General features: G+C 28.7%; 226 protein-coding genes (2 of these 226 cut by a window edge). 119 read left to right on the top strand and 107 right to left on the bottom strand.

Annotation, left to right across the window (positions count from 1 at the left end; all coding sequences use genetic code 11):
* Positions 1–672 carry the 3' portion of a DUF3427 domain-containing protein gene (locus AC2TY9_RS01660; protein ID WP_489779068.1) on the top strand. It extends 2,094 nt beyond the left edge of the window, so the window shows 672 of its 2,766 coding nt (coding positions 2,095–2,766); its start codon lies beyond the left edge, outside the window; its stop codon occupies positions 670–672.
* Here the strand turns inward: AC2TY9_RS01660 and AC2TY9_RS01655 are convergent.
* From AC2TY9_RS01655 to AC2TY9_RS01635, 5 genes are all read right to left on the bottom strand, one after another.
* Positions 669–3,905, bottom strand: coding sequence for a CheR family methyltransferase (locus AC2TY9_RS01655; protein ID WP_489779066.1), 3,237 nt, complete (start codon positions 3,903–3,905; stop codon positions 669–671). The two genes, AC2TY9_RS01660 and AC2TY9_RS01655, sit on opposite strands and share 4 nt — an antisense overlap.
* Complete coding sequence (locus tag AC2TY9_RS01650) at positions 3,905–5,335, bottom strand: PAS domain S-box protein (protein ID WP_489779064.1); 1,431 nt, start codon at positions 5,333–5,335, stop codon at positions 3,905–3,907. The genes AC2TY9_RS01655 and AC2TY9_RS01650 overlap by 1 nt, the downstream gene beginning before the upstream one ends.
* A gap of 68 nt (positions 5,336–5,403) precedes the next feature.
* A complete protein-coding gene (locus AC2TY9_RS01645; RefSeq protein WP_489779062.1) occupies positions 5,404–6,813 on the bottom strand; it encodes a sensor histidine kinase in 1,410 nt (469 codons plus the stop codon).
* A 384-nt stretch (positions 6,814–7,197) separates the two neighbouring features.
* Positions 7,198–7,716, bottom strand: a complete 519-nt coding sequence (locus AC2TY9_RS01640; RefSeq protein WP_489779060.1) for a nucleoside 2-deoxyribosyltransferase — start codon at positions 7,714–7,716, stop codon at positions 7,198–7,200.
* 2 nt (positions 7,717–7,718) lie between these two features.
* On the bottom strand, positions 7,719–8,060 hold the full coding sequence (locus AC2TY9_RS01635) for a nucleotide pyrophosphohydrolase (RefSeq protein WP_489779059.1): 342 nt from the start codon (positions 8,058–8,060) through the stop codon (positions 7,719–7,721).
* 65 nt (positions 8,061–8,125) lie between these two features.
* On the opposite strand from AC2TY9_RS01635, the gene AC2TY9_RS01630 reads away from it, so the two are divergent.
* A complete protein-coding gene (locus tag AC2TY9_RS01630; protein WP_489779058.1) occupies positions 8,126–9,127 on the top strand; it encodes a tRNA pseudouridine(13) synthase TruD in 1,002 nt (333 codons plus the stop codon).
* A gap of 4 nt (positions 9,128–9,131) precedes the next feature.
* On the opposite strand, the gene AC2TY9_RS01625 is transcribed toward AC2TY9_RS01630, so the two are convergent.
* The 10 genes from AC2TY9_RS01625 to AC2TY9_RS01580 form a co-directional block, all read right to left on the bottom strand.
* A complete protein-coding gene (locus tag AC2TY9_RS01625) occupies positions 9,132–10,148 on the bottom strand; it encodes a thioredoxin family protein (RefSeq protein ID WP_489779056.1) in 1,017 nt (338 codons plus the stop codon).
* Positions 10,149–10,315: 167 nt separating this feature from the next.
* Entirely contained in the window at positions 10,316–11,341 is a 1,026-nt protein-coding gene (locus AC2TY9_RS01620; protein WP_489779055.1) for a cytochrome-c peroxidase, read from the bottom strand.
* 90 nt (positions 11,342–11,431) lie between these two features.
* Positions 11,432–12,862 (bottom strand): sensor histidine kinase, encoded by a 1,431-nt coding sequence (locus tag AC2TY9_RS01615; protein ID WP_489779054.1) that lies wholly within the window; start codon positions 12,860–12,862, stop codon positions 11,432–11,434.
* Between the two features lie 65 nt (positions 12,863–12,927).
* Positions 12,928–13,878: a cytochrome-c peroxidase gene (locus AC2TY9_RS01610; RefSeq protein WP_489779052.1), complete on the bottom strand. Its 951-nt coding sequence runs from the start codon at positions 13,876–13,878 to the stop codon at positions 12,928–12,930.
* Positions 13,879–13,881: 3 nt separating this feature from the next.
* Complete coding sequence (locus AC2TY9_RS01605) at positions 13,882–14,556, bottom strand: response regulator (RefSeq protein WP_489779050.1); 675 nt, start codon at positions 14,554–14,556, stop codon at positions 13,882–13,884.
* Positions 14,557–14,705: 149 nt separating this feature from the next.
* Positions 14,706–15,014 (bottom strand): nitrite reductase small subunit NirD, encoded by a 309-nt coding sequence (gene nirD, locus AC2TY9_RS01600; protein WP_489779049.1) that lies wholly within the window; start codon positions 15,012–15,014, stop codon positions 14,706–14,708.
* A 2-nt stretch (positions 15,015–15,016) separates the two neighbouring features.
* The gene (gene nirB / locus AC2TY9_RS01595) at positions 15,017–17,476 is read right to left on the bottom strand and encodes a nitrite reductase large subunit NirB (RefSeq protein WP_489779047.1); all 2,460 of its coding nucleotides are present in this window, start codon (positions 17,474–17,476) and stop codon (positions 15,017–15,019) included.
* A 164-nt stretch (positions 17,477–17,640) separates the two neighbouring features.
* Complete coding sequence (locus AC2TY9_RS01590) at positions 17,641–19,371, bottom strand: bifunctional protein-serine/threonine kinase/phosphatase (RefSeq protein WP_489779046.1); 1,731 nt, start codon at positions 19,369–19,371, stop codon at positions 17,641–17,643.
* Positions 19,372–19,422: 51 nt separating this feature from the next.
* Positions 19,423–19,863, bottom strand: coding sequence for a cyanase (gene cynS / locus AC2TY9_RS01585; protein ID WP_489779045.1), 441 nt, complete (start codon positions 19,861–19,863; stop codon positions 19,423–19,425).
* Between the two features lie 174 nt (positions 19,864–20,037).
* Positions 20,038–20,874: a formate/nitrite transporter family protein gene (locus AC2TY9_RS01580; protein WP_489779044.1), complete on the bottom strand. Its 837-nt coding sequence runs from the start codon at positions 20,872–20,874 to the stop codon at positions 20,038–20,040.
* A gap of 139 nt (positions 20,875–21,013) precedes the next feature.
* On the opposite strand from AC2TY9_RS01580, the gene AC2TY9_RS01575 reads away from it, so the two are divergent.
* Both AC2TY9_RS01575 and AC2TY9_RS01570 read left to right on the top strand, forming a co-directional pair.
* Entirely contained in the window at positions 21,014–22,576 is a 1,563-nt protein-coding gene (locus AC2TY9_RS01575) for a c-type heme family protein (RefSeq protein ID WP_489779043.1), read from the top strand.
* Positions 22,560–23,240, top strand: a complete 681-nt coding sequence (locus AC2TY9_RS01570; RefSeq protein WP_489779042.1) for a response regulator transcription factor — start codon at positions 22,560–22,562, stop codon at positions 23,238–23,240. Before AC2TY9_RS01575 ends, AC2TY9_RS01570 begins: the two co-directional genes overlap by 17 nt.
* A 228-nt stretch (positions 23,241–23,468) precedes the next feature.
* On the opposite strand, the gene moaC is transcribed toward AC2TY9_RS01570, so the two are convergent.
* From moaC to AC2TY9_RS01530, 8 genes are all read right to left on the bottom strand, one after another.
* On the bottom strand, positions 23,469–23,924 hold the full coding sequence (gene moaC / locus AC2TY9_RS01565) for a cyclic pyranopterin monophosphate synthase MoaC (protein ID WP_489779041.1): 456 nt from the start codon (positions 23,922–23,924) through the stop codon (positions 23,469–23,471).
* On the bottom strand, positions 23,902–24,414 hold the full coding sequence (gene mobB / locus AC2TY9_RS01560; protein WP_489779039.1) for a molybdopterin-guanine dinucleotide biosynthesis protein B: 513 nt from the start codon (positions 24,412–24,414) through the stop codon (positions 23,902–23,904). The genes moaC and mobB overlap by 23 nt, the downstream gene beginning before the upstream one ends.
* A 38-nt stretch (positions 24,415–24,452) precedes the next feature.
* Entirely contained in the window at positions 24,453–25,088 is a 636-nt protein-coding gene (locus AC2TY9_RS01555; protein WP_489779038.1) for a MarC family protein, read from the bottom strand.
* A gap of 310 nt (positions 25,089–25,398) precedes the next feature.
* Complete coding sequence (locus AC2TY9_RS01550) at positions 25,399–27,873, bottom strand: molybdopterin-dependent oxidoreductase (RefSeq protein ID WP_489779036.1); 2,475 nt, start codon at positions 27,871–27,873, stop codon at positions 25,399–25,401.
* A gap of 83 nt (positions 27,874–27,956) precedes the next feature.
* Positions 27,957–28,532 carry a hypothetical protein gene (locus tag AC2TY9_RS01545; RefSeq protein WP_489779035.1) on the bottom strand — a complete coding sequence of 192 codons (576 nt, stop codon included), beginning with the start codon at positions 28,530–28,532 and terminating at the stop codon, positions 27,957–27,959.
* A 97-nt stretch (positions 28,533–28,629) separates the two neighbouring features.
* Positions 28,630–30,276, bottom strand: a complete 1,647-nt coding sequence (locus tag AC2TY9_RS01540; RefSeq protein ID WP_489779033.1) for an ATP-binding protein — start codon at positions 30,274–30,276, stop codon at positions 28,630–28,632.
* A gap of 19 nt (positions 30,277–30,295) precedes the next feature.
* Positions 30,296–30,988, bottom strand: coding sequence for a response regulator transcription factor (locus AC2TY9_RS01535; protein WP_489779031.1), 693 nt, complete (start codon positions 30,986–30,988; stop codon positions 30,296–30,298).
* A gap of 179 nt (positions 30,989–31,167) precedes the next feature.
* Positions 31,168–32,085 carry a helix-turn-helix domain-containing protein gene (locus AC2TY9_RS01530; RefSeq protein WP_489779030.1) on the bottom strand — a complete coding sequence of 306 codons (918 nt, stop codon included), beginning with the start codon at positions 32,083–32,085 and terminating at the stop codon, positions 31,168–31,170.
* A gap of 228 nt (positions 32,086–32,313) precedes the next feature.
* Here AC2TY9_RS01530 and AC2TY9_RS01525 point away from each other — a divergent pair, with 228 nt between their 5' ends.
* The 3 genes from AC2TY9_RS01525 (at position 32,314) to tsaA (ending at position 34,631) form a co-directional block, all read left to right on the top strand.
* Positions 32,314–33,468, top strand: a complete 1,155-nt coding sequence (locus AC2TY9_RS01525) for an OprD family outer membrane porin (RefSeq protein ID WP_489779029.1) — start codon at positions 32,314–32,316, stop codon at positions 33,466–33,468.
* Positions 33,469–33,749: 281 nt separating this feature from the next.
* Positions 33,750–34,028: a c-type cytochrome gene (locus AC2TY9_RS01520; RefSeq protein ID WP_489779027.1), complete on the top strand. Its 279-nt coding sequence runs from the start codon at positions 33,750–33,752 to the stop codon at positions 34,026–34,028.
* Positions 34,029–34,145: 117 nt separating this feature from the next.
* The gene (gene tsaA, locus AC2TY9_RS01515) at positions 34,146–34,631 is read left to right on the top strand and encodes a tRNA (N6-threonylcarbamoyladenosine(37)-N6)-methyltransferase TrmO (protein ID WP_489779025.1); all 486 of its coding nucleotides are present in this window, start codon (positions 34,146–34,148) and stop codon (positions 34,629–34,631) included.
* Between the two features lie 385 nt (positions 34,632–35,016).
* Here tsaA and AC2TY9_RS01510 read toward each other — a convergent pair whose 3' ends face one another.
* Positions 35,017–35,259 carry a hypothetical protein gene (locus AC2TY9_RS01510; protein ID WP_489779023.1) on the bottom strand — a complete coding sequence of 81 codons (243 nt, stop codon included), beginning with the start codon at positions 35,257–35,259 and terminating at the stop codon, positions 35,017–35,019.
* A 150-nt stretch (positions 35,260–35,409) separates the two neighbouring features.
* Between AC2TY9_RS01510 and AC2TY9_RS01505 the strand changes: the two genes are divergently transcribed.
* Positions 35,410–36,090, top strand: coding sequence for a metallophosphoesterase (locus AC2TY9_RS01505; protein ID WP_489779022.1), 681 nt, complete (start codon positions 35,410–35,412; stop codon positions 36,088–36,090).
* A gap of 18 nt (positions 36,091–36,108) precedes the next feature.
* Here the strand turns inward: AC2TY9_RS01505 and AC2TY9_RS01500 are convergent, their stop codons facing one another.
* Positions 36,109–38,097, bottom strand: a complete 1,989-nt coding sequence (locus AC2TY9_RS01500; protein WP_489779021.1) for a molybdopterin oxidoreductase family protein — start codon at positions 38,095–38,097, stop codon at positions 36,109–36,111.
* 181 nt (positions 38,098–38,278) lie between these two features.
* Here AC2TY9_RS01500 and AC2TY9_RS01495 point away from each other — a divergent pair, with 181 nt between their 5' ends.
* From AC2TY9_RS01495 to AC2TY9_RS01480, 4 genes are all read left to right on the top strand, one after another.
* A complete protein-coding gene (locus AC2TY9_RS01495; protein WP_489779019.1) occupies positions 38,279–39,658 on the top strand; it encodes a CmpA/NrtA family ABC transporter substrate-binding protein in 1,380 nt (459 codons plus the stop codon).
* A 128-nt stretch (positions 39,659–39,786) separates the two neighbouring features.
* Positions 39,787–40,596, top strand: a complete 810-nt coding sequence (gene ntrB, locus AC2TY9_RS01490) for a nitrate ABC transporter permease (RefSeq protein ID WP_489779017.1) — start codon at positions 39,787–39,789, stop codon at positions 40,594–40,596.
* Positions 40,597–40,720: 124 nt separating this feature from the next.
* Positions 40,721–41,518 (top strand): ABC transporter ATP-binding protein, encoded by a 798-nt coding sequence (locus AC2TY9_RS01485; RefSeq protein WP_489779015.1) that lies wholly within the window; start codon positions 40,721–40,723, stop codon positions 41,516–41,518.
* A gap of 16 nt (positions 41,519–41,534) precedes the next feature.
* Positions 41,535–42,758, top strand: coding sequence for an EAL domain-containing protein (locus AC2TY9_RS01480; protein WP_489779013.1), 1,224 nt, complete (start codon positions 41,535–41,537; stop codon positions 42,756–42,758).
* 45 nt (positions 42,759–42,803) lie between these two features.
* Here AC2TY9_RS01480 and AC2TY9_RS01475 read toward each other — a convergent pair whose 3' ends face one another.
* A complete protein-coding gene (locus AC2TY9_RS01475; RefSeq protein WP_489779011.1) occupies positions 42,804–43,775 on the bottom strand; it encodes a hypothetical protein in 972 nt (323 codons plus the stop codon).
* A gap of 9 nt (positions 43,776–43,784) precedes the next feature.
* Positions 43,785–44,366: a tetratricopeptide repeat protein gene (locus AC2TY9_RS01470; protein ID WP_489779010.1), complete on the bottom strand. Its 582-nt coding sequence runs from the start codon at positions 44,364–44,366 to the stop codon at positions 43,785–43,787.
* Between the two features lie 115 nt (positions 44,367–44,481).
* On the opposite strand from AC2TY9_RS01470, the gene AC2TY9_RS01465 reads away from it, so the two are divergent.
* The 10 genes from AC2TY9_RS01465 (at position 44,482) to AC2TY9_RS01420 (ending at position 51,995) form a co-directional block, all read left to right on the top strand.
* A complete protein-coding gene (locus tag AC2TY9_RS01465) occupies positions 44,482–45,786 on the top strand; it encodes a S41 family peptidase (RefSeq protein ID WP_489779008.1) in 1,305 nt (434 codons plus the stop codon).
* Positions 45,787–45,800: 14 nt separating this feature from the next.
* Positions 45,801–46,754: a phosphoribosylaminoimidazolesuccinocarboxamide synthase gene (locus AC2TY9_RS01460; RefSeq protein ID WP_489779006.1), complete on the top strand. Its 954-nt coding sequence runs from the start codon at positions 45,801–45,803 to the stop codon at positions 46,752–46,754.
* 66 nt (positions 46,755–46,820) lie between these two features.
* On the top strand, positions 46,821–47,066 hold the full coding sequence (purS, locus tag AC2TY9_RS01455) for a phosphoribosylformylglycinamidine synthase subunit PurS (protein WP_489779005.1): 246 nt from the start codon (positions 46,821–46,823) through the stop codon (positions 47,064–47,066).
* A gap of 4 nt (positions 47,067–47,070) precedes the next feature.
* On the top strand, positions 47,071–47,742 hold the full coding sequence (gene purQ, locus AC2TY9_RS01450) for a phosphoribosylformylglycinamidine synthase I (protein ID WP_489779003.1): 672 nt from the start codon (positions 47,071–47,073) through the stop codon (positions 47,740–47,742).
* Positions 47,742–48,890 (top strand): AvaI/BsoBI family type II restriction endonuclease, encoded by a 1,149-nt coding sequence (locus AC2TY9_RS01445; protein WP_489779002.1) that lies wholly within the window; start codon positions 47,742–47,744, stop codon positions 48,888–48,890. Before purQ ends, AC2TY9_RS01445 begins: the two co-directional genes overlap by 1 nt.
* Complete coding sequence (locus AC2TY9_RS01440) at positions 48,874–49,554, top strand: lysophospholipid acyltransferase family protein (RefSeq protein ID WP_489779001.1); 681 nt, start codon at positions 48,874–48,876, stop codon at positions 49,552–49,554. The genes AC2TY9_RS01445 and AC2TY9_RS01440 overlap by 17 nt, the downstream gene beginning before the upstream one ends.
* Positions 49,554–49,940: a fluoride efflux transporter CrcB gene (gene crcB, locus AC2TY9_RS01435; protein WP_489779000.1), complete on the top strand. Its 387-nt coding sequence runs from the start codon at positions 49,554–49,556 to the stop codon at positions 49,938–49,940. The genes AC2TY9_RS01440 and crcB overlap by 1 nt, the downstream gene beginning before the upstream one ends.
* Positions 49,941–50,035: 95 nt before the next feature.
* A complete protein-coding gene (gene tatA / locus AC2TY9_RS01430) occupies positions 50,036–50,263 on the top strand; it encodes a twin-arginine translocase TatA/TatE family subunit (RefSeq protein ID WP_489778998.1) in 228 nt (75 codons plus the stop codon).
* A 14-nt stretch (positions 50,264–50,277) separates the two neighbouring features.
* Entirely contained in the window at positions 50,278–51,867 is a 1,590-nt protein-coding gene (gene argS, locus AC2TY9_RS01425; protein WP_489778997.1) for an arginine--tRNA ligase, read from the top strand.
* Positions 51,867–51,995 carry a hypothetical protein gene (locus tag AC2TY9_RS01420; RefSeq protein WP_489778996.1) on the top strand — a complete coding sequence of 43 codons (129 nt, stop codon included), beginning with the start codon at positions 51,867–51,869 and terminating at the stop codon, positions 51,993–51,995. Before argS ends, AC2TY9_RS01420 begins: the two co-directional genes overlap by 1 nt.
* Positions 51,996–52,028: 33 nt before the next feature.
* Here AC2TY9_RS01420 and rsfS read toward each other — a convergent pair whose 3' ends face one another.
* On the bottom strand, positions 52,029–52,352 hold the full coding sequence (gene rsfS, locus AC2TY9_RS01415; protein WP_489778994.1) for a ribosome silencing factor: 324 nt from the start codon (positions 52,350–52,352) through the stop codon (positions 52,029–52,031).
* On the bottom strand, positions 52,349–52,894 hold the full coding sequence (nadD, locus tag AC2TY9_RS01410; RefSeq protein ID WP_489780445.1) for a nicotinate (nicotinamide) nucleotide adenylyltransferase: 546 nt from the start codon (positions 52,892–52,894) through the stop codon (positions 52,349–52,351). Before nadD ends, rsfS begins: the two co-directional genes overlap by 4 nt.
* A 177-nt stretch (positions 52,895–53,071) precedes the next feature.
* Between nadD and AC2TY9_RS01405 the strand changes: the two genes are divergently transcribed.
* The 7 genes from AC2TY9_RS01405 (at position 53,072) to dxs (ending at position 61,323) form a co-directional block, all read left to right on the top strand.
* Positions 53,072–54,268 (top strand): phosphoglycerate kinase, encoded by a 1,197-nt coding sequence (locus AC2TY9_RS01405; RefSeq protein WP_489778993.1) that lies wholly within the window; start codon positions 53,072–53,074, stop codon positions 54,266–54,268.
* Positions 54,269–54,272: 4 nt separating this feature from the next.
* The gene (locus AC2TY9_RS01400; RefSeq protein WP_489780444.1) at positions 54,273–54,983 is read left to right on the top strand and encodes a triose-phosphate isomerase; all 711 of its coding nucleotides are present in this window, start codon (positions 54,273–54,275) and stop codon (positions 54,981–54,983) included.
* 2 nt (positions 54,984–54,985) lie between these two features.
* A complete protein-coding gene (fabI, locus tag AC2TY9_RS01395) occupies positions 54,986–55,813 on the top strand; it encodes an enoyl-ACP reductase FabI (protein ID WP_489778992.1) in 828 nt (275 codons plus the stop codon).
* Between the two features lie 280 nt (positions 55,814–56,093).
* Positions 56,094–57,302, top strand: a complete 1,209-nt coding sequence (lysA, locus tag AC2TY9_RS01390) for a diaminopimelate decarboxylase (RefSeq protein WP_489778991.1) — start codon at positions 56,094–56,096, stop codon at positions 57,300–57,302.
* Positions 57,303–57,327: 25 nt separating this feature from the next.
* Entirely contained in the window at positions 57,328–58,395 is a 1,068-nt protein-coding gene (pheA, locus tag AC2TY9_RS01385) for a chorismate mutase (RefSeq protein WP_489778989.1), read from the top strand.
* 2 nt (positions 58,396–58,397) lie between these two features.
* A complete protein-coding gene (hisC, locus tag AC2TY9_RS01380) occupies positions 58,398–59,507 on the top strand; it encodes a histidinol-phosphate transaminase (RefSeq protein WP_489778987.1) in 1,110 nt (369 codons plus the stop codon).
* Positions 59,508–59,520: 13 nt separating this feature from the next.
* Positions 59,521–61,323, top strand: a complete 1,803-nt coding sequence (dxs, locus tag AC2TY9_RS01375) for a 1-deoxy-D-xylulose-5-phosphate synthase (RefSeq protein WP_489778986.1) — start codon at positions 59,521–59,523, stop codon at positions 61,321–61,323.
* Positions 61,324–61,336: 13 nt separating this feature from the next.
* Here dxs and AC2TY9_RS01370 read toward each other — a convergent pair whose 3' ends face one another.
* From AC2TY9_RS01370 to AC2TY9_RS01310, 13 genes are read right to left on the bottom strand one after another with little or no spacing between them, the layout of a single operon-like run.
* Complete coding sequence (locus tag AC2TY9_RS01370; RefSeq protein ID WP_489778984.1) at positions 61,337–62,782, bottom strand: type II and III secretion system protein family protein; 1,446 nt, start codon at positions 62,780–62,782, stop codon at positions 61,337–61,339.
* 8 nt (positions 62,783–62,790) lie between these two features.
* The gene (locus tag AC2TY9_RS01365; RefSeq protein ID WP_489778983.1) at positions 62,791–63,234 is read right to left on the bottom strand and encodes a hypothetical protein; all 444 of its coding nucleotides are present in this window, start codon (positions 63,232–63,234) and stop codon (positions 62,791–62,793) included.
* Between the two features lie 2 nt (positions 63,235–63,236).
* Positions 63,237–64,382, bottom strand: coding sequence for a hypothetical protein (locus AC2TY9_RS01360; protein ID WP_489778982.1), 1,146 nt, complete (start codon positions 64,380–64,382; stop codon positions 63,237–63,239).
* Between the two features lie 14 nt (positions 64,383–64,396).
* Positions 64,397–65,242 carry a type II secretion system F family protein gene (locus AC2TY9_RS01355; protein ID WP_489778980.1) on the bottom strand — a complete coding sequence of 282 codons (846 nt, stop codon included), beginning with the start codon at positions 65,240–65,242 and terminating at the stop codon, positions 64,397–64,399.
* A gap of 1 nt (position 65,243) precedes the next feature.
* Positions 65,244–66,176 carry a type II secretion system F family protein gene (locus tag AC2TY9_RS01350; protein WP_489778979.1) on the bottom strand — a complete coding sequence of 311 codons (933 nt, stop codon included), beginning with the start codon at positions 66,174–66,176 and terminating at the stop codon, positions 65,244–65,246.
* Between the two features lie 4 nt (positions 66,177–66,180).
* Positions 66,181–67,785 (bottom strand): TadA family conjugal transfer-associated ATPase, encoded by a 1,605-nt coding sequence (locus AC2TY9_RS01345; protein ID WP_489778978.1) that lies wholly within the window; start codon positions 67,783–67,785, stop codon positions 66,181–66,183.
* Positions 67,782–69,374 carry a CpaE/TadZ family protein gene (locus AC2TY9_RS01340; protein WP_489778976.1) on the bottom strand — a complete coding sequence of 531 codons (1,593 nt, stop codon included), beginning with the start codon at positions 69,372–69,374 and terminating at the stop codon, positions 67,782–67,784. Before AC2TY9_RS01340 ends, AC2TY9_RS01345 begins: the two co-directional genes overlap by 4 nt.
* Positions 69,375–69,390: 16 nt before the next feature.
* Positions 69,391–71,784: an Ig-like domain-containing protein gene (locus tag AC2TY9_RS01335; protein ID WP_489778975.1), complete on the bottom strand. Its 2,394-nt coding sequence runs from the start codon at positions 71,782–71,784 to the stop codon at positions 69,391–69,393.
* A 13-nt stretch (positions 71,785–71,797) separates the two neighbouring features.
* On the bottom strand, positions 71,798–72,232 hold the full coding sequence (locus tag AC2TY9_RS01330) for a prepilin peptidase (protein ID WP_489778974.1): 435 nt from the start codon (positions 72,230–72,232) through the stop codon (positions 71,798–71,800).
* A gap of 4 nt (positions 72,233–72,236) precedes the next feature.
* Entirely contained in the window at positions 72,237–72,452 is a 216-nt protein-coding gene (locus AC2TY9_RS01325) for a hypothetical protein (RefSeq protein WP_489778972.1), read from the bottom strand.
* Positions 72,445–72,630, bottom strand: coding sequence for a hypothetical protein (locus AC2TY9_RS01320; protein WP_489778971.1), 186 nt, complete (start codon positions 72,628–72,630; stop codon positions 72,445–72,447). The genes AC2TY9_RS01325 and AC2TY9_RS01320 overlap by 8 nt, the downstream gene beginning before the upstream one ends.
* 45 nt (positions 72,631–72,675) lie before the next feature.
* Entirely contained in the window at positions 72,676–74,157 is a 1,482-nt protein-coding gene (locus tag AC2TY9_RS01315; protein ID WP_489778970.1) for a hypothetical protein, read from the bottom strand.
* Positions 74,129–75,556, bottom strand: a complete 1,428-nt coding sequence (locus tag AC2TY9_RS01310; protein WP_489778968.1) for an NAD(P)/FAD-dependent oxidoreductase — start codon at positions 75,554–75,556, stop codon at positions 74,129–74,131. Before AC2TY9_RS01310 ends, AC2TY9_RS01315 begins: the two co-directional genes overlap by 29 nt.
* 256 nt (positions 75,557–75,812) lie before the next feature.
* Here AC2TY9_RS01310 and AC2TY9_RS01305 point away from each other — a divergent pair, with 256 nt between their 5' ends.
* Positions 75,813–76,919, top strand: a complete 1,107-nt coding sequence (locus AC2TY9_RS01305) for an O-antigen ligase family protein (RefSeq protein WP_489778966.1) — start codon at positions 75,813–75,815, stop codon at positions 76,917–76,919.
* Positions 76,906–77,277, top strand: a complete 372-nt coding sequence (locus tag AC2TY9_RS01300) for a GtrA family protein (RefSeq protein ID WP_489778964.1) — start codon at positions 76,906–76,908, stop codon at positions 77,275–77,277. The genes AC2TY9_RS01305 and AC2TY9_RS01300 overlap by 14 nt, the downstream gene beginning before the upstream one ends.
* Here the strand turns inward: AC2TY9_RS01300 and maf are convergent.
* The gene (gene maf, locus AC2TY9_RS01295) at positions 77,268–77,813 is read right to left on the bottom strand and encodes a septum formation inhibitor Maf (protein ID WP_489778962.1); all 546 of its coding nucleotides are present in this window, start codon (positions 77,811–77,813) and stop codon (positions 77,268–77,270) included. The genes AC2TY9_RS01300 and maf overlap by 10 nt on opposite strands.
* An 88-nt stretch (positions 77,814–77,901) precedes the next feature.
* Here maf and AC2TY9_RS01290 point away from each other — a divergent pair, with 88 nt between their 5' ends.
* Positions 77,902–79,185, top strand: a complete 1,284-nt coding sequence (locus tag AC2TY9_RS01290; protein ID WP_489778961.1) for a tellurium resistance protein TerC — start codon at positions 77,902–77,904, stop codon at positions 79,183–79,185.
* Positions 79,185–80,111, top strand: a complete 927-nt coding sequence (locus tag AC2TY9_RS01285) for an AEC family transporter (RefSeq protein ID WP_489778960.1) — start codon at positions 79,185–79,187, stop codon at positions 80,109–80,111. Before AC2TY9_RS01290 ends, AC2TY9_RS01285 begins: the two co-directional genes overlap by 1 nt.
* Here AC2TY9_RS01285 and AC2TY9_RS01280 read toward each other — a convergent pair.
* Positions 80,108–80,638: an NlpC/P60 family protein gene (locus AC2TY9_RS01280; RefSeq protein ID WP_489778958.1), complete on the bottom strand. Its 531-nt coding sequence runs from the start codon at positions 80,636–80,638 to the stop codon at positions 80,108–80,110. The genes AC2TY9_RS01285 and AC2TY9_RS01280 overlap by 4 nt on opposite strands.
* A gap of 94 nt (positions 80,639–80,732) precedes the next feature.
* On the opposite strand from AC2TY9_RS01280, the gene AC2TY9_RS01275 reads away from it, so the two are divergent.
* Positions 80,733–81,446, top strand: coding sequence for an SIMPL domain-containing protein (locus AC2TY9_RS01275; protein ID WP_489778957.1), 714 nt, complete (start codon positions 80,733–80,735; stop codon positions 81,444–81,446).
* A gap of 5 nt (positions 81,447–81,451) precedes the next feature.
* On the opposite strand, the gene AC2TY9_RS01270 is transcribed toward AC2TY9_RS01275, so the two are convergent.
* On the bottom strand, positions 81,452–81,931 hold the full coding sequence (locus AC2TY9_RS01270) for a hypothetical protein (RefSeq protein ID WP_489778955.1): 480 nt from the start codon (positions 81,929–81,931) through the stop codon (positions 81,452–81,454).
* Between the two features lies 1 nt (position 81,932).
* Entirely contained in the window at positions 81,933–84,488 is a 2,556-nt protein-coding gene (alaS, locus tag AC2TY9_RS01265) for an alanine--tRNA ligase (protein ID WP_489778954.1), read from the bottom strand.
* A 166-nt stretch (positions 84,489–84,654) separates the two neighbouring features.
* On the opposite strand from alaS, the gene trxA (AC2TY9_RS01260) reads away from it, so the two are divergent.
* From trxA (AC2TY9_RS01260) to AC2TY9_RS01220, 9 genes are all read left to right on the top strand, one after another.
* Entirely contained in the window at positions 84,655–84,972 is a 318-nt protein-coding gene (gene trxA, locus AC2TY9_RS01260) for a thioredoxin (RefSeq protein WP_489778952.1), read from the top strand.
* 123 nt (positions 84,973–85,095) lie between these two features.
* Positions 85,096–85,413 (top strand): thioredoxin, encoded by a 318-nt coding sequence (gene trxA, locus AC2TY9_RS01255; protein ID WP_489778951.1) that lies wholly within the window; start codon positions 85,096–85,098, stop codon positions 85,411–85,413.
* Positions 85,414–85,593: 180 nt separating this feature from the next.
* A complete protein-coding gene (locus AC2TY9_RS01250; protein ID WP_489778950.1) occupies positions 85,594–87,000 on the top strand; it encodes a DASS family sodium-coupled anion symporter in 1,407 nt (468 codons plus the stop codon).
* 82 nt (positions 87,001–87,082) lie between these two features.
* The gene (locus AC2TY9_RS01245; protein ID WP_489778948.1) at positions 87,083–89,287 is read left to right on the top strand and encodes an ABC transporter substrate binding protein; all 2,205 of its coding nucleotides are present in this window, start codon (positions 87,083–87,085) and stop codon (positions 89,285–89,287) included.
* A complete protein-coding gene (locus tag AC2TY9_RS01240; RefSeq protein ID WP_489778946.1) occupies positions 89,284–89,940 on the top strand; it encodes a response regulator transcription factor in 657 nt (218 codons plus the stop codon). Before AC2TY9_RS01245 ends, AC2TY9_RS01240 begins: the two co-directional genes overlap by 4 nt.
* Positions 89,941–90,021: 81 nt before the next feature.
* Complete coding sequence (locus AC2TY9_RS01235; RefSeq protein ID WP_489778945.1) at positions 90,022–90,720, top strand: ABC transporter ATP-binding protein; 699 nt, start codon at positions 90,022–90,024, stop codon at positions 90,718–90,720.
* The gene (locus tag AC2TY9_RS01230; protein WP_489778944.1) at positions 90,717–91,949 is read left to right on the top strand and encodes an ABC transporter permease; all 1,233 of its coding nucleotides are present in this window, start codon (positions 90,717–90,719) and stop codon (positions 91,947–91,949) included. Before AC2TY9_RS01235 ends, AC2TY9_RS01230 begins: the two co-directional genes overlap by 4 nt.
* Positions 91,950–91,957: 8 nt before the next feature.
* Positions 91,958–92,671: an outer membrane lipoprotein-sorting protein gene (locus tag AC2TY9_RS01225; protein ID WP_489778942.1), complete on the top strand. Its 714-nt coding sequence runs from the start codon at positions 91,958–91,960 to the stop codon at positions 92,669–92,671.
* A gap of 4 nt (positions 92,672–92,675) precedes the next feature.
* Positions 92,676–93,764, top strand: a complete 1,089-nt coding sequence (locus AC2TY9_RS01220) for a hypothetical protein (RefSeq protein WP_489778941.1) — start codon at positions 92,676–92,678, stop codon at positions 93,762–93,764.
* A 122-nt stretch (positions 93,765–93,886) separates the two neighbouring features.
* Here AC2TY9_RS01220 and AC2TY9_RS01215 read toward each other — a convergent pair whose 3' ends face one another.
* From AC2TY9_RS01215 to AC2TY9_RS01195, 5 genes are all read right to left on the bottom strand, one after another.
* Complete coding sequence (locus AC2TY9_RS01215; RefSeq protein ID WP_489778939.1) at positions 93,887–95,392, bottom strand: fumarate hydratase; 1,506 nt, start codon at positions 95,390–95,392, stop codon at positions 93,887–93,889.
* A gap of 1 nt (position 95,393) precedes the next feature.
* On the bottom strand, positions 95,394–96,116 hold the full coding sequence (locus AC2TY9_RS01210; protein WP_489778937.1) for a fumarate reductase iron-sulfur subunit: 723 nt from the start codon (positions 96,114–96,116) through the stop codon (positions 95,394–95,396).
* Positions 96,116–98,098 carry a fumarate reductase flavoprotein subunit gene (locus AC2TY9_RS01205; RefSeq protein WP_489778936.1) on the bottom strand — a complete coding sequence of 661 codons (1,983 nt, stop codon included), beginning with the start codon at positions 98,096–98,098 and terminating at the stop codon, positions 96,116–96,118. The genes AC2TY9_RS01210 and AC2TY9_RS01205 overlap by 1 nt, the downstream gene beginning before the upstream one ends.
* Before the next feature lie 21 nt (positions 98,099–98,119).
* On the bottom strand, positions 98,120–98,884 hold the full coding sequence (locus AC2TY9_RS01200) for a fumarate reductase cytochrome b subunit (protein WP_489778935.1): 765 nt from the start codon (positions 98,882–98,884) through the stop codon (positions 98,120–98,122).
* A gap of 179 nt (positions 98,885–99,063) precedes the next feature.
* A complete protein-coding gene (locus tag AC2TY9_RS01195; RefSeq protein ID WP_489778934.1) occupies positions 99,064–100,389 on the bottom strand; it encodes an alanine/glycine:cation symporter family protein in 1,326 nt (441 codons plus the stop codon).
* Positions 100,390–100,646: 257 nt separating this feature from the next.
* Between AC2TY9_RS01195 and trxB the strand changes: the two genes are divergently transcribed.
* From trxB to mnmL, 4 genes are read left to right on the top strand one after another with little or no spacing between them, the layout of a single operon-like run.
* Positions 100,647–101,576, top strand: coding sequence for a thioredoxin-disulfide reductase (trxB, locus tag AC2TY9_RS01190; RefSeq protein ID WP_489778933.1), 930 nt, complete (start codon positions 100,647–100,649; stop codon positions 101,574–101,576).
* 19 nt (positions 101,577–101,595) lie between these two features.
* Entirely contained in the window at positions 101,596–102,369 is a 774-nt protein-coding gene (dapB, locus tag AC2TY9_RS01185; RefSeq protein ID WP_489778931.1) for a 4-hydroxy-tetrahydrodipicolinate reductase, read from the top strand.
* Between the two features lie 26 nt (positions 102,370–102,395).
* The gene (gene purF / locus AC2TY9_RS01180; RefSeq protein WP_489778930.1) at positions 102,396–103,745 is read left to right on the top strand and encodes an amidophosphoribosyltransferase; all 1,350 of its coding nucleotides are present in this window, start codon (positions 102,396–102,398) and stop codon (positions 103,743–103,745) included.
* On the top strand, positions 103,729–104,724 hold the full coding sequence (gene mnmL, locus AC2TY9_RS01175) for a tRNA modification radical SAM protein MnmL/YtqA (RefSeq protein WP_489780443.1): 996 nt from the start codon (positions 103,729–103,731) through the stop codon (positions 104,722–104,724). The genes purF and mnmL overlap by 17 nt, the downstream gene beginning before the upstream one ends.
* 31 nt (positions 104,725–104,755) lie before the next feature.
* Here mnmL and AC2TY9_RS01170 read toward each other — a convergent pair whose 3' ends face one another.
* On the bottom strand, positions 104,756–105,655 hold the full coding sequence (locus AC2TY9_RS01170; protein ID WP_489778928.1) for a LysR substrate-binding domain-containing protein: 900 nt from the start codon (positions 105,653–105,655) through the stop codon (positions 104,756–104,758).
* Between the two features lie 150 nt (positions 105,656–105,805).
* Here AC2TY9_RS01170 and AC2TY9_RS01165 point away from each other — a divergent pair, with 150 nt between their 5' ends.
* The 12 genes from AC2TY9_RS01165 (at position 105,806) to AC2TY9_RS01110 (ending at position 117,328) form a co-directional block, all read left to right on the top strand.
* Entirely contained in the window at positions 105,806–107,860 is a 2,055-nt protein-coding gene (locus tag AC2TY9_RS01165; RefSeq protein ID WP_489778926.1) for an ATP-dependent helicase, read from the top strand.
* Between the two features lie 17 nt (positions 107,861–107,877).
* A complete protein-coding gene (gene truB, locus AC2TY9_RS01160; RefSeq protein WP_489778924.1) occupies positions 107,878–108,726 on the top strand; it encodes a tRNA pseudouridine(55) synthase TruB in 849 nt (282 codons plus the stop codon).
* Positions 108,726–109,487: a 4-(cytidine 5'-diphospho)-2-C-methyl-D-erythritol kinase gene (locus AC2TY9_RS01155; RefSeq protein ID WP_489778922.1), complete on the top strand. Its 762-nt coding sequence runs from the start codon at positions 108,726–108,728 to the stop codon at positions 109,485–109,487. Before truB ends, AC2TY9_RS01155 begins: the two co-directional genes overlap by 1 nt.
* Positions 109,488–109,492: 5 nt before the next feature.
* The gene (gene smpB, locus AC2TY9_RS01150; protein WP_489778921.1) at positions 109,493–109,963 is read left to right on the top strand and encodes an SsrA-binding protein SmpB; all 471 of its coding nucleotides are present in this window, start codon (positions 109,493–109,495) and stop codon (positions 109,961–109,963) included.
* A 191-nt stretch (positions 109,964–110,154) separates the two neighbouring features.
* Positions 110,155–111,621 (top strand): cytochrome-c oxidase, cbb3-type subunit I, encoded by a 1,467-nt coding sequence (gene ccoN, locus AC2TY9_RS01145; RefSeq protein ID WP_489778919.1) that lies wholly within the window; start codon positions 110,155–110,157, stop codon positions 111,619–111,621.
* A 16-nt stretch (positions 111,622–111,637) separates the two neighbouring features.
* Positions 111,638–112,321, top strand: a complete 684-nt coding sequence (ccoO, locus tag AC2TY9_RS01140; protein WP_489778917.1) for a cytochrome-c oxidase, cbb3-type subunit II — start codon at positions 111,638–111,640, stop codon at positions 112,319–112,321.
* A gap of 9 nt (positions 112,322–112,330) precedes the next feature.
* Positions 112,331–112,555 (top strand): CcoQ/FixQ family Cbb3-type cytochrome c oxidase assembly chaperone, encoded by a 225-nt coding sequence (locus tag AC2TY9_RS01135; RefSeq protein ID WP_489778915.1) that lies wholly within the window; start codon positions 112,331–112,333, stop codon positions 112,553–112,555.
* 2 nt (positions 112,556–112,557) lie between these two features.
* On the top strand, positions 112,558–113,451 hold the full coding sequence (locus tag AC2TY9_RS01130) for a c-type cytochrome (protein ID WP_489778913.1): 894 nt from the start codon (positions 112,558–112,560) through the stop codon (positions 113,449–113,451).
* A gap of 1 nt (position 113,452) precedes the next feature.
* Positions 113,453–113,692, top strand: coding sequence for a DUF4006 family protein (locus tag AC2TY9_RS01125; protein ID WP_489778911.1), 240 nt, complete (start codon positions 113,453–113,455; stop codon positions 113,690–113,692).
* Positions 113,693–113,796: 104 nt separating this feature from the next.
* Positions 113,797–114,426 carry a hypothetical protein gene (locus AC2TY9_RS01120; protein WP_489778910.1) on the top strand — a complete coding sequence of 210 codons (630 nt, stop codon included), beginning with the start codon at positions 113,797–113,799 and terminating at the stop codon, positions 114,424–114,426.
* Positions 114,427–114,438: 12 nt separating this feature from the next.
* Positions 114,439–114,972 carry a hypothetical protein gene (locus tag AC2TY9_RS01115; protein WP_489778908.1) on the top strand — a complete coding sequence of 178 codons (534 nt, stop codon included), beginning with the start codon at positions 114,439–114,441 and terminating at the stop codon, positions 114,970–114,972.
* The gene (locus tag AC2TY9_RS01110; RefSeq protein ID WP_489778907.1) at positions 114,962–117,328 is read left to right on the top strand and encodes a PD-(D/E)XK nuclease family protein; all 2,367 of its coding nucleotides are present in this window, start codon (positions 114,962–114,964) and stop codon (positions 117,326–117,328) included. The genes AC2TY9_RS01115 and AC2TY9_RS01110 overlap by 11 nt, the downstream gene beginning before the upstream one ends.
* Positions 117,329–117,376: 48 nt before the next feature.
* Here AC2TY9_RS01110 and prfB read toward each other — a convergent pair whose 3' ends face one another.
* From prfB to plsY, 5 genes are all read right to left on the bottom strand, one after another.
* Complete coding sequence (gene prfB, locus AC2TY9_RS01105; protein WP_489778905.1) at positions 117,377–118,471, bottom strand: peptide chain release factor 2; 1,095 nt, start codon at positions 118,469–118,471, stop codon at positions 117,377–117,379.
* The gene (locus tag AC2TY9_RS01100) at positions 118,471–119,124 is read right to left on the bottom strand and encodes a c-type cytochrome (protein ID WP_489778903.1); all 654 of its coding nucleotides are present in this window, start codon (positions 119,122–119,124) and stop codon (positions 118,471–118,473) included. The genes prfB and AC2TY9_RS01100 overlap by 1 nt, the downstream gene beginning before the upstream one ends.
* A 159-nt stretch (positions 119,125–119,283) precedes the next feature.
* Complete coding sequence (locus tag AC2TY9_RS01095; RefSeq protein WP_489778901.1) at positions 119,284–120,390, bottom strand: porin; 1,107 nt, start codon at positions 120,388–120,390, stop codon at positions 119,284–119,286.
* Positions 120,391–120,687: 297 nt separating this feature from the next.
* Entirely contained in the window at positions 120,688–121,002 is a 315-nt protein-coding gene (locus tag AC2TY9_RS01090) for a dihydroneopterin aldolase (protein ID WP_489778899.1), read from the bottom strand.
* A 5-nt stretch (positions 121,003–121,007) separates the two neighbouring features.
* A complete protein-coding gene (gene plsY, locus AC2TY9_RS01085; RefSeq protein WP_489778898.1) occupies positions 121,008–121,631 on the bottom strand; it encodes a glycerol-3-phosphate 1-O-acyltransferase PlsY in 624 nt (207 codons plus the stop codon).
* 108 nt (positions 121,632–121,739) lie between these two features.
* On the opposite strand from plsY, the gene nadA reads away from it, so the two are divergent.
* The 12 genes from nadA to ribD are packed head-to-tail and all read left to right on the top strand — an operon-like array spanning position 121,740 to position 132,956.
* Positions 121,740–122,729: a quinolinate synthase NadA gene (gene nadA / locus AC2TY9_RS01080; protein WP_489780442.1), complete on the top strand. Its 990-nt coding sequence runs from the start codon at positions 121,740–121,742 to the stop codon at positions 122,727–122,729.
* Positions 122,726–123,547 carry a carboxylating nicotinate-nucleotide diphosphorylase gene (nadC, locus tag AC2TY9_RS01075; protein WP_489778896.1) on the top strand — a complete coding sequence of 274 codons (822 nt, stop codon included), beginning with the start codon at positions 122,726–122,728 and terminating at the stop codon, positions 123,545–123,547. The genes nadA and nadC overlap by 4 nt, the downstream gene beginning before the upstream one ends.
* 39 nt (positions 123,548–123,586) lie before the next feature.
* Positions 123,587–124,573, top strand: coding sequence for a DHH family phosphoesterase (locus tag AC2TY9_RS01070; protein WP_489778894.1), 987 nt, complete (start codon positions 123,587–123,589; stop codon positions 124,571–124,573).
* Positions 124,557–125,933 carry a M23 family metallopeptidase gene (locus tag AC2TY9_RS01065; protein WP_489778893.1) on the top strand — a complete coding sequence of 459 codons (1,377 nt, stop codon included), beginning with the start codon at positions 124,557–124,559 and terminating at the stop codon, positions 125,931–125,933. The genes AC2TY9_RS01070 and AC2TY9_RS01065 overlap by 17 nt, the downstream gene beginning before the upstream one ends.
* A complete protein-coding gene (gene lpxC / locus AC2TY9_RS01060; RefSeq protein WP_489778891.1) occupies positions 125,930–126,835 on the top strand; it encodes a UDP-3-O-acyl-N-acetylglucosamine deacetylase in 906 nt (301 codons plus the stop codon). The genes AC2TY9_RS01065 and lpxC overlap by 4 nt, the downstream gene beginning before the upstream one ends.
* A gap of 45 nt (positions 126,836–126,880) precedes the next feature.
* Complete coding sequence (locus AC2TY9_RS01055) at positions 126,881–127,294, top strand: hypothetical protein (protein WP_489778889.1); 414 nt, start codon at positions 126,881–126,883, stop codon at positions 127,292–127,294.
* Between the two features lie 11 nt (positions 127,295–127,305).
* Positions 127,306–128,187, top strand: a complete 882-nt coding sequence (gene thrB / locus AC2TY9_RS01050; RefSeq protein ID WP_489778887.1) for a homoserine kinase — start codon at positions 127,306–127,308, stop codon at positions 128,185–128,187.
* A 35-nt stretch (positions 128,188–128,222) separates the two neighbouring features.
* Entirely contained in the window at positions 128,223–128,501 is a 279-nt protein-coding gene (locus AC2TY9_RS01045; RefSeq protein ID WP_489778885.1) for a DUF448 domain-containing protein, read from the top strand.
* Positions 128,491–131,145 (top strand): translation initiation factor IF-2, encoded by a 2,655-nt coding sequence (infB, locus tag AC2TY9_RS01040; protein ID WP_489778883.1) that lies wholly within the window; start codon positions 128,491–128,493, stop codon positions 131,143–131,145. Before AC2TY9_RS01045 ends, infB begins: the two co-directional genes overlap by 11 nt.
* Positions 131,146–131,154: 9 nt before the next feature.
* Positions 131,155–131,514, top strand: coding sequence for a 30S ribosome-binding factor RbfA (rbfA, locus tag AC2TY9_RS01035; RefSeq protein WP_489778881.1), 360 nt, complete (start codon positions 131,155–131,157; stop codon positions 131,512–131,514).
* A complete protein-coding gene (gene rimP, locus AC2TY9_RS01030; RefSeq protein ID WP_489778880.1) occupies positions 131,511–131,939 on the top strand; it encodes a ribosome maturation factor RimP in 429 nt (142 codons plus the stop codon). Before rbfA ends, rimP begins: the two co-directional genes overlap by 4 nt.
* A gap of 9 nt (positions 131,940–131,948) precedes the next feature.
* A complete protein-coding gene (gene ribD, locus AC2TY9_RS01025) occupies positions 131,949–132,956 on the top strand; it encodes a bifunctional diaminohydroxyphosphoribosylaminopyrimidine deaminase/5-amino-6-(5-phosphoribosylamino)uracil reductase RibD (protein WP_489778878.1) in 1,008 nt (335 codons plus the stop codon).
* Between the two features lie 140 nt (positions 132,957–133,096).
* On the opposite strand, the gene efp is transcribed toward ribD, so the two are convergent.
* From efp to pheS, 7 genes are all read right to left on the bottom strand, one after another.
* Complete coding sequence (efp, locus tag AC2TY9_RS01020) at positions 133,097–133,657, bottom strand: elongation factor P (protein ID WP_489778876.1); 561 nt, start codon at positions 133,655–133,657, stop codon at positions 133,097–133,099.
* Positions 133,658–133,666: 9 nt separating this feature from the next.
* Positions 133,667–135,253: a phosphoglycerate dehydrogenase gene (gene serA, locus AC2TY9_RS01015; protein ID WP_489778874.1), complete on the bottom strand. Its 1,587-nt coding sequence runs from the start codon at positions 135,251–135,253 to the stop codon at positions 133,667–133,669.
* Between the two features lie 17 nt (positions 135,254–135,270).
* Positions 135,271–136,923, bottom strand: a complete 1,653-nt coding sequence (locus tag AC2TY9_RS01010; RefSeq protein WP_489778872.1) for a 30S ribosomal protein S1 — start codon at positions 136,921–136,923, stop codon at positions 135,271–135,273.
* A gap of 71 nt (positions 136,924–136,994) precedes the next feature.
* A complete protein-coding gene (locus AC2TY9_RS01005; RefSeq protein WP_489778871.1) occupies positions 136,995–137,828 on the bottom strand; it encodes a 4-hydroxy-3-methylbut-2-enyl diphosphate reductase in 834 nt (277 codons plus the stop codon).
* Between the two features lie 98 nt (positions 137,829–137,926).
* On the bottom strand, positions 137,927–139,207 hold the full coding sequence (aroA, locus tag AC2TY9_RS01000; protein WP_489778869.1) for a 3-phosphoshikimate 1-carboxyvinyltransferase: 1,281 nt from the start codon (positions 139,205–139,207) through the stop codon (positions 137,927–137,929).
* 14 nt (positions 139,208–139,221) lie between these two features.
* Entirely contained in the window at positions 139,222–141,546 is a 2,325-nt protein-coding gene (pheT, locus tag AC2TY9_RS00995) for a phenylalanine--tRNA ligase subunit beta (protein ID WP_489778868.1), read from the bottom strand.
* Positions 141,543–142,541 carry a phenylalanine--tRNA ligase subunit alpha gene (gene pheS / locus AC2TY9_RS00990; protein WP_489778866.1) on the bottom strand — a complete coding sequence of 333 codons (999 nt, stop codon included), beginning with the start codon at positions 142,539–142,541 and terminating at the stop codon, positions 141,543–141,545. Before pheS ends, pheT begins: the two co-directional genes overlap by 4 nt.
* A 107-nt stretch (positions 142,542–142,648) precedes the next feature.
* Between pheS and AC2TY9_RS00985 the strand changes: the two genes are divergently transcribed.
* The gene (locus AC2TY9_RS00985; RefSeq protein WP_489778864.1) at positions 142,649–142,978 is read left to right on the top strand and encodes a histidine triad nucleotide-binding protein; all 330 of its coding nucleotides are present in this window, start codon (positions 142,649–142,651) and stop codon (positions 142,976–142,978) included.
* A 21-nt stretch (positions 142,979–142,999) separates the two neighbouring features.
* On the opposite strand, the gene accA is transcribed toward AC2TY9_RS00985, so the two are convergent.
* The 9 genes from accA to AC2TY9_RS00940 form a co-directional block, all read right to left on the bottom strand.
* A complete protein-coding gene (accA, locus tag AC2TY9_RS00980; RefSeq protein ID WP_489778862.1) occupies positions 143,000–143,935 on the bottom strand; it encodes an acetyl-CoA carboxylase carboxyl transferase subunit alpha in 936 nt (311 codons plus the stop codon).
* Between the two features lie 17 nt (positions 143,936–143,952).
* The gene (locus AC2TY9_RS00975) at positions 143,953–145,209 is read right to left on the bottom strand and encodes a beta-ketoacyl-ACP synthase II (protein ID WP_489778860.1); all 1,257 of its coding nucleotides are present in this window, start codon (positions 145,207–145,209) and stop codon (positions 143,953–143,955) included.
* Positions 145,210–145,337: 128 nt separating this feature from the next.
* On the bottom strand, positions 145,338–145,568 hold the full coding sequence (acpP, locus tag AC2TY9_RS00970) for an acyl carrier protein (RefSeq protein WP_044416373.1): 231 nt from the start codon (positions 145,566–145,568) through the stop codon (positions 145,338–145,340).
* Between the two features lie 62 nt (positions 145,569–145,630).
* On the bottom strand, positions 145,631–146,374 hold the full coding sequence (gene fabG, locus AC2TY9_RS00965) for a 3-oxoacyl-ACP reductase FabG (RefSeq protein ID WP_489778857.1): 744 nt from the start codon (positions 146,372–146,374) through the stop codon (positions 145,631–145,633).
* A gap of 40 nt (positions 146,375–146,414) precedes the next feature.
* Positions 146,415–147,164 (bottom strand): 7-carboxy-7-deazaguanine synthase QueE, encoded by a 750-nt coding sequence (locus AC2TY9_RS00960; RefSeq protein WP_489778855.1) that lies wholly within the window; start codon positions 147,162–147,164, stop codon positions 146,415–146,417.
* A gap of 58 nt (positions 147,165–147,222) precedes the next feature.
* Complete coding sequence (locus AC2TY9_RS00955) at positions 147,223–149,931, bottom strand: diguanylate cyclase (RefSeq protein WP_489778853.1); 2,709 nt, start codon at positions 149,929–149,931, stop codon at positions 147,223–147,225.
* A gap of 72 nt (positions 149,932–150,003) precedes the next feature.
* Positions 150,004–150,537, bottom strand: coding sequence for a 6-carboxytetrahydropterin synthase (locus AC2TY9_RS00950; protein ID WP_489778852.1), 534 nt, complete (start codon positions 150,535–150,537; stop codon positions 150,004–150,006).
* Between the two features lie 2 nt (positions 150,538–150,539).
* A complete protein-coding gene (gene queC / locus AC2TY9_RS00945) occupies positions 150,540–151,220 on the bottom strand; it encodes a 7-cyano-7-deazaguanine synthase QueC (protein ID WP_489778850.1) in 681 nt (226 codons plus the stop codon).
* Complete coding sequence (locus AC2TY9_RS00940; protein ID WP_489778848.1) at positions 151,213–152,436, bottom strand: molybdopterin molybdotransferase MoeA; 1,224 nt, start codon at positions 152,434–152,436, stop codon at positions 151,213–151,215. The genes queC and AC2TY9_RS00940 overlap by 8 nt, the downstream gene beginning before the upstream one ends.
* Before the next feature lie 75 nt (positions 152,437–152,511).
* Between AC2TY9_RS00940 and AC2TY9_RS00935 the strand changes: the two genes are divergently transcribed.
* Both AC2TY9_RS00935 and AC2TY9_RS00930 read left to right on the top strand, forming a co-directional pair.
* A complete protein-coding gene (locus tag AC2TY9_RS00935; RefSeq protein WP_489778847.1) occupies positions 152,512–152,907 on the top strand; it encodes a hypothetical protein in 396 nt (131 codons plus the stop codon).
* Position 152,908: 1 nt separating this feature from the next.
* Positions 152,909–153,580, top strand: coding sequence for a 16S rRNA (uracil(1498)-N(3))-methyltransferase (locus tag AC2TY9_RS00930; protein ID WP_489778845.1), 672 nt, complete (start codon positions 152,909–152,911; stop codon positions 153,578–153,580).
* 21 nt (positions 153,581–153,601) lie between these two features.
* Here AC2TY9_RS00930 and AC2TY9_RS00925 read toward each other — a convergent pair whose 3' ends face one another.
* The 7 genes from AC2TY9_RS00925 to AC2TY9_RS00895 all read right to left on the bottom strand — a co-directional run bounded on the left by AC2TY9_RS00925 (position 153,602) and on the right by AC2TY9_RS00895 (position 161,222).
* On the bottom strand, positions 153,602–153,997 hold the full coding sequence (locus AC2TY9_RS00925; RefSeq protein WP_489778844.1) for a hypothetical protein: 396 nt from the start codon (positions 153,995–153,997) through the stop codon (positions 153,602–153,604).
* Positions 153,998–154,124: 127 nt separating this feature from the next.
* Positions 154,125–154,997, bottom strand: coding sequence for a c-type cytochrome (locus tag AC2TY9_RS00920; protein WP_489778842.1), 873 nt, complete (start codon positions 154,995–154,997; stop codon positions 154,125–154,127).
* On the bottom strand, positions 154,994–156,244 hold the full coding sequence (locus AC2TY9_RS00915) for a cytochrome b (RefSeq protein WP_489778840.1): 1,251 nt from the start codon (positions 156,242–156,244) through the stop codon (positions 154,994–154,996). Before AC2TY9_RS00915 ends, AC2TY9_RS00920 begins: the two co-directional genes overlap by 4 nt.
* Positions 156,245–156,254: 10 nt before the next feature.
* Positions 156,255–156,755: a Rieske 2Fe-2S domain-containing protein gene (locus tag AC2TY9_RS00910; RefSeq protein WP_489778838.1), complete on the bottom strand. Its 501-nt coding sequence runs from the start codon at positions 156,753–156,755 to the stop codon at positions 156,255–156,257.
* A gap of 147 nt (positions 156,756–156,902) precedes the next feature.
* Positions 156,903–158,378 (bottom strand): threonine synthase, encoded by a 1,476-nt coding sequence (gene thrC, locus AC2TY9_RS00905; protein ID WP_489778836.1) that lies wholly within the window; start codon positions 158,376–158,378, stop codon positions 156,903–156,905.
* Positions 158,378–159,283 (bottom strand): acetylglutamate kinase, encoded by a 906-nt coding sequence (argB, locus tag AC2TY9_RS00900; RefSeq protein WP_489778835.1) that lies wholly within the window; start codon positions 159,281–159,283, stop codon positions 158,378–158,380. Before argB ends, thrC begins: the two co-directional genes overlap by 1 nt.
* A gap of 97 nt (positions 159,284–159,380) precedes the next feature.
* Positions 159,381–161,222 (bottom strand): GGDEF domain-containing protein, encoded by a 1,842-nt coding sequence (locus AC2TY9_RS00895; RefSeq protein WP_489778833.1) that lies wholly within the window; start codon positions 161,220–161,222, stop codon positions 159,381–159,383.
* A gap of 133 nt (positions 161,223–161,355) precedes the next feature.
* On the opposite strand from AC2TY9_RS00895, the gene AC2TY9_RS00890 reads away from it, so the two are divergent.
* Complete coding sequence (locus tag AC2TY9_RS00890) at positions 161,356–164,097, top strand: RecB-like helicase (protein ID WP_489778832.1); 2,742 nt, start codon at positions 161,356–161,358, stop codon at positions 164,095–164,097.
* Here the strand turns inward: AC2TY9_RS00890 and AC2TY9_RS00885 are convergent.
* The 5 genes from AC2TY9_RS00885 to AC2TY9_RS00865 form a co-directional block, all read right to left on the bottom strand.
* On the bottom strand, positions 164,090–164,656 hold the full coding sequence (locus AC2TY9_RS00885) for a thiamine phosphate synthase (RefSeq protein WP_489778830.1): 567 nt from the start codon (positions 164,654–164,656) through the stop codon (positions 164,090–164,092). The two genes, AC2TY9_RS00890 and AC2TY9_RS00885, sit on opposite strands and share 8 nt — an antisense overlap.
* Positions 164,657–164,822: 166 nt before the next feature.
* Complete coding sequence (locus tag AC2TY9_RS00880) at positions 164,823–165,509, bottom strand: F0F1 ATP synthase subunit A (RefSeq protein WP_489778828.1); 687 nt, start codon at positions 165,507–165,509, stop codon at positions 164,823–164,825.
* 92 nt (positions 165,510–165,601) lie between these two features.
* A complete protein-coding gene (gene ilvA / locus AC2TY9_RS00875; protein WP_489778826.1) occupies positions 165,602–166,807 on the bottom strand; it encodes a threonine ammonia-lyase in 1,206 nt (401 codons plus the stop codon).
* 115 nt (positions 166,808–166,922) lie between these two features.
* Positions 166,923–169,199 (bottom strand): 5-methyltetrahydropteroyltriglutamate--homocysteine S-methyltransferase, encoded by a 2,277-nt coding sequence (gene metE, locus AC2TY9_RS00870; protein WP_489780441.1) that lies wholly within the window; start codon positions 169,197–169,199, stop codon positions 166,923–166,925.
* A 138-nt stretch (positions 169,200–169,337) separates the two neighbouring features.
* The gene (locus tag AC2TY9_RS00865; protein ID WP_489778825.1) at positions 169,338–169,685 is read right to left on the bottom strand and encodes a hypothetical protein; all 348 of its coding nucleotides are present in this window, start codon (positions 169,683–169,685) and stop codon (positions 169,338–169,340) included.
* Between the two features lie 99 nt (positions 169,686–169,784).
* On the opposite strand from AC2TY9_RS00865, the gene trmD reads away from it, so the two are divergent.
* From trmD to AC2TY9_RS00810, 11 genes are all read left to right on the top strand, one after another.
* The gene (trmD, locus tag AC2TY9_RS00860) at positions 169,785–170,474 is read left to right on the top strand and encodes a tRNA (guanosine(37)-N1)-methyltransferase TrmD (RefSeq protein ID WP_489778823.1); all 690 of its coding nucleotides are present in this window, start codon (positions 169,785–169,787) and stop codon (positions 170,472–170,474) included.
* Positions 170,475–170,529: 55 nt separating this feature from the next.
* Positions 170,530–170,886 (top strand): 50S ribosomal protein L19, encoded by a 357-nt coding sequence (gene rplS / locus AC2TY9_RS00855; protein ID WP_489778822.1) that lies wholly within the window; start codon positions 170,530–170,532, stop codon positions 170,884–170,886.
* Between the two features lie 40 nt (positions 170,887–170,926).
* On the top strand, positions 170,927–171,463 hold the full coding sequence (locus AC2TY9_RS00850) for a hypothetical protein (protein ID WP_489778821.1): 537 nt from the start codon (positions 170,927–170,929) through the stop codon (positions 171,461–171,463).
* Positions 171,460–172,707: an SPL family radical SAM protein gene (locus AC2TY9_RS00845; protein ID WP_489778819.1), complete on the top strand. Its 1,248-nt coding sequence runs from the start codon at positions 171,460–171,462 to the stop codon at positions 172,705–172,707. The genes AC2TY9_RS00850 and AC2TY9_RS00845 overlap by 4 nt, the downstream gene beginning before the upstream one ends.
* Positions 172,708–172,850: 143 nt before the next feature.
* Positions 172,851–173,948 carry a tetratricopeptide repeat protein gene (locus tag AC2TY9_RS00840; protein ID WP_489778818.1) on the top strand — a complete coding sequence of 366 codons (1,098 nt, stop codon included), beginning with the start codon at positions 172,851–172,853 and terminating at the stop codon, positions 173,946–173,948.
* A gap of 147 nt (positions 173,949–174,095) precedes the next feature.
* Positions 174,096–174,845, top strand: coding sequence for a metal ABC transporter ATP-binding protein (locus AC2TY9_RS00835; protein WP_489778817.1), 750 nt, complete (start codon positions 174,096–174,098; stop codon positions 174,843–174,845).
* Entirely contained in the window at positions 174,839–175,642 is an 804-nt protein-coding gene (locus AC2TY9_RS00830) for a metal ABC transporter permease (RefSeq protein WP_489778816.1), read from the top strand. Before AC2TY9_RS00835 ends, AC2TY9_RS00830 begins: the two co-directional genes overlap by 7 nt.
* A complete protein-coding gene (gene ribA, locus AC2TY9_RS00825) occupies positions 175,639–176,247 on the top strand; it encodes a GTP cyclohydrolase II (protein WP_489778815.1) in 609 nt (202 codons plus the stop codon). The genes AC2TY9_RS00830 and ribA overlap by 4 nt, the downstream gene beginning before the upstream one ends.
* Before the next feature lie 15 nt (positions 176,248–176,262).
* A complete protein-coding gene (gene dksA / locus AC2TY9_RS00820) occupies positions 176,263–176,622 on the top strand; it encodes an RNA polymerase-binding protein DksA (RefSeq protein ID WP_489778813.1) in 360 nt (119 codons plus the stop codon).
* A gap of 25 nt (positions 176,623–176,647) precedes the next feature.
* A complete protein-coding gene (locus AC2TY9_RS00815; RefSeq protein ID WP_489778812.1) occupies positions 176,648–176,902 on the top strand; it encodes a DUF2116 family Zn-ribbon domain-containing protein in 255 nt (84 codons plus the stop codon).
* Between the two features lie 37 nt (positions 176,903–176,939).
* A complete protein-coding gene (locus AC2TY9_RS00810) occupies positions 176,940–177,212 on the top strand; it encodes a hypothetical protein (RefSeq protein ID WP_489778810.1) in 273 nt (90 codons plus the stop codon).
* Between the two features lie 2 nt (positions 177,213–177,214).
* Here AC2TY9_RS00810 and AC2TY9_RS00805 read toward each other — a convergent pair whose 3' ends face one another.
* The 7 genes from AC2TY9_RS00805 to AC2TY9_RS00775 all read right to left on the bottom strand — a co-directional run bounded on the left by AC2TY9_RS00805 (position 177,215) and on the right by AC2TY9_RS00775 (position 182,316).
* Positions 177,215–177,790: an SCO family protein gene (locus AC2TY9_RS00805; RefSeq protein WP_489778809.1), complete on the bottom strand. Its 576-nt coding sequence runs from the start codon at positions 177,788–177,790 to the stop codon at positions 177,215–177,217.
* A complete protein-coding gene (locus tag AC2TY9_RS00800; protein ID WP_489778808.1) occupies positions 177,790–178,275 on the bottom strand; it encodes a hypothetical protein in 486 nt (161 codons plus the stop codon). Before AC2TY9_RS00800 ends, AC2TY9_RS00805 begins: the two co-directional genes overlap by 1 nt.
* 4 nt (positions 178,276–178,279) lie before the next feature.
* Positions 178,280–178,738: a copper chaperone PCu(A)C gene (locus tag AC2TY9_RS00795; protein ID WP_489778807.1), complete on the bottom strand. Its 459-nt coding sequence runs from the start codon at positions 178,736–178,738 to the stop codon at positions 178,280–178,282.
* Between the two features lie 32 nt (positions 178,739–178,770).
* Positions 178,771–179,127: a hypothetical protein gene (locus tag AC2TY9_RS00790; protein ID WP_489778805.1), complete on the bottom strand. Its 357-nt coding sequence runs from the start codon at positions 179,125–179,127 to the stop codon at positions 178,771–178,773.
* 45 nt (positions 179,128–179,172) lie between these two features.
* Complete coding sequence (locus AC2TY9_RS00785; RefSeq protein ID WP_489778804.1) at positions 179,173–179,820, bottom strand: peptidylprolyl isomerase; 648 nt, start codon at positions 179,818–179,820, stop codon at positions 179,173–179,175.
* Positions 179,821–179,843: 23 nt separating this feature from the next.
* Positions 179,844–181,775, bottom strand: coding sequence for a beta strand repeat-containing protein (locus AC2TY9_RS00780; RefSeq protein WP_489778803.1), 1,932 nt, complete (start codon positions 181,773–181,775; stop codon positions 179,844–179,846).
* Positions 181,776–181,902: 127 nt separating this feature from the next.
* Entirely contained in the window at positions 181,903–182,316 is a 414-nt protein-coding gene (locus tag AC2TY9_RS00775; RefSeq protein ID WP_489778802.1) for a hypothetical protein, read from the bottom strand.
* A 135-nt stretch (positions 182,317–182,451) separates the two neighbouring features.
* Here AC2TY9_RS00775 and hcp point away from each other — a divergent pair, with 135 nt between their 5' ends.
* From hcp to AC2TY9_RS00660, 23 genes are all read left to right on the top strand, one after another.
* A complete protein-coding gene (gene hcp / locus AC2TY9_RS00770) occupies positions 182,452–183,777 on the top strand; it encodes a hydroxylamine reductase (RefSeq protein WP_489778800.1) in 1,326 nt (441 codons plus the stop codon).
* Between the two features lie 69 nt (positions 183,778–183,846).
* Positions 183,847–184,608: a patatin-like phospholipase family protein gene (locus AC2TY9_RS00765; protein ID WP_489778799.1), complete on the top strand. Its 762-nt coding sequence runs from the start codon at positions 183,847–183,849 to the stop codon at positions 184,606–184,608.
* Between the two features lie 288 nt (positions 184,609–184,896).
* Positions 184,897–185,172: a hypothetical protein gene (locus tag AC2TY9_RS00760; protein WP_489778797.1), complete on the top strand. Its 276-nt coding sequence runs from the start codon at positions 184,897–184,899 to the stop codon at positions 185,170–185,172.
* Between the two features lie 9 nt (positions 185,173–185,181).
* Entirely contained in the window at positions 185,182–185,604 is a 423-nt protein-coding gene (locus AC2TY9_RS00755; protein WP_489778796.1) for an ester cyclase, read from the top strand.
* Between the two features lie 284 nt (positions 185,605–185,888).
* Positions 185,889–186,116, top strand: a complete 228-nt coding sequence (locus tag AC2TY9_RS00750) for a hypothetical protein (RefSeq protein ID WP_489778795.1) — start codon at positions 185,889–185,891, stop codon at positions 186,114–186,116.
* A gap of 24 nt (positions 186,117–186,140) precedes the next feature.
* Positions 186,141–186,341 (top strand): hypothetical protein, encoded by a 201-nt coding sequence (locus AC2TY9_RS00745; RefSeq protein ID WP_489778793.1) that lies wholly within the window; start codon positions 186,141–186,143, stop codon positions 186,339–186,341.
* Entirely contained in the window at positions 186,331–186,540 is a 210-nt protein-coding gene (locus AC2TY9_RS00740; protein ID WP_489778792.1) for a hypothetical protein, read from the top strand. Before AC2TY9_RS00745 ends, AC2TY9_RS00740 begins: the two co-directional genes overlap by 11 nt.
* 97 nt (positions 186,541–186,637) lie before the next feature.
* Positions 186,638–187,075 carry a Dps family protein gene (locus AC2TY9_RS00735; RefSeq protein ID WP_489778790.1) on the top strand — a complete coding sequence of 146 codons (438 nt, stop codon included), beginning with the start codon at positions 186,638–186,640 and terminating at the stop codon, positions 187,073–187,075.
* Positions 187,076–187,095: 20 nt separating this feature from the next.
* The gene (gene zupT / locus AC2TY9_RS00730; RefSeq protein WP_489778789.1) at positions 187,096–187,941 is read left to right on the top strand and encodes a zinc transporter ZupT; all 846 of its coding nucleotides are present in this window, start codon (positions 187,096–187,098) and stop codon (positions 187,939–187,941) included.
* Between the two features lie 78 nt (positions 187,942–188,019).
* Positions 188,020–190,545 (top strand): methyl-accepting chemotaxis protein, encoded by a 2,526-nt coding sequence (locus AC2TY9_RS00725; RefSeq protein WP_489778788.1) that lies wholly within the window; start codon positions 188,020–188,022, stop codon positions 190,543–190,545.
* A 73-nt stretch (positions 190,546–190,618) separates the two neighbouring features.
* Entirely contained in the window at positions 190,619–191,218 is a 600-nt protein-coding gene (locus AC2TY9_RS00720; RefSeq protein ID WP_489778786.1) for a DedA family protein, read from the top strand.
* 1 nt (position 191,219) lies between these two features.
* Positions 191,220–191,855, top strand: coding sequence for an SDR family oxidoreductase (locus tag AC2TY9_RS00715; protein WP_489778785.1), 636 nt, complete (start codon positions 191,220–191,222; stop codon positions 191,853–191,855).
* A 405-nt stretch (positions 191,856–192,260) separates the two neighbouring features.
* Complete coding sequence (locus AC2TY9_RS00710; RefSeq protein ID WP_489778784.1) at positions 192,261–193,505, top strand: diaminobutyrate--2-oxoglutarate transaminase; 1,245 nt, start codon at positions 192,261–192,263, stop codon at positions 193,503–193,505.
* A 116-nt stretch (positions 193,506–193,621) separates the two neighbouring features.
* The gene (locus AC2TY9_RS00705) at positions 193,622–195,022 is read left to right on the top strand and encodes an NAD-dependent succinate-semialdehyde dehydrogenase (RefSeq protein WP_489778782.1); all 1,401 of its coding nucleotides are present in this window, start codon (positions 193,622–193,624) and stop codon (positions 195,020–195,022) included.
* A 15-nt stretch (positions 195,023–195,037) separates the two neighbouring features.
* Positions 195,038–196,225, top strand: a complete 1,188-nt coding sequence (locus tag AC2TY9_RS00700) for a M24 family metallopeptidase (RefSeq protein ID WP_489778781.1) — start codon at positions 195,038–195,040, stop codon at positions 196,223–196,225.
* A gap of 95 nt (positions 196,226–196,320) precedes the next feature.
* A complete protein-coding gene (gene dctP, locus AC2TY9_RS00695) occupies positions 196,321–197,328 on the top strand; it encodes a TRAP transporter substrate-binding protein DctP (protein WP_489778780.1) in 1,008 nt (335 codons plus the stop codon).
* A gap of 86 nt (positions 197,329–197,414) precedes the next feature.
* Positions 197,415–197,984: a TRAP transporter small permease gene (locus tag AC2TY9_RS00690; protein ID WP_489778778.1), complete on the top strand. Its 570-nt coding sequence runs from the start codon at positions 197,415–197,417 to the stop codon at positions 197,982–197,984.
* Between the two features lie 9 nt (positions 197,985–197,993).
* On the top strand, positions 197,994–199,754 hold the full coding sequence (locus AC2TY9_RS00685) for a TRAP transporter large permease (RefSeq protein WP_489778776.1): 1,761 nt from the start codon (positions 197,994–197,996) through the stop codon (positions 199,752–199,754).
* 22 nt (positions 199,755–199,776) lie between these two features.
* On the top strand, positions 199,777–200,232 hold the full coding sequence (locus AC2TY9_RS00680) for a universal stress protein (RefSeq protein WP_489778775.1): 456 nt from the start codon (positions 199,777–199,779) through the stop codon (positions 200,230–200,232).
* A gap of 159 nt (positions 200,233–200,391) precedes the next feature.
* On the top strand, positions 200,392–201,552 hold the full coding sequence (locus AC2TY9_RS00675; RefSeq protein WP_489778773.1) for a zinc-binding dehydrogenase: 1,161 nt from the start codon (positions 200,392–200,394) through the stop codon (positions 201,550–201,552).
* Positions 201,549–202,592 (top strand): proline racemase family protein, encoded by a 1,044-nt coding sequence (locus AC2TY9_RS00670; RefSeq protein ID WP_489778772.1) that lies wholly within the window; start codon positions 201,549–201,551, stop codon positions 202,590–202,592. The genes AC2TY9_RS00675 and AC2TY9_RS00670 overlap by 4 nt, the downstream gene beginning before the upstream one ends.
* Positions 202,593–202,610: 18 nt before the next feature.
* Entirely contained in the window at positions 202,611–203,774 is a 1,164-nt protein-coding gene (gene doeB2, locus AC2TY9_RS00665; RefSeq protein WP_489778770.1) for a N(2)-acetyl-L-2,4-diaminobutanoate deacetylase DoeB2, read from the top strand.
* Between the two features lie 9 nt (positions 203,775–203,783).
* Positions 203,784–205,043, top strand: coding sequence for an MFS transporter (locus tag AC2TY9_RS00660; protein ID WP_489778768.1), 1,260 nt, complete (start codon positions 203,784–203,786; stop codon positions 205,041–205,043).
* A gap of 15 nt (positions 205,044–205,058) precedes the next feature.
* Here AC2TY9_RS00660 and AC2TY9_RS00655 read toward each other — a convergent pair whose 3' ends face one another.
* The 4 genes from AC2TY9_RS00655 to AC2TY9_RS00640 are packed head-to-tail and all read right to left on the bottom strand — an operon-like array spanning position 205,059 to position 209,860.
* Positions 205,059–205,529 (bottom strand): threonine/serine exporter family protein, encoded by a 471-nt coding sequence (locus AC2TY9_RS00655; protein ID WP_489778766.1) that lies wholly within the window; start codon positions 205,527–205,529, stop codon positions 205,059–205,061.
* 1 nt (position 205,530) lies between these two features.
* Complete coding sequence (locus AC2TY9_RS00650; protein WP_489778764.1) at positions 205,531–206,322, bottom strand: threonine/serine exporter family protein; 792 nt, start codon at positions 206,320–206,322, stop codon at positions 205,531–205,533.
* Positions 206,322–207,074: an SdiA-regulated domain-containing protein gene (locus tag AC2TY9_RS00645; protein ID WP_489778763.1), complete on the bottom strand. Its 753-nt coding sequence runs from the start codon at positions 207,072–207,074 to the stop codon at positions 206,322–206,324. Before AC2TY9_RS00645 ends, AC2TY9_RS00650 begins: the two co-directional genes overlap by 1 nt.
* On the bottom strand, positions 207,071–209,860 hold the full coding sequence (locus AC2TY9_RS00640) for a transporter substrate-binding domain-containing protein (RefSeq protein WP_489778761.1): 2,790 nt from the start codon (positions 209,858–209,860) through the stop codon (positions 207,071–207,073). Before AC2TY9_RS00640 ends, AC2TY9_RS00645 begins: the two co-directional genes overlap by 4 nt.
* Positions 209,861–209,944: 84 nt before the next feature.
* On the opposite strand from AC2TY9_RS00640, the gene AC2TY9_RS00635 reads away from it, so the two are divergent.
* The 4 genes from AC2TY9_RS00635 to AC2TY9_RS00620 are packed head-to-tail and all read left to right on the top strand — an operon-like array spanning position 209,945 to position 212,177.
* Entirely contained in the window at positions 209,945–210,277 is a 333-nt protein-coding gene (locus tag AC2TY9_RS00635; protein WP_489778760.1) for a hypothetical protein, read from the top strand.
* A complete protein-coding gene (locus AC2TY9_RS00630; RefSeq protein WP_489778759.1) occupies positions 210,270–210,890 on the top strand; it encodes a type III pantothenate kinase in 621 nt (206 codons plus the stop codon). The genes AC2TY9_RS00635 and AC2TY9_RS00630 overlap by 8 nt, the downstream gene beginning before the upstream one ends.
* Entirely contained in the window at positions 210,868–211,476 is a 609-nt protein-coding gene (gene hisG, locus AC2TY9_RS00625) for an ATP phosphoribosyltransferase (RefSeq protein WP_489778758.1), read from the top strand. The genes AC2TY9_RS00630 and hisG overlap by 23 nt, the downstream gene beginning before the upstream one ends.
* Complete coding sequence (locus AC2TY9_RS00620; protein WP_489778757.1) at positions 211,476–212,177, top strand: class I SAM-dependent DNA methyltransferase; 702 nt, start codon at positions 211,476–211,478, stop codon at positions 212,175–212,177. The genes hisG and AC2TY9_RS00620 overlap by 1 nt, the downstream gene beginning before the upstream one ends.
* Here the strand turns inward: AC2TY9_RS00620 and AC2TY9_RS00615 are convergent.
* The 3 genes from AC2TY9_RS00615 to AC2TY9_RS00605 all read right to left on the bottom strand — a co-directional run bounded on the left by AC2TY9_RS00615 (position 212,174) and on the right by AC2TY9_RS00605 (position 215,852).
* Complete coding sequence (locus AC2TY9_RS00615; protein ID WP_489778756.1) at positions 212,174–213,511, bottom strand: diguanylate cyclase; 1,338 nt, start codon at positions 213,509–213,511, stop codon at positions 212,174–212,176. The genes AC2TY9_RS00620 and AC2TY9_RS00615 overlap by 4 nt on opposite strands.
* 9 nt (positions 213,512–213,520) lie before the next feature.
* On the bottom strand, positions 213,521–214,483 hold the full coding sequence (trpS, locus tag AC2TY9_RS00610) for a tryptophan--tRNA ligase (RefSeq protein ID WP_489778754.1): 963 nt from the start codon (positions 214,481–214,483) through the stop codon (positions 213,521–213,523).
* A gap of 94 nt (positions 214,484–214,577) precedes the next feature.
* Positions 214,578–215,852: a TAXI family TRAP transporter solute-binding subunit gene (locus tag AC2TY9_RS00605; protein WP_489778753.1), complete on the bottom strand. Its 1,275-nt coding sequence runs from the start codon at positions 215,850–215,852 to the stop codon at positions 214,578–214,580.
* 111 nt (positions 215,853–215,963) lie between these two features.
* Between AC2TY9_RS00605 and serS the strand changes: the two genes are divergently transcribed.
* The 3 genes from serS to AC2TY9_RS00590 all read left to right on the top strand — a co-directional run bounded on the left by serS (position 215,964) and on the right by AC2TY9_RS00590 (position 219,562).
* Entirely contained in the window at positions 215,964–217,202 is a 1,239-nt protein-coding gene (gene serS / locus AC2TY9_RS00600) for a serine--tRNA ligase (RefSeq protein WP_489778752.1), read from the top strand.
* Positions 217,203–217,214: 12 nt separating this feature from the next.
* Positions 217,215–219,278 carry a PAS domain-containing protein gene (locus AC2TY9_RS00595; protein ID WP_489778751.1) on the top strand — a complete coding sequence of 688 codons (2,064 nt, stop codon included), beginning with the start codon at positions 217,215–217,217 and terminating at the stop codon, positions 219,276–219,278.
* Between the two features lie 119 nt (positions 219,279–219,397).
* A complete protein-coding gene (locus tag AC2TY9_RS00590; protein ID WP_489778750.1) occupies positions 219,398–219,562 on the top strand; it encodes a hypothetical protein in 165 nt (54 codons plus the stop codon).
* Between the two features lie 3 nt (positions 219,563–219,565).
* Here the strand turns inward: AC2TY9_RS00590 and AC2TY9_RS00585 are convergent, their stop codons facing one another.
* Positions 219,566–219,946 (bottom strand): hypothetical protein, encoded by a 381-nt coding sequence (locus AC2TY9_RS00585; protein WP_489778749.1) that lies wholly within the window; start codon positions 219,944–219,946, stop codon positions 219,566–219,568.
* A gap of 147 nt (positions 219,947–220,093) precedes the next feature.
* Between AC2TY9_RS00585 and AC2TY9_RS00580 the strand changes: the two genes are divergently transcribed.
* Positions 220,094–221,059: a glycosyl transferase gene (locus AC2TY9_RS00580; RefSeq protein ID WP_489778747.1), complete on the top strand. Its 966-nt coding sequence runs from the start codon at positions 220,094–220,096 to the stop codon at positions 221,057–221,059.
* Position 221,060: 1 nt separating this feature from the next.
* Here AC2TY9_RS00580 and AC2TY9_RS00575 read toward each other — a convergent pair whose 3' ends face one another.
* Complete coding sequence (locus tag AC2TY9_RS00575) at positions 221,061–221,642, bottom strand: helix-turn-helix domain-containing protein (RefSeq protein WP_489778746.1); 582 nt, start codon at positions 221,640–221,642, stop codon at positions 221,061–221,063.
* Between the two features lie 146 nt (positions 221,643–221,788).
* Between AC2TY9_RS00575 and ald the strand changes: the two genes are divergently transcribed.
* Together ald and AC2TY9_RS00565 are read left to right on the top strand one after the other, a co-directional pair.
* The gene (gene ald, locus AC2TY9_RS00570; RefSeq protein WP_489778744.1) at positions 221,789–222,895 is read left to right on the top strand and encodes an alanine dehydrogenase; all 1,107 of its coding nucleotides are present in this window, start codon (positions 221,789–221,791) and stop codon (positions 222,893–222,895) included.
* Between the two features lie 83 nt (positions 222,896–222,978).
* Complete coding sequence (locus AC2TY9_RS00565) at positions 222,979–223,608, top strand: LysE family translocator (protein WP_489778742.1); 630 nt, start codon at positions 222,979–222,981, stop codon at positions 223,606–223,608.
* A gap of 18 nt (positions 223,609–223,626) precedes the next feature.
* Here AC2TY9_RS00565 and AC2TY9_RS00560 read toward each other — a convergent pair whose 3' ends face one another.
* The 6 genes from AC2TY9_RS00560 to cobA all read right to left on the bottom strand — a co-directional run.
* Complete coding sequence (locus AC2TY9_RS00560) at positions 223,627–225,864, bottom strand: methyl-accepting chemotaxis protein (protein ID WP_489778740.1); 2,238 nt, start codon at positions 225,862–225,864, stop codon at positions 223,627–223,629.
* Between the two features lie 73 nt (positions 225,865–225,937).
* Positions 225,938–226,684, bottom strand: coding sequence for an amino acid ABC transporter ATP-binding protein (locus AC2TY9_RS00555; protein WP_489778738.1), 747 nt, complete (start codon positions 226,682–226,684; stop codon positions 225,938–225,940).
* Positions 226,685–226,697: 13 nt separating this feature from the next.
* Complete coding sequence (locus tag AC2TY9_RS00550) at positions 226,698–227,774, bottom strand: amino acid ABC transporter permease (protein WP_489778737.1); 1,077 nt, start codon at positions 227,772–227,774, stop codon at positions 226,698–226,700.
* Positions 227,774–228,958, bottom strand: coding sequence for an amino acid ABC transporter permease (locus AC2TY9_RS00545; RefSeq protein WP_489778735.1), 1,185 nt, complete (start codon positions 228,956–228,958; stop codon positions 227,774–227,776). Before AC2TY9_RS00545 ends, AC2TY9_RS00550 begins: the two co-directional genes overlap by 1 nt.
* Positions 228,959–229,082: 124 nt before the next feature.
* On the bottom strand, positions 229,083–230,099 hold the full coding sequence (locus tag AC2TY9_RS00540) for an amino acid ABC transporter substrate-binding protein (RefSeq protein WP_489778733.1): 1,017 nt from the start codon (positions 230,097–230,099) through the stop codon (positions 229,083–229,085).
* 389 nt (positions 230,100–230,488) lie between these two features.
* On the bottom strand, positions 230,489–230,686 hold the 3' end of the coding sequence (gene cobA / locus AC2TY9_RS00535) for a uroporphyrinogen-III C-methyltransferase (protein WP_489778731.1). The gene runs 534 nt beyond the window's last position; the window shows 198 of its 732 coding nt (coding positions 535–732); its start codon lies off the right edge, out of view; it ends in the stop codon at positions 230,489–230,491.

The raw sequence follows: 230,686 nt of genomic DNA, 5'->3' as shown, positions 1-230,686 counted from the left end.
ATTGAACATGCATTTTCTTTTTTAAACCAAGAATATTTCGACTCAGCTCAAATCTCAAGATTTTTAAAACTTGTTGAATTAAAAGGTAAAAAACTTTTTAAAACTAAAGAGTTTGAAGAGATATTAAAAAATAAAAGAAAAAAAGAGTTTATTGAAGATACTTTAAATTATGGGATATTAAGCTATGAAGAGTCTTTTGGAATAAAAGATTATGGGATGCCATTTTTAAAACTTTATGAAAAATATAATATGTTAAATATTTCACAACTATGTAATTTTGATAAAATCCATAGTTCTTTTAGAGGAAGTGGATTTTTAAAATTTAAAGATGACTTCTTTTTATTTATAACTTTAGAAAAAGACAAATACTCAAAAGCTTCAAAATATGTAAATACTTTTTTTGATAAGCAACATTTCTCATATGTTAGTAAACCCTCACATTCACAAGATAAAGGGGATGGACAAAGATTGTGTGATAATAAAAAACATGGCGTAAAGCTACATGTTTTTATTAGGAAATTTTCCCATGTTGATAAAAAAGTTCAAACTTTTATATATTTAGGACTTGCAAATACTATTGAATATAATGGAAATAAACCAATAAATTTAAAACTAAAATTAGAAAAAGAGTTAGATAATAATCTTTTTGAAGAGTTTACAAAAATAGTTTAACATTTAAAGGTGATACAAAAAGACAAGCCTTTATAGTTTTTGTTATTATAAGTAATTTCTTCATTTGATAGATTAATTTTAGCATGATGTCTTTCTCTGATTATCTTATTAACAATTGATAATCCTAATCCTGTACCATTATCTTTTGTTGTAAAATATGGTTCAAGCATCCTTTTAATAATCTCTTCTTTAGCACCACCAGCAGTATCTGTAAATTTTAAATCAATTGTATCTGGGGTGTTTTTATTAATATCTATAAAAAGTATTCTATCCGCTTCATCTTTTACATTTTCTACTAAGGCATCTTTGCAGTTATTTATTATATTTATAAATGCTTCAACAAGTTCATTACTACAAGCACTTATAGTTAGATCTTTAGAAAAATTATGTATTTCAAGTGTAATAAAATTGTTTTTCAGTGATGCTTCTACTAAAGATATGGTTTTTTTAATAGCTTTCTCTAAATCAATTTTTCTAAAATCTTCTTTTGTTCTTACAAAGTTTCTGAAGTTTTCAATGGTTTGAGATAGATACTTAACTTGATCTAAAATTGAATTCATGTCTTTTTCTATATTTTTATTATCTAAAGAATATTCCATTTCAATTTGTAGATTAACACCACTTGCTATTGTAGAAATCATACTTAGAGGTTGTCTCCATTGATGTGAAATATTTGTAATCATTTCTCCCATGGAAACAAGTTTTGCTTGTTCGAAGATTATACGATCTTGTTTTACATTTTCAGTCTTATCTACAAAACTAATTATAATAGCTTTATTTTCTCTTTCTTTGTTAATTATCTCTAAATCTATCTTTTTAATACTAAAATCATAGTATTTATTTTTATATTCAATTTCATAGTTAGTTTCTTCATCAGAAGAGAGACATTTTTTTATATCTTCTAATATATTTTGAAGTTCAATATTTGAATTTAATAATACACTTGAAAAGTTGTTATTGGTATATTTTGATAAATCAAAGAAATCTACAATATTTTCAGTATATTTTATGATATTCAAATTACTATCAAGTAATATGACACTTGCTCCAATATTTGCTAATACATTATCAAAGGCATTATTCGCAAAATCTAATTCTAAATTTGTTAAATTTAGTTCGTCATTAACTGTTTGTAATTCTTCATTAGTACTTTGAAGTTCTTCATTACTTGTTTCAAGTTCTTCATTAGTACTTTGAAGTTCCTCATTAGTACTTTGAAGTTCTTCATTAGTACTTTGTAAATCCTCATTTGAAGTTTCTAATTCTTCAATTGTAATTTGAAGTCTTTCTTTTAATGTAAGCAATTCATCTTCTAATACACTTAAACTTGAATCATTTAAATCAAAAGGTTCAAATTTATCTTCACTTACACTTGATTGCATATCAACACTTTTATCAAATGAAACAAAATAATTATTATCTCCAAGTTTGTTTTTTTCTAAAGGATAGACATTTATTACAACATATTCTTTTGGTTCACTTACAGGTAATATTCTAATTTTTTTTGATTTAACAAATTTGTTTAATTTTTTTGCTTCATTTATTGTTGCTCTAAAATCAAGTCTTAAAAAATCTGCTAATATTCTAAATACATCACTAGTTTGAATACCTTGAGGATGATTTAAAAAATCTTTGCAATCCCCTTTAAAAAATAAAATATTATAAGTTATTCCATCAACAACTATTCCATTTTCTTCAAATCTAGAACTAATTGCCTGATTAATTGATATATCTATATCATTTAAGTCTAAAGTTTCTTTATTTGATTTTACACTTGATGAAGCTGTGTTTTTTCTTCTATAAGTTAAAGTTTCTAAATCAACTTTTGCTAAATCATTTAATTTCTTATAAATTCTATATTTATTATTTACAATAGTAAAAAAAGTGTTTAAAGTTCCAACTGTTTCACTTTTCCCTAGAAACAGTAAACTTTCATATCTCATTGAATAATAAAAAATACTCAAAATTCTTTTTTGTAATTCATTATTAAAATATATTAACAAGTTTCTGCAAGTGATCATATCCATATTTAAAAAAGGAGGGTCTTTTATAATATCATGACTAGAAAATACAATCATATCTCTAATATTTTGAGTAACTTTATAAACTTTTTGATTTTCTTCAAAATATTTTTCTAAATAGTGTTTAGGAACAGCTTCTAAATCATCTTCTAGAAAAGTTCTATTTCGACATTTTGCAATAACTTTTTCACTAATATCTGTTGCAAAAATTGTAACTTTTTTTGAAAGTCTTAATTTCTCTAAAATGTCACTTACAATCATTGCTACTGAAAAAGCTTCTTCCCCTGTAGCACAAGCAGTTACCCAAATTCTAATATTGTTATCAAGCTTTTTTTCTATTAAAGCTTCAAGATGATTTTTTAATTCAATAAAAGCTTCTTCGTCCCTAAAAAAAGAAGTTACAATGATAAGTAATTCATCTTTTAGTTTATGTATCTCTTCACTATCAATTAAAAGTGTTTTAATATAATCATTTATTCCATCAGATTTTATGTCAAGCATTCTTTTTTTAATACGTCTAGTAACAGTTGCATATTTGTAAGCACTAAAATCAATAGATGTTTCATCCCTTAAGATATCAAATACCTGATCAATAGAATCTTCAATCTCAAATTGTTTTTCATAATATTTTCTATCTTCAATAACATTTAATATCCCCTCAGCCAATAACTCAGGAGGTAAAGAAGCTAATACCTTCCCTGTATCTATTGCTGCTTTTGGCATAGAAAAATATTTTGCGCTTTCATCTTCAGCTAAAGTGATTCCATTGTTTTTATAAATTTCTACAATACCTTCTGCACCATCACTTCCTGAACCACTTAAGATTATTCCAACAGCTTTTTCTTTTTTTTCATATGCTAAAGATTTTAAAAATTTATCAATTGATGGTTTTGCTTTATGGTCTTTTTCTATGGCAGTAAATAAAAACTTACCCCCTTTTATCACAAAATTTGTATTTGGGGGACAATAATAAATACGATTACCTTTAATCTCTTCATCATTTCTTATTGCCAAGATTTCAACTTCAATATTTTTACTTAAAAGTTCACCTAGTAATGTGGGTCTTTTGGCATCTAAGTGCTGAGCTATTATATAGCAAATTTTATCATTCATTTTTATTTTTGATAAAAATTTTTGTAGTGCCTCAAAGCCACCTGCACTAGCTCCTATTCCTACAATGTGTAAGTCTTCATAAACCATATTTAACCCCATTAAAACATTCTTTTCAAGTCTTTTAATATTTTTTGTTCTTTTGTAACATCTTTATGTATACCTAGATAATAACTAATTCTATCGGAATTTTCTTTGAAAATTGGGGAAATTGATAACTCAATATATTTCAACTCACCACTTTTTGTGTAGTTTCTAATTACTACTGTTGTACTCTTTTCATCTTTTAAAGCCATTCTTAATTTTGTAATACCTTTTTGCTCTATATCTTCATTTCTTAAAAATCCAGGGTCTTTTCCTATAACCTCTTCTTCTAAGTAACCATAAAGCTTGGAAAAAGCACTATTTACATAAAGAATCTTAATATTTTCATCAGTTAAAATCATACTAGTTGTTGATTGTGAAAGAATTAATTCAGGATCAATATTTTTAGATAAGAGAGTATTTGCCGATTTAAATTCTTTATCACTAAATTTAAGTCTTTGTTCTAGTTTTGATTTATGATAAAAATAGAAAAGTTGATTTAATTTTTTAAATACAATAAAAATAACAATAATAACAAAAATCAAAAGTATCCCAAAAATCAAAGTTCTTAATTTAATTTGATCCTTTTGAAATTCTTTAAAATACTCATCTTTTAATTTTAATATTAATATCACCTCATTTTTTATACTAGTATCAAGTTTATAAGAGATATAGTTTTTATAGATAAATTTTTTATATTTAGTAATCTCTTCCTCTATATTTGAAGGAAGATAGTTTCTTATATTTTTCTCAAAGTTTTTTTGTTCTTTATCAAATGGTAAAATGACTTTTCCCTTTGAATTACTAATCATAATATCAAATAATGTGGTATCAAAAAATAGATTAAGCTCTAAATTCATAACTAGTTCACCCATAAATTCTTCATTTTCAAAAATTGGAAGAACAACTCTTATTGTAGATTTATAAGGAAATTCTATTTGATTATTTTCCATATTCAAATCAAGATTAGAGATAAAGATATCTTTTTTGTCTTTTGCTTCTAAAAAATAATCCCTAGATGATTTATCTTGTAGTTTATGATTTTCTACTATAAAAGCAGCAGGTGAATTTTTATTTCTATCAACTCTTAAACGCTCTTTCCCTTGGGCATCTAAATATCTTAATTGCATAAAATAAACATTTGATTGAGATAGTGTTAAAAAAATATTTTTAATATGATTAAAGCGATTAGTTTTAATTGCATTTTTAAAATCTTCTAAGTTAGAAATATGTTTTAATGAGTTTTTTGTATCATTAATAAGTTTATTTAATTCTTTTTCTTTTTTGGTAATATTTAAACTTGAACTATTTAATACTTGTTTTTTAAATTCATTTTCTAAATAATACTTTTCTAGAAGAATAAAAGTAACAAATATTATTAATGTAGAAATTATCAATGTAACTAGTATAGATTTTCTAAACTTTTTATCTAAATTATTTGTTTCCATGTTAAATATTAACAAAATGTAACTAAAAAGTATGTTTATAATATATTTAACTTGAATGAAATTATAATCTAATTGTAATCTAATTGTAATCTAATTGTAAACAAAGCTCCTTCTCTTCCATTTTTAACTTCAAGTTTACCTTTTAAGTGCTTTTCAATCATTGTTTTACTCATATAAAGACCTAGTCCAGTACCTTGATATTGATGTTTAGTTGTAAAATAAGGATCAAAGATTTTTGTCATGATATCTTTACTAATACCACCTCCATTGTCCTCAATAATTATAACTGCTTGATTTTCTTCAGTTTTTTGAGTAATTTTAATCCATCCATTTTTGATTTTATTTTGAACTATTGCATCTTTTGAATTATTTATTATATTTATAACAACTTGAGAAAGTTCACCACTAATCATTTTTAGTGTTATTGGCTTATCATAATCTATTTCATTTATTAATTTAATATGATGACTAGAAATTGTAGCACTAATGATATTTATACATTCATCAAGTTTTTCTTGAATATTGATATCTTTTAAAGCTTTTCCTTCTTTTATAAAATCTCTAAAAATATCTATTGTTTTTGATAGATGTTTTGTGTTTTCAACAATTAAATCCATTTGTTTAGGGATATCTTTTGTATCTAATATATTATATTCATAATTTATTTTTAATCCACTTGCTACAGTACTTATTGCACTTAGTGGTTGTCTCCATTGATGGGCAATATTTCCTAACATCTCACCCATTTGGGCTAATTTTGCCTGTTCTAAAATCTGTTTATCTTTTTGCATCATCTCACGAAGTTTTTCTTTATCCATAATATTTGTAACTTTTTGTTGGTAAAATAATAAAACTAATGCTAGATAAAATAATATAAAAAGGGTTGAAAAAGCTTCATAATTGTCATTAAATAATCCAATTGTAGAGCCCTTTGTTAAAATAGAAATAAATCCTTGATTCTCATTAGTTATACTATTAATCAAAGGTATGATAGTTGCGATTGTTTTTTTATCTTCAATATAATAAGACTCGGGCACTCTTTTTTCCCCGATATTATAAAGTATATTGGTGATTTTCTCTTCTGGCTTTAATCCATGAAGATCTTTTGAAAATTTATTTTGAATCTCTTTTAAAATAAGAGTATTGTGTAAAAAACCTTTTTTATGTGCATCTTTGTATAGTTTTGAATCGTTTATATATTCATTACTAAACAACTCTTTTCTTAGAATAATATTTGCTATTACATTATATTGGTTCATTAATAAAGAGCTTATTGCTTGCTCATTAAAAGTGATAATAAGTGCAGCTAAGAATTGATGCTCTTCTATTATTGGAAAAGCAAATTTAAGACCTGAACTATTATCTCTAATCTCAAAGGTACTTTGTGGAATTTTAGTCCATTTAATTTTTTTAAACAATGTTCTATTCTTTGAGATTTTATAATCATTTTTCAAAGGGTCTTTCATATCTAAAAACATTGTTCCATCATTAAGAATAAATTCAATATTTGAAACATGTTTTTGTTTTAAAGATTTAAATCTTCCTAGGGTTTCAATAAAAACAAGTTTTCTTAACTGATCTTTTTCCTTTTTAGACTTATTTTGAATATTATCAAGTTTTTTATCAAGACTTGAATTATTTAATATCCCAGAAAAGATTATATTTGCGAGCTCTTGATGTTGCTCATATATAATTTTATAAACTTTTGTATAACTAAATGTTTTTTCATATAAAAACTTCTCTTTATTTAAATTCTTTACAAACTCTAAAAAATACAGGGTAGAAAAACTTAGTACTAGGAAAATGATAAAATATTTTATTTTTGTTCTTTTTATGACAGATTTAGAGTCGATTAGTCCCCCTTAATTATAATTAATGTAATTATAACTAATTTTATTTAAAACCTTTTCTAAATCCCCATAAACAATCTTATAAATTGAACATGAAAGCATAAGATTTAAGGGATAGTTAAAATCCTCAATTGCTTTTCCATTTTTATCATAAAAGGTGTTGTTTTCAAACACTTTTTCTTCTTCACTAAATTGATCTATATAGTTTTTTTCTCTTGATAAATAAGCATAAACTTTTTTCCCTAGTGCATAAGCGTAACCACATTCCCAAACTGTACCACTATCGCTCTCTTTACCTCTAAAAGAATCTAAGTTTGCAATTACAATATCACATTCATCAATCATTTTTTTGTTTGCTAAAAAAATATCTTGTGCAATTTTTTGTTTTTCCTGATTGAAATTAACTACATTGTCAAGGGGATATAAACCCTCATATCCATATTTTTCACATAATTTAACATAATGTTTTCCAATTTCAATTGAGTTTTTTTCAAAAACATCTGGACCAGCTAAATATATTTTTTTCTTCATTTTTACTTCTTTTTACCATATTCTATTTTGTTACCATTTTCATCAAAAAGTGGGTATTTTTTTTCATTTAGTTTCATCTTTTCAATAATTGCTTCTTCTAAATCAATATTCAAATCCATGCACATCCTAATTAAGTAAACAGCAATATCTGCTATCTCTTGTTTTGCATGCTCTTTTTTCTTTTCATCTAGAGATGAAGCTTGTTCTAAAGTAAGCCATTGAAAAATTTCTAGAAGTTCAGAAGCCTCAACACTAAGTGCCATTGAAAGGTTTTTAGGGTTATGAAATTTATCCCAATCTCTCTGCTCTGAGAATTTTTTGATAATGCCTTCTATCTTTTCCATGTTCATTTTAAAGCCTTTGAAATAGTATGATTGTATAATAGCGAAAATTGAACTAAAGAAAAGTGATGACAAAAAGAGAATTTATCCAAACACATAAGGCAATTGATTTTAAGTTTTATCAAAATGAAGATGACTTTAAAGTTTTAGAAAAGCCAATAAAATTTACAGATCGTGGTAATTTTATTATCATGAAAATTAAAAAAAGAAATCTTGGAACTTGGGACTTATTAGATTCTTTAGCAAAAGGATTAAGAGTTTACGAGAGTGAGTTAGGTTATGCAGGACTAAAAGATAAAAATGCAACAACAACTCAATATATTTCAATCCCAAGAAAATATGCAAAAGATTTAAAAAAATTTAGACATCCAAAAATTGAGATTCTAGAGACTTTTTTACATAGTACTAAATTAAATATTGGGGATTTGATTTCAAACTCTTTTGAGATAAATTTACATGAAGTTAAACAAGAAGATGTTTTCAAAATTGAAAAACTTCTAAAGCAGATTAATAAAATTGGAATGCCCAATTATTTTGGTTATCAAAGGTTTGGTTTTGATGGAGATGTAAACCTTGATAAAGCAAGAAGATATATCTATGAAGATTTGATTATTAAAGACAAAAAAATCTCTAAAATGTTAGTTGCTCAGTATCAAAGTGATTTTTTCAATAAGTGGCTTGTTCAAAGACTCAAACTATCAAAAGATGAGTTTAAAATTCTTTCGGGGGATGTATTTAGGGTTTATAAAACTGATAAGTTTTTTACACCTAAAAATTTAACTGATGTTATTGAAGAAGATTTTAAAGATAAAAAAATAGTCCCAACTGGCTTACTTCCAGGACGACAAGCTTTTAGATCAATAAATGAAGCAAGAAAAATTGAAGAAAAATTTGATGATACTTATATTCAGGAAAAAGGTTTTAGACGGGATGCAGTAGTTTATCCAACTGATATAAGTGTTAAATTTGATAAAGAAACTTCAAAGTGTAAAGTTAAATTTACACTTCCTAAAGCTTCTTATGCAACTGTTTTAATAGAAAATATTGCTAATAGAAATCTAAGAGTTTAAACTCTTAGATTTTATCAGATAGATCAATATCAACTCCTGCATCAATCAATTCTTGCTGTCTAGGACCTAAATAATCTAAAAATGTTGGATATTCTTTATAATGTTCTCCGCTTACGTATCTAAATTGTTCTTTAAAGTGGAAGCTAAATAAAAGTGCATCAATTCTAGCTATCTCTTTTTTATGATTAAAGAGTAAAATTCCTGGTCTATAATCTAAAGCAATCTGTTTTGCCCAGTCATAAGGTGTTGTCGTTGCACCATCAGGAGTAATAATCTTTTCCTTTGATGTTGCATCAAATCTTACAACAGTATATTTAGCCATCTCTTTTTGTACATCTTTATTTTTAAAAGTTGTGTTGTACATATAGTCACATTGAGTACAACTTCCATCTTCAAAAATAACAGCTAAAGGGGAATCTATTTTTGATAAATCAGTGATATTTTTATAAATTGGATTATCTTTTAAAGTATAAAAAGTTTTGTTTTTAACTTTATCTAAATAAGTTGTTAATTCCATGTTTTTATACTCTTTATTTTTCACATAATCAAGTATAAGTTTAAAATTTGGTTCTGATCTATAACCATTTACTCTAACAACTTGTTCATTGTTTTGGTTTAGAAAAATAATTGTTGGTGTATATTGAACTTTTAGAAAATCTGCATATTTTTTTTCAGTCATTGTTTGATCTTCATTTAAAGCTAACTCTCTACTTCCTTTAATATTGATTCCAATCACATCAAAATTATTTTCAATATATTCTTGGTTTTTTGCTCCTTCTTTGAAGTTATCATCAAGCATCTTTGTACAATATGGACAAAAGTCAAGACTTAAAAACAAAATTACATGCTTGTCTTCTTCCTTTGCTTCTTCAATATCTTCCCCAATATCTAGAAAACTCTCTTTGAACCAACTTGGCCATTCATGGTAAGAACCGCCAGTAACTTTCCCTTTTTCATTTGCATTTAGATTAGTTAAGAACATTGAAGCAATAAAGACTAAAGCTAATAGTTTTTTTAACATACCTTCTCCCTTTTTTAGTTTATAAGGAAAATAGTAGATTAACTCTACTTAAAAAGAATGATAAAAAATATTTATAAAACTTATATAAGTAGAGTTTAAAATTAGTAGTGTCTTTTGGTATCAGTTTTTAGAAAGAAGAGTCTATTAGTTAGACTCTTCTTGAATTTTTAGTTCATATCTGGTTTTGGAGTTTTTTCAGTAATTACTGGTAACTGTGGATATGAGATTTCAGGTTTTTTACCTGTAAGAGATTTTAAGAATGTAACAATTTGAGAAGTCTCTTTATCTGATATTTTCATTCCCAATTGAATATCACCCATAAGTTTAACAGCTTGACCTAATGACCAAACATTACCATTGTGGAAATATGGAGCAGTTTCTTCGATGTTTCTTAGAGTTGGAGTTTTAACCATCCCATCTTTTGTTCCTGTAAATCCACCAACATTTAAGTCATATTTTGATGCATCAAATGGCATCATTGTTCCACCTAAACCAATATCATTGTGACAACTAGCACAACCTTTGTCGATGAATACTTTAAGACCAGTTTTTTCTTCTTTTGTTAATGCAGCAGTTTTACCATGCATAAAGGCATCAAATCTTGAAGGAGTGACTAAAGTTCTTTCAAATACTGCAATTGTGTCTGTGATTAGTTCGAAAGTGATTTTTACATCTGGACCATATGCTTTTTTGAATTCTGCAACATAATCAGGCATTGATGTAACTCTGTCAAGAACTAAGCTTTTTGGAGCGGCCATTTCAGGACCTGCTTGAACTGGACCTTGAGCTTGAGCTTCTAGGTGTGGATCTCTACCATCCCAGAATTGTGCTTTATTTAATACAGAATTATAAACTGTTGGTGAGTTTAAGTGAGCTGGGTTAGCAGTCCATTTATGACCAACAGCAGCTCCTACACCATCAACACCACCCATTGCTAAGTTGTGACATGTATTACATGAAATAATACCAGATTTAGATAGTCTTGGGTCAAAGTATAGTTTTTTACCAAGTTCAACTTTACAGTCAGTAATAGGGTTTTTAGGATTGTCAACTAGTTTTAGAACCTCTAGTTTTGATTGTGGAATTGGTTTTAAACCTGCTTTTTTAGCTTGGTCTAATAAATCAGCGTCCCCCGCACCAAACACACTTGAACATGCGAAAACAACAGATGCCAAAATTATAGATTTTTTCATTTCTTTCTCCTCTTATGAAATATAATTACAATTTTAAAGAAAAAAAATGTGGAAATTATGGGAAAATAAAAATAAGCTAAAATTCCTATTTTATTTTTTAAATTTGATGATAAACAAAGCACCAGACTTTGTATTTGTTGCTTCTAGTTTACCCTCGCTTTTTTCAATGATAATTTTGGACATATAAAGACCAATACCCAAACCTTTGTCTTTTGTAGTGAAATATGGCTCAAAAATCTTTTGAAGGAGTTCATTTTTTATACCACCTGCATTATCACCAATCTCTAGTTTAATTTCATTTTTAGAAATTTGAGTTTTAATTATAATTTTTGGGTTTTTAGTCTTTCTTTTTAAAAACTCATCCTTTGCATTATTTAAAATATTAAAAATCACTTGTAAAAACTCACCTCTATAAGCTTTTATCTCTATACTTTTGTTTAAATTGGTTTCAATCTCAATCTCATGGTGGGCAAAACTATCTTTTAATAAATTGATTACTTCATTTACAGATGCACTTAGATTAAAAATTTCTTTATTATTGGTATTTCTAAAAAAATCTCTAAAATCATCAATTGTATTTGATAAATATTTTATTTGTGCATTTGCCATTGTTGTTTTTTTATCAAAATACTCAGGTGTTAACATCTTCTTTTCATAGGCAGTTTTTAAATTCATCAATAAAAAAGAAAGGTGAGTTAGTGGTTGTCTCCATTGGTGAGCAATATTACCTATCATCTCTCCCATTGATGCAAGTTTACTTTGGTATGTTAAGTTTTGTATTTGTTTTTGTGAAGCTATTAGCTTTCTATAAAATAGTGTAAAAAGTGATAAGAAAAGGGCAACTAAAACAAAAAGAATATTTAGTGTTAAGTATACACTATTTTGTGCAGATTCCCTTTGTTTGAGTAAGGACTCTTTTGCACCCTTTAAAAGAATATCAATATTGCTGTTTATTGCAATATCCTGATATTTCAATTGAAAGTTTATACTCTCTTGTAAAGCTTTTACTTTTTGAATAAAGTTTTTAATAAAGATATTATCAATATCAGAGTCTAAATCATAGTATTTGACAATATGTTTATTATAAGAGCCTTTATTCTCCAAGCTTTCAAGAATATCAATTCTTATATTATTTAGTTTATTTGTTACTTCTTGATCTAAATCTTTTAATTCTTTATATGACCTATCTAAAATGATTGATATTATTCTTTTATTTGCTGCTTTTCTTGCTTTAAATCTTTCTAGCCAAATGGTTTTATCATTAAACTGAATTAATAATTCATCTAAGATTTTTACATACTGACTTTTGAATTTTGTAGAAACAGCATCAGTTTTTAATTTTTCCAAGGAATTTAAATTATAATTGATATCTTCATTTAAAATATCGAAATTGTTGATTTCACTACTACCTTTTATATAATTGTTTAGTTTATTGTTTAATGCTGTAATAATATTTATTTGGTCATTGTGGTTAAAGAAGATTTGGGTATTTTTTTTGTGAACTATAATAATATAAATCATAAATAAAAAAACTATTAGCAAGGTTACTAATACTATATAAATATTGTTTTTAATTAGATATTGTTTCATTGTACAATAGTGACTTTTCCATTTAAAGATTTTAAAAACTCCTCAATTAAGAAAATCTCCTTATCTGTTAAATCTAAGCCTAGTTGGGCTTTTGCAATAGAACCAATTGCCTCTTTTAATGTTTTAACTCTTCCATCATGTAAATAAGGAGCTGTTAATGCTACATTTCTAAGGGTTGGTACTTTAAAATAGTATTTGTCAAAATCATTTTTTGTGACATTATAAAGTCCAAAGTGGGGATTGTCATTTTCATAAACCTCTTTTTTATCAAGGTTTTTAGTTATGCTATTATCAATAAGTCCAAAACGAGCATATAATCCACCGCCTATATTAATCCCATTATGGCAAGAAACACAACCTTTTTTTTGAAAAAGTTCATAGCCTTTTTTTTGATTAGAAGTTAATGCATTTTTATCTCCCCTTAGATATTCATCAAAGGCACTAGGAGTTACTAGGGTTTTTTGAAACTCTTCAAGGGCATCACCAATATTCTCTTTTGTGATTCCATCTTTATAAATATTTTTAAAAGCTTTATTATATGTAGTGTCATTTTCTAAGGCCTTGATAATATTATCAAAACTATTTCCCATCTCCTTTGGATTTGTTAATGGAAATTGAATTTGGTGGGCTAAATCTTTTGCTCTTCCATCCCACATCTGTCTAAAGTTATAAATAGCATTTAAAACAGTTGGTGTATTTATATCACCTTTTTGTCCCTCTATTCCATAGGAATATTGCAGGTTATCAACTCCACCTAATTCTAGATTATGACAACTAGCACAAGAAACACTATTGTCTTTAGATAAAATTGGATCAAAATAAAGTTTTTTACCTAAAAGTGCTTTTTGTTTATCGTATTTAATTTCTTTTGGTATGGGTGTAATATTTTGAGAAGCATATAAACTTAGTAAAAAAAGATTTAAAAAAACTATTAAAACTTTAAGCATATTTTACCTTATCAAGTTTATTTGGTAGCCAATACCAGAAATATTTTTGATACTTTCTTTAGTTGTTTTTTTTCTAATCTCTCTAACAATAGAACGCAAAGCATCTTCACTCATATAGCCATCCCAAACATAATTGCTAAATTCATCATATTTTACTGCTCTATTAGCATTTTTTATAAGAAGTTCTAAAAAAAGTAGTTCTTTTTTTGTTAATGAAATTTGCATATCTTTTTTAAAAAGTGTATGGTTTAAAATATCAAAAGAAAAATCTCCAAAAATATTAAAAATTGATTGCTCTTTTACTACATCATCTGTACATTTTTCTAAAACATGGAGTAAAGTATCTTCCATAATGGGTTTAATTAAATATTTAACTAAGCCAAGTTCTATTGCATCCATTAAATATGAAGTTTCTAAATGAGCAGTTGCAACTATGATTTTTGTAGTTTTATCCTTCTTTCTTATTTGTTTAATCATATCTAAGCCGTTTAATTTTGGCATTTTTATATCTGTAATAATAATATCTGGTTTAAGCTCTTTATATTTTTCTAAACCATCTTCACCATTACAAGCTTCATAAACATTGTCGCAGTAAAAAGAAAGATATTCAACAGCATCTTCTCTAATTAGGGGTTCATCATCAATATATAATATTTTTAAATCTTTTAAAATTTCCATAAATGTAACTTCTTAGTAATAAATTAATATACAAAACTAACTTGTGATTGTGACATTTTATTTATGAAAGTACTCTTAGATAATAAAAATTATTAAATGATAAGGAATTTATTTTGAAAAGAGAATAAATTCCTTGTTTTCTAGTTGTACTAAGGGATTTGTAGATAGATTAGTTGGTTTTCAATTTTTGTTTCATATGTTTTTGAACATTCATAATCTTCACCAATGGCTGAACCATTTTTTAAATTGATATCTGTATTATGAAGGGGGCAAGTTACTACATGCTCATGAACTAAACCGTCATTTAATTTACCTTGTTTGTGTGGACAAATATTGTTTATAGCAAAAATCTCACCATCTTTTGTTTTAAAAATAGCAAGCTCTAATTCACCAAACTCTATTACTCTTGCACCCATTTCTGGGATGTTTTCTACTTCTGTGATTTTATACCAAGACATATTTATACTCCTTTTGCTTCAAAGCTGTGTGAATCTTCTGGACTAATTACTATTTTGTCGAACTCTTTTGTAAAGCCATCTTCAATTGCTTTTTTCCATGGGTCAACTTGTGCTGTTCTTTGTGATTCATCAAATCTAGCTGCCCAATATTTTCTTTTTTCATCATTTAACATATCATCTTTGATATATTGTAAACCAACTCTTTCAATCCAATGGGCTGTTCTTTCTAAATAGTATGCATCTTCTCTATAGAATTGCATAAAGGCTTTTGTGTATTCAAATACTTCTTCTTCAGTTTCTACCTTACAAAGTAAATCAGTCACTCTAACTTTGATACCACCATTTCCAGCAACATGTAGCTCCCATCCTGAATCAACACCAATTACACCAAAGTCTTTGATAGTTGCTTCTGCACAGTTTCTAGGGCATCCTGATACAGCGATTTTATATTTATGTGGAGTCCATGAACCCCAAGTTAGTTTTTCTAGTTTTACACCCATTCCCATAGAATCTTGGGTACCAAATCTACAGTAAGTGTTCCCTACACATGTTTTTACTGTTCTTAAACCTTTTGCATATGCTTGCCCAGATACAAAGCCACAGTTGTTTAAATCTTTCCACATCGGTGCTAATTGTTCTTTTGTAACACCAAACATATCAAGTCTTTGACCACCAGTGAATTTAATAGTTGGAACCTCATATTTAACCGCAATATCTGCAATATCTTTTAACTCTTTTGGAGTTGTTAAACCTCCCCAAATTCTTGGCACTACTGAATAAGTACCATCTTTTTGGATATTTGCATAGTTTCTATCATTTACAAGTGCAGATCTTTTGTCATTCATATATTTATCATCATTGTATTTAGCTAACAAATAGTAGTTAATAGCAGGTCTACATTTTATACAACCATCTTGGGTTTTCCATTGTGCTTTTTTAAATACATCATAAACAGTATCAAACTCACCTTCATCAATGATTTTTTTGATTTCACCATGACCTTTGTCCGTACAAGGGCAGATTCCCTCAGGGGTATTATTATATTCATCCCCTAAAGTATTAACTAAAATTTGTTCAACTAAACCAACACATGAACCACATGAAGCCCCAGCTTTTGTACATCCTTTTACATCACCAAGTGATTTTAAATCTTTGTCTTTAATAGCATTTACAATATCTCCTTTACAAACGCCATTACATCCACAAACTTCTTCATCATCACTCATAGAGTTTACATCATCTCCACCATGACCAGAATCACCAAGAGCTGATTTCCCAAAAAGAATTTTTGTTCTTAAATCACTAATATCTGTATGTTCTTTTAATAGTTTTAAATACCATGAAGCATCAGCAGTATCCCCATAAAGTACAATTCCAATAATTTTATTATCATAAATTACAAGTTTTTTATAAACTCCAACTTTCTCATCAAGTAAGATTAACTCTTCAGTAGTTTCATCACCTAAATAATCACCTGCACTAAATAGGTCAACTCCAGATATTTTAAGTCTAGTTGATAGTGTAGAACCACTATAACCATCAACTTCAATATTGGCTAATTTTTTCGCTAAAACTTTTCCTTGTTCATAAAGAGGTGCTACTAATCCATAAGTATTACCTTTATGTTCAACACACTCACCAACTGCATAGATTGAGTCATCAGAAGTTTTTAGGAAATCATCAACTAAAATACCTTTTTTAGTTTCAAGTTTTGCATCAATTGCCAAATCTTTATTTGGAATAATTCCAGTTGCAAATACAATAAGATTTGAATCTACAATTGTTCCATCACTGAAAGTTACTTTTTCTACTTTTTTAGTTCCTAAAATCTGTTCAACTGTAGTATTTAGCTTAAATTCTATTCCATAGCTTTCTAAATTTTTTTGTAAAAGTCTTCCACCTGTAGAGTCTAATTGTTGAGAAAGAATCGAACCAGATCTATGAACTAAAATAGTTTTAACACCATGCATCGCAATACCATAAGCAGCTTCAAGACCAAGTAGCCCACCACCAACAACTACGGCAGTTTTTTCTTTTTCAATTGTTGACATAATTGTGTCAACATCAGCTTTATTTCTAAAAGCAATTACATTTTCTAAATCACTTCCTAGTGTAGTAGGGATAAAAGGTTTCGAGCCAGTTGCAATTAAAAGTTTGTCATAAGAGATTTCTAATCCAGACTCAGATTTTACTTTTTTATTCTCTTTATTAATAGCAATAATTTTATCACCTTTATGTAAAGCGATATTGTTTTCTTCATACCATGAACGATGATTAATAATAGTATCTTCAAATGTTTTTTCGCCAGATAAAATATATGAAAGCATAATTCTATTGTAGTTTACATATGGTTCTTCACCAAAAATTGTAATCTCATATTTATCGTTTGTATATTCATATAAATCTTCAATTACACGAAGACCACTCATACCATTTCCAATGACTACTAATTTTTCTTTCATCGTTTTTTTCCTTTATTTCTTATTCTTTTATTATTACAAAATTTGGTGATTTTAAATACAAATAATTGTATATAAAACATACTATAAAACTTAAAAATTAATTAATAAATACATATGTTAATTCACTTAATTGAATTATCATGCCTTTTAAGCTTAAGAATACATTAAAATTTTGCAAGTAAAAGTATGCACACTAAAACAAAAAGTATTAGTGTAGTACTTTGCCAAAATACTAATGGATTCCTCTCTATCAAAGCTGGTTTTGTTCTTTTTAAAAATTTTTGATTTGGATTGAATAAATCATAAATAAATTCTGATAGTTCTGAATACCTTTTTGATGGATCAATCTCACATGCCTTTTTAATAGCCTCATCTACCCAAATTGGAATATTCTTTTTATCTTCATCATAAATAGAAACATAGTTTAATTTTTTCTGCGCTGTTTTTGTAGTTGATTTTGATACATTAACTCCATAGGGAAAAGAGCCAGATAACATTTGGTAAGTTATAACTCCAAGGGCAAAAATATCTGATTTTTGGCTTCCTTCAAAGCCTAAAAAATACTCAGGTGCAGAATACATAGCAGTCCCTTGTATATGAAATTGTTCAGTAAAAGTTGTTATATCATCAAGACCCGCAACTTTTGTAGAACCAAAATCAATGATTTTTACACAAGCACCTTCATCAATCATAATATTTTCTGGACGAATATCTTGATGAATCATCTCTAATTTATGAAAAGCATATAATCCTTTTGCAATTTGTTCAATAATATCCCTAACTTTTTCTAGTTTTGGTTTTGGATTATCAATCATCCATTGAGTTAGTGTTTGTCCTTCAATAAACTCTGTTACATTGTAAACATAGTTTTGTCTTCTTGTTTGTATAAATGATTTAACTACATGAGGATTATTGATTTTTTTTGCAATCCAATCTTCTAATAAAAATCTTTCTAAATAAGCTTTATCATCTTGTAATTCTGTTGATGGAATTTTTAAAACAAGTTTTTTCTCTGTTTCTATATCTTTAACTACATATGTGTGGCTTCTACTACTTGAGGTTAAATTTCTAATTACCTCAAAACCATCAAACACTTGTCTAGCTTCTAATAATGAGGGAACCTTCTTATCTTGTAGTTGCTCATTTATCTCTTTTATACTTTTATCAGGTAGATTATCAATTTTAATAATTTGAAGAGTTAAGTTATCATCACTTCCATTTTCCAAAGCTTTTTCAACTAAAACTCTAGCTGCTGTATCATAATGACCATCATAAATATTTAGTGTTTCATTTATTGTTTTAAAATCTAAAAATTCATAAACACCATCTGTTACTAAGATAAATATATCATCTTTTTCAATTGAAGTATTTTCGTAGTCAATTGTTAACTGTGAGTCTAAGCCCATAGCTCTACTTAAATACTCTTCTTGACTTGAAATTATAACTCTGTGGTCAGTTGTTAGAAGTTCTTCTTTGTTGTTTCTAATTTTATAAATTCGTGAATCACCAATATGAAAAATATGTGCTGTATTTGATTTTAAAATCATTGAACTTAGAGTACAAACGTAGCCTTTATCTTTGTCATAAGAGTGAATACTTTTTTTTGATTGGGAAAAAAGCCATGAGTTTGTGGCGCTTAAAACTCTCATGGCTGATTTTTTTACAGACCAAGTCTGTGAGGTACAATAGTAATCTTCTAAAAAGGAGTTTACAGAAATTTGACTAGCAATGTCACTAACATTACTTGAACTAATACCATCAGCAAGTGCAATTGCAATACCTTTGTATTTTATTTGGTGCTCATTGGGTACACAAATGCCATGAAAGTCTTGGTTTACTTCTTTCACACCTTTTGATGAGTATTGTCCATAGCTTATTTGTAATATATTTTTCATACTATTAAACCTTAAGGAAGAACAAAAAATGTTCTTCGTTAAAGATTATTTTTACCAAGATTTATATGGTAAAAATTTCCCATTCATAGTAATAACTACTCTATCACCAGCTGGGTTTTTTTCTTTATCAATGTCCATTGAAAAATCAATTGCACTCATAATTCCATCACCAAATTTTTCACCTATAAGTTCTTTTATAGTATCCCCATAAACTCCAATTACTTCATAAAATCTATAAACAACTGGGTCTGTAGGAATTGATTTTTCCCAAGTTTTATATGGAAATTCAATTAAAGCTTTTTCTACATCTTTCCCTAGTTTTAAAACTTTACAAAGTTTTTTTGCAGGCTCTTTTGTTAAACTGTTTTGTCCTAAACAAGCTGATGTTAAAAATACAGATCCTAAACCTACTTTTGAAGCAATATCTTCCCAAGATAAATCAAGTTTTTTCTTTGCTAAAATAATCTCTTCTGTCATTTCAATTTTTGTCATATTACACTCCTTTAAAAGTGGCCCACTTTATAAAGGGACCGTATTGTTATTTAGTCTACTTTTTAGCAGGATTTGTAAAAAATCCTTAAAAGTAGCAAAACCTAAAGAGGCAAAGAATTGCCTTTTTTAAAAATCTAAAAGAGAGGTCTTAATACCTCTACTTTTTTTGCTTTATTAAGCAGCTTTTTTTGAAGGAGAGATATTTAAATCTCTTTTAGGACTTTGTTTATGGTGTGTATAATAAATCATTAATCCAACAAAGAATAGACCACCAACTAAATTACCTAATGCAACTGGAAGTTCATTCCATAATAAGTAATCAATAACAGTAAAGTCACCACCCATGATTAAAGAGAATGGGAATAAAAACATATTAACAATTGAGTGCTCGAATCCCATAAAGAAGAAAAGCATTACTGGCATCCACATTGCTAACCATTTACCCGAAACTGAAGTTGAAATCATAGCTCCAACAACACCCATAGATACCATCCAGTTACATAACATACCTCTAATAAATACTGTTAACCAACCATCAGCACCATATGAAGCGTAACCTAAAGTTCTAGCCTCACCAATGCCTGCAACTTTTGTAGCAATAGCTCCACCATCAGTATTAAAACCCATTGTGAAAATAAAAGCCATCATACAAGCAACAGTAAAAGCTCCACCAAAGTTACCTAATGCAACTAATCCCCAGTTTCTTAACATCTGTCCAACTGTTACACCAGGCCTTTTGTCAATAAGTGCTAAAGGTACTAAAGTAAATACACCTGTTAGAAGGTCAAATTTCATGAAATATAACATGATGAAACCAACAGGGAATAAACAAGCTCCTAAGATTGGTGAACCTGATTTCATTGCAACAGTAACTGCAAAAACTGCAGCTAATGCTAAAATTGCACCAGCCATATAAGCTCTAATAAGAGTATCCTTAGTTGACATGAAGACTTTTTCTTCACCAGCATCTACCATTTTAGTAGCAAACTCAGATGGGTTAATATACGACATCCAAACTCCTTTTTTTATGTTTAATTTTAAGATGAGGTATTAAATCAAAAGAAGTGAGGAAAAAAATAGGATTTTCAGATTTTTGTGTATAAATTATATACATTGATAGAAAAATGAACTGTATAGAATAGATATAATTATGAAAAACAAAGGAAGAAAAATAAGAAAGTCAATTGTATATTTGTTTGTATTTTTTATACTCTCTTTATTTTTATTAATTGGAAGTACAATAAAAGATTCCTATAAAGTTCAAGAAGATCTATTAGTTGAAAGTCTACGAAGTAAAGCAGAGGCTATATTTAATTTAATAGTTGATATGAGACATTGGAATGCTCAGTTTAATGGAGTATATGTAAAAACAGAAGAACTAGAGCCAAATCCATATTTAGATCCAAACTTCATCAAGTCAGAAAAAGGGGAAACAATGGTTTGGGTAAATCCTGCTTTTATGACAAGAATGATTTCTGATATTGCAAGTACAAGAGAAGGTTTTACTCTTAAAATAACTAGTAACAAGCTTATAAATAAACATAATGCCCCAGATGAATATGAAAAATCTATATTAGATAAATTTGATGAAAATCCTGAAATACCATATTACTGGAATATAAAAGGTGATACTTTTAGATTTGTAGGTGCTTTAAAAACAGAACCAGATTGTTTAAACTGTCACTCTTTTCAAGGTTATAAAGTAGGTGATGTAAGGGGTGGTATTAGTGTTACCTTTGATGCGAAAAAAGAGTTTTCTCAACTTGAAGAGATAAATAAAGATAAAGAACAAACAATAATGTTTCTTGTAATAGCTGCAATTGGTTCAGTAATTACTTTAATACTTTATCAAACTATGCAAAGAAGAGATGAAAGAAAAATCTCAAATCTAAATGAATCACTAGAAATAAAAGTAAAAGAGTTAGATGAGTTTAATAAAACACTTCATAATAAAGTAAAAGTTGAAGTTGATAAACAAAGGGAAAAAGAAAACTTACTAATCCAACAATCAAAAATGGCAGCAATGGGTGAAATGATTGGAAATATTGCTCACCAATGGAGACAACCAATTAGTGCAGTTAGTGCTATCATGATGAATATTAAATGGACTGCAATAGAGCAAGGAGCTGATAAAAATTTCCTTGATGAAAGAATGAAAGAAGCAAATGAACAGCTTAAATATATGAGTCAAACAATAGATGATTTTAGGACATTTTTTAAACCAAATAGAGAAAAAGAGTGTTTTAATTTAAAAGATGAGGTACAAAAAGCATACAAAATACTTCAAGCATCTTTAGAAAATCAAAATATAAATTTACAAATTTATTGTAAAAAGGTGATTACAGTTTATGGATATTCAAATGAGTTTTCTCAAGTTGTTCTAAATCTTATTTCAAACGCTAAAGATGTCTTAATAGAAAGGGAAATAATAAATCCTAAAATTGAAATATATTTAGATGAAGATGAGGAAAATATCTATTGTGAAGTAAAAGATAATGGCGGAGGAATAGATCAAAAGATTATTGATAAAATTTTTGAACCATACTTTACAACAAAAGAGGGACATGGAACGGGGATTGGTTTATATATCTCAAAAGAGATTATTCATAAACATATGAAAGGCTTACTAATCGCACAAAATATAGAAAATGGTGCAAACTTTAAGATATCAGTTCCTAAAACAAAGGATATGTGTAATGCAAATATTGAGTAGATTAAAAGAGAAAACAATACTTTTGGTAGAAGATGAAGATGTTATTAGAAATAATATTGCATCGATGTTGAAGCATTTTTTCAAAGAAGTTTATACAGCAAGTGATGGTTATGAGGGTGTCGATAAATATGAAGATTATCTTCCCAATATAGTTATGACTGATTTAAAAATGCCTATTATGGGTGGCTTTGAATTAATTGAAGAGTTAAAAAAACGTTCAAGTAAAGCCTATACAATAATAGTATCAGCTCATACAGATACAGAACTTTTAATAGAAGCGATTAATAATGGAGTTGATAGATATATAATCAAACCAGTGACTGAAGATGAACTATTTGAAGCTTTTGAAGCTTATTTTAAAAAGCTTGATGAAACAACACCTAAAGTGCTTGATTTAAATGAAAGTACAAAAATAGACCTTGATAAACACTTAGCAGCAATTGATGGTGTTGAGGTAAAACTAAATAAAAAAGAGAATCAACTTCTAACGCTTCTTTGTGTTGATATGAATAAAGCAGTTTCATATGAAGAGATAGAATATCAAATCTGGGGAAGTGATTCTATGAGTTTATCTGCTATTAGAAGTGTGGTTCGAGACTTACGAAAAAAAATAGGAAATGAATTTGTTGTAAATGTATCTGGAGTTGGGTATAGGTTGAGGTGAATTTATCTAATTAAATAGACCTATTCACACATTTAATATTAACTATAAAACCTCACTTTTATTTAATAGAATATCTGTACAAATAGATTAAATAAAGGTGTTTTTGTAGATATTGCTAAATTAATGTTACTTTTAGCCACCACAAACAGGAGGTAATAAAGATATCTTATCCCCATCTTCTAATGGAACGTATATTGTTGAAACAAGTTTTTATCTCCTTTTATAATTTCAACTTTTTCCTCCTAGTTTCTTTTCTAATTGTATATTAGATATAATCATTCCTTTATCTATTGCTTTGACCATATCATAAATAGTTAAAAGCCCAACGCTACACCCCGTTAGAGCTTCCATTTCAACACCTGTTTGACCTTTTAATTTACAAGTTACTATTAATTTAAATCCACATATATTTATTAGCTGTTCTATTTCACAATTAATTGCAGATAGTAAAAGAGGATGACACATGGGGATTAAGTCTGGTGTTTTTTTACTGCCCATAATTGCAGCAGTTATTGCAGTTTGTAAAACAGGACCTTTTTTATTTTCATTCAAAATAACTTGATTATAAGCTTCTTCTGACATTGTTATAATTCCACTTGCAACAGCAATTCTTGTGGAATCGTTTTTATCAGAGACATCAACCATTTTAGGTCTATAATTTTTATCTAAATGTGTTAAATTCATCTGATTTAATTCCATTTTTATTTATCCAATTTATAATTTCATTAGTATTATTTAAATCTAAAATACTAATGTTAGATAAGATTTCATCTTTACTAATACTATCATCAATTGCAATTGCATCTGTTACTTCAAAATAATTAGAATCAAGCTTATCCCTAAAAATCGCAATTCTAGGAAGAGGAAGTGTTTTTAATCCTTCTACTAGAAGATAATCAAATTCTTTAAAAAGGGATATTATTTCTTCAATTGATGAAGTTTCTTGTTTAAATAAAGTTGTTCTAGTAGGACTTAATATTGCTACATCAGCACCTGTTTTTGTAAATTTATCACTATCTTTTCCTTCTATATCAAAGATAGCTTTATCTTTTGGATCATGTTTTACAATACAAACTTTAAAACCTTGAGATATCAATTTATCTGCGATTTTTACAATTAGAGTTGTTTTTCCAGAGTTCGATGGTCCTGTAAATGCACTTATAATTTGTTTCATATAATGATTTTCCTTTAATTTAGTTTTTAATATTTTCATTAATTGTAAAAATTTTTTATCATTGATTCATAACCTTTAAAAAAAAGATTAACTGAAAGTAATAGTGAAAGTAATCCCATTATTCTCATTAATGCATGATTCCCAATTAAACCAATTTTTTTACAAATTCTATTTGCTCTTAATAAAAGTATATATGTAATAATAATTACAGAGACTAAAGAACATAACAAAGATAATTTTTCTAAAAAATTTTTTGTTTCTTCCATAAGTATAATTGCATTTAAAATAGCACCTGGACCACAAATAAGAGGTATAGCAAACGGTGTGATTGTAAAAGTATTCATAAAATTTGTTTTTTCACTAAATTTTAAATTAATTGTATTAAAGTTTTCATATAGCATTTCCATACCCATTAAGAAGAATACAATTCCTGATACAATTTTAAAACTATTAACTGAAATATCAAAAGAACTAAAAATTATTTGACCGATAAAAGCAAAGGTAATAAGAATTATAAAAATTATAAGAAGAGATCTTTTTAATATCCTTTTTTTTCGAATATAATCAACATCTGATGTTACACCAATATATACTGGTATAATAACTAATGGATTTAATAATATAAAAAAGCTTACAAATCCTAAAAAATATATTGATAATAAAGTATTGTTCATAACAACCTTTTGTAAAATGAAGATTTTTAATTATAATATTCAAAGACGGCATGTCGCGCTTAGGAGAGTGAAAAATTCTTTTTATTATAGGAAAAGTTTAATTTACTCATACCGTCTTTAAATACTAACAAAAAATTAAAATTAATAAATCGAAATTGAGGGAGTTGATTTATTAATTTTTTATTGTTAATGAATAATAACTCAAAAATATGGCAAAAAAATAGCTAATAAATCATAATAAAATAGAGTTATTAAAGTTTTTTCAAAAAAGGCCAGTTTAAGAATAAAAACTAGCCTTTTTATTTTTTATTTAAACAGTTTTAGGTTGTTTAAAAATTGAAATTTCAGGAATTTCACCTTCATATTTCTCAAAGTTAACCATAGCAGTACCAGCTGTAGTAGCAACTGATAACTTTGATGTAGGGACATCTAATGTTAAAACATTTACATTCCCATGTTTACATAATGCTTTTGGATCTTTTCGATCGAGAGGATCATACCATGCACCTTCTTGCATCCTAACGACGCCAGGCTTAATTCTATTTGTTACAAAAGCACCAGCAAGTGTTTGTCCACGTTCGTTAAATACTCTTACAACATCTCCATTAGAGATACCTTTTTCTTTTGCATCTTCAATATTAATCCAAATTGGTTCACGACCTTGAATTTCAAAGGTATGTCTTAAAGAAGTATTTCCAAGCTGAGAATGAAGTCTTCCATTTGGATGAGGACTTACTAGTGCATACTTAGCTGAAGATTTAATATTCCCTAACCATTCTGTTGGTTCAATCCAAGTAAAGTGACCTGGACAATCATCATACTTATAGCTAGCTAATTTTTTACTAAACAGTTGGAATTTACCAGACTCTGTTCCTAAAGGATTTAATAAAGGATCTTCTCTGAAGTCTGCATAGCTAACAAATTTTCGTGCTTTTTCTGATGCTTCAAATGTCAATGGTTTATTATCATTCCAAAATTTTCTAAAATTAGGTAATTCAAGGCCTACTCTTTTACCATTTTTACGTGCATTTTCATAGAATTCAGCAATCCAGTCCATTTCTGTTTTGTTTTCAGTAAATAGTTTTTCTACATCTCCCCCTAATTCTTTAGCAAGAAGAATAAACATGTCATAATCACTTTTTGATTCATATTGAGGAGGTACAACAGCTTTGATAGGGTATATATACTTACCTGACACATCCCCTCCTTGAACAATATCATTACGTTCATAAGGAGTAGCTGCAGGAAATACAATATCTGCCATACGAGCAGTTGCCGTCCAATACATTTCATTGATGATGACTGTATTAACTTTTGTCCAAGCCTTAAATAAGGTATTAATGTCTTGATGGTGGTTGTAAGGGTTTCCGCCACTCCAATAGATTAAATCAATTTTTGGATAAGTAGTCTTTTTACCATTATAGTCAATAGTTTTCCCTGGGTTTAAAAGAACATCAGAAATCCTAGCAACAGGGATATCAAACATTTTTGGCGCGTGCTTTTCAAGTCTACTTTTTGCACCAATAGCACCTAATTTTGCATTGTTTGTCATAGGAATACCTGTACCACCTTGATGATATCCTAAACCATATCCTCCACCAGGAAGACCAATTTGACCAATCATCGTAGCAAGAGTAATAATTCCCGAGTGACGTTGTTCACCATTTTGTTGTCTCTGAGGAGACCATCCCATCATCAACATTGAACGGTGTGATGCACAATCTAATGCTAGTTTTTTAATTACAACAGCAGGTACATCCGTTAATTTTTCTGCCCATTTAGCATCTTTAACAATTCCATCATTTTTACCCATAAAGTAGTCTCTGAAAACTTCAAAACCATCAGTATAATCATCGAGGAATTCTTGATTATGTTTTTTCTCAGTGTATAGAGTATGACACATTGCTAGCATCAAGGCAGAATCACTATTTGGACGAGGTTGAATCCAATCTTCTTTTTGTAGATTAAAGAATTCACAAGTTTCACTATAAACAGGGTCTACAATGATTACTCTTTTACCTGTTTCTTTTAATTTTCTCCAATATTCTGGTAAAAGATTGTCATCACAGTTAAAGGATACTTTCATTGTAGATAGTGGATTCGCACCCCATATAACAACAACTTCAGAATTTTCATAAATAGAGTCCCATGTCGTATGACCTACTAAGACATCCATTTTACCTGTTAGATGAGGAGTAATAAATACAGATGCACCAATAGAATAGTTACCAGATTTGCTTGTAAAACCACCGGCACAACGGAAGAAACGATGTACAAGTTTTTCAGCTCTATGTAAATTGCCAGAGCTACTCCATCCATGTGAACCTGCATAAATACCACTAGGACCTTTATCTGCATAAACTTTTTTTATTTGACGACCAGCAAGCTCAATTGCTTTTTCCCATGAAACACGAACCCACTCATCAGAACCGCGTAGCTCAGGCTTTGGATTGTCGGGATTATCTAAAAAAGATTTTCTTACCATTGGGTATCTAACTCTATCTTCTGCATAAACCAAATCTTCTGTATAGTGTTGAAGAGAATTATACATTCTATCAGAGAATGTACCTGTGCTATTAACAATTTTACCATTTTCAACAGTTACACTTACTCCACCCCAGTGCGCAGCAGTATTAACAATACCATTTTGAACAAATTTGCTTCCTTTTTTAAGGTTAGCCATATTTTGCATTGCATTAGCTTGACGTGCGCAACCAGAGATGATTGGCATTGCAGCCATTGCAGCTGTACCTTGTAAAAAAACTCTACGTGATAATTTAGCCATTTTATATCCTTTTATAAATTCTTTATATTATTATTAAAATTTTTAGCCTCTAAAATAAAGGCACCATTAAATCTTTCACCTTTTTAATGTGCTTTTGTTGTTTTTTGTAAATACTGAGTAAGAAGCGCAATTTCACCTTTTGATAAAGGTGTTCGACTTCCCATTTCTTTAGCTACTGAAGGCCATTGTCTTGGATTAAAATGATTTATATCAGGAGTAGGATGACAAAGACTACAGTTTGTTTGAAAAAGATTACTTGCCTTTTTCATTAAAACATCAACTGATTTTTCAAAATTAACTTTTTGTATATTCGTTGTAATAGAAACTTTTTCCCATTTATTACCGTCAATTTCTTTAGTCTCAATTTTTTGAGTTTTATTATTTGCATTTTTAGCAAAAACAGCTGACATGATTTTTTCTCCTTCAGAGAAATATAAAATTCTAGGTTCACCATTAAAATTCCAACCTGTAATTTTAATAGTTAAATGGTCATTACTTTTACCTATAATCTCGATAGGAGTTGTTGGCAAAATTCTACCTGTTTTCTTTGTTCCTTCAGAACTAGAATAAGTTGTAAGAGTAGCTTCAGAATACACCGATTGAGCTTGTGCAAATGACATAAGAATATATGGCAAAACAAGCAACTTTAAACCTTTCATTGTTTATCCTTTGTATGTTATATTTAATAAATAGTATAAATAAAAATTAGGGCGTTAAAATTAGAAAAAAAGAGCAAAAAAAGAGCATTTGAAAAAACTATTTTATTTTTATAGTAAAAGAAGCTCCATTTTTTGTATTTTTGACATTTAGATGTCCATTCATATTTTTTTCAATTATCGTTTTAGTCATATGTAGGCCAATTCCTGTTCCTTGACTTTCATATTTAGTTGTGTAATATGGTTCAAAAATAATATTAATATCATCCAATTGAATACCACCTGCATTATCTTCTATGTGAATAATAGTGTATTCTTTCCCTTTTTTAATATTGAAAATAATCTTTGGACACTTAATTTTTCTTTCTATAAATACATCTCTTGCATTTGACAAAATATTTAATATTGAGTGTGCAAACTCTCTTGGATAACCATAAACTTTAGAATGTTCATCTACTTGAAACTCAATTTCAATGTTATGGGAAGAAAAAGAGGCTGAAATAATTGAAATTGCTTTATTACATTCAGTATATACATCAAAATATTCTTTTTCTTTAGAAGGTTGGAAAAAGTTTTGAAAATCACTTATAGTATTTGACATATGAACTGTAATTTTATTGCATAATTCAATATACTGTATAAAGTTTTTATAATCAATTTTTGTAAATTTTAATTGTGTTTCAATATTCATTAATATTGCACTTATTTCACTTATGGGTTGTCTCCATTGATGTGCAATATTTCCAAGCATAGTTCCCATTGCTGCAAGTTTCGATTGTTGAATCAACATTTGTTCTTTATTGCAACGTTCTTTAACTTCTTTAGAAATTTCTTTCTCAAGATTATCTAACATATTGTTCATTAATCCTTTTAATATTTTAAGATCTTTAGAATATGCTGTAGAGTGAAGACGTTTGCCAAATTGTCCATTCTTTAGCTCTTTAACAAGTATTATTGCTTCATCTATAAATTTATTATCATTATTTAATGCAATTTGAACAAGTTTTACTTCTTCATTAATTGCATTTGCCATTAATCCAAGTTCATCATCAGTATTTATATCAATTTGTAAGTTTTCTGAAAGCTTCTTTGAATCGTGTAAATATGAAAAGAATCTTTTTAATCCTTGTCCAACCTTTTCTATATTTTGAACAGTTTTTATTATTAAAGAGGCATTAAAAATAAAGCTTAGAAAGCCTAGAATAAAGAAGCCTATAAGAATATAATGTGAACTAATACTATTTATATGTCGAGATTCGAAAAACGTATTTTCATATTGATTTAAAAGATTTTTTTGATATTTATCAACTGCATTAAGTAATTCAAGAAATATTTTATTTTCATGTTTAATAATTTGAATACTTAATTTTGTTTCTTCAGATTTAATATATGCATTATCTATAAGAAGAACATCATTTTTGTATTTTTCCCATAAAGTATTAATTTCAGGTGTTAAATCAGGTGATTTTTTGTCTAATATTAGAATTTTCTTATTAAGTTCTGAGTATAAACTTTTAACCACTGTTGACTTACTAGGATAAAGTCTCATCATTAAACTTTTTTCTCGTACAAAAAATAATGTAGTAATATATGAAGATTGAAAATCTTGAATTTGAGAAAAGTCTTTAAAAAGAGAAGTTAAACTGTTATTGTTACTTTTATTTATATCGTATGACAAAAAACCTAGAAAAAGAAGAGAAGAAAAAGCAAAAATCCCACTTATTATAAATTTTTGTCTAATTTTCAATTTTTTCCTAAATATTAGTTCATTCATCGAAAACAAGTCTATACCCCACTCCGGATAAATTATAAATTAGATTGAGAGGAAGTTTTTTACGAAGATTACGTACTACAGAACGTAAAGCACCTGTTGTCATCATATCATCTTCCCACACATTTTGTTCTATTTCTTCATAAGTTACAATACGGTGAGAGTTTTTAATTAAAATTTCAATAAATAAAATTTCTTTACGTGTTAATAAAATTTCTTCTTGATTGTAAAATAATATTTTTTGTTCCCAATTATAATCATACCCTAATGGCAACTCTGGAGTTTTTGTTTTGGAGTCTTTTTCTTTGATTAATTTAGAACAGCTTTGAATTACATCAATTAATTTTTCAAAATTTATTGGTTTAATAATAAAGTGTTCAACATGTAGGTCAACTAATTTTAGAAGATATTCTTTATCCGCATGTGCAGTTAAAACTACAATAATTACACTTTTATCTTTTGCTCGAACTTTTTTTATAAAATCAGTCCCATCCATTTCTGGCATTTTTAAATCTGTGATAATTATATTTGGAGAAAAATTTGTAAATAAATCTAATGCTTCTTTTCCATTAGAAGCAACTTGTAAGTCTTCTACCAAATAGCTCAATGCTGTTGAAGTATGCTCTCTAATTATCTCTTCATCTTCTACATAAACAACTTTTAAATGGTTAAGTTGGATTCTTTTCATAATTTAAATCCTTTTTTTTCTTTAAGAAAAACAACAACATTATTTATTGTTATTTTTAATTGTATAAAAATTTTAAAATTAATTTTTTAATATAAAATTTCTTTAAGTTAATTATATCGTCTGATTTTAAGTAAAGTAAGTATTTAAAACTCTTATTTATGTGCAAAAAGGTGGAATTCTTAATTTTTCCTTTTTAATCTATATTCTTTAGGACTAATACTAGAATACTTTTTAAAAAAGCGCGAGCAAGCTGTAGGAGTATCAAAATGCAGAAGATTTGAAATTTGTTTAATACTTAATTGACTATAAACTAAAAGATAAAGCATTTCATTGTAAATTCTTCTATGTATAAACGTTAAAGCATTCTTATTTGTTTGCTCTTTAATAGTTGTACTCAAATGTTTTGGAGTAATGTTTAGTAGCTCAGCATAATCACTTACTTTTCTTTTTGTAATAAAATGTTTTTCAATTAACTGTAAATAATTATTAGTTATGTGTTCAGCTTGTGTTCTTATTAATGGCTGATTAGTTTTCATTAATACTTTTTCTCGCTTCATTTTATAGAGTATTTCAAGTAGATGTAACTTAACTATGGCTAAATACTCATCTTTTTCTTTTTTATATTCAAGTTCAATTTTTTCAAATAATAATTTAACTTCAGGTATAGCAGAATTTTCCAAAATGATTTGATCAATATCCTTTTTATGAAATTCTAATAAAAGGTCAATTTCTTGATTACTATCAATTTGTGATTTTAAAAATGTATCGTTAAATAATATAACATATTCTGATTTTTCAATTTTATCTTCAAAAGAGAAGATTGAGCCTGGAGGAATAAGTTGTATTGAATTATCACGTACATCAAATTCAAATTGGTTAATATACCGTTTTGTGTGGGCATGAAAACATAACACTAGTGCATAAAAGTCAAACCGAACAGGAGAACCTACTCTTTTTCCAATATTTTGAAAAATAAAAAATTCATTATTGGAAGAAACTTCTTTTAAAGGGTCCATACCAAAAGAGGGAATTGTTCTATGAATATTTTTATATTTATTAAGTAGTTGAGATATTGTCAATAAAGGTTGTGTGTTCAATTTTCCCTTCCTATTTTTTTTAGAATAATTATTAATCAAAAGAAGGCCTAATAATTTCTTTTTTTGTATTCTAACAGTTTACTATTTATAACCTCAAATAAATGTTCTTTTGTTAGATTTCACAATAAAAATAAATTTTAAAACTTGATTTTATTACTATTTATTAGCTATTTTTTCGCCTTTTTTTTTAATTAGGATTAATGAACTTTTATCATAAGGAGAAAAAATATGAAGAAATTCGCAAAAATAAGTTTAATTGCTTCTTTAGCAATTACAAGTTTTACTTCTGCACATGCAGATTCTTTAGCAGATGCATTCGCTGCATCAAAATTTAAAGGTGAGATTAAATCTCAATACTTCACAAAAAAAGATGCTGCTGGAAATGAATCATCTATCTGGACTAATGGTGGTAACTTATCTGTAACAACTGGTTCATTTTATGGACTAAGTGCTGGTGCTACTTTTCAAACTGGACATGTATCAAATGTTGATGGTTCAGGTTATGATGGAGACATGAACGCAAATGGTTCAACTTTATCTCAAGCTTACATCCAATACATTATTGATAATACTACTTTTAAAGCTGGTAGACAATACATGCATATGCCATTAATAGCTGTTTCTGGTTCAAGAATGTTTAGACAATCTTTTGAAGCTTATCTGTTATCTAACACTGATTTACCAAACACTACTTTAGTAGCTGGTTATGTTAATAAATATCAAAATAGAACAAGTTCAAGTTCTGGTTCAGCAACTATTGGCGATGAACCATTCTTCGCAGATGTTGGAGATGATGGAGCATATACTTTATATGCTAAAAATACTTCAATTGAAAATTTAGCAGTTCAATCACAATATTTGATTGAAAAGAATGATGCTAATGATAGAAAATCTTTATATGCAGATGCAGTTTACAAAATAAATGATATCACTTTTGGAGCTCAGTTATTTAATAGTGATAATGGTTCATCAGATGATAAGGGCCAATTATATGGTGTAAAAGTAGAGGGAACTTTTTCTGGTGTTCACGCTAAAGTTGCATATACTACAACTCCTTCTAACCAGCAAGCTGTATTTAATGGTTTAGGTTCTGCTGCTGATCCAGTATTTACAGCTACCCCTGTAGGTTCTCATTTGACTTATATGGCAGATACAACTTCTTATCAACTAGGATTAGGTTATAAATTTGGTAATGGTCTTGGCTTGCAAGCAGCACACACTTATTGGGATGTAGGTTCATTGTCTAGGGCTGAAACTGAAACTGATGTAATTGCATCTTATAAAGTAAACAAAAATCTATCAACACAATTATGGTACACAAGTTTTGGTGAAGATTCAACAAATGATTATCAAACTAGATTTAATATTTCTTATACTTTCTAATGAGCAAATTGTATAAAGTTGTTTAAAAAGTAGGTTCAATTAATAGATTGAACCTACTTCCTATGAGAATTACTTATTAAAAATAAAACTATTCCTTTTCTGAACTATTTTCAATTATTGAAAAATTTTTAAATTTTATTAAAATCTCATTTATTAGCTATTTTTTAGCCTTATTTATAAAGTAATATTTCTTTAGCATTTTAAAACTAAGTAAATAATTTCCCCCCCTATAAATCTTTATTTATTTGTTTTAATTTGCTAATTCTTAATTAAGGGTTATAATGATGAAAAAAATATTTTCTTTTTTTCTTATTACAATGAGTTTTGTTTACGCTAATCCATATACAAAATGTGTAGCATGTCATGGCACAAATGGTGAAAAAGTCGCTTTAGGAAAATCTAAAATAATTAAAGATATGACTAAAACAGAAATAATTACTGCTATGAAAGGTTATAAAGTTGGGACTTATGGTGGTTCTATGAAAAACGTAATGAAAGCACAAGCAATCTCATTAAGTGATAATGATATTAAATTTATTTCTGATAAAATTGGTAAATAAATTTAATTTTGGTGGTCTTTTAGACTTAAAAATATAAAAATAAAATAATAAAATTAAATCACCTTAGCTACAGGACTAGACACCTGTAGCTATAAATAATTTTACAAAGGTTTAGTTTTGACTTTAAATATTAATTCTATCGGAACAATTTACACAAACTATAATCAAAAACAAAACATGCCAATTCAGCCATGTGGAGCTTTAAATGAAATAGGAAAAATTGTTTTAAAAGATAATTATAAAAATGGATTAAAGGATATTGATGGATTTTCATATATTTATCTTATTTATTATTTCAATCAATCAAAAGATGAAAAACTCAGTGTAATTCCATTTAATGATAAAAAACAAATTGAAAGAGGAGTCTTTTCAACAAGAACACCAGTTCATCCAAATAAGTTAGGATTATCGCTAGTAAAGCTTTTAAATGTAGAAAATAATGTGCTAACCTTTCAAGGTGTTGATATATTAGATAAAACACCATTAATCGATATAAAACCATACATACCTGAATTTGATTATGTTGAGGAAAATATTAAAACAGGTTGGATGAAATCGAAAATTAATGAAGTTCAACAAATGAAGTCAGATAGTAGGTTTTAAGGGCGTAAGACAGATTTATTTAGAAAATATATATAGTTTGGAAATATTTATTTTCAGTAGTAATTTAAAATAGATGTAAAGATGATTCTAAATAACTTCTTTAAAACATATAGAATACAGATATTTATTAGATTTTTTTTATCTATTATTCAATTCAATCTTTTCCTTAACTTCTTAAATTGGGAACACAAATAACTTAGACAATTTTCCTTGTTCCACAAAGTGTTCAAAAAATGAAAAATACAAATTCTCACATATCTTTAAGAGATTTGGAACATAGAATGTAGACCTTTATTGTAATATTTTAGACTCAAACACACAAGAAGAATTAAATCACTAAATATCAAAGATGAGCAAGAGTTATTAGTGAGGTAAAAGTTATAAATTAACAAGAAGTTTGTGGCTTTTTACCATTTACTTTTAAAATTTTATCAAGTCTTATTTCTATTCCATTATCAAGTATCAAAAATTCTTCTTTGTTTAAAGTCCTAAAATCAATTATAAAATCTTCTATTTCATTTTGAGTATTTCCATTTTGATATGAAATTTTTGATTTTACTTTTTTTACTGCTAAGGCTTCCAATTCATCATAAAAATAGCAACTTATAGGTTTGTATTTTTCATCCATATTTTAATCCTTTAAAAGAAAATTATACCACTTATAATCATTTTATAGGTTACAAAAAATAATCATTGCTAAAATATTGAAATTAACTAACTTCTTGAAGAGAATTACTACAAAAATTATGTTATTTTAAAAGAAAACAAAGGATTATTTATGGCATGGGTTATTGGTGATGTTCATGGTTGCATCAAGACTTTAAAAGCCTTATTAAATAAAATACCAAAAGATGACAAGGTTATATTTGTGGGTGATTTAATGGATAGAGGTCCAAACTCAAAGGAAGTTATTCAATTAATAAAAGAAAACAATTATGATTGTGTAAGGGGAAACCATGAAGTAGCTATGTGTGATGTTATATTAGATTTATTAGCAGATAACTCTTTGGTGAAAAGTTCATATTGGGTGAATACATGGGGTGGCATGGAGACTTTAAAAAGTTATGAAAATTGCACAAAAGAAGAAGTGATATCTGATGTACAGTGGCTTGAAAATTTACCTTATTATATAGAATATAAAGATATTAAAAACAAAGATGGAAGATATTTAGTCGTTAGTCATTCAAGTATTGGTGATGTATGGGAAATGAGAAACTTAGATAAAGATAGTTTTGAGTATCAAGATTTTATTGCTCAAGTTACAAACAATAGAATTAATCATCCAAAAGATATAAAAGAGATTTATAATATCCATGGGCATACACCACACAAAGAGGCTTTGATAACAGATTATTATGCTGATGCAGATACGGGAGCTTGTTATGAAAAACTAGGAAACTTAACGGCAATTGAGTTTCCAAGTTTAAAAACAATTAGCCAAGAAAATATAGATAAGTAAAAATGTGAAAGTAGAAAATTAAACCTTTTCTACTTTTACTGCACTATGGTTATAATCAGGTTCAAATGATTCTTTATCACAAAGGTCATTTGTAAGATAGTTTATCTCTCTATTACTTACTGGAATAAATATACATTTTTCTCTTATATCTTTTGTAATTAGAGCCTTTGAAATAATTTCACCTCTTGCGGAACTAATTTTAATCTCTTCTCCATCAACTATTCCTAATTCCATTGCATCAATTGGATTTATTTCACAAAAGTTTAGTTCCTTATATTTTAATAAAGTTTTTGGAAGATTGGTTTTTGTACCGCTATGCCATTGGTCTCTAGTTCGTCCTGTTAAAAGAGTAAATGGGTACTTTAATGATGTTTTTTCACTAAGTAGTTTATTTTCAACAAAAAATAGGTTTGCTTTTTTATCAGGTGTTAAGAAATCTTTTTTAGCAATGATATCTTCTCCCCAAATAAATGGTTTCGCATTTATATCATCATAATTAGCCTCATGAATATTCATATGATCACTTAATTTTGTCATCTCTTGATACTCTTCAAAAATCTCTTTAGGGGTGTTATAGTTAAATGTATGACCAAATCCTAAACCTTGTGCTAATAATTGGAAAATCTCCCAATCTGGCTTACAATCAATTGAAGTCCTTGTAAGTTTTTCTTGTTTTGTTATAGTTCTATCAAGATTTGTTTGAGTTCCCTCTTTTTCTCCCCATGGCGCAGCAGGTAGTCTTATGTGAGCAAACTTTGCAGTCTCTGAGTTTTCATAAGCATTAATCTCAACTACCATTGGAATTTTTTTAATTAATTGTTCCATTTTATTTCTATTTGGAAGATGGTATATTGGATCAGTATGACAAATTATCAAAATATCTAGATTAGCTTCAAGCATTTGTGTTGCGGTTAATCCAGGTTTATTATCTATTGTTTTTGTTCCCCAAAATTTTGAAACTTTTTCAATGGAATCTTTATCAAAACCAAAATGAACAGCAAGCATAGTTGATAATCCACCAACTTCTCTTCCTCCCATTGCATTTGGCTGACCTGTTAGAGAAAAAGGGCCATTCCCTTCTTTAAATATTTTCCCCGTTAAAAGATGGGTATTTATTAGTGCTAGATTTTTATCAACACCTTGGACGGATTGATTTAATCCCATCGTCCAAGCAGTAATAATATTTTCGCTGTTTTTATAGATTTCCCAAAATTCATCAAATTCATCTTGTGTCAAACCTGTTCTTTTTAACATCTTAGTAACAGGGACTCTTTTAAATTTATTTTTCAATAGCTCAAAATTGTTCACATATTTTTCAATGAACTCCTCATTTGCTAGACCTTCATCAATAATTTTTTTTGATAATAAATTAAAAAAGTCAATATCACTTCCAGGTTTTATTGCTAGGTGTAAATCCGCTAATTTAGCAGTATCAGTTTCCCTTGGATCAATAACAACGATTTGAAGACCTTTTTTCTTAGCTTTTTTTATTCTATTGTGAAATACTACATGGGCTTCAGCTGTATTCGCACCTGCTAATATTAAAAGGTTGGCTTTATCGACATCTTTCATTCTAACTGGCACAAAATCTGCTCCAAAGGCTTTTTTATGTGCAACAACGGCACTTGCCATACATGTTCTACTATTTGTATCAATATTATTTGTTCCAATAAAACCTTTAACAAGTTTATTAGCAATATAATAATCCTCTGTTAAAAGTTGCCCTGATAGATAAAACCCTATTTTATTTTTTGGAGTCTGTTTCATCTTATTAACAATTGATTCAATTGCTTTTTCCCAGTTGGTTATTTTATATTCATTATTTATATCATTTCTTATATGTGGTCTTAGAAGTCTTGAGGGTGTTTCTATACTTATTAATTCACTTACACCCTTTGAACAAAGTTTCCCTTCATTTATAGGATAAGTAACATCTCCAACAAGTTTATTCGTATCAAATTCTAATCCACACCCAACACCACAGTATCCACAGACTGATTTAATCATTATATGCACCTTATAAATATATTATACATTCATTTTTCTATAGGAATTATTATAGAATAAATTTTATGAAAAATTAAGATTTAATTGTATATAAAATATACTTTTTTATGGTGAATAATTGTTTATCTTGTGTTAGAATCTTCATATCAAAATAAATTAAAGGTAAATTTAAGGAGAGTTCATGTTAAAACAGGTATTAAAAATTGGTTTAGGTGTTTCAGTTGTAGCTTCTACATTGTTAGCAGCTCCAGAGAAAACAAAATTAAAAATTGGTTTTATTGCACTTACTGACTGTGCACCATTAGTTATTGCAAAGGAAAAAGGTTTTTTCAAAGCTGAAGGACTTGATGTTCATGTTGCAAAAGAGGGTGGTGGATGGCCAGGTATTCAACAAAAAGTTATCAACGGTGAGTATGATTTTTCTCATGCTTTAGCTGGTATGCCAATCGCTGCAACACTTGGAATCAATGGAAATGCAAATCTTCAAGCCTTATTATCACTTGACTTTAATGGAAATGCAATTACTTATGGTAATGACATTATTGATAAGATGAAAGAGTATGGACTTGAAGAAACTAAAAGACCTGTTTCAGCTGAATCTTTAAAAAAATATATTGATGCAAAAAGAGCAAAAGAGGGTGATAATTATGCACCTCTAAACTTTGGTATGGTTCACCCAGTTTCAACACACAATTATGAATTAAGATACTGGATGGCTGGTTCTGGAATCAAACCAGACCAAGATTGTACAATTAAACCTTTCCCTCCACCAACAATGCCTTCAAACTTAATTGCAGGTAATATTGAAGGTTATTGTGTAGGGGAGCCATGGAACTCAAGAATTGTACTTAAAGGTAAAGGTTCGGCACTTGTAACTAACTACGATATTTGGAACAATAACCCAGAAAAAGTTTTACAAGCAAGAGCTGATTTTGTTGAAAAATATCCAGAAACTACAAAAGCAGTTATGAGAGCAGTTATAAAAGCTCAAATGTGGTTAGATGAGTCTTGGGAAAATAGAGAAGAAGCTATTGGCTATTTGGCTAAGAAAAATTATGTAAAAGCTCCAAAAAATGTACTTAGAAAATCTATGTCTGGAACTTTCCTTTATAACAAAGGTGTAGATTCTGCTAATCCAATGTTTAACGTTTTTGCTAACTATTATGCATCTTACCCATTCTATTCTCACGGTATGTGGTTCATTACACAAATGTATAGATGGGGACAACTTGACAAACCAGTTGATATGAAAGCAACTATTGAAAAAGTATATAGACCAGACCTTTTTGAAGAAGTAGCAAAAGAGGTTGGATATACACTACCTCCAAGTGCTTGGAAAAAAGATGGTGTAGATGAATATAATAAATTTATTGATGGAAAAGTTTGGGATCCAAACAAAGCTGTAGATTATATTTATGATTTTGAAGTACAAAACTCTTTAGTTTCAAAAGAAGATTTAGCAGCTGCAAATAAATGGTCAGTTGAAACTAAACAACCTGCATATGTTTGTCCATATGGACCAGCTGGATGTGCAGATGAAAAATTTGTTACTAAAAAATAGTAATTAAAAAAAGACAAAATCCCAGTAGGGGTCTTGTCTTTTATAATGCTTAGTTTTACATCTTCTCCTACGCTATTTGTCAGGCTAAGCATTGTAAAGGACAAGAGATTAATTATGAAGGTAAATTTATGAATAAAGAACTGTACAAGAAAATATTTCTTCCACTTATTGTTTTAGCAATTATAATTCAAGTTTGGTCAACACTTGCAAATGTAGTAGAAGATTTTCCAACACCAAGTGATACTTATGTTTATGCTTTTGGTGGAGAAACTTCAGATGGTGAAGAGCCAGAAGGTGTATTCTCAGATCCATTTTATATAGAAAACCAAGATGACAAAGGTATTTTTTGGCAAATTATGGCATCGCTTGAAAGGGTATTTAGTGGGTTTATTTTAGCTATTGTAGTTGGTGTTCCAGTTGGTCTAGCTGTTGGTATGAGCAAATCATTTCAATATGCACTTGAACCATTTATTCAGATATTTAAACCAGTTTCACCACTAGCATGGCTTCCTTTATTACTTTTTGTATTTCAAGATATTGATACAACAGCCATATCAACAATATTTGTTACATCAATTTGGCCAATTATTATAAATACAGCCCTTGGTGTAAAAAATGTAAATCAAGACTATTTAAACGTTGCAAAGGTTTTACAGTTTACACCTTTAGAAAAGATTACCAAGATTATTTTACCTGTTGCCGTTCCATATATTTTTACAGGGATGAGATTGTCTTTAGGTATTGCTTGGCTTGTGATTGTAGCTGCCGAGATGTTAACAGGTGGAATAGGAATTGGTTTTTGGATTTGGGATGAATACAATAATCTTGCTTATCACAATATTATTATTGGGATCATAACAGTTGGTATAATTGGATTTATCCTTGATATTATTATGGGATTTATCGCAGATTTCTTTGATTACAGAAAAAAGATGTAAAAGCTTTATTCTTAAAGCACTTTAGATTTTACTACTTTTAACAATTTTTTATAAATTGTGTTAAAAAGTAGAAAGAAAATGATATTGGTCCCTTAAAAATGGGATCGTTTTTAAGGAAAATATTATGAGTAAAAACAATTTTTTAGAATTAGAAAAAATAAGAAAAGCATTTCCTCTTCCTGGTGGGAAAGAATATGTTGCAGTTGTTGATGTAGATTTAAATATCAAAAAGAATGAAATTATTTCAATTATTGGGCATAGTGGGTGTGGTAAGTCAACACTTCTTAATATGATTGCAGGTTTAGATATGCAAACGGAAGGTAATATTATCTTAAATAATAAAGAGATTAAAGGACCAGGGCCAGAAAGAGCAGTGGTTTTTCAAAACCACTCTTTATTACCTTGGTTAACAGTTTATCAAAATATTGAGATGGCAGTTAAAAAAGTGATGCCTGGATTATCAAAAAATGAGTTAAAACAAAGAGTTGAAAAATTTGTTTCTATGGTAAATCTTGACCATGCAAAAGATAAATATCCTGGTGAAATCTCTGGTGGTATGAAACAAAGAGTTGGTATTGCAAGAGCTTTATCAATAAAACCTGAAGTTTTGTTAATGGACGAACCATTTGGTGCACTTGATTCTTTAACAAGAGCAAATCTACAAGAACACTTAATGAGAATTCAACAAAAGGTACAAAATACTGTAATTATTATTACCCATGATATTGATGAAGCAGTTTTGTTAAGTGATAGAGTAATTATGATGACTAATGGTCCAGAAGCTACCATTGGTGAAGTATTAGAAGTAAATTTAGATAGACCAAGAGATAGAGTAGCCTTGCAATCTGATCCAGAATATATCAGATGTAGAGAAGCAATATTAGATTTTCTATACAAGAAATTTGCAAAAGATGATGAATAAATTGCTATACTAATTTATGAATTCACTATATATTACAGATAATAATTTAATACAAAAAATATTAAGCAACAAGGCTGTAGAAATCCATCTACAACCTATTGTTTCAATTAGAACAAAATCTATTTTCGCCTATGAAAGTTTAACTAGATGTAAATTTAATGGCAAAACTATCCCTCCTCAAATTCTTTTTAAATTAGCAGACAAAGCTAATTTAAGTAGTCAATTAGACGAAATGACAAGACAATTAGCAATTGAAAAGTTTTATTATTACTATAAAAAAAACAATAAGGAACTTCTTTTTTTAAATGTTGAAGCAAACATAATAAATAATTTTGAAAAAGAAGAACTAGGTTTCTTATATTTAATAAAAAAACTAAATATCCCTTTCAAAAATTTTATTTTAGAGATAAAAGAGGATGATATTGAAAATATAGAAGCTTTAGAAAAATTCTGTAAATATTTTAAAGGTTTAGGTTTTGGAATTGCACTTGATGATTTTGGTACAGGTAGCTCTAATTTTTACAGACTAAATGTGATTAGTCCTGATATTATAAAGATTGATAAATCTTTATTTACTGCATCATCAAAAAGAATTATCAATAAAGAGATAGTTAAATCAATATCAAAAATGAGTCAAACTTTAGGAATAAAAGTTTTAGCAGAAGGTGTTGAAGATTTTAATTCAATTTCTATGGCAATGAAAGCTGGAATAAACTTATTTCAAGGGTACTTTTTTTCTAAACCTAAAGTATCTTTTAATCATGAAGAGTTCTCAGAAATTATCACTTTGATCAATAAAACAGGTAATGAATTTAAAGCTAAAACATTAAGAAATATAAAAAAGAAAAGAGAAACGGTATGGAAATTTGATCAAATTTCCATGGCTTTAATAATGGGAAATAAAACTATAGAAAAAATATACGAGTATCTAAATAGAAATTTTAAATATCATAGTGAAATTGAAGCAATGTATATTATTGATGCATTAAGTTCAAAACAGATTAACGACACAATTATTGATGAATCTATTAGTGGGATGTATAATATAACTAAAGATGGTGATGAACATTATTTAAAAGAGTATTTTTATATAACAATGGAATCAAAAAAGGGTATTTATTTAAGTAATAGATATGTTTCTTTTGCAAGTGGAAATGTATGTAAAACCTTTGCAAAAAAATTTGAATTAAATGGTCAAAGTTATATTTTGTGTCTGGATATTATATTAGAAAGGAGCTAGATATTTAAACCTTATAAAAAAGGTTTAAATATTTTTTTGAGCGTTTTATTTTAAGATGATATACTCATCATCATAATAAATTGTATCTCCTAAAGCGATAACTTTTCTTTCATTATCAAAGCCAAAATCATAAATTGCATCTGATTTAAAATCTTCAGAGATATTTATCAAATATCCTTGAGATTCTAAAGCATAAAGTGAAGTTCCATATGCAAGGGCATAAACTTTTGCATATTTATATTTTTTTCTTTGAATGATATTTAGAGAAATATCTGTTTTAATAATTTGTCCATCAATAGTAGCTATATATATGTAGTCATCGTGTGTGATAATATCTCTAACATTGTAGTTTTTTAAGTTTAAAACTCCATCACCAACAGAGATAACTTTATTAGCTGTTGCTGCAACCAAAGTATCATTAATTACATCTAAAAATGTAATGTTATTAAATTGTCCATCAGGGTCAACAACGATATTTTTTACAATTTTATTCGTAGAAGATACAACAATAATTCTACCATCTAATGTTGGGAATAAAACAATATTACTCATAAAATATGGATTGGCAATTCTAGTATCATTTACAAATGAGTGATTAAAATACTCTTTTAATAAAGTTTTATTTGCTGCTAAGTCTCTTAATTCAATTGAATTATCAGAATATAATAAAGCTAATTTATTCTCTTTTAGTGATGCTGCAACAACAACTCCACTAACTTCAATCTCTTGTTTATCAACTAAAACTTTATCTTTGTAATTTGAAGAGATAACTTTCTCTTCACTAATATTTAAAAAATTATAACCTTCTGGAATTTTAAATTTTGATAAACCTCTTTTTGTAATTATTTCACCATTATCTAAAGTTGCACCATCTTTGTTCATTGATGTTATTTCTGCATTTAGATTTGCTTTTGTATTATCATAACCACCAACAGTATCTTCTGGTTCATAGTGCTCTTTTGTTGCACAACCTGCTAGGATAAATACTAAACTTACAAATAGTAATAGGTTTTTCATCTTTTTTCCTTATTTTGTTACTAAATAATGTTTTAAAACATTAACTAAATCATTAACTTTTGAATCTGCTGGGATCAATTTTAAAGTTGATTTTGCATCTTCATATTTTCCTTCATTTGTTTGAATTAATGCTTTATTAAAAATTGCAAACTCTTTTAAAAGAAAATCATTGTCCATTGAAAGTGTATTTAATTCTTCAACATTTTTACTACTTAATGCTTTTTGATAAGTTGTTAATTCTTTTAAAAACTTAACTTGAATATCTGCAACAGTTCCATCTTTTGATGCTTGCATAAATTTTGCAACTTGAAATAGTTGTTCATTTTTCTCTTTTAATGAATCAAGTGCAGCTTTATCATTTGGGTTTTCTAAGACCTTATTAAAGGCAATATTTGCTTCTAGTTTTGTTTGTTGTTGAAAATAATTAGATACATAATATCCAATAGTCCCACCCACAATAACTACAACAGTAGCAATAACAATAAATTTATACTTTTTGTAAAATCTTTCAACTTTTACAAAACCTTCTAAAAATTTTTCTTCACTATTTAACTCTTCTTTGACGAAATCAACATTGTCTTTTACGCTCATTTAAAACCTCTTCTAAAAATTAAGTCTAAATGATACAAAAAAATTTATAAAACCTTACTTTTATGTATTTTTGATATAATACAAACTCTTATAAATAACACATAAAAGGTGAATAATGAAAAAGTTTTTTTTAGTATCTTCATTTTTACTAATCATCTCACAATCAATAATAGCAAAAGAACAAGTACAAGAGGAAGAATCAAGTCAAACAAGATTTGAATCACTTTCAAAATTAACTCAAGTTATAGGAACTGTTGAAAAATATTATGTAGATGACATTAAACTTGAAGAGATAGTAAATAAAGCATTAAAAGGTTTAATGCAAGAGCTTGATGCTCACTCAACTTATCTTGATAGAAAATCTTCAAAGGAGATGAGTATTCAAACAAAAGGTGAGTTTGGTGGTTTAGGAATTACTGTTGGTATGAGGGATGCGGCATTAACTGTTATTTCTCCAATTGATGATACTCCTGCATATGAAGCAGGCGTTAAAGCAGGGGACATTATCTTAAAAATTGATGATAAGTCAACTTTAAATATGACTTTAGATGAAGCGGTTTCTTTAATGAGAGGTAAACCAAAAACTCCTATTGTTTTAACAGTTGTTAGAAAGGGTGAGAATAAACCAATTAAAATTGATATCATCAGAGATATTATAAAAATACAATCAGTATTTGCAAAAACAATTGAAGATGAAGACCTATTATATTTAAGAGTTTCAAGCTTTGATAGAAAAGTAACTGAAAGCTTAAAAAAAGAGATTAAGAATAAACCAAATGCAAAGGGGATTATTCTAGATTTAAGAAATAATCCAGGGGGACTTTTAACTCAAGCAATTGGGGTAACTGATCTTTTTGTTGATAATGGAGTTATTGTTTCACAAAAAGGTAGAGACATTGGTGATGAGGAAAAATTTACTGCAAAACCTATAAATACAGTTACTGATACACCATTAGTTGTATTGGTTAATGGCGGTTCAGCATCAGCTTCAGAGATTGTTAGTGGAGCTTTACAAGATCAAAAAAGAGCAATTATTATTGGTGAAAAAACTTTTGGTAAAGGTTCTGTTCAAGCAATTTTGCCAATTACACAAGATAGAAAAGAGAATATTAAATTAACTATTGCAAAATATTACTTACCAAGTGGAAGAACTATTCAAGCAACGGGAATTACTCCAGATGTAATTTCATATGCAGGTGAAGCTGTAAAAGAGAGTGAAAGTGAATTTAAAATTAAAGAAGCCGATCTAAAAAAACACCTTGAAGAAGAGCTTGAAAAAGACAATGGTGGAAAGAAAGTTAAAAAAGAGAAAGAAAAAGTTTCTAGTAAAAAAGTTATTTTAAAAGATGAAGTATTAAAAGATAATCAATTAAATACTGCAATTGGTATTTTAAAATCATTAATTATTGTTAATAAATAAAATCAGGAGAATAAATGAACATTAGTGATATTGTTGCACTTGGACTTTGGCCAGAATCAAAGAAAACTACAACACAAAAAGGTATAAATGAACTTGAAGAGTTAGGTTATAACTTGTTTTACATTGGTAAAAATGCAGACCTATATACTTGTCCAGGTGATGAAGCAAAAGTATTATTAGTTAGAAGTGACAGATGTTCTGTATTTGATATCCCTTTAAACCTTGAGATTGAGGGAAAAGGTGTTTCTCAAACGGCTATTTCAAACAATGGCGCAGCATTTGCTAAAGAATCAGGTATAAAAACAGCAATTTTAGATGAAAAGGTTGATTCATCTTTGGAAGTTGCTCCACGATGTCAATTTATGGAATTATGCAAACCATTAGAAGCTGAAATTGATGGTGATGTAGTTCAATTTGAATTTATTTTTAGAAACTACTTAACAGGTTCACTTTATGATGCTTGCCAAAATGGAAAAGACCCATATGGTTTAGAATTATCTTCAAACTTATCACAATGGCATAAATTTGAAACTCCAATTTTTACTCCAACAACAAAAGGTATTAAAGATGAGCCTTTAAATTCTCAAATTGTAAGGGAAAAATTTCCAGAGATTATTTCAAGTATGGAAAATCTATTTAAAAGTTTCACTCAATTTGCCCTTGACAATGGTATTGTAATTGTTGATACAAAATTTGAAATTTTTATAAATTCAAAAGGGGAATGGGTTTTAGGTGATGAGGTATTAACACCTGAAAGTTCTAGATTTATTTCAAAAGAGGATTTTGATGCAGGAAATTATATTTCTATGGATAAACAAATCTTAAGGGATTTTGGAAAATCAGAAAACTGGAAAGAACAAGCAAAAAGTTTAAAAGCTGGAGAAAAACTAGATGTTAATGTACCACAAGAGATTAAAGATAAAATCTTGAGTGGATATACAACAATTTTAAATAGATTAAGTAAATAAATTGGCAAATAAAACTACTAAGGCAGTTTTAGATATAATCCCAAAAAATTAAATTGAAGGTAATAAATGAAAGCAATTGTAAATGTAGCACTTAAGCAGGGAGTTTTAGACGACCAAGGTAAAGCAACTCATCATGCTTTAGATACTTTAGGATTTAAAGAAGTTGTAAAAGACGTAAGAATTGGTAAACAAATTATTATGGAACTTAACTCTTCAAATGAAGACGATGCTAGAGCTGAAGTTGTAAAAATGTGCGAAAAACTTTTGGCAAATACTGTTATTGAAGATTATGATATCGAAATTGTAGGTTAATATTATGAATGTTACTGTACTACAATTTCCAGGTACTAACTGTGAGTACGACACTAAATATGCTTTTGAAAAACTTGGATGTGAAGTAAAAATCTTATGGCATAAAGAAACAAAACTTCCTGAAGATACAGAGCTATTAGTTATCCCTGGTGGATTTTCTTATGGAGATTATTTAAGATCAGGGGCAATCGCTAGATTTGCAAATATAATGGACTCAGTTCAAGAATATGCGGCAAAAGGTGGAAAAATTTTAGGTATTTGTAATGGTTTTCAAATTCTTTTAGAAGCTGGTTTATTACCTGGTGCTATGAAAAGAAATGATTCATTACATTTTATTTCTAAATATAATCACTTAAAAGTTATTAATAATGATAATATCTTTTTATCAAGATTAAAGCTTGATGAAGTTGTTAATATTCCAGTTGCACACCATGATGGTAACTATTTTATTGATGATTCGGGTTTAAAAGAACTTGAAGAAAATGGTCAGATTTTATTAAAATATTGTGAAGAAAATGGCGAACTTAAAAATCTTAATGGTTCAGTTTCTCAAATTGCAGGAATTTGTAATAAAGAGAAAAATGTATTTGGATTAATGCCACATCCAGAAAGAGCAATGGAAGACTTACTTGGTTGTGATGATGGTGTTATCATGTTAAAAGGGTTTTTAAAATAGTGAAAAGGCTAATTGCACTATTTTTAATATTTTTATCTATATTTGCCTTTGCAAATGAACTTACAAATGAAGAGGCTTCAGCTTTTGGTGAACAAACTCAACCAAAAGCTCAAAGCTATTCAAGAACAACTTTTACCAAAAATCTATATTTATCATATTTAAATTACCCAAATCATGTTTTTAGAAATCAAAGATTTGTAGTTGAATTAAAAGCATTAATTACAAGAAAAAATTTTACTTCAATACAAACAGTTTTTTCAAATGGTAAGGGGATTGAACCTTCTAATCCAAAAGAGACTTGGAAGAAGTTAGAAACAGAAAACAATACATATACAAATAAATTTTATTTCAAGGCAAAAAATCCAAACTTTATTATGCCAACAATTGAAGTTAGAATATACAATGGTAATAGTTTAGTAGAGTCTAGACAAATTACAGGAAAAGAAGTAGGCTTTTCAGATATTGCAAAAAGTGATAAACGATTTACGAATGTAATCGCTTCAAAATTAACATTAATTGGTACAAAAACAAAACAATATAATAATAAACAAGCCTTAACAATTATTGATATTAGTGCAGAAAATTCAAATCTAGAAGATTTTAGTTTAAAAGGATTTGAAGAGCAAGGGATTACTGTTTTTGAAGAAAAACTACCTGAACAACATATCATTTATAATGTAACTATTCCTATTCATAAAAAAAATATTATCTTTAACTATTACAATACAACAAAAAATCATTTTGAAAAAGTTGTAGTTCCAATCACTTTTGATGAAGAGTTAGTTAGTACACAAACAGATTTAAATCCTAATAATTCAAGTTTTGAATTTTATAAAAAAATTGCAATGGGTGTTTTATCACTTGTTCTATTAATACTATTTATTTGGAAAAGAAAATACTATATCTTAATACCATTTTTAATTTCACTTGCAATTTTTATTTTATTTGCAATGCCAAATAAAACGATTACCTTAAAAGAAAAAACGGTTATTTATATTCTTCCTACTAAAAACTCTACCATATTTCAAAAAGTAGAAAAAGAGTCTACAGTTGAAGAGATGAAAAGAAAAAATGGTTTTATCAAGATTATGTTTGGTAGTGGAAATTATATTGGATGGGTAAAAGAAGAAGATGTTAGCACAAATTAGGGGCTTATTTGTATTAGTTCAGTTTTCTGTAACTGTTGCAATTGTAATTGCTGCGATGTATACATTTAGAAATCATGTTCATAAAATTATCAAAATTTGGATGAAGTTTCAAATCTATTTATTAGGAATAAAACTTGAAGAGGTTGGAAAGCTAGATGAATCATGTGATTTAGTTTTGATGAATCACCAAAGTATATTAGATATTATCATTATGGAACATATACACCCAAAACACTTAGCTTGGGTTGCTAAAAAAGAGATAACTGATTTACCATTTTTTGGGCATATTATAAAAGGCCCTAAAATGATCTCAATTAATAGAGAAGACAAAGCTGGTATCGTGTACCTTATAAAAGAGGTAAAAGATAGACTAGGAAGAGGAAGGCCTATTGCTATGTTCCCTGAGGGAACAAGATCAACTGGTAAAAGAATGTTTGATTTTAAGCCAGGTGCAAAAATGATAGGAAATAAATTTAATCTAAAAATTCAGCCAGTAATAATTATTAATACAAGAGCAATTTTAGATTCAAAAAAATTAACACAAACTCCAGGTATTGTAAAAGTAATTTATCTAGAACCAATTCAAGCAGATAGAAAAACTGACTGGTTTGAACAAACAGAAAAAAATATGAAAGCTGTATTTGAAAAAGAGATAAATAAGTAATGGCTCTTTCTTGGCAAACAATATTAGCAATTGGTTTAGGTGGATTCTTAGGTGCAATCGCAAGAGCATATTCTGTACACCTAAGTAATAAAATGATACCTTTAGAGTTTCCTGTAGGTGTGTTAATTGTTAATATTTTAGGAAGTTTTATAATAGGTGTCTTATTTGCCATATTTGCCCACTATACATTAAATGATTCACTTAAAGCTTTTTTGACAACAGGTTTTTTAGGAGCCTTAACAACTTATTCAACTTTTGCAATTGAGAGTTTCTTTTTATTACAAACTTCAATATTTCTTGGATTAACAAATATGTTCTTAAATCTATTTGGAACAGTGCTTGCTGCAGCAAGCGGATATAAGTTACTTCACTTTTTTCTGAAATAGTATTCACTTTAACTTAAAAAATTGATTTATATCATTTTATTTAAGCTTCAAAAAGATATAATAATCACTAAAAATTAGATAACAAGGATTTAAAAATGGGTATGCCAGGTGGTATGGAGTGGATATTAATTGCTCTAGTTGTATTACTATTATTTGGTGGAAAGAAAATTCCAGAATTAGCAAAAGGTTTAGGAAGTGGTATTAAAAACTTCAAAAAAGCTGTAAAAGATGATGAAGAAGTAGCTACTACTGAAAAATCAGAAGAGATTGAGAAAAAAACTGAGGCTAAAAAAGAAGAGCCAACTGAAAATAAAACTGTATAATTTAAGAGACTAGATTGCAAAAATTAGTAAAAGATTATATTGAAGATATTTTAGAGAAAGAGGTGGTTTTAGAGAAACCTAAAGATATTACTTTAGGACACTTTGCAACTCCAGTAGCTTTTTCTTTAGCAAAAGAGTTGAGAAAATCACCTATGATAATAGCTGAAGAATTAGCTTCTAAGTTTGATGAATCAATTATTTTTGAGAAAGTGGAAGCTGTAAAAGGTTTTATTAACTTTAAACTTTCAAATGGATTTTTAGAAAAACTTTCAAAAAATGCATTGCAACTTGGAAATAATTTCGCAAAATGTGAAAAAAGAAATCAATCAATACTTTTAGAATATGTAAGTGCAAATCCTACGGGTCCTTTACATATAGGTCATGCAAGAGGAGCTATTCTTGGTGACTCACTTGCCAAAGTTGGTAGACACTTAGGATTTGATATTACAACTGAGTATTATGTGAATGATGCAGGTGCTCAAATGGATATGTTAGGTTTATCTATTGCTTTAGCAGGTCGTGATTTTATTTTAAAAGAAGATGTAGAATATCCTGAAACATATTATAGAGGTGATTATTTAGTTGATATTGCCCAACAAATTTTTGATAAGCATGGGGCAGAGATTTTCCATGATGAATCAAAATTTAGAGAAATGGCTTCATTTGGAAAAAATATTGTAATGAATATTATAATATCAGACCTAAAAGATGTAGGGATAGAATTTGATAATTTTGTTTCAGAAGAATCTTTATATGAAGCATGGCTTGATACAAAAAAAGTTCTACTTGATAATGGTTCACTCTATGAAAAAGATGAAAAAATATTTTTAAAGTCAACTTTACATGGCGATGATAATGATAGGGTTGTAGTAAGAGAAAATGGAATACCAACGTATCTTGCTGGAGATATAATTTATCATAAAAATAAATTTGATAGAGGCTTTGACCATTATATTAATATCTGGGGTGCAGATCACCATGGATATATAAAAAGAGTAAATGCTGCAATTGAGTTCTTAGGAAATGATTCTTCTAAACTTGAAGTTTTACTTTCTCAAATGGTTCAACTACTTAAAGGTGGCGAACCTTATAAAATGAGTAAAAGAGCTGGTAATGTAATTTTAATGAGTGATATAGCTCAAGAGATTGGTTCAGATGCATTAAGATTTGTTTTTTTAACTAAGAAAAGTGATACTCATCTTGAGTTTGATTTGGACATGTTAAAAAATCAAGATAGTTCAAATCCAATCTTTTATATTAATTATGCATATGCTAGAATTAATCAAGTGTTTAAGAAGAGTGAAAAAAGTTTTGAGTCAGTATTAGATGAAAACTATGAGGGTCTTAATCAAGATGCCTTAAATTTAGTATATGAATCTTTATTAATGCCTTCAATTTTAGAAGAAGCATTTACGAAAAGAGATATGCAAAAAATTACTGATTATCTTTATTCTCTTGCATCATCAATACATAGATTTTATAATGAGCATAAAATCGTTGGAAGTGATGATGAAAATAAATACTTAAAAGTATTAAGTCTTTGTGCTTTATCTATAAAAGTATCATTAGGTTTATTGGGAATTAAAGCTAAAGAGGTGATGTAATGAAATGGTTTATTATTATACTTGTGATTATAATCGGTATTGCGATTTCTACAGGATATATGGGTGGAGCTAAAGATGCTGCATCAAACTATAATAAATTATTAACTGGAAAAGCTCCAGCCAAGTAATAAAAGGGGTTAAACCCTTTTATCTATTGGTTTTTAAGCTTTAGCCTCAAGTTCACTTAAGAAATCTTCAATAGTATATTTTTTTCTATATTGTTCACTCATTAGGTGGATGAAAACATCTCCCATATCAATGATTGTCCAGTTCTCGTCATCATCAACTCTTAAGAACTCTTCACCTAAAGGTTTTAAATCATTTTTTAAGTAATTTAATAATGCAAATGCATGTTTTGGGTTTAACGTAGTTGCTATAACTACATAATCAACAATATATTCTTTGTCTGTTAAGTCAATAACTTCAATATTCTCAGCTTTTTTATCATCTAAAATAGCTTTGATTGTGTCTAATCTTTTGTTCAAATTTTACCTTTTTCTTTCCAGATGTTTTTTACATCTTTTCTTATTTTTTTTGGAATATAATTTAAACTAAAAGTATTTCTTAATTCAGTAGAACTAATTTTAATATCAACTTTTAGTCTTTTAACATTCCTTTTTTTATTGTATTTTATACCATCCCTAGTAACTACAACAAGGGTAACTAGTTTTTCAATCTCTTCAAAACTGTCCCATAAATGAAAAGATTTATAGTTATCTGCACCTATAATTAAGTACAATTTTTCTGGTTTATACTTTTTTAAAACAAATTTAATTGTTTCAATAGAATAAACTGGTCTTTTCATATCAATTTCAAAAGAAGAAACTTTTATAGCCTCTTTTTTTGAAAAGAGTTTTTTTAGTAAGTTAAATCTTGTTTGTGCATCCAAAAAAGATTTAACTTTTAGGGGATTTAAATATGCAGGAACAACAAGTAACAAATCTATATCTAACTTTTTTAAAGCTTTTTTTATAATGGTTTGGTGACCAATATGTGGAGGGTCAAAACTTCCACCAAAAATTGCCATTTGCACCTATATATTACCTTTATACAATGATTAAATAATATTATAGCAATTTTTGGATAAAATATCCACGATTTTGTTAATTAAGTGGGGAATTGATTATAAATTTATAGTTATAACTTTGCTAGGTGTGTGAACAATTTTTGACACAAATTTAATACAGTTTAAAATGAGGGAAAAATGAAATTACAAGAGATTAAAAACATTGATATTGATGGGAAGAAAGTATTTATTAGATGTGACTTTAATGTACCTATGGATGAATATAATAATATTTCAGATGATAGAAGAATAAAAAGTGCATTAAATACAATTAGATACTGTATTGATAGAGATTGTTCAATTATTTTGGCATCACACTTTGGTAGACCATCTGAACCAGGAGAAGAAAAATATTCTTTAAAACCAGTGGCAAAAAGATTACATACTCTTTTAAAACAAGAGATAAAAATGGCAAAAAATGTAATTGGTGAAGACACACTTGAAATTGCACAAAATCTTGAAGCGGGTGAAATTTTATTACTTGAAAATTTAAGATATGAACAAGGTGAGAAGAAAAATGATGAAGAGTTTGCTTCAAAACTAGCATCTATGGCTGATGTTTATATCAATGATGCCTTTGGTGTATCTCATAGAGCTCACGCATCTGTAGAAGCTATTACTAAATCTTTTGATATCAACCACAAAGCAGCAGGTTTTTTACTTGCAAAAGAGATTAAGTTTTTCTATAAAATTATTGAAGAGCCAAAAAGACCATTTGTTTCAATTATTGGTGGTTCAAAAGTTTCTGGAAAACTTGAGGTTTTACATAACCTAATTACAAAAGTTGATAAGATTTTAATTGGTGGAGGAATGGCCTTTACATTTTTAAAAGCACAAGGGTATGAAGTAGGAAAATCATTAGTTGAAGATGATTTAATACCTGATGCAAAAGAGATCATGCAAAAAGCGCAAGAGCTAGGGGTTAAGCTATATTTACCTGTAGATATTGTTGCTGCTGAGGCTTTCGATGCAGATGCAATTGCTAAACATGTAACTGCTCAAGAGATTCCAAGTGAATGGATGGGACTCGATATAGGACCTGCTACTGCTCAGTTATTTAGATTTGCTCTTTCTGATGCAAATACTATTTTATGGAATGGTCCAATGGGAGTTTATGAGATGGAAAAATTTGCTAAAGGAAGTACTAGAATTTCTAATACTGTTGCACAATCTTTTGCAACAACTGTTGTTGGTGGTGGAGATACAGCAGACTTAGTTAGAGTAACTGGAGATGAAGAGGATATGACGTTTATCTCTACTGGTGGTGGAGCATCATTAGAATTAATTGAAGGAAAAGTTTTACCTGGTGTTAAAGCTTTGGTTTTAGAGGACTAGTATGATGAAGATAATTGCATCAAACTTTAAAACTAATCACACTAGAAAAACCACAGCATCTTTTATAAAAGAGATTAATGGTTTTATAGAAGAAAATAAAATAGAAAATGAAGTAATAGTTTTCCCTACTGCTACTTCATTAGATTCTTTCTCAACAGCTTCAACTCTAACTATTGGTGCACAAAATGCTTATGCAACTGAAAAAGGTTCTTTTACAGGTGAAATTGGAACTGAACAATTAGATGAATTTGATATAAAAACAATTTTAATTGGACATAGTGAAAGAAGACATGTTTTAGGAGAATCTCAAGAAAATATTGCTAAAAAGTACGAGTTTTACAAAAGTAAAGGTTATAAAATAGTATATTGTATTGGAGAGCCTTTAGAGGTTAAACAAAGTGGTCTTGAAAAAACATTAGAGTATATTTATGAGCAGTTTGTTGGGATTGATACAAATTACGAAAATTTAATCTTAGCCTATGAACCAGTTTGGGCAATAGGTACTGGAGTTACAGCCACTGAAGAAGATATTACAAAAGTACATAGTGCAATAAAAGAAAAAATTGATAAGCCATTACTTTATGGCGGTTCTGTAAAAGTAGCTAATGTAAAAGAGATATGTGCTCTAGACGGCGTTGATGGTGCATTAATAGGTACTGCATCATGGAATGCAAATGATTTTAAACAAATTTTAGAAAATACAAAGGAATTATAAAGATGGTTATGAAGGGTAAAAAAGGTGTAATCTTAGGAGTTGCAAATAATAAATCTATTGCTTATGGTATTGCAAAACAATGTGCTGCACAAGGAGCAGAGATTGCATTTACTTATTTAAATGATTCTCTTAAAAAAAGAGTTGTTCCAATTGCTGAAGAGTTTGGAAGTGCAGATTATGTTTATCCATGTGATGTTTCAAAACCTGAAGAGATTAAAGCTCTAAAGGAATCAATTGAAAAAGATATGGGACAAATCGATTTTATCGTTCACTCAATTGCATTCGCTCCAAAAGAGGGACTTTCTGGAAGATTTTATGATATTTCTAAAGAGGCATTTGATATTGCTATGGATATCTCTGTTTATTCACTTATTGAAGTTACAAGGGAGTTAAAGCCTTTATTATCTGATAGCTCTTCAATTTTAACATTAACTTATTATGGTGGAGCAAAATATATTCCAAACTATAACTTAATGGGTGTAGCAAAAGCTGCTTTAGAAATGACAACAAAATATTTAGCCGAAGATTTAGGAAAAGATGGGATTAGAGTAAATGCTATTAGTGCAGGACCAATCAAAACTTTAGCAGCAGCTGGAATTGGTGACTTTAGATTTATGTTAAAATGGAATGAAGCCCATGCGCCACTAAAAAAGAATGTTTCAATAGATGAAGTTGGAAACTCAGGTATGTATCTACTTAGTGATTTAAGTTCAGCTGTAACAGGTGAAATTCATTATGTGGATTGTGGTTATAACATTATGGGAATGCCAGCAGTTACTTTTGATGAGAATGGTAGGCCTACAATTGCATGGAATGGTACTGATAAATAATTCTTTAGCTTTTTGAAGAAATCTTTGTTTACAAAAAAATCTTTAACTAGTCATTTACTTTAGTAAACTCCTAGTAAAGATTTTTTCATGCCTTGATTTATTCTAAAAATCTAAATTTTATTTATCAGTACTATAGATAGTTCAAAAAATATTTAAAACAGTTGTACGAACAACCTCTGCAGTGTTAGGGGAGAAAATTTTAATTTCGGGGTTACCCAACACGAAGCCGTTTGAGTAGGATTGTTTTAAATATTTTAATTTAAATTGTTATAGGAAAAAAATGAGTATTAATTTTAAAGAATTAGCGAATAAATATCAAACACCATATTATGTATATGATTTTGATTATATTACAAATCAATATGAAGAGTTAAAAACTGCATTTAAAGCAAGAAAGTCTTTAATCGCATATGCTGTAAAAGCAAACTCAAATCTATCAGTTATTAAACATCTAGCATCTTTGGGTGCAGGAGCTGATTGTGTTTCTATTGGTGAAGTAAGACGAGCATTAAAAGTTGGAATTGCTCCATATAAAATTATCTTTTCAGGTGTTGGTAAAATTGATTCTGAAATAAAAGAAGCATTAGAACTTGGTATTCTAATGATAAATGTTGAATCAGAGGCAGAGTTACAAAGAGTAGAAACTATTGCAAAAGAGCTTGATGTAGTTGCAAGAATCTCTATTAGAGTAAATCCAAATATTGACCCAAAAACACATCCGTATATTTCAACTGGATTACATGAAAATAAATTTGGTGTTGATATTGATACAGCAAAAAGAATGTATATTCAATGTAAAAATTCAGATAATTTAGAACCAACAGGTATCCATTGTCATATTGGTTCACAATTAACACAGCTTCAACCAATTAAAGAATCTGTTCAAATTATTGCTGATCTAGTAAGAAATCTTTCTGCACTTAAAATAGAACTTTCTTTTATAGATGTTGGCGGGGGACTTGGAATTGTTTATTCTGATGAAAAGTTAATTGATACAAATGAATATGCACAAGCTATTTTAGAAACAATGTTTGGTCTTGATATTACAGTTGTATGTGAACCAGGAAGATTTTTAGTAGGGAATAGTGGTACTTTTGTAACAAAAGTTTTATATGAAAAAATAAATGGTGAGAAAAGATTTGTAATAGTTGATGGAGCTATGAATGATCTTATTAGACCAAGTTTGTATAATGCATATCATGAAATTGAAGTTTTAAATGATAATACTGAATTTAGTGATTGTAATTTAGTTGGGCCTGTTTGCGAAAGTGGTGATTTTTTTGCTAAAAATATTGAACTTCCTCAAACAAAACATAATGATCTAGTTGCTATTTATTCAGCTGGAGCATATTGTTTTACAATGGCAAGTAATTATAATACAAGAGGAAAAGTTGCAGAAATTGCAGTTGAAAATGGTGCAGATAGATTAATCAGAAAAAGAGAGACTTTTGAAGATATCATTGCTTTAGAAGAAGAGTTTATAAAATAGAAGAAGCAATAAAAAAGGTTATGTTATGAGTGAAACAGGACTACAAGAATTAAGAAATAAGTTAGACTCAATAGATAATGAGTTATTGAAACTTATAAATAAAAGAATGGAATTTGTTCATCAAGTTGGGGAGTTAAAGGCACAAAGTGGTGGAGCAATTTATAGACCTGAAAGAGAAAAAGCTATTATTGATAGACTTGAATTATTAAATGATGGTAAACTAAATAGAAATGCAATTGAGGCACTTTTTTTAGAGATTTTTGCTATTTCTAGAAACTTTGAACTTCCAGAGAATATTGCATATTTAGGACCTGAAGGAAGTTTTACTCATCAAGCCGCTGAGGGTAGATTTGGTGCAATGAGTTCATATTTACCAATTGGTTCTATTAAAGGTGTATTTAGAGAAGTTAGTTCAAAAAAAGCAAAATTTGGAGTTATCCCTATTGAAAACTCTTCAAATGGAATTGTAAGTGATACTATTAGTTGTCTTTCAAACTATGATCTTAAAATTATTGCTGAAGTAGTTTTAAATATTCACCATACTCTAGCAACAACATGTGATAAAGTAAGTGATATAAAAAGAATTTATTCTAAAGACATAGCCTTTGATCAATGTAGTAGATTTTTAGAAAATGTTGGACTTGATGAAGTTGAGCATATACCTGTTGAGTCAACAACAAAAGCTGCAAAATTAGCTTTAAATGAAAAAGGAAGTGCTGCAATTTGTTCCCATGTTGGAGCAAAGATTTATAATCTTCCAATTTTATTTGAAAATATTGAAGATAAAGATAACAATAAAACAAGATTTTTTATTGTAAGTGATTTTGAAAATGCCCAAAGTGGAAATGATAAAACTTCTATTTTAGTAAATCTTCCAAATAGACAAGGGGTATTAGTAGATTTTTTAACTGATTTTGATAAAGCAGGGATTGATTTAACGAAAATTAAATCACATATTGTAGAGGGTGTTTCTATTTTCTTTATTGATTTCAATGGACATAAAGATGATGAAAATGTAAAAACAATTTTTGATAAACATAGTGAATCTATAAAATTCTTAGGTTCATATGTTAAAGAAGTAGAGGATATTTAAAAATGAAATTTAATAAAATTTTGGATAACTGTAAAATTTATGAAGCTGGTAAGCCTATTGAACTTGTAGTTAGAGAATATGGAGTTGATACAAAAGATATTGTAAAGCTTGCTTCAAATGAGAATCCATACGGTACCTCACCAGAAGTAACTAAAAAAATTCAAGAACTTTCACAAAATATGTTTATGTATCCTGATGATTCAATGTACGAATTAAAAGAATCCCTTGCTAATAAATTTAAAGTTACTAGTGAAAATATTGTAATTGGAGCAGGAAGTGACCAAGTAATTGATTTTTTAGTAAAAGCAAAATGTGATGAAAACTCTAAAATTTTAATGAGTAAAACAACTTTTGCGATGTATGAAATTTATGGTAGACAAGTTGGAGCTACAATTTTAAGAACACCAGATGATGAACATAATTTAGAGCAGTTTGAAGCTATGTATAAAGAGCATGGCGCAGATATTATATTTTTATGTTTACCAAATAATCCATTAGGTGAGTGTTTAGATACAAGTGATGTTTATAATTTTTTAAAAAAAATTGATAGTGAAACTTTAGTTGTTATTGATGGAGCATATCAAGAGTATGCCGCATTTAAAGATTCAAAAAAGAGAATTGATCCTGCAGATTTAATAGAAAAATTCCCAAATGCAGTTTACTTAGGAACTTTTTCAAAAGCTTATGCTTTAGGTGGGATGAGAACTGGATATGGAATAGGGCAAGTTGATATTATAAAAACTATGTACAAATTAAGACCTCCTTTTAATATTAGTACACTATCATTAGCTGCTGCTATTGAAGCACTAAAAGATGAAGAGTTTGTAGACGAGTGTATTAAATTAAATTTTGAGCAGATGAAAAGATATGAAGAGTATGCTGTAAATAAAGGTTTTTCTTATATTGATAGTTACACAAATTTTATTACATTGAAATTTGAAGATAAGTATAGTTCTAAAGAAGTTGCACAAAATTTACTTGAAAAAGGTATCATTATCAGAGATTTAACAGGTTATGGTGTTAATGCAATAAGAATTACAATTGGATCAGAAGAACAAAATACAAAAGTATTCAAAATATTAGATAAAGTATTGGACGAACTAAAAAAATAAAGAGTTTAGAATTATGGAAATAAAAGAAAAGAGCCTTGATGAGTTAGAAGTAGTTTGTCAAGATATCAGAGATAGGATTATAGATGTTGTATCAAGAAAAGGTGGACACTTTTCTTCTACACTTGGTGCAGTTGAGTTAACTGTCGCAATGCATAAAGTTTTTGATGTAAAAAAAGATCCTTTTATCTATGATGTATCTCACCAATGTTATCCACATAAATTAATAAATGATAGATGGGATGAATTTGAAACGATTAGACAATTTGATGGCTTAAGTGGCTTTACTAAACCTAAAGAATCTGATGCAGACTATTTTGTAGCTGGACATAGTTCAACTTCCATTTCCCTTGCAGTTGGCGCTGCTAAAGCCATAAAACTAAAAGGTGAAGATAGAATTCCTATTGTTATGATAGGGGATGGTTCTATGACAGCAGGGATGATATACGAGGCTTTAAATGAACTTGGGGATAAGAAATATCCTACAGTAATTATTTTAAATGATAATGAGATGTCAATTGCAAAACCAATTGGTGCTATTTCAAAATACTTGTCAAAAATCTTAGCAGGAAAATATTATCAAAGTTTTAAGGAAAGAGTTGATAGGTTTATTAAAAATAATATGCCTGAAGGGACTACTTATATAGCTAAAAGAATGGAAGAGGCTATGAAGCTTATTACTCCTGGAATACTTTTTGAGGAGATGGGAATTGACTATATAGGTCCTATTGATGGGCATAATCTTGAAGAAGTTATTGAAACACTTGAAATAGCACGTGATATGAAAAAACCTGTTATTGTTCATGCAAGAACTGTTAAAGGAAAAGGTTACGCTCCTGCTGAAGGTCAACATGAGTGTTGGCATGGGGTAGGGCCTTTTAATATTGATAATGGAAAGTTTGTTAAGAAAAATGCAGGAAAATCTGCAACAGCAGTTTTTGCTGATGCACTTTTAGACTTAGCAAAAAAACATGAAAATGTAGTTGGAGTAACTGCAGCAATGCCGAGTGGAACTGGAATTGACAAGCTAATGAAAGAGTTCCCAACTAGATTTTGGGATGTAGCAATTGCAGAACAACATGCAGTTACTTCAATGGCTGCTATGGCAAAAGAAGGCTTTAAACCGTTTATAACAATCTATTCTACTTTCTTACAAAGGGGATTTGATCAGATTATTCATGATGTATGTTTAATGAATCTTCCAGTTGTATTTGCTATTGATAGAGCAGGTATTGTAGGAAATGATGGGGAAACTCATCAAGGGGCTTTTGATATATCTTATTTAAGATTTATTCCAAATATGATTCTTTGTGCCCCTAGAGATAATGAAACACTTAACTATGCTTTAGAATTTGCATATACTGCTTCAAGTCCATGTGCTATTAGATACCCTAGAGGTGCTTTTAGTGAACTTGAATTTCAAACATCACCCTTTGAGCTAGGACGTGCAGAACTTTTAAAAGAAGGAAGTTCTAATAAACTTTTTATAGGATATGGTGCTGGAGTTAGTAGGGCATGTGAAACTGAAAAACTTCATGAAGAAGATATAGCAATTTTAGATTTAAGGTTTGTAAAACCTTTAGATGAAGAGAAGTTATCTGAATTAGCAAAAAAATATAATGATTGGTATGTATTTAGTGATTCTCAAAAACAAGGTGGTGTAGGAAGTGCAATTTTAGAATTTTTAAATAAAGAAAAACTTTTTGTAAGTGTTACATCATTTGAATATGAAGATAATTTTATTCCCCATGGAGATACAAAGAAAGTTGAAGAGAGTTTATTTTTACATCCCTCTTTAATAGTAGAAAAAATTAACTAGTAATAAATACTAGTTAATTTCCATAAAGTATTTTATTTACCCTTTGTTGATGTTTTTCCTCATCTGTTAATTCAACTTTTTCTTTTTTCTTTTCTATTTTTTTAGTTGTTTTTGTAAGTTTTTTGTTTTTATTGTCTTTATTTTGAATTCTATTTTTTTTGTAAAGATTATTCTCTTGTTTATCATAATCTCTATTTTTAATTACCCCAATTTTTTTCTTTAGTAGTTTTTTCTCATTGTGGTTCATTGGGTCAACTATTTCAGGAGTCATGAAAAACACTAAATCATAGTTTTCATCATTTGTTGATCTACTTGAGAACAATTGTCCTAATAAAGGTATATCACCTAATCCTGGGATTTTTTCTTTATCTTGACTGTAATCAGCTTTTAAAAGTCCAGCTAAAACAATAGTAGAACCATTTTCTATTAGTACGTTAGTCGTAACTTCATTACCAACTAACCCTGGAATATCATCAACAGTATTAATATAATCAACATCATCAATCTTTGCCATTGCTTCAAAATCTATATATTGGTTTTCAATAATCTTTTTTGCTTTCATTGAGATATTAAGACCATATTCAATCTCTTTTAACTCAGTTGAAGGCACACCTTCAGCAGTTGTTGTTGATGATTTAATAAAAAATTTACCACCTGTATTAAACTTAGCTTCTTGATTCTCTTTCATAATCAAGGTGCTTTCATTTACTATTCTTGCAGCATTGTTTTTTCTTAGATAATTTAGTGTAACACCTAGATTAAAATCTGAACCTAATGTTTGTGCAGCAAGTGTTAACCCCCCAGTTAAACTTGTAATATTAGCATTAAAGTTACCACTTAATGTATCGTTTGTAGAGTTATTACTAAATGTCCAATCATTAATAAGTTCCTCAGTATTATTGTTATCTATTTGAACCACATAAACTTTTACTCTGACCATTTTAGTTGAGTAGTTATCTTTAATCAAATCAATTAATTGAGCTTCTGTATCAATCCCATATTTTTGAAATATCTCAATAAGTTTAGATTTTTGCGTTTGATTTTTAACATGACCTTGTAGTATTACTGTATCATTGATTTGCGAGACTTGTACGTTTGGATAAAGATGATTAATTAGTTGAATTATATCATTCATATTTTTAACTATATTAAATTTAACGGTAACAACTGAATCATCTTGGAACGTTACAATAGCACTTTGTTTACCAATTTTTTTCCCTTTTACTTTTAATGTTGCTAAGGGGATATCACTATCTTTTAAAAAATCAGCTTCAATATAATCACTTGAATCAAAATTAATTTTTTTAATTGTTTTAGTGAATTTAAGAATTTTATAACCATTTAAATCTACAGTCACAATTTTATTTTCAAAATCCACCTGTTTTACAGCTTTAGTTTCAGATGCATCTAAAGAAATGCAGAATAGTAGTATTAATATAATAAAATTAATTTTTTTCATCTTCTCTCCTAATTTGATAAAGTGATATTTAATGTACATGTTATTGTATTTGAATTATTTTCATTAAACACTACTCTTTTACTTACAAGGTTGTTCCCAAAAAACTTATAAGAGCTATTTGTCGTTTGAGTAATAAAAATAACTTGATACGCACCATTGGCATTAAAACCACATATTGAATTTGTATCTGCTGCTACATTATTTATTGCATTCACTTTCATTGCATTAATATTGGCAGTTAAATCAGCACCTATACCATTAATAGCAACATTTCTTGACCCATAATCTGAAATAGCATCCATATTATCTTTTACTCTTACAATTGTTGCATAATCTATAACAAAGAAGAACAGAGTTACAAAACCTATAAACATCACCATCCATAAAAGGATATTTTCAATATAAGCTTTTTTAAAACTTTGTTTTTCATTTTTGATAGTTTTTCTATCCATCCTTATTTTCTTAACCTTTTATACTCTTTAAATGATATCTCTTTTACATCTTTTTTCTGAATATAAGTTCCATCGCAAATGACAAACCAATTTGGATTAATTTTAGATGAACCAGTATGTGCTAAAACATAGTTCTTATATATCTTTTTACTTATTTTAGACCTAATAGATGGCATTTTTCTTAGATACGCTTTATTTGATGTTATAAGTAATAGATTGTCATTTTTTGAACACTCTTTTGTCAAATCATTTTGTAGATTAACAGTCTTTGATTTTTTCAAAGAAGGTTTGTCTGCATATTCAATTATTGCAGTTTTTTGTTCAGTATTAATTTTTGGATAATATCTTTTTATAGGATAAAATCTTTTTACATACTTAGGTTTTTGTAAACTTTTTGGAGGTTCTTTCTTTTTAACAATTTTTTTGATTTCTTCTTTTTGATCTTCTTCCGGTTCTAGTCTTGATTTTACCATCCAAAGTTGGCTACCTTTATTCCAATCTTCTATTAAAGCTAACATATCTTTTTCTTTGATATCTAAAATTAACTCAGAGGCTCTCATATTTACAATCTCTTCAATTGTTTTCTTTTTTACTACTTTTTTTATCTTTTTTTTGAAAATTGCTTTTTCTGAAGGTAATCCATCTGCAAGAAACCCTAATACTCGTATGTTTTTAATAACATACTGCACTGATACACCTGTTTCATTTGTAACAGATACAATTTTGATTAAATCATTTGGCTCTAATGTAAAGTTAGGGTTTCTAAACATCTTATATTGCATATTGTAACTATTGTATTTGAAGTCAATTTTTTCTTGTTTTTTCTCTTCAACTTTTGTTGTTAACTTTTGTTTTAAAAATGCCTCATTTAAGTAAATGGTTTCTTTCGCATATTTGTTAACTATCTCTTTTTGAAGTAGTGGTTTAGTTAATACAAATTGTCTTGCAATTGTTGTACTTTTAATATCTTTTTCACTAATTAATGCACCTTTCTTAATATCTTTATTTGCAACAAAAATTTTAACTAATCTATTTTTATCTGCAACAACTTTTTGGTTTTCTTGATAAAAATATACTGATACTGCAATTGCAGATAGTAACATAGAAAGTAGAATTAATATTATTGCTACTTGTTTATTGAATTTCATAGTTCCCCTTCATTTTACATTCCAAATTCTAATTTCCCAGCCATTAAAGGAAAGATTATAAAAGCCCCTAGTGATGGAAGTACAAATATAAAAATAACTAACATTAAGTACATATTTAATGTATTTACTTTACCCTTAATTTTATAAAACTTTTCTTGTCTCATCTCATCTGATTGTGTAGAAAATATATTTTTTACTCCAATTCCTGCTTCTTCACTCAAAATTAAAAAATCAACTATTTTCCCTATGTCCTCGGAATCAACTCTTTTTTTTAGATTTTCATAGGCTTTTTTAGTAGAATAATTTGTCATTTCATATTCAAGTATTGCTACTTCTTTTAGAAGTTCTTCATCTAATATTCCATGAGCTCTTGTTGAAACTGTAAAAAAAGCATTTTTTAATCCCCCACCAGCTTCTAATATTACATTAATTAAATCCAAAAAGACACCAAGGTCATTATTTATTTTTTCAACTCTTTCAGATTTTGATATGCTTATATATATAGGACCTCCAAATAGTAAAAGAACTATACCAACAGCAATTCCAATTATTCCTACAATATTTAGACCAAATAGTATGGGTAGGGCTACTAATACAATTATACCTATTAATGCAAATACTAATTTACCTTCATTGTATTCTTTTTTGGTAAGTCCTGCTTGGACTAGTTTAAAGTATAAATCTTTTGAGCGATCTTCTTCTATCCCTTTATTTAACTCTTTTTGTTGATCAACAATACCAACTGCATCAAGTTTTGATAATGATACTATTTGTTTTTTTTGACCCTTTGAATCAAATAAATACCAAACTAGAATTCCTAAAATCACTAAAATTATTGGTGAAAAATAAATTAAATCCATTTTATCCCTTAACTTTTGTTAATAAATTATTTACAAAGATACCAAATGCTACCCAAACAGCAATAAAGAACATTTGTACTTGACCTTCACTAGTACCAAAAAAATGTTCATCTAAAATACCATCTAGTGAACTATCCATCATTTTATAAATAAAAATCACTAAAGCAATAATCATATAACTTCCCACTTTTATTTCTCTAGTTGAAGCTGTTATCTCTTGTTTTATCTCACCTTGGTCATGTAAAGTTTTTCTTAGTTTTTCTAAAGTATTTGAAAACTTACCACCTGATTGTCTACCAATTGAGATAGTTAGATAAAAGATTCTTAACTCTTTTGATTCTACAAGAGTAAACATTTTTTGGAAAGCTTTATCTTCACCTACAATATCTTTTTCAACAAGATATAAAGTAAATACCTCTTTTGCAAATTTAGATCTTGATGTGGCAACCGATTTTTTTAAAGCTTGCTCAAAACCAACACCACTTTTCATCATACTAGTTACTTTGTCTATTATTCCTTTTAATGCAAAGTTAAACTCTTCTAATCTATTATCAATCAATTTTTTTAAAACTAATAAAGGGAAAAATGAAAATATTACAGCACTAACTGCAAATACAATGGTATTTGTAATTACAAAGTTTATAAATATAGCTGATAAAAAACCAAAGGCACCAGAAATTATTATAAATACAGTTTCAGAAAAAGGTGAAGAGTAACCAGCATAGGTTAATCTTTTCCCTAACCAATTTCTCTCTTTTTTATTTAATCTTGATCTTTTTTTACTACCTTCTAATATTTCATTATTATCTTTTGACAATTTACTAATAATTCTATTTTTTTTATTATATTCTAAAGAAAAGTTATAAATTAGAATAGCTACAAGTACTACTAAAATAGGTATAATAATAATTAGAACTATAGTTAAAATATTCACGTTATTAGTCTCTTTGTATTTTTTGGAAATGTGGCCATTTATGGAAAACCTGTGGATCTTGATGTAAAAATATATCAACAAACTCATCTTTCCAACCACACATTTTATCTGGTAAATCTTTTTCCAATTCATCTATTAACATAGATTTTGGCATTTCAAACTCTTTATTAAAAATAGATGTATCTATATCAACACCAAACATATTCATTTGATTAACTGTTCTTGAAGGTGTTGATACAACTTCAAATTTACCTTTTGTTTTTGACATATCACTAGTATCTCTTTTAAATTCAAATATATTGTTTAATGAGATAACTGAATTATCTTCTATTCTTCTTTCAACTTCAGAAATCGTAATTACTTTTCTTGTACCATCTGGAAACCTTACGAGCTGTAAAATAATATCAACTGCTGAAACAATTTGAGCTCTAATAAAATTTATGTTTGCACTAGGTCTTGCTTCTAAATACATATTTTCAATTCTTACTAATGCTTCTTTTGTATTATCGGCATGAACTGTTGTCATAGATCCAGGGTGTCCTGTATTCATCGCATTTAACATTACAACAATCTCGGCACCTCTACACTCCCCAACAATGATTCTTCTAGGAGATGATCTAAGCGATGAACGAAGTAAAAATTCTAAGGGAATTGCACCTTTTCCCTCTTCATTAGCCATTCTTGCTTCATATTGTCTAATAGAATGGCAAGGCATTTGAGGTTTCATTTCTTTTGTATCCTCAATAACCATCAATTGTTCATTTTCATCAATGAATCTAGTCATGGCATTAAGGAAAGTTGTTTTACCACTTGAAGTACCACCAGAAACAATAATATTACATTTACCTTTAGCTATTTTTAGTAGAAAATATGCCATCTTATAATCCATTTGTCCTGAATCAATTAAAAATTCTAAGAGTAGTGGAAGATCATTAAATTTTCTTATTGTTACACAACTTCCATCATTAGCTGCAATTGGAGGAATTTGTACTTCAACCCTAGAACCGTCTTTTAATTTACTTGACATAATAGGATGGGCTTCATCAATTTTTCTATTGTTTTCAGCAAGCATTTTGTCAATTACTTTTCTTAGTTCTTCTTCACTTCTAAAAGTAAATGGAGTTTGAACAGTCTTACCTTTATAAATAATATCAATATAATCTTTTGTATTTACAATTACATCATTTAAGCCATCTTTAGCAATATTAAACAGTGCAGTTATAGGACCATACCCAATAACATTATTTATAATAAATTCTTTTATATCTTCTAGAATATTTTTTGGAAGCTTAGATGCCTGCTTAAATGATAGTATAAATTCTGGTAAAACATCTTCTAGTGAATCACGTGTGATTTTTTTATCTGATTTTAGATTTATCATAAAGTTATCATTTATTTCATAAGCTAATTCTAAAAGTTTTGAATCAAGATAAATTTTTGGGAAAACTAATTCATTATGTCTATTCCTTTTTTTTACCTGTTCAATCTTTTCTTTTGCAATAGAGTTTGGTTTTGTTTCTTCAATGATAGGCTCTTCTGTAGAAAAAGATTGCTTTTTTATCTCTTTTTTTTGTTCTTCATCTGCAATTAGAAGTCTTAAGTTTCTCAACTTTTATCCTTATTTAAAAAACCAAATAGACTTTTTTGTTTTTTTGGTTTTTGAACTGTATCACCAATATAATCTTTATCTCTTAATATACTTTCTAAGTTTGTTACAAAAATAGAATCTGATGAAATACTAGCTGCAAGTTCACAGTAGTTCCAACATTTACCAAGAGTTTGATAATCATTTGGAATTTTAAGATAATTTATTTTATCTTCTTTAGAACTTGTATTCATAATTGAATCAAAATCAGAAGAAGAGATTTCATTTAATGAATTAACTCTATTTACTATAAAGGTAACTTTTTCTTTTAATCCAGCTCTTTTCATAAGTGAGTAAAATGTTTTTAGTTTACTAACATGGGGTAATGTCATTTCAGTTAATACCCAAATCTCATTTACTAAATCGTATACTGTACTTTTAAGTGAAGAGGCATCAGCCTCCCCTGTATCTATGATTATGTAATTAAATTTTTCACTAGCTTTTAGTAAATAATCCAACATCTTTTCTATAAAATTGTCTTTTTCAATTAAATCTTTATCAATATGTTTTTGAATACCATTAATTGAGTAAAAGTTTTCTCGCACCTTTACTAGGCCAAGTTCAAGGTTTTTTTTAAGATTAAAGTCTCCATAATTTACTAAGTCTATTATTGTTTCACTAGGGATTGGATTTTGAGATAAAAAAAGATTACTTATAGCTTTAGTTGTAGATAAATCAACATATAAAACATTTTTATTTGGATTGTTTTTAGCTATTAAATCTGCAGCATTCATTGAAACTGTAGTTGTTCCAATACCACCTGATACCCCACCAATGGCAATGATTTTATTATCATTTTTGTTTTTATTAATAAGTTTATGTTTTGTATCTAAAATTATATTTTTGATTCTTTCAGGAGAAAATTCATCAATAGAGATATAGTTTTCAATATTTAATTTTCCACACGTAAGTGAAAGGTGGTGATCATTTGGACCAACTACTATTACAAACTCATTAAAAGCTCTTAAAACTTGTTCATCATCATTTATAAGTTCATTGTTTTGTACTGTATAGATAATGATATTTTTAGAATTTTTTAAATTCAATTTATCTGAAACTTTTGCTATATCATGGATTACGCTAATATCAGCGTTTAGTAAGATATCTAAATTTGTTTCTAATTTATTAGCAAACTTAATTGTATTTTTATCAGTAACTATGAAAATATTTAATGGGGTATTTTGAGATAAAAGGTCTTTTTCTATTTCAAATATTTTTCTTAAAGCTATTTTTGATTTTTTTAAAAGTTCCCTTAAAACAGATCTATACCAAATTCTTTTGTTAAAAGTAATTTTTCCAAAAATCACATCGCCATCTTTTAAGATAATAGAATATTTATTATTTATAAAATTGATATCATCATCAATAATATCATATCCATCGATAGTAAAACCATATACAAAATTATTGTATTTAAAATCATATTTCATAAATGTTAGTTTTTGAATATTTGAGATTAGTACAAAAAGTTGTAATATTTCTATTACATTTTCTCTTCTAATCTCAAGAGCACCTTGTATATTTGAATATTCTTGATACTGTTTGTAATCCATTAAATCAGATCCTTTACTATTGTTTAACTATATTAATTTCATCTATTGCAACCCATTCATCATTCCAACTTGTATTAGGTCTAAAAGTGATTTTTAAGTTACCACTACTATCTGTAGTTCCAGAAAAATTTTTAGGAGTCCAATATCCATTTGTTTCATAGAATCCATAAGAGTAGGTATTATTCAAATAAACTTCTAATTTTTCATAATTCTCCCAACTAGTTGGTGTTGCATAGTTTAAAGATATTGAAACATCAACATTTCTACATCCATTTCCAAAGTTATATGTTTTATAACCATAGTCATCTCTTTCGATTACATAATAGGAATTATATCTATATCCCCCTGACCAGTATTCTGAGTTAGAAGAGAAATCATCAGTTTCATTTATTGTACATTCAACATTTGCAATTATGTTTAATATAAATGAAGTATTAGTAGAATCTGTACCATCTGTTGCTATTATATTTACTATAACTGGTGAATAGTGTTGAGTATTATCAGGAATAGTTGTACTTAATACATCATTTGTTGTCGTATTATAGCCCAATGAAGCAGCTGTAACAGTATAAGTAACATCATCTCCATCAGAATCAGTGCAATAAGTATCTAAATTCAAACTAAAGTTTTCAGTTTCAGTTGCAGTTTGTGTTGGAATTGTTTGACATTGAGGTGGATTATTGTTTGTATTTTCTGTAACACTTATTGAAAATGATGGCAATGAAACTGAAGTAAAACCATCTGATACAGAGATTGCTATACTTGTATAATTTCCAACTTGAGAATTATTTGGGGCACCTGATAATTGTCCTGTATTTGTATCAAAATTTGCCCATGAAGGTTTATTTGAAATTGAAAATGTTAAATTGTCTCCATCTGGGTCAGAAGCAACAGGTACAAAAGAATAAATACTTCCAGCTTGTATTGTAGTCATTGGATTTCCACTAATTACAGGCGGTTGATTAATATTGTTTACTGTGATTGTACATGTTTGGATATTACTTGCGCCTTCATTATCTGTAGCAATTATAGTAATAATATCATCACCATTAAAATCTGTATTTGGTGTATATGTAATTGTATCTGTACCAATTGAAATTGAGCCATTAATTGCTGAACCTGTAAGGGAAGATATCCATTTATCATCAGATGAAGTAAATGAAAAAGTTGATGTTGTATTTTCATCAATTGGAGCAGGGCAACTTAAAACTAATGATGGTTGAGCATTACCATTACAAGTTAAATTTATAGACCCATCACTTAAAACACTATAAGTGTTTAATTGATTTGGAATTACTACTCTAGTTGTATTTAAAAAGATGTCGTTAAAGTCTTCATCTCCACCACCATCTAAATCTTCCATAGCATATCTATATTCATCATTTATATCATGGATACAATCATTTATACCTTCTTTATAACTTGTTGTTGGATCATTTGTAATATCAGGAATATTATTGAACTGATTATTATCATAATTAACTACATTACAATGATCTATAAAATCATCATAAGTCTGTGTTCCTTGTCCTGCAAAAGCTCCATATCCTCCAACAAATTCATTATATGTAGTCCAAACACTTTCAGGGATAATTTGTATGTGAGGATAACCGTCTCCATTTAATTCATTATGCTCAAAGTAAACATTGGCATTCTCTTTTTTGATACCATTAATATTAACAGTTGGATTTCCTGACACATTATCAAAACAATGAGTTTCATTACCATTGTCTCCAAATGTCATTGTATCCCCTACATCAGGTCTATCATAGCCATTTGCAAAAAAATCATAACCATCCGAAACTAAAAAAACGTGAGTCGGTGGACTAGTTATTGCTGTACCATTGTTCAATAACGCTCCAACAAGATTGTGGTCATCTGAGTTTGCTAAGATAATTCTTGTGTTTGTAACACAGTTGTTATTATCTAAATCATAAAGTCCAACCATATTTGTAAATCCAGCATCTTCTCCACCATAAGTGATGGTAACGTTTCTAGGGGTGTTAACTGGCTCTGTCCAAGAAAATGGGCCTACTGTAAAATCATTTTTATCAAAAAATCTATACCAAAAAGTATCATAAGGGTGCTGAACAATAGATGCCGTAACTTGATCAGGTTCACCATCTCCATCACTATCCCACCATCTGTAAGATACAAGTTGGTTTGATAAAGTTTCAATTCCTAATTTTTGTTGATTTAAAATTGAAGTAGTTATATTTTGTGCAGTACACATATCAATATTTGATTCATAATATCTTGCCATAGCATTTGCAGAACTTTTTACTAGAGCTTTCAAATCATAAATATAATTTCTTGTTGAGGTTTCATCATTTACTGTTGCAACGAAAGTTACTATTCCCATAAGAAGTAGAAAACCTAAAAAAAGTTGGTCTAATATTGCTTTTTTCAAATAATCCCCTTTTTTAAATTTGATAAATTCCTATTTTATAGAATATTTCTGTTAAACAAACAGCCATAAAAATAGCCGGAGCCATAGGCGCAACCTTGCGTCTTTTATATTTTTGAATAAAAATTAAAAATAGTGCTTGACAAAGGCCTGTAAAAATTAAAAATAATGGAAATAATAAAGGTTCTAAATATATAGCTACAACCATAATATATTTGATATCCCCACCACCTAAAATTTGTTTAGGCATTATTAATAATATTATAACAAAAAATATTAAAATTACAAGTGAAATAATGAATGATATGTAGTTTAGTTTATCTTCAAGGAAACCAAATGTTATTAAAAATAAAAATAATGTAGCAAGTGTGATATTTGGTATTTTAAATTTAGTACAGTCTGTGTATGAGAGTAGAAGTGAAAATATGTAAAATGATAAGGTGAAAATCATTTAATTATGTGTTTGTAATTGAAATAATTTTTGTATTAGACTCATTCTTTAAAATTTCTTTTTGCTGTGAAAACCATGATTCTATAGCAATTAACCCGACAATACCAACAAATACAAGAAGTAAAGTTACTAAGATACGATCTATAGCACCCTTTTCTGATTTTAATATAAAATTAAATGACATAATAAAAGGTAAAGAAAACTTTACCTTTTTATCCATTCATAGCCTCTTGAATTTTTGTATTCGCACTATCTTGCATTGTAGTCTTTTGGTCACTCATCCATGTTTGTAATCCAACAACAGCTGCAACTCCTACAATTACTAATAACAATGTAACTAGGATTTTATCCATTGCACCTTTTTCTGATTTTAATCTTCTTTTTAAAAATTCTAACATTTAAATACTCCAACAGTGAATTTAAAAAATTATAGCACAAAAAAACTAAATTTTTCTAAAGATAAGCTTAGAATTCATTATTTTATAAAATTTATACCCTGATTTTTCGATTAAATCATCAGAAAATCTTAAATTAGTTGTACTCATAGTATCGACTATAAAGTAATCAGGAGAATTCTTCTTCAAAAAAAAGACGAGATTTTTCATAGTTATTTTTTCATTATTAGTTAATAGCTCAAAATAGGTTTTTTTATCTTTTGAATTATATGTTACCCAACCTAAAGAACAACTTGGAATATAGCTTCCAGTTGGATTTAAATAAGTTGACATATAGCTATAAGTACCCATTGATGAAAAAAGAATTCTTTTTCCTCTGTATTCGCTTTCCTTTATAAATTGCATTTCTAAAAAAGTTTTTTCAAGTGCACTTGTCTCTTTCTTATAATCATAAAATGTTTTTAGAAAAAATAATATTATAATTACAATATTTATAAATAAGTATAGTTTTTTTGGAAATTTTAAAAAATATGTTTTTTCTTCAAAAAATCTTTTTATTATATTAATATAACCATTTAATCCATTTTTTTCTATGAATTTAAAAGAAGTGTAAAATAAGTTAATTAAAAATAAATAAAACAAAGGTTCTATCAAATTTAAGAATCTTTGTTGAATAAGAAATAATGGCATAAATAAGATTATATATTTTAGTAAAATCTCTTTAGGTTTTAAAACATAATAAATAATTAAAGAAAAAATCATTAATAAAATTAGTAAATTTGTTGAACCAAGATTATTCTTAAACTCTAAAGGGATAATAAAAGGTTTACTTTCTCCAACACTATATGACTGTGTTAATATGTCATTATTTAATACAAAATGAATAATTCTTAAATAGCCTTCTAAATCAAAATAGGAATAAAAAAGAAATCCAAATAATAAAGAAACAGCAATTATAATAGTTTTGTAGTAATCTTTTAATATTATAGTTATATATCCAATAAAACCAAAGTAAAACCAAAAAACATAGTAAAATGGTGCATAAAGTAGAGGGATTATAAATAAAATTTTTTTATTTTTTAAAATGAGAAAATATAATATAAAAAGACCACTTAATACATCTGGTCTTAAGAAAAAATACCTAAAACTAAGTAAAGGAAGACCAATTGAAAAAATCATTATATAAATTGTAGAAATTTTAGTAAATCTTTTGAATGCTAAATAATACCAAAAAGATAAAAGAGTATATACTATTGAGTTAACAAAAATTGGTACAGTGGATTTATCCATAAAGTTCAATAAAAAAGATAAAAGATAATGCCATGAAAACCAAGGATCAAAATCTTTATATAATGAAAAAGGGTATAATCTCTCCCATGAAACTATTTTATCTGGATAGAATGCCATAGCTAAATGTCTCCATCCATCATCGGGCATCGTTAATCCAAGATTTTTAATAATCAATATTGAAGAAATTAAAAAAAGAAAAAATACTACAAAATTAAATTTTAGTGCTTTTAGTTGATTCATGATATTCTTTTTCTGTGTTTATATTCCATAAGGTATCTTTGTTTTTATTTTTGATTAAACAATCTACAGCTTCAAAACTTGTCATCATAGAATGATCCATATTATTATATCTATGTTGACCATTTCTTCCAATACAAAATAAATTATCATATTTATTAAGATAGTTCTTTATTTCATCAAATTTGTTGTATGAACCAAAATAAGAAGGATAAGCTTTTTTAACTTTTAATTGAACACTATCTAATACTTCGTTTTTATTGATTAATTCAAGTTTTTCTAATTCATTAATTGCAAAATTTTTAAAATCTTCCTCAGACATCTTCCAAAGTTCATCATTTTCATTACAAAAATATTCTAAACCTATCCATGTTGTATTCTCATCTTTAACTAAAAAAGGTGACCAATTATTAAAAATTTGGAGTCTTCCTATTTTTACATCAGGTTCTTGAATATAAATCCAGTTATCTTTTAACTTATTTAATTTACTTTTATTTAGTAATATCCCTACTGTTATAAAGTCTCTATACTCTAATTTATCAGCAATTTCTTTAATCTGGCTAGGTACAGTATATAAAGTATTTATTAAATCTTTTATTGGCATTGAAGAAAAAATATAATCAAATTCATATGTGTTTTTTTTAGTTTTTAATTTAGTAATTTTAGAATTATCTATTTCTAAGGCAATTACTTTTTCATTAAATAATATATCTCCACCAATGGTTTTAATTTTATCTGCTACAGACTCCCAAAGTTGGCCTGGCCCGTATTTTGGATACTTGAATTGCTCAATTAAAGAAGTTTCAATATTTTTTGAATTAAGATTCCCAAAACTTTTTTTAAGTATGTGAATTAAAACAGATCTAATAGATAATCCTTTAACTCTTTGATACCCAAATAATGCAGCTATTTTATTGCAAGGAACACCCCATACTTTTTCTGTATAATCTCTAAAAAAAGTAGCATATAACTGAAACCCAAACCTATTTATAAAAAAATCTTCTAAAGTTTTTTCTTCCCTTTTAAAAATTATTGCTTTTAAATATGAAAGACCAATCTTAATAAATCTAGTAAAGCCTATATTTTTTATTGTATTTCTATTTAATGTAATGGGATAATCGTAAAATTTTCTTTCATATAAAATTCTTGATTTTCTGTCTCTTATTAAGAACTCTTCATCTAAAACTTCATCCCACCATTTATTAACTTTTTTTATTTTACTAAAAAATCTGTGCCCACCAATATCAATTCTATTGCCATTATAACAATAAGTTTTAGATATACCACCAATAAACTCTGATTCTTCTAAAATTGTGACATTATATTTATTCATTTTTAGTAGTTCATAAGCAGCAGTTAAACCAGCAGGTCCCGCACCTATAATTATAATTTTTTCTCTCATAAAGACCTTATAGTTTTATTTTTTTTTAGATAAAATAACTGATTATACTTAAGGAATTATTATAGAATTATTTAATCGTACAGAAATAAAAAAGATAACTAATATATTGTTCTTTTTTCTTATTATCACAATTTTTATATTTCATCCTGTACCAACTATTTTAGACTATAAAATAACAAGTTTTAAATTTGTCCCTTATAGTGAGATTATTTTTATATTGATAATAATTTTAAGTTTTTTTTCTTTAGAAAAAAAAATGTTTTTTGTAAATATTTTAAGGGATAAAATTTCAAGAGCTTTTATGATGATGTTTTTAATATTTCTTCTTGGAATAACATGGTCAACGGATAAAACAAATAGTATAATAATTTTTAAATCAGTTATTTATTTATTATTAGTTCCAATTTTAATAATAACTTTGAAGAAAACAACAGCCAAATATTTACTTTTCTTTTTATTATTTATGACTATTGTTTCAGCAAGTATGACAAACATTTTGTATTTTTCTAATTTGAATTTAGATTTGGAAATAAAATTAACTAATGTTTCCCCTTTTATAAATAATATGTATTACGGAACAATTTTATCTCTTTCATTTATCTATTTTTTTATTAATTTTGATTTTAAAGATAAATTATTTATTATTTTAATTAATCTATTTTCAATGTTTACTATTTTTAATTCAATGTCAATTGTTTGTAATAGAAGTAGTTTAATAGGAATGTTAGTTGCAATTTCTGTTTATTTATGGTTTAGGAATAATACTTATTTTATCTTAAAAAGGTTAGGGGTTATTTTAGTTACTGTTTTATCATTATTAATATATAGCAATTTAATTAATCCTAGTTGTGGATTAAAGTTTTTTAATATGGAGAAATCGTTAACTAAAGAGATAGGTGGACAAAGAACAGGTACAAGTTTAGGTTGTAGATTAAATTATATAGAGAATTCAATAGAATTGATTAAAGAAAATCCTATTATCGGGGTTGGAACGGGAGATAGTTTATATTCCATGAAAAATCATTTTGGAGATGATGCTTATTTTGATATTGTTACTAAACCTTGTTATTTAGGGCCACATAATCAAATTTTTTATTTTGATAATCATAATATGTATTTAACTATGCTAATGCTTTTTGGTCCTTTAGGATTAATTGTTTTTATCTATTTTTTCTATGAGATTTTTAGGGTAGGTGTAATACTAAATTCATGGGAAATAAAGTCAACTATTATAATTGTTTCATTAGCCTCAATTCCTATTACATTATTCTATACAAGTAGTAATTTTGTATTATTTTTTTCTTTTTATGTAAGCCTTTTATATATTGTAAAAAAAGATTCATTTACCTATGAGAATTCTTAAATATTTTTTTGTTGGTGGAATAGCTGCCATTGTTGACATAGGCTTATTTTTATTCTTTACTAAGTTTTTTGATTACAATTATTTAGCTGTAGGTTTTTTTTCATTTATTCTTGCAACTTTTGTTAATTATTATTTAAGTGTAAAATTTGTTTTTGAGAGTGGTAAAAGATTTAAAAAATCCCATGAAATTATTTTAATTTATATTGTGAGTGGAACAAACTTAGTTTTAAACCTTATACTATTATATTTAATCCATGAAAAGTTGAATATAGAAGTAGGGATATCTAAAATTATAGTAACAGGTATTTTATTTTTCTATAATTATTTAATAAGAAGATTTTTTGTTTTTCATAAATAACTTTTCAACTTCTCAACACAAAGTCCCATAGCAGTACTTTCATATCCCGTAACACTTTTAATATATGGCTTACAAAAACCTTCCACCATTATAGCACCAGCTTTTCCAAAACATTCACCTGATTCGATATATTCCTCAATATGATTTTCATCAAATTTCTCAAATTCATAAGTTGTAATAGATATATCAATAACTTCTTTTTCTTGTGATTTAAAAATCATACAAGTAATAACAGAGGTTTCACTTCCACTTTGAAGTTCAAGCATTCTTCTTGCATCGTTTTCATCTTTTGCTTTTCTTAAAAGTTTGCCTTGTGAAGTTACGACTGAATCAGCAACTAACAATGGCATATCATCACAACCATACTTTTTATATAATTCATGATACTTTCCTATGGTTGCTTCATAAACAAAAGATTTAGGATTTGTAGTATTGATTGAATCTTCATCAAAATCTCCACCATTTTGTATAAAATCAATATTATGAGTTCTTAAAATAAGTGCTCTAGTAGAAGAATTTGAACCAAGTCTAATCAAACTATAATTACCTTTTTTTATTTGAAGTATACTAAAAGATTATAAAATATTAACTTTCATATTTATTGAAGATAGGATATAATCTGCGATGAAAAAAATTAACACCATATCAGGATTTTTAATATTCTTATCTTTTCTAATCACTGTTTTTAGCTATTTCTTAGTCCCTGAAATATTTATATTATCTGGGATTTTAGCTTGGGTATCTTTATTTTTATTGTTTAACAAAACTTCAAATAAGAAATTATTAATCTCACTTGTATTTTTATCTATGTGTAGTTTTATGTTTAGCTTTTTAAAGGGCTTTGATATTGATTTTCAAAGGGCTATTTTAGTTAATCAATACTTACTAGTACTTTTGATAGGAGTTGGTTTTTTAAGGCTTATTGCAAGCCCAAAGGAAACTAAGATAAAAGATTTACCAAGAGGCAAAAACTCATTTTTTAAAACATATTTTGGGGTTCATCTTTTTGGTTCTGTTATAAACTTGTCTTCTTTTATTCTAGTTGCTGATAAACTTTATAAAAAGGCATCATTGACAAAGCTTCAAGTTTTAGTTCTTAGTCGTGCTTTTTCTTCCGATGCATTTTGGTCTCCTTTTTTTGTTGCTTTTGCTGCTGCTTTAACCTATGCACCAAATTTAAAAGCTTCCATGATACTTCCTTTAGGAATTGTTTTAGCAATAATTGCTTTTGTAATAACCTATTTAGAGGTTTTATTAAAGTATGATTTTAAAGATTTTCAAGGTTATCCTATAAATTTTGAATCTTTGTATATCCCTTTTTTATTGGCTTTATTTGTTTTGATAACAAATCATTATTTACCAAATACAAAAGTAATCTTACTTATTGCAGTTTTTTCTTTTATTCTGACTATTTTGATTTTACCAATAAAAGAAGGGTTTAAAAATTCCTTTAAGAAATTAGATAATCACATTAAAACAGAACTTCCAAATATGAAAAATGAACTTTCACTTTTTTTAGTAGCTGGTTTGTTTGGTGTTAGTATTAGCTCAATTATAGTTGGTTTAAATATTGCTTTTCCTTTAGAGAAATTTGATGGAATAGGGGCATCAATATTACTTTTAGTATTTATTCTTTTATCTTTTATTGGAATTCATCCAATTATTACAATAGCAATTATAGGGAACTGGATAAATGAATTAAACCATACGTTACTTGCAGTAACATTTCTAATGTCCTGGTCAATTGCCGTATCAACCTCCCCATTTAGCGGGCTTAATTTGACTATTCAGTCAAGATATAAATTGATTGCATGGGATATTTTTAAAATTAACCTTCCTTATACCATCAAAATGTACTTTGTGTGTGTTATAATCTTAAATATACTAGCTAAATATTTAGGAATTTAATGAATATACTTTTTATAATACTAGGGAAAATATTTCCTTTGTATCTAACAATTGCTGCAGGTTATATCCTTACAAAGTACTTTAAAATCAAAAGGGAACAAATAGCCTTTTTACTTGTTTATATACTAGGTCCTGTGGTAATCTTTTTTGCAGTCTTATCTATTGAGATTAATATCCAATTGGTTTTCTTGCCTGTTTTTATTTTCCTCTTTGGAAGTACAATAGCTTTTTTTATTCTACATAAATATAAAGATACATGGAAAGATCCCAGTGTAAATACTCTTGCTTTTACTTGTGGTACTGGAAATACAGGATATTTTGGTATTCCACTTGCTATGATTTTACTTGAACCAAGTGCTGCAAATATATTTATTTTTGGAACTTTAGCTTCCCTTTTATACGAAAACACAACAGGTTTTTATGTTACTGCAAAGGGTAGTTTTACAGCTAGACAATCTATACTTAAGATTCTTAAATTACCGCTTCTATATGCTTTTATTACTGGACTTTGTTTTAATCTTGTTGGTTTTAGAACCCCGGAATTTATAGTACCATATTTTGAAAATCTAAAATGGGCATATGGACTTTTAGGTATGATGATGCTTGGAATGGGTATGAAAGGTTTCAATCTACATGAGGATTTTGATAAGAAGTATATAAAAATCGCTTATTTTTATAAATTTATTTTTTGGCCAGCAGTTGTATTGGCAATAATTTTTATTGATAAAAGTTTTATTAATTTTTTAAATGAAGAGATTTATCAAGTTATGTTTTTATTTTCAATTGTACCCCTTGCTGGAAATACTGTAACTTTGGCAGTTTTATTAAAAGCAAAACCAGAAAAAGCTTCATTTACCGTTTTACTTTCAACTTTGATTTCTATTGTGTATATTCCAATAGTATTGGCTTTATACGGAGGGTTCTAGTACATAACCCTTTGTATCTTCCAAAACTTATCTTGATAATATCCATTATCCATATGGGAGATTGTTACTCCATGTTTAGTTGATGCATGTAAAAATTTGCCAGATTCCAGATAAATTCCCACATGTCTAGTATTAAAACCTGTTTTAAAAAATATTAAATCTCCTAATTCTAACTCATCCATTGAGACATTTTTACCAAATGAGGATTGATATTTTGTGGTTCTAGGGATTTTAATATGAAATTTATCTCTAAAAGTTTTTTGTACAAAAGCAGAGCAATCTATGCCATTTTTACTATTTCCTCCATACTTATATTTTACACCTTTCCATTCATTGTATTGATTGTACAAAGCATCATATATCTTACTATAGTTCAGGTTTTTAGTAATTTCATAATCATAGTTTGATTTAAGTGGAAAAGATTTATTGTAGTTAAAACTTTCACTATTATATTGATTTTTGGTACTACAAGCTTGAAAAGTTAAAAGAATAAAAAATATAGTAAAAAGAGTTTTTGTTAGATGCATATTGATACCTAGATTTTTTCTTTATTTTAATTGAATCTCACTTAAATTTTTAATATATTTGTTATAATCAAATATATAACTAAAAAGGATATATATGCAAAACAGTATAAAACCAATGCTAATATTAGGTATCGCAATATTTTTAGGACTTTTTTCTTTAGGTTATTTTATCTCTATAAGTGTTATAAATTATAAACAATATGATAGAACAGTTACTGTAAAAGGTTTATCACAAAAACATTATAGTGCTGATGTTGTTCTATGGCCAATTAAATTTGTAACCCCTGATACTAATCTCTCAAATTTAAATGAAAGAATAGAAAATTATACTTCTATAATATTAAAGTTTTTAAAAGAGAATAATATTTCAGATAAAGAGATAACTATAAAGCCACCATCAATCACAGATAAATCAGCAAATGATTATGCAAATAAAAACTATCAATATAGATATTTAGGAACAAGAACCATAAATATCTACTCAAAAGATGTACTCAAGATACGAGAGGCTATCTCTAAGTTAACAAAACTAAACAAAAAAGGGATTGTTTTTAAAATAAATGATTATGATACTAGAATTGAGTATATTTTTACTAGATTAAATGAAGTAAAACCTCAAATGATTGAAGAATCAACAAAAAAAGCTAGAGAGGTTGCTTTGAAGTTTGCAAAGGATTCTAATAGTAAATTAGGAAAAATTAGAAAAGCTAGACAAGGTCAATTCTCAATTTTTGATAGAGATAAAAATACCCCTTATATAAAAACGGTTAGGGTTGTTTCTACTGTTGAGTATTATTTGAGTGATTAAGAGGATTAGAATCCTCTTAATGTAACTCCTAGAAAAATAGCTATAAGACCTAAAACTATATTTATAGGGATTAGATAATTTGCAATTGGAAGTAGTTTTTCTTTTGCAGTTGGCAATGCCCCTTCATCAAAAGCTTTTTGCGCTTGTTTTCTTTTTATGAAAATTACTATAAAGACAATTGTCATAATTGTCCAAATTACTTCTTTGGCAATAACAAAACTATATAAAGGTGTTCCTTTAAATCCCAACGCTATTATCATAATTATTGCAGTTGCAAGTAAAATTATAATTGAAGGAATAACCATATTAAAAAATCTTCTTAAAGATTCTAAAGTTCTTCCTAGTTTTATTTTTGGGTCATCTATTTCTTGCATTGAGTGGTGAACAGCAAATCTAATTGCTATCATTCCACCTACCCAAATCACTGCAGAAATTACATGTAAAAATACAATTATTCCAGAAAAATTTGCAAATAGTGATTCCATTTTATAAATTATCCATCACAAATTTTTTAGCGATTTCTTTTGCTTCTTCTATTTTTGATACATCTTTTCCACCAGCTTGTGCGAAGTCAGGTCTTCCTCCACCACCTCCACCAACAACTGGAGCAACTGCTTTAATCCAATCACCAGCTTTTACCGCTGTATTTTTAGAACCAGCTACAAGCATAACTTTTTCACCTTTTGGTTGAATAAGTAAGATTGCAACTTTTTCATTTCCATTTTTGTAATCATCTACAAGTTTTTTGATATCACCATTTTTAACAATATCAACAACAACTTTTGTATCTCCAACCATCTCTTCATTAATAGGAGTTGCACTTTGGCTTTGAGCCTCTTCAAGTTCTTTTTTAAGCTCTTTAATTTGATCTTTTAGTTTTTTAATTCCTAAAACTGCATCTTTATTTTTAACTTCATTAATAACTTCATTTAACGTTGAAATTGCATCTTTTGTATATGCTGTAGCTGCCAATCCACATACTGCTTCTATTCTTCTAACTCCAGCAGATACACCTGATTCTTTTGTAATATAAAAGCTTCCAATATCATGGGCATTTTTCACATGTGTTCCACCACAAAATTCTACTGATACATCTCCAAAGCTAACTACTCTTACTATATCACCATATTTTTCACCAAACATAGCAATAGCACCTTTTTGTTTAGCTTCATCTATAGGTAACTCTTCAACATCACCACTTAGGCCCCTTGCAATCATAGAGTTTACTAAATCTTCAACTTCTTCTATTTGTTCATTTGTCATAGCCTTTGGATATGTGAAGTCAAATCTTAATCTTGAAGCATCATTAAGTGAACCCGCTTGTGATACAGTATCACCTAGTACCATTTTTAAAGCACTTTGTAAAAGGTGCGTTGCACTATGATGTTTTGCTATTTCATATCTATTTACAACAATAGCATCAACATTTTCATTAACATTTAAATCTGAGCTTTCTACATTTACTTTTGAAAGGTTTATACCATGAAATTTTTGTGTATTTTCAACAATAGCAATATGCCTATCATCTTCTAATGCACCAATATCTCCTGATTGTCCACCGCTTGTTGCATAAAAAGGAGTTGAATCTAACATTACCCAACCAGTTTCACCTTTTGCTAGTTTCGAAACTTCATTAAAACTTTCATCTAATAATGCAACTATTTTACTTTTATATGAAACATTATCATATCCCACAAATTTATTTATTCCGTATTTTTCAAGTAATGTTTTAAAATCACCTTCTAAGGCAGCATCTCCACTACCTTTCCATGCAGCTTTTGCTTTTTTCTTTTGCTCTGCCATAAGAACATCAAATTTTTCAACATCAACTTCAATGTTTTTATCCCTTAACATATCTTGTGTTAAGTCTAGTGGAAAACCTTTTTCATCATATAATTTAAATGCAATTTCACCTGAAAATAAATCTTTTGTATTTTTTAATTCTTCATTAAATAGTGTCATCCCTGAGTCAATTGTTTTAAAGAATCTTTCTTCTTCTAAAGTCATTTGCTCTTTTACATACTCTTTTTGTTCAACTAGTTCACTATAATGATGACCTATAATATCACATAAACTATCATAAAGTTCAGCCATAAATGGTTTTCTAAATCCTAAAAGATATCCATGTCTAACTGCTCTTCTCATAATTCTTCTATTTACATAAGGTCTTCCTTCGTTTCCAAATAAAATCCCTTGAGAAAGCATAAATGAATTTGCTCTTAAGTGATCAGCGATTACTCTATATGAACCTATATTTTCTTTTGTTGCAACTTCACCAGCTAAACTTTCAAGTTTTTTAATAATTGGCTGGAAATTTGAAGAATCAAAGTTGTTTAAAACACCTTCTTTTATTGCAATAACTCTTTCAAGTCCCATTCCTGTATCAATTGAAGGTTTTGGAAGAGGAGTTCTGGTTCCATCACTACTTTGTTCATATTGCATAAATACTAAATTCCAAATCTCTAAGAATCTATCACCTTCTCCACCCATTTTATCTTCTGGGCTATTGAAGTTTTCTTCACCTTGGTCATAAAAAATTTCAGAACATGGACCACAAGGACCTGTATCTCCCATAGACCAAAAGTTGTCTTTATCTCCAAATCTTAAAATTCTACTAGAATCAATATGTTTCGACCAAATATCAAAGGCTTCATCATCACTATCGTGAACAGTTACCCAAAGTTTATCAACTGGTAATTCTAAATTTACTGTAATAAATTCCCATGCATATGCTATTGCATCCTCTTTAAAGTAATCCCCAAAAGAAAAATTACCTAACATCTCAAATAGTGTATGGTGACGTGCCGTATAACCAACATTTTCTAAGTCATTATGTTTTCCACCTGCTCTTACACATAGTTGACAAGATGTTGCAGTTGGATTTTTAGGCTTTGGTACTGCACCTGTAAATATATCTTTAAATTGAACCATACCTGCATTTGTAAACATTAATGTAGGGTCATCAGGAACTAAAGGCATTGATGAGATAATCTCATGGCCTTTACCTTTAAAAAATTCTAAATACTCTTTTCTTATATCCATTTATTCTGTCCATTTAATTAGTTTTTACTAACATTATAATTTGCGCCTATTGTAACCAAAATATCATTTATGAAAGATTAGTGAAGCTTTATACAAGTTGATTTAAGTTTTATAGAGTATAATTTAATACTTTTACATAAAAAATACATAAATAAAGGAATTTAAAATGGGTAAATATATAGATTTAACTCCTGAAAACTTTGAAGAAGTTACAAACTCTGGTGTATCAATGGTAGATTTCTGGGCTCCATGGTGTGGACCATGTAGAATGGTTGCTCCAATTATTGAAGAGTTAGCAGAAGAGTTTGAAGGTAAAGCTAACATTTGTAAAGTTAATACAGATGAGCAACAAGATTTAGCTGTTAAATATGGAATTAGATCTATTCCAACTATTATCTTTGTTAAAGATGGAGAGATAGTTGATCAAATGGTTGGTGCTGCATCTAAACAAGCATTTTCTGATAAAATCAACTCATTTTTATAATAGTTATAAAAATCAATAAACTTAAGCAAGACTTAGTCTTGCTTTTTTTATGTATTTCTTAATTTGGATATTATTTATTAAATGATAAAATTTTTCCAATAAAACAAAAAAAGGAAAAATAAAATGTCTAAATATATAGATTTAACACAAGAAAATTTTGAAGAAACTACAAACTCAGGTATTTCACTTGTTGACTTTTGGGCTCCATGGTGTGGACCTTGTAAAATGTTAGCTCCAGTGATTGATCAATTAGCAGATGAGTTTGATGGAAAAGCAAAAATTTGTAAAGTAAATTCAGATGAACAACAAGACTTATCAGTTAAATATGGTGTAAGATCAATACCAACTATGATTTTTATGAAAGATGGTGAAGTTGTAGATCAATTAATAGGTGCTCAACCAAAACAAGCAATTGCAGATAAAATCAACTCATTAATATAAAATATATTGAATAAATCTAATACTTATTAAAAGGGTAGCTTTTGCTATCCTTTTTTTTTGCTTAAAATTTAAAATTAAACTTCAAAATTACATTAAATATCAAAAAAGCCACACTAAAGTCATATTACAAGTTTAAAATTTCACTATAAAAAAAGAAAAATTATATTGAAAGGATATATTATGAGCAATACAGTAAAAATGGCTATACCACTTTTAGTAGTCGTGATTGTTGCGCTTCTACCAACACCTGAAGGTTTAGCTGTGAATGCACACTACTTCTTTGCAGTGTTTTTAGGGGTAATTGTAGGTTTAATTTTGGAGCCAATTCCACCTGCGTTAATTGGTTTAACAGGTGTAGCTTTCTGTGCTACTTTTGGTTTAGTTGGAGATTCTGCAAAAGCTGCAAGATCTTGGGCTTTAAGTGGTTTCTCTAATGGAGTTATTTGGTTAATCTTTGCAGCATTTATGTTTGCACTTGGATATAAAAAATCTGGACTTGGTAAAAGATTGTCATTGATGCTAGTTAAAAAACTAGGTAAAACATCACTAGGTTTAGGATATGCAGTAGCATTTGCAGATGGTATCTTAGCACCATTTATGCCTTCAAATACAGCAAGAAGTGCAGGTACTATTTTCCCAATCGCTATTAATATTCCACAAATGTTTAATTCACTACCAGATAATGAACCAAGAAAAATTGGTTCTTATATATCATGGGTAGCAATTGCAGCAACAACTGTTACAAGTTCTATGTTCCTAACAGCTCTTGCTCCAAATTTACTTGCAGTTTCACTTGTTGAAAAAAATGTAGGGATTGCAATTGAATGGGGAACTTGGTTTAGTACATTAGCTGTTATTATGGTTCCATTGTTCTTATTAGTTCCATTGTTAACATATATTGTTTACCCACCAGAACAAAAAACTTCTCCTGAAGCTCCAGCATGGGCGGCTAAAGAGTTAGAAAAAATGGGTTCAATTTCTAAAAAAGAGATTTTAATGTTATGCTTTGGTCTTTTAGCTTTAGCTATGTGGATTTTTGGTAAACAAATTGGGGTTAATGGTACAACTGCAGCAATCGCTGTATTATGTTTACTTGTTCTTTCAAATGTAATTACTTGGGAAGATGTTATCACTAACAAAGGTGCAGTTAATGTATTCATCTGGTTCGCTACTTTAGTTGCAATGGCAGCAGGATTGAAAAAAGTAGGGTTCTTAAAATGGGCAGCAGGGTTAATCTCTGGAGGTTTAGTTGGAATGGATCCAGTTACAATTGCAATAATACTTGTGATTTTATTCTTCTTATTCCACTATTTCTTTGCAAGTGTAACAGCTCACACTGTGGCTTTATTACCACTTTTCTTAGGAGTAGCAAGTAATCTTCTACCTATAGAAATGATTCAACCATTATCAATCCTACTTGTAGGTTCATTAGGATTAATGGGAATTATCACTCCATATGGTACAGGACCTTCTCCAATTTGGTATGGTGCAGGATATATATCACAAGCTAAATGGTGGTTCTTAGGAGCAATCTTCGGTGGTATCTACTTACTTTCTTTAGTTGGATTAGGATTTATTATCCTTTAATCTTAAGAAAAAACTTACTAAAAAAAGGTGTCAAGGAATTGGCACCTTTTTTTTATTAAATTTCCACTATAATATTTTTAATATGAAGAAGTTAATTTTTTTACTAATTTTCCCAATTTTTTTATTTGCCAATAGTAAGATTCTTATTATAAATTCTTATCACAAGGGTTATGAGTTTAGTGATAGTATTGTAAAAGGGATTGAAGAGGTTATTTATCCTCATACAAATATGGATATTAATACTTTATATATGGATTCAAAAAGGGTTACTTCAAAAGAGTATTTCCTAAATCTTGAAAAACTTTATAGTGTACAATTAAAACACAGAGATTATGATTTAATTATTGCAATTGATAGGTTTGCCTATGATTTTGTTTTAGATGTTCATAACAGATTTTTTAGAAATATACCAGTTTTAGCTGTTGGAATAGAGAATTTCTATGAAGAAAAAGCAATAAGATACGCTGTACAAGATAAGGTTTCTGCTTTATTGGAGAGAAGAGACTTAAAATCTAATGTTAAAGTTATAAAAAAATTAATACCAAATTTACAAAAGCTTTATATTATAAATGATAAAAGTGAAAATGCCTTACATACTGAACCCTTAATCCAAGAACTTTTTAAAGACTTTGATGAAGATTATGAATTGATCTATTTAAAAGAGGATGATTTAGAAAGTTTAAAAGAAAGATTTAAAGTTAAAGATGAAAATAGTGCTGCATTATTTATAAGGTTTTACAAAAATAAAGATGGAAAATTAAACAATAATAGAGAGATAGAAGACTTTATAGATAATTCGAAAATTCCTATTTTTATTACAGATTCTATATTTATAAAAAAAGGTGCAGTTGGTGGTAGAATTGTAGATTTGTATAAGTTTGGTAAAACTTCTGGTGAAATGGCACTTGATATTTTATATGGTAAGGGTCATAAGATTGTTACATTTGAAGATTTAAATTATGTATTTGATTCAAAAAAATTAGTACAATTTATTCTTCCTGTTGATGTTTTAAATGTTGATTATAAAATAGTAAACAAAAGGGAAACTTTTTATGACAAAAATAGAGGTTTTATAGAGGTTGTATTTAAACTTATCCCTTTATTACTATTTCTTATTTTAGGACTTATTCATAATATTTATAAAAGAAAACAAACGGAAAAAGAGTTAAGGCAAAGAATCGATTTTGATGAGGTTTTACTAAATGCAATTGATAGCCCAATATTTTGGCAAGATGAAAAGGGTTTAATTGTAGATTCAAATTCACAGTTTTGTTCTTTATTAAAAATAAAATGTGAAGATATATATGGAAAAAAGCTTGAAGATTTTTCTTCAAATCCAAATGTTTTACTTATATTAGAGGTTTTAGAAAAATATAAACAGAATAAAAAAGAAAACTATGAATTTAAGTTTTATAATCTAATGGGAGAAAAGAAGTTTTATCTTTTAAAGCAAGAAAGATTTGAAGATAAAAAGTCTAAAACAGAAGGTATTGTTACAATTTTTACAGATGTAACTAAAGAGAGAGAAGTTGCAATGGAAAAACAAAGAAGTAGACAATTTGTAATTCAACAAAGTAAACTAGCAGAGATTGGTGAGGTCTTTTCATCAATTGCCCACCAATGGAAATCTCCTTTAATAGAAATTACAGCAATTGCACAAGAGCTTTTTTATACTAGAAAGTGTAATGATTGTAATAAAAATGAAAAAGAGGATGAAAGTTTTGTAAAAGATATTATGAATCAAGTTACATATATGACAAATACTATTAATGATTTTCAAAAATTTATTATGCCTTCTAATAAGAAAAAAGAATTTAATATATATGATGCTGTAAAATCTGTTTTAGAGATTATAAACCATAATATAAAATACAATAATATTAAAATCAATATAGATGTAAAAGATGAAACTGATTTAATTGTAAATGGATATAAAAATGAGATAATGCAATCGTTTTTAAATATAGTTAATAATGCAAAAGATGCACTTTTAGAAAAAAATGATTATAAAAATAGAAATATTGAAATAAAGCTTTTTAATGAAAATAAATTTTTAGTAATTACAATAAAAGATAATGCAGGTGGTATTGATGAAAAATCAATAAATGAGATTTTCAATCCATACTTTACTACAAAAGAGCACGGACATGGGATTGGTTTATATATGAGTAAAGTTATCATTGAAGATAAAATGGGTGGAGAAATTTCAGTTAAAAATGTTGAAAATGGGGCAGTGTTTACACTTAAACTAAATCAAAGTATATGTAAATTGGATCAAAACAGATGAAAGTATTAGTATTAGAAGATAATAAAAGTTTGTCAAGTGTAATAGAAAAAGCACTTACATCTGAGGGGTATAAAGTTGATTGTTTTTATGATGGTGATGATGCAGCAGATGCTGTAGAAAATGGTTATGGTTGTTTTATTTTAGATATAAATGTGCCAAACTTAGATGGTATTTCGATTTTAGAATATATTAGAATGAACCATCCTGAAACACCAGTTATAATAATAAGTGCAAATCATGACTTAGAAAAAATTGAGAAATCATACTCTTTTGGATGTGATGATTACTTAAAAAAGCCATTTTATATTTTAGAACTTGTTCAAAAGGTTAAAAAACTTTGTGTTTTACAAGAACAATATTTAAAATTTGATGATGAGTTTAAATTTGATTTTAAAAATAGAGTTTTATATAAAAATAGTGTGGAGTTAGAACTTACAAAAAAAGAGATACTTTTTATAGAACTTTTTTCAAATGATTTACACCGTTTGGCAACATATGAAGTTATTGAGGAATATGTTTGGGAGGGTGAAGAGACAAATTTAATAAATATTCGAGCGATGATTAAAAGATTAAGGAAAAAACTTCCTGAAGATGCTATTACTATTGTTAAAGGACTTGGTTACTCTTTAAATAAAAATGTTTCATTTGAATAAAGCTTTATATTAGTTATTAGTTTTATTAATAAATGATTAATAATCTAGGTATATAATTCTCATATATACTTGGAGGTTTCTATGATTGAAGCAAAAAATTTAAAAAAAATCTATAAAGTAGGTGAGTTAGACCTTACTGTAATTAATGATTTATCTATATCTATAAATGAGGGTGAATTTATATCTTTTGTTGGTCCAAGTGGAAGTGGTAAATCTACTGTTCTAAATATGCTTGGTTGTTTGGATACTCCAACTTCGGGAAATATAACTATAAATAATCAAAGTATTACAAATTTAAATAAAACACAGCTTGCAAATTTTAGAGGTGAACATATTGGTTTTATCTTTCAAAGTTTTAATCTTATTCCTGTACTTACTGTTTATGAAAATATAGAGTATCCTCTTATTATGATTCAAAACTTAGCTGAAAATGAAAGAAAAATAAGAGTTGAAAAGCTTCTTAATGAAGTTGGAATGTTTGAACAAAAAGACAAAACACCTGATAAAATATCCGGAGGTCAAATGCAGCGTGTCGCAATTGCAAGGGCTTTAGTAACAAACCCTAAAATCGTTTTTGCAGATGAACCAACTGCAAATTTAGATAGTAAAACCGCGCATATGATTATTGATTTAATGAAAAAAATCCAAAAAGAGCATAATACTACATTTATATTTGCAACCCATGATGAAAAGATTGTTGAAAATGTTGATAGATTAATCACCTTGGTTGATGGAAATATTATTGAGGATTTACATACCAAAAAAGAGGTGTCACAATGAATAATATACTAAAAATTTCATATAGAAATCTAAAAAGAAACCATAGGCGTACACTTTTAACTTCAAGTTTAATTACATTAGGTGTAATCTTTGTATTAGTATATATAGCACTTTCTGGAAGTTTTAAAGCTTATATGATTGGTCAAATTACTGACTCTTCAATGGGACATATACAAATACACAAAAAAGGATTTGTTGCTAGTGTTGAAAATCTTCCTTTAGATAAGAATTTAAATGAAAAGGCTTTAAAATTTATAGATAAATATTTAAATGAAAGTAAATATGTTGAAAATTATTCATATAGAATAAAGTTTGGTGCAACATTTTCAAATTTTGAAAGTACAACAAATATAAGATTAAATGCAATAGATCCTAAAATGGAGTTTGCTACACTTCCTGCATTGAAAGATAGATTAGTTGATTTTAAGGGTTTACAAAAAGGTGAGATTATAGTTCCAGACCTCATTGCAAAAGGTATGAAAGTAAAAAATGGTGATTCTATTGTACTTGTGGCAAATAATAAAAAAGGTAGTGTAAATGGGATTAATCTAAAAGTATCAGGTTTAGTTGAAAGAATAAGTGGTCCTGGAGGAAGAGATGGATATATACATTTAGATGATGCTAAAAAAATATTAAGAATTGATGGTGTTGAGGTAAGTGAAATTTTAGTAAGGCTCAAAGATAACAATAAATTAAAAGAAGCCGTAAAGGAATTAAATCCGATTTTGAAAAAATTAAATCAAAGTGGAAAACCTGCTTTTGAAATTCACACTTGGCAACAATTAAGCCCATTTTATAACATTATAAAAATGCTTGATATTATGAATATTGCCATACAAATAATATTAATCTCAATTGTTCTTATCTCAATACTTAATGTAATGATTATGAGTGTATATGAAAGAATAAAAGAGATTGGGACTATTTCAGCTATGGGAACACCTCCTAAAACTATTGTAAAACTTTTTTTAACTGAAGGTTTACTTCTTGGAATATTAGGAGCAGTTCTTGGTGGAATAGTCTCATTTTTAATAGTTCAAGGTCTTGATATGGCACAAATCACTTATAGTTTTGGTAGGGAGAGTGATTTAATACTTAAACCTATTTTAAATTTTAGTGATATAGTTGTAGTTGGTCTTATTGTAATAGTTATCTCATTAATAGCTTCAATTAGTCCAGCACTTAAAGCTTCAAAATTAGATCCAGTTGAAGCACTTAGAACAAATTAGGAAAATTTATGAAAAATCTATTATTTATATGTTTATTTATTAGTTCAATGTTTGCGCAAAATATACTTGAACAAGTTGATAAAAAAATGGCTCCAGGAAGTAGTGAAAGTTATAAAAAATTAGTCAATATTGAACCAGATGGGACTAAAAAAGAGTTTTTACTTTATCAAGCAAGAAAAGGCAGTAATAAAATGGTTTCTGCTTTTTTAAAACCAGAATCTGAAAAAGGAAGAACAACATTAAGAGTTGATGATAATATGTGGCTTTATTTACCTGATGTTGGTAGAGCAATTAGAATAACTTCAATGCAAAGTGTGATTGGTGGGGTTTTTAATAACTCAGATATCATGAGACTTGATTTTGCAACAGAGTATGATATTGTATCTCAAAAAGATAATAATGATGAAATTCTAGTTGAAACAAAAGCAAAAACAGATACCGTTGCATATGACAGATTATTAATGAAAATTGATAAAAAAACCCTTACTCCAAAAGAGATTGAGTGTTTTGCTTCAACAGGGATGTTAATAAAAACAATCTATTATAAAGATATAAAAGATTTTGGAAATGGAATAATTAGACCAGCAGTAATGGAGACAAAAAGTCCACTTTATAAAGGGTATACTTCAATTATGGTTTATGGAAAGATTGAACCAAAAGAGTTTAGCAATGAAGCTTTTACTTTGGATAATCTCTCAAAAGTAGAAAATTTAAGAAGATAAAAGAATGAAGAAAAGCTATTGTCTTCTTAGTCTTATTGTCTCTTTTAGTTTTGCAAATGATTATGAATTTAGTTTTGATGAACTTGAAACAATAGAAACAAAATCGTATGAATATAGTGGATATATACAAGGTGAATATAAATATCAATCACTAGATGAAGGCTCTCAAAATAGTTATTTAGGAAAACTTTTTTTTAACTATAAATATTTTGTTGATGATTATTCTTTTAATATTGATTTATTAGGAAATTATGAAAATATAAATCATAAAGAAGATTTTGAAGCTTTAATTAGTCAAGCCTTTCTTAACTATAAATATAATGAAAACCATCAAATATATATAGGTAAAAAAACTCCAAAATGGGGTAAGGGTTATTATGTAAATCCAGTTGCTTTTATTGATAGAAAAAAAGATCCTAATGATCCTGAAGGAAGTAGGGAAGGATTTAGCCAAATAAATTATCAATACAATAAAGTTTTTAATAGTAGTTTGAAAAATATATCTTTTGATGTAGTTTATTTAAAAGCAACAAAAAATATGAATGATTACTTTTATAAAAGTGAAGATTCAGATATTTTGGCTTTAAAAACATACTTTCTTTATAATGATATTGACATTGATTTAGTTTATTTATATAGTAATGAAGATGAAAATAAATTTGGTTTTGATTTTTCAACAAATCTTCAATCAAACTTTGAAATACATGGAGAGTATGGAAGATTTGATAGTGGTTATTATTCATATCTTTTAGGATTAAAATATTTGACTGAAAATGAGTTAACCATTCTTAGCGAATTTTATTATCAAAATAAGACTCAAACCAATAGCACAGCTTTTTGGGATAATAGATATTTAATGAATTCTTTTACTCAAAAAGAACCCTTAGATATTTTATATACTAGTATTTACTATAAAAATATTTTAAATATTGATGATGACTCTTATCAAAATAGAGTTGGATTTATATACACAGGTATTAAAAATCTTGATATCGATTTTTCTTTTACAAAAAATATTGGGAATAAATTAAGTGAGTATGGCAAAAAAACTGTAAATGCAAATTATTGGCTTAGTTTAAAATATAGTTTTTAAATAAAAAGCCTTGGAAAGAGAGAGTTTCCCAAGGCCGTATTAAAATCAATAGGGGGGTATATTTTTATTTTCTTTTTTTCACCTCCTTGTTTTTGGGATGTGTCTTAAGAAAATCTTTTAAATTATATTTGTCTCCATTTTTGTGGACCAGTAGTATGAATAGAAACACCTTCTGTGTCAACAGCCACAGTAACAGGCATGTCTTTAACTTCAAACTCATATATAGCTTCCATTCCCATCTCTTCAAATGCTAACACTTTTGCATCTTTAATCGATTGTGAAATTAAATAAGCTGCTCCACCTGTAGCAATTAAATACATAGATTTGTACTCTTTGATTAAATCAATAGTTGGTTGCTTCCTTTCAGCCTTACCAATCATTCCCATAATCCCAATTTCCATCATATCTTTTGTAAATTTATCCATTCTAGTTGATGTTGTTGGTCCTGCAGGTCCAACTTTTTCATCTCTAACTGGATCAACTGGTCCAACATAATAAATAAATCTGTCTTTTAAATCTACTCCATTTGGAAGTGGCTTACCTGCATTTTTGTACTCAACTATTTTTTTATGAGCTGCATCTCTTGCAGTTAAGATTTTTCCAGATAATAGTAAAGTATCTCCTGATTTAAATTGAGATAAATTCTCTTTTGTCAAATCTTCAATATTTACTTTTTTAATTGTATCCATTGGTAATTCTAAATCTGGCCAAAGGTCTAAATCTGGTTTTTCAAATTTAGCTGGACCATTTCCATCTAATTCAAAATGAATATGTCTAGTTGCTGCACAGTTTGGAATCATAGCAACTGGAAGTGATGCTGCATGACATGGATAATCTAAGATTTTAACATCTAATACTGTTGTTAATCCACCAAGTCCTTGTGCTCCAATACCAATTTTATTAATATCTTCATATAATCTTAGTCTTAACTCTTCTAATGCGTTTTGAGGACCTCTTTCTTTAAGTTCATGAATATCAACATGACCCATTAAAGACTCTTTAGCTAATAGCATTGATTTTTCTGGATTTCCACCAATACCAATACCTAAGATTCCTGGAGGACACCATCCTGCTCCCATTTGCTCTACATTTGACATAACCCAATCATATACACTATCACTTGGGTTTAATACAGCAAATTTAGATTTGTTTTCAGATCCACCACCTTTAGCAGCAACTGTAATATCTAATTTATCAGAGTTTGCATCAACTGAAAAGTGAATAACTGCTGGTGTATTATTTTTAGTATTTGTTCTAGCACCTGCTGGGTCTGCAACAACAGAATATCTTAAAGTATTATCAGGATCAGTATAACCTTTAGCTACACCTTCATTTAATACATCTTCTAACTCTTTTGAAATATCTAAATCAGCTTTTAAACCAACTTTTATAAAGATATTTACACTTCCTGTATCTTGACATAAAGGTCTATGTCCCATTGCACACATTTTAGAGTTAATTAAAATTTGTCCAATAGCATTTTTTGCTGATTCTGATTTTTCATTTTCATAAGCTTCTACCATCCCTTTTACGAAATCTTCAGGGTGATAAAAAGATATATATTGACATGCATCTGCTATACTTTGTACTATATCTTGTTCTGTGATTACTTTTGTTTCTTCAGCCATATTATGCTCCTTTAACAGTTGCTAACTTTCTTCTCATATAAGCTATTTTTGTTTGTAATGGCAAGTGTTTAGGGCAAGTATCTTCACATCCAAGTAAAGTCATACATCCAAAAATACCATTATCATCACCAATTAACTCATAATAATCATCAGCTGTTCTTTCATCATGTGGGTCACATTCAAATCTTGCAACTCTGTTTAATCCAACAGCACCAACAAAATCGTCTTTTATAAGTTTAGTTCCACATCCAGCAACACAAATACCACACTCAATACATCTATCAAGTTCAAATACTTCATCCGCAACTTCAGGTTCAATTGGATCTTCTAATGTTGCAATATCAACTTCATGAGAAGAGTGAACCCATGATTCAACTCTTTTTGACATTGCATCCATCCAAACACCAGTGTTTACTGAAAGGTCTTTGATTAGTTTAAATGTTGGTAGAGGTAATAACATGATTTCTTCTGGTAAATCTTTTGTTAAAGTTCTACAAGCTAATTTTGGTCTTCCATTAATCATCATTGCGCAAGAACCACAAATACCAGCTCTACAAACGAAGTCAAATGAAAGACCAGCATCCATTGATTCTCTAATTTGAGTAAGAGCCAGATAGATAGTCATACTATCTGTCTCTGTAATTTTATAATCTTGAAAATATGGTTTTAAATCAGTTCCTTGAGGATTATATCTAAGAACTTTGATTGTCAATTCTCTAGCCATTATTTTACTCCTAATCTTTGATTTTTTCTTTTATATTCTGGTTGTAGTGGGAATGGCATTAGAGCATCTTGAATCTCATATCTATCTTTACCCTCAGCAGTTAACTTATCTGTTAACTCATCAACCTCTTTTTGTCTAATTGCACTTAAATCATTTTCTATAATCATACCCTTAGCACCATAACCTCTAAAACCTGGAGGGATTTCCATAGTCATAATATCTAGGTCTTCATACTCAACTGTTGGCATAGTATCACCTTCTTTCCATGAAGTAAGTGTTCTTTTTAGCCAATTTGCATCATCTCTTTTTGGATAATCTTCTCTTGTGTGAGCACCTCTAGATTCAGTTCTATCTAAAGCTCCTTTAGCAACACAAAGTGCTACTTTAAGCATCATAGGTACTCTATATGCTTCCTCTAATTCAGGGTTTGCACTTAGTTGTTTATCTTTGATACCAATATTTTTAGAAGCGATTAATAACTCTTCAAGTTCAGTAACAGCTTTTTGTAATCCTACACCATCTCTAAAGATACCAACATAATCTTGCATTAATTTTTTCATTCTGTTTTTGATTCTAAACACATCTTCTGTTCCTTTTCTAGAAGCAAGTTCATTCATATAAGCTTCTTTCTCGTGAACAAATTTTTCAATAGTTTCTGTTTTAATATCAATTTGTGTTTCTATACAATAATCTGCAAAGTAATTACCAACAATCATACCAGCAACAACAGTTTCAGATACTGAGTTTCCACCAAGTCTGTTAAATCCATGCATATCCCAACAAGAAGCTTCACCAGCAGAGAATAATCCAGCTAAAGTAGCAGATTCACCAGTTGGTTTTGTTCTAATACCACCCATAGAGTAGTGTTGCATTGGTAATACAGGAGCCCATCCTTTTGCACCTTCGTCAGCTGGGTCAATACCAGCAAAGTATTCACAAATCTCTTGAACATCTCTTAGGTTTCTTTCGATGTGCTCTCTACCTAATATAGAAATATCTAACCATAAGTGTTTACCATATGGAGAATCAACACCTTTACCTTTTCTAATATGTTCAACCATTCTTCTTGAAACAACGTCTCTACTTGCTAAGTCTTTTTTCTCTGGCTCATAATCAGGCATAAATCTGTGTCCATCAACATCTCTTAGAACACCACCATCTCCTCTACAACCTTCTGTTAATAAGATACCAGATGGGAAAAGTGGAGTTGGGTGAAATTGAACTGCTTCCATGTTTCCAAGTTTTGCAACACCTGTTTCTAAAGCAATAGCTGTACCAATACCTTCACAAATAACAGCATTTGTAGTAATCTCATAAACTCTACCATATCCACCAGTTGCGATCAATGTTCCTTTTGCAACATAAGCAACGATATCACCAGTAATTAAATCTCTTACAATAGCACCATAACATTTGTTATCTTGGTGAATAAGCCCAATAGCTTCTTTTCTATCTTCAATATTTACATCTCTTTTTAATGCTTCATTTGCAACAGCAAATAGCATTGTATGACCTGTTGCATCAGCTGTGTAACAAGTTCTCCATTTTTTAGTACCACCAAAGTCTCTTGAGTTAATAAGCCCATGTTTATCATCAGCTTCATGGATTGTTGTTCTTTTTGTATTAATAACTGCTTCGTGGTCACCTTTTTTAATTCTAGTCCATGGCACACCCCAAGCTGCTAATTCCCTAATTGCTTTTGGAGCAACTGTAACGAACATTCTTGCAACTTCTTGGTCACATCCCCAGTCAGAACCTTTTACTGTATCTGTAAAGTGAACATCTTCATTATCACCTTCAGACATTTTTGCATTACCTAAACTTGCTTGCATACCACCTTGAGCTGCAGCACTGTGAGATCTTTTAACTGGGCAAAGACTTAAAACTGTTGTACTAAGTCCTTTTTGAGCACAGGCAACACCTGCTCTTAATCCTGCAAGACCTCCACCAATAACTAATGAATCACAATATTTAATCTTCATAATATATAACCTTTAATCTTTTTATTTTTCTATAGTTGTATGGTTTGTTGGTACATATTTTTCACCAACATTATCACTATGCTCAATACCAATTTTGATATATGCTAATAAAGTAATAACACCTAAAGCCATGAAGAAATAGCTAAGTAATTTTTTTACATTTAGTAGTTTCGCTCTTGTTTCTTTTGGATTACTTCCGTCAAACCATCCCCATTTCATTGCAGCTCTATAAAGTCCAACTGAACCATGAATCTCAACACAAATTAATAAAATCATATATAAAAGCCACATATGCTCACTCACAACTCTATCTGCACTTGCATATGGTCCGATATTTTGTGGTTGTGTAAACATGATATATAAGTGAATAGTTGCTGCAAACATCATTACTAAACCAGAAATCCATTGGAACATCCACATTGATGTATCTTTGTGATTCATTAATTTTGCATGTTCTCTAACTTTGATATAAGTTTTATAAGAAGTTGGGAATTTTCTAACACCTAAAATTGCATGAACAATAAATATTGCAGTAATAATTGCAACAAATATAGAAACAATAAAAGGAAGTCCTCCATCAAAGATGAAACTTAACTCAAACGCTTTTGTAACAGCGTGCATTACATCCTTACCTAATAAAATTGTTGATACGAACATCATATGTCCCATCATAAAAAGTGCTAAAATTACACCAGAAGCTGTAAGCCATTTATCTAATTTAGCAGGTGTTCTACTTTTTTTACCTTCAGCAGTAACATCTGTATAGGCTTCAATAACTCTATCCATTTTGTCTCCTTTGAGAAATTTTTTAGTTTTGATTGTGAAAGTTTACATAGACAAAATGACTTTAAAGTGATGTCGTTGAAGAAAATAAACTTATTTTTAAAATTAAGTTATATTTTATTTTGAGTTGAAATTAGTTTTTATAAGGGGCTATATTATTGTTTCAAAGTAGTATAAAAATACTACTTTGATTTAAAATATCTATTTGTTTCATCTGTTATAACCTTAGATAAAACAAGTAAAGCGATTAAGTTTGGGATTGCCATAAGTCCATTTGCTAAGTCTGAAAAGTTCCAAACAAGCTTAAGTTCTGTCATTGCTCCAACAACAATAAAACTTACAAAAACAATTCTATATATTTTTATAGAACTATCTCCAAAAATATATTCAAAGGCTCTTTCACCATAATATGACCATCCAAGAATTGTAGAGTAACCAAATAAAACTGTAGCTAAAACTACAATAATAGCTCCGAAATCGCCTAAGAAAAATTCGAAACTTTTTAAAGTTAATTCCCCCGCACTAACACCAGTTGTCCAAACTGGAGCCATTAATATAATTAAAGCTGTCATTGTGCATACAACTAATGTGTCGATAAAAGTTTGAGTCATTGATACCAATGCTTGTTTTACAGGGTCATCTGTCTTAGCTGCAGCTGCCGCAATTGGAGCAGAACCTAGTCCTGATTCATTTGAAAATACTCCCCTTGCAATACCATATCTAATAGCAGCTGCTACTGCTGCTCCTGCAAAACCTCCCCCAGCTGCAATGGGATTAAAAGCATGATAAAAAATAAGATAAAAAGCATCAGAAACTTTATCGAAATTTAAAATTATAATTGTAATTGAAGCTAGAAAATAAACTATAATCATAAAAGGAATTAAGAATGAAGTTGTTTTTCCAATTGATTTAATCCCTCCAATTATTACAAATGATGTAATTGTTAAAAGAATAACTCCTGTTAGCCACATAGGAATTGAAAATTGTGTAAAAAGTGCATTTGCAACGGCATTAGCTTGGGTCATATTACCAATACCAAATGAAGCTAAAATTGTAAAAAGAGCAAAAAGAAAAGCTAGTCTTGGCATCTTTGCACCCTTTGTAAGATAGTACATAGGACCACCTTTGAAGCCATTATCTCCTTCTTCTCTATATTTAACAGCTAAAATAGCTTCAGAGTATTTTGTTGCCATTCCAACTAAACCAGTAATCCACATCCAAAAAACAGCACCAGGCCCACCAAAGGTGATAGCCGTTGCAACACCAACAATATTTCCAATTCCTACTGTTGCAGCTAGGGCTGTCATTAAAGCTTGAAAGTGAGTAATATCACCTTCTCCCTTTTCCTCTTTTGTGAATATCAATTTTACGGCATGTCCCAATGCCCAAAATTGCATCCCTTTTAATCTAATGCTTAAATATAAACCTGTCCCTACTAGAAGTACAAGCATTGGTACTCCCCAAACAAAGCCAGAGGCACTTGATATAATCTCTTCTAAAACTTCCATTAAACGTCCTTTTTTAATAAAGCTTAAATTTTAGCTTAAATTTAGTTAAGAAAAATTAAATAATAATATTATTAAAGAGGAAATATAATGAAAAGATTGTTAAATACGATAAAAATTACTAAGAGAAAAATATTATCCATTAAATTAATTTTGATTAACCTATTACTCAAAAAAGATTAGGTATTATATCACCTTTCAAATAGGTGCTTGAAATTATGGACAATTTTTCATTAGTATAAACAAGAAAGGATTATTTTATGTTAGATTTAGCAATTATTGGTGGAGGTCCTGCAGGACTTACAGCAGGTTTATACGCAACTAGAGGTGGTTTAAAAAACGTAACAATGTTTGAAATGGGAATGTCAGGTGGACAAATCACTGGAAGTTCAGAGATTGAAAACTACCCAGGTCAAGGTGAGATTATGTCTGGGATGGACTTAATGGCTAACTGGCCGGAACAAGCTATGAAGTTTGGTTTAAAGCATGAGATGAATCAAGTATCTAATGTAGTAAAAGAGGGTGATATTTTCAAAGTAACTACAGCAGATGGTAATACTCAAGAAGCTAAAACTGTATTATTAGCAACTGGTTCTGTTCCAAGACGTGCCGGATTTAAAGGTGAAAATGAATTTTTTGGTAGAGGTATTTCTACTTGTGCAACTTGTGATGGTTTCTTTTACAAAGGTAAAGAAGTAGCTGTTGTTGGTGGTGGTGATTCTGCTATTGAAGAAGCAGTATACTTATCAAAAATTTGTTCAAAAGTTTATCTAGTACACAGAAGAGATACTTATAGAGCAGCACCAAGTACAATTGAACATATGAAAGCTTGTGAAAATATAGAAGAAGTTACTAATGTTATGGTTGAAGAAGTTTTTGGTGATGCAAGTGGTGTTACTGGACTTAAAGTGAAAAATAGAGAAACTGAAGAGATTAGAGATTTACCAGTTCCTGGTGTCTTTGTATTTGTAGGTAGAGATGTTTTAAATGAGCCAATCAAACAAGAAGATGGAAGCTTTCTTTGCGATACAAATGAGCAAGGTGAAGTTATTGTTGATCTTAAAATGAAAACATCAACTCCTGGTTTATATGCTGCTGGTGATGTTAGAATTGAAGCAGCAAAACAAGTTGTATGTGCAGCAGGTGATGGTGCAACAGCAGCTGTTAATATTATTGAATATATTGGATAAAAGAAAAGGAAAATAACGTATGATTAATGTAGGTGTAGTAGGAAGTACAGGTAGAGTTGGTTCTTTATTAATTGATGATTTGCAAAGTGATGAACAAGCACAACTTTCTGCTTGTCATATTTTTGATGAATTAAAAAAGAGCGTTCCAGAAGGTACTGTAGTAACAAATGAGATGAAAACTTTATTAGAATCTTGCGATGTTGTTATTGATTTTTCTGCTCCAGTTGCAACTGAAAGCTTACTTACAGAGATTGTTGAAAATGGTGGGAATAAGCCATTAGTTATTGCTACAACTGGATTTAACAAACATCAGCAAAATTTACTTTTAGAAGCTAGCAAAAAAGTGCCTATTTTATATGCTACAAACATGAGTTTAGGTGTTGCAGTTTTAAATAAACTTGTTTCACTTGCAAGTAAAACTTTAAGAGAATTTGATTGTGAAATTGTTGAACAACACCATAGACATAAAGTTGATTCACCATCTGGAACAGCACTTACTTTAGCAGAACATGCAGCAAGGGCAAGAGATCTTGATTTAGATGCTGTTAGAGTTTCTGGAAGAGATGGGGTAATTGGTGCAAGAACTAAAGATGAAATTGGTGTAATGAGTTTAAGAGGTGGTGATATTGTAGGACGTCACACAGTTGGTCTTTACAATGATGGAGAGTTTATTGAACTTCACCATACTGCAACCTCAAGAAATACTTTTTCAAAGGGTGCAATAAAAGCAGCGAAGTGGCTTGTTAATCAAGAGCCTGGATTATATTCAATTAATGACTGTTTAGGTCTATAAAATTTATATAGGATAAGATAAATCATATGTGCGCAATAGTTGGAATTTATGGAAATGATAATGCTGCAAGACTAGCTTCTTTAGCTCTTTTTGCAATGCAACACAGGGGTCAGGAAGCTACTGGAATCTCTTCTTGTTTTGAAGGTGAAATCTATACAAAAAAAGATAGAGGTTTAGTATCTGAAGTATTTGATGATGATGCATTGTCTTACTTAAAGGGTAATATGGCAATTGGTCATAATAGATATTCAACAGCAGGTGGAGATTCTATTTTAGATGCTCAACCTGTTTATGCAAAATATAAATTGGGTGAAATCTCAATTGTTCATAATGGAAATTTGATTAATAAAAATCAAGTTAGAAATGAACTAATTAATAATGGTGCTATTTTCCAAACAGGAATGGATACTGAAAACCTAATTCACTTAATTGCTAAAAACTCAAAAAATAGATTAAGAGATAGAATTATTGAAGCATTAGAAAAAACTATTGGTGCATATTGTTTTATTATTCAATCTAGAAATAAACAATTTGTTATTAGAGATAGATATGGAATTAGACCTTTATCTTTAGGAAGATTAAAAACTGGTGGATATATAGTTGCAAGTGAAACTTGCGCCTTTGAGCTTGTAGATGCCAAATTTATTCGGGATATTAGACCAGGAGAAATGCTTATTTTCTCTGATAAAACAGATGAGTTAGAATCAATTCAATTATTTGAACCAGAATTTAGACCATGTGCTTTTGAATATGTATATTTTGCTAGACCTGATTCAGTTATAGATGGAAAAAATGTTTATACAACTAGAGAAAATATGGGTAAAACTCTTGCTAGAAATGATAAAGATAATGGAATAAAAGTTGATATGGTTGTTCCTGTACCAGATTCTGGAGTTCCTGCAGCTTTAGGATATTCATCTGAAAGTGGAGTTGACTTTAAATATGGAATTATTAGAAATCACTATGTAGGTAGAACTTTTATTGAGCCAACTCAAGAGATGAGAAGTATGAAAGTTAAAATGAAACTTTCTCCTATGAGATCGTTAATTGAAGGAAAGTCTTTACTTGTAATTGATGATTCAATAGTTAGAGGAACTACTTCTAAAAGAATCGTTAGAATACTAAAAGAAGCTGGAGCTAAAGAGGTTCACTTTAGAGTAGCATCTCCTGAGATAAAATATCCATGCTTTTATGGAATAGACACTCCCTCAAAAGAGGAATTAATTTCCCATAGAATGACAAAAGAGGAAATTTGTGAATATATTGAAGCAGATACTTTAGAATATCTATCTATTGAAGATTTAAAAAATTCAATTGGTACTGGTACAAATTATGCCTTAGAGAGTTTTGACGGTGACTATTTCGTTAGAAAATAAGAGAAACTCAATTAACAAAATCAAAAATAAAGAAGTTCTTACAATAGGAAGATACTTTAGAGAAAAATTTGGTGAAACAGTTTATAAAACTCCCATCTCAATATCAGGATTTACTTGTCCAAATATTGATGGGACTGTTGCAAAGGGTGGATGTACCTTTTGTGAAAATGATTCCTTCTCACCAAATTTGCAAGAGAAAAAACCAAGTTTTAAACTTAATCCTAGAGTTGAAAAAAATCCTTTTTTAGATAATCAACTAAAACAATTAGAACTGCAATTTAATGCAACAAAACAAAGACTTAGTAATAAATTTGGTGCAAATAAATTTATAGTATATTTCCAATCTTTTACAAACACTTATGCTCCACTTGAAACATTAAAAGCTTTATATACAAAAGCACTTTCTTTTGAAAATGTGATTGGTCTTTCAATTGGAACAAGAACTGATTGTATGACAGATGAGATATTAGATTTTTTAGAAGAATTAAATAAAGAAAAAGAGATTTGGGTTGAGTATGGAATTCAATCTTTTTATGATGAAACCTTAGAAAAAATCAATCGTGGCGATGATGCAGCTAATATGCTTAAATGGATTAATAAAACTAAACAAAGAGATTTAAAAGTTTGTGGACATTTAATTTATGGACTTCCTGGTGAAGACCAAAAAATGATGTTAGATAGTTTTGAAAAAACCCTTGAATTAAAAGTGGATTCAATTAAGTTTCATCCTTTATATGTAGTAAAAAATACTTTATTAACAAAAGATTATAAAAAAGGAAAATTTACACCAATATCTGAAGATTTATATGTTGATACTGTAGTTAAATCAATTAAAAATTTACCAGATGATGTATCAGTTCAAAGAGTAACTGCTGGAATTGATGATTCTACTTTATTATCACCAATGTGGTGTAAAAATAAACATTCTCAAATAAATAAGATTAGAAAAGCTTTAATAAAAGAGGGATTAAAGTATTAGAATTAATACTAAGAGAGATAACTCTTAGTATTTATCTTTCGATTTTAAGTAAATAGTCAACTACATTTTCAATAAATGCATCATGTTTTCTATCTTTTCTATAGGCAATATACAACTTTCTTGTCATTTTGTGATTACCAATTCTTGATTCATATAATGCACCAGCATTAATTAATGATTCAATAGCGTTTCTTGAAACAATTGAAACAGTTGGAGTATCATCTTTATCTGAGTGTAAAACTGTTTGAACAATAGTTGTTGCACTTGTAACCTCACTTGTAACATTAAATGTATCACAATCTGGATAATTTGCTTTATCAAGTGATTCTTTAAAGATATGTCGTGTATGTGAATCTGGATTTCTACATACCCATCTATAAGATAATAAATCATCTGCTTTTGCTTTAGCTGGTAATTCTTGATTTGAAAAAATTACAATTTCGTCATCCATCCATTCTCTATAGATAATATCTTCATCTGAAACATAATTTTCAACCAATGCAATGTCAATTTTTTTATCTAATAAATCTTCAATAGCTTTATGTGAAACTGAAACATTAATAGAAACATCATTATTGATATTTTCTTTTAATTTATTTAAAAATCTAGGTAAAATATAATTACCAATGATAAAAGAAGCACCAAATACAAAAGTAACATCTTTATTCATTATTTTTAATAACTCTTTTTCACCATTGTTAACACATCTTTCAATTTTTTGTGCGATAGCATATAGCATTTGACCCTCTTTTGTAAGTCTAATACCATTTTTCTTTCTATCAACAACTTGAACATCGAGATAGTTCTCAATATATCTCATTTGTTGTGTAACAGCTGGCTGAGAGATACCTAACTTAGAAGATGCTTTTGAAAATGATTTTTCTCTTACCACAGTCAAAAAAGTTTCTAGTTTTGCGAAATCTGTAAGCATTCTTATAACCTTTAATAATAAGTGATGATAATTATAACATTAGTTTATACATACAATTATTAAATGAATTAATTCTTTTATGATAAATTTGTTATAATATATATAATATTAAGCTATTTTTCTGGGTTTGATATTAGTATTGGAGAGAAAATGTCAGATAATTTTTTAAATTCGTTAAATGATTCGCAAAAGGATGCTGCTATTCATATAGATGGTTCATTACTTATTTTAGCAGGTGCTGGTTCAGGTAAAACAAAAACAATTACAACAAGGTTAGCTTATCTTATTTCAATAGGGATTGATCCCTCTTCCATATTAACATTAACTTTTACAAATAAAGCTGCTTCAGAGATGAGAGAAAGAGCATTCAAGATGATTGATCCATCTATGATTAATACACCTCCATTACTTTGCACTTTTCATAAATTTGGACTTTTATTTTTAAAATTCCATATGACTGAACTTGGAAGGAAAAACTCTTTTATAATAATTGATAATGATGATAAAAAAAGAATTTTAAGATCAATTGATAAAGAGATTACTACTTCACTTTTAGTTTCAGAAATTTCAAAATATAAAAATACTTTAATAACTCCAAGTGAAGCTAAGTCAACTGCCCAATTAAAACTATATCAACAAATTGCAGATATCTATGAAAAATATGAAGCTTATTTATTAAAAAACAACCTTGTGGATTTTGATGATTTACTTTTATTACCATACTTAATTTTAGAAAAAAATGAAGAGTTAGCAAAGGAAACAAGTCAAAAATATCAATATGTTATGGTAGATGAGTATCAAGATACAAATGAATTACAATACAAACTATTAAGAAAACTTTGTTGCACACACAATAATATTTGTGTTGTTGGTGATGATGACCAGTCTATTTATGGATGGCGTGGTGCTACTATTAAAAATATTTTAAATTTCTCTGATCATTTTGAAGGCACAAAAGTTGTAAAATTAGAAGAAAATTATCGTTCAACAAATACAATCTTAGAACATGCAAATCAACTTATTGAACATAATAGAGACAGACTTGGCAAAAAACTAATTGGAACTAGAAAAAAAGGTGATTCAATAAGAATATATGAATCCCATGATGAAAATGAAGAAACAAGAAAATTGATTGATGATATTATCAAACTTGTTGCAACAGGTGAATCAGCAAGGGATATTGCGATTTTATTTAGGGTAAATGCACTTTCTAGATCACTTGAAGAAGGTTTTAATAAAGCTGGAATTAGTTATAGGCTTGTTGGTGGAATGAAATTCTACGAAAGAGCAGAAATCAAAGATTTAATAGCTTATTTTAGAATTTTAACAAATACAACTGATAATTTCTCATTAAAAAGAGTTATCAATAAACCCAAAAGGGGGATTGGTAAAACTACAATTGATAAACTTGATGCAAAATCAATTGAAATTAAAAAACCAATTTTTACAATATTAGAAGAGTATAATGCAGATGAATTAGCAGCAATTGTTGGAAAGAAAAACTCAAGAACTTTAAAAGTATTTATGGCCTCAATTATGGATTTAAGAGAGGCTTTAGAAGAATCAAAAATGAGATTTTTAGATTCTTTTGAAGATACTTTTGATTATAGAGCTTCATATGATAATGTTCCTGATGGTTTTGATAGACAAGCAAATATTGATGAATTTTATGGATATATAAGAGACTATTTTATTCAACATCCCCATTTATCATTAGAAGATTTTTTAAATGAGATTGCCTTAGATTCAGAAAACAGTGAATTAACAGATCAAGCTGTTTCAATGATGAGTATCCACTCTGCAAAGGGTTTAGAATACAAACATCTTTTTATAATAGGTCTTGAAGAAGGATTTTTTCCAATTACTGGAGATGGAAGTGATATTGAAGAGGAAAGAAGATTAGGTTATGTTGGAATAACTAGAGCAATGGATACTTTAACTATGTCTTTTGTTCACTCAAGGTTTTACAAAGGGAAAAGGGCAACACTTTTAAAAAGTAGATTTTTAAGTGAAGCTGGACTTATAAAAGGTAGTCTTCAACTTGAAAAACATTCAAATTACAAAAAAGGTGATTTAGTTCAGCATAAAATTTTTGGAATGGGAAGAGTTCAAAAAGCATCTAAAGCTGGTAAAGATTATAAGTTAACCATAAACTTTGGTGGGCAAAGAAGAGATATCCTTTCAAGTTTTGTCGAAAAAATTTAGAGATAAAATTAAAATTGATGCAAAAAAAATTATACGATAATAAACAATTAAATAAATTAATTGTTGTAAATAAACCTATTTTCAGAAGTTCAAACTCATATCTAAATGAAATAAAAAGAAAATATAGAAATAAAAAAGCAGGATTTAGTGGAACATTAGATCCTTTTGCTTGTGGGTGTTTAATAGTTGCCTTTGGACAATATTCAAAACTGTTTAATTATTTGAAAAAAACACCTAAAACATATCGTGCTGTTATTTGGTTAGGTGCAAGCTCAGATTCTCTTGATATTGAAAATATTATTGATATAAAAGATGAACAGAAAGTTGAAAAATCTTTCTTAGAAGAAGAGATTAAAAATTTAGTTGGTACCCACGAATATTTCCCACCAAAGTTTTCAGCAAAGAAAATAAATGGAAAAAGAGCTTATGATTTAGCAAGAGAAGGTGTTGATGTTCAAATGAAAAAATCTTCAATGAAAATCTTTGACACAAAGTTTATCTCATATAAACATCCTTTTATTTGTTTTGAAGCAAGTGTAAGTGAAGGTTCTTATATAAGAAGTTTAGCTCAAATACTACTTCGAAAGTTAGAAAAGAAAGGGACACTATCATATTTAAATAGATTAAATGAAGGTGAATTTTTTTATGAAAATGAAAAAGATTTAAACCCTTTAGATTTTTTAGATTTAAAAGAGAATAAATATTTTGGAGATAAAAGCTATTTTGATAATGGAAAGAAAATACTAGTCGAGTACTTTCAGTATAAAGAAGATGGGAAATATCTTATAAAATTTGATGACTTTTTTAGTATAATCCAAATTGAAAATAAAGAAGTGAAATATCTATTAAATAAGGTCTTGATATAGTGATAAAAAAATCATATGCTAAAGTTAATATTTTTCTAAAAATAGCTGGAAGAAGAGAAAATTACCACGAATTAGTATCAAGATTTGTAAGGGTTCATTCCTTATATGATGTAATATCCTTTGAACCAGGGGTTTTCAAAGATTTCACTCTTGTTGGAAAATTTGGATGTGAAACTAAAAAAAACACAATATATAAAGCTTATGAAAAATTAAAAGAGATTTCACCAGCTGTTGAAGAGTATTTTAGAAAAAATTGTGTTATTGTTGAAAAAAGAATTCCAGAGTTTGCAGGACTTGGTGGTGGAAGTTCTAATGCTGCTACATTTATGATTATGGTAAATGAAGTTTGTGATTTAAATTTAACTAAAGATGAACTTTGTAATATTGCAGTACAAATAGGTGCAGATGTTCCATTCTTTGTATATGAGTATGATAGTGCAAATGTTACTGGCATTGGTGAAATAGTAGAGAAATTTGAAGAAGAGATTTTAGATATTGAAGTTATAACACCAAAAATTGAGTGTAATACAGGGCAAATTTTTAAAATATTTAGAGAAAAATTTTATAAAGAGATTACAAAAGATGAAAAAGAAAAACTTTTATCTATGGATTCTAAAGAGATATTGAATCACCTAAATATTTTAGAAGCAAATGATTTGTTTGCACCAGCTAGCAATATTTATCCACAATTAAACAATTACAATAAAGACAATTTCTACTTTAGTGGAAGTGGAAGTTCTTTTTTCAAGATTAAAGGTTAATTAAAATGAGCAAAAAAGAAGTTAATAAAAATCAAGTTTTTAAAAATAGAAAAGCTTTCCATGATTATGAGATTTTTGAGACTTTAGAAGTTGGAATTGTTTTAGAGGGAAGTGAAGTTAAAGCAGCAAGAGAAGGAAGGGTGAATCTTAAGGATAGCTTTGTTCGAATAATCAAAAATGAAGTTTTTGTTTTAAACATGCATATCACACACTTAAGTACAACTCATTCAACTTATAGACCTAATGAAAGACGTGATAGAAAACTTTTATTACATAGAAAACAAATTGATAAGCTTTTTTCAAAGGTAACTAAAGATGGAATCACTTTAATTCCATTAAAAATGTATTTTAATTCGAAGAATATGATTAAAATGCAAATTGCAACTGCAAAAGGTAAGAAACTTCATGATAAGCGTGAAGACTTAAAAGAAAAAACAATGAAAAGAGATATTCAAAGAGCCTTAAAAAGTTATTAAATAATTATTTATATGAAATTTATATATAAAAAACAGGCTATTATCTAAAATTAAATGAAACTTAAAAAAAAATATTTGTTAAATTCTTAAATAGAAGTGTTAATTTTTTGTTAATTTTAAGTTTTTGTTCGTTAAGATAACCCGATAAGTGACAAAAAAGTGACTTTAAAAAAATTAGTAGGAGGAGATTGATGCAAAACGGTGCACGAATCGAGTATGATTACTCAATTGCAAAAGCGTTTACATTTGCAACAATTCTGTTTGGTATCATTGGTATGACTGTTGGTGTTATACTTGCATTTCAACTTGCGTTTCCAGGTTTAAATAACCTAGCAGGTGAATATGGTACATTCAGTAGATTAAGACCTTTACACACAAATGGTGTTGCTTTTGGTTTTACTCTTAGTGGTATCTTTGCTACATGGTATTATGTAGGTCAAAGAGTATTAAAAGTTTCTCTAAAAGAGTCTCCATTTTTATTAGCAATAGGAAAAGTTCATTTTGTTCTTTACTTTATTACTATTTTGTTAGCTGTTGTAACTTTATTTATGGGTATTACAACTTCAAAAGAGTATGCTGAATTAGAATGGCCTTTAGATTTACTTGTTGTTGTATGGTGGGTACTATGGGGTATCTCAATTTTTGGTTTAATTGGAATTAGAAGAGAAAGAACTCTATATATTTCTATGTGGTATTATATTGCATGTTTCATCGCAGTTGCAATGTTATATCTGTTTAATAATATGGAAGTTCCAACTGCACTAGTTTCTGGATATGGTTCATGGATTCACTCAGTATCTATGTATGCTGGTACAAATGATGCCTTAGTTCAGTGGTGGTATGGACACAATGCTGTTGCATTCGTATTTACAACACCAATTATTGCTATGATTTATTATTTCTTACCAAAAGAATCAGGACAAAATGTTTACTCTTATAAGTTATCTATCTTAGCTTTCTGGGGATTAATGTTTGTTTATTTATGGGCTGGTGGACACCACCTTATTTATTCAACTGTTCCAGATTGGATGCAAACTATGGGTTCTGTAATGTCAATTGTTTTAATTTTACCATCATGGGGATCTGCTATTAATATGCTTTTAACTATGAAAGGTGAGTGGCAACAATTACAAACTAATACACTAATTAAATTTATGGTATTAGCTTCGACATTCTATATGTTATCAACAATTGAGGGACCAATTCAATCAATCAAATCTGTTAATGCTATTGCTCACTTTACTGACTGGATTCCAGGTCACGTGCATGATGGTGTTTTAGGATGGGTTGTATTCATGATTATGGCTGCATTGTTCCATATGGCACCAAGAATGTTTGGTAGAGAGATTTACTCTAAATCGTTAATGGATACTCAATTCTGGTTACAAACAACTGGTATTGTTTTATACTTTACATCTATGTGGATTGCAGGTATTACTCAAGGTATGATGTGGAGAGCTTATGACGAATATGGTTCATTAGTTTACTCATTCATTGATACAGTAACTGTGTTACATCCATATTATACAATTAGAGCTGTTGGTGGGTTATTATACCTAGTTGGATTCTTTATGTTCGCATACAACATGTACAAAACTGCTACTGCAGGTAGAGTACTTGATAAAGAACCAGTAAATGCTTCGCCAGTAGCAGCGTAAGAAGGAGGGTAAAATTATGTTTCATTGGTTTGAACAAAGACCGTTTTTCTTTTCGGTACTATTATTTATATTTATCGCATTTGCAGGTATCATAGAAGTTATCCCTGATTTTGCAAAACAATCAAGACCTACTGTTGGTACAAAACCATATACAGTTCTTGAATTAGCAGGAAGACATGTATATATTAAAGATTCTTGTAATGCTTGTCACTCTCAGTTAATTAGACCATTTAAATCAGAAACTGATAGATATGGTATGTATTCACTTTCTGGTGAGTATGCTTATGATAGACCATTTTTATGGGGATCAAAAAGAACTGGTCCAGATTTAATGAGAGTTGGTAATTATAGAACTACTGATTGGCATGAGAATCACATGATGGATCCAGCTTCAGTTGTACCAGGTTCAATTATGCCTGCGTACCCACATCATTTTACAAACATGGCTGATTTAGATACAGCTTATGGTGAAGCTTATACAGTTAAAAATGTATTTAATACTCCATATGATCTAGATATTGACGGTGATGGAAAAGTAGATGTAGAACTAGGTGATTATGAAACAGCTATTGCAAAAGCAAAAGAAGAAGCAAAAGCAATTGCTGCTGATATGAAAAATCAAGCTGTAAAAGACGCCGTAGCTAACGGTCAAGTTCCTGAAATTGTTGCATTAATTGCATATTTAAATTCTTTAAAATAAGAGGTTAAAATGGATCAAGAAACACTACTTACTATACAAGGATACGCAAAATTTTTCCTAATTCTTGTAGTTTTCATTGTATTTTATTCTTATGCGTTTTCTATGTATAGAAGACAAAAAAAAGGTGAAAGAGATTTTGAAAAATATTCAGATCTAGTACATGATGATAGTATAGTAGCTGATCCTCTCGAAAAAAGAAAAGAAGAACAAGAGAAAAAAGAGAAGGAGATATAATTATGAAATCTATGGTTATAGGTGGAATTATTCTTATCGTTGCTCTAATCGCAGGAACTTACATAGTTGCAGGTGATGCTTTAAGCAGCGATATTTCAATGGAGAATAGTTTAACATTTTTAGGTGCAATTGCAATTATTACTATTACTGTATTTGTAGCACTTAAATATGTAAATCAAATTAAAAATGACACAGCTAGTGGTGAACTATCTGAAGAAGCTTGGGATGGGATTGGTGAATATAAAAACGAAATCCCTACTGGATGGGCTTTAGCTTTTGTTGGTACTATGGTTTGGCTAGTATGGTACTGGACAGTAGGTTATCCAACAAATGGTTTCTCTCAAATTGGTCAATGGAATGAAGAAGTTAATGAGTATAATGCAAGATTTGAATCTAAATGGGAAAACCCAACTAATGATACTTTAGTTGCAATGGGTGAGTCTACTTATTTAGTTCAATGTGCACCTTGTCATGGTGTTGATGCTGAAGGTATCAACGGGAAAGCTCATAACTTAACAAAAAGATTTAGTAAAGATCAAGTTGTTCATGTTATCAAAAATGGTGCAAACAGTTTAAAAACTGCATATCCTGCAGGAATGCCTCCAATGATGTTAACTGAAGAGAAAGATATCAATGAAGTAGCTGAATATGTTGCTGGTGGATTTAAAGGTGAACAACCAGCTATGTATGCAGTATGTGCTGGATGTCATGGTGCCGATGGTGCTGGTATGGCGTTCGTTGCTCCAAATATTAAAGCATTTGATGATGCTTTAGTTACTGCTGTTTTAACAGATGGTAAAAAAGGAAGCATTGGTATGATGCCAAGTTTCAAAGGTAGATTGAACGAAACTCAAGAAAAAGCACTAGCTGCTTATATTAGAAGTTTAGGAGAGTAAGATGGCTGGAAACACTCAAATGAATGATAACGAAAGAGGATTATTTTCTCTAATGCACGGAATCACAGGAATGTTAATAGCAGTAGTATTACTTTTAACTATTCTTGCAGTTTTAGTTTTCAACGCAGTTGTGGTACAACAAAGAGAAGCACAAAACTTCTATAAAATAAACCAAGATTTAAATGGTTTAAAAGCAGTTGATAGAAGCAACCACAAGCAATATGAATTAGTTGGGAAATAAGGAGACACAATGTTATACAGATTAATTTGGCTAGGTATGGGAATCATGGCAGTTTTATCAATCTATTTAGGTTTCTTTGATTCAACTAGAGTATTCGTTGGTTAATGAAAAGTTTAAATATTAATATAAAAGTAGCAGTATTCTCACTGCTACTTTTTTTATCTACTCAATCTTTCGCAAGTAAATTTATACTAAATGATGGTGGTTTAATTGATCCAAGAACTATTACTAAAGTAGAAGAAATTGGAAATGAAACTCAATCAAAACTTGGGGTAAATATTTACACTTATGTAAAACAATCATTTGGATTACCAGAAAATACTCCCACAAAAGATAAAATTAAATATATAAAAGATTATGAATCTCAAATTATTCCTAATTTGAAAAGTCCTTATGTTCTACTAACAATGTCAGTAGAAGACACTCATGTAAATTTAATTGTATCTTCAAGTTTGCAAGAAATCGTAGATAAAAATGAGATTTTAAACGACTATGTTGTACCATTGCTTGCTTCAAAAGATAAGAACTCAACTTATGCAAAAGCAAGTGCCGCTGTTTTAAATGGTTATGCAGCTATTGCTGATACTATTGCTGAAACAAGAGGAATTGAACTTGAAAGTAGCATAGGAAGTTCAGGTAAAGTTGCAGGAACTATTTGGAGAGTATTTATGTACTCATTAGTAGTTGTTGGGATTTTATTATATACTTTTGCAGTTTTAAGAAGAAAAAAATAGGATTTTAAAATAATGAAAAGAAATTATTGGCCTTTGTTTTTTATAGGTATATTTTCTTTTGTATTTGCAATGATTGTATGGACAATTATGTCAGCATCAAAAGTTCCAGTGAACAATGATGAAGCATTTTTAACTTCATATCAAGATGTTGATAACAACTACAATAAAATAGTACTTTCAAATCAAAACTTTGAAAAAAAATATGACTTTAAATTAAGTGTTAATGGAAAGAAATTTGGATTAGTTTACACTGATATGTTTTTAGCTCAAAGGGTTATAGAAAAAGTATCAAAACATAAAGATATTTTTAGTTTTGGTTCAAATGAACTTAATGTAACTATTACAGATAAGAAAACAGGAAAAACGATTGAAGATTTTGATATTAAGTTAAGAATATCAAGACCAACAAACCACGATGCAACTATGGATTTTAATGAAAAAGAATTTAAAGTTAATCTACCACTAAAAGGAAATTGGAATATCACAGGACAAGTAAAAGTCGCTGATGATATTGGATATTTTTATATAAAATCTAATGCAAGATAAGTTACTCTTAGAAAATCAAAAACTTTTAGTATACCCAACTTCAAGAGCAATTAGAGAGTATGTAAACTCACAAAAAGAGTTTGATACTCTATTGCCATCAATTATCACTATAGATGAACTTTTTAAAAAATCTTTATTTTTTGACAATTTAAAATTAATAGATGAAGAGGAAAGATTTCTTTTTTTAAAAAAAGCTGTTCAAAATATAGATTTAAATCAAATCGGAATATCTAGTACCTTCACCCATTTTATAAAACAAAGTGATTATATTTATAGGTTTTTTTTAGAATTAGCAAGTGAGGGTGTTGATATTGATACAATCTCAACTTCTGATACATATGGCTTTTATTCTGAACATTTACAGTTACTAAAACAAATACAAAAAAACTATTTAGATATATTAGAAAAAAATAGGGCAATTGATAGATTAAATATTTCAAAATTCTATAAAATAAATGAAAATTTTTTAGATAGATATCAATCAATAGATTTGGTTTTTGAAGGATATTTTACATCTTTTGAATTTGAACTTATTAAAAGTATTTCAAAAAGAGTGAATCTAAATATTGAATTTATTTATAATAAATTTAACAAAAAATCAATTGAGAAGTTTATTAATTATGGTTTTGATTTGGAACTTGATCACAAATATAAAATTGATTTTTCTAACAATAAAATTTTAGAAAAAAATATTCTTATTTCAAAATATGATAGCTTAGAGATAAAAGGTTTTGCCTCAAGAATTAATCAAATTGCATATATAAAAAAGTCAATTGTTACTTTAGTTCAAAAGGGAATTGAGCCATCAAAAATAGCTTTAATACTTCCAGATGAATCATTTGCATCTACAATATCACTTTTTGATAAAGAAAACTATTTTAACTATGCTATGGGCTTAAATATATATACTACAAATTTATATAAAACAATAGATGCAATCAATTTATATATAAATGAAGATGAGATAAAAAATATAAAAAACCTTGAATTTTTAGGTTTAGATATAAATGAAATAGATAAGCTATTTAAAAACAACTGGAACAAAAAACTTACAATAGAGATCTTTGAAAATATTGTTGGATTTTTCATTTCAAAGGAAACAAATAAAGAACTACTAGAAAAGTTTAATGAATCAATTTACAAATTATATAAGCTCTTTTTTACAATAAATGAAAAGATTCTTTTAAAAGAAGCATATAAAATCTTTAGTCAAAAAATAAGTGAAATTACCCTTGATGATGTAAACTCTGGGAAAATTACGGTTATGGGACTACTTGAAAGTAGAAATATAAAATTTGATGCAGTTATAATTTGTGATTTCAATGAAAGTTTAATACCAAAAAGAAGTGTAAAAGATAAATTTTTATCTTCTTCTATAAAAGAAAAATCAAATCTACCAACAGCACTTGATAGAGAAAATTTACAAAAATATTATTATGAAAGACTTATTTCAAACTCAAAAAATGTGATCATCTCTTATATAAAAAATGATAGTGAACAAATAACAAGGTTTGCAGATATATTATTTGATATAAAAATTGATGAAAAGCTTTACGATAATGAGTATAAACATATATTATTTAAAAACCATTCTTTAAAACATTTTGATGAAGAAATTGTTTTAGATATAGATTTATCAAAACAAACTTGGAGTGCAAGTTCTTTAAAAGAGTTCTTAGAGTGTAAAAGAAAGTATTATCTAAATCATATACTTAAAATAAGAGAGCATGGGATTAGCTTAAAGCCAAAAGGGTATGAATTAGGTAATATCATCCATGAAACTTTAGAAGAGTATTATAAGCAAGATAAGAGGGGTTTAAAACACCTATTTAATATATTTGATAAAAAAAGAAGTTCAAATTTGTTTTTAAATTTAGATTTGGAGCTTTGGAGAAAAAAACTTGTTGAGTTTTTTTCTTTAGAAGAGGATAGATTTAAAGATAATCTATCAGTTGTAGAACTTGAAAAACCTTTTTTATGTGAATTAGAAGGTATAAAAATTAGAGGTGTTATTGATAGGATTGATAAAAAAGACGATCAATTTTTAGTGATTGATTATAAAACAGGTTCAAGTTTAAAAATAAATACAAAATCAAATTTTGATAAAGCTACTGATTTTCAGTTGGAGTTTTATTATTTAGCTGTAAAGGAACTTTTTAAAGCTTCAAATATCAAAAGCTACTATTATGATTTATATAATATGAAGCTTTTAGAAGAAACAATGCTTTTTGAGAAACTTGATGTTTTAAAAGAGATTTTTAAAGAATTTAAAACTTCAAGTGTAAGTTTTGATAAATGTGACAATAATCAAATTTGTCAATATTGTATTTACAAAACTATTTGTAATAAAGACTGATTAAGTACCCCAATAGTTCCTAAGCTCTAGCTTGGGAACTTATTAGGATTAAGAAGATTGCGCGATTAAAACATCTTCTATAATTTTTGTAATATCTCCATCTAATATTGCATCTACATTTGAATATCCAATATTACTTCTTGTATCTTTTACTTGCTGATATGGTTGAAGTACATAAGATCTAATTTGGTGTCCCCATCCAATTTCACTTTTTTCTACTCCATCTTTATCTGCTTTTTGTTTTTCTAGTTCTAGTTCATATAGTCTACTTTTAAGCATCTTCATAGCACTTGCTTTGTTTTTGTGTTGTGATCTATCATTTTGACATTGAACTACAATATTTGTTTCTAAGTGAGTTATTCTAATAGCTGATTCTGTTTTGTTTACGTGCTGTCCACCAGCACCACTTGCTCTATATGTATCTATTCTAATATCTTTATCTTCAATTTCAATATCAATATTATCATCAATTTCTGGACTTACCATAACAGATGCAAAGGAGGTATGTCTTTTTGCATTTGAATCAAAAGGAGATATACGAACAAGTCTATGAATACCATTTTCAGCTTTTAAATAACCATAAGCATTTTCACCTTTTATGATAAATGATACATCTTTTATACCAGCTTCTTCACCATCTTGATAATCTAAAAGTTCTACTTTAAAATCACCTCTTTCTGCCCATCTTAGATACATACGATACAACATAGAAGCCCAGTCTTGAGATTCAGTTCCACCAGCACCAGGATGAATAGAAACAATAGCATTTGAAGCATCATCAGGTGAACTTAGCATAACTTGGATTTCTGTTGATTTTATCAACTCTTCTAAATCAGTAGCTTCTTCAAAAAGAAGTTCAAAAGTATCTTCATCTTTTTCTTCCCCAGCTAATTCATATAGCTCATTTGTACCACTTAAAGCTTCATTCGCTTTATTAAACTTGCTAAGTTTACTTAATATTCTGTTTTTTTCTATACCTATTTTAGTGGCAGTGTCTACATCATTCCAAAACTCTTGAGAAGATTCTAACTCTTCAATTTCTTTTAATCTTTTATTCAACTCTTCAGGCTTTAAAATATTTTGTATATTTTCAAGTTTTGTATTTAAAAGTTTTAAAATCTGTGAATATTCATAGGCATCCATTAATTAGAAGATTCCTCCTCTTTCTTATCAGTATCTTTTTTGGGTTTTAAAGATTGGATATATGAATATACCTCTTTAACTTTTGTTCCTGTTAAAAAAGTAGTATATGGCTTCATAACCATAGCATTACCTCTGTCATAATTATCATACATATAGTCATTTATAGATTGATCCATATCATCTAAACTTAATTCAATAAGTGGTCTTGATGTCCCATAGGCTTTTTTATCTGCTTTTTCACCATGGCAAGATTGACATTTATCTATATATATCTTTTTACCACTTTTTGACATTATTTGTTTGTATTGAGTTATTTTTGCTTGTTTCTCTTGTTGTTCTCTTTTTTCAAGTCTTTGCATAATTCTTTGTTCTAGTTTTTCCTCATCCATTGTTGATAAAGTTTGAGTCTCTTTTTTTAGAATATAGATATAGTTTTTACCATTTGTTGATGGTTCTATTTTGATATCATCTACACTCCAACCCTCTTTTTTCATATCTGTTAATGATTTTGTTGAAGAACATAAGCCACCATCTAGAGGTGTTGATTCAATTGTTGCCATAGAAATATGGTTTTCTTTAAAACACATTGTTGTTTGAGCAAATAAAGCTGCAGAAGATAGTAAGCTAATAGCTAAAAAAGTTTTAATATTCATCTATTTTTATCCTTTTATTATTTAAAGAGATATTTTATCATAAAAAATCTTTTTTATACTTTGGAAGCTTAGTGTTATTGTTTTTCAGACATAAAAAAAAGGTTAGAGGAAAACCTCTAACCTTTTGAGTTTAGCTTAAGCTTTTATACAAATCTATGATTAGAAAGTATATTTAACTTCAACTCTTCCCATGTCATATTCAGTTGTACCAGTTTCAAAGTTAGAATATCTAACATATGTAGATAAATTTTTAGACATTTGGTAAGAAACTTGTGCTAAAGCTTCAGTTTCATCAACATTTGCACCTTTTTCACCATCAGCATAAGCAGCTCTTAAAGTGATTGAATCAGTAGCTTTAACATTTACATCTAAAGCCCATAAATCCATATCAGCTTCACCAGCTGTACCCATTTGCCATAATAAGAATTCTGAAGCAGCTTCAGTTTCAGCAGCAAATGAACCAGAACCATTGTCTCCAGTTTGAGCATAAGTTAATTTAGCAGATACGATATCAATAGAACCAGATACATATGCTTTAAATGTAGAATAATCATCTTCTGAAGTTGATGTAGCATTTAATGCAGAAGCAATAGCTGCGCTTTCATATTCAGTATCAGTATACTCTAATCCAAATGCAACAGGACCAACTGTAGCATCAGCTTTTAAGTTGTAAGAATCAGCTAAGTCAGCTACTGCATTATATTGACCTAATAAAGATACAGGACCAACAGAACCCATTGCAATGATAGAAGCGATATCTTCACCACCACCTGCAGGTGAAGTAGTGTAAGAATGGTTAGTAAAGTATGCAGCACCAATAGTTGCTACACCAGCATTATATAATGCCACTAAACCATGACCATCAGGAGCATCTACGATTCTACCTGGAACTTCTTGGTGACCATAGTTAACAGTTAAAGGACCGTTAGCATATGAAAAGTAGTAGTGTTGGATTGTAACAGGAGCAGCACTTACTGTACCACCATTGAATCCATCATTGTCTTGGATATCGTCATTTGCATTGTCGAATTTAAATACTGCAGTTACATTATCATTAACTGGAACTTTTGCAGTTACTTCGATTTCAACATCAGAATCACTTTCTTCAACACCGTTATCAGTATTTCTTACGTCATATCTATATCTGAATTGACCAGATACATCAACACCTTTAATTGCTTGCTCTAAATCTACTGCAGATGCAGTTGAAGTAAGACCAGCTACAGCTACAGCTGCTACTAAACTCATTTTTGCGAATTTTTTCATTTGTTCTCCTAAATTTTCGAAAATTAATCAGTTAACCGGATGCGCGAACAACTTAGAAAGTAGAGTTATCTAAGTACTATTCCGGATGACCGTTGCAAAATTTTACAGAAGTTAATTTTAAAGTATTCTTAAAGTAGTTTAAAAGTTACCAAATGGTGGCATTTTTAAGCTTTTTTTTATGTATCGATTTTTGTTATTTTAGAGTCACTTTTAATGAGTTTTACAAAAATGTATACAAACTGTTAAAGTATTATGTAGATATTTGAGCCTGAAACTTGCTTTAGGCTTTAGTTGCGCTTAGTTTTCAAGTGATACTATACAATTTGACATAATATCTGGTTTTGAGATTTTAATTTTTAAATTTTTTATTTTATAAGAGTTATCAAGATGATTTTGAATACAAATAATTGCTTCTTCTAAGAGTTCAAATTTTTTTTCAATCATAATATTTTCAATATCATTTGAAACTTTTGAATAATCTATAAACTCATCTTTGTTTGAAAAGTTGTATTCAAAAGATAAGTTTATAATTACTTTTTGAGCAGTTACTCTTTCAAAGTCAAGTATTCCAATAATACAATCAAATGTTAAGTTTTCTATATAAACTTTCATAATATTTAGACAACTTTACCTTCTTGGCCTTTTATAAGTCTTACTATATTTGGTATATGTTTATAGTAGATTATAAAAGCGATGATATACATAGGTGCATTTGAACCTACATTTAATCCATTGTTTAATAAAACAGCTGATATTACAACTGCTGTTAATCCCAGTAGTGAAGAAAGAGAAGAGATTTTTAAAACTTTTCCACAAAATACCCATACAACAGCACCTATAATAGTTGGAATAGGAATTAAAACTATAAATGCTCCAAGTCCAGTTGCAACACCTTTACCACCTTCTAGTCCTAAAAATATAGAATAACAGTGACCAAGAACAGCTAAAACACCAACAGCCCAAAGTGTTGCTTCACTTGCACCCATAGACATAGCTATTAAAATTACAATTGTTCCTTTTAGTGCATCAAGTAAAACTGTAGCAATACCAAGTTTTTTTGCTAGGCTTGGATTTGTTTCTTTTACAACTCTTAAAACATTTGTTGCTCCAATACTTTTACTACCCGATTCTGTTATATTAACTCCTGCAAAAATCTTTGCTAATATTAAACCAAAAGGGATTGAACCAGCTAAATAAGCAACTAAATAAAAAAGTACATTAAAATTGAAAAGAAAATCCATTTATAACCTTATAATAAATTTATGAAAGAGGATTATAACTAAAATTTTGTTATATTCCCAAATAATTAAAAACTTAATGATATTTAAGGCAAAAAATTGAATTTACAAATGAATTTAAAAGATGAAATTTTAAAATTAAAAGATGAACTAGATGTTACATTAGTTGCACACTTTTATCAAAGAGACGAGGTTTTTGAATTAGCAGACATCACTGGGGATTCATTAGAACTAGCAAGAAAAGCAAAAGAGACAGCATCAAAGTATGTTGTTTTTTGCGGTGTTGGATTTATGGGAGAGAGTGTAAAAGTTCTAAGCCCAGAAAAAACTGTGCTTATGCCAAAAGTTGCATGTTGTGCCATGGCAAGAATGATTGATGAGGGTTATTATGAACAAAACCTAAAAGTCATAAATGAAGCTGGAATATCAAATGATGATATTTTACCAATAACTTATATCAACTCTAGTGCAGCTGTTAAAGCAAAAGTTGGAGAGATGGGTGGTATGGTTTGTACTTCATCAAATGCATATAAAATCATTGAAAAAGGTTTACAATCAGGTAAAAAAATCTTTTTTGTACCAGATAGATGTTTAGGTCAAAACTTTGCAAAATCTTTAAATCTTAAATCAGCAGTTGTTGGTGATGGTTCAGACTTAAAAGAAGCAGATATTATTTGTTATAACGGTTTTTGTTCAGTTCATCAACTATTTACAACTGAAGACGTAGAGTTTTACAGAGAAAAATATCCTGATATCTTAATCGCAGTTCACCCAGAATGTGATCCAGCTATTTGTGACATGGCAGATTTTGTTGGTTCAACTTCTCAATTAATAAAGTATATAAAAGAGTTACCTCTTGAGCAAAAAGTTGCTGTAGGTACTGAATACAATATGGTAAATAGATTAAGAGAAAAAAACACATATATTTTAAGTTCTACAAAACCAGAGTGTCCAACTATGAATGAAACAACTTTGGAAGATGTATATAAGACATTAAAATCAATAAAAGATAACAATATAAGCGAAGAGACATTAATCAAAGTTGACGAAAATACTATCAAATGGGCAAGAGTTGCTTTAGAGAGGATGCTTGAAGTATGATAAATATTAAAAAATTTGTTAAAAATGCCATTATTGAAGATAATGGTAGAGGGGATTTATTTTATGATGTTGCTCCAAAGGGAAGATTTACAGCAAAGGTAATTACAAAAAATGATGGAGTCTTTGCAGGAGAAATTTATGCAAAGGCTTTAGCAAAAACTGAAAAATTTGAGTGTAAGTTTTTAAAACATGATGGAGATAAATTAAAAAAAGGTGATGTTATAGCAAAACTTGAAGGTAAGGCTTCTATTTTACTTTCAAGTGAAAGAACCTTTTTAAATATGCTTCAACATGCAAGTGGAATTGCAACTATGGCAAATAGATTTGTTTCACAAATTGAAGGTTTAGAAGTAGCTCTTTTAGATACTAGAAAAACAAGACCTCAGTTAAGGGATTTTGAAAAATATGCAAGTAGAGTAGGAGGGGCTAGAAACCACAGACTTGGACTTGATGATTGTTTAATGTTAAAAGATACACACTTAAGAACAATCAATGACTTAAAATCTTTTATAAAAGATGCAAGAAAAAGAATCTCTTGGGTTACAAAAATTGAAATAGAGTGTGAAACTTTTGAGCAAGTAAAAGAATCAATGGATGCAGGTGCAGATATTATTATGTGTGATAATATGGTTCCTGAACAAATCAAAGAAGTTGTTGAATTTAGAAATAAAAACTATCCAAATGTATTATTAGAAGCTAGTGGAAATATCTCTTTAAGTACAGTTAGAGATTTTGCATTAACTGGAGTTGATGCATTGAGCTCAGGAAGTATTATTCATCAAGCAACTTGGCTTGATTTTTCTATGAAGTTTGATTAATTTACTATTGGTTAATAAAAAAAAGGCATACTTGAACCTATGAAAAAAGACTTTATTGTAAATAATAAAATAAATATGAGTGATTTTGCAAAGGCTTTACAGCTTATTGAAAAAAGTAGGTATATCCTAATAATTACCCATGTTAATCCAGATGCTGATTCAATCTCTTCATCTTTAGCATTATCAAATCTACTTTATGAAAATAAGATTAAACACAAAGTTTTTAATATAAGTTCTGACTTACCTCAAAACTTGGATTTTATATCAAGGTTTGAAAAGATAACTGACCAATTACCAAGTTTTTACGATTTGGTTATTTCTGTTGATTGTGGTTCTGAAAAAAGATTTGGTTTTAAAGTAGATGAAAATATACCATTAATAAATATTGATCACCATGCTTCAAATGATCATTTTGGAAATATAAATTTAGTTGACCCATTCAAAAGTTCAACTGCAGAGATTGTGTATGATTTTTTTAAATTTAATGGATTGTATATTACAAAGAATTCTGCAACAGCACTTTATGTTGGTATTTATGATGATTCTTTGGCCTTTTCATTGGGTAGATGTGATGAACTTACTTTTGATAAAGTTAATCATTTAGTTGAGTTTGGTGCAAACCCTTCAGAGATTGCTAATAAACTTAAAAGAAGAGATTCTTTAGCAAAATATAGAGTTTTACCAAAGGTATTAGATTCTTTGGAATTGCATAGAGAAGGTGAGGTCGCTACTATTTATGTAAGAAATGAATGGTTAGATCAAACAGGTGCTCATACAAGAGATTGTGAAGATGCCTTAGATATGATTATGAGTATGAAAATTGTAAGAGTTACAATTTTTGTTAGAATTGTGAATGGTTCAAGTAGGGTATCAATTAGGTCAAAGGGTAAAATTAATGTTGCAAAAATAGCTGCCATATTTGGTGGTGGTGGACATATAAATGCAGCAGGTTTTACAGTTGATTCATTGGATGTGGATGAAGTTAGAAATTTAGTATTAAAGGAAGTTCTTGAGAAGGCGAAATAGTAGTTTTAAAAATATTTTAACATTGATGATATTATCAATTATAGTTGCAATTGGAGCATTTATTTATTTTTCTCCTATATTTGAGAAAAAAAATCCTATGGTTACATTTTTAAATAATGGATATTGGAATGCAAAAGATAAGTTAAATATTAAACTTGAAGATGAAAGTGGAATAAAGTCTTATAAAATCTCTTTTAAAGTAAATGATGCAAACATTGAAGTTCAAAATAAAGTATTAGAATCAAAACAAAATAAACTATCTATTGATATAAGTCCAATTAAAGTTGACCAAAATGTAAAAACAATTAAACTTGCAGTTGAAGCTTATGATAATAGTATGTGGAATCTATTTAGAGGAAATACTATTTATAAAGAGTTTACTTTAAATATTGATAGAAAAAGACCACTTGCAAGGGTTATAACAAATTCATACAATATAAAAAGAGGTGGAAGTGCAGCAGTTGTGGTTCAGGTTAAAGATGAGAACTTAAAAGAAAAATATATCACTTTTAATGATAAATATAGATTTGAACTGATTCCATATTTAAAAGATGATTTTTATGCTGCAATTATAGCTTGGCCTGTAGAAATAGAATTTGATCAATTTGATATTGTAAATTTGGTTGCTGTTGATGAAGCTAATAATGTAACTGTTAGAAAAGTTCCTCTTTATATAAAAGATTTAAAAATCAAAAATGACAAACTAAATATTTCAGATAATTTTATAAACAAAGTTTCAATTCCTGTACTACAAAAAAGTGATATGGAAGTACCTACTTCAAATGATGAGATTTTTATAAAACAAAATAGATTATTAAGAGCAAAAAATGTTTCTACAATTAGAAATGAATCTATTAAAAATATGTCAAAAGAGATGATTAACAATTTTTCAATAAATCCATTTAGAAGATTAAGTGGTTCTAAAACCTTTGCAGGATTTGCAGAAAAAAGAGAATATTTTTATGAGGGACAAAGAATAGATGAAGCTTGGCATCTAGGAATGGACTGGGCAAGTATAAAAAGAGCTCCAGTAAAAGTTTCAAATAGTGGAACAGTTATATTTAATAACTACCTTGGAATTTATGGGAATACTGCAATTATTGACCATAAACTTGGATTACAATCTTTATATGCTCATACAAGTAAACTAAATGTTCAAAAAGGTGATTTTGTAAAAAAAGGTGACAATATTGCAAATACTGGAAGCACAGGTGCTGTATTTGGAGATCATTTACACTTTGGAGTTTTAGTTCAAGGTATTGAGGTAAATCCAATCGAATGGATGGATAAAAACTGGATAAAAACAAGAATATTAGATATCCTGTCTAAAGCAAAACAAGAGATAAGAAGTAGTAAATGAGACAAAGAACAATAGCAAAAAGTGTAGAGATTGTTGGAATAGGGCTTCATAAAGGAGTTCCTGTTAAAATGAAACTTGAACCTTTAGACTCTGATATGGGAATTATCTTTTATAGAGTTGATAAAGGGATTACAATACCACTTAAAATTGAAAATGTTGTTGATACGAAAATGGCAACAGTAATTGGGAAAGATGATGTTGTTGTTTCTACTATAGAACATCTATTATCTGCAGTTTATGCTTATGGAATTGATAATTTAAGAGTTGTAATTGATAATGATGAGGTTCCTGTACTTGATGGAAGTTCATCTGGTTATTGTATGTTGATTGAAGAAGCGGGTATAAAAGAGCTTGATAAAAGTAAAAAAGCTATTAAAATCAAAAAAGATGTTGAGATTGTAACTGAAGATGGCAAAAAAGTTGCCCTAAAACCCTCAAAACATATTATTTATGATTTTTCAATAGATTTTGAACATCCATCTATTGGAAAACAAAATTTCCACTTTGATTATTCAATTAGTGAATATAAAGAAAATATTTCTAGAGCTAGAACTTTTGGTTTTTTACATGAGGTTCAATATTTAAGAAGTATTGGACTTGCACAAGGTGGTAGTATGGAAAATGCTATTGTTCTTGACCAAACAAAAATTTTAAATCCAGAGGGTTTAAGATATGATGATGAGTTTGTTAGACATAAAATTTTAGATGCAATTGGTGATATGGCCTTATTAGGTTATACCCTTGTTGGAGAATATGATGCTCATGCAGGGAGTCATCATCTAAACCATTTACTTACAAAAAAACTTTATGAAGATAAAGATAATTATGAGATTATAGATTTAGAAGAAGCTGAAGCAGAAGCCCATGTATTTGAGATGGCTTATGCAAAAGTTCAATCTTAGGAGAAAAGAATAGAAGTTTTAGTTATAAGTATATCTAAACCACTTTTGGTTGGAATCTATGAGAATAAAAAACTGATTAAAAAATATGAAAATGATGGTGTAACCTCAGATATTTTACCTTTAATATTTGAGAAAATTTTAAATGAATATAAAATAAATAGAATTTATTATGTAAATACACCAGGATCTTATATGGCAATAAAAGTTGCTTATGTATTTTTAAAAACTCTGTCAATAACAAAAAATATTGAATTAAAATCGTGTAGTGGTTTTGAATTTAATGGGGATTCTCCTATTAAAGCTTTGGGAAAAAAATATTTTATAAATGATGAAAATGGTATTAAAGTTGACTTTTTAGATAATAAGAGTACAATGTCAGACTTTAAATTACCAGACCTTATAGAAAATATAAATTTTTCAGATGAGACTCTGCCAATATATAATTTACCTGCTGTATAAAAGGAAAGCGTTTGAGAATTAGTGTTCCAGCAACAAGTGCCAATTTAGGTCCAGGATTTGATACTCTAGGATTGGCAATTTCACTTCATAATCAAGTGAGTATAAAACCTTCAAAATTTCATAGTGTGAGTTTAAAGGGTGAAGGTTCTAATAATCCAGTTTTAAAAGACAATAATATGTTTATTGCGATTTTTAACGATTTTTATCATAATCTTTCACATAAAAAAAGACACTTTAGATTTGAATTCTCAAATGAGATCCCACTTTCAAGAGGATTAGGTAGTTCTTCTGCGGTTATTGTTTCTGCAATTGCTAGTGCATATGCAATAGAAGGAATAAAAATTGAAAAAGAAAAATTACTAAATTTAGCTTTGGCTTATGAATCACATCCTGATAATATCACACCTGCTGTTATGGGTGGGTTTAATGTTTCTACAGTACATGAGAATGAGGTTAAATTTATAAAAAAAGATATGCCAAGATCATTAAAAGCAATTGTTGTTATTCCAAATAGACCTATGTCTACGCAGTTGTCAAGAAAGGCATTACCTTTTAAGTATTCTAAAGAAGATGCAATATTTAATATATCACATTCCTCTTTACTAACAGCAGCATTTATAAATGAAGATTGGAATATGTTAAGAACTGCATCATTAGATAAAATTCATCAAAAATATAGAATGAAGCAAATGCCTGAACTATTTGATGTACAAAAAACTGCATTAAAACATGGGTCTTTAATGAGTACTTTATCAGGGTCTGGATCAACTTTATTCTCTGTTGCATTTAATGAAGATGCAAAAAGAATAGAAAATGAGTTAAACAAAAGGTTTCCTCATTTTAGGGTATTAACTAGAGGATTTGACAACGATGGTGTTGTTATTAAAGATTAAAGAATATTTAAATTAAGCAAGATTTAGGTATAATATTGACTATTTTGAAAAAACCAATACGAACTTGTGTCATTTGTAGAGGAAAATATCCTCAAAATGAACTATTTCGTTTAAAGTGTGAGGATAAAAAACTTGTACCATATGATAATTATGGCAGAAGTTTTTATATCTGTAATGATTGTATTTCAATACTAAAAAATTCACAAAACAATCAAAAAGATTTCAAAAAAATAGAAAAAGCACTTTTTAGAGAGTGTAAAAATAAAGATGACTATATAGGACAACTTAAGGAGATATTAACGCATGTCAGATAATGTAAGAGTTTATGAAATAGCAGAAGAAGCTGGGGCTAGTAGCAATGAGGTTATTGCCAAAGCAAAAGATTTAGGAATAGAACTTAAGTCACCACAAACTGCAGTTTCATTTGAAGATGCTGAAGAGATTGCGAACTACATAATGACTGGAAAGAGTAGTAAGCTAAAAAAACCTGCAGCAAAAATCAAAAAAGAAGCACCAAAAACAGAAGAAGAAACTGTTGAAAAAACAGAAGAGAAGAAAACTATTGAAGAAACGCCTAAAAAAGAGGAAGTTAAAGTAGAAGAGAAAAAAGAGGAAGAGAAAAAAGAAGAAACTGTTGAAAAAACAGAAGAGAAACCTCTAAAAAGTATATCTCCTAAGAAAATCATTCCTAAAAGAAGAGGTTTGAAAATCATTAAAAAGAAAAAGCCTCAAGAAAAAGTTGAGACTAAACAAGATGAGATAGCAATACCAACTTCAAATCTTAAAAAACCAATGAAATCTCTTAGTGAAATTTTAGGTGGTAATAATTTAAATGATAAATCAAGTGAAAAATCAGCTCAAACACCTCAGTCAAAAGTAGCTGCTAAGAAAAAAGAGAAGAAAAAACAAGCAGCTAGATCTCATGACCATGGTAAGGTGATTGAGTTTGAAGCAAAAACTAGACAAGATTTCAATGATAAAAGTGATGAATCATTATTAGGTGAAGAGGTTGTTCTTCTTGATATGGATTTAGCTGATACATCAAAATTATTTGATGAGCCTAAGCAAAATCAAGATAATAAAAGACAAACTAGATCATCAAGACCTGCTGCCTTTGGTAATAGACCACAAGGATTAAAAAGAGGTAAGAGAAAGAAAAGAATTAAAAGAGTTGAAGAAGATATTGAAATTACAGAAATTACAATTCCTGAAGATGTAAGAGTATATGAGTTTGCAGAAGCTTGTGGAAAATCACCAGCTGAAGTTATTACTGTACTATTTGGTCTTGGGATGATGGTTACTAAAAATGACTTCTTAAAACAAGATGAACTTGAAATTCTTGGTGAAGAGTTTGGTATTGAAGTTACCGTAAAAGATGCTTTAGAAGATGCAAATTATGTTGATGATTATTTAGAAGAAGAGATTGATGATTCTAACTTTGTAACAAGACCTCCAGTGGTTACAATTATGGGTCACGTTGACCATGGTAAAACTTCACTTTTAGATAAGATTAGAAGTTCAAAGGTTGCAAAAGGTGAAGCCGGTGGAATTACTCAACATATCTCTGCTTATACAATTGAACAAAACAAACAAAAAATCACTTTCGTGGATACTCCAGGACACGCCGCTTTCTCTTCAATGAGAGCTAGAGGTGCTGATGTAACTGATATTGTAATTATTGTTGTTGCAGCTGATGATGGTGTTAAACCACAAACAGAAGAAGTTATATCTCATGCAAAAGCATCAGGATGTCCAATTATTGTTGCTGTAAACAAAATGGACAAAGAATCTGCAAATATGGATATGGTTAAAGCTCAAATGGCAGAAAAAGAGATGACACCAGTTGATTGGGGTGGAGATATAGAATTTATTGGAGTTTCTGCTCATACAGGTCAAGGTATTGATGATTTATTAGAAAATATCTTACTTCAATCTGAGATGTTAGAACTTAAAGCTGACCCAGATGCAAAAGCAAAAGCTACTGTAGTTGAATCTTCTTTAGAAAAAGGGAGAGGACCAGTTGCAACAATTATTGTTCAAAACGGTATCTTAAAAGTTGGAGACAATATTGTATGTGATACTACACATGGTAGAGTAAAAGCTATTACAAATGATATGGGTAAACCAGTAAAAGAACTTGGGCTTTCTGAAACAGGAAATGTTTTAGGATTAAATGATGTTCCTGCTGCTGGTTCAATTCTTGTTGTACAAGATACTGATAAAGAAGCAAGAGAAATAGCAACAACTAGAGCTGAACATGCAAGAGCTAAAGAACTTTCTAAATCAACAAAAGTATCTTTAGAAGAAATGAGTGGATTAATTGCAGAAGGTAAAATAAAACAATTACCAGTAATTATCAAAACTGATGTTGGTGGTTCATTAGAAGCAATTAAAGGTTCATTAGAAAAAATTCAAAATGAAGAAGTAAAAGTAAAAGTGATTCATGCTGGTGTTGGTGGAATTACTGAATCAGACTTAATTTTAGCTAGTGCATCAGAAGGGTGTATTATCTTAGGATTTAATGTAAGACCAACTGGTTCTGTTAAGCAAAAAGCAAAAGCTGATGGAATTCAAATTAATACGTACTCAATTATTTATGACTTAATTGATGATATTAAAGATGCATTGTCAGGTATGATGACAGCAGTAATTAGAGAAGAAAATACTGGTCAAGCAGAAGTTAGAGATACATTCGTTGTTCCAAAAATTGGAACAGTTGCAGGATGCTTCGTAACTGATGGAAAAGTAATTAGAGGTGGTCATGCAAGAATTATTAGAGATGGTGTAGTTACTTATACTGGTAAAATTTCATCACTAAAAAGATTCAAAGATGATGTTAAAGAAGTATCAAATGGTTATGAGTGTGGTATTATGTTTGATAAATTCAATGATATAAAAGTTGGTGATTTTATTGAAACATTTATACAAATTGAAGAGAAGAGAGAAATTGATTTATAAGGTTGATTTTTGAAAAGTATTAATCTTCAAAGAACTGAATCATTGTTGATGGAGCTTATTCCTGAAGCTTTATCGACATTGAATGACGCAAGAATTTGCTCTTTACCTATTACAGGTGTAAATTGTAAAAATGGTAAATATGATGCAACTGTATATTTTGATGGAAGTGATTTTGAAAAAAATGAGATGGCAGGTGTTATTTCAGCTTTAACAAAAGCAAATGGAAGAATCAAAGAATATATACTTAGTGCTACTGGTTGGTATAAATGCCCAACATTCAAATTTGTTAACGATACATCATTCGAATCTTCAAAAAATATTGAAGATTTATTTAGACAAATTGAGAAGAAAAAAAAGGATGAATCATGAATCTTGAAGAATCTATTGAAATAGCTGTTCAAGGTTGTGGTGCAGAAATTTATGATATTGTAACTTTAAAAGAAAATGATAAAAATGTTTTTAGAATTTATGTTACAGCTAAAGGTGGAATATCTTTAGACAAATGCGCAGAAATTTCAAGAATGATCTCACCTATTTTAGATATTGAAGAACCTATGAAAGGTAATTATAACCTAGAAGTTAGTTCACCTGGGATAGAAAGAAAACTAAAAAGACCACAACACTACAAAGCATCAATTGGTGAAAAAGTTAAACTAAAAGATTTTAATAAAGATACTATTAAAGGCGAACTTATTTTTGCTGATGATAATGAAATTAAAATCAAAACTGAACATGGCGAAGAGATTATTGCATATGATGAGATTTCTACAGCCACAACTTATTTTGAATGGTAGATTAAACAAATGATTATTAATGATAATTTCTTTATGAAGTTAGCCATTGATGAAGCATGGAAATATCAACTTTTAACTTACCCAAATCCAGCTGTTGGATGTGTTGTTGTAAAAAATGGTGAAATACTATCTATAGAAGCACATAAAGAAGCTGGAATGCCCCATGCTGAAGTTAATGCATTAAAAGCTGCCTATCTTAAAAAACACCCAAATGATGTTATTAAAACAAAAAGAAAATCAGAAGATATTCATGAGTATCTAATTAAAAATCATAATGGTTTTTTCAATGATTGTGAAATTTTTGTTACACTTGAGCCATGTAATCATATTGGAAAAACTCCTGCTTGTGCAAATCTTTTAAAAGAGCTAAAACCAAAAAGAGTAATTATTGCCCATGAAGATACTAATAAAGTAGCTTCAGGTGGTTGTGAGACTTTAGAAGAAGCAAATATAGATCTTAGTCTAGGTTGCATGAAAGAAGAAGCTCACGAGCTTTTATTCCCATTTATTAAATGGTCAGAAAACACTTTTGTATTTTATAAAATGGCACAAACCTTAAATGGTAGTATTGATGGCAAAATATCCTCTAATCAAGCCTTAGCTTATGTACATACATTAAGAGATAAAATTGATTTAATGCTTATTGGTGGAAATACAGTTAGAACAGATAAGCCAACACTCGATGCTAGATATATAGCTGGAGATGCACCTAATATAATGATTTATTCAAAAAATAAAATTTTTGATACAAATATTCCTTTGTTTAAAATACCAAATAGAGAAGTTATTATTAGTGATGATTTATTTAAATTACTTGATTATAAATTCGTGATGGTTGAGGGAACTTATAATTTATTAGATAGTTTAAAAGAAAGAATTGATTATTTGGTTTTACTTGTTAGTCCTAAGATTAGAAAAGGGCTTAATGCTTTAAAGGATATTGATATAGATTTTGAAATTGTTCATGAGAACTTCATTGGACAAGAGAAAATAATTTACCTAAAAAGAAAAAGTTAGATTTGAATTTAATAATTTAAACTATAAATATTTATTGTTAGAAACAAGAGAGAGGTTTTTTTGAGGAAGGAGCTTACAAATGTAAGTGACTGAAGAGAAAAAATCTCTATCGCAGTTAATAGCGATAAAGATTTATAGTTTTATTTTACTTTTTCTAGATACTCACCCGTTCTAGTGTCACATTTAATAATGTCACCTTCAACTAAGTGAAATGGTATTTGAACAACTGCGCCACATTCAAGTGTAGCTGGTTTTTTACCACCTTGTGAATCACCTTTAAAGTTTGGTGGAGTTTCAACGATTTTCATTTCTACAGTCATTGGTGGTTCAACAGTAATTGCTTCACCTTTGAAAAACATCATATCAACGTTCATTCCATCAATAATCCATTTTTCAGCATCACCAACTTGATCATAGGTTAAACCAATTTGGTCATATGTATCTGTGTCCATAAATTGTAACATCTCACCATCATCATATAAGAATTGCATAGTCTTTTGTTGTAAATCTGGAGTTCCAAATTTATCACCAGCATGAAACGTTTTTTCAATAGTTTTTGCATTTAAATAGTTTTTGATTTTACATCTTACAAATGCTGCACCTTTTCCAGGCTTAACATGTGCATAATCTGTAATTTTGTATGGAATACCATCCACTTCAATTTTTAAACCTTTTTTTAAATCACTCATTCCTAATGCCATAACTACTCCTTAAATTTCTGCATAAGATACTGCAATAGCATCTTGGATACTACCAATCTCTTCTAGTAATTTACTATTAATAGTATCATCAACTAAAATGATTGCTAATGCATCTTTATTTTTGCCACGTGCAAGTCTAAAGTCAGAGATATTAATTCCTCTATCACCAAGAAGTTTACCAACATTTCCAATTACACCAGGTACGTCATTATTTCTCATCATAACCATTTTACCTTTTGGTTCAATATCAAAATCAAATCCATCAAGTTCAACGATTCTTTGAACATCATCATCAAAAACAGTTCCTGCAATAGAGTTTACTCTTTTTTCAGTCGTGATTTTAACTTCTACTTTGTTGCTATAACCACTACAATGTTCAACTTCAGAAGTTTCAAATTTAATACCTTTTTCTTCAGCTATAAACATTGCGTTTACATAGTTAACTTCATCTCCACCAATTACACTTAATGCACCAACTGTAGCAAAAGTTAATAATGAATCAAGATACTCTTTAATTTCACCTTCTGCTTTAACACTAATAGATCTAATTGCTGATTTATCAAGTTGTGCAGATAAAAATGCAATTTTTTGAGTTAATTCAATATACGGTTTAACAAATGAAGGAATTTTGCTCTCATCAATTGGTAAATTAAGTGCATGTGGGTAAGAGATACCTCTAGCTGATTCAATAGCATTTTGTGCAGCTTGAACGGCAATTTTCTTTTGTGATTCTCTAGTATTTGCACCTAAGTGTGCAGTAACAGTAATATTTGGTAAATCAATTAATTTATTATCAGTTGCTGGCTCTTTTTTAAATACATCGATTCCAGCCATTTTGATTTTTCCAGATTTTAGATTATTGTAAAGTGCGTCTTCATTATAAAGTCCACCCCTAGCACAGTTAATTAAAACTACACCATCTTTCATCTTTGCAATCTCTTCTTCACCAATCATGTCAATAGTTTCTTGATTTTTTGGTGTATGGATTGTAATAATGTCACAATCTAAAATATCATCAAAATTTGTAGTGTATGTTACACCTAAATCAGTTGCTTTTGTTGAAGGAATGTATGGGTCATAAGTAATTACGTCCATTTCAAATGATTTAGCTCTAAGCCCAACTCTATGACCGATGTTACCAAATCCAATAATTCCTAGTTTTTTACCAAATAATTCGTTACCATACCAATCTTCTCGTTTCCAGATTTTATCTTGTTTTAATTGGTTGTGGGCATAAGGAAATTTTCTCATACAAGATAGCATGTGAGCCATAGTAAGTTCAACTGCAGCAATAGTGTTAGCAGTTGGTACATTCATAGCAATAATACCTCTTTTACTACAACCTTCCATGTCTACATTATCATAACCAACACCAGCTCTGATAATTGCTTTTAAGTTTGTAGCTGCGGATAAAAATTTCTCATCAACATCAGTTGAAGATCTTGTAATTGCTACATCTGCATCTTTAATTACGTCTAATAACGTAACTTTATCAATATCAGCAGCATATACATAGTTTATATCCTCTGTGTTTTTTAAGATATTTAATCCATCTTCATGGATATGGTCACAAACTACAATTGTATGTTTACTCATTTTTCTATGTCCCTCAATTATTTAATTTGATCTTTTAATAAATCACCTAAAGTCATAGCTGTATCATCATTAACAGCTTTTAAGGCTTCTCTTTCTTGTTGTTGTTCTAATCTTTTTACAGATAATCTAACTCTATTTTTCTTAGTGTCAATATTTACAACAACTGCTTCTAGTTCATCACCAGCATTAACTTCTTCAGCATTTAATGGTCCAAAGTCTTCATTTCTAATTAAACCATCTAAATTATCTTCTAGTTTAATAAAGATTCCGAAATCTTTTTTATCTTTAACAGCACCTTTTACAATGTCACCCATTTTATGTTCGTCTTGGAATTTTTTTGCAGGTGAATCAGCGATCTCTTTTACTGATAATGAAATATTTTCTTTTTCTCTATCAATTTTGATAATCTTAACTTCAACTTCGTCACCTTTTTTGTAAAGTGATTTACATTTTGCATTTGATTCCCAAGAAGCTTCTTCATTGTGTAATAAACCATCAACTTCACCAATAGTAACAAAAGCACCAAAATCAGTTAAAGTTGCAATATTTCCTTTTACAACATCACCAACTTTATACTCTTTTGTAAATTTAGCGAATGGTTTCTCTTGTAAGTTTTTAAGAGATACTCTTAATCTTTTTTTATCAACATCTAATTCAATAACTTCAACATTTACTTCTTCACCTAAAGTTAATAAGTCTTTTGGATTTTTTAAGTTTTTATTCCATGAAATTTCAGAGATGTGTAATAAACCTTCGATGTCATTACCTAAATCAACAAATGCACCATAAGATTCAAAGTTAGAAACTGTTACAGTGATAGTATCACCAACTTCTAATTCATCTTTAATCTCTTCCCATGGATTAGGAAGTGCAGCTTTAATTGATAATGATAAGTGTTGTTTAGTTTTGTCATAAGATAATACTACAACAGTAACTTCGTCACCTTCATTGTAATAGTTTGCAGGATTAACAGGACCTTTGTAAGAGATTTCATTGTAGTTTACTAAACCATCAATTCCACCTAAGTCAATAAACATACCATAAGAAGTGATTTTCTTAACAATACCATTTACTGCTTCATTTTTTTCTAAGATCTCATTAACTTTAGAATCTTTTTGTTCTTTTGATTCTTCAATAAGTTTTTTTCTAGAAACTATAATTGAGTTTTGAGCTTCGTTTACTTTTAAAACTTTTGCTTTAACTTTTTTACCTACTGCACCGTGAGCTTTTAAGTAAGATTGAGCCATTGGCATGAAGTATTCTAAACCAGAATCATCTTCAATAATAAATCCACCTCTATTTTTAACAGAGATAATTTTACCTTCAATTGTTACATTCTCAACATTTTCACCATGTTCTTTTACAAATGCATCAAATTTTTCTTTTTGAAGAACTTTTTTGTAAGAAATAGATGGTCTTTCACCTTTATTTCCCATTAACATAACTGGAATTGTTTCCCCAGCTTTGTATTTAACTTCTCCACCAATAGTGATTTCAGATAAGTTTAATCTACCTTCAATCTTTTGACCAACATCAACAAGTACACTATCACTAGTGATTTCAACAATTACACCATCAACTACAGAGTTATTCTCAGCATTCTCAAAAGACTCTTCAAGCATTTGTGCGAAATCAAAGTCTTCACCTAATTCTATATCATCAATACCCATTTTATTCCTTCGTATTTACCGTTTTTTATTAAATGGTGACGATTATATCCAATGCTTGCTTAAGTCTATGTTTAATATTTTTTAATTTTATCTACAACTTGTTGGATAATCCAATCAGGAGTGCTAGCTCCTGCAGTTATTCCACACAATTTTTTATTCTCAAACCATGAAGAATCTAGTTCAGTTTCATTTTCAATTAGGTAAGAATCGTTGCAATTTTCTAAAGAAATAGTGTGTAATTGTTTAGTATTTGAAGAGTTTTTTCCTCCAATAATAACCATAATATCAACCTCTTTTGAAAGATCTCTTGCAGCATCTTGGTTCTCAAATGTTGCATCACAAATAGTATTAAATACTCTAACTTCCTTATTTTTTAATATTAAACTATTAACGATATCTAGATAAATCTCTTTTTTTCTAGTTGTTTGAGCTATTGTTGCAATTTTATCATTTTTAAAGTTTATACTGTCAAGTTCACTTTTTTCTAAGATTACATGTACATCATCTAAATCTTCGCCATATGATTTTACACCTTTTACTTCAGGGTGCTCACTATCACCAAAAATTAATATTGAATATCCCTCTTGAGACATTTTTTTAACTATTTGTTGTGGAGTCGTAACAAAAGGACAAGTTGCATTTATAACCTTTGCATCTTTTGCTCTTAAATCTTTTAAATCTTGTTTGGGTATACCATGAGTTCTAATGATTACTGTATCATTTGGTTTCACTTCATTTAAATCTCTATAAAGACCAACTTTATAATCATTTTGTAGTCTATCTATTTCATTTTTATTGTGGATCAAAGGTCCCATTGTTGCAGAATTTTCATATTTTTGTGCAATATCTATTGCTCTTTTAACTCCAAAACAAAAACCATAACTAGATGCTAATTTTACTTCCATATATAAAACCTTTAAGTTAATACTATTTAAATATTTTTTCGTAAAGATAGTAAAACTATCTTAAACGAAATAATGAGTAATAAAACTACTTATTGTTTTTAAGCTTTTAGGGAATCTAAAATCTCTTTGAAATTTGGAAATGAAGTTAAAATACAATCAACATCTTCAATCTCCATCCCACAGTTTAGTCCAGCAATTGAGAAACTCATTGCAATTCTGTGGTCACCATGGGAATTGATTTTAGCCTTTTTTAAAGAACCACCAAGAATTTCGTAACCATCTTCAAACTCTGTGTATTCAACACCACACTTTTCTAAATTTGAAACAACAGCTTTGATTCTATCACTTTCTTTAACTCTTAACTCTTCAGCATTTTTTACTAAAGATTTCCCTTTTGCTAAACTCATTGCAATAGAGAGTGCTGGTAACTCATCAATAAGCCATGAGATATGTTCTTCTACAACAACCCCATTTAACTCTTTGTATTTAATTTCTATATCACCAATTGGTTCATAGATATCCTCTTTTTTAATAAAATTAACTTCAACCCCCATTCTTTTAAGAACTTCATAGGCTCCAATTCTAGTTGGATTTAAAGTTACATTTTTAATCAATACTCTTGAATTTGGTGTAATTGCTGCTGCTACTGCAAAGAAAAATGCAGATGAAGGATCTGTTGGAACAGTTATATTAAGTGGCTTTAGATGACCATCTAAAGGGTGGATGTTTATGTAACCTTCATTATCCGTTTCAATTTGTGCTCCCATACCTTTTAACATTCTTTCAGTATGATCTCTAGTTAACTCATTCTCTTTATATTTTGAAACTCCTGTTGCTCGAAGTGCTGCTAAAATAAGGGCAGATTTAACTTGGGCAGAATCAACTGGTGATTCATAAACAAAAGGTTTTAACTCTTTAACACCTCTAATAAATAAAGGAGCTTTATTCCCATTATCTCTTCCATCAATATTTGCCCCAATACTTCTTAAAGGATTAGCAACTCTTTTCATAGGTCGCTCTCTTAAGTATTTGTCTCCTGTTAGAGTAAAAGCACCATCAACCGAAGCTAAAAGACCACAAAAAAGTCTCATCCCTGTTCCTGCATTTCCACAATCAAGTACATCTTTTGCTTCTGTCAATTTATCAGCTGGAGTAATCTCTACACTTGAACCATCTCTTTTAACTTTTGCTCCAAGTTGCTCAACAATACTTAAAGAGTTTAGAGTATCTTCTGCTGTTAAAAAGTTTTTAATATATGAAGTTTCATTAGAAAAAATAGAAAACATTGCACATCTATGTGATATTGATTTATCACTTGCTATTGAGTCAATCTCAATATCAAAAGCTTTATCTAATTTCTCAATATTAAAGTTTTCCATTTTTTCCCTTTTTATTAATCTCTTAGTGCTAATCCAAGCTCTTCATTTAATGAGTTAATGATTTTATTCATTGAACTTGTAATATCATCTTCTTCTAAAGTTTTTTCATGATTTTGAAGAACAAATCTAATTGTTAAACTATCTTTATCCCCTAATTTTTCATCACTATAAATATCTATTAAATTAAACTGTTTAATATTTTCATCATTTATAGAATTTATTACATTTTTAATCTCTTTATATTCTAAAGATTTAGGTACAACAATACTTAAATCTTTTTTTGAAGCTTGGAATTTAGAATACTTTTCAACTTTTGTTAAATCATTTTTGATTTTATCAAAATCGATTTCTGCTATAAAAGTATCACTTAAGTCATAATCATTTGCAACACTTGGGTGAAGTTTTGAAATGAATCCAATTTTTTCACCATCAATTATTACTGAAGCATTTTGATATGGGTGGATTAAGTCATTTTCAATTTTTTCCATTGGCTCTAATTCAAATTTTCCAACAGTATTTAAAACTTTTTTAGCAAATAAGAAGAAATCAATATTTTCTGGTTTCCCAGAATTTGAGATTGATTCAAGCTCTTTTTGTCCCGAGAATACAAATGATATTTTTGTTGACTCAACTCTTTTTTCATCAAACACTTTTCCTAGTTCAAAAAATGCCATAGATTTTAAACCAAATTTTACATTGTTTGAACATGCTTCAACAAGGTTTAGTAAAATTGTAGTTCTAAATGTATCTAGCTCTTTTACAATTGGATTTAAAATATCAAGCTCTTCTTTGACAGTAGGAAGTGAATACTTTTCTAATTTTTCTTTATCTGCAAATACATAAGTTAATGTTTCGTAAAAACCATTTGTAATAGCCTTTGCTCTTAAATCGTTTTTCTTAATTAAATTAATTGAAGTCTGATTTATTCTATTTACTTCATCAATTGCAAGTGGTTTTGCCTTGATATTATCAATACCAATAATTCTAACAACTTCTTCAGTGATATCAGCAATATTTTTTATATCATGTCTATATAGTGGGATTTTAATAGAAAGAACATTTTTATCTGTATCTTTTACTTCAAAACCTAATGAACTTAATATTTTTTCTATTTTTACTTTTTCTATATCTTGACCAATAATTGCATTGATTTTATTAATATTCGCATCAATCATTAACTCTTCATCTGTATCTAAAGAAAGTTCTCTACCATTATAGATTTTTGCACCAAATTTTGAGATAAATGTACAGAAAGTATCTATTCCCATTTTGATATCAGGTTCACTTCCCCTTGAACTTTTATAATAAACATCACCAGTTTTCTTTTTAGTTTCAAACACTTTTTTAGATAAAGTTTCAGGGTTTGTATAACTTGCTTCTATAATATACTCATTACCTTTGTCCTTGTTAATATCAGCATGAGAGATACAAATAGTACTTAATTTTTCATCTCCTGTAACTGTATCAAATCCATCTTCATCTTTATCAAGTGTAATTGCAGTAATAGAGTTTTGTGCTTTTGCATCAGATTTTGCATAAGCATTTAAAATAACACCTGTTGAATGTGTTATATAAGTTAAAGCATCATCTAAATCTTTTTCTTTAAATTTATCAATAACACCAACTCTTAGTTTTTGTAATACTGGAAGTTTAAAATCTTTTGTATTTGCTACTGTATAGATGAAAATTGAGTCAAGGTTGGATTTAGTTTGTACTTCTAAAACTTGTCCAATACCTAAATTGTTTGTTTCAATTTCAATTTCTTGTTCAATAAGTGGAAGATTGTAAAATGCTCTTAACTCTCTTGCAACACCATTAATACTTAAACAATCACCTCTATTTGCAGTTAGTTCAATCTCAATAATATCGTCATTTAAAAGTGGATAATCACTTAATTGTTTACCAATAATTAATTCACCAATTGAATCATCTAATTCTAAAATTCCATCATTTAATTTTGCTAAACCAATTTCAGTAGAAGAACAAATCATACCATTTGATTCAACACCTCTAAGTTTTGCTTTTTTTATTTTAAAACCACCACCTAAGTCACAACCATTTACAGCTACTGGTACAAATTGACCCGCAGCTACATTTTTAGCTCCACATACAATCTGAACAGTTTCTGATCCAATATCAACTTGACAGATATTTAATTTATCAGCATCTGGATGTTTTTCTTTTTCTAAAACTTTTCCAACTACAACATTTTTAGGAATTTTTTGTTCCTCTAAACTATCAACTTCTAATCCAATTGAGTTTAAAGTTTTACAAATATCTTCTGTACTTATTGATGAAATATCAATATATTCTTGTAACCATGCTCTAGTAACTATCATTTAAACTGTCCTAATAATCTTATGTCGCTTTCAAATAGAGATCTTAAATCTCCAATATTATGAATAAGCATTGCGAATCTTTCAACACCTAATCCAAATGCGTATCCTGATTTATTTTCATAACCTACTGCTTTAAATACATTTTGATCAACTACTCCACAACCAAGAACTTCTAGCCATCCTGTGTGTGAACATACTCTACATCCATCGCCTTTACAAAATACACATGAGATATCAACTTCCGCTGATGGCTCTGTAAATGGGAAGAATGAAGGTCTAAATCTAACATCAACATCACCAAACATATGGTGTAAGAATTCCACTAGTACGTGTTTTAAATTGGCAAATGAGATTTTATCTGCTTCATCAACAACTAATGCTTCAATTTGATGGAACATTGGAGTGTGAGTTAAATCAAAGTCTCTTCTAAACACTGTACCTGGTGCAATCATTCTAATTGGTGTATCTTTGTCTTGGCCTAACATAGTTCTAATTTGTGTAGGAGAAGTATGTGTTCTTAAAAGTGTATAATCTTTGTTGTAAAATGTATCCTGCATATCTCTTGCGGGGTGATATTTAGGTAAATTTAATGCTTCAAAGTTATGGAAATCATCTTCAACTAATGGACCCTCTTCAACTGCAAAATTTAAATTTTGAAAATATTCTATGATTCTGTCCATTGTTAATGTTACAGGGTGAACTGCACCACATGAAAGTTCATTATTGAATTTTGTTACATCAATTTTATCAGCTTTTAATTTAGCTTCAAGTGCTTCTTTCTCTAAAATAACTTTTTTTGTTTCTAATGCTTCTGTTATTTGTGCTTTTTGTTTATTTAAGTTTGCAGCAAATTCTTTTTTTTCTGGACCTGGAATATCCTTCATTTTTGCAAACTGTGCAGTAATAACACCTTTTTTACCTAAAGTCTCAACTCTCAAGTTTTCTAGTACTTCAAGTGATTCGGCACTATTAATTTTTTCTAGCCATTGCGTCACTTTTGTTCTCCTGCTTTATTGTGTGTATCTATAATTTTTAGGGATTATACTCAAAAATTTATTAGAGATTGGTTATAATATTTTTTAAACTATTTAAAGGGAAATCTATGTGTATTTTTTGCAAAATTGTAAATGGTGAAATACCTAATCAAACAGTACTTGAAGATGAAAATTTTTTGGCATTTAATGATATTAATCCAGCTAGAAAAGTCCATGTCTTAGTTATTCCAAAAGAGCATTATGATTCATTTGATGTTGTGCCACCGAAGATTATGGCAGATATGACTGAGTTTATTCAAAAAACAGTATCTAAATTAGGTATTAGAGAGTCAGGTTATAGGTTAATTACAAATATTGGAAGTGATGGAGGACAAGAAGTTCCACACTTACATTTTCATATACTTGGTGGAGAGCCAGCTGGTAAATTAGTTAGATAGGAGTTTTAATAAACTCTTATCTTAACCTTCAAATCTTCCTAAGTTCATAAGTTTTTCATATTTTAATTGAAGTCTTTGTGCTGGAGTTAATTTTTTTAGTTCTTCTAAAGTAGAAATAAAATAATCACCTAAAGCTTTAATCGCCTCATCTTTTTGTCTATGAGCACCAATTAAAGGTTCTTTTACCACATCATCAACTAATTCTAATTCTTTTAAATTTTCAGCTGTAATCTTTAGGGCATTTGCTGCAGTTTCTGCTTTTGCTGGGTCATTCCATAAAATTGCACTACAACCTTCAGGTGAAATAACTGCATATACAGAATATCTCATCATAGCTAATTTGTCTGCAACAGAAATAGCTAAAGCACCACCTGAACCACCTTCTCCAATTACAATAGATACAGTAGGAACTGTTAAATCAGAAAATTCATATAGATTTTTTGCAATAGCTTCTGATTGGTTTCTTTCTTCAGCTCCAATTCCAGGATATGCACCCGGAGTGTCCACTAACATTAAAATAGGAATCCCAAATTTCTCAGCTAGATTTGCAGCTCTTAAAGCTTTTCTATATCCTTCTGGACTTGGCATACCAAAGTTTCTTTTGATTTTACCCTTTGTTCCTCGTCCTTTTTGTTCACCGATAACCATAACTTTTTGATTACCAATATATCCTAAGTAACAAACAATTGCATGGTCATCTACGTAATGTCTATCACCATGAATCTCATAGGCATTTGTCATTAATCCATTGATATAATCCATTGCATATGGTCTATCTGGATGTCTTGCTAATTGAAGTTTCTGATAATCACTTAAATTTTTAAAAGTTTTTTCAACTTCTTTTTCTAGTTTTTTTTCTAAAATCTCTACAGCATGATCATCATTTTTAGTTTTTGCAACTATAATATCTTCTTCTATTTTTTTTATTTTGTCTTCAAAATCTAAATAAGTTGCCAAAATTCAGTCCCTTAAAATTACTTGATTTTCTTAAAAATTACTGATGCATTAGTTCCACCAAAACCAAAGTTATTACTCATAACTGTATCTAAAACACTTTCCCTTGCATTATCAGGAACATAATCTAGAGTACACTCTTCATCTTGATTTTGAATATTAATTGTTGGAGGAATTATACCTTCGTTTAATGATTTAATTGCAAAAATTGCTTCAATTGCACCAGCAGCACCTAAACAGTGACCAATTTGACCTTTAGTAGATGTTACAGGTGGAGCATTTTCCGCCCCTTCAAATAATTCAACAATTGCTTTTGATTCATTTACATCTCCAACAGGAGTTGATGTACCGTGTGTATTAATATAATCAATTTTAATTTTTTCACCAATTGTTGCTTCTGCCATATTAACAGCAGCTCTCATTGCTCTTAATGGTCCATCCATTACAGGAGCAGTAATATGGTTTGCATCTGCAGATTCACCAAATCCTATAACTTCACAATAAATTTTTGCACCTCTTGCAACAGCTGCATCATACTCTTCAAGAACTAATGCTCCTGCACCTTCTCCCATTACAAATCCATCTCTATCTTTGTCAAATGGTCTTGAAGCTGTTTTTGGATCATCATTTCTTGTTGATAATGCTCTCATAGATGCGAATCCACCAACACCAGCACCACAAATGGCACTTTCTGCACCAACAACTAAAACTTTGTCAGCAGAATTTATTTTAATTGTTTTTACTGCATCATTAAGTGCATGCGTTGAAGCAGCACAAGCTGTAACATGAGATAATGAAGGACCTTTTAAATTATGCTCAATTGAAATAAATCCACCTAACATATTAACTAATGAAGAAGGAATAAAGAATGGAGATATTCTTTTTGGACCTCTATTAGCACATACTACAGAGTTTCTTTCAATTGTAGATAATCCACCTATACCTGAAGCTGAGATAAGACCAAATCTATCAGCTATAGAATCATCAACTTTTTTATTTTCAGCATTTACAAATCCAGAATCAATCATTGCTTCTAAAGCAGCCTTAATTCCTAATTGAATAAATCTATCAGCTTTTTTTACCTCTTTTTTGTCCATTACAGTTGTAGGGTCGAAATCTTTTACCTCTCCTGCAATTTGTACAGGATACTCACTTGCATCAAAAAGTGTGATTCTATCAATACCACAAACTCCATCAACAACCGCTTTAAACGATTCTTCTACACTATGACCTACAGAATTAATTGTTCCTAAACCAGTTATAACAACTCTTCTCATTAAACATGCTCCACATCAAATATTTTTATAATTCAATCTTTAAAGAAAAACTCAATAATACAAATAAAAAGTGAGAAAAAAAAGCCAGTATGACTACTGGCTTTCACATAATTTACAAAGCTTATAAATTACGCGTTATCTTCGATGTATTTAATAGCGTCAGCTACTGTTAAAATACCTTCAGCATCTTCATCAGGGATTTCGATATCGAATTTTTCTTCTAACGCCATAACTAATTCTACAACGTCAAGTGAATCTGCACCTAAATCCTCAATAAATTTAGAATCCTCTTTAACTTCAGCTGGATCGCAATCTAATTGTTCAACAACAACTTCTTTTACATCATCTAATAATGCCATACTCATTTCCTTTTATAAATTTATCGCCAAATTATACCACAAAAAAATTTAATTAATCTTTCTTATACGTATAACCCACCATTTACTTTTAATATTTCGCCTGTAATATACGAAGAATGGTCACTTAAAAGAAACGCAACTGCATCTGCAATTTCGCTTGGTTGACCAAATCTACTTAATGGAATATTTTTTTCATATTCTGCTTTAACTTCATCTTTTAATTCATCAGTCATATCTGTTTGAATAAATCCTGGAGTTACTGCATTGTATCTAATCCCTCTAGCTGCTGCTTCTTTAGCAAAAGATTTAGTCATAGCGTTTAAGCCACCTTTTGATGCAGAGTAGTTAGTTTGACCTGGGTTCCCCATCTCCCCAACAATTGAAGAGATATTTACAATAGATCCAAATCTTTTTTTACCCATAGCTTTTAAAGCGCCCTTACATCCAATAAATGCAGAAGTTAAGTTTGCAGTAATTACATCATTAAAGTCTTCAACAGACATTCTTAATGCCAATTTATCTTTTGTAATACCAGCATTATTAACTAAATATGCTAGCTCTCCATCTGCATCAACAATTGTTTTAATTGCAGCAGTAAATTCATCTTCTTTTGTTACATCAGCTTTAATAATTGCAGCTTTTCCGCCAGCAGCTTCAATCTCTTCTTTGATTTTTTCTGCAGCTTCGGCACCACTTCTATAGTTGATCCACACTTTTAATCCATAGTTTGCTAAAGTTTTTGCAATTTGTGCACCAATTCCTCTTGAAGCCCCAGTAACAAGTACATTTGTTCCTGTAAAATTCATACTCAATTTCCTTTTAAAAATTTAATTTTGTGCATTATATCTAAACGCCTCTTTTATTGTCCCAAACTCTTATATGAAGCCTATCACAATATTTAAAACCATTTTCTATTGACATATCAATTACTGTTTCACAATTTGTGTTAATCTCTTGGGCTGTATCACCCATAGGCATTAGATACACTTCTACTTTTGGAATTTCAGATAAAATAGCTTTAATCTCTTTATTTGCTTGATCTTTAAAATCTTTGTCAATGACAAATTTTAGGTATGAGTCTTTTGTTTTATCAATAATTGATGTTAAGGTATCAATATTAACCCTTTTTTTTAATGGCTCTAAAGAGTTAGATAGTTTTACACTCATTGAAAAAAGTATTTTTTCTTGATAATCTTGGGTGAAGTTTATATTTAATGAGGCATTTGTTTCAATTGTTACTTTATAATTATTTTCTACATAATATTTTAATAAAGATTGGAACTGTTCATTTTGCCAATAAAGCAATGGTTCTCCCCCTGTTATTACAATATCAACATTATAATTTGGTTTTAATTCTTCGACTTTTTTTATAATATCTTTGCAAGACATTTTATGCCATTGCTCTTTAAAAGCTGTATCAACTGCATAGTATGAGTCACATGAACATTTTTTAATACCACTTGGCGTCTCATATTCAACATTAAAACCAACACATTTCATATTACATTTTCCAACTCTAATAAAAATAGAAGGTGTCCCTATTAACTTACCTTCACCTTGTATAGTTGGTCCAAAGATTTCATTTATCTCAAGCATCAAATTTGTATCTCTTTTTATTTTTTCGCAATACTACCATTTTAAACTTAGTAGATTTTTATTCATCACAAGATGTAATTTTATCTTTTCCAGTTTTTTTAGATTTGTATAAAAGTTTATCTACTCTTTTATAAATAGTTTCAGCACTATCATTTTTAAGTACTTGAACAAGTCCCCCACTAATAGTTATAGGAGTTTTATCATCCACTTTTAGATTTTTTCTTAGTAATTGCAGTATTTTATTTGAAACTATTTTTGCTGTTTCAAGTTGTGTATTTGGAAGCAATATAGCAAACTCTTCCCCACCCATTCTATATAGTTCATCATTAACTCTAATATGCTCTTTTACTATTTCACAAAAGTTTATTAATACTTCATCTCCTTTATAGTGACCAAAAGTGTCGTTTATTCTTTTAAAGTCATCTAAATCAACATAAATTATTGAAAAGTAAATATTATACCTTGTATATTCATTTAAAAGCTCATCGATTTTTTCATTATAAGCAGTCCTATTGTAAGCTTTTGTTAAAGAATCTTTTAATGCTTGTTCTCTTATCTCATGAGTTTGCTCTTGTACCTTTTGTTCAAGAGTTTCATTTAATTCTTTTAATTGTATCTCTTGTTTCTTCTTTTGGGATATATCAATTATCATTCCAATAAATTCAAAATTAGCCAATTCGTTAGAGTAGCTGTTTTCAAGTGCATTCGCAGAAAAATCAACAATTATATTTGTTTTATCTTTTTTTATTAAAACCAATTCCCCACTAAATGTTCTTTTTTCTTTTATTTGTTTAAAAAGTTTTAATTCTAGCAATTTGTCTTTTTTGTAGATTGTTCTAATGTTTTTACCAATGATTTCATCTTTTTCAAATCCTAACATTTCAGAGAATTTTTCATTTGCCCATAAAAAATGATTGTTCTTTATATGAAAAATTCCAGCAGTTTTTAATTGAATAAGCGCTGAGTTTTCAGCATTTAATTTACTATTTAACTTTTCTTGCAATTTTAGTTTTTCAATTTTTGTTAAGTGATATTTATATAATGTGATAATTAAAATAAAAATTAAAAATCCAAGAAGGTAAATTAAGTTGGTGTTGTTTTTTTCAACTTTATACTCTTTTAAAATATATCTTTGTCTAATTTGATTGAAATTTTTGTTTTTTTCAAGGTAAATAATTGTTTTATCTAAAATGTTTTTTAATAAACCTAAATCTTTGTTTACAGCTAATCCGCCATTGATTTTTGCATTAGTCAAAATTTCATTTACTTTAAATTTGTCAAAACCATATTTTTGAATTATCCTTTCAGCATAAATACCTAAAGATAAAAATGACGAATGTTCGTCTTTAGAAATAATATCCATAATCTTATCAATATCTTTTTCTACTACAATATTTAATTCAGGATAAAAACTATTAATAAGTTTTTTATGAACCTCAAAATGTACATAAAAAACTCTATCTCTTGGTAGTTTATCAATAATATTAATTACTGGAACTTTTATTGATGAAATAATCCAAAAATCATCCCATAGAAATGGTGTTGTTACTGTAAAATTTTTAAATCTTTTCGATTTTGGTGACACCGATGAGATTAAATCACATTCACCTTTTTTAGCTCTTTGATTTAATTGTGAATTTGATGTTGAGGCAATAGCTTTAAAGTTTATATTTAGCAAATTGGAAACATTATCTAAATACTCACCCATGATACCAATTACTTTTTCTGATTTTACACCATCAAAGGGGTAAAAATTGTACTGAGTACATATTGTGAAATCAGTATTTTGAGATAAGAAAAGTTGTTCTTTCTTGGTTAACTTTATATATGGATTTTTATGTTCATAAATAAAGTTATCAAGTTTTTTAAAGTTTAACTTATCATCAAATCTTAACGCAAAATTTGATGCTATTTGTCTTAATTTTATAGGTTCTATTTTCCCAAAATATTTCAAATCTCCTACTGCTAGTCTTTTTAAACTTTTTGCTTCATAAAGTAAAGATTCTTTACTTTTATTTTGGGTATTGTATTTTTTTAATATTACATCTACTGTTTCTTCTATATTTTCAAGAGCATAGATCCATCCTTTTATTGAAGCATTATAAAAGTTTTCCACAATTTCTGGATTTTCTTTTATTAATTTATTACTTGCAAAAATCATATCTCCATAAAAATCTATCCCCCAATCTTTTGGATTTATAATTAAAGGTTCGAAACCTTTTTCTTTTAACAAATAAGGCTCATTTGAAATATATCCACTTATTAAGTCAGTTTTATTACTAATTAAATCATCTATACTAAAGGTTGGATTTTTTTTAATAAAATTTACTCTTGAATTTATGAGCAAATTTTGTATTGCTATATTTGCAATAGAATAATTTGGAATTTCAATAATTTTGTTTTCTAATTTATTGGGGTGGTCAAGTTGATTTTTCTTTAATCCAACTAAAACTAAAGGGGAGTGTTGAAACACTGAGAATAAAGCAGTTATCTCTTTACCATTCATTTTTTCAAAGATGATAGATGAATCACCAACACCAAAAGTAAATTTATTGTTTAATACTGATTCAATAGGTCTTTGTTCTTGTAATTCATCAATTTTTACATTTAGATTAAACTCATTATAAAAACCCTTTTCTTTTGCCATATAAAAACCAGCAAATTGAAATTGATGTTTCCATTTAAGTTGGAGTGAAACATTATTCTTCCCATATAATAAATTAAACGAAGAAAAAAGAAAAATAAAAGCAAGGAAAAGTAATCTCATAATCAGTCCTTGTTACAATTGTTAATTATAGCACAAGAGTTGAGAGTTCAATCTAAGATGTTATTTTTAACCTTATGCAAATACATGACTTTTACTTTTTGGTGTTTCTGCAAATTCTACACTTGCTACTTTAATACCTATTTCAGACATTTTTTTCTGTGCAATTTTTAAAAACCAAGCAGATAAGTTTTCACTAGTTGGTACAAAGTTAACTAATATATACCCCTCATACATCTCTATTATGTGTTTTGGTTCATCTTTTATTTTTGTTAAATCAGGAATATAATAACCCTCATCAAACTTAATTAATTCATCTTTTTTATAATGGGGTAGAAGAGTTTCAAATAGTGGGTCATTTAAATCAAGTATGAATTTATGATCTAAGGTATCATCTAAAAAGGCTTTAAACCAATTTAGATGTTTAAAATCTGTAACCATACCATTTTGTAATTGAGATGATTCAAGGTAAATTACAATTTTTCCTTGATGTCCATGAAGGTGTCTACACTTTAAACAAGGGTCCAATGAAAACTCAGGGTTCAATTCTTGCGACCAAACTCTATGACCATAACAAAAGTCAAATGATTTAGAAATTTTCCAAGTCAAAATTAGGCCTTATAAGGAATTGGGTCAGTTATATTTGCTTCTTTAAAACCATTAAGTCTTAATCTGCATGAGTCACAAACTCCACATGCTTCATCTTCCTCTTTATAACATGACCATGTGTGTTTTAATGGTACATCTAACTCAATTGCCTTTTTAACAATATCTTTTTTCATAAGTTTAACAAGGGGAGTTTTTATTTCTATTTTTGTTGTTTCTTTAGTCCCTTCATTTATTGCACTAGTCATTTTAGAAATAAATGAATCAGTACAATCTGGATATCCAGAACTATCCTCTTCAACAACACCAATAAATAGCACTTGTGCTTCTTCTTTTTCTGCAATTGCCGTTGCAATTGATAAAAATATACCATTTCTAAATGGTACATATGTAATTGGAACACCAGGTTCAACACCCCCAGTTGGGACATCTATTGAAGCATCGGTTAAGGCACTTGCTCCAATTTGAGTGAAGAATGGGATATCAATTTCATATTTTTCTTTTATTTGTAAATCTTCACAGATATCTCTAAAGGCTTTTAATTCCCTTTTTTCTGTTCTTTGTCCATAATTAAAATGAACGGCAATAATCTCATAACCTTCATTCTTAGCTATATAAGAGCTAAGTGTAGAATCCATTCCTCCACTTAAAATACAAACTGCTCTTTTAGTTAATTTGTTACTCATATGTTAAAAAATCCTTACTATTTTTTTCAAAGAAGTTCCAATTTATTGGTAAAATTTTTACTAATGAATCTTTTTTAATATTTGAAACATTTTCATCTAAGACAATTAAACAATTACTTCTACTTAGAGTTGAAACCATTCCAGGGCTTCTTTTTTGCTCACTAATGAAATATTCACCATCAAAATATCCTGGGACAATAGTTATTCTTCCTTTTTTGTTATGAAAGTCCTCGCCCATTTTTGCATTTATAAAGTTATGATGTATCTTATTTGAACCTATTAATTTTTGAATTAAGATTTTCCCAAAAAATTCAAAAATTAAAGCACTCGCTAGTGGATTTCCTGGAAGGTTTAAAATATATGTATCTTTTATCTTCCCTAAAACTGTAGGTTTTCCAGGTTTTATTTTTATTCCATCAAAAATATTTTGACAGTCAAACTCTTTAAAAGCATCCTTTGTAAAATCTGCATCTCCCACAGAAACACCACCTGAAGTGATTATCAAATTAGCATCTAGTGAGTTTGTAACTAATTCTTTAATTGATTCAATTGAATCTCTTGCTTGACCTGTAAAATCAACTTGGCATCCAAGTTCTTTACATCTACTCATAAAAGTAGGGGTATTTGAATTGTATATTTGGTAATCTTCTGCTTTCTCATAATGAAGTTTTAATTCTTCGCCACTTGAAAAGATTACAATTTTTGGTTTTTTATAAACTTTTATATGGGAAACTCCTTGACTAGATAGCAAGGTTACCTTTGAAAAGTTTATTTCATCTCCAATATTAATTAAAAGCTCATTTTCATTAATATCTTCACCAATAAATCTTATATGTTGAAACTTTTTTATTGTATTTGGTACTTTAATTTTGTCATTGTCTAGGTATTGACAATTCTCTTTTGGAATAATAGCTGTACAGTTTTTGGGAATCCTAGCTCCTGTCATTATCTTAACAGCTTGAGAATTTTTTAGTAAGGTATCATTATCATCACCTGCAAAAATAGTATCTACAATACTTAATTCTTCATCTTTGTTTTCATAAATTATTCCATATCCATCCATTGCAGAATTATTAAATCTTGGTAAAGATATTTTAGCAATTATATCTTGAGCACTTATTCTTCCATGTGCATCTTCTATGGGAATAATTTCAAATTTTAGAGTTGTATTTATATTTGTGATTTTATTTAATGCTTCGCTTACATCTATAGCCATATGCCTATCCTTTTTTTATGACAACTAGGATATAATAGCGAAATTTTTTAAAAGTGAGATTAACATATGGAATTGATGAGCGGGGCAATACAAACACATGTGATTGCTATTTATATATTTTTAATAATTATGATTTTAAATTTTTATTCAGTTGTTAGTGCAAAGGATTTTATTAAATTAGCAAAAAGACTAAAATTTATGACTCCTTTATACCATTTTTCAAATGCAGTAGTTATGTATACAGGTGCAATTATTGCCTTTTATGCAACTACTTTTTCTTTTACGATAGGACTAATGATTCCTACATCTATTTTTCTACTTGTGATTGAGATTAAAAGATATAAAAAAATGAGAGTTATAAAAAGTGATGATACTAAACTTCAAGAAGAGTTTATTGTATATGCAAAAAAAATATATACCATTGAAATAATGGTTTTAATTGCTGTTTATATTATAAGTAAAGTTTTTTAGTATGCAATTTTCATATCATGAAAATAGTGGCCAAGAAATTTTAGAGATTGAAAATGACTTATATAAATATTTAATAAAAGCAAGACGTCATAAAGAAAATGACAAGATTGCTTTTAGAAGTTTAAAAGATACAAAAATTTATTTTTACACATTAGTAGAAATAACTAGACGAAATGCAATAGCTAAACTAGTTTCAAGTGAAGAAAAAGTTGTTGAAAATAAACATAAACTACATTTAGTATGGTGTGTGGTTGATCCAAAGACAGTGGAAAAATCAATTGCTTCACTAAATGAAATTGGTCTTGAAAAAATTACCTTTGTATATTGTGAATATTCACAAAAAAACTTTAAACTAAATTTAGAAAAATTAGAAAAAATACTTATTAATTCTTCTTCTCAATGTGGAAGAAGTTCAATAATTGAGTTAGAAGTTTGTGATAGTATTCAAAAGTTTATTGAAACAAATGAAAACTGTTATCTTTTGGATTTTTCAAGTAGTTCTATAGAATCAAAAAAAGATGATATTAAAACAATTGTTCTTGGGTGTGAAGGTGGTTTTTCTTCTGATGAAAGAAAACTTTTCGATAATAAAAAAGTTGTTGGATTTGATTCTAGTTTAATATTAAGAAGTGAAACAGCAGCTATTTCCTTAGCTTCAAAGATTTTAATTTAAGAAGAGTTAACTCTTCTTAAATTACCAAGACCTTACAATTGAGTGACATCTTGCACAGGCATTTAAGATATCAGAATATGCATTTGCTGCATTGATATACGCTTTATCTTCTAAATTTAATTCTAAAACACTTACATCAAGATCAATTCTTTTTGCTGCATTTTCAGCAACATTTACCATATGTTTTTTCTCTTTTGGTAAATAAGCAGAAATTATTTTTTTATCTGAGAACATAGTGTTCCCTTCTTTTACAAGTTTTGCTCCACTTTTGATTAGTTCAATATTGTTATTTAAAAAACCTTGTTGAATCTGACTCATACCCTCTGTCATTACAGACATTGATTTTTTCATTACATCCTCTGCAGACGCAACTGACAATGTAAGAACTGTCGCCGTTAATATATTTAATAGTTTCATACTATTACTCCCCCTTATTGAATAATGAATATCTAATATTATAGTATTAATAATATTAAAATAATAAAAAAAGGGATGACAAAGCCATCCCTTTTTGCATAAAAGTAACACTAGTGAATGGTCATTCTTAGTGTACTTCTCTCCACTTACTAGCTTTCCATAAAAATGCAAAGATAGCAAAAATAACTAGGTAGATTAAGAACTTAGGTCCTAAAGCTTCTCTTTCAGCTTTTTTAGAATCCCCAACTTCTTCCATATATGCAATAACTTGAGTTTCAGCTTCTTGTGTTAACCCAACTCTAGGCATTGCAGTTCCCTCTAAATGTTTTTGAGGGTCATTTACAAATTCATGTAAATATTGTTGACCTCTTGATCTAATATATTGAGATAAATCTGGTGGAATTTTTCCCATATAAGATTTGATATTTGCAGTAGGCGTAAATGCAGCCATAGTGCCATTTAACATATCACCATATTTAATTCCATGACATCTTTGACAAGCATCAGTAAATACTTCTTTATTAGTCATCTCTTTTGGTGCAATAGATTGAAAGTATGCTACCATATCAGCAATCTCTTGTGGTTGCATCCAACCATAACCTGGCATTGGGTGAACTCTTCCATCTTGGAATTTATGCTCAACTTTTGATGCTTTTGCAGGATTTTTAATAAATGCTGCTAAATAATCAGCATTATAAAGTTTACCAGCAGTACTTAAATCTGGTGGAACAACTCCATATGCTGCTGCAGAGCTAGCATCATCCATCAGTTGAGGAAAACCAGCTTTTTCAATCGAGTGACAAGCTGTACAGTTTGATTGAACTAAAGTAGCTCCATTTTCTGCATTTCCAGTCATTCCATTTAACCCATCTACATCTTTAAATTTGTAATCTGGAGCATCAACATGTGGGTGCATTTGAGAGTGTGCAAATGGCTCAACTCCCCAATAAGTAATAAGTGTTAAAGCAGCAACAACTGCTAAAATTTTTAATTCTCTCATGCGTCACCCCTTTTTTTAGCATCTAGTTTCGTAACAATTGGTAATGCTAGGAATAGTATAATAAATACCATTGCAGCAACGAAACCTATATATGCATTTACACCTGTTGGAGGCAATTTACCCCAAACTGTTAATATAATTAAGTCAGCCATTAATAACCAGAACCAAATAAAGAATTTAGGTCTTTTATGAGCTGGTAAAATTTTTGAATCTCTATCTAACCATGGTAAGATTAAGAAAATAACATTTGCAAAACCAAATGCTGCAAGACCAATATCAAATGCTTTAATAGGACCAACATCAAAGAAGAATCCTCTTAACACTTCATATGACCATAAGAAATACCATTCTGGATAAATATGAGCAGGAGTAACCATGTTATCAGCAGGATCAAAGTTAACTGGATCCATTGCAAAGTTATAATGGAAAAATACTAAGTAGAAATAGAAAATTAAGAAAATACCAAGTACAGCTAAATCTTTTGAGATAAATACTGGCCAGAAAGGAATAACTTTTGACTCTTTTTTATTTCCTGATAAATATTTTTCAGCTTCTTCATCAAAATCAATATCTTCAGAAGTTTGATTATTTACGTGAGGAATTCTTAATGTATAGAAATGTAATACAATAATACCCATAATAACTATAGGTAAAAGGAATACGTGTAACATGAAGAATCTAGTCAATGTAGCATCAGCAACGTTAAAGTCACCTCTAATCCATACAACTAATGCATCACCAATAACTGGAACACCACCGAAAAGGTTTGTAATAACCATTGCAGCCCAGTAAGACATTTGTCCCCATGGTAACATATACCCAGAGAATCCAGCAGCAGAGAATGTCATAAATAATAACATACCTGAAATCCAAATCATCTCTCTTCCTTGTTTATAAGAACCATAGTAGATACCTGTAAACATGTGGATATATATAATTAAGAATACAACCGAAGCTGCAACACCATGCATATGTCTAAATAACCAACCAAATGCAACCTCTTGCATAATTGTGTAGTTAACTGAATCAAATGCTAAGTTTACATCTGGTTTGTAGTACATCATTAAGAATAATCCTGAGATTACTAAAATACCAAATGTTGTTGCTAAAAGAACACCCATTGCCCATAAGAAGTTAATATCTTTTGGAATCCAGTATTCAGTCATTAAAACTTTATTTAAAGTTGTAGTGTTAAGTCTTTGGTCTAACCATTCCCCAACAGAGTTTGCTTTTTCAAATTTTGCCATCTACAACTCCTTATGCCATCATCGCTGTAGCGATTTTTTTATATTCAGGACCTTCTTCACCAAGTACGATAGAAGTTCCTTTAACACTAAATGGAGGTAAATCAAGTGGTCTTGGTGGTGGTCCAAAAGTTTGTTCACCACTAGCATTAAATTCTCCACCGTGACATGCACATTTCCATTGAGTTTTCTTCCATGCTGGAATACATCCAAGGTGTGTACATAGACCAATTGCTACAGTAAATTTATCATCTCCAATAACTAGATCTCTTTTGTTATCTTCCATTTCAGCTGTTTTCTTAAGAACAAAAATTGGTTTCCCTCTCCAAGTAAATGTTTCTGGTTTACCAGCTTTTAATGTACTTAATTCAATAGTTGTAAAACCACCAGCTAATACACTTGGTAACGGATCCCACACTTGTTTCATACCTACAAGTGAAGCCGCCCCACCAACTGCCGCAACAGCTGCAAATGTATAACCTAGAAAATCTCGTCTATTAGTTTCGTTAGACATTTAGCTTCCTTATTTTAAAATTAAATCTTTACATTATATTTAGAATTTACTTAAAAAAGTTTGATTTTGGTCAATCATGACGAGTTTGTGACAGATTTGTGCTTAAATTACACAATATTATTATAAGTAAAACTTATTAAAGACTTTTTAGTCTTTAATAAATTTGATAATTTCTTCTTCTATTTTTTCTTTAGAAATCACAGTATTATGATTTATTTTTGCAGTAAATAATTTTTTTATAGATTCAGGTTGAACTGCATTATATTCTTTAGAGATAATATCTAAAGCTTCTTTATCAGGGTGTGTTTTTCTATCTTCATGTAAAGCTTGTAAAACTGTTGGTGAAAATTTTGTCCACTCAGCTGTTGAATAAATAACTGTTTTTAGTGGTTTTTCTTTTAAAGTCTCATAAGCTTTTAGACAAGTTGCTGTATGTGGATCCATAAGATAATCTTCTTTTAAAAACTCTTTGATTTTTTGTGCTCCATAAGAATCATCAGAGTTTACTGCATGGAAGTAATTTTGTAACACTTTTGTTTCCTCTTGTGTCATTTTGAAAATTTTCTTCTCATTTAAATCATCAAAAAACTCTTTTGTTCTTTGTGCTCCGTATAAAGAATAGATAACTCTTTCTATATTTGAAGATTTTAAAATATCCATTGCTGGAGATTTAGTTAGCTTTAATTCTTTGTCTCTAATATCATAAATTCCTGTGTTAATCCACTCAGTTAGGATATTATTTTCATTTGAAGCAACCAAAAGTTTTTCAATTGGAACTCCCATCTCTTGAGCATAAAAACCACCAAGTACATTTCCAAAGTTTCCAGAAGGAACAACTAAATAAATTTTTTCACCAAAGCTAATCTCTTCTTGCTTAAGAAGCTGTATGTATGACCAAAAGTGATAGATGATTTGGAAAATAATTCTACCAAAGTTTACAGAATTTGCAGCAGATAGTTTTATACCATCATTTTCTAACTCTTCTTTAAAAGTTTTAGATGCAAGTAAGTTCTTAAGTGCTGTTTGTGCATCATCAAAGTTTCCGTGGATTCCTAATACTTTAAGATTGTCTCCATCTTCACAAACCATTTGAAGTCTTTGAACATCAGATGTTCCTCCATCTGGGTAAAGACAAGCTACTTGAATATTATCTTTATTTTTAAATGTATTAAGGGCAGCTGGTCCTGTATCACCTGATGTTGCTGCTAAAATAAGGTATTTCTCATTTCTAGCTTTTGCAATCGAGCTTAAAATTGAACCAAATGGTTGCAAAGCCATATCTTTAAATGCCCTTGTTGGACCATGGTATTGTTCATGAACAAATAAATCATCTTTTACTTTAACAACAGGACATGGATTTAAAGGATCATCAAAATTATCGTAAAGTGATAATGCTTTATTGATTTCTTCTTCTTCAATATCTATTTTAAAATATTTTAAAATATCATATGCTAATTCTTTATAAGTACAGTTAATATGATTTTGAATAAAGTTTTCTTCTAGTTTTGGTAAACTTTTTGGAACATATAATCCCCCAAATGAAGCACTAGGACTTAAAATTGCCTCACTAAAAGTTACTTCTTCTGGTTTAATCCCATCATTACCTCTTGTCTCAATAAACATTAGTTTTCCTCACTTAATAGTTTCTCTAAATCAATACCATTATTTGGATTGTCTTTTCTTAAAAATTGTGTACCAACACCATCACTTGTAAATAATTCAAGTAAGATAGAGTGTTCAACTCTTCCATCAATAATGTGTGCTTTATTTACACCATTGTAAATTGCATCAATACATGAATCAACTTTTGGAATCATGCCCCCAGCAATTGTGCCATCTTTTTTATAATTTTCTATATCTTCTTTATCTAATGAGTTTAATAATTTACCTTCTTTATCTAAAACTCCAATTGTATCAGTTAAAAATAAAACTTTTTGCGCCTTAACTGCTTGGGCTACTTTAGATGCAGCAACATCAGCATTGATGTTAAAACCTGGATGATTAGGTTCGGCACTATCGCCAATTGGTGCAATTACCGGAATAAACCCCTCTTCAACAAGTTTATTAATTATAGCTCCATTAATTTCTGTTATAACCCCTGTATATCCAAACTTTCCATTCTCTTTTGGTGTAGCTTTTATTATTGCAGAATCTTTTCCTGAAATACCAATAGCTTTTGCACCATGGTGATTTAAAAGTGATGTGATATTTTTATTTATTTCACCAGAAAGTACCATCTCAACAACTCTCATTGTATCTTCACTTGTAACTCTGTGACCATCATTAAATTCAGATTTAATCTCAAGTTTTTCTAGCAGTTCAGAAATTCTTGCTCCACCACCATGAACGATTATAGGTTTAATACCTACAAGTGAAAGAAGGACAATATCTTCTGCAAATTTTTCTTTTAATTCTGGACTGGTTTGTGCAGAACCACCATATTTAATTACAATTGTTTTTCCATAAAATTTCTTGATATGTGGAATAGCATCAAGTAGAGTTAGAACTTTGTGTTGTTTTTTTTGCATAGGCTTATAACCTTTTGAGTATTCAATTTTATTTAAATTTGGCATTATACTCAAAATTAGCTTATTTGCTAAATAGTTTAGGAGTTGATTTCAACTCCTAATACTCATCTGTTAATTCTTTTCCTTTTAAAAGTTCTTTTGTAAATACAACAGATTTGTTCCTTCCATTTTCTTTTGCATTATATAAAGCCATATCAGCAAATTTAAGACATTGCCAGAAATTGTTTGTATGAGTAGGGAAAAGTGAAGCTCCAATACTAATTGTTTTATTAAAAGAAGTATTAGCAACAGGTATCTCTTTTTTAGAAAATGCAATTCTTATTTTTTCTGCAATTTCAAAAACATACTTTTCATCACAATTATGAAGTAGTACAATAAACTCTTCACCTCCAAATCTAATTACTATATCAGATTCTCTAGTGTTTTCTATAAGTGTTTGAGAAACAATCTTAATTGCTTCATCTCCCACATCATGTCCATATGTATCATTAATCATTTTAAAGAAATCAATATCTGCCATTAAAATTCCATAACTTACATTTGCTCTTTTTGCTTGGGAAATGATAGTTTTTAAAGATTCTTCCAGATATTTTCTATTATAAAGACCAGTTAAAGGATCTGTTCTTGCTGTTAGTTCAAGTTTATACATAAGCTTTTTACTAACAATTTCTGGTTTTGCAGTATCAATATAATCTTGAACAGAAGGTAAGAAATCCCTAACTCTTTGGTGTTCCTCTTCTGTATTACTTACAATTGAAACAATAAAGTCTAAATCATTAGAGATAGAATATGGAATACAAATATGAGATTTTTTTGTTTCATAATTAAATTTATCACACATTTTATGAAATTGACAAGAATCAACTATTGTATTTGTTCTATCTGCTCTACAGCCATCTTGTGCATTGCAATGAATCTCTTTTTCAACATAAATTACATTTGTATTTTTATGGGTTGTATCTGCTTCAATAAAATTAAAATCTGTTAATTTAAATTTCTCTCTTAAGATATAAGCTAATCTTTCATAAACATCATTTATATTTTCATCATGCTCAATTGTTTTTCTAAATCTATAAATGTCTGCAAGTCTATTTACTGTTGTTTTTACATCTATTAAAGGATCAATTCTTTTTCTTTTTTGATGAACTAAGAATACATTTATTTTATGTTCAATGTCTTCTAGTGTAGTTTGAAGTTTCTCTAATAAACCATCAATCCAACTTGCCACTTCATCACTTTCTTTTCCATTTGTTGTACCAATTCTATCTGAGTAATCACCAATTTGAGCTTTTTTCATAACTCTATTAATTGATTCAAAAAGTGTTAAGAAAGGTGAAATTAATTTATTTACAAAAATTAAAATAAAAATAATCAAAACAAGTGCAATGATAGTTGTATTTGTAAGGGTTGTTATACCTACTTCTTTTAAATCATCAACAGACATTGATATTGTAATTGCTCCTAAAGTATCACCTGTTTTTGCAGTTGTATGACAAGATAAACAATCTATACTTCCATCTGAGGTTCCTATATATGGAATAGTTATTCTATAAGTACTTTTCCCAAAAATCCTTTCTTCAACAACTGCTTTTTCTTTACCAGTTTTTAGAACTACTTCATCTACTTTATCTCTTGCAACTTCATTATTGTAACCTTTTCCAAATTGTTCAATAACAGCAGGAGCTCTTGATAACCAGATATTATCAATATTCTCTAATTTTTCAATTTGCTCTAAAAACAAACCTCTATTATCAATAACACCATTAACCATATGAGAAGTTAAACTGTGTTTTACAGTTTGGGCAATAGCTTTTGCTTTATTCTCAACACTTTGTATTCCATAATCTCTAAAATTAATAAGGATATTAAGTATAAGAATAATAAACATTGCAGACATCACTAGTAGTAAAGACAGAGATATTTTTCTTTTTGAATTCATATTGTCCCTTATAAAAAATATAAGTAAAATTGTAACACTTCTATTCTTAAAAAAATTATTTAATTTAATATATAAAAATAAATTAAGAGAAAAAAGCATTATTTACTTAATAAAAATTATTGTACAATCACAAATGAAAAAATTTTTGGCATTAAAAGCTAGTGCAGGAAGTGGTAAAACATTTGCCTTAACTGTTAGATATATAACCTTACTTCTAAAAGGTGCAAAACCAAAAGAGATACTAACCCTTACGTTTACAAATAAAGCTGCAAATGAAATGAGTGAAAGAATCTTCAAAACCTTGCAAAATTTGGGAGAAGATGAAGCTTATTTAGAACAGATAATAAAAAACTCCGGTTTTAGCAAAGAAAAAATCCTAGAAAAAAAAGAAAAAATCCTTGATGATTTTACTAATGCCTCTTTATCAATTTTCACAATTGATAAATTTGTGAATAAAATCTTAAGAGAGTTTTGTGGATATTTAGGAATAAGTGATGATTTTGAGATAAAAGAGGATGATATTGAAAACTTAAGTGCTAAGTTTTTAGAATCACTTTCTTTAGATGATTTTGATAAATTAATTGATTTTCAACTTTATGAGAAAAAGAAATATTCCTCTTTATTTGATGTTTTTAATGAATTATTTGAAAAAAATGAGGCTTTTAAACCTTTAAATATTGATGCTAGTTTAATAAATGTCCAAAAAGAACAGTGTATGAAATTTGCTTTTCAAGTAAAAGAACATATTTTAAATTGTCCAAATGCTTCAAATAGTGCAATAAAAGCTGTTGATTTTGAAAATTTCGATGAGTTTATTGCAAAATATTGGATTACAAAAAATAGTGCAAGTGAATATAGCTATTTTAAAAAATGTTCAAATGAACATCTTGAATCTATATTTTCTAATTTGAGAAATGAGATTGAAATTTATTATAAAATTAGATCAGGATTCTCTTTAAGTAGATTATTCCATCTATTTAATTTATTTAAAGAGTATAAAACAAAATATAATAGGGCAAAAAACTATTTACACTTTAATGATATTTCAAATTTAGTGTATGAGTTACTAAGTACAAAAATAGATAAAGAATTTTTATATTTTAGATTAGATTCAAAGTTCTCACATATATTAATTGATGAGTTTCAAGATACTTCTTTACTTCAATATAATATTTTAGAACCATTAATTAAAGAGATTTTATCAGGAGATAATAGCTTTAAAACTTTTTTTTATGTTGGAGACACCAAACAATCAATTTACAGATTTAGAGGTGGTAAAAGGGAACTTTTTGATTATGTACTAAAAACAAACTCTTTAGTTGATGTTGAGATATTAAATACAAACTTCAGGTCTTGTGAAAATGTAGTAAATTATGTAAATAATTCCTTTTCAAACTTAGCAAATTATGAATATTATGACCAAAATGCAATTCATAAAGGTGGTTATGTAGAAGTTTTTGAAGATGAATTTTTGGCAAATAAAGAGAAAAAAGAACAAGAGTTTGAAAATATTGCAAAAAAAATATCACAGTTGATGCAAAGTGGAGTTAATAGTAATGATATTGCAATATTAACCTATACAAATGAAGATGTATTAAATATATATTCTTATTTAAAAAAGATGTTTCCAAGTTTAAAAATATCAACTGAAATGACCTCAAAATTGATAAATCAAGAAAATGTAAAAGCTGTAATAAATGCTATTAAATATTTTTATTTTGAAGAGAATTTGTATAAAGAAAATCTTAATGCAATTATAGGAAATGAGCCAAATACAAGGTTTGATTTAGATGTAGATATAAAAAATCAAAGTGTTCAAGAGATTATTTTACAAACAGCAAATTTATTAAAACTAACCGATGATAATGTTATTAAGTTGATTGAAGAGTGTAGTAAGTTTAAAAATATAGTTGATTTTATTTATGAGATAGATAAAATGGAAACATCAATTGAAAATTCTGAACAAATTGGTCTTCAGATTTTAACTATTTTTAAATCAAAGGGATTAGAGTTTCATACTGTTTTACTCCTTGATAGAATTAAACAAAAAAATGCAGATAGAAACTCTTTGTTATTTGAATATGATGATGTTCATTTAAAAAATATCTATTATAAAATTGCAAATATTGAAAGCTTCAATGATGAGTATAAGAAAGCACAAGAGAAAGAAAAAGCTTTAGGTAAAGATGATGAGTTAAATATTTTATATGTTGCCATGACAAGGGCTAGAAAAAATATGATAATTTTTAAAAAGCAGAAAAAATCTGTATTTGATTTATTGTCATTAAATAAATGTGTAATTGGTGAGATAATCAAAAGTGATGAAAATAGTATCAACTATGAAAAAGCGAATAAGGTTATTTATAAACCACTTAATTTAGGAACACAAGAAAAACCTCTATCAAAAGAAAATGAAAAAGAATACTCTTTGTATTCAAGGTATTTTGGAATTGCTACTCACTATTGTCTTGAGATGATGAATCAATTTAATGAAAGTTCTTTAGATTACTCTATATCTTTAGTTAAAAATAGATTTTCTAGTTATTTACACAATAATGATTTTGAAAATATTAAAAAAAGAGTAAAAAAATTGATTGAAGATAAAACCTTTAAAACTCTAGTTGAAAATGCAAGTTTTAATAAAGAACAATCACTTTTATATAATGGAGAATTGAAAATTATTGACCTTCTTGCAATCAAAGATGAAAAGTATTATATCTTTGATTATAAAACTACTAAAGAGCAATTAGAAGAACATAAATTTCAAGTAAATCACTATAAAAAAGCAATTAGCAAAATTAAAAATAGTGATGAGGTATATGCCTTTATAATCTATTTAAATGAAGATGAAGCAAAACTTGTAGAACTTAAATAAAATATCTAATTGATGCAAAACCAAAGGCATCAGTTTTTTTTATTTGTTCAACTTGCTTATTGGATATAATACCACCCAAAGCTATAATATCAAGGTCTTCAAATACTTGCACTGTTTCTCTTAGTTTTGTTAATCCCTTTGGTTCACCTTTATTTGGTGTTTCAAAAATAGGAGAATATGTGATAGCATTCACATGATATTTTAAAGCCTCTTCTATATCTTTGTAGTTATGGCAAGATATTATAATATATAAGTCTAATTTTTTGGCTTCTTTAATTTTATCAAATTGTGTTGATTTAAGATGAACTCCATTTGCACCTAGTTTAGATGCTAAATCAAAGTCAGAATTTATTAATATTTTTTCAATATTGTTTCTTTTACAAACATTTATAAAACTTTTTGCTAACTCTTCAAAGTTTGAAGATTCATTATCTCTAAAACAAGCAATATCAACTTTTTTTGAGTTTAATACCTCTTGGAGTTTTTCCTCAAATTTATCTTTTTTATTTGAGTAGTATTTTGGATCAGTTATTAAATAACTAATCAAGTCATTGTTCATTTATCTTTTTTCCTAATATTATATTTCAATGATTTTATAATAGATTATATTAAAATTTAGGCATAAAAAAAGGGAAAGAATAAAATTCTTTCCCTTTAGTCTTAAAAGTTCTTATAGTCTCTTTAGTGATGATCATTCGTCTCATCAAAAGAGACATTTAATCTCTTTAGTGATGATCCTCTTCAGCCATCATAACTGAACCAGCAATATATACATAAGTTAAAATTGCAAAAATAAATGCTTGTAAGAATCCAAATGCAGCAAGCATAAAGAAACCTGCCATAGGTACGATCCATGGAACTAACATTAATAAAACCATAGTAAACATATCATCCCCTCTAATTGAACCAAAAAGTCTGAATGATAAAGAAATGATTCTTGATAAGTGAGAAATAATTTCAATTGGGAACATTAATGGAGCTAATATAGGCATAGGTCCAGCAAAATGTTTAAAGTAATTTACAAAACCGTTCATTTTGATACCAACATAGTTATAGTAAACAAAAACAATAAGTGCTAAACTTAATGTGAAGTTGATATTTGCTGTAGGAGATTCAAAACCTGGGATAATACCAAGCATATTACTAAAGAAAATTACTAAAGCTAATGAACCAATTAATGGTAAATATCTTCTTGCATTTTCTTCTCCCATTGTATCTGCACCCATAGAAACGATTCCACCAATAAATGTTTCCATTGCATTTTGTGAACCAGTTGGTACTAGTTGCATCTTTCTAGTTGCAGCTCTAGCTAATAACATAACAATACCTACCACTATAACAAAGTGTGATAAGATAATCCATACTTGGTCATGGCTAATAATTCCCAAGAATGTAAACAGTCTTCCTTCCATTGTCTTCCTTTTTTAAATCTTTTCTTTGACTAAAATATACCGCACATTATATATTTTGTTTACTAAATTTTTAATAAATGCAAAAAATCTTTTTATATTTGTTTAAATCTATATCCATTTTGTTTCAATTTTTCACGTATTAATTTTTGGTGTTCCTCACCTTTTGTTTCTAAAGCAATTGTAATTTGAGCCTCCCCAAATTCTAGTTTTATTGAGTCTCTATCATAATCTATTTGAACAATATTTGTTGAACATTCTTTAAAAATTTCTGTTAATCTAGTTAATGAACCAGGTTTATCAATTAGTCTGATAATTAAGTTCATTTTTCTGTTTGACTTAACTAATCCTTTTTCTATAATTTGTGCAAGCATAGTTACATCAATATTTCCACCACTTACTATTGCACAAACTTTTGAGTCTTCAAGTTCAATCTTCTCATGCATAATTGCAGCTGTTGCAACTGCACCAGCACCCTCTACAACAAGTTTATGTTTTTCAAGTAGAAATAAAATAGCATTTGCAATTTCATTGTCACTTACTTCAACAATATCATCAACATAATCAATAATTATATCTAGAAGTTTTGGTGTTACATCTCTTACAGCAATTCCATCAGCAATAGTTCTAACTGAACTTGAATCAATTGGTGTTTGTGAACGATAAGATTCTTTCATAGCAGCAGCTCCACTTGCAACTACACCAATAATTTTTATATCTGGGTTTATTGATTTTGCTGCAATTGCAATACCTGAGATTAAACCACCTCCACCAATTGGAACAATGATTTGTTTTAAATCTTTTATCTCTTCTAAAACTTCTAAGGCAATTGTTCCTTGTCCTGCTATAACATCATCATCAGCAAATGGGTGAATAAATTCACAAGAGTTCTCTTCTTTAAATTTAAAGGCAGCTTCTTTAGCCTCATCAAAGTTTTCACCTACTAAAACAACGTTTGCCCCATAAGATTTTACACCACTTACTTTAGTTAAAGGTGTAGCTTCAGGCATAAAAATAGTTGCTTCAATACCGAAATATTTTGCAGCAAATGCTAAACCTTGTGCATGGTTTCCCGCACTTGCAGCAACCACACCTTTATTTTTTTTCTCTTCGCTTAGTTTTGCAATTCTATTAAAAGCACCTCTTAATTTGAAACTTCCTGTTAGTTGTAAATTATCTTTTTTTAAATAGATTTCACTTCTAAAAGTTTCACTTAGTATTGGAGCTTTTGTAATTGGAGTATTATTAGCTACATTTTCTAAATTCTTTTTTGCTTCTTTTACATCATTTAAAGTAATCATATTTTTTCTTTTCATCTAAATTGTTTGGAATAGTATCTAAAAATAGTTTGCATTTCTTTGAATAGTTTTTTTTAACAATTTTAAATACAAACTACTTTTAGATAGGGAAGACTCCCTATCCATGCTCCTTTCTAATCTGTTTTACTGCCTCAACCATATTTATTAAACTTTGTTTAGTTTCTGGCCATTTTCTTGTTTTTAGTCCACAATCTGGATTTATCCATAACTGTTCTTTGGGTAAAACCTCTAATAAAAGATTTATTTGAGTTTTCATCTCTTCTACACTTGGAACCCTTGGAGAGTGAATATCATAAACACCAGGTCCCACTTCTTGTTTATATCCCACTTCTTTGAATATTTTAAGAAGTTCATTCCCACTTCTAGCAGTTTCAATTGATATAACATCTGCATCCATGTTTTCAATAGTTTTTATAATATCATTGAACTGGCTATAACACATATGTGTATGAATTTGCGTTCTTTCATAGGCTGTACTAACAGATATTTTAAAATCTCTAACTGCCCATGATTCATAATCTTTTATTTTATTAGCCCTTAAAGGATAACCCTCTTTAAAAGCAGCTTCATCAACTTGAATAATTTTGATTCCTTCTTTTTGTAGGTCATCAATTTCATCACTAAGAGCAACTGCAATTTGTTTTGAGACATCACTTCTTTGGATATCATCTCTAACAAATGACCAATTTAAAATGGTAACTGGTCCTGTTAACATCCCTTTCATGATTTTAGAAGTTTGATTTTGTGCATAAGTAATCCAATCAACTGTCATAGGTTTTGGTCTACTTACATCTCCATATATAAATGGTGGTTTTACACATCTACTACCATAAGATTGCACCCATCCATTTTGAGAAAAAGCAAAACCATTTAATTGTTCACCAAAGTATTCGACCATATCATTTCTCTCAGGTTCACCATGAACTAAAACTTCAAGACCACACTCTTCTTGGAAAGCAATACAATAATCTATATATGTTTTCATATCTTTCTCATACTGCTCTTTTGAAATATTGCCTTTTTTAAAGTCACGTCTTGAATTCCTAATCTCAGGAGTTTGAGGGAATGAACCAATTGTTGTTGTGGCTAAATCCTCATATTTTAATAGTTCTTTTTGAACTTTTATTCTTTCTTCGAACGCCCCTTGTCTTGAAATATTTTTAAACTCTTTAATTCTTTTTTGTACATTTTTATCATTTATTCTTAATGAACTTCTTCTACTATGATTGGCATTGATATTTTCTTCATAGTGTTTTAAATCCCCATTTCTTAATGAGGTAAGCCCTTTAGAAAAAATCTTTGATATTACTCTTAACTCTTGGAGTTTTTCGCAAGCATAACTCAACCAAGATTTAATCTCTTCATCAAGTTTTTCTTCATATTTTAGTGTAAAAGGTGTATGTAAAAGGGAACAAGAAGTTGACACAATAATATTTTCTTGTTTTATTTTTTTATTTAACTCTGATATTAAAAGAAGAGTTTTTTGAATATCATTTACCCAAATATTTCTTCCATCTACAACTCCAGCAATTAGTTTTTTTTCACTATTTGCAATTACATCTAAAGATTTAATGTTTTCTTTTCCATATAAAAAGTCTAAACCTAAAGCCCAAATAGGAGTATTTACTAAAATTTTTGTAGCTTCATTTGAGTGCTCAAAATATGTTGTAACAATGATTTTAATATTTTGTGCAACATTTGCTAAGCAGTCATATGTTGGTTTTATTAAACTTAATAGTTTTGAGTCACAATCTTTTACAAAAATAGGTTCATCTATTTGTATAAAAATTTCACCATCTAATTTTGAAATTTGTTCAATTAATTCTTTGTATATTGCTAAAACTTTTGGATATAATTCAAAAACATCACCATTATCAACTCTTTTTGAAAGTCCTAGAAAACTTAGAGGACCTATGATATTTATTTTTGTTTTTATTCCTAGCTCTTTGGCTTCTTTGTATTCTTCAATTATTTTTTTAGCATTTAACTTATATTCATCGTCTAAACTTAATTCAGGAACTATATAATGATAATTTGTATTAAACCATTTAGTCATCTCCATAGCTACATTTTTATCATTTCCCCTTGCCATAGAAAAATAAAGCTCTTCATCTTTTAGATTTTTAAATCTTTTAGGAATAGCATTTAGCATAATACAAGTATCTAAAATATTGTCATATAAGGAAAAATCATTTGAACTTATAAATTCAATTCCAGCTTCTTTTTGATAATTCCAATGTCTTTTTTTAAGTTCACTCGCAACGTTTTCTACTTCTTCAAATGGGATTTTTTTTGCCCAAAAACTTTCTAATACTTTTTTTAGTTCTCTTTGTTCTCCAATTCTTGGAAAACCAATTACATAGTTTTTCATAATTATTTTTATCCTTAATATTGTCCCAACTTTTAGGGACCTGAGTTCTTTGTCCTCTTTTTAACAGAATTTATAAAAAATTCTTAAAAGAAGCAAATCTAAAGGGAATAACGAGTTATTCCTATTGTGAAATAAATACAGTTATATTTGTTTAGGATAAAAAGTTGGTGGGTGTACTCCCGTTCGTCTAAATGCGAAACAAGTAGTATAATATGGACATCTAGGGATAAATTTGAAAAGTGAGACTGTTAGCTTTGTTTTTAATCTAAACAGACAATCACAATGGCAAGATTTATTTGTAACAATAGATGTAGTGCAAAGAAGAAGTTCCGGGGGATCTTCATCTAATTCATCTATTTCTTTAGATAATCTATATTGTAAAGTCTTTTTCGCAATAGTTACTTGAGATTCTAGTTTTACTTGTACACTATGAGCTAAAATACTAGCAAATGTAAAATATTTTTTTCCAAAACCTTTTGGTGACTTCACAACAATCCTTTCATAAAATTTTTTAAGAGGAGCAATTATACCAGAAAAATCTAAACTTAATTTAAAGTTAGATAAAATCGCAAAAACATAAGGCTAATTTTGAAATTTACATTTGTAACACTTTTTTCAAATTTAATTGAACCATATTTTTATGACTCAATTTTAAAAAGAGCTGTTGAAGCAAATTTTATAAGTTATGAATTTTATAATCCACGGGATTTTACTAAAAATAAACATCTAAAAGTAGATGCTCAAATGGTAGGTGGAGGTGCAGGAATGCTTATGACACCCCAACCACTTTTTGATTGTTTAGATGAAGTTAAAAAGAAAAACCCTGATGCTTATATTATCTTTCCTCTAGCTGCAGCAAAACCTTTTAGGCAAAATGATGCTAAAAGACTTGCAAAAAAACAAAATATTGTTTTTGTTAGTGGAAGATATGAAGGAATAGATGAAAGAGTTATAGAAAAATATGCCAATGAGGTTTTTTCAATTGGTGAATTTATCTTAACAGGGGGTGAATTGCCATCTTTAGTTATGGCAGATGCGATTTCTAGAAATGTTGAAGGTGTTCTTGGAAATGCTGATTCTTTGACTATGGAAAGTTATGAAAACAATCTTTTAGAAGCGCCATCTTTTACAAAGCCTGAAAAATTTGAAAATTTAAGTGTAATTAAAGAATTCTTAAAGGGAAATCATAGTAAAATTGCCGACCTAAAAAATAATCTGGCTATTTGCAAGACAAAATATTTTAGACCAGGTTTAGTTACGAACAAAAAAACAAAATAGAAGTGTGATATCCCGCAACTTGCAAATGCGGGCACTTTCACCAAAGGGAAATATAATGAAAAATAGATACATTGCGAGCTTTGAAGCAGCGCAAATTGCAGAAAAAGAGATTCCTCAGTTTAGAGCAGGGGATACAGTAAAACTTGGTGTTGAAATTAAAGAAGGTGAGAAAAAAAGAGTTCAGACTTACGAAGGTGTAGTAATTGCTAGAAGTGGAAATGGAATTGATGCTACTTTCACTGTTAGAAAAATTGGTGCAAACTCAGTTGGTGTTGAAAGAATTTTCCCATTATATTCTGAGTCATTAAAATCTTTTGACGTAGTAAGAAGAGGTAAAGTAAGAAGAGCTAAATTACATTACCTAAGAGGTCTTACTGGTAAAAAAGCTAAAATTAAAGAGCTTAGAAAATAATTCTAATAAAAACTAAGACGTAAGTCTTAGTTTTACTCTCATGTCTAAGACATTTATACACACTGCGCTACTTCCTGAAGCACAAGCATTAATCAATTACCTAGAATTAAAACAAAATACTGCAGCTGAAAATTTGCCAAATGGTAATAAACTTTTTGTTGATAAAGATGAAAAATATATATTAATAGTATCTGGAATAGGGAAAGAGAACACACTTAAATCACTAGATTTTATATACCAAAATTATGATATACAAAAAGCAATAAATATAGGCATTGCTGGATGTAGTGATTCCTCTATTAAAATTGGAACTTTCTTTTGTATAAATAGACTTTTACCAAATATTAATTTTGCTCCTATTACCACTGTTGATAAACCACTTGAAAGTGATGAAGATTTGCAAAGTGTTCTTGTGGATATGGAAGCTAAATACTTTTTAGAAAAATCAAAAGAGCACACAAAAGAAGTTTATAGTTTTAAAGTTGTTTCTGATTATTTAGATACAACAATTCCTAAAAAATCCTTTGTGATAGAATTGATTGAAAAAAATAAAGAGAAATGGAAATTGTTTCTATGACGTATAAAGAAAAATTTGAATCTTCGATATTAAGAACAAATTTTGACAAACTTTCAAAAGAAGAAAAACAAATTGTAGAAGAGAAAGCTTTTTTATATGAATTTTCTTTTCAGGAATTAAAACAATTAATTGATTTTGCAATTGATTTTAGAATGTGGCATGAAAAAGATATATCGAAGTTTTTTAAAGATGAATATCCTAATAGAAAAACAGCTTTTAATGATATTAGAAACAAATGGCAGGAATTAAGAAATAAAGCAAATTCATACTCAAAGTTTTCAAAAGAGTTGTATAAAGATGATGTAAGAAAGTTTTCATTTACTAAGTTCGAAGGTGAAAAAACTGGTTTTGGTTCATGCCCTGTTGCAAGTCCTGGTACTAGATGTTGTAATTTACTAACTTTAGATGCTGTTCAATCTTGCGGTTTTGATTGTTCATATTGTTCTATTCAAAGTTTTTATAATGAAGATAAAATAGGCTTTGATAAAAACTTTAAAAAAAATCTTGAAAATATTGTCTTAGACCCCAATGAGACTTATCATATAGGAACTGGGCAAAGTTCAGATTCTTTGATGTGGGGCAATAAAGAGGGGATTTTAGAAGCACTTTTTGATTTTGCTAAAAAATGGCCAAATATAATTTTAGAGTTTAAAACAAAATCAAATAATATAAAATACTTTTTAGAAAATGAAGTACCAAAAAATATAATTTGTACTTGGTCTTTAAATACACCAACAATAATTGAAAATGAAGAGCATTTAGCAGCATCTTTAGATCAAAGAATAGAAGCTGCAAAAAAAGTAAGCCAAAAAGGTGTTTTAGTTGGCTTTCACTTTCATCCAATTGTTCATTATGAAAACTACTTAGCTGAGTATGAAGATGTTTATAAAAGACTAATTGATACCTTTGATTCAAAAAAAGTTGCTTTGGTTTCTATGGGAACTTTAACTTTTATCAAACCTGTTATAAATAAAATTAGAAGTAGAAACTTCAAATCAAAAATTCTTCAAATGCCATTAACTGATGCAAATGGAAAACAATCATATCCATTAGAAATAAAGCGAGAAATGTTTAAGCATGCATACAATACTTTTAAACCTTGGCATAAAGATGTTTATTTTTATCTATGTATGGAAGATCAAAGTTTATGGAAAGATTGCTTTGGGTACGAATATTCAAGCAATAATCAAATGGAAGATTTTATGAAGATGAGTTATATGAATAAGATAAATCAAAATTCTTAAGTTATTGAAAAGTTTATTATCTATACAAAATTATTTCATAGCCTTGTACTTAAATGATATACTTTATAAGAGCTTATTTTTATCTTTTTTGACTTAACACTTAACTAATATTTCCTGCAGCTCAGTCCTTAGGAGCTGTATAGATGAAAACACAATTTGATATTAAAGAAGTTTTGGTAAAAGCCATGATTCTTCAAAAAACTGGATCAATAATCAAAGCAATAGAATTATATGAAGAAATATTAAAAGAAGATGAGATTAATTTTGAAGTTTATCTTGAACTAGGTAATTGTTATAAAGAAATTAAAGATTATAATAAGGCACTTCTTTATTTAAAAAAAGCAATTAAATTGAACAATAAATGCCATCTAGGTCACTTTAATATGTCTAAAATTTATGAAAAAATCAATAAATATGAGTTTTCTCTTTTTCATTTAGAAATGGTAATAAAAATTTGTCCAGATTCTTATGAAGCATTTTTTTCAATGGCACAATGTTATAGAAAAATGAAAAATGAAGATAAAATGATTGAATATCTTCATCTAACACTTGAAAAACTGCCAGAACATCCTGGTGCAAATCATTTATTGGCATCTTTTAATAAAAATACAACGAGTAAGTATTCTTCTGAATATGCAGAAAACCTTTTTGATCGTTATGCTGATTATTTTGAGGATCATCTAGTAAACTCATTAGAATATAAAGTACCATTTATCATAAAAGAAAAACTAAAATCATTAAAGCTTTCAAAAGAGTCACGATTTTTAGATTTAGGGTGTGGGACAGGATTATTAGGAAAGAGTATTGTTGAATCATTTCCTAATTTAGTTGGTGTTGATATATCTAAAAATATGATTGAAGAAACGAGAAAAAAAGGAATTTATTCTTCACTACATGTTGGTGATATAGAAAAGTTTCTTTTAGATAATAATGAGAAATTTAACCTAATAATCGCAGCAGATGTTTTCTTGTATATTGGAGACTTAGAAAATATCTTTTCTATTATAAAAGATTCCCTTGATGATGAGGGATACTTTATCTTTACTATTGAATTATCGCAAGTAAAGATAGATAGTTATCAGTTGGCAAAAAATGGAAGGTTTTCTCATACTATAGATTATATTGAAACATTATTTAAAAAAAAGGGTTTGACACTTTATGAAAAAGAGGAAATTATACTAAGACAGGAGAATAAAATTGGCCAAGAAGGTGTAATATTTATACTGAAAAAATCTTTATAATTTAAGATTTTCAAACTAAACTACATTAAACTTAAAAAAAACACTACAAAAAAACTCATATTTGCAACTAAGTTGCACTTAATATTTATCTGATAAAATTTCAAATTGCAATTAAGTTGCATAGTTATAATAAAGGATAAGTCTTTAATGCAATTGGAAAAAAATATAATTGAAGTAAAAAATCTAAATTTTTCTTATGAAAAACAAAGGGTTTTAGAAGATATAAATTTTACTATTGAAAAAAGTGACTTTTTAACTATCATTGGACCAAATGGTGGAGGTAAATCTACTTTATTAAAACTTATTTTAGGAATAAATAAACTTCAAAATGGTTTTATAAAAGTTTTTGGAAAAAATCATTTAGAACAAATACAAAATATTGGATATGTTCCTCAAAATACAAATGTAAATTTAAAATTCCCAATTACAGTTTTAGAAGTTGTTATGATGGGACAAAATAGTCTTATTAAAAGAATATTTGGTTATAAAAAAGATGAAAAGCAAAAAGCTTTAGAGGTTTTAAAAAAAGTTTCAATGGAAGATTTTGCAAATAATAAAATCTCAAATCTCTCCGGTGGACAAAGACAAAGAGTTTTAATAGCAAGGGCACTTTTCTCAAATCCTAAAATTTTACTTTTAGATGAGCCAACTTCAAATATAGATATAAATGGGTGTGAACAAGTTTATTTAACACTCCAAGAACTTAATAAAAAGATACCAATAATTGTTGTAAGTCATGATATTTCTGTGATTTTAAAGTATGCCTCAAAAGCTTTTTATGTAAATAAAAGAATGACTCAACATGACTTGAGCAAAATGAAAGATGAGTTTAAATCTATTGATTCTCATGTTTGTGAAATTGAACTTTTAGAGATGTTAGGAAAATGTAGATGTTAGAGATACTATCATATGAATTCATTCAAAATGCTTTATTAGCTGGAATTATTGTAAGTGCAATCACTGCGATAATTGGGACACTTGTTGTTGTAAATAAAATGGTATTCCTTTCAGGTGGAATTGCCCATAGTGCATATGGTGGAATTGGACTAGCTATGTTTTTTTCCTTACCTATGCTTTTAACAACTTCAGTTTTCTGTATTTTGGTTGCAATTATAATTGCCCTAGCAAGTTATAAAAATAGAGAAAATCTTGATATTATGATAGGTCTTATTTGGGCTGTTGGGATGTCCTTTGGTATTTTACTAGTTGATTTAACTCCAGGTTATCAAACTGATTTAATGAGTTATTTATTTGGCTCATTACTTGCTGTTAACAATGAAGATATATATTATATGGGAATACTTTTATTTTCTATTTCTTTAATTGTAGCAATTTTTTATAGGGACATTTTAGCTGTATCATATGATAGTGAATATGCAAATTTAAGGGGTATTAAAACAAGATTTTTTTATACACTTATTTTGATTTTATCAAGTTTGACTATTGTTATTTCCATAAAAGTTGTAGGTTTAATCTTAGTAATTGCCTTACTTACAATTCCTATTTATATCTCAGGCTTTTTTTGTAGAAGCTTGATTTCAATGATGATAGTTTCTGCATTACTTTCTATATTGTTTACGATAATTGGACTAAGTATTTCTTATCAATTTGATTTAAGCTCAGGGCCATCAATTATTATGGCTAGTTCAATTTGTGCATTAATGGTTTTTATTTACAAAGGAATAAAAAAATGAATATGAAAAAAAACAATACTAAAAATACAAAGAAGATAATTGAGTCAAATATTGCAAATCTTCCAACAAGATATGGAACATTTGATATAAAAGCTTATAAAGACGGATGCCAAGAGCATCTAGCAATTATGAGTAAGGATTTCAAAAGTATTGAAGAACCTTTGGTTAGGGTTCATAGTGAGTGTTTGACAGGTGATGCAATTGGCAGTTTAAAATGTGATTGCAGTAATCAACTAGATTTAGCTTTAGAACTTATTTCAAAAGAGGGTGGTTTGGTTGTTTATCACAGACAAGAGGGGAGAAATATAGGTTTAGTAAATAAAATAAATGCTTATAATCTTCAAGATCAAGGCTATGACACAGTTGAAGCAAATTTAAAACTAGGCTTTAAAGAAGATGAAAGAGATTATAGTGCAGTTGAATATATTTTGAAGGACTTAGGTGTAAAGAGAATGAAGCTAATTACAAATAATCCTAAAAAAATCAATTTCTTTGAAAGCACTGGAATAGAGATTGTTGAAAGAATACCAGCAATTACAAAAATAAATAAATTCAATGAAAATTATTTAAAAACAAAAAAAGATCAATTAGGACATTTACTTTAAATTAAGGATTATGCTATGTTAAAAAAAGAATACATAGAAGAATTAAAAGACAAACTTTTGGATAAAAAACAAAAATTGTTTCAAGAATCTACAATAAGCCAAAATTTTATTGAAGAACTTCATAGTGATACAAAAGGTGATGAAGTTGATATTGCAGAGATATCTTCAGATACATACAATCTGACTCTTTTAAGAGAAAAGCAAATTGAAGAGTTAAGAGAGATTGAACATGCTTTAAAGAAGATTGAAAATGGCACTTATGATATTTGTGAAATGTGTGATGATCCAGTAGGCTTAAAAAGACTTCGGGCTAAACCCCATGCAAGATATTGTATTGAGTGTAGAACTGCCTTTGAAAAAGAACAAAAGGCTTAATCTCTAAAATAATAAAGGATTAATTATGTCAAATTGTACATATTGTGGAAAAAAAATACCAATGAGTAAAGTTTTTTGTTCTAAAAGTTGTAAAGAGAACTATTTTCAAATGGTTGCAATACAAATTCCTCAACCTTTTTTAAAAAGAATATTTATATTTTGTACCTTAGAACAAAGGGAGACTGAGATTGAAAAATTTGCTGCTAGACATGGTTGGAATATTGAACTTGTTAAAAAGAAAATTAAAGATGAATCAATCAAATTAGGTTATGCAGCCTAAACTATAAATTAAATAGTAATAAAAAGTAAGGAAATAAATGGAAGATATAAAAGTAGAATTAGAAAGTATAATCTTTGAGGTAATGTTGCCTGAATCTCAAGCTTTTTTACTAGAGTTAAATGATGAGATTGATAATGGCAATGATACAGAAGAAATTATTGAAGCAAAAAAAGATGTTGAATCTTTTTTAGAAGAATTAAATCGAATCTTGAAACTAATTGAAGAAGATAAAATTTCTGATGAAGATGCCCAAGTAATGTATGAAAAAATAAGAGCTATGTTAGATGAGCATGAGGATGAAGAGGATTAAGATTAATCCTCTAAAATTAATTTTAATGTTTCGGTTAGTTTCTTAGAATCTGAAAAATGATCAGCTTTTAAGATAAACTTTCCACTTTTATCAAAGAAGTAAATAAATGAAGTATGTGAAACAGAATAACCCATGGCAGAATTTTTTAAAGGTATTTTCTTATAAAAAGATTCGTATCTTTTTATAATATCATCAATATTTGTTTTATTTGAAGTTGCACCTATAAAATTTGGATGAAAATATTTTGAATATTCATTTAAGTTTTTAAGTGTGTCTCTATCTGGATCAACACTAATAAATAATCCAACAAAATCTTTTGTTTTTGCTTTATCAAAACTATTTAATGCTTGCGCTAAACTACTTAAACTAGTAGGACAAACATCAGGACAGTATGTATATCCAAAATAAATAGCTAAAGCTTTTCCTTTTAAGCTCTTTTTTGTTAGTTCTCCATTTATTGTATTTACTTTAAAATCGTATTTTTTTTCTTCTTTATAATCATCTACAAAAGGTTTTATTATGAGTATTATAAAAACTGCTATAAAAAATATAAGGCCAATTTTTTTTATATTATTCATTATTTGTCCGTTTTAAATTGGAATCTTGCACCAATTGTTTTATCTATAGTTTCAATTCTAATTTCTGCATTCCATTGCATGTCCCCTGTAGGACAAGTTGGAAGTGTACCTTTAGCTTCATAATTTCCATTACCAAGATTTTTAATTGGAAGAGTAAATTCTCCCATAAACATATTTGTTGCATAAATATCTAAATTAAGATTTTTTAAATTTTGATTATTGCTTTTTATTGTAAATGTCAAAGGTTTCATTAAGGGAATTGTTTTTGGTTCAACACTTAATTCAAAAGTAGTACCATCTTGAACTACAATTTTACAAGAGTTTTTATGTAAATCACAAGTTTTATCTTGAGTTATAAACTGTACTTCACCTTTAAAAGACTGGTATAAGGTATTAAAATCAATTAAAAAGTATCCCAATACAATAGAAATAATTCCTATTGTTGGGAAAATTAGGTTTTTTATATTAGTTTTTTTTTCAGACATTTTTTTAGTGATTATGCTTCATCTGATGGCCTTGGTGTTTCATCCCTGCCATTACTGTTTTGATTGGAGCTGTAACAGTTTTTGTTTCACCATTTGAAAGTTCTAACGTAAAGGTAACTTTTTCACCAACTTTTAAAGGCTTATGTAATCCTATAAGCATCACATGAAAACCACCTGGTTTTAAAATTGTTTCTGCTTTTGCTGGAATATCAATTTTTGAAATTTGATACATTTTCATAACTCCATCTTTCATATCATGGGTATGAAGCTCTACATTTTCTGAAATATTTGAAGTAGCTTTTACTACAGAAATATTTTCATTAGAGTTATTTTTTAATATCATAAATGCAGCCGAATTTGGAAGATTTGGTGGAGTTGCTCTAACATAAGCATCTTCAACTAGTAAATCAGCTGCAAAAACTGACATTATACTAAACAACAGTGCCAAAATGATTTTTTTCATAAACATATCCTTTTGGTTTTCTTGTTTAAATACTATTTTTTATAAACATATGCGTCATAAGTACTTAAAAAATAATAGCCATCTTTTGTAATATTGAATTCAATTTTAAGATTACAAACACCGTCATATTTATTTTTTTTAATAAACTTTTGTATTGTTGAGATATTTCTTAAATGAAACTCTTTAAAAGCCTCAGTCAAGGTAACATATTTGTTTTTACCATTAACTTTTTTTATTTTTAATATAGTTGTAGTACTTGCACTTGTATCAACAATAGTCATTTTGCTGTAATCAGGTTGAGAAGTTCTAATCCATATATCAGAAGTTTTTTGTGCATTTAAATTAGTTGAGACAATAAGTATAAATAAAAATAGTAAAAATTTTTTCAAGATAAACCTTCTAGTTAAAATTGTTAAATTGTATCAAATTAGATATTAAAGTTGTTTCTTTAATAGCTTAAATAATTTCTCTCTTTTTAAAATGTTTTCAATCTCTTTCTTTGCTTCATTAAAGTTAGCTATTTTCTGAGGTTTTGTAGCTTCTACTAGTACTACTTGCCAGCCAAAGTTATTTTTAACAACAAATAAATCTCCTGGTCTTTTTGAAGCAAGGTTAATATTAAATAATCTTTGAAATTGAATGCTTGTAAGCCATCCATTATCTCCGCCATTTTTTTTATTTCCATCTTTTGAATAAGTATTTACTGCATATAAAAAAGATGAGAGTCTCTCTTTTATTGGAGTAGCACTTAATCTTTTGAATAAATCAGTTGCTGCAAGTTTATTATCAACTAGAATATTTCTTAATTTAATTTGAGGTAAAACTTTTATCTTGCCTTTATTTTTACTATACCAGTTCTTGATCTGTTTTTCAGAAATCTTAATCTCTTTAAGTATTTCATTTTGCCAATACTGAAAGGCTAGATTTTTGATATTTGGTTCAATAATTTTTTTAAATTTACTATTATTTTTGTATTTAGAATAAGCTTTTTGTTCTAACTTTTTAATTTGCTTATCAGAAAAAGTGGGGTTAGCATTTAATAAGTTAAAAAGAACTAGAGTTATTACTAATAATATTTTCAAAATGAATTCTTTAGATTATCTTATTACCATGAATAAGATAATCCAGCTCCAACAGTATGTCTTTGATTCCCTGATTTTGCAGCACTAGTTTGAAAAATAAGATTATCATTTATTCTATATTTTGCACCTAATGCAAAACCATTATAACCATCATAGTTACCAAAACCTAAACCTAATGAAAATTTCTTATCTGGTTCAATTTGGGGAATATTTGCAATTGCAGTAACACTCGCTATTGCTCCACCTAATTGTCTTAAGTTAACTGCATCAAAATCACTTGTACCATCAGCTACACCATGAACTTGAACAGGTCTTCCTGTAGATGAGTCACTAAAAGTTGCCCCATTATCATTTAGTGTTAAACTACTTGAAGTAGTACCCCCTGAAATAGTTGTTTGATCACTTGTTACAACAATACCATGGGTATTCCCTAAGTCATTTGTTAATGTTAAAGATGCAGAAGCTTCAGTTGCCCCACTATTATATAATGCACCATTTTCATCTACATAAGCTCCACCAGTATATGAAATATCCATAGAACCAGACACATTAGATGAACCACTACTTACTGTTGTAGTTGCTGCTGTATCTGAGGTATATGTAAGTGTACCATTAACATACATATTACCATCAACTAATGTGTCCCCTACAATGATATTATTAACAGTATTTCCCGAAACTAAGCCTTGACTTGTTGCGTCACCATTTACAAGAGTATAGTCCGTTCCCACTGTCTGAGGAGAACTATATGCAGTAAACCCACTAGTTGTTCCAGAAGAGATTGATGTACTTCCATTTTGAACAATTATAGAACTGTTTCCACCATATATTAATGTACTACTTGAAGTATTTGTGTTACCTATTGTAGTTGTAGTTGCATTAGATGTAGTACCAATGTCTATTGTTGTACTGTTTATTGTAGTTGATGCACTATTGATTGTTGTATCATTTGATGCATTACCAATAGTTGTATCAGCTGTTCCTGTAGTATTTATATTAGTCGTTCCAAGAATTGTGTTAGTTGATGTACTATTACCAATATTAGTATCCCCACCTGCAATATTTATATTAGTTGTTGTACTTACGATATTATTGGTTGTACCTGTTATTGTATTAGTATCACCAGTGATAGTATTAGTCGCGCTACTATTACCAATATTAGTATCACCACTTGTAGTATTTATATTAGTAGTTGCACCCTCTATTGTAACACCTGAATTATTTGTAACAATTGAACTGCTTCCTGAAACTATTGAAACAGCACTTGTATTAGATGAGGAACCTATTGTTGTTGCAGCAGTTCCTGTAGTGTTGATATTTGTAGTTCCTTCTACATTTAAGTTATCTAGGTTTGTTGTTCCATCAACATCTAGGTTACCAGTATTAGAGATATTCCCAGTATTTGTTATATTTCCATCATTTGAAATACCATCAGTATTGGTCATTCCATCAACATCTAATCCACCTGTTCCAATATCAGCTGTAAGTGCTGACATCGTACCAGTAGTTGATATTCCCACAGAATCTGAAATACCATCAGTATTGGTCATTCCATCAACATCTAAATTGCCCGTGGTAGAAATGTTTCCAGTATTTGTTATATTTCCATCATTTGAAATATCATCAGTTGTAACTTGCCCATTAATATCCACATTATCAGTAATATTTATATTTCCAGTTGAACTACGTAAATCACCATTAAGATCTATAGTGACAGAATTAATATGTGTATTTGTAGAATTGATTTCTGTTAAGCTTAGAGTAGAAGAAATTATTTCTTCATCTGTTAAAGTGGCACTGTTATAATCTTTTAGAGAGAATGTCCCGATACCATCTTCGTTATCATCAATTTGAATAATATAACCATCATCAGAATTTACAGTTGTATCTGCAGCAAAAACATTTGCATATCCAAATAAAGTAATAATAACCAATGCACTTAATGAACTTCTCATCATATTCCCTAAACGTTATTTGGGATATTATATCAAATAAAATGAAAAATAACAAAAAACATAAATATATTTAGTTACTAGTAGAAAAAAGTAATAAAAAGAGAGTTTAAAAGAAAATAGAAACTTATTAATCTAAGTATTCTATTTTGTCTTTAATTAGGCTTACAATACCTTGTTTAACTTCATTCGCATTGTTTGGGTTATCTTGCATGCTATTTTCAATAAAACTAATTGCAATATTGAATTTGTCTGCATTGCCATTAGCTAAATCTGATATATTTTCAGCTGCTGCAGCTATAATATCTTCACTAGCTAGTTTTCCTGATTCTTGAATTTCATTATATTCAATAGCTTTAATCTCATCAACTATATCAGCTTGAAAAGATAAAAGTTCTAATTGTTCTTCAGGCATAGAATCAAAAAGAATCGCGTCTTCATTTTGTTCAGTATCAATTGTTTGTTGTACTGATGGAGTCTCAAATATTTTATTAGATATTTCATTTTCAGAGTAAGTTTTCTGGGAAATATTATCAATAGTCATTTAAATCCTTTAAATCATTATATGTAAAAAAACAATAAAAACTACTGAAATGATACAAATTAGTTGATTTATATCAATGAATCAGTTTTCATTTTTTATTAAGATTCCAACAAATTAATTTTAGAGGAAATAAAAATGAGTATGTTTTGTTATCAATGTGAGATGAGTGCACCAGATGGATGTGGTTCAAATGGAGCTAATATAGGAGTTTGTGGAAAAGATGAAAATCTTGCAAGATTGCAAGATATTATGATTTTTGGTTTAAAAGGTTTAAGTGCATATAGAGAACATTTAAATGAACTAAGACCACAAGAAACAAAAAATGTAGACGATATTATGAGTGAAACTTTATATTTTACTCTTACAAATGTAAATTTCAATTTTGATGATCATATTAAGCAACTTATGAAAGTAGGAAGTGCAGGTGTTGAGGTTATGGATAAATTATCAAATGCACATACTAATAAGTTTGGGATTCCAACGCCTGTTAAAGTTACTCAAAATAAAGTTGAAGGTAAAGCAATTTTAGTTTCAGGACACAATCTTGAAATGCTAGAAAAACTTTTAATTGCAACACAAGAAAAAGGTATAAATATATATACACATTCTGAGATGTTACCCGCTCATGCATATCCAGAGTTAAAAAAGTATGAACACCTAAAAGGAAATGTTGGAAAAGCGTGGTTTGACCAAGCCCAATTAATGAAAAGGTTTAATGGAACTTTTGTTGTAAATACAAATTGTATTGTTCCTCCAAAATCTAATGCTGATTATGTGGATAGAGTTTTTACATATAAAATAGTTGGAATTGAAGGTGGAAATCAAATTATTGATGATAATTTTGATGAATTGATTGAGAAAACTTTACAATGTGAAGATACGAATATGGATGATAATCTAAGTTTAGTTACAGGGCATCATTATAAAACTATTTTAACTTTAGCTCCAGAGATTTTAGAAGCTGTGCAAGAGGGAAAAATTAGTCAATTTTTTGTGGTTGCAGGTTGTGATGCTCCTGGAAAGGCTGGAAATTATTATAGAGAATTAACTCAAAACCTTCCTGATGATTGTGTAATTATCACATCAAGTTGTGGAAAATTTAGATTTAATGACATAGATTTCGGAAATGTCCCAGGAACGCAAATACCTAGATATTTAGACTTAGGTCAATGTAATGATAGTAATGGTGCCGTAGAGATTGCAAAGGCAGTAAGTACCGCACTTAATACACCAATAAATGATTTACCAATCTCTATCGTTCTATCGTGGATGGAGCAAAAAGCTGTGATTATTCTTTTAGCTTTATTTAGTTTAGGTGTTAAAAATATCTACTTAGGACCAAAACCACCACAGTTTGTTAATGAGGATATTTTTAATTTCCTAGCACAAACTTTTAATTTACATTTAACGGGCGATGCAAAAGAGGATTTAGAAAAACTATTGATTAAAAAAATCGCTTAGACCCAAATGTAAAAGTTTAGTAACCTATTGATGATAATATATCAAAGTGATATTATCTAAGTAGGTTCAATGGCAAAAGATAAAAAAGATTTAAATTTAAAAGAAGTAACATTAACCCTTTCTGGTGGTGGGATTAGAACTGCCGCCGCATTGGGTGTAATTAAGTATTTAGAAGAAAATAATTATGAAGTTAAGATGATATCTGGAACTAGTGGAGGAGCCATTATTGCTTTATTATATGGACATGGTTTTTCAATTAGAGAGATAGAAGAATTTTTCTTTACAGTAAACAAATGGGATCTATTCAATTTTAAATTTAGATTTAATTCTATTCTTAGTTTAAATAAAATTGAAGGAAAACTAAGGGCTTTCATAAAAAATAAAGAACAAAAAATACCTATACAAATATGTGTTACAAATATCGAAACAGGGAAAGCCGAGTACCATACAAAGAATGATTTGATTAAATCAACTATTGCATCTTGTTCTTTACTTCCTTATTTTTCTTCCATTGAAATAAATGAAAAGTTTTTTGTTGACGGTGGGTATAGTGATAATCTACCAAATAAAAAACTTTACAAGTTAAATTATCCAAATATTAGTGTAAATGTTAATAACCTTCCTAAAAGTTTTTCCCATAAAAAAGACTCTTTACATAGAAGATCTCTTTTTATATTGACTCAAAGTGCAATGAAAAGGGCAAAAAAAAGAGCAGACTTTTTTATTAATATTGATAGTATCTCAGAAATAAAACTATTTGATTTTAAAAGTTTTGATTTTGTTTTAGAGCAGGGATATATAAAAGCAAAAGAGATACTGACAAAAACCTAAAAAATTCAAAAAAATATGCACAAAAAAATCTAAAAACCTAAAAAATACTAATCGATTAAATAAAATTTTTTCAAAATAAAACCCTAAAAAAGCCACTTTTTTTTAAATGAAAATAAATTAAGAAAATTTTAAGAAAATAAATTTTTTTTTGATTTATAATTTTGCTAACAAAACGATAAAAGTTTAAAGAAAACCTATTATAGCATTTGGCCGTGCAAATTGATTTCTTTATTTGTTGTACTTAAATGTACGTTTATATTATTAGTTGTTAACAACTGGAGAATAAAAATGTTTAAAAAAATTGCATTATCTGTTTTATTAATTTCAGCTTTTGCTTATGCTCAAGATGAGCAAATGAGTTTAGAAGATAAATACAATGTATGTAGTGAAAACTATGAGCAATGCTTAGTAAAATGTGAAGAATCTAATGCAAATGCAGAAGAGTGTGGGGCAAAATGTGAAGACCTATTTTATCAATGTAATGAAAAGGTTGATCAAGACTTAGATGAGTCTAGTGATAAAACTGATCAAGAAGTAGTAGAAGATTCAAATAGTAATCAATAGGGTTGATATTTGAAAACAAACATCTATAAAAAACTTGTAAGACAATATTACGAAGAGTTATGGAATAAAGAATCAAAAGCTTTAATAGAAGAGCTTTTTACTGATGATATAGAGTTTCATGGTTCTTTAAATATTGATACAAAAGGAAAAAAAGAGTTTGAAAACTATATGGATGCAATATTAAAAGGGATACCTAACTTGCACCATGGGATTGAAATTCTTTTAGAAGAAAATGCAATAATTGCTGTAAGGGCTATTTATAATGGAACTCATAGTGGAAAATTATTCGATTATGAAGCTACCAATAATAGAATCAGTTATAACGGGGCATCTTTTTTTAAATTTAGAGATGAAAAAATTTCAAATATTTGGGTTTTAGGAGATCTTGCTACTTTATATAAGCAGATTTCGACTTCAAAAAAAAGTCAATAAGACCTAGTAAAATAGGGTTTTGATAGGAATTGCTTAATTTTTAAGCTTTTTTTAGATTTTTTCTTTTTTTTATAGATTATAATTATGTTGTAAAAAGTAAATGTAAGAATTTCTGAAAACCTATCAAAGCATTTGGCCGTGCATTTTTATTAAGATTTTCAGAAATTGATGTACCCATAAATGAATATTAAATACTAACACAATAACCTTAGTTTTTAGTTAACTGGAGTAGAAATGAAAGTAGGTTGCCTTTACAAATCATTTGTCAATTTATAGAGGTTAAAATGGCTAAATCTATTGATGACTTAATATCAAATTATATATTTGATGAGCCAATACAAATATTGGTTAATAAAATAACAAACCATATAAAATTTTACAACGATTATGACGCAGCAATAAAATTGATACAAGATAATAATTTAAATATTGAAAATATAGTTAGAAATACAGCACGACTTAAAACAAGTCAGATTGTTGAATTAGCATCAAAGCTAATTTCTATGAAATAATAAAAATATATTAGGAAAGGTACAATGGACTCTATTATCTATGAATTAAGAGCTAATGATATCAACGAAGATGATATTCAACTTATAATGGAAAAAGTTAAAAATAGAATATCAGAACAAAATATTGATATTGAACTTGAAAAATTAGGTTATCCAAAAGTTTTCACAGTTGATTATGATGATTATATTTATGAATATGATATGGATGAAGATGATGAGTTCTAATATTATAAATAATCTTAACACAAATGAGATACTTCATCAAATTCTATATTTAGTTAAATATAAAAAAGATTTTAAATTAGCAGCACAAGTTATGAAAGACAATTTAATCTCAATAGAGGAACTAAATGAAAGGACATTAAAGCTTTCACAATTGGAATTTGCAAAAATAGCTGATGCAATAATTAATAACAAGAGATAATTTTTATCCACTAATAAAATTTATTTATGTTTGTCTAAGTAAAAATTCTTTACAATTTCTAATGGAAAAAAATTCTCCGTTAGAAAAAGGATAAAAGATGACAAATATAGTAGAAATTTTAAAACAATTACAAGCAGATGCACATGCAATGTATGTGAAAGTACACAACTATCACTGGAATATTGAAGGTATGGATTTCTATCCTGTACACAATCAAACAGAAGAGATTTATACAAACTTTTCAACTTTATATGATGAACTTGCAGAAAGAGTTTTACAATTAGGTGAAAAACCATATTTAACTTTATCTGATTTAGTTAATACTACAAAAATTGAAGAGGAATTAAATTCAACTTTTAGATCTAAAGAGATTGTTGAAAAAATCATAAATGACTACAACTATTTTTTAAGATCATTTAGAAGTTTAAGTGAAATTGCAGGAGAATCTGGAGATAAAACAACTGAAGCTTTTGCAGATGAAAACGTCGCTAAACTTGAAAAAGATTTATGGATGATTGGAAATATGCTTAAGTAGTTTAAATTTTAAGGATTAGTATGGAAACACTAAGTCTTGACGATTACATTGTAGCTTTCCTACTAACCTTATTTGCAGGACTGTCGACAAGTATTGGAGCAGTTATTGCATTTTTTTCAAAAACAAAAACTGAAAAATTCTTATCTTTAGGATTGGGTTTTTCAGCTGGCGTTATGATATATGTATCTTTTATGGAGATACTACAAAAATCTACAGAGTCTTTTACTCAATTAGTATCAAGTGAAGTGAAAGGTGAAGCCTTAACATTAATTTGCTTTTTCTTAGGCATTGCAATTATAGCAATCATTGATAAACTTATTCCAAAAGATGTAAACCCCCATGAACCAAAATCAGAAATAGAGTTGGAAGAATTAAAACCTGATAATCAAAATAATGTTATTTTAAATAGTAATTTAAAAAGAACAGGTGTTTTTACAGCTTTAGCAATAGGTATTCATAATTTCCCCGAGGGTTTTGCAACTTTTATTTCCTCTTTAGATAACTTAACTCTTGGTTTAAGTATTGCCTTGGCTATTGCTATTCATAATATTCCAGAAGGAATGGCAGTCTCTTTACCTATTTACCATGCAACAGGAGATAAGAAAAAAGCATTTTGGTATGCAACCCTTTCTGGCTTTGCAGAACCAATTGGTGCAGTGATTGGGTTTTTTATATTATTTCCTTTTATGGGTGAGGCTACTTTAGGTGTAACTTTTGGACTTGTAGCTGGGATTATGATTTATATCTCCTTTGATGAACTTTTACCTGCAGCTAGAGTTTATGGAAATGCTCATACAACTATTGCTGGTTTAATTTTGGGTATGTTAATAATGGCAATTAGTTTATTAGCCTTTAAATTTGTTTGAGTTTAGAATAAAATAATACTTTTTGAAGACTATTTTATTATATACTCCAAAAATATCTTATAACATTTGGAGTATATTATGAAAAGTTTTAGTATTAGTACTAAATTAATGTTATTAATTATTGGTAGTTTAGTTTTTATGTCAGTAATTATTTTGTCAATAAGTATAAATGAAAGTATAAAACACTCAGAAAAAGAAAAACTTATACAGCTTAAATCGACTACCTATGCAAAAAAACAACATATACAAGAGTATTTTAAAACTATTGAAGGTTTGATTATTTCTATTGCAAATTCTGCTTCAACTCAAGAAGCTTTTAATGAGTTTATTAGAGGTTTTTATACTATTTCTAATCAATCAAGTGAAGAAGTTGATATGGCAAAAGTAAAAAATGAACTTCTAAATCACTATAATAATTTTTATATAAATAAGATAAATTTTGATTTAGCTAATATCCCTTCAAAAAAAGAAACTAGTAAATATTTACCAATAGATGACAATGGAATTTTAGCTCAATATATGTATATTGTAAAAAATGAAGAGAAAATTGGTGAAAAAAATAAATTAGTACAATCAAATACTTTTTTTAATAATTACGCCTTTGCCCATACTCGATTTCATGAAACCTTTAACACAATTTTAGAAAAATTTTCATTATATGATATTTTCTTAGTGGATTTAAAAGGTACAATTATTTACAGTACTTTTAAAGAAAAAGATTTTGCTACAAACTTAAAAACGGGACCTTATTTAAATAGTGGAATTGCTAAAGTAAATGAAAAAGCATATAAGTTAAAAAAAGGTGAAGTTGCCTTTAGTGATTTTGAGCCTTATGAACCAAGTTATAATACTCCTGCTTCTTTTTTAGCTATTCCTGTTTTTAATAATCAAAATAGAAGAATCGGTAATTTGATTATGCAATTTCCAATTGATGTAATTGATTCAATTATGAATTTTAATGGAAATTATGAAAATGCAGGTTTAGGTAAAAGTGGTAAAAGTTATTTAGTTGGAAGTGATTATAAAATGAGAAATAATCACAGATATTTAAAAGACCTTGACCATAAATATGTGAAAAGTTCAGGTACTAGTATATCTATATATGAGATTAAAACCGAGGCAACAAAACTTGCTTTAGAAAACAAAAGTGGGGCAAAACTAATAAAAGATAATGAAGGTAAAAAATATCTAAGTGCTTATTCTGGACTTAAGGTTTTTGATCAACAGTGGGGAATAATCTCAGAAATTGATAATGAAGAAGCTTTAGCTGATAGTATTAAATTAAATATAATTTTAGCTTCAATTTCATTTGCTGTACTTATTTTGATAATTTTTATTTCAATCTTTATTTTAAGAAATTCAATAATTAAACCTATTAAAAAATTTGAAAATGGTTTAATGTCTTTTTTTAAATATTTAAATAATGAAAGTGATGAAGTTATTTATTTAGATGATTCTAAAAATGATGAAATAGGGAAAATGTCAAAAGCTGTCAATTCAAATATTAATAAAACAAAAGATGGAATAGAAAAAGATAGAGAGCTAATAAATGAAACGGTAAATATATTATCTGAATTTGAGAAGGGTGATTTATCCCAAAGAATTAAAGCTAATCCTTCAAATCCTTCATTGGAAGAACTAAAAACTGTAATAAATAATATGGGGAATAATTTAGAAACAAATATTGAAAATATCTTAAAAGTTTTAGAAACTTATACTCAATACAACTATTTACAAAAAGTTGATCCAAAAGATTTAAAAGACCAGCTTTTAAAATTAGCTCAAGGGGTAAATCTCCTAGGCGATTCTATTACTCAAATGCTTATTGAAAATAAAACAAATGGATTAAAATTAGATGATAGTTCAGATAAGCTAATTGAAAGTGTAGAAATTTTATCAAATAATACAAATTCTGCAGCAGCATCTATAGAGCAAACTTCTGCTGCTTTAGAAGAGATAAACGGTAATATAGTTTCAAATAATGAAAATGTTGAAAAAATGGCTTCATATTCCCAAGAAGTTAATAGGTCTGTTAAAACAGGAGAAGAATTAGCCCAAAAAACAACAAAAGCAATGGATGAGATAAATGAACAAGTTAGTGCTATTAATGAGGCTATAAGTGTTATTGACCAAATAGCTTTTCAAACAAATATCCTATCTTTAAATGCTGCAGTTGAAGCAGCAACAGCAGGTGAAGCTGGAAAAGGTTTTGCAGTTGTTGCCCAAGAGGTTAGAAATCTAGCTTCAAGAAGCGCTGAAGCTGCAAAAGAGATTAAAGATTTGGTTGAAACTGCAAATATTAGAGCAAATGAAGGGAAACAAATTTCAGATTCTATGATTGAAGGATATAGTAGTCTTAGCCAAAATATAAATAATACAATTGAACTTATTCACGCTGTATCAACTTCTTCAAAAGAGCAACAAATTGGAATTTCACAAATAAATGAAAGTGTTGCAAGTTTAGATAAACAAACTCAAGAAAACTCAAGTATTGCTCAACACACAAACAATATAGCACTACAAACAGATACTATTTCTAAGCAAATTGTTGCTAATGCAGACCAAAAAGAGTTCATAGGAAAAAATGACATAAATATAAATTAATAAATAAATATATTCTTTTCATTATTAAAAGATAAAATGCTACAATACGCCAATTTTAAAAAGGGATGCAAAAATGCTTCATAGTATTGTAGATTTTATAGTTCAAACAATTGGTGATTTAGGTTATTCAGGAATTTTTATAATGATGTTTTTAGAAAGTACTTTCTTCCCTTTTCCTAGTGAGGTAGTAATGATTCCAGCTGGTTACTTAGTTCACAAGGGTGAGATGAATATGGCTATGGTTTTATTTTGTGGGATATCAGGTTCTCTTGCTGGAGCACTTTTTAACTACTATCTAGCTATTTATGTAGGACGTGCTGTTTTAATAAAATATGGGAAATATTTTTTCATAAAAGAATCTACAATTCAAAAAGCTGAAAGGTTTTTTGAAAACCATGGGCATATCTCAACATTTAGTGGAAGATTAATACCTGCTGTTAGGCAACTTATATCATTCCCTGCTGGACTTGCTAGAATGAATATTGTAAGTTTTTCTATTTATACAACATTAGGTGCCTCTATTTGGGTTGTGATTTTAACTTTACTTGGTTATTACATTGGAGATAATGAAGCTTTAGTAAAAGAGTATTTATCAACTATTATTTATATTTTATTAGGATTAATTGCCTTAGGAGCTTTTATTTATTATAAAAGAATAAACAAAGGTTTATAAAATGAAAAAAGCTATTGTAACTGGGTTTTCTTCTGGAATTGGAAAAGCAATTTGTGAAATTTTAGAAGAAAATGACTATAAGGTTTTAACCTTAGAATCAAGACTTGAAGATACAAAAGCATTAGAATCAGAAGTGAAAAATCTATTAAAAGAAAATGAAATCGATTTATTGGTTAATTGTGCTGGTCTTGGAATATTTAAGCCCCATGAAGAGATATCAATTTCTAAAATCAAAGAGTTAATAAATATAAACCTTACTGCACCAATTATACTTTCAAGTTTACTTTTAAGAACTCTTAAAAAAACAAAAGGACATATTATAAATATTGCTTCAATTGAAGCAACAAGACACTCAAAATTTTCAGCACTTTATACAGCTACAAAATCAGGGCTGAGAAATTTTTCTTTAACTTTATTTGAAGAGTTAAGAAAATCAGATGTTAAAGTTACTACAATTAATCCAGACTTAACAAAAACAAACTTTTTTGATGAGTTTAACTTTGAGCCTAGTGAAAATAAAAATGCTCATTTATTACCTCAAACCATTGCAAATACAATTTTAGATATTTTGAATTTCGATGGAGTTATCACTGAAATCACTGTTCGTCCACAGCGACTTGAGATTAAAAAAAAATAAAAAAAATATTTTAAGTTATACAATTAAAGAATAATTTTTGTGTAATAAATGTACAAGAAATACTTGACAATGTAAAAAAAAGTAGTTAAGATTTAACTATATTTTTTACAGGAGGCTACAAAGATGTTATTTATTAGTTGCTCAAAATTAAGACATTTTATTTGCTTAGCCTTAATTAAACTTTTTAGAACTTTCAAAATTAATGTAAGACCTGTAAAAGAGATTCAAAACTTACTAATCCAAGAAAAAAGCTTTATTTTAACTGCCAGATAGACCCTCGCAATTTATTTAGTGTGTAATAAGTTGTAAGTCATATAGATAATATATTACAGTATTTATTATTTATGTGACTTAGTAGGGTCTTTTTTATTTTAAAAAAATCAAAAATTATATTAAGGAAAAATTATGTTAAATGATAAAACAGTATTTGAAGAGAATGAATCAGAAATTAGAGCTTATTGTAGAGCAGTACCAACTGTTTTTAAATCATCAAAAAATGCAATTATGATTGACGAAAATGACAAAGAATTTGTAGACTTTTTTGCAGGAGCCGGAGTTTTAAACTTTGGTCACAATAATCCAAAAATGAAAGAAGCGGTAATAGAGTTTTTACAAAGAGATGGAGTAGTTCACTCTCTTGATATGTTTACAGATGTTAAAAGAGATTTTATCTCAACATTTGTCGAAACTGTTTTAAAACCTAGAGGAATGGGTGATTATAAACTTCAATTCACAGGGCCAACGGGAACAAATGCAGTTGAAGCAGCACTTAAACTTGCTAGAAAAGTAACTGGAAGAACAGAGATTGTAGCTTTCCATAGAGGTTTCCATGGTATGACTTTAGGTTCACTTGCTTGTACAGCAAATAATGCCTTTAGAAGCTCGTCAGGAGTTCCTTTAAACAATGTTATTAGAGGAACATTTAATGACATGGAAGCTCTAGATAGAATGAGAGAGCAAATGTTTGATGCAGGGTCAGGGATGTTACCACCAGCTGGATTTATAGTTGAACCAGTACAAGCTGAAGGTGGTGTTCGACCAGCAACAAAAGAGTGGCTTCAAGCAGTACAAAAGCTTGCACGTGATACAGGAGCATTATTTATCCTTGATAGTATTCAATGTGGTAATGGTAGATGTGGAAGTTATTTTAGTTTTGATGATTTAGATGTTGACCCAGATATTAATATTTGTGCAAAAGGTTTAGGTGGATTTGGTACACCAATTGGTATGTTAGTAAATAAACCAGAAATTGATAAAGCTTGGGGGCCAGGACAACATACAGGAACATTTAGAGGACAAGGTATCTCATTTGTAGCTGGGCGTGTTGCCTTAGAGTATTTCAAAGATGAAGAGTTTAATAAAGAGACTATTAGAAAAGGTAAAGTGATTAGAGCCTTACTTGATGAAATGAATGATAAATATCCTCAAGTTACTGATATTAGACAAAAAGGGATGATGTTAGCAATTAACTTCGATAATGCCGCAACAGTTAAAGAGATTACTGGAAAATGTTATGAAAATGGTCTAATTATTGGGGCTTGCTCAACTGGTGAGATCATTAAATTTATTCCACCTTTAACAATTGAAGATGATGTTTTAGAAGAGGGCTTAAAAAGATTTAAAGCTTCAGTTGAAGCTGTATTAGGTTAAAAGCAACTGGTTGCTTTCTTTAGAATTTGCTTCTTTAGATGAGATTTATTCTCATTGGTAAAAGAAGTTAAAAATATAGGTCCCTGAAAAAATGGGACATTTTTTAAGGATAAATTATGGGATATAGTTCAACACATTTTAAATCAATAAATCCATACAATGAAGAAGTTGTCTGTGAAGTACCAATGCATACAAAAGAACAAACAAGAGAAATTATAGAAAATTCACAAGAAGCATATTTAAGTGAATGGATTAATACAAGTTATGAACAAAGAGCAAAGCTTTTGAATGCAGTTGCAAAAGAGATGAAAGACAATCTTGATTATTACGCACTTCCTATGACTGAAGAGATGGGAAAACCAATTAATGAAGCAAGAGGGGAAGTTAATAAAGCTGCGTGGGCAGCAGAACATTACGCAAGTTTTGGAGAAGAATATTTAAAAACTGAATACTTAGAATCAGATGCTACTGAAAGTTATGTTCAGTATTTACCCCTTGGAGTAACACTTGGAGTGTTACCTTGGAATGCACCATTTTGGCTAGCTTTTAGATATCTAGCACCTGCGCTAATGTCTGGAAATACTTGTATTATGAAACATGACTCACATACTCCATTATGTGCACTTAGAATAGTTGAAGCCTTTACTAAAGCAGGTTTCCCTACAAATGTTGTTCAAAATCTAATGGTGGGACATGCTTTACTTGAAGATGTAATTAGACATGAAAATGTAATGGGAGTTTCCCTTACAGGTTCTTCAAAAGCAGGAGCTGCTGTTGGAGCTATTGCTGGAAGTGAGATTAAACCAGTTGTTTTAGAACTTGGTGGTAGTGACCCAGCTATTATTTTAGCTGATACACAAGATTTAGAAAAAGCAGCTGATGTAGTGGTTTTATCAAGATATATAAACGCAGGACAATCTTGTATTGCCGCAAAAAGAATTATCGTTGAAGAGCCAATTTATGAAAAATTTATAGCTTTACTAAAAGAAAGATTTGAAAAATTAAAACTTGGTGATCCTAAAGATGAGTCAACAACTATTGGACCAATAGCAAGACGTGAGTTAGTTGAAGAGATGCATGAGCAAGTTGATAGATCAGTTGCGGCAGGAGCTAGATTAGTTCTTGGTGGTCAAAGATTAGATGATATGCAAGGGTTTTTCTTCCCTGTAACTATTTTAGCTGATGTAGAACCAGGTATGGTTGTTTCTTGTCAAGAAACATTTGGACCAATAGCTTCAGTTATAAAAGTAAAAGATGAAGAGGAAGCTATAAAAATAGCAAATGCAACAGATTATGGTTTAGGTGGTTCTGTTTGGACAGGGGATATTGAAAAGGGTAAAAAATTAGCTTCAAGAATTGTAACAGGACAAGTTTCAATTAATGGAATAGTTAAATCAGACCCAAGACTTCCAAGTGGGGGAGTTAAAAAATCTGGACTTGGAAAAGAGTTAGGACCACACGGAATTAGAATGTTTGTAAATACTCAACAAGTTTGGGTCGGTCCTGTAAAAAGTTAAGTTTTGGAGAATAAAATGAGTAAAACAAAACTTGCCTTTACTAAAAAGGAATATATTCAAAGGGTTAAAAGGGTTAAATCTTTAATGCAACAAAGACGAATTGACGTCTTAGTTGCAACAGACCCAGGAAATATGAATTGGCTAACTGGATATGACGGATGGTCTTTTTATGTTCATCAGGGTGTAATTATCTCTTTAGATCATGAAGAACCTATTTGGTTTGGAAGATTTATGGATGTAAATGCTGCCTTACTTAGATGTTACATGAGTGAAGCGAATATGATTGGTTATCCTGAAATGTATGTACAAAATCTAGATGAGCATCCAATGACATGGATTGGAGAAAATGTTTTTAGAAAAAATGGATGGGATAAATGTGTCATTGCAACGGAAAGGGATAATTATTATTATTCTGCAGAAGCTCATTTTAGATTAACAGCTACTTTACCAAATGCAACCTTTGTAAATGCCAATAATCTAGTAAATTGGGTTAGGGGTAAAAAGTCTGCAAAAGAGATTGAGTATATGAAAATTGCTGGAAGAATTACTGAAAAGATTCACCAAAGAGTACTTGATATTGTAAGGCCAGGTATTCCTAAATCACATGTGGTTTCACAAATTTATGAAACAGCAATTGCTGGAGTTGATGGTTATGGAGGAGATTATCCTTCAATTGTACCATTACTTCCTTCTGGGACTGAAGCATCTGCATCTCATATTACTTGGGATGATAGACCCTTTAAACGAAATGAAGCAACATTTTTTGAAATATCTGGGTGTTATAAAAGATACCATGCTCCTATGTCAAGAACAATCTACATGGGAAAACCAAATCAAAAATTTCTTGATGCTGAAAAGGCATTACAAGAAACAATAGATGCAGGACTTGAAATGGCAAAGCCAGGAAATACAACTGCTGATATTGCAAATGCGGCCCAGAAAGTTATGAATAAATACGGTATTGATAGAAATAATGCAAGATATGGATATCCAATTGGAGTTAGTTATCCACCCGATTGGGGGGAGAGAACTTGTAGTTTAAGAAGTACAGATTTAACACTTCTTGAACCAGGTATGACTTTTCACTTTATGCCAGGAATTTGGCAAGATGATTGGGGAATTGAGATTACAGAAAGTATTCATATTACTAAAGATGGAGTAGAGACTTTTTGTAATTTTCCAAGACAATTATTTTTAAAGTAATACTAAATATAGGGGGGTGTATCTATAAAAAAGCTTATATTTACAAAACTAAAAAGAGAAAAAAGTGATAAACCAAAGAAAGAAAGGAAATTGATATGAAATTATTTAAAGGATTGGTAATAGCAGGTTTAATTACTGCTACAAGTTTAAGTGCAGCAACATGGAAATATGCTTTTGGTGAAGGTACAAGTGACCCTCAAGGTATTTATGCAACTGCATTTAAGAGTTTTATAGAGGATAATTCAAGAAATAAAATTGAACTATATAAGGTTGGTTCTTTAGGTGAAGAAACTGACATGATGGAGCAAACAAGAGCTGGATTACTTCATTTCTTAGGGCAATCAACAGGATATATGGGTGGAACTATCCCTGAAATGGATATTTTTACAGTTCCTTACGTAATGCCAACAGATACAAAACAATTGGACTATTTCTTTAAAAATTCAAAAGTAGTTAATGAGATGCTTCCAACAATTTTCCATAAACATGGATTAGAACTATTATCTATTTTCCCTGAAGGAGAGATGGCTGTTACAACTTTTGAAGAGTTTCATTCACCAGCAGATTTAAAGGGTAAAAAAATGAGAGTTATGCCTGGTTCACCAATTTTAGTTGAAACATATAAAGCTTTTGGATCATCTCCTCAACCTATGTCATGGGGTGATTTAGTTGGTGCACTTAAAACAGGAATGGTTGATGGACAAGAAAACCCAACAGTATGGATTGAAGCTTATGGTTTAGATGATTTAACAAAAGTTTTAACATATACAGGACATGGTCACTTTAATGCATCAGTTAGTGCAAATAAAAAATTCTATGATGAATTATCAAAAAGAGATAAAAAATTAGTTCAGGCAGCTGCCCAATTTGCCCATAAAACAATTTTACAAGAAGCTCAAAAACTTGATGCTTATGGATTAGGAAGAATTGTAAGAACAAATCCAGATTATAAAATTGTAACTTTAACTGAAGATGAAAGAAAAGCATTTAAAGAAGAAGCAAAAGCTGTGCAAGAATCATTTGCTTCAAAAAGTGATTCAAACAAAAAAATAATGACTCAAATGATGAAAGATTTAGCCGAAGCTGAAGCAAATGCTAAATAATTCATAAGATATAGTAATCCACTTTAAGTGGATTTACTATAGTAGATTACAAAGTGTTGTAACCTATTATAGTAAAAGGAAGAATTATGGACACTAGTACAAAGAACCCAATACTAAAAGCTTTAGATTTTGTAGATAAGATACTAAGTAAATTTGAAGGTATTATGCTTGCTTTAGGTGTAATGGCAATGGCAATAATAACTATACTTTCTGTTATTACAAGGTTTGTTTTTAATGATGCATTAACTGTTACTGACGAATTAAATATGATATTTATTGTAATAGTTACATTTGCTGGTCTAAGTTATGCAGCTAGAAATGGAAGACATATTAGAATGTCTGCAATATATGATGCTCTTCCCACAAAAATTAGAAAAGTCTTTATGATATTTATCTCTTTAATAACTTCAATTTTTATGTTCATATTAGCAAAATATTCATATGGATATATAGTTGAAGTATATGAAAGTGGAAGAATATTACCAGCTATTGGAATTCCAGTATTTTATGTGTATTTATGGGTTCCAATTGGATTTACTGTTACAGGGCTTCAATATTTTTTCACAGTTGTAAAAAATATTAGAGAAGACGATGTTTTTCTTTCAACAAATGTAAGAGATGGTTACAGTGATAGTAACAATGACATGGAAGTATAAGGAAGAAAAATGCAAAAGCTTATAAAACAATTTTTAATAATTCTTACAATTTTAGTTGGATTTTCCATATCTGCTTTTTCAAAAGAGAATATAACTTTATATTTTGATGAGATTGCTATTGAGGACAAAGTTAATCTTTTTATTTATGGTTCAGCAGAATCAGAAGATTTTTCTTCCCATAAATGGCAAATTGTAAATGTAAAAGTAAAAGATAGTAAAAATAAAGAGCTTCTTTTTAGTACTGAGACTGATAAAAAAGGTTTTTGGGAAGTTGAAAATATCGATATCAAAGATTTTAGTGATGGAAAGCTTAATATTGAAGTAAAAATGATGACAGAAGATGGTGAAGTTTTGGCTTCTTTAGTGGATAAAAATACTATAAAAGATACTAGTTTTAAAATAACTGAATTTCTAAAAAATCATTTATCTGCATCTATTTTTTCATTAATGGTGATTTTATTATTACTTGGTTTTCCTATGATGATTCCATTAATTGCAGGAACCTCTTTGGGTGTTTTCTTACTCTTTGATGGTGATTTTTCGAAAATGGAGTTTCTAATTCAGCAGATGATGGGTGGGATTAGGCCTGCTGCACTTATTGCTGTTCCTATGTTTATTCTATCTGCTGATATTATGACTAGAGGAAAAAGTGCTGAAAAACTTATTGATTTGGTAATGGCTTTTGTAAGACATATAAAAGGTGGACTTGCAGTTAGTACAGCAGGAGCTTGTGCTATGTTTGGTGCCGTTTCAGGTTCTACTCAAGCAACAGTTGTTGCAATTGGATCTCCGTTGAGACCAAGACTTAAAAAAGGTGGATATAAAGAATCATTTATTTTAGCTCTTATCGTAAATTCAAGTGATATTGCTTTTTTAATTCCTCCAAGTATAGGAATGATTATTTATGGAATTGTTGCTAAAACATCTATCCCTGAACTTTTTATTGCTGGGATTGGACCTGGATTATTAATCCTTTTTCTTTTTTCAATTTATAGTATTATTTATGCATATAGACATAATATACCAACAGAACCAAAGGCCTCATGGAAAGAAAGAGGTCATGCTTTATTAAATGCCTTATGGCCTTTAGGATTTCCTTTAATTATTGTTGGTGGTATTTTTGGAGGAATATTTTCTCCCACTGAAGCAGCCGCAGTTAGTGTAGCATATGCAATTTTCCTAGAAGGTATTGTTTTTAAAACAATGAAACTAAAAGATCTATATGCAACAGCTAAATCAACTGGATTAGTAACAGCTGTTGTATTTATATTAGTTGGAGCTGGAGCTGGGTTTGCATGGGTATTATCTTTTGCTCAAATTCCACAACAAGTTTTAAGTTCTATTGGTATTACAGAAATGGGACCTTATCAAGTTTTATTTGTAATCTCAATTGCCTTTTTTGTAGGATGTATGTTTGTTGATCCAATTGTAGTTATATTAGTTTTAGTTCCTATTTTTGCGCCAATTGTAAATTCAGTAGGATTAGATCCAGTTTTAGTTGGGACGATTATTACGCTTCAAGTAGCTATTGGTTCTGCAACCCCACCTTTTGGCTGTGATATCTTTACAGCCATTGCAGTATTTAAAAGACCATATTTAGAAGTTATTAAAGGAACACCACCATTTATTTTTATTCTTTTAAGTGTATCGGTAGCTTTAATTTTCTTCCCAGATATTGCCTTATTTTTGAGGGATGTTGCCTTTAAGGATCTAAATGTAATTGAGTATTTTCAAAACTTATTTGGTTTTGGTGCTCAAGTTATAGAATAATTTTAAGTAAAAAGGAGATGTCTTGTTTAAAAAGATATTAGTACCAACTGATGGCTCAGAACAAGCTAAAAAGGCTTTAGATTTAGCTTGTAAAATGGCCTTAGAAAATGAACAAACTCAGATAAATATATTGTCAGTTTTTAGACATCACAGTTTTACTGAGGCGTCTTTAGCAATGTTACCAAGACAAGCAGACGATGAAGCTGCAAATTTAGATGAGGTTATGAGATCTTATGCAAAGGAGTTAGTCGCCAAGTCAAAAGAGATTGCCATTGAGTATGGATTAGAAAAACATAGGGTAAGAGGTTTTATTAGAATTGGACAGGTTGCAAAAGAGATTTTAGATTTTATAAAAGAAGAAAATATTGACTTAATTGTAATTGGAAAACAAGGAAGAGGGGATTTAAGTGGTTATCTTTTAGGTGGAGTTTCACATAAAGTTACAGGTCTTTCAAAAATCCCAGTAATGGTTGTATGATGATTTTATTTGATATTAGAAAAATTAATAGTATCTATTGCTTTAATAGAGTCTATTCAAAGGTAGCTTACTCGTCCAGATTATAAAGGGATTAAACTTTTTTTAATCCTGCAATATCTTTTGCAAATAATTTAAAAAAACTTTTAATTGGACAAAAAAATGAAAAATAAAATTATGAAAGCTATGGTTTTAACAGGCCATGGAGATGTAAATAAAATAGAATACAAAGATGTAGCAATACCAAAACCAAAAAAAGGAGAGGTATTAGTTGAAGTACATGCTACGGCAAAAAATAATACCGATAGAAAAGCTAGAATTGGTGTTTATGGGGTGGATGACAAAAATAAGGATGAAATTACTTCCTTTGATATGAGTGGGGATAACACTTTTACATTTCCAAGAATTCAAGGTGCAGATATAGTTGGAACTATTGTGGAAGTTGGTTCAGAAGTTTCAACTAGTAGAATTGGAAAAAAAGGTTTAATAGATTTTAATATCTATTTAGATCTTGAACAAAATGATAATCTAAATTTAACTCCCGATTATATAGGTCATGGATGTAATGGTGGTTTTGCTGAATATGTAGTAGTTCCCGATGAAAATTTTTATAATATGTCAAATCTTGATATAAGTGATGCCGAGCTTGCAAGTTTAGGTATGTGTTCATATCAAACAGGACTTAGAATGCTAAATGCTTCTAGGGTAAAGAAAGATGATTTAGTTTTAGTTTCTGGGGCAAGTGGTGGAGTTGGAACTGCTTTAATTCAAATGTGTAGAATTTTAGGGGCAATTCCTTATGCTTTAAGTAGCAAAGAAAAAGAGGCTCAACTTCTAAAAATAGGAGCCGAAAAAGTAATTGATAGATCAGATATAAAAACTTTAAAACAAAGAGTTTTAGAGGCAACAAATGGAAAATCTATCGATGCAGTTATGGATATGGTTGGTGGAGAATATACAAATATTTTCTTAGATTGTATGATTACTGATATGAAGAATAAAAATGACTATCCAAGACTTAGTATTGCAGGAGCTAGTGGAGATAATCTAACACAAATTATGTGGTCAAAGATATATTTATATCAAATAGAAATTCATGGAGTTTCCCATGGAACTAGAAATGAAGTAAAACAATTAATGAAATGGATTAGAGAAGGTAAATTAAAACCTATGCTTCATGCCACATTTAAGCTTTCAGAACTTCATAAGTGTGAAGAGTATTTCGCAAATAGGTCAAATAACTATCTTGGAAAAGTAGTAGTGATTCCTGATTCAAAATGGGATGAATATGGGAAAGAGTTTGCCTTAAAGGGTTCTTTATGAGTTCAAAAGAACATAAAATAGGTCTAATTGATACCCACGCTGGAGGTGATGTTAGTAGAGTAGTTTTTTCTGGAGTAAAAAAACTTCCAGGAAAAACTGTAAGAGAACAAATGGAATATTTACAAGAAAAAGCAGATGGGTTTAGACAAACATTGCTTTTCGAGCCATATGGGATCCCTGAGATGTCAATAGATTTAGTTGTTCCACCTTGCGAAAGCGAAGCAGTTGCAGGATATATTATTATGGAGGTTATGGGATATCCTATCTATTCTGGTTCTAATACTTTATGCACAGCAACTGCAGTTATAGAAAAAGGATTAGTAGCTAAAAAAGAGGGGATTATAAATTTTAAACTTGAATCTCCTGCAGGTTTGGTTGATATTGAAGCAAATATAGTAAATGATGTTGTTGAATCTGTAACTTGTCAAGGATTACCAAGTTATATCCATTCTTATAAACAGATAATTGATATACCAAATTTGGGAGAAGTTACTTATTCAATAGCCTATAGTGGTGGTTTTTATGTTTTAGTTGAAGCTTCGCAATTTGGCTTTAAATTAAATAAAAGTGAAGAGGAAGAGTTATCTAAAACTGCATATATGATAATTGAAGCAATTAGAAAAGAACAGGATTTTAAACATTATAGTTTAGGTGATGTGGGACCCATTCCTTTTTTACATTTTATGGGTGAAGTTAGCAAAAAAGAAGAAGGTTTTTATAGTTCACCTTCAACTACTTATGTACACCCAGGGGTTATTTGTAGAAGTACAACAGGAACAGGAACTTCAGCTAGACTTGCATATTTATATTATGAGAATAAAATAAAACAAGGTGATAAATTAGAAACCATTTCTCTAAGAAATACAAAATTTATTGGAGTTTTTGAAAGTGTTGAAAAACAAAAAAACTACAATGTAATTAACAATAAAATTTCAGGTAAAAGTTATATCATAGGTAAACAAGATATTTATATTAATTGTGATGATCCAATGCTAAATCATCTAGATAGTTTGAATGAATTAGTAGATGTACTTGAATAAGATAAAAAGGAGAATTATATGTTAAAAAAATTTGAAGAAGTTGTAAACTTTGCAATAGATTTTAGACATAATTTGCATAAAAATCCAGAGTTAAAATGGGAAGAAACCAATACCGCAAAATCTATTAGAGATATTTTAGAAGAGTATGATATTCCTTATAAAACCTATGCTAATACGGGAACTTGCGGACTTTTGGCACAGGATAAAAAAGGCCCTCATATTGCAATAAGAGGTGATATTGATGCCTTAGCTTTAGAAGAAAAAACAGATGTACCATATAAGTCAACAAAAGAACAGTGTATGCACGCTTGTGGACATGATGGACATACAGCTACATTAATGACAGCTGCAATTTGGTTAAAACAAAATGAACACCTTTTAGAAAACCCAGTAACTTTATTATTCCAACCAGCAGAAGAGGGTGGTCATGGAGCTAAAAAAATGATAGAAGAGGGTTGCTTAAATGGTGTTGATATGATTTTTGGTTGGCACAATTGGCCTGCTATTAAATTTGGTCAAGCTGTTTGTCCTGATGGAACTGTTATGGCTGGAAATGGAACTTTTCATATAGATATAAAAGGAAAGGGTGGACACTCTTCTCAACCTGAATTGTGTAAAGACCCAGTATTAGCAGCAAGTGCTATGACTTTGAATCTGCAACAAATAATAAGTAGAAAAGTATCACCCCAAGATAGTGCAGTTGTTTCAGTAACTTCAATTGATGGGAAAAGTGATTTAACTACAATACCAGATTTTGTAAAACTTGAAGGAAGTATAAGAGTGCCAACTGATGAATTAAAAACTTTTGTTTTTAATAAAATAGATGAGATTGTAAAAGCAACTGCAAAAACTTATGATGTTGAAGTTGATGTTGAATTAAGAGATAGGTATGGAGCAACAATAAATCATAAAGCCCAAGCAGCAATGGCTAGAGAAGAATTGAAAAATCAATTGGGTGAAAATTGGGAAAGTGATATCCCTACGCCTATTATGGCAAGTGAAGACTTTAGCTATTACTTAAATACTATTCCTGGAGCATTTGCACTTATTGGAAGTGATGATGGAGTTGAAAAACATCAAAAAGCTTGTCATAATGTCCATTATGACTTTAATGACAAATTAATACCTATAGTTAGTAAAACTTTAATGAGACTAGCTGGGTATAAGGGTGATTTTAAATAAGGAGTTTAATTGAGAGTATTTTTAGTTTTTTCATTACTACTTTCAATTTTATTTATAAATATAGGATATGGGATGATAATGTCCTATATTAGTATTTTTCTAAAACAAAATAGTGTGGACTCAATAATGATTGGTATTGTAAATGCCTCATTTTTTGTTGGTGCCACACTAAGTTCCCTTTTCTCTTCAAAACTTATTTCTCAAGTGGGACATATCAGAAGTTTTACCGCTTTTTCTTCTCTTTTAATAGGGGCTTTTTTACTTCATGCTTTAGTTTTTAATGAGTATTTGTGGATTATATTTAGAACTATTTCTGGGTTTTCTTATTATTCCTTACTTGTTATTTTAGAAAGTTGGTTAAGTGAAAAAAGTGATGATAACTCAAGGGGTGCTATCCTTTCTATGTATACCATCACTTTTTATTTTGCAAATGCAGTTGGGCAATTTACTCTAAGCTCATTTATGGATATTTTACAAGAAGATATTTTTGTCTTAGGTTCTATTTTAATGGTTTTACCAATTATTTCAATAGCTTTTACAAAAATAAAAGAGCCTCAATTACATGAAGTAAAAAAGATAAGTCTTCCAAAAATCTATTCAGTTGTACCTCTTTCTACAACAGCAAGTTTTATTGCAGGATTTTTTATAGGTGGATATTTTACAATGATGCCAGTTTTTGTCTTGGACAAATTTTCTACGACTGAGTACATATCAACAGTTATTTCAATTACTATTTTAGGTGGCTTATTATCTCAATATCCAATTGGAAAACTTTCAGATAAAATTGGAAGAAGAAAAGTTATATCTATGGTTGGTTTTTTAACAGCTATTTCATCATCTTTGTTCTTGTTTTTTGAGTTTGATATGAAGTTGTTGTATTTATTTGGTTTTTTATTAGGACTTACAATCTTTTCAATTTATCCATTAGCAGTTGCTAGAGCAAATGATGTTATACATGAAGATAGTGATATTGTTGAAATAAGTAGGGTTTTATTACTTTTTATTGGACTAGGTTCCTTTGTATCACCATTTGTAATTGGGTTTTCCTTACAATTAAGTAATGATTCTATGTTTATCATATTTGCAATTGTTGGGATATATTTAGGTTTTTATTCTCTTTCAAAAAGTAGGGTAAAAGATGATGAATTAAGTTATTATGTAAATATACCAACAACTGCAACACAAGAGATACAAATCCTTGATCCAAGAGTTGCAGAGGAAGAATATGAAGATTTTGAAGTTAATGACAAAAATAGGGCTAAAAAATGAATAAAATACAATAGACTATGCAATTGGTCTATTGTATCTCATGAAATATATAGATGGAATTGCAAGTCCAAAGCCAATTCCTCCTAAAGTAGTAATTGTCTTTAAACCATTTTCAACAAACATAGTAATAAGTTCAGGTGTAACTCCATGGGCACTCATATTTATAAGGTTTATAACAGTATTAAAGGCATATGTCCCTGGTAAAAGAGGAATAATTGAGGCAATTGTATAAACAGGTCTAGGGATAATAAATTTTCTTGACCAATATAATGCAACTAATCCAACTATTATTGAAGCAAATAAAGTTGAAAGCTCTAAAGACATATTAAAATCCAATAATATTGACCTTGAAGTATAACCAATCGCTCCACCAAATGCACAATATATAAGTGTATGTTTTGGAACATTAAAAACCATGCCAAAACCAACAGCGGGGATAGCTGCAAAAATCGCATTTATAATATAACTAATTAATTCTGCACCCATATTACCAACCTTTTAAATCTAAAACTGCAAAAGCAAAAACAATACCAATGGCAGTTGCAACTGTTAATAAAACAGCTTGCATCCAACGACCCCAACCCATTGCTAAGTAACCTTTTACTGCATCTAAAACTGAATTGATAAAGGGAAATCCAGGGGCAAGTAAAACTACACTTGATGATAAAGCAATATCAATTTTATCACTCAATTCATATATATGAGCAAGTCCTGAGATTAATGTTGCCACAAAAGCAGTAGCAGCAAAGGTTATAATCATCACAAACTTTCTTTTTGCTAATTCTTGTCTAGTAAACATAGCGACACTTGATGCAAGAAAAGTAACAAAAAATGAGATTAGATCTGCTCCATTTAAGTATGCAAATGAGGCACATGATAATCCCACCATAAAAACAACAAGCCATCTATTATATAAATTAGCTTGAATCTCTTTCATTGTTTTTAATACAAAACTTACATCTTTTTTTTCTTTTTCTGTTTGGTGACACATCCTTTGAACATCACATACAATAGACATATTTATTGGCTTATGGTATGCTCTTCTTGTTGTTGTTACAGAGTGTGTTTGATTGTTTGTTAGTGTTGTTAAAACAATAGCTGAAGGGATTAAAGAAAGTTCAACAGAATCAACACCTAAAGCCTTTCCTAATCTTTGAGCAGTTTGTTCTATAAGTCTACTTTCTGCACCATATTCAAGCATTAATACAGCAGCTTTTATTACAGCTCTTGTAATCTTTGTTTGTTCTTCGTACGTTAGTTGTATTTGTTTTTCTTCCATTATTTAATAAAATCTTTTATTTTTAGTATATTCCCACCATCATCAGCAATATAAAGATTACCTTTTTTATCAAAGGTTATTCCTTCTTGATTATAATAGTTTGTTAGTTTGTATTCTTTTTTTGTTTTTTGTTTTTTTAAATCATATTCAATCAAAAGTGAATTATCATCACTTACCATAAAAAGTTTATTTTTATAAAAAGTTAATCCGGCAATATCTTTATATCCATGGTTTATAATCTCTTTAATCTTTTGTTTTTTCTTTTTTAAATCATAATCAATAACTACAATTACAGAAGAGTCTTCTTTAGGATAAGACTTATTAGATTGGTTTGATAAATATATTTTATTCTTTAATATTGCAATACCTTCAATACCATCATTACCTTTTTTTAAAACCTTAATTCCATCAAATTCTCTTTTTATTGAGATCTCTTTTTTCTTTTTAAAACTTTTTTTTGATAGCACTAAAATATTATCTTTACCTTCAATAGCTACTAATAAAACATCTTTTTCATCATTAACTGCAACACCTTCAAAATCATATTTCCCTATCTCTTTTTGCCTTAGAATTTTACCTTCTAAATCCAATTCATAAATTGAACCTTCATCTGCAACAACAAAAAGTGTATTTGATTTTTCTGAATAAGTAATACCAGAAGCCTCTTGAATTTTTGAAATTATCATCTCTTTTGCCAACATATTTTGAATTAAACCATTAAAAATTAAAATTATCAGAAGAAATCTCTTCATCCTTCTTTTTCCTCAATTGGAAGGGATAGTGTGAATAAAGCACCTTTATAATGTGCTTCATTAACTAAAAAATTACAATTTGATACTAAAATTTCACCTTTTAAATGCTTTGTAATAATTTCATTAGACATATAAAGTCCTATACCTGTACCTTGTGATTTATGTTTGGTTGTAAAATATGGTTCTAGGATTCTATTTATAATATTTTTAGGAATCCCACCTGCATTATCTTTTATTTCAATGATTAGTGAACCTCTTTGTTTATAAGTATTTATACAAATTACAGCTTTTGATACTTTTTTTGATTGAATAGCATCAATTGCATTATTCAAAATATTTAGTAAAATTTGTACAAGTTCACTCTCTAAAGTTTTTATTTTTATAGGTTCCATATCCTTTATAACTTCAATATTATATTTTTTTAGTCTTGAATCAACCAAGTATAAAGATTTGTCAATGCAATCTTTTATATCAAAATATTGAACAAGTTTATTTGGATTAAAAAAGTTTCTAAAATCTTCAATCGTTTTTGAAAGGTATTGAGTTTGTTTATTTATGGAGTTTATACTTTCAAGCAAAAACTTTTCATCTACTTTTTTATTTATCTCCAGTTGCAATTGCATTCCTGTTGAGGCAGTTGAAATAACTGAAAGTGGTTGTCTCCATTGATGAGCAATATTCTCTAACATCTCTCCCATTGCTGCCATTTTTGATTGTTGAGCAAGTAGTGTGTCTTGTTCCCTTTTTTCAAGTTCAAGTTTTTTTATTTTTGTTAAATCAAGTATAGTTCCTATGACAAATAAAGGTTTACCTTCATTAGAAAATTTTGTTATTTTTGAAGTTAATTGAATATATTTAATAGTTTCATCTTTTAGTAATATTTTAAATTCAAAAGAGTTTTTTCTCTTTGTTCTAAAAGATTTTAAAAACTCTTTTTTAACTCTTTTCTTATCATCAGGATGAATAAAAGAGAAAAAAGTTATCAATGATGGCTTCATTTCACCTATAAAAAGTCCAAAGATTTTATAGTGTTCATTACTCCATTTTAACTCTTTTCTTTTTATGCTGTAACTAAAACTTCCTAGTTTAGAAATTGTTTGTGCCTCATCAAGTAAATAATTAGCTCTTCTTAACTCTTTAGTTTTTTCTTCAATTCTTTCTTCTAACTCTTCATTTAAAATCTTTAATTCTTTTGTTCTTTCATCTACAAGAAGTTTTAAGTTTTTGCTTTTTCGTAAATTTTGTTGATTAAAATAGATTAATGGAACAAAAAACAAACTTGTCAAACCAAGTAAAACCCATAGGGTTTTATAATCAAAGTTTTTTTCAAATTGAACATTTTCCCATTTTTTTATTATAGAGTTTATTTCATCTTTATTTAAAGAGATTATTGCTTTATTAAGTATTGATTGTAAAATTTTATAATCATCTCTTATCATAATACTCATATCATAATTTAAACCAGTATTTCCTGTGATTTTTAGAGAGTCATAATTAAGTTTTCTAATGTTATAAGCTAGTAATGGTTTGATATCAATAAATGCATAAGCTTTTTTTTCATTAACAGCTATTAGCCCCTCTTTGATATTTTTAACCAATAAAAAATCTAGATTAGGAAATTTTTCTCTTAATATTTTATGTGCGGTGAAGTTTTCCCCTACTGCAATTTTTTTATCAAAAAGATAGTTCATATTTTCTATAAAGTTTTCATCTTTAAGAGTAACAATAGATAAAGGAAAAGATGTATAAGATTTTGTAAATAGAGCATACTTTTTCCTATCTTTTGTTTCCCCAACACTAAAGATTAAATCCTCTTCTTTATTTTTTATTGCAGAAAGTTGTTTACTAAAATTACTATTAACAGAAAACTCATATTTTAAACCAAGTTCTTTAGCAATGAGCTCCCATATTTCAGTTGAAATACCCTCTGGCTTATTTACAGATACAAAAGAGAAAGGTTCCCAAGATTTTGAAAGGGAAATTTTAAGGGTTTTTGATTTTATGAAGTCTTTTTCCTCTTGTGTTAATTGAGCCAAGTTTTCAATATCTTCATAAATTCTTTGTTCATTATGTATAATCCATTTACTTTCAACAGAGGCCAAATCTTCAGGTTTTAATTTATCAAAACCTTCATTAAACAGTTTTATAAGATTTTCATCTTCAGAAATAGCTCTTATTTTAAAAGAATTAGATAAAAGATTTATTGAACGTATTAAATGAAAATAACCATTTTGTAAAGCATAATATTCAATGGCAATTTTGTCATCATATATCAAATCAATTTTTCTTGAAGTAAAGTCTTTAAAAGCTTCTAAATAGTTCTCATAAATAATAATTTCAGAGTTTTTAAAATTCTTCTTTAAAACCTCTTCATAATCACTTCCAATAATTCCAATTATGTATGAAGCATCTTTACTAAAACCCTTGTTGTTTTCTTTATGAATAAATAGTGAAGTATCAAGTTTATAATAGTTTTTTGAACTTTTCATCCAATCTTCATAAGGCTTTGTACCTAAAAAGAAATCAACCTTTTTCTCTTTTGCAAGATTTATTGAATTATCCCAAGTAATTCCATTAATAAACTTTAAATTATAATTGTTTTCTTCAGCCCAAAGTCTCCATAAATCTATAAAAAGACCTTCTGCTTTCCCATCTTGTTCATAAGAAAAAGGAGCATAATCTGGGTCATAAGAAATCTTAAATTGTTTTTGATTAGCATTTGATGGAAGCAAAAGTATAATAAAGAATGAAATAAGTGTTTTTAGAAATATTTTTTTTGTGAACATCAACGATACCAGCCATTAAAATTGAAGAAAATTATAGCTAAAACAAACTTTTGTTATAATCTCGAATAATTTACAGGAGTGTATTTGAAAGAATTAACAAAATACTATTTAAACAAAGATATTCTGTTTAAAGATTTAATTGAAATAAGTCCAAAAGATTTAGAAAGTAGAAAAAAAATCAAAATTTATAAGGCTACTGCAACTAATAACGCATATTATGCAATATTTATAGTTGATGGTAAAAGTAGATTTATTAGAAAAAATGCAAATGATTTATTAGAGCTTTTTAATAAATTAGTTGACAAACAAGGACACAATTTCAAAGAAAAAGAGCTTTTAATCTCTTCCCCTCTTTGTTCGAAAGCAAAAAAGTTTTTGGAAGAAAACAAATGGAGTGTACGAATTGATTTTGTGTGATATTGGGAACACTACATTCCATTTTTTGATAGAAGGAAAACATAAAAGATATTTCCTTGATGAAGATCTTCCTATATTTAATGATGAGATTTTTTATGTTTCTGTAAATAAAGATGCTACAAAAAAATTAAAACGATATAATCCTTTATCAAATGATATAAAAAAATTAATGAAATTTGAAACAGATTATGTTGGTTTAGGTATAGATAGGGCGATTGCAAGTTATTTTGAAAAAGATTCAGTGATTGTTGATGCGGGAAGTGCAATAACTGTTGATATCATGGAAGAGGGAATTCATAAAGGTGGTTTTATTTTACCTGGCTTAAAAGCTTTTATGGAAACTTATCCAAAAATTTCAAAAAAACTAAATTTTGAATTTGAAAGAAATATAAATTTAGATAAAATACCGCTTCAAACAAAAGATGCTATTACTTACGCAATGATGAAATCAATCATTTTACCAATTAAAGAAGTAAGTAAAAAAAGAAAAATAATCTTCACAGGTGGAGATGGAAAACTATTAAGTAAACATTTTGAAAATAGTGTTTATAAAAAAGATTTGATATTTGAGAACATGAAAAGGATAATTGATGCTAACAATTGCATTGCCTAAGGGTAGAATTGCAGAGGAGACTCTTGATAAATTTGAGAAAGCTTTTGGTGAAAAGTTTATTTTTGAAGATAGAAAATTAATTTTAGAAAAAAGTGGATTTAGATTTTTAAATGTAAGAAATCAAGATGTACCAACATATGTAATGCATGGTGCTGCAGATCTTGGAGTTGTTGGCTTAGATGTTCTTGAAGAAAAAGAGTTTGATTTAATTAAACTATTAAATCTACAATTAGGAAAATGTAAAGTTGCCTTTGGTCTAAGAAAGGGTGAAGAACTTGACATGACAAAGAGTAAAATCACAGTTGCAACAAAACATGAAAAAATAGCAAAAAGATATTTTGAAGAAAGAGCAATGGCTGTTCAAATTATTAAACTTTATGGGTCAATTGAACTTGCACCTTTAGTTGGTCTTTGTGATTGTATTGTTGATATTGTTGAAACTGGAACTACAATGAAACAAAATGGACTTGAAGTTGGACCTACTATTATGGAAAGCTCTGCTCATTTAATCGTAAACAAAAACTCATATTATGCAAAAAAAGATTTAATTTTTGATTTAAAAACTAAAATTGAGGCAGTTCTTTAATGGGTTTAGACCTATATTCAAAAATAGAAGCATATCTTGATTTTGATGAAGAAGTTTATAATTTAAATAATGAGTTTATGTCTCATATTATGGAAAAAGAGCTTGACAATATTTTAGATATAGGGTGTGGTCAAGGGTATTTTCTACAAAATTTAGCAATCAATAATAAAACAGCTTTTGGAATAGATTTAAGTGAAGCTCAAATTGATGTATGTAAACAAAAAGGGCTTGAAAATATTGCATGTATTCCATTAGAAAAAGTAGAAGAAAAGTATGACAACGCAACTGCAATTTTTGATGTACTAAATTATATTCCGCGAAATGAGCTTAAAAAGTTTTTTACAGATACAGCAAGAGTTTTAAATGATAATGCTTATTTTATATTTGATGTTAATACTTTGTTTGGATTTGACGAGGTTGCCCAAGGATCTATTACAATTGATAGAAAAGATAAATTTATAGCTATTGATGCCTTTTATGAAGATAGAAAACTAATAACTTCTTTAACACTTTTTTCAAAGGATGAAAGTGGAAAATATCATAAAGAAAAAGATAAAATCACGCAATATTATCATGATAAAAAAACTTTAAAAGAGTTATTAAAAAAAGTTGGTTTCGAGGTTGAAGAGATAAATGAATTCAATCTCCATGGATTTGATGAAGCTGATAAACTAATCTATATTTGTAGAAAAGTAAATTAGTTTAGGTGTTCTAGTTCAATTCTATTTCTTCCTAACTCTTTTGCTTTGTATAAAGCTTCATCTGCTCTTTTAAAAAAGTTGGCTTTTGTATCTGAACTATGAAATTGTGAAATACCTATTGAACATGTCACTCTTCCAATATTTTTAAAGTCAAAATTCTCTATTGAGCTTCTAACTTTTTCTGAGAAAACTGTTGCTTGTTCTATATTTGTATTAGGTAGAAGTATTACAAACTCTTCTCCACCCCATCTTGCAACAATATCACTTCCCCTTGTAGTAATTGTAAGGATTTTTGCAATTTCTTGAAGAATTTTATCTCCTTCTAAATGACCATGTTTATCGTTTATTTTCTTAAAATAATCAATATCAAGCATTGCTAAAGAAAAGTTGTAGTTACTATAGTGTTTAAAATTATCAATTTGTTCAATTAAAAGGGTATCAAACATACTTCTATTATATAGTTTAGTCAAATAATCAAAGGAAACCTCTTTTTTTAGTTTTGAAGTTGCCTTCAAAAGTTTTTCATTTGTTCTTGACATCTTTGAACCTTCCTCTTTAATAAGTTCAATCCATTTATTATAAACTGTTTTAAGTAGTTCTTTTTGGGTTATAATCCCTGAAATATAATTGTTTTCATCTACAACAACAATTCTTTTATAATGTTTAACTTTTATATATTCAACAGCTTTTGCAATAGTAGTTGTATCTTCTAAAGTATCTACTGGGGATGTCATATATTTTTTGATAGGTTTTAAAAGGTCAAAATCATTATGAACTATATCTATAAAATCTTTTGTAGTAAAAATTCCAATTGGCCTCAACTTTGAATCTATTATTATAACTGCATCTCTAGAGCTTTCTTTTAAAAGATGAATAACCTGAAGAGTAGATGCATTTTTATCTGTAGTCACTGCTCTATATTGATGAGTCAAGGAAGAAAGAGTTTGTCTCTTCATCATAATTTGTGGGTCAATATTATTAACTATATCTGTATAAGAAACTATTCCAATAAGTTCTTCATTTTCTGTAATAACCATGTATTCATCACTTGAATCAATATCATTTAAAACAGAAAGAAGATTTATATTTTTATCAAGTTGTTTTACTTTGGGGATTTTAAGATCCTGTAAAATCGCACTTTTATTAATATTTGAAATTTTGAATTCCAACAGATGTGTTGTTGTTAATATATGATAAGATTTATCTTCATAATTTTTTAAAATTATCGTCCGAAGATTATAATCAGACATCTTTTTTATCGCATCATCTAATGTCTTTTGAACATCAATAGTTAATACATTTTGAATACAAATATCATATACTGTTGGAATCAAAGTTTACCCTTATAAACCTACTGTGCCTCTAATAATTTCCATTTTTACACTTGCTATTTTTCTAGCCTTACTAGCACCAAATTCTAAAATTTCTTTAACTTCTTTTGGATTATTTAGTAAGTGTTCTCTTTTTTCTTGGTATGGGGCAAAGTGTTCATTAATTTTGTCTAATAAAGTTAATTTGAAATGTCCATAACCTTCACCAGGAGTTGCATATCTTTGTTGTAAATCTTTTAACTCATCATCATTCATAAATAGTTCACAAAGTTTGTAGATATTACAGTTTTCGTAAGTCTTTGGTTCATCAAGTTCTTTTGAATCAGTTACGATTGACATAACTTGTTTTTTAACACCTTTTTTTGTCCCAAACATATCAATTGTATTTCCATATGATTTAGACATTTTAGCTCCATCAGTTCCTGGAACTGTTGCAACCACTTCATCAACTTTTGCTTCTGGTAGTACAAAAACATCTGTGTTGTAGTGGTGATTAAAGCTATTTGCGATATCCCTTGTCATCTCAACATGTTGAATTTGATCTTTTCCAACAGGAACGATATTTGAATCATAAAGTAAAATATCTGCAGCCATTAAAACAGGGTATGAAAATAATCCATGGTTTGCTCCAATTCCTTTTGAAATTTTATCTTTATAAGAGTGTGCTCTTTCTAGAAGTCCCATAGAAGTGTGATTTGATAATATCCAGTATAATTCAAGTACCTCTTTTACATCGTGTTGCACCCAAAAAGTTGATTTTTCAGGATCCATTCCCAATGCTAAAAAGTTTACAGCAGCTTCAAAGATATTTTTTTCTAAAAGCTCTTTTTCCTTAACAGTTGTTAAAGCATGATATGAAGCTAAAAATGCAAAAAGTTCACCATCATTTTGTGACTCTATCATTTTTTTAATCATACCAAAGTAGTTACCTATGTGTATGGTACCTGATGGTTGAATTCCAGATAATATTCTCAATTTATACTTCCTTATAAAGCTCCCAATTAAAAGGGAAATTAATTTTTTGCGAAATTATATCTAAAATTAGTAAAATAGCTTTTTAAACAAGTTCTTATATAGATTTTTCAATCTTGTTTATAACATGGTCAATATGCAGTTGTAGATTATAGTATTCACCCATAAATGATAAAGGAACCTTTGTTTCATTGCTAATTTCAATTCTTAATTTTTCAAGTTTTTCTAGTTCTTCTTGATATTTAGTTTTATCAATATTCTCTATTTCTTTATCAATAGCTTTAACTTCATCATACCATCTATAGATTTTTGACCTCATTGACCAATTATAAAGTGGGAAGAAACCTTTAAATAATGGGAATAATAAAGTTATCAAAGGGATTAATAAAATTTTTAATCTATCTATATTTGAAGCTATCCAATAAGGAAAGATTTTCTCTAAAAAAGTATCACCATTTTCAAAATATTTTTGTGCCTCATCATCTAAATCGAGTTTCATATTTATTGTATTTGGGAAATACCTAGCCTTTGAAAATAAATCCTTTTTTTCATGAAGATCAACTATTTTCTTTAAGAATAATCTTTTTAACTCTTCAGGAAAATTTTCATTTACTACTAAATTTGCAGTTGTTGATAAAAGATTTATATTTTGGTCTGGAAGGTTTTTATAAAGATCTAAAGTCCCTTCATATAGCGTCAAATCTTCTAAAAATGTATATTTTTGGCTATAAGCTCTTGCCCTTTTAAAACTAAATACATTTATACTAGGTGAAGCTAAAAGCTCTTTTATTATTTCAGATTTGTGAGAAGATACAACAAACATAACATCAATATTACCTTTTAGTAATTCATTTTTAGCTTCTTCATTACTTAAATCTAGAATCTTGGAGTTTGAATTATCTATACCATTGTCTGTTAAGATATTTGATGCTAAATCCCTTGTTCCACTTCCTTGTTTCCCAATTGATATTTTTTTTGAATAAAACTGTATTAAGTAGTCTACACTAAAGCCTTCGTTTTTATAAAACACCCAAAGAGGTTCATAATAAATTGAAGCAAGTGATTTTATACCCTCTGAATTTTCATTACTAATTGTTCCATTTTGGATAAAAGCAATATCTGCTTTTTTTTCTTTTAATAATTGAATATTTTCAATAGAACCTTCCGAATTAATTATATTAACCGTAACATCTTCTTTTTCTAATAACTTTTTATACTCCAAAGCTGTTTTATAATAATTGCCATTTTTACTTCCTGTTGCAATTGTAATCTCTTTTTTAGGACTTGGTTGTATAAACGATGCTGTAAAATAAAAAGCACCAACAATTAGAAGAATAAAAGGTATTGTAACCGTAAAAAATTTGTATTTCATCCATAAAGCTTTCATATTGGTATAGTAACATATTTTATTATAGATGCCATTATAAAACACTAAAAAGTTAATTTTAGATATAATCACCAAAAATTTATAAGAAAGATTGAAATGATTGATGTAAAGCAACTACAAAAAGAATTTGAAAACATGGCGAATGCCTTAAAAAGAAAAGGTGTTGAACAATCTACTCTTGATAAGTTAAAAGATTTAACTGATAACGCAAAGCAAAAAAGACAAGAGATGGAAAACGTTACAGCAGAGCAAAACAAGCTTTCAAAAGAGTTTGGAAGATATAAAAAAGAGGGCTTAGATATTGCTCCTTTGCAAGCTTCAATTAATGAACTTAAATCAAAAAAACAATCAATGGAAGAGGAAGTTAAAACTTTAGAAGATGAGTTAACTTCTATTGCCTTAGGTATTCCTAATCTTCCCGATGAGAATGTTCCTGACGGTGCTGATGAAAATGAAAACGTGGTATTAGAAACAATTGGAGAGAAACCTGAATTTTATTTTGAGCCAAAAGAACATTGGGACTTAGATAATGGATGGTTAGATTTTGAAAGAGGTGTTAAGTTAGCAAAATCTAGATTTTCTGCAATTAAAGGGCAGGGGGCAAGATTAGAGCGAGCACTTATTAATTATATGCTTGATTTTAATAAAGAGCGAGGATTTGAAGAGTGGTATGTTCCATTTATGGCAAATTCTAGCACACTTCAAGGAACAGGTCAATTACCAAAATTTGAAGATGATTTATTTAAAATTGAGGGTGAAGATTTATATTTAATCCCAACTGCTGAGGTTCAATTAACAAATCTTTACAATGATGAAATTATTCCTGCTGATGAGTTACCACTTTTAATGACTTCTTATACACCATGTTTTAGAAAAGAAGCCGGAAGTGCAGGACGTGACACAAGAGGATTAGTTAGACAACACCAATTTGATAAAGTTGAGATGGTAGCAATTACTAAACAAGAAGAATCAGAAGAAGTTTTTGAAAAAATGGTAGCTTGTGCAAGTGATTTATTAACTTCACTTGGACTTGCCCATCAAAAAGTTCAATTATGTACAGGAGACTTGGGATTTAGTGCCTCAACTACGATTGACTTAGAAGTTTGGCTTCCAGGTCAAGGAAAATATAGAGAAATCTCTTCTATTTCTAATACTAGAGAGTTTCAAGCAAGACGTGCAAAAATCAGATATAAAGATGGGAAGAAAAATATCTTAGCTCATACTTTAAATGGTTCTTCACTTGCTGTTGGAAGAACTTTATTAGCAATTATGGAAAATTATCAACAAGAAGATGGAACTGTTAAAATTCCTGAAGTTTTAGCAAAATATATGTAAGACTATATTTAAATGCAAAAGTTTTTAATAAGTTCTATATCTTTACTATTTCTTATTTTCTTAAGCTATAAGTTTTATTATTTAGATAAAAAAAATGAGTATGAAAAAGATATTTACAATAAAAAAAGTGAAGAGCTTATAGCTTTATTTAAGGATGAAGTTGAAAAGAAATTTGGAAAAACTTTTGCATTGACAAACCTTTTAAGTAAGGACAAGAGACTAATTGAAGCATTAGTTAAAAAAGACAACTCCTTATTAGACTATTCAAAAATAATTGAAGAGACCCAAAAATTTGGTGAATATAGAAATTTATGGATACAAATTATTGATAAAAATGGCTATAGTTTTTATAGAAGTTGGACAAAAAAAATTGGAGATCATGCAGCAAGTGCTAGAATAGATATTGTTGATATGATAAAGAATCCTAGACCTATGAGGGGCATTAGTACCGGACGATTTGATATGACATTTAAAACAATGATTCCTTTATATGACAATGGTCAATTTGTAGGAATGATTGAGATGATTTCTAAATTTAACTCAATAGCAAGAATTCTTAAAAAATATGATGTTGAACCATTGATGATTCTCCATGAAGATTATACAAGCAGATTTATTAAACCTTTTACTTCACTATTTATTGGTAATAACTATGTATCAAATTTAAATGCATCTAAGAGTTTAATGAAGAAAGTTAGAATTTATGGTTTGAAAAAATTAATGTATTTAGAAGAGCCTATACTTTTTGATAAATATTTAGTAACTACTACTCAAATAAAAGATATTCATGGTGGCGAGATGGGTTTTTTTATCTTCTTTTTTGAGGAAAAGAAACTTGATAAATCAAAAATTTATAATTTTAGATTCGAATATTCATCCCAAGTTATTGTAGCTGTTGTAATTTATGTTTTGTTTATATTATTTTTACTCAATAGAACTTATGTTAGAAGATTAAATAAAGAGGTTGAAAAAAAGACTTTAAAAATTGGTAGACAGAAAAAAAAGTTAAAAGAGTTATTAAGTGTTTATGATAATAATGTAATTTTTTCAAAAACAGATTTAAAAGGTTGCATAACTTATGTTAGTAAGGCTTTTTGTGAGATATCAGGTTATAAAAAAGAGGAGTTGATAGGAAAACCTCATAATATCATCAGACATCCTGATATGCCGAAAACTGTTTTTAAAGATTTATGGAGAACAATTCAAAGTGGTAGTGTTTGGGAAAATGAGATTAAAAACCTTAAAAAAGGTGGTGGATATTATTGGGTTTATTCAAGAGTAGAACCTGTTTATAACAATGAAAATCAAATAATAGAGTATATCTCAACTAGAACAGATATAACGGCTAAAAAAGAGTATGAAGATCACCATTTAAAAATGTTAAACCAAACTAGAATGGCTGCACTTGGTGAAATGTTAAGTAATATTGCACATCAATGGAGACAACCTTTATCAATTATAACTTCAGTAGCTTCATCAGTTTCTTTAAAACAAGAACTAAAAATGTTAAAAGAAGTTGATTTAGAAAAAGAGATGAGTAGCATTATGGATAGTGCAAATTATCTTTCTAATATAATTGAGTCTTTTAGAAACTTTATAAGAAATGATAAAGAGTTCAAAGCTGTTAGTATTAAAAGAAGTGTAGATGATGTACTTCAAATTTTAGATACAACAATAAAAAGTAATCATATAAATATCATAAATAATATAGAAAAAAACGACATTACTATTGGTATGATTTCAGGTGAATTAGAACAAGTATTAATAAATATAATTAATAATGCAAATGAAACTTTTATTGAAAGAAATATAGAAAATAAAAATATAATATTAGATGTAATAATTGAGAAAGAAACAGTTATAATCACTTTAGAAGATAATGCAGGGGGAATTCCTGATGATATTATCAATAAAATTTTTGATGCATATTTCACAACAAAACATAAGTCTCAAGGTACTGGTTTAGGACTTTATATGAGTTATAGAATTGTAAAAGAAAGTCTTAAAGGTAGCATTTTTGTAAAAAATACTGAAAAGGGTGCTAAGTTTTTCATAGAGATTCCAAAAAAGAATTAATAGTTTAAAACAGACTAATCTTTATAACTTTCCTTAAAAAAAAATATATAAAAAGAATTTACTTTTTAATTAAATTTAAAGAATTAAAATATACTTAATAAAAACTCAAGGAGGCTGTTATGATTATCAAGATTATTGGTGCCTTAGTATTAATAGGTTTTTTCTTTGTATTAAGTAAAGTTGGAATGGCAATGGTTGGAAAAGAAAACCCATTATCAAAAGTTTTTCCTATTGGTTCAACTGTAATCGTATCATTTATTTTAGGACTTATGTTTTTAGGGTAGTGTTTATTTAACATAAACTTTTGAATCAAATATTCTATTTCTAAGGCTTACTTTAATAAGTCCATTTTGAACATTAAAATGTTTATATGTTAACTCCTCACCAATTTTTATATTTCTTTTGTCATAAATAGGTTTGGAATTAACATAGTGACCAACTGAATTTCCTATTGAAACATCAGGTTTTACATTAAATGAGTTTCCATACAAGAATATTTTTGTGTAACATATACCATTGTAATTATTTTTTGTTTTTCTTACATGTTGGATATTCTCTCCTCTACCTTGGGCATCAAAAATTCCAACTGCATATATCCCTTTGATATTAGATTTATATGCATAAACACTTGTAAAAGCAATAATAAATAATATAAATATTTTTTTCATATTAAAATAATATCATTTTTTTGTGTAGAAATTGCAAATAAAAAACATTCCAATTTTTTTGATGATTTTTTAACAAATATTTCTAAGCATAGAAAGTGAAATTATGTTAATATAAATATAATTAATCAAAAACTTAGGAATTAACGCATGAACTTTTTCAAATACATTAAAGCAGTTGGAACTGGCCCAAAATCTAATCGTGATCTTACAAAAGAAGAGATTATTGAAGCTATTGATGGAATCTTACAAAATAAATGTGAGAGTGAACAAGCTGCAGCTTTTTTAATGCTTTTAAGAGTTAAGTTAGAAAGTGATGAAGAGTTAGCTGGTTGTTTAGAAGCTTGTGAAAAATATATTAAAAAAGATGATATACCTCAATCAGTTGAACTTGGTTACTCTTTTGATGGGAAAACAGATCAACCTTATTTATTCCCATTATTTAGTTCAGTTCTAAATGACTTTTTTAAAGAACACAAAGATATAGAACCTTTTAAACTTGTTATTAGTGGAGATAAATTACAACCTGCAAAAAGTGGGCTTTTTGTAAAGGAGTTGGCTCAAGCAATTGAACTTGATGATAATATCATAGCTTTTTATGATAGAAAAGATTATTTTGAGGAGTTATCTAATTTAACCCAGTTGAGAAAAAAACTTTATATGAGAACTATTTTTAATACAGTTGAAAAACTTTTAAATCCTGCAAACTCTAAATATGCTATCACTTCAGCTTTCCATAGACCTTATGTGGAAAAGTACACAAAACTATTTGGACATAACTATGAAAATCTTCTTATTTTAAAAGGTAGTGAAGGTTCAACTGAAGTTTTCTCCAACTCAAAATATTGGATTAAAGAGGGTGAAGAGATTGTTGAAAAACCTATTAAATTAGCTGATTTTGATATTAACTACACTGAAAAATATAAGAATATCACTTTAGAAGAGAATCTAAAAATATTAGAAAATCCAAGTGCTGAGCTTATGAAATTAGTTAAACTAAATGTAGCGATTATTCTTTTTTCTGCAAAAAGAGTTGAATCAATTGAAAAAGCATATGAGATGCTTAATAAAAAAGATTGTTGTATTGTTAGATTTTGGAAGTGGCTACTAAAATAGTTTAGAAAGAAACAGGAGTAATAGCCGAAATATAAGAAGCTTTTTCCTTACTTCTGTTTTCAATTTTATGTGGTATTTCAGGATTAAATCTAATACAATCCCCTTGAGATAAAATAAATTCTTTATCATTTAAGGTTACTACAATTTCACCATTTAAAACATAATTACATTCTTCTCCACCCTTAGTATGAGGAATTATATCATCTGTAACTCTTTGTGGTTCAAGGTTAACTAATACAAACTCAATATCACCTTGTAAATCAGGCACTAATAGTTCACAATTGTAAAGTGGATCAGGGAAAGATATTTTTTTTCTATTTTCACTTCTTACAACATAAAATGATTCATCATTTATTGCTTTACTTGTAATCTCTTCTTCATTTGTAAATAGTTGTGCTAATGTAGTATTTAAAACCTTTGCAATTTTTCTTAGCGTCTCAACTGAACCTTGTGTAGAGCCATTTTCTAATTGTGACAACATGCCAACTGAAATTTGTGCACTATTTGCTAAATCTTTTGCACTCATATTAAGATTTGTTCTTAGTTCTTTAATCTTTGTACCTACGAAAAATTCATTATTCATTATTAGCCTTTTTATAAATAAACATTGACATTTTAACAAAACTAATATTAAGTTTAATAAAACTAAATTATTTAATATAATTAAACTTTATTTCAATAAAAAAGGGATAAAATTTAATTTAATTAAAAACTGTTAAAGGAAATTAAATGAAAATTGGTTTAATCAAGGAAATCAAAGTACATGAATATAGAGTTGGTTTAACACCAGATTGCGTTAGTACATATGTAAATGCAGGTCATACTGTATTTGTTGAAAAAGATGCAGGTATTGGTGCTGGATTTGAAAATAGCGATTATGAAAAAGTTGGAGCTATCATTGAAGAGAATAAACAAAAAATCTTTGATGATAGTGAAATGATTGTAAAAGTAAAAGAACCACTTCCCCAAGAGTATGATTTTTTTCATGAGGGACAAATTTTATATACTTATTTACATATAGCAGCAGATAAACCACAAGCGCAAATGCTTTTAGAAAAAAAAGTTAAAGCAGTTGCTTATGAAACAATCACATCTTCAGAGGGTGGACTTCCTTGTTTAACACCTATGAGTGAAATTGCTGGAAGATTAGCAACCCAAGAAGGTGCAAAATATTTAGAAAAACCTTTTGGTGGAAGAGGGGTATTACTTGGTGGAGTTCCTGGAGTAAAAAGAGGAAATGTTGTAATAATTGGTGGTGGAATAGTTGGATTGAATGCTTGTAAAATGGCAGTAGGATTAGGAGCAAACGTTACTGTTATGGATATTAGTGCTTCAAGACTTGCTTTTTATGATGATATTTTTGGTTCAAAGGTAACTACACTTTTTTCAAATAGAACAAATCTTATCAAAGCAATTAGTGAAGCTGATTTAGTTATTGGTGCAGTATTAATCCCAGGTGCAGCAGCTCCGAAATTAATCTCTAAAGATGATTTAAAACTTATGAAGAAAAACTCAGTAATTGTTGATGTTGCAATTGATCAAGGTGGTTGCTTTGAAACAAGTAAAGCTACATATCATGATAATCCAACATTTGTTGTAAATGATGTGGTTCATTATTGTGTAGCAAATATGCCTGGAGCTGTTTCATTAACTTCAACTTTAGCTTTAACTGCTACAACATTAAGACATGGATTGGCAATAGCTAATAAAGGTTTAGAAAAAGCATTGAGTGAAGATAATCATCTTCTAAATGGACTTAACACATATGATGGAAAACTAACAAATGAAGCAGTTTCAAAAAGTTTAGATATCCCATATGAGCCTATAACATTTTAATAATATAAAAATCTAAAAAAAAGGGGGATTTTACTTCCCCTTTTATATTTTTTTAAATATAATCCAATTTTAAAGGATTATTCTTGGACTTAATAAATATAACTTTACTTTTAGTTTTTATTCCCACTTTCTTTTTTGTATCAATAACTCCTGGAATGTGTATGACACTAGCACTTAGTATGGGGATGAGTATAGGATTAAAAAAAACTTTTTATATGATGTATGGAGAATTATTAGGTGTAGGTTTAGTAGCCACTTCTTCTGTTATTGGAGTTGCAACAATAATGTTAAAATATCCTACTATATTTCTTTTTTTAAAATATGGAGGTGGAGCTTACTTAGCTTATCTTGGTATTCAAATGTGGATGTCAAAAGGAAAAATGGCATTAAAACTTGATAATAGTTGCAACTTTAATATTTCAAAAAAAAGTCTTGCAATACAAGGATTTATTACAGCAATTGCAAACCCAAAAGGTTGGGCATTTTTTATAGCATTATTACCACCTTTTATAGATGATTCTTTGCCTATGATATCTCAATTACCAATATTGATTTTTATGATTTTATCTTTAGAGTTTTTATGTTTAATAATTTATGCAACAGGTGGCAGTACACTTAGAAAGATTTTACAAGATAGTTCAAATGTAAGATTAATAAATAAAATTGCTGGAACTTTAATGATAGGAATTGGAGTTTGGTTAGCAAGTAGTTAAAAGCCAATAATCTTTTAACTACTTTTTACCTATAAAATCACTTTCATTTGCATTTTCAACAACCTTTGATGCAATAGTATTTGTATCTCTTGCTATCATATTCGTTTTTTCTGCAACTTGTGCATTTTCTTGTGTGAATTTATCTAAGTTATTGATTGTATCACTAATATGTAACATAACTTCTGTTTGCTCTTTTGCTGCATAAGCTACATCATTTATCATTTGATTTGTTTCATTTATTTTCTCTTCTAACTCTTCAAACCCATTAATCATATTTGAACTAATTGTTTTTCCTTCTTGAGTTTGAATTGTTGCAGATTCTACTAATTGTTTAATATCACTTGCTGCCTCAGCAGATCTTGCTGCAAGATTTCTAACCTCTTGGGCGACTACGGCAAAACCTTTACCAGCTTCTCCTGCAGTTGCAGCTTCAACTGCTGCATTTAGTGATAAAATATTTGTTTGAAAAGCTATTTGATCAATTACTATGATTGATTCATTGATTGTTTGAACTTTATCATTTATGTCATCCATAGCATTAACAGTTTTAGATGCTAAATCTTTACCTTTTGATGAAGATTCTTTTGTCGTGGAAGAAAGATTAAACATATTTTGTGCTTTTTGACTTGTATTATTTATATTCTCCGTAACTTCTGTAATAGATGCAGCTACTTCTTCTAATGATGCAGCTTGATTTGTCGCATTTGTTGATAAAGTACTGACATTTGCTGAAAGTTCTTTTGAACTCTTTTCTAAAGTTATCCCATCATTTTGACTTGCAATTAACATTTGAGTTATAATATTGTTCATATTGCTAATCTCTTTACCAATAATTCCAACTTTATCTTTATCAAGTTGTATTGTAAAATCTCTTTTCCCATATGAATCTAAAACTGCAACTAAAGTATTTAAGTCATCACCAACAAATTTATTAAGATTTAATAACATCTCATTAATTAAATCTTTAAGTTCATTTAACATCTCCGTAGAAGTTGAAGCATTTATTTTTTTATCTAAATAACCTTTATTTACCTCTTCTAAAATATTTTTGACTTCGCCAATTAAATTGATATCTTCATTGATTGTTTTTTTAGTAAATTCAATATTTTCATTAATAACTTTTGCCATTGAACCAATTTCATCATTTGTACTAATATCAATAAGTTGTGCTTCTTTGTTCTCTTTATTTACAAATTTAAAAAAGTTTAGAAGTCCACTTTCAAATTTTTCTAGAGGATTAGCAATAAGTTTGTTTACTAATACAAATACTATTGATAAAAAGATTATTGTAAGAATTATTGAACCTATAATAAATAAGTTCCCAACTTTTTTAGATATATCTAAAAATTCATCTTCGTAAGAGCTAAGTACAATTGTCCAACTCCATTTATCATATTTCTTAAAAGCTGCAATTTTTTCTCTTGATTTGTTATTTTCAAGCATATCATAGTGAATTACACCCTCTTTTTTTGCTAAAATCTTTTTTATATAAAAGTTTCCATCTTTATCTTTGAAATTAGATACATTTTTACCTTCCAATGTTTTGTGGACTATCAATTTACCTTTTTCATCTAAGATATAAATAAAACCTGTTTTTCCAATAACAACTTCTTTTAGTTTTTTCTCTACAGCTATTAATCCGTCAGTAAATTTATAACCAACAAATAAAGCACCAACAATCTCACCTTTTTGTTCAATAGGCTTATATGCTGAGATATAACTCTCCCCTTCAAAATTCTCCAAAGAGACATATTCCTCATTTTTTTCAAGTTTTTTGTATATTTTATTATCTGGAGTAATTTTGTGTAAAAGATCCCTTTTACCATCTTTTTTTACTAAAGATGAAGTAACACTAATAAATGCGCCATTTTCTTTTACATATACAGAAGCAACTGCTTGAGTTTGCTCCGTAAATAAATCTACTGGATGAAAATTGTTATTTAAACTAGCAAAACCATTATAGATATTTTTAACAGGAACACCATTGATTTTTGTAGTTAAATCACCTTTAATTTGCAGTTTTCTAAAGGATTTTTCAAAAATATTTATTAATGTAATTGAATTTTTTTCTAATGTATCATTGTATAGCTCTAATGTTTTATAATAACTTTGTGTCTGTGTTTGAAGATTTTTTTCAAGTTCTAATATAAGATTTTTATTTACTAGGTTGATTAAAATGACTGCAAATATGGTCATTAGTAAAAGTATAGTAAGCCCAAATGCTAATAGAAATTTTTTATTAATTGTATTAAACATTGTATGCCTTTTTTGTATGAAAAGATTATGTTGTATATATATTAGACTTAAGAAGCTGAAAGCTCCTTAAGTTTTAATGATCTAAGATTTGTTCTAAGAATAGTTTTAATCTATCTGATTGTGGGTTCTCAAAAAATTCTATTGGTTCATTCTCTTCAACAATTTGTCCTGCATCCATAAAGATTACTCTATCAGCAACTTTTTTAGCAAATCCCATCTCGTGAGTTACACAAACCATAGTAATACCATCATCAGCTAATTCTGTCATAACATCTAAAACTTCACCAATCATTTCTGGATCTAGCGCAGCTGTTGGTTCATCAAAAAGCATAATATCTGGATTTGAACAAAGACATCTTGCAATTGCCACCCTTTGTTGTTGACCACCAGATAATTGATTTGGATATTTATCAGCCTGGTCTGCAATTTTTACTCTTTCTAAATAGTGCATTGCAGTTTTAAGGGCTTCTTTTCTAGGTACTTTTGAAACCCAAGTTGGTGCTAATACAAGATTTTCCAAAATTGAAAGGTGTGGAAAAAGATTAAAGTGCTGAAAAACCATACCTACATGGGTTCTAACTTCTCTAATCCTTTTTACATCTTCTGTTAATTGTAAACCTTTAACATAGATTTCACCCTCTTGAAAAGGTTCAAGTCTGTTTATACATCTAATAGTTGTAGATTTACCAGAACCAGAAGGCCCACAAATAACAACTCTTTCACCTTTTTTAACTTTTAAGTTTACATCTTTTAGTACGTGAAAATCTCCATACCATTTATTGATATCATTCATTTCAATCATATATTCTAATTCACTCATTATATTTCCTATTTTATCTATGGTTTGTATTAAATTTATCTTCAATTGATTTTGCATATTTTGACATGCTAAAACAAATTACCCAATATACAAAGGTTATAAATACATAACCCTCTGTTTCAAATCCTAACCAGTTTGCATCTGTTGTGGTCAATGTAACCATCGCAAGAAGGTCAAATAATCCAATAATCAATACTAGTGTTGTATCTTTAAATAATGAAATAAAAGCACCGACTATATTTGGGATTGAAATTTTAAGTGCTTGTGGTAAAATAATTAATCCCATCGATTGCCAATATGATAATGCCATTGAATCAGCGGCTTCATATTGCCCACTTGGAATTGCTTGTAAACCACCCCTTACAACTTCAGCAATATATGCTGCTTGGAAAAGTGTAATACCAATTAAAGCTCTAAGTAATTTATCAAAATCCATCCCTTCAGGGAAAAATAAAGGTAAAATTACTGATGACATAAATAATAATGTAATTAAAGGTACCCCTCTAATAAACTCAATATACATAACTGATAATGTTCTAATAATTGGCATTTTAGATTGTCTACCAAGGGCAAACAAAATACCAATAGGAAAAGATGCAACAATACCAACTGATGCAACTACAATTGTAAGTAAAAGTCCACCCCACTTAGATGTAGGAATTACTTCTAATCCTAATCCTCCATATATTAAGAAGAATGAAACAATTGGGAAAAGTGCAATAAGTGCAAATTTTAGAATTGTTGGCATTTTTCTAAATGTAAAAATAGATACAAAAAATAGTACTAAAATTAAATTTGGTCTCCAGTATTGATCTTCTGGATAAAAACCATATATAAATTGATTAAATTTTTCATAAATAAAAATCCATCTTGCACCATCACCAGTAATTTCCTCTTTTGTTCCACTCCATGTGGCATCAAAAATCAACCAATTTAGTAATGGTGGTAAAACTAAATAAAGAACATACAAAGATATGATTGTTAAAATTGAACTAGTAACATCCGAAAATAAGTTCTCTTTTAACCAATTAATTAATCCCTTTGTTCCAGCAGGAGAAGGTCTAGCTTCTTTTTTTCCATAAATAGCCATTATCTCTCCTTAATCTTCATTTTTTCATTAAAGTAATTCATCACCATTGAAATGATAATACTTAATGTTAAATATACTGCCATAGTCATCAGTATAATCTCAATTGCTTGTCCCACTTGATTTAGTGATGTTCCTGCAAAAATAGTTACTAACTCAGGATAACCAATTGCTGTTGCAAGTGATGAGTTTTTTGTTAGGTTTAGATATTGATTAATAACTGGTGGAATAATAACTCTAAGAGCTTGAGGTAAAACAACTTTTTTTAAGATTATGCCATCTTTTAGACCCAAAGATGCGGCAGCTTCTTTTTGTCCCTTTGGAACAGCTTCAATACCCGCTCTTACCGCTTCAGCTATATAAGTTGCAGTATAAATACTTAGTGCAAAGGCTAAAGCAAGAAGTTCTGGAATCATAGTCCATCCACCTTTAAAGTTAAATCCTTTAAGTGCTGGATAATCTAAAGTTGCTGGCATTCCACTTATAAAAAATACAATTGTTGGTGCAAGTATTAAAATGGCAATTGAAGTTGAAATAAGTGGAAACTCTTCACCTGTTTCATCATGTTTTTTCTTTGACCATCGTGAAAGATAAAATACTCCAACTAATGCTAATATAAATGCAATAATTACAGAAATAAATCCACTTTCTAAAACAGGACTTGGGATATATAATCCTCTGTTGTTAAAGAAAATTGTATCAAAGTAAGAAAATGATTGTCTTGGACTTGGTAGTGAGGCTAATACAACATTATACCAAAACAGTATTTGTAATAAAATAGGAATATTTCTAAAAGTTTCCACATAAACCATAGATAATTTTGAAATCATCCAGTTCTTTGAAAGTCTTCCAATACCAACAAGTAATCCAATTAATGTAGCAAAAAATATACTAATAACTGATACTAAGACTGTATTTAGAAGTCCAATAATGAATACTTTTCCATGTGAATTTGATTCGTCATATTCTATTAAAGATTGAATAATACCAAATCCAGCTTCACTTCCTAAGAAATCAAACCCTGTATTAATCCCACGTTTTTCGATGTTTATAAACATATTGTTTAAAATAAAATATGTAAATATAAAAATACCAGCTAGTGCTAAAATCTGATAAATAATGGCCCTTTTTTCAGGGTTGTTATAAAAAGCTACGTTTGCTTGTGGCTTTTTCTTATGTTTTGTCATTTTTCAACCTTAAAACAATCCTTAACAAGGATCATGTTTTTTAATTGTTTGGAAAATTTACTTCCTACAAAAAAAAGGGGAAGTAAATCTTCCCCCTTTTGAATTAAATTTAAATCAAATTTAATTATCTAATTGGTGCTCCATATTGTAAACCACCATCTTTCCATAAGGCATTTAAACCTCTTGAAATTTTAAGTGGAGAATCCATACCAACATTTCTTTCGAAAGCTTCACCATAGTTACCAACTTGTTTAATAATATTATATGCCCATTTTGGATCTAAACCTAAGTTTTTACCAATATCACCAGACTCACCTAGTAATCTTTTAATTGATGGGTTTGTCGATTTTAACATATCATCAACATTTGAAGATGATACACCTAATTCTTCAGCATTTAACATTGCGATGTGAGTCCATTTAACAATATTAAACCATTTGTCATCACCTTGTCTTACAACTGGACCTAAAGGCTCTTTAGAGATAATCTCTGGTAATACCATTGCAGAATCTGGATTTTTTAAAGTTGTTCTTAATCCATATAATTGAGAAGCATCTGAAGTTAAAGCATCACATCTTCCTGCAGCAAAACCTTCAACAGTTTGTGCTGATGTATCATAAGTGATTGGTTTATACTCCATTTTATTAGCTTTAAAGTAATCAGTTAAATTAAGCTCTGTTGTTGTACCTGCTTGGATACAAAAAGTAGCTCCATCTAATTCTTTAGCTGATTTTACTCCTAAATCTTTTTTTACTAAAAAACCTTGACCATCATAATAGTTTACACCTGCAAAGTTTAAACCTAATGATGTATCTCTTGTAGCAGTCCATGTTGTATTTCTTGCTAAAACATCTACTTCACCACTTGATAATGCAGTAAATCTCTCTTTTGCATTTAAATGAGCATATTTAACTTTTGAAGCGTCACCTAATACAGCAGCAGCAACTGCTCTACACATATCAACATCTAAACCTTTCCAAACACCTTTTGAATCTGGAGAAGCAAATCCTGGAAGTCCAGTATTTAGACCACAACTTAGAACACCATTTTTCTTTGTAGTTTCTAAAGTATCAGCCATAGATACAGTAGCAGTCATTGCTAAAGCAGCAAGACTTAAAGAGGCAGTTTTTAGTAATTTCATTTTTCTTCCTTATAAATTGGTTTTCAATTGTTATTATAAATCTAATACCTAGCAATTGAATAGCATTTGTGATTATATTAAATAAAATAGTAACTTTTAGTACAATATTTGTATAATTTATATGCAATTTATAATTTTTATTTAATTGAAATTGAATTGTTATATGATGTTACAAAAAGGATAAAAGCTTATTTTACGGGTTATTTATTAATGTTATTTAGGAGTTGAGATAAAAAAATCTTGGTGATTGGCGCAGAACAAATTGCCTATAAAAAAACTAAAATTTTTTTTGAGTTTTCAAACAATATTACAGTTATAGTTTCTAAAAGGGATAAAAATGTATATGAATTTTGTCAAGATAATAAAAATTCACTGATAGAGAAAGTAGTTTAATCAAACCACCTTAACTCTTCTCTTAAATTTACAACTTCACCAACAATAATAATTGCAGGACTTATTGCCTCTTTAGATTTTTCTACAATATCTTTTAAAGTCCCAGTTATAACTTTTTGTTTTTTTGTCGTACCATTTGAGATAATAGCACATGGATAATTTTCACCTTTCCCCACTTCAAGAAGTTTTGAAAC

It is taken from the genome of Arcobacter sp. ISO1 (assembly GCF_058105185.1).
The sequence above is the reverse complement of the archived record's forward strand: the minus strand, read 5'-3'. Positions and strand labels throughout refer to the sequence as shown.

What these genes read in the sequence shown, in the direction of transcription:
- truB (WP_489778924.1), top strand. Translation starts at nt 107,878, where the DNA reads ATGCAAAAAAAATTATACGATAATAAACAATTAAATAAATTAATTGTT.
- efp (WP_489778876.1), bottom strand. Translation starts at nt 133,657, where the DNA reads ATGGCATTAGGAATGAGTGATTTAAAAAAAGGTTTAAAAATTGAAGTG.
- prfB (WP_489778905.1), bottom strand. Translation starts at nt 118,471, where the DNA reads ATGGATGCCTATGAATATTCACAGATTTTAAAACTTTTAAATACAAAA.
- AC2TY9_RS01195 (WP_489778934.1), bottom strand. Translation starts at nt 100,389, where the DNA reads ATGGAAGTTTTAGAAGAGATTATATCAAGTGCCTCTGGCTTTGTTTGG.
- AC2TY9_RS01545 (WP_489779035.1), bottom strand. Translation starts at nt 28,532, where the DNA reads ATGAAAGGTTTAAAGTTGCTTGTTTTGCCATATATTCTTATGTCATTT.
- AC2TY9_RS01355 (WP_489778980.1), bottom strand. Translation starts at nt 65,242, where the DNA reads ATGGATTTAATTTATTTTTCACCAATAATTTTAGTGATTTTAGGAATT.
- AC2TY9_RS01165 (WP_489778926.1), top strand. Translation starts at nt 105,806, where the DNA reads ATGTCAGATAATTTTTTAAATTCGTTAAATGATTCGCAAAAGGATGCT.
- AC2TY9_RS01590 (WP_489779046.1), bottom strand. Translation starts at nt 19,371, where the DNA reads ATGAAAAATATATTACAAATAAGCTATGGACAATACTCATCAAAAGGT.
- purQ (WP_489779003.1), top strand. Translation starts at nt 47,071, where the DNA reads ATGAATGTTACTGTACTACAATTTCCAGGTACTAACTGTGAGTACGAC.
- AC2TY9_RS00645 (WP_489778763.1), bottom strand. Translation starts at nt 207,074, where the DNA reads ATGAAGAGATTTCTTCTGATAATTTTAATTTTTAATGGTTTAATTCAA.
- zupT (WP_489778789.1), top strand. Translation starts at nt 187,096, where the DNA reads ATGGAAACACTAAGTCTTGACGATTACATTGTAGCTTTCCTACTAACC.
- AC2TY9_RS00800 (WP_489778808.1), bottom strand. Translation starts at nt 178,275, where the DNA reads ATGTCTGAAAAAAAAACTAATATAAAAAACCTAATTTTCCCAACAATA.
- AC2TY9_RS01610 (WP_489779052.1), bottom strand. Translation starts at nt 13,878, where the DNA reads ATGCTTAAAGTTTTAATAGTTTTTTTAAATCTTTTTTTACTAAGTTTA.
- AC2TY9_RS00975 (WP_489778860.1), bottom strand. Translation starts at nt 145,209, where the DNA reads ATGAGAAGAGTTGTTATAACTGGTTTAGGAACAATTAATTCTGTAGGT.
- AC2TY9_RS00765 (WP_489778799.1), top strand. Translation starts at nt 183,847, where the DNA reads ATGGCAAAAGATAAAAAAGATTTAAATTTAAAAGAAGTAACATTAACC.
- ccoO (WP_489778917.1), top strand. Translation starts at nt 111,638, where the DNA reads ATGTTTCATTGGTTTGAACAAAGACCGTTTTTCTTTTCGGTACTATTA.
- AC2TY9_RS01370 (WP_489778984.1), bottom strand. Translation starts at nt 62,782, where the DNA reads ATGAAAAAAATTAATTTTATTATATTAATACTACTATTCTGCATTTCT.
- AC2TY9_RS00805 (WP_489778809.1), bottom strand. Translation starts at nt 177,790, where the DNA reads ATGAATAATATAAAAAAAATTGGCCTTATATTTTTTATAGCAGTTTTT.
- AC2TY9_RS00915 (WP_489778840.1), bottom strand. Translation starts at nt 156,244, where the DNA reads ATGGCAAAATTTGAAAAAGCAAACTCTGTTGGGGAATGGTTAGACCAA.
- AC2TY9_RS01580 (WP_489779044.1), bottom strand. Translation starts at nt 20,874, where the DNA reads ATGTCGTATATTAACCCATCTGAGTTTGCTACTAAAATGGTAGATGCT.
- AC2TY9_RS01365 (WP_489778983.1), bottom strand. Translation starts at nt 63,234, where the DNA reads ATGGATAGAAAAACTATCAAAAATGAAAAACAAAGTTTTAAAAAAGCT.
- AC2TY9_RS00715 (WP_489778785.1), top strand. Translation starts at nt 191,220, where the DNA reads ATGAAAAAAGCTATTGTAACTGGGTTTTCTTCTGGAATTGGAAAAGCA.
- dctP (WP_489778780.1), top strand. Translation starts at nt 196,321, where the DNA reads ATGAAATTATTTAAAGGATTGGTAATAGCAGGTTTAATTACTGCTACA.
- AC2TY9_RS01400 (WP_489780444.1), top strand. Translation starts at nt 54,273, where the DNA reads ATGAAGATAATTGCATCAAACTTTAAAACTAATCACACTAGAAAAACC.
- AC2TY9_RS01630 (WP_489779058.1), top strand. Translation starts at nt 8,126, where the DNA reads ATGACAAAAAGAGAATTTATCCAAACACATAAGGCAATTGATTTTAAG.
- trxB (WP_489778933.1), top strand. Translation starts at nt 100,647, where the DNA reads ATGTTAGATTTAGCAATTATTGGTGGAGGTCCTGCAGGACTTACAGCA.
- AC2TY9_RS00895 (WP_489778833.1), bottom strand. Translation starts at nt 161,222, where the DNA reads ATGAATTCAAAAAGAAAAATATCTCTGTCTTTACTACTAGTGATGTCT.
- fabI (WP_489778992.1), top strand. Translation starts at nt 54,986, where the DNA reads ATGGTTATGAAGGGTAAAAAAGGTGTAATCTTAGGAGTTGCAAATAAT.
- AC2TY9_RS00580 (WP_489778747.1), top strand. Translation starts at nt 220,094, where the DNA reads ATGAACTTTTTCAAATACATTAAAGCAGTTGGAACTGGCCCAAAATCT.
- AC2TY9_RS01570 (WP_489779042.1), top strand. Translation starts at nt 22,560, where the DNA reads ATGCAAATATTGAGTAGATTAAAAGAGAAAACAATACTTTTGGTAGAA.
- AC2TY9_RS00910 (WP_489778838.1), bottom strand. Translation starts at nt 156,755, where the DNA reads ATGTCTAACGAAACTAATAGACGAGATTTTCTAGGTTATACATTTGCA.
- AC2TY9_RS00985 (WP_489778864.1), top strand. Translation starts at nt 142,649, where the DNA reads ATGTGTATTTTTTGCAAAATTGTAAATGGTGAAATACCTAATCAAACA.
- purF (WP_489778930.1), top strand. Translation starts at nt 102,396, where the DNA reads ATGTGCGCAATAGTTGGAATTTATGGAAATGATAATGCTGCAAGACTA.
- AC2TY9_RS00750 (WP_489778795.1), top strand. Translation starts at nt 185,889, where the DNA reads ATGGCTAAATCTATTGATGACTTAATATCAAATTATATATTTGATGAG.
- AC2TY9_RS00940 (WP_489778848.1), bottom strand. Translation starts at nt 152,436, where the DNA reads ATGGCTATAGATGTAAGCGAAGCATTAAATAAAATCACAAATATAAAT.
- AC2TY9_RS00850 (WP_489778821.1), top strand. Translation starts at nt 170,927, where the DNA reads ATGTCTAAGACATTTATACACACTGCGCTACTTCCTGAAGCACAAGCA.
- ribD (WP_489778878.1), top strand. Translation starts at nt 131,949, where the DNA reads ATGATTATTAATGATAATTTCTTTATGAAGTTAGCCATTGATGAAGCA.
- AC2TY9_RS01005 (WP_489778871.1), bottom strand. Translation starts at nt 137,828, where the DNA reads ATGGAAGTAAAATTAGCATCTAGTTATGGTTTTTGTTTTGGAGTTAAA.
- AC2TY9_RS00740 (WP_489778792.1), top strand. Translation starts at nt 186,331, where the DNA reads ATGAGTTCTAATATTATAAATAATCTTAACACAAATGAGATACTTCAT.
- AC2TY9_RS00555 (WP_489778738.1), bottom strand. Translation starts at nt 226,684, where the DNA reads ATGAGTGAATTAGAATATATGATTGAAATGAATGATATCAATAAATGG.
- rimP (WP_489778880.1), top strand. Translation starts at nt 131,511, where the DNA reads ATGAATCTTGAAGAATCTATTGAAATAGCTGTTCAAGGTTGTGGTGCA.
- trxA (WP_489778952.1), top strand. Translation starts at nt 84,655, where the DNA reads ATGGGTAAATATATAGATTTAACTCCTGAAAACTTTGAAGAAGTTACA.
- AC2TY9_RS01535 (WP_489779031.1), bottom strand. Translation starts at nt 30,988, where the DNA reads ATGAAAAGAATCCAACTTAACCATTTAAAAGTTGTTTATGTAGAAGAT.
- dapB (WP_489778931.1), top strand. Translation starts at nt 101,596, where the DNA reads ATGATTAATGTAGGTGTAGTAGGAAGTACAGGTAGAGTTGGTTCTTTA.
- AC2TY9_RS00640 (WP_489778761.1), bottom strand. Translation starts at nt 209,860, where the DNA reads ATGTTCACAAAAAAAATATTTCTAAAAACACTTATTTCATTCTTTATT.
- AC2TY9_RS01555 (WP_489779038.1), bottom strand. Translation starts at nt 25,088, where the DNA reads ATGAACAATACTTTATTATCAATATATTTTTTAGGATTTGTAAGCTTT.
- AC2TY9_RS01310 (WP_489778968.1), bottom strand. Translation starts at nt 75,556, where the DNA reads ATGAGAGAAAAAATTATAATTATAGGTGCGGGACCTGCTGGTTTAACT.
- AC2TY9_RS00655 (WP_489778766.1), bottom strand. Translation starts at nt 205,529, where the DNA reads ATGGGTGCAGAATTAATTAGTTATATTATAAATGCGATTTTTGCAGCT.
- AC2TY9_RS01655 (WP_489779066.1), bottom strand. Translation starts at nt 3,905, where the DNA reads ATGGGGTTAAATATGGTTTATGAAGACTTACACATTGTAGGAATAGGA.
- nirB (WP_489779047.1), bottom strand. Translation starts at nt 17,476, where the DNA reads ATGAAAGAAAAATTAGTAGTCATTGGAAATGGTATGAGTGGTCTTCGT.
- AC2TY9_RS01205 (WP_489778936.1), bottom strand. Translation starts at nt 98,098, where the DNA reads ATGAAGATTAAATATTGTGATTCATTAGTTATTGGTGGAGGTCTTGCA.
- AC2TY9_RS01525 (WP_489779029.1), top strand. Translation starts at nt 32,314, where the DNA reads ATGAAGAAATTCGCAAAAATAAGTTTAATTGCTTCTTTAGCAATTACA.
- AC2TY9_RS00605 (WP_489778753.1), bottom strand. Translation starts at nt 215,852, where the DNA reads ATGAAATACAAATTTTTTACGGTTACAATACCTTTTATTCTTCTAATT.
- AC2TY9_RS01245 (WP_489778948.1), top strand. Translation starts at nt 87,083, where the DNA reads ATGAAGAAGTTAATTTTTTTACTAATTTTCCCAATTTTTTTATTTGCC.
- AC2TY9_RS00920 (WP_489778842.1), bottom strand. Translation starts at nt 154,997, where the DNA reads ATGAGAGAATTAAAAATTTTAGCAGTTGTTGCTGCTTTAACACTTATT.
- serS (WP_489778752.1), top strand. Translation starts at nt 215,964, where the DNA reads ATGATTGATGTAAAGCAACTACAAAAAGAATTTGAAAACATGGCGAAT.
- serA (WP_489778874.1), bottom strand. Translation starts at nt 135,253, where the DNA reads ATGAGTAAACATACAATTGTAGTTTGTGACCATATCCATGAAGATGGA.
- AC2TY9_RS00835 (WP_489778817.1), top strand. Translation starts at nt 174,096, where the DNA reads ATGCAATTGGAAAAAAATATAATTGAAGTAAAAAATCTAAATTTTTCT.
- AC2TY9_RS01625 (WP_489779056.1), bottom strand. Translation starts at nt 10,148, where the DNA reads ATGTTAAAAAAACTATTAGCTTTAGTCTTTATTGCTTCAATGTTCTTA.
- AC2TY9_RS00550 (WP_489778737.1), bottom strand. Translation starts at nt 227,774, where the DNA reads ATGGCTATTTATGGAAAAAAAGAAGCTAGACCTTCTCCTGCTGGAACA.
- mobB (WP_489779039.1), bottom strand. Translation starts at nt 24,414, where the DNA reads ATGAAACAAATTATAAGTGCATTTACAGGACCATCGAACTCTGGAAAA.
- infB (WP_489778883.1), top strand. Translation starts at nt 128,491, where the DNA reads ATGTCAGATAATGTAAGAGTTTATGAAATAGCAGAAGAAGCTGGGGCT.
- tatA (WP_489778998.1), top strand. Translation starts at nt 50,036, where the DNA reads ATGGGTATGCCAGGTGGTATGGAGTGGATATTAATTGCTCTAGTTGTA.
- AC2TY9_RS01010 (WP_489778872.1), bottom strand. Translation starts at nt 136,923, where the DNA reads ATGGGTATTGATGATATAGAATTAGGTGAAGACTTTGATTTCGCACAA.
- AC2TY9_RS00725 (WP_489778788.1), top strand. Translation starts at nt 188,020, where the DNA reads ATGAAAAGTTTTAGTATTAGTACTAAATTAATGTTATTAATTATTGGT.
- AC2TY9_RS01500 (WP_489779021.1), bottom strand. Translation starts at nt 38,097, where the DNA reads ATGATTAAATCAGTCTGTGGATACTGTGGTGTTGGGTGTGGATTAGAA.
- AC2TY9_RS01240 (WP_489778946.1), top strand. Translation starts at nt 89,284, where the DNA reads ATGAAAGTATTAGTATTAGAAGATAATAAAAGTTTGTCAAGTGTAATA.
- AC2TY9_RS01340 (WP_489778976.1), bottom strand. Translation starts at nt 69,374, where the DNA reads ATGGATTACAAACAGTATCAAGAATATTCAAATATACAAGGTGCTCTT.
- AC2TY9_RS00845 (WP_489778819.1), top strand. Translation starts at nt 171,460, where the DNA reads ATGACGTATAAAGAAAAATTTGAATCTTCGATATTAAGAACAAATTTT.
- AC2TY9_RS01325 (WP_489778972.1), bottom strand. Translation starts at nt 72,452, where the DNA reads ATGGATAAAAAGGTAAAGTTTTCTTTACCTTTTATTATGTCATTTAAT.
- dksA (WP_489778813.1), top strand. Translation starts at nt 176,263, where the DNA reads ATGTTAAAAAAAGAATACATAGAAGAATTAAAAGACAAACTTTTGGAT.
- ntrB (WP_489779017.1), top strand. Translation starts at nt 39,787, where the DNA reads ATGAATAAAGAACTGTACAAGAAAATATTTCTTCCACTTATTGTTTTA.
- dxs (WP_489778986.1), top strand. Translation starts at nt 59,521, where the DNA reads ATGGAAATAAAAGAAAAGAGCCTTGATGAGTTAGAAGTAGTTTGTCAA.
- AC2TY9_RS00735 (WP_489778790.1), top strand. Translation starts at nt 186,638, where the DNA reads ATGACAAATATAGTAGAAATTTTAAAACAATTACAAGCAGATGCACAT.
- AC2TY9_RS00930 (WP_489778845.1), top strand. Translation starts at nt 152,909, where the DNA reads ATGCAATTTTCATATCATGAAAATAGTGGCCAAGAAATTTTAGAGATT.
- AC2TY9_RS00540 (WP_489778733.1), bottom strand. Translation starts at nt 230,099, where the DNA reads ATGAAATTACTAAAAACTGCCTCTTTAAGTCTTGCTGCTTTAGCAATG.
- AC2TY9_RS01270 (WP_489778955.1), bottom strand. Translation starts at nt 81,931, where the DNA reads ATGGAATCACTATTTGCAAATTTTTCTGGAATAATTGTATTTTTACAT.
- AC2TY9_RS01315 (WP_489778970.1), bottom strand. Translation starts at nt 74,157, where the DNA reads ATGAATCAACTAAAAGCACTAAAATTTAATTTTGTAGTATTTTTTCTT.
- AC2TY9_RS01620 (WP_489779055.1), bottom strand. Translation starts at nt 11,341, where the DNA reads ATGAAAAAATCTATAATTTTGGCATCTGTTGTTTTCGCATGTTCAAGT.
- rplS (WP_489778822.1), top strand. Translation starts at nt 170,530, where the DNA reads ATGAAAAATAGATACATTGCGAGCTTTGAAGCAGCGCAAATTGCAGAA.
- smpB (WP_489778921.1), top strand. Translation starts at nt 109,493, where the DNA reads ATGAGCAAAAAAGAAGTTAATAAAAATCAAGTTTTTAAAAATAGAAAA.
- lpxC (WP_489778891.1), top strand. Translation starts at nt 125,930, where the DNA reads ATGAGACAAAGAACAATAGCAAAAAGTGTAGAGATTGTTGGAATAGGG.
- purS (WP_489779005.1), top strand. Translation starts at nt 46,821, where the DNA reads ATGAAAGCAATTGTAAATGTAGCACTTAAGCAGGGAGTTTTAGACGAC.
- AC2TY9_RS01135 (WP_489778915.1), top strand. Translation starts at nt 112,331, where the DNA reads ATGGATCAAGAAACACTACTTACTATACAAGGATACGCAAAATTTTTC.
- AC2TY9_RS01115 (WP_489778908.1), top strand. Translation starts at nt 114,439, where the DNA reads ATGAAAAGAAATTATTGGCCTTTGTTTTTTATAGGTATATTTTCTTTT.
- AC2TY9_RS01505 (WP_489779022.1), top strand. Translation starts at nt 35,410, where the DNA reads ATGGCATGGGTTATTGGTGATGTTCATGGTTGCATCAAGACTTTAAAA.
- AC2TY9_RS01225 (WP_489778942.1), top strand. Translation starts at nt 91,958, where the DNA reads ATGAAAAATCTATTATTTATATGTTTATTTATTAGTTCAATGTTTGCG.
- AC2TY9_RS00890 (WP_489778832.1), top strand. Translation starts at nt 161,356, where the DNA reads ATGAAAAAATTTTTGGCATTAAAAGCTAGTGCAGGAAGTGGTAAAACA.
- pheA (WP_489778989.1), top strand. Translation starts at nt 57,328, where the DNA reads ATGAGTGAAACAGGACTACAAGAATTAAGAAATAAGTTAGACTCAATA.
- AC2TY9_RS01235 (WP_489778945.1), top strand. Translation starts at nt 90,022, where the DNA reads ATGATTGAAGCAAAAAATTTAAAAAAAATCTATAAAGTAGGTGAGTTA.
- AC2TY9_RS01130 (WP_489778913.1), top strand. Translation starts at nt 112,558, where the DNA reads ATGAAATCTATGGTTATAGGTGGAATTATTCTTATCGTTGCTCTAATC.
- AC2TY9_RS00935 (WP_489778847.1), top strand. Translation starts at nt 152,512, where the DNA reads ATGAGCGGGGCAATACAAACACATGTGATTGCTATTTATATATTTTTA.
- ald (WP_489778744.1), top strand. Translation starts at nt 221,789, where the DNA reads ATGAAAATTGGTTTAATCAAGGAAATCAAAGTACATGAATATAGAGTT.
- nadD (WP_489780445.1), bottom strand. Translation starts at nt 52,894, where the DNA reads ATGGCAATTTTTGGTGGAAGTTTTGACCCTCCACATATTGGTCACCAA.
- AC2TY9_RS01215 (WP_489778939.1), bottom strand. Translation starts at nt 95,392, where the DNA reads ATGGCTGAAGAAACAAAAGTAATCACAGAACAAGATATAGTACAAAGT.
- AC2TY9_RS01405 (WP_489778993.1), top strand. Translation starts at nt 53,072, where the DNA reads ATGAAATTACAAGAGATTAAAAACATTGATATTGATGGGAAGAAAGTA.
- AC2TY9_RS01460 (WP_489779006.1), top strand. Translation starts at nt 45,801, where the DNA reads ATGAACATTAGTGATATTGTTGCACTTGGACTTTGGCCAGAATCAAAG.
- AC2TY9_RS01200 (WP_489778935.1), bottom strand. Translation starts at nt 98,884, where the DNA reads ATGGATAGAGTTATTGAAGCCTATACAGATGTTACTGCTGAAGGTAAA.
- AC2TY9_RS01170 (WP_489778928.1), bottom strand. Translation starts at nt 105,655, where the DNA reads ATGCTTACAGATTTCGCAAAACTAGAAACTTTTTTGACTGTGGTAAGA.
- AC2TY9_RS00700 (WP_489778781.1), top strand. Translation starts at nt 195,038, where the DNA reads ATGAGTAAAACAAAACTTGCCTTTACTAAAAAGGAATATATTCAAAGG.
- AC2TY9_RS01090 (WP_489778899.1), bottom strand. Translation starts at nt 121,002, where the DNA reads ATGAAAGTTTATATAGAAAACTTAACATTTGATTGTATTATTGGAATA.
- trxA (WP_489778951.1), top strand. Translation starts at nt 85,096, where the DNA reads ATGTCTAAATATATAGATTTAACACAAGAAAATTTTGAAGAAACTACA.
- AC2TY9_RS01650 (WP_489779064.1), bottom strand. Translation starts at nt 5,335, where the DNA reads ATGGAAACAAATAATTTAGATAAAAAGTTTAGAAAATCTATACTAGTT.
- AC2TY9_RS01575 (WP_489779043.1), top strand. Translation starts at nt 21,014, where the DNA reads ATGAAAAACAAAGGAAGAAAAATAAGAAAGTCAATTGTATATTTGTTT.
- AC2TY9_RS01320 (WP_489778971.1), bottom strand. Translation starts at nt 72,630, where the DNA reads ATGTTAGAATTTTTAAAAAGAAGATTAAAATCAGAAAAAGGTGCAATG.
- AC2TY9_RS01550 (WP_489779036.1), bottom strand. Translation starts at nt 27,873, where the DNA reads ATGGCTAAATTATCACGTAGAGTTTTTTTACAAGGTACAGCTGCAATG.
- alaS (WP_489778954.1), bottom strand. Translation starts at nt 84,488, where the DNA reads ATGGATATAAGAAAAGAGTATTTAGAATTTTTTAAAGGTAAAGGCCAT.
- AC2TY9_RS01615 (WP_489779054.1), bottom strand. Translation starts at nt 12,862, where the DNA reads ATGATTTATATTATTATAGTTCACAAAAAAAATACCCAAATCTTCTTT.
- AC2TY9_RS00595 (WP_489778751.1), top strand. Translation starts at nt 217,215, where the DNA reads ATGCAAAAGTTTTTAATAAGTTCTATATCTTTACTATTTCTTATTTTC.
- AC2TY9_RS00880 (WP_489778828.1), bottom strand. Translation starts at nt 165,509, where the DNA reads ATGGAAGGAAGACTGTTTACATTCTTGGGAATTATTAGCCATGACCAA.
- moaC (WP_489779041.1), bottom strand. Translation starts at nt 23,924, where the DNA reads ATGAATTTAACACATTTAGATAAAAATTATAGACCTAAAATGGTTGAT.
- acpP (WP_044416373.1), bottom strand. Translation starts at nt 145,568, where the DNA reads ATGGCATTATTAGATGATGTAAAAGAAGTTGTTGTTGAACAATTAGAT.
- AC2TY9_RS01125 (WP_489778911.1), top strand. Translation starts at nt 113,453, where the DNA reads ATGGCTGGAAACACTCAAATGAATGATAACGAAAGAGGATTATTTTCT.
- AC2TY9_RS01285 (WP_489778960.1), top strand. Translation starts at nt 79,185, where the DNA reads ATGAATATACTTTTTATAATACTAGGGAAAATATTTCCTTTGTATCTA.
- lysA (WP_489778991.1), top strand. Translation starts at nt 56,094, where the DNA reads ATGAGTATTAATTTTAAAGAATTAGCGAATAAATATCAAACACCATAT.
- AC2TY9_RS01305 (WP_489778966.1), top strand. Translation starts at nt 75,813, where the DNA reads ATGTTTTTTGTAAATATTTTAAGGGATAAAATTTCAAGAGCTTTTATG.
- AC2TY9_RS00720 (WP_489778786.1), top strand. Translation starts at nt 190,619, where the DNA reads ATGCTTCATAGTATTGTAGATTTTATAGTTCAAACAATTGGTGATTTA.
- aroA (WP_489778869.1), bottom strand. Translation starts at nt 139,207, where the DNA reads ATGGAAAACTTTAATATTGAGAAATTAGATAAAGCTTTTGATATTGAG.
- pheT (WP_489778868.1), bottom strand. Translation starts at nt 141,546, where the DNA reads ATGATAGTTACTAGAGCATGGTTACAAGAATATATTGATATTTCATCA.
- AC2TY9_RS00590 (WP_489778750.1), top strand. Translation starts at nt 219,398, where the DNA reads ATGATTATCAAGATTATTGGTGCCTTAGTATTAATAGGTTTTTTCTTT.
- AC2TY9_RS01110 (WP_489778907.1), top strand. Translation starts at nt 114,962, where the DNA reads ATGCAAGATAAGTTACTCTTAGAAAATCAAAAACTTTTAGTATACCCA.
- AC2TY9_RS00925 (WP_489778844.1), bottom strand. Translation starts at nt 153,997, where the DNA reads ATGAAACTATTAAATATATTAACGGCGACAGTTCTTACATTGTCAGTT.
- AC2TY9_RS00670 (WP_489778772.1), top strand. Translation starts at nt 201,549, where the DNA reads ATGAGTTCAAAAGAACATAAAATAGGTCTAATTGATACCCACGCTGGA.
- AC2TY9_RS00885 (WP_489778830.1), bottom strand. Translation starts at nt 164,656, where the DNA reads ATGAACAATGACTTGATTAGTTATTTAATAACTGATCCAAAATACTAC.
- hcp (WP_489778800.1), top strand. Translation starts at nt 182,452, where the DNA reads ATGAGTATGTTTTGTTATCAATGTGAGATGAGTGCACCAGATGGATGT.
- AC2TY9_RS01100 (WP_489778903.1), bottom strand. Translation starts at nt 119,124, where the DNA reads ATGAATATTAAAACTTTTTTAGCTATTAGCTTACTATCTTCTGCAGCT.
- AC2TY9_RS01645 (WP_489779062.1), bottom strand. Translation starts at nt 6,813, where the DNA reads ATGTTTTTAGATATGAAAGACCCTTTGAAAAATGATTATAAAATCTCA.
- AC2TY9_RS01520 (WP_489779027.1), top strand. Translation starts at nt 33,750, where the DNA reads ATGATGAAAAAAATATTTTCTTTTTTTCTTATTACAATGAGTTTTGTT.
- AC2TY9_RS01070 (WP_489778894.1), top strand. Translation starts at nt 123,587, where the DNA reads ATGAAAAAAGACTTTATTGTAAATAATAAAATAAATATGAGTGATTTT.
- AC2TY9_RS00585 (WP_489778749.1), bottom strand. Translation starts at nt 219,946, where the DNA reads ATGAAAAAAATATTTATATTATTTATTATTGCTTTTACAAGTGTTTAT.
- fabG (WP_489778857.1), bottom strand. Translation starts at nt 146,374, where the DNA reads ATGAATTTTACAGGAACAAATGTACTTGTTACTGGGGCTTCAAGAGGA.
- AC2TY9_RS01510 (WP_489779023.1), bottom strand. Translation starts at nt 35,259, where the DNA reads ATGGATGAAAAATACAAACCTATAAGTTGCTATTTTTATGATGAATTG.
- AC2TY9_RS01605 (WP_489779050.1), bottom strand. Translation starts at nt 14,556, where the DNA reads ATGGAAATTTTAAAAGATTTAAAAATATTATATATTGATGATGAACCC.
- AC2TY9_RS00810 (WP_489778810.1), top strand. Translation starts at nt 176,940, where the DNA reads ATGGAAGATATAAAAGTAGAATTAGAAAGTATAATCTTTGAGGTAATG.
- AC2TY9_RS01275 (WP_489778957.1), top strand. Translation starts at nt 80,733, where the DNA reads ATGCAAAACAGTATAAAACCAATGCTAATATTAGGTATCGCAATATTT.
- queC (WP_489778850.1), bottom strand. Translation starts at nt 151,220, where the DNA reads ATGAGTAACAAATTAACTAAAAGAGCAGTTTGTATTTTAAGTGGAGGA.
- AC2TY9_RS00760 (WP_489778797.1), top strand. Translation starts at nt 184,897, where the DNA reads ATGTTTAAAAAAATTGCATTATCTGTTTTATTAATTTCAGCTTTTGCT.
- AC2TY9_RS01230 (WP_489778944.1), top strand. Translation starts at nt 90,717, where the DNA reads ATGAATAATATACTAAAAATTTCATATAGAAATCTAAAAAGAAACCAT.
- ribA (WP_489778815.1), top strand. Translation starts at nt 175,639, where the DNA reads ATGAATATGAAAAAAAACAATACTAAAAATACAAAGAAGATAATTGAG.
- AC2TY9_RS01095 (WP_489778901.1), bottom strand. Translation starts at nt 120,390, where the DNA reads ATGAAAAAATTCGCAAAAATGAGTTTAGTAGCAGCTGTAGCTGTAGCT.
- AC2TY9_RS01210 (WP_489778937.1), bottom strand. Translation starts at nt 96,116, where the DNA reads ATGGCTAGAGAATTGACAATCAAAGTTCTTAGATATAATCCTCAAGGA.
- AC2TY9_RS01330 (WP_489778974.1), bottom strand. Translation starts at nt 72,232, where the DNA reads ATGATTTTCACCTTATCATTTTACATATTTTCACTTCTACTCTCATAC.
- AC2TY9_RS01280 (WP_489778958.1), bottom strand. Translation starts at nt 80,638, where the DNA reads ATGCATCTAACAAAAACTCTTTTTACTATATTTTTTATTCTTTTAACT.
- AC2TY9_RS00745 (WP_489778793.1), top strand. Translation starts at nt 186,141, where the DNA reads ATGGACTCTATTATCTATGAATTAAGAGCTAATGATATCAACGAAGAT.
- AC2TY9_RS00960 (WP_489778855.1), bottom strand. Translation starts at nt 147,164, where the DNA reads ATGCTTGAGATAAATGAAATCTTTGGACCAACTATACAAGGTGAAGGT.
- nirD (WP_489779049.1), bottom strand. Translation starts at nt 15,014, where the DNA reads ATGTCTTGGTATAAAATCACAGAAGTAGAAAACATCCCAGAAATGGGT.
- AC2TY9_RS01640 (WP_489779060.1), bottom strand. Translation starts at nt 7,716, where the DNA reads ATGAAGAAAAAAATATATTTAGCTGGTCCAGATGTTTTTGAAAAAAAC.
- thrC (WP_489778836.1), bottom strand. Translation starts at nt 158,378, where the DNA reads ATGTTTATTGAGACAAGAGGTAATGATGGGATTAAACCAGAAGAAGTA.
- doeB2 (WP_489778770.1), top strand. Translation starts at nt 202,611, where the DNA reads ATGTTAAAAAAATTTGAAGAAGTTGTAAACTTTGCAATAGATTTTAGA.
- ilvA (WP_489778826.1), bottom strand. Translation starts at nt 166,807, where the DNA reads ATGATTACTTTAAATGATGTAAAAGAAGCAAAAAAGAATTTAGAAAAT.
- nadC (WP_489778896.1), top strand. Translation starts at nt 122,726, where the DNA reads ATGATAAATATTAAAAAATTTGTTAAAAATGCCATTATTGAAGATAAT.
- AC2TY9_RS00560 (WP_489778740.1), bottom strand. Translation starts at nt 225,864, where the DNA reads ATGTTTAATACAATTAATAAAAAATTTCTATTAGCATTTGGGCTTACT.
- AC2TY9_RS01635 (WP_489779059.1), bottom strand. Translation starts at nt 8,060, where the DNA reads ATGGAAAAGATAGAAGGCATTATCAAAAAATTCTCAGAGCAGAGAGAT.
- AC2TY9_RS00575 (WP_489778746.1), bottom strand. Translation starts at nt 221,642, where the DNA reads ATGAATAATGAATTTTTCGTAGGTACAAAGATTAAAGAACTAAGAACA.
- ccoN (WP_489778919.1), top strand. Translation starts at nt 110,155, where the DNA reads ATGCAAAACGGTGCACGAATCGAGTATGATTACTCAATTGCAAAAGCG.
- nadA (WP_489780442.1), top strand. Translation starts at nt 121,740, where the DNA reads ATGAATTTAAAAGATGAAATTTTAAAATTAAAAGATGAACTAGATGTT.
- AC2TY9_RS01290 (WP_489778961.1), top strand. Translation starts at nt 77,902, where the DNA reads ATGAAAAAAATTAACACCATATCAGGATTTTTAATATTCTTATCTTTT.
- AC2TY9_RS01495 (WP_489779019.1), top strand. Translation starts at nt 38,279, where the DNA reads ATGTTAAAACAGGTATTAAAAATTGGTTTAGGTGTTTCAGTTGTAGCT.
- AC2TY9_RS01250 (WP_489778950.1), top strand. Translation starts at nt 85,594, where the DNA reads ATGAGCAATACAGTAAAAATGGCTATACCACTTTTAGTAGTCGTGATT.
- AC2TY9_RS00650 (WP_489778764.1), bottom strand. Translation starts at nt 206,322, where the DNA reads ATGGAAGAAAAACAAATACAACTAACGTACGAAGAACAAACAAAGATT.
- AC2TY9_RS00710 (WP_489778784.1), top strand. Translation starts at nt 192,261, where the DNA reads ATGTTAAATGATAAAACAGTATTTGAAGAGAATGAATCAGAAATTAGA.
- AC2TY9_RS00815 (WP_489778812.1), top strand. Translation starts at nt 176,648, where the DNA reads ATGTCAAATTGTACATATTGTGGAAAAAAAATACCAATGAGTAAAGTT.
- AC2TY9_RS00690 (WP_489778778.1), top strand. Translation starts at nt 197,415, where the DNA reads ATGGACACTAGTACAAAGAACCCAATACTAAAAGCTTTAGATTTTGTA.
- crcB (WP_489779000.1), top strand. Translation starts at nt 49,554, where the DNA reads ATGGCTCTTTCTTGGCAAACAATATTAGCAATTGGTTTAGGTGGATTC.
- AC2TY9_RS01470 (WP_489779010.1), bottom strand. Translation starts at nt 44,366, where the DNA reads ATGAGCGTAAAAGACAATGTTGATTTCGTCAAAGAAGAGTTAAATAGT.
- AC2TY9_RS01485 (WP_489779015.1), top strand. Translation starts at nt 40,721, where the DNA reads ATGAGTAAAAACAATTTTTTAGAATTAGAAAAAATAAGAAAAGCATTT.
- AC2TY9_RS01475 (WP_489779011.1), bottom strand. Translation starts at nt 43,775, where the DNA reads ATGAAAAACCTATTACTATTTGTAAGTTTAGTATTTATCCTAGCAGGT.
- AC2TY9_RS01360 (WP_489778982.1), bottom strand. Translation starts at nt 64,382, where the DNA reads ATGAAATTCAATAAACAAGTAGCAATAATATTAATTCTACTTTCTATG.
- AC2TY9_RS01300 (WP_489778964.1), top strand. Translation starts at nt 76,906, where the DNA reads ATGAGAATTCTTAAATATTTTTTTGTTGGTGGAATAGCTGCCATTGTT.
- AC2TY9_RS00775 (WP_489778802.1), bottom strand. Translation starts at nt 182,316, where the DNA reads ATGACTATTGATAATATTTCCCAGAAAACTTACTCTGAAAATGAAATA.
- AC2TY9_RS00955 (WP_489778853.1), bottom strand. Translation starts at nt 149,931, where the DNA reads ATGAGATTACTTTTCCTTGCTTTTATTTTTCTTTTTTCTTCGTTTAAT.
- AC2TY9_RS00840 (WP_489778818.1), top strand. Translation starts at nt 172,851, where the DNA reads ATGAAAACACAATTTGATATTAAAGAAGTTTTGGTAAAAGCCATGATT.
- AC2TY9_RS00620 (WP_489778757.1), top strand. Translation starts at nt 211,476, where the DNA reads ATGGGTTTAGACCTATATTCAAAAATAGAAGCATATCTTGATTTTGAT.
- AC2TY9_RS01465 (WP_489779008.1), top strand. Translation starts at nt 44,482, where the DNA reads ATGAAAAAGTTTTTTTTAGTATCTTCATTTTTACTAATCATCTCACAA.
- AC2TY9_RS00705 (WP_489778782.1), top strand. Translation starts at nt 193,622, where the DNA reads ATGGGATATAGTTCAACACATTTTAAATCAATAAATCCATACAATGAA.
- AC2TY9_RS01440 (WP_489779001.1), top strand. Translation starts at nt 48,874, where the DNA reads ATGTTAGCACAAATTAGGGGCTTATTTGTATTAGTTCAGTTTTCTGTA.
- cynS (WP_489779045.1), bottom strand. Translation starts at nt 19,863, where the DNA reads ATGACAAAAATTGAAATGACAGAAGAGATTATTTTAGCAAAGAAAAAA.
- AC2TY9_RS00780 (WP_489778803.1), bottom strand. Translation starts at nt 181,775, where the DNA reads ATGAGAAGTTCATTAAGTGCATTGGTTATTATTACTTTATTTGGATAT.
- AC2TY9_RS00830 (WP_489778816.1), top strand. Translation starts at nt 174,839, where the DNA reads ATGTTAGAGATACTATCATATGAATTCATTCAAAATGCTTTATTAGCT.
- AC2TY9_RS00685 (WP_489778776.1), top strand. Translation starts at nt 197,994, where the DNA reads ATGCAAAAGCTTATAAAACAATTTTTAATAATTCTTACAATTTTAGTT.
- argB (WP_489778835.1), bottom strand. Translation starts at nt 159,283, where the DNA reads ATGCAAAAAAAACAACACAAAGTTCTAACTCTACTTGATGCTATTCCA.
- AC2TY9_RS01220 (WP_489778941.1), top strand. Translation starts at nt 92,676, where the DNA reads ATGAAGAAAAGCTATTGTCTTCTTAGTCTTATTGTCTCTTTTAGTTTT.
- AC2TY9_RS00545 (WP_489778735.1), bottom strand. Translation starts at nt 228,958, where the DNA reads ATGACAAAACATAAGAAAAAGCCACAAGCAAACGTAGCTTTTTATAAC.
- hisG (WP_489778758.1), top strand. Translation starts at nt 210,868, where the DNA reads ATGCTAACAATTGCATTGCCTAAGGGTAGAATTGCAGAGGAGACTCTT.
- AC2TY9_RS00675 (WP_489778773.1), top strand. Translation starts at nt 200,392, where the DNA reads ATGAAAAATAAAATTATGAAAGCTATGGTTTTAACAGGCCATGGAGAT.
- AC2TY9_RS01420 (WP_489778996.1), top strand. Translation starts at nt 51,867, where the DNA reads ATGAAATGGTTTATTATTATACTTGTGATTATAATCGGTATTGCGATT.
- hisC (WP_489778987.1), top strand. Translation starts at nt 58,398, where the DNA reads ATGAAATTTAATAAAATTTTGGATAACTGTAAAATTTATGAAGCTGGT.
- plsY (WP_489778898.1), bottom strand. Translation starts at nt 121,631, where the DNA reads ATGGATTTTCTTTTCAATTTTAATGTACTTTTTTATTTAGTTGCTTAT.
- AC2TY9_RS01120 (WP_489778910.1), top strand. Translation starts at nt 113,797, where the DNA reads ATGAAAAGTTTAAATATTAATATAAAAGTAGCAGTATTCTCACTGCTA.
- AC2TY9_RS00795 (WP_489778807.1), bottom strand. Translation starts at nt 178,738, where the DNA reads ATGAAAAAAATCATTTTGGCACTGTTGTTTAGTATAATGTCAGTTTTT.
- AC2TY9_RS01480 (WP_489779013.1), top strand. Translation starts at nt 41,535, where the DNA reads ATGAATTCACTATATATTACAGATAATAATTTAATACAAAAAATATTA.